Origin of the sequence: Psychroflexus montanilacus, from assembly GCF_020164535.1 — a bacterium.
Classification (GTDB): Bacteria; Bacteroidota; Bacteroidia; order Flavobacteriales; family Flavobacteriaceae; genus Psychroflexus; species Psychroflexus montanilacus.
In genome coordinates this window covers 1211100-1440482 of the sequence record NZ_JAIQZC010000001.1, presented here as the reverse complement: position 1 = coordinate 1440482, position 229383 = coordinate 1211100, and the positions used below count along the sequence as shown (strand labels likewise).

The 229383-nt window shown below is 37.0% G+C and carries 199 protein-coding genes, 2 tRNA genes and 1 pseudogene (1 of these 202 cut by a window edge); 127 read left to right on the top strand and 75 right to left on the bottom strand.

The annotated features are described in order from the left end of the window. Positions 1–295 precede the first annotated feature (295 nt). The 3 genes from LB454_RS06750 (at position 296) to LB454_RS06740 (ending at position 4462) form a co-directional block, all read left to right on the top strand. Entirely contained in the window at positions 296–517 is a 222-nt protein-coding gene (locus LB454_RS06750) for a DUF2795 domain-containing protein (RefSeq protein ID WP_003441576.1), read from the top strand. A 90-nt stretch (positions 518–607) separates the two neighbouring features. After that, positions 608–3967, top strand: coding sequence for a preprotein translocase subunit SecA (gene secA, locus LB454_RS06745; protein WP_224463845.1), 3360 nt, complete (start codon positions 608–610; stop codon positions 3965–3967). A 15-nt stretch (positions 3968–3982) separates the two neighbouring features. After that, positions 3983–4462, top strand: a complete 480-nt coding sequence (locus LB454_RS06740) for a DUF4199 domain-containing protein (protein ID WP_224463844.1) — start codon at positions 3983–3985, stop codon at positions 4460–4462. Here the strand turns inward: LB454_RS06740 and LB454_RS06735 are convergent. The 3 genes from LB454_RS06735 to LB454_RS06725 all read right to left on the bottom strand — a co-directional run bounded on the left by LB454_RS06735 (position 4459) and on the right by LB454_RS06725 (position 6957). Further along, positions 4459–5151, bottom strand: a complete 693-nt coding sequence (locus LB454_RS06735) for a hypothetical protein (RefSeq protein WP_224463843.1) — start codon at positions 5149–5151, stop codon at positions 4459–4461. The two genes, LB454_RS06740 and LB454_RS06735, sit on opposite strands and share 4 nt — an antisense overlap. Positions 5152–5153: 2 nt before the next feature. Next, a complete protein-coding gene (locus tag LB454_RS06730; protein ID WP_224463842.1) occupies positions 5154–5912 on the bottom strand; it encodes a YebC/PmpR family DNA-binding transcriptional regulator in 759 nt (252 codons plus the stop codon). A gap of 307 nt (positions 5913–6219) precedes the next feature. After that, entirely contained in the window at positions 6220–6957 is a 738-nt protein-coding gene (locus tag LB454_RS06725; RefSeq protein WP_224463841.1) for a lysophospholipid acyltransferase family protein, read from the bottom strand. Between the two features lie 81 nt (positions 6958–7038). Between LB454_RS06725 and trpS the strand changes: the two genes are divergently transcribed. The 3 genes from trpS (at position 7039) to LB454_RS06710 (ending at position 9561) form a co-directional block, all read left to right on the top strand. Beyond that, positions 7039–8007, top strand: a complete 969-nt coding sequence (gene trpS / locus LB454_RS06720; RefSeq protein WP_224463840.1) for a tryptophan--tRNA ligase — start codon at positions 7039–7041, stop codon at positions 8005–8007. Positions 8008–8184: 177 nt separating this feature from the next. After that, complete coding sequence (locus LB454_RS06715) at positions 8185–8751, top strand: REP-associated tyrosine transposase (RefSeq protein ID WP_224463839.1); 567 nt, start codon at positions 8185–8187, stop codon at positions 8749–8751. A gap of 405 nt (positions 8752–9156) precedes the next feature. Continuing rightward, positions 9157–9561: a DUF2237 family protein gene (locus tag LB454_RS06710; RefSeq protein WP_224463838.1), complete on the top strand. Its 405-nt coding sequence runs from the start codon at positions 9157–9159 to the stop codon at positions 9559–9561. Between the two features lie 182 nt (positions 9562–9743). Here LB454_RS06710 and LB454_RS06705 read toward each other — a convergent pair whose 3' ends face one another. After that, positions 9744–10793 (bottom strand): NAD(P)-dependent alcohol dehydrogenase, encoded by a 1050-nt coding sequence (locus LB454_RS06705; RefSeq protein WP_322962838.1) that lies wholly within the window; start codon positions 10791–10793, stop codon positions 9744–9746. A gap of 229 nt (positions 10794–11022) precedes the next feature. On the opposite strand from LB454_RS06705, the gene LB454_RS06700 reads away from it, so the two are divergent. From LB454_RS06700 to LB454_RS06585, 24 genes are all read left to right on the top strand, one after another. After that, on the top strand, positions 11023–11601 hold the full coding sequence (locus tag LB454_RS06700; RefSeq protein WP_224463837.1) for a YceI family protein: 579 nt from the start codon (positions 11023–11025) through the stop codon (positions 11599–11601). Positions 11602–11621: 20 nt separating this feature from the next. Next, positions 11622–12884 carry an OprO/OprP family phosphate-selective porin gene (locus LB454_RS06695; RefSeq protein WP_224463836.1) on the top strand — a complete coding sequence of 421 codons (1263 nt, stop codon included), beginning with the start codon at positions 11622–11624 and terminating at the stop codon, positions 12882–12884. Positions 12885–12939: 55 nt separating this feature from the next. Then, the gene (locus LB454_RS06690; protein ID WP_224463835.1) at positions 12940–13509 is read left to right on the top strand and encodes a hypothetical protein; all 570 of its coding nucleotides are present in this window, start codon (positions 12940–12942) and stop codon (positions 13507–13509) included. 163 nt (positions 13510–13672) lie between these two features. Further along, the gene (locus tag LB454_RS06685) at positions 13673–15049 is read left to right on the top strand and encodes a sugar porter family MFS transporter (RefSeq protein ID WP_224463834.1); all 1377 of its coding nucleotides are present in this window, start codon (positions 13673–13675) and stop codon (positions 15047–15049) included. Further along, a complete protein-coding gene (locus LB454_RS06680) occupies positions 15021–17840 on the top strand; it encodes a helix-turn-helix and ligand-binding sensor domain-containing protein (RefSeq protein WP_224463833.1) in 2820 nt (939 codons plus the stop codon). Before LB454_RS06685 ends, LB454_RS06680 begins: the two co-directional genes overlap by 29 nt. Positions 17841–18032: 192 nt before the next feature. Beyond that, positions 18033–21116, top strand: a complete 3084-nt coding sequence (locus tag LB454_RS06675; protein ID WP_322962837.1) for a SusC/RagA family TonB-linked outer membrane protein — start codon at positions 18033–18035, stop codon at positions 21114–21116. A 14-nt stretch (positions 21117–21130) separates the two neighbouring features. Continuing rightward, positions 21131–22627: a RagB/SusD family nutrient uptake outer membrane protein gene (locus tag LB454_RS06670; RefSeq protein ID WP_224463832.1), complete on the top strand. Its 1497-nt coding sequence runs from the start codon at positions 21131–21133 to the stop codon at positions 22625–22627. Between the two features lie 11 nt (positions 22628–22638). Beyond that, positions 22639–24222 (top strand): PKD domain-containing protein, encoded by a 1584-nt coding sequence (locus tag LB454_RS06665; RefSeq protein WP_224463831.1) that lies wholly within the window; start codon positions 22639–22641, stop codon positions 24220–24222. 11 nt (positions 24223–24233) lie between these two features. Next, positions 24234–25874: a family 16 glycosylhydrolase gene (locus tag LB454_RS06660; RefSeq protein ID WP_224463830.1), complete on the top strand. Its 1641-nt coding sequence runs from the start codon at positions 24234–24236 to the stop codon at positions 25872–25874. Between the two features lie 10 nt (positions 25875–25884). Continuing rightward, positions 25885–28158: a beta-glucosidase BglX gene (gene bglX / locus LB454_RS06655; protein WP_224463829.1), complete on the top strand. Its 2274-nt coding sequence runs from the start codon at positions 25885–25887 to the stop codon at positions 28156–28158. Positions 28159–28537: 379 nt separating this feature from the next. After that, positions 28538–31708, top strand: coding sequence for a glycoside hydrolase 5 family protein (locus LB454_RS06650; RefSeq protein ID WP_224463828.1), 3171 nt, complete (start codon positions 28538–28540; stop codon positions 31706–31708). Positions 31709–31715: 7 nt separating this feature from the next. Beyond that, entirely contained in the window at positions 31716–33158 is a 1443-nt protein-coding gene (locus tag LB454_RS06645; RefSeq protein ID WP_224463827.1) for an Ig-like domain-containing protein, read from the top strand. A gap of 52 nt (positions 33159–33210) precedes the next feature. After that, positions 33211–34038 carry a glycoside hydrolase family 16 protein gene (locus tag LB454_RS06640; RefSeq protein ID WP_224463826.1) on the top strand — a complete coding sequence of 276 codons (828 nt, stop codon included), beginning with the start codon at positions 33211–33213 and terminating at the stop codon, positions 34036–34038. A gap of 100 nt (positions 34039–34138) precedes the next feature. Continuing rightward, positions 34139–37591, top strand: a complete 3453-nt coding sequence (locus tag LB454_RS06635; protein ID WP_224463825.1) for a hypothetical protein — start codon at positions 34139–34141, stop codon at positions 37589–37591. Between the two features lie 6 nt (positions 37592–37597). Then, a complete protein-coding gene (locus LB454_RS06630; protein WP_224463824.1) occupies positions 37598–38881 on the top strand; it encodes a glycoside hydrolase family 17 protein in 1284 nt (427 codons plus the stop codon). A gap of 23 nt (positions 38882–38904) precedes the next feature. Next, positions 38905–40401, top strand: coding sequence for a glycoside hydrolase family 30 protein (locus tag LB454_RS06625; protein WP_224463823.1), 1497 nt, complete (start codon positions 38905–38907; stop codon positions 40399–40401). 11 nt (positions 40402–40412) lie between these two features. Next, positions 40413–42911 carry an MFS transporter gene (locus LB454_RS06620; protein WP_224463822.1) on the top strand — a complete coding sequence of 833 codons (2499 nt, stop codon included), beginning with the start codon at positions 40413–40415 and terminating at the stop codon, positions 42909–42911. A 3-nt stretch (positions 42912–42914) separates the two neighbouring features. Continuing rightward, entirely contained in the window at positions 42915–43832 is a 918-nt protein-coding gene (locus tag LB454_RS06615) for a glycoside hydrolase family 17 protein (protein ID WP_224463821.1), read from the top strand. 222 nt (positions 43833–44054) lie between these two features. Beyond that, positions 44055–45395, top strand: coding sequence for a T9SS type A sorting domain-containing protein (locus LB454_RS06610; protein WP_224463820.1), 1341 nt, complete (start codon positions 44055–44057; stop codon positions 45393–45395). Positions 45396–45452: 57 nt separating this feature from the next. Further along, on the top strand, positions 45453–46448 hold the full coding sequence (locus tag LB454_RS06605) for a LacI family DNA-binding transcriptional regulator (protein WP_224463819.1): 996 nt from the start codon (positions 45453–45455) through the stop codon (positions 46446–46448). A 26-nt stretch (positions 46449–46474) separates the two neighbouring features. Continuing rightward, positions 46475–46897 carry a large-conductance mechanosensitive channel protein MscL gene (mscL, locus tag LB454_RS06600; RefSeq protein ID WP_224463818.1) on the top strand — a complete coding sequence of 141 codons (423 nt, stop codon included), beginning with the start codon at positions 46475–46477 and terminating at the stop codon, positions 46895–46897. 87 nt (positions 46898–46984) lie between these two features. Next, positions 46985–48787, top strand: coding sequence for a GNAT family N-acyltransferase (locus LB454_RS06595; protein WP_224463817.1), 1803 nt, complete (start codon positions 46985–46987; stop codon positions 48785–48787). An 11-nt stretch (positions 48788–48798) separates the two neighbouring features. Beyond that, entirely contained in the window at positions 48799–49191 is a 393-nt protein-coding gene (locus LB454_RS06590) for an HIT family protein (protein WP_224463816.1), read from the top strand. Then, positions 49192–49659, top strand: coding sequence for a CYTH domain-containing protein (locus LB454_RS06585; RefSeq protein ID WP_224463815.1), 468 nt, complete (start codon positions 49192–49194; stop codon positions 49657–49659). It begins immediately after the preceding gene. 14 nt (positions 49660–49673) lie between these two features. Here the strand turns inward: LB454_RS06585 and LB454_RS06580 are convergent, their stop codons facing one another. From LB454_RS06580 to panC, 9 genes are all read right to left on the bottom strand, one after another. Continuing rightward, positions 49674–50606, bottom strand: coding sequence for a class I SAM-dependent methyltransferase (locus LB454_RS06580; RefSeq protein WP_224463814.1), 933 nt, complete (start codon positions 50604–50606; stop codon positions 49674–49676). Between the two features lie 447 nt (positions 50607–51053). Further along, positions 51054–51587, bottom strand: coding sequence for a hypothetical protein (locus LB454_RS06575; protein ID WP_224463813.1), 534 nt, complete (start codon positions 51585–51587; stop codon positions 51054–51056). Positions 51588–51764: 177 nt separating this feature from the next. Continuing rightward, positions 51765–52151, bottom strand: a complete 387-nt coding sequence (locus LB454_RS06570; RefSeq protein ID WP_224463812.1) for a TraR/DksA family transcriptional regulator — start codon at positions 52149–52151, stop codon at positions 51765–51767. Between the two features lies 1 nt (position 52152). Further along, positions 52153–55671 (bottom strand): isoleucine--tRNA ligase, encoded by a 3519-nt coding sequence (gene ileS / locus LB454_RS06565; RefSeq protein ID WP_224463811.1) that lies wholly within the window; start codon positions 55669–55671, stop codon positions 52153–52155. A 562-nt stretch (positions 55672–56233) separates the two neighbouring features. Next, positions 56234–57595 (bottom strand): DNA repair protein RadA, encoded by a 1362-nt coding sequence (gene radA / locus LB454_RS06560; RefSeq protein ID WP_224463810.1) that lies wholly within the window; start codon positions 57593–57595, stop codon positions 56234–56236. Between the two features lie 3 nt (positions 57596–57598). Next, on the bottom strand, positions 57599–58744 hold the full coding sequence (locus tag LB454_RS06555) for an alpha/beta hydrolase (protein ID WP_224463809.1): 1146 nt from the start codon (positions 58742–58744) through the stop codon (positions 57599–57601). Between the two features lie 32 nt (positions 58745–58776). Further along, the gene (locus LB454_RS06550; protein ID WP_224463808.1) at positions 58777–59739 is read right to left on the bottom strand and encodes a lysylphosphatidylglycerol synthase transmembrane domain-containing protein; all 963 of its coding nucleotides are present in this window, start codon (positions 59737–59739) and stop codon (positions 58777–58779) included. 5 nt (positions 59740–59744) lie between these two features. Continuing rightward, positions 59745–60092 carry an aspartate 1-decarboxylase gene (gene panD / locus LB454_RS06545; RefSeq protein WP_224463807.1) on the bottom strand — a complete coding sequence of 116 codons (348 nt, stop codon included), beginning with the start codon at positions 60090–60092 and terminating at the stop codon, positions 59745–59747. A 4-nt stretch (positions 60093–60096) separates the two neighbouring features. After that, positions 60097–60942, bottom strand: coding sequence for a pantoate--beta-alanine ligase (gene panC / locus LB454_RS06540; protein ID WP_224463806.1), 846 nt, complete (start codon positions 60940–60942; stop codon positions 60097–60099). 109 nt (positions 60943–61051) lie between these two features. On the opposite strand from panC, the gene LB454_RS06535 reads away from it, so the two are divergent. From LB454_RS06535 to LB454_RS06515, 5 genes are all read left to right on the top strand, one after another. Continuing rightward, positions 61052–61873 (top strand): glycogen/starch synthase, encoded by an 822-nt coding sequence (locus tag LB454_RS06535; RefSeq protein ID WP_224463805.1) that lies wholly within the window; start codon positions 61052–61054, stop codon positions 61871–61873. 4 nt (positions 61874–61877) lie between these two features. Then, positions 61878–63449 carry a DUF4270 domain-containing protein gene (locus LB454_RS06530; protein WP_224463804.1) on the top strand — a complete coding sequence of 524 codons (1572 nt, stop codon included), beginning with the start codon at positions 61878–61880 and terminating at the stop codon, positions 63447–63449. Between the two features lie 9 nt (positions 63450–63458). Continuing rightward, positions 63459–65306: a glutamine--fructose-6-phosphate transaminase (isomerizing) gene (gene glmS / locus LB454_RS06525; protein WP_224463803.1), complete on the top strand. Its 1848-nt coding sequence runs from the start codon at positions 63459–63461 to the stop codon at positions 65304–65306. A gap of 122 nt (positions 65307–65428) precedes the next feature. Beyond that, positions 65429–66937 carry a F0F1 ATP synthase subunit beta gene (gene atpD, locus LB454_RS06520; RefSeq protein WP_224463802.1) on the top strand — a complete coding sequence of 503 codons (1509 nt, stop codon included), beginning with the start codon at positions 65429–65431 and terminating at the stop codon, positions 66935–66937. Positions 66938–66951: 14 nt separating this feature from the next. Next, on the top strand, positions 66952–67227 hold the full coding sequence (locus LB454_RS06515; protein ID WP_224463801.1) for a F0F1 ATP synthase subunit epsilon: 276 nt from the start codon (positions 66952–66954) through the stop codon (positions 67225–67227). Positions 67228–67299: 72 nt separating this feature from the next. Here the strand turns inward: LB454_RS06515 and LB454_RS06510 are convergent, their stop codons facing one another. Both LB454_RS06510 and LB454_RS06505 read right to left on the bottom strand, forming a co-directional pair. After that, positions 67300–67953, bottom strand: a complete 654-nt coding sequence (locus LB454_RS06510) for a 3-oxoacid CoA-transferase subunit B (protein WP_224463800.1) — start codon at positions 67951–67953, stop codon at positions 67300–67302. A gap of 47 nt (positions 67954–68000) precedes the next feature. Continuing rightward, positions 68001–68693: a CoA transferase subunit A gene (locus LB454_RS06505; protein ID WP_224463799.1), complete on the bottom strand. Its 693-nt coding sequence runs from the start codon at positions 68691–68693 to the stop codon at positions 68001–68003. 169 nt (positions 68694–68862) lie between these two features. Between LB454_RS06505 and LB454_RS06500 the strand changes: the two genes are divergently transcribed. Beyond that, the gene (locus tag LB454_RS06500) at positions 68863–70893 is read left to right on the top strand and encodes a thioredoxin domain-containing protein (protein ID WP_224463798.1); all 2031 of its coding nucleotides are present in this window, start codon (positions 68863–68865) and stop codon (positions 70891–70893) included. Here the strand turns inward: LB454_RS06500 and LB454_RS06495 are convergent. Continuing rightward, complete coding sequence (locus LB454_RS06495; protein WP_224463797.1) at positions 70890–71915, bottom strand: isoaspartyl peptidase/L-asparaginase family protein; 1026 nt, start codon at positions 71913–71915, stop codon at positions 70890–70892. The genes LB454_RS06500 and LB454_RS06495 overlap by 4 nt on opposite strands. A gap of 3 nt (positions 71916–71918) precedes the next feature. After that, positions 71919–72905, bottom strand: a complete 987-nt coding sequence (locus LB454_RS06490) for a DUF1028 domain-containing protein (protein WP_224463796.1) — start codon at positions 72903–72905, stop codon at positions 71919–71921. A 93-nt stretch (positions 72906–72998) separates the two neighbouring features. Between LB454_RS06490 and LB454_RS06485 the strand changes: the two genes are divergently transcribed. The 5 genes from LB454_RS06485 to LB454_RS06465 are packed head-to-tail and all read left to right on the top strand — an operon-like array spanning position 72999 to position 79543. Further along, positions 72999–76499, top strand: coding sequence for a PAS domain S-box protein (locus tag LB454_RS06485; protein WP_224463795.1), 3501 nt, complete (start codon positions 72999–73001; stop codon positions 76497–76499). Beyond that, a complete protein-coding gene (locus LB454_RS06480) occupies positions 76471–77670 on the top strand; it encodes a sensor histidine kinase (protein ID WP_224463794.1) in 1200 nt (399 codons plus the stop codon). Before LB454_RS06485 ends, LB454_RS06480 begins: the two co-directional genes overlap by 29 nt. A gap of 11 nt (positions 77671–77681) precedes the next feature. Then, positions 77682–78119 (top strand): response regulator, encoded by a 438-nt coding sequence (locus LB454_RS06475; RefSeq protein ID WP_224463793.1) that lies wholly within the window; start codon positions 77682–77684, stop codon positions 78117–78119. Next, on the top strand, positions 78116–79126 hold the full coding sequence (locus LB454_RS06470; RefSeq protein ID WP_224463792.1) for a PAS domain S-box protein: 1011 nt from the start codon (positions 78116–78118) through the stop codon (positions 79124–79126). The genes LB454_RS06475 and LB454_RS06470 overlap by 4 nt, the downstream gene beginning before the upstream one ends. A gap of 6 nt (positions 79127–79132) precedes the next feature. After that, a complete protein-coding gene (locus LB454_RS06465; RefSeq protein ID WP_224463791.1) occupies positions 79133–79543 on the top strand; it encodes a response regulator in 411 nt (136 codons plus the stop codon). On the opposite strand, the gene hflX is transcribed toward LB454_RS06465, so the two are convergent. Further along, a complete protein-coding gene (gene hflX, locus LB454_RS06460) occupies positions 79540–80772 on the bottom strand; it encodes a GTPase HflX (RefSeq protein ID WP_224463790.1) in 1233 nt (410 codons plus the stop codon). The genes LB454_RS06465 and hflX overlap by 4 nt on opposite strands. A gap of 174 nt (positions 80773–80946) precedes the next feature. On the opposite strand from hflX, the gene LB454_RS06455 reads away from it, so the two are divergent. From LB454_RS06455 to LB454_RS06430, 6 genes are all read left to right on the top strand, one after another. Further along, positions 80947–81327 carry a T9SS type B sorting domain-containing protein gene (locus LB454_RS06455; protein ID WP_224463789.1) on the top strand — a complete coding sequence of 127 codons (381 nt, stop codon included), beginning with the start codon at positions 80947–80949 and terminating at the stop codon, positions 81325–81327. 30 nt (positions 81328–81357) lie between these two features. Then, positions 81358–82266 (top strand): PorP/SprF family type IX secretion system membrane protein, encoded by a 909-nt coding sequence (locus LB454_RS06450; protein ID WP_224463788.1) that lies wholly within the window; start codon positions 81358–81360, stop codon positions 82264–82266. A gap of 18 nt (positions 82267–82284) precedes the next feature. Further along, complete coding sequence (locus LB454_RS06445) at positions 82285–84183, top strand: OmpA family protein (protein ID WP_224463787.1); 1899 nt, start codon at positions 82285–82287, stop codon at positions 84181–84183. Between the two features lie 80 nt (positions 84184–84263). Further along, entirely contained in the window at positions 84264–84617 is a 354-nt protein-coding gene (locus LB454_RS06440) for a DUF223 domain-containing protein (protein WP_224463786.1), read from the top strand. Next, complete coding sequence (locus tag LB454_RS06435) at positions 84614–86935, top strand: M20/M25/M40 family metallo-hydrolase (RefSeq protein ID WP_224463785.1); 2322 nt, start codon at positions 84614–84616, stop codon at positions 86933–86935. Before LB454_RS06440 ends, LB454_RS06435 begins: the two co-directional genes overlap by 4 nt. Beyond that, entirely contained in the window at positions 86935–87744 is an 810-nt protein-coding gene (locus LB454_RS06430; RefSeq protein WP_224463784.1) for a Rossmann-fold NAD(P)-binding domain-containing protein, read from the top strand. Before LB454_RS06435 ends, LB454_RS06430 begins: the two co-directional genes overlap by 1 nt. Before the next feature lie 42 nt (positions 87745–87786). Here LB454_RS06430 and LB454_RS06425 read toward each other — a convergent pair whose 3' ends face one another. The 5 genes from LB454_RS06425 to LB454_RS06405 form a co-directional block, all read right to left on the bottom strand. Continuing rightward, on the bottom strand, positions 87787–89112 hold the full coding sequence (locus tag LB454_RS06425; RefSeq protein ID WP_224463783.1) for an HTTM domain-containing protein: 1326 nt from the start codon (positions 89110–89112) through the stop codon (positions 87787–87789). Beyond that, positions 89105–90043 carry a bifunctional riboflavin kinase/FAD synthetase gene (locus LB454_RS06420; protein WP_224463782.1) on the bottom strand — a complete coding sequence of 313 codons (939 nt, stop codon included), beginning with the start codon at positions 90041–90043 and terminating at the stop codon, positions 89105–89107. The genes LB454_RS06425 and LB454_RS06420 overlap by 8 nt, the downstream gene beginning before the upstream one ends. Positions 90044–90049: 6 nt before the next feature. Next, on the bottom strand, positions 90050–90676 hold the full coding sequence (gene pth, locus LB454_RS06415) for an aminoacyl-tRNA hydrolase (protein ID WP_224463781.1): 627 nt from the start codon (positions 90674–90676) through the stop codon (positions 90050–90052). A 71-nt stretch (positions 90677–90747) separates the two neighbouring features. Then, complete coding sequence (locus tag LB454_RS06410; protein WP_224463780.1) at positions 90748–91407, bottom strand: 50S ribosomal protein L25/general stress protein Ctc; 660 nt, start codon at positions 91405–91407, stop codon at positions 90748–90750. A gap of 23 nt (positions 91408–91430) precedes the next feature. Further along, entirely contained in the window at positions 91431–92372 is a 942-nt protein-coding gene (locus tag LB454_RS06405; protein ID WP_224463779.1) for a ribose-phosphate pyrophosphokinase, read from the bottom strand. A 132-nt stretch (positions 92373–92504) separates the two neighbouring features. On the opposite strand from LB454_RS06405, the gene LB454_RS06400 reads away from it, so the two are divergent. The 6 genes from LB454_RS06400 (at position 92505) to LB454_RS06375 (ending at position 97473) form a co-directional block, all read left to right on the top strand. After that, positions 92505–92586: transfer RNA gene (locus tag LB454_RS06400), tRNA-Leu, on the top strand. 174 nt (positions 92587–92760) lie between these two features. Further along, positions 92761–93012 (top strand): GIY-YIG nuclease family protein, encoded by a 252-nt coding sequence (locus tag LB454_RS14135; protein ID WP_224463778.1) that lies wholly within the window; start codon positions 92761–92763, stop codon positions 93010–93012. Between the two features lie 318 nt (positions 93013–93330). Beyond that, complete coding sequence (locus LB454_RS06390; protein ID WP_224463777.1) at positions 93331–94029, top strand: hypothetical protein; 699 nt, start codon at positions 93331–93333, stop codon at positions 94027–94029. A gap of 138 nt (positions 94030–94167) precedes the next feature. Then, positions 94168–95175: a zinc-binding alcohol dehydrogenase family protein gene (locus LB454_RS06385; protein WP_224463776.1), complete on the top strand. Its 1008-nt coding sequence runs from the start codon at positions 94168–94170 to the stop codon at positions 95173–95175. 140 nt (positions 95176–95315) lie between these two features. Beyond that, positions 95316–96335, top strand: coding sequence for a hypothetical protein (locus LB454_RS06380; protein ID WP_224463775.1), 1020 nt, complete (start codon positions 95316–95318; stop codon positions 96333–96335). 136 nt (positions 96336–96471) lie between these two features. Further along, positions 96472–97473 (top strand): NADP-dependent oxidoreductase, encoded by a 1002-nt coding sequence (locus LB454_RS06375; protein ID WP_224463774.1) that lies wholly within the window; start codon positions 96472–96474, stop codon positions 97471–97473. A gap of 40 nt (positions 97474–97513) precedes the next feature. Here LB454_RS06375 and LB454_RS06370 read toward each other — a convergent pair whose 3' ends face one another. From LB454_RS06370 to LB454_RS06345, 6 genes are all read right to left on the bottom strand, one after another. Further along, positions 97514–97690: a hypothetical protein gene (locus tag LB454_RS06370; protein WP_224463773.1), complete on the bottom strand. Its 177-nt coding sequence runs from the start codon at positions 97688–97690 to the stop codon at positions 97514–97516. Then, positions 97687–98598, bottom strand: coding sequence for a patatin-like phospholipase family protein (locus LB454_RS06365; RefSeq protein ID WP_224463772.1), 912 nt, complete (start codon positions 98596–98598; stop codon positions 97687–97689). The genes LB454_RS06370 and LB454_RS06365 overlap by 4 nt, the downstream gene beginning before the upstream one ends. Before the next feature lie 91 nt (positions 98599–98689). Then, positions 98690–101197, bottom strand: a complete 2508-nt coding sequence (locus tag LB454_RS06360) for a M14 family metallopeptidase (protein ID WP_224463771.1) — start codon at positions 101195–101197, stop codon at positions 98690–98692. A gap of 108 nt (positions 101198–101305) precedes the next feature. Continuing rightward, the gene (locus LB454_RS06355; RefSeq protein ID WP_224463770.1) at positions 101306–103822 is read right to left on the bottom strand and encodes a TonB-dependent receptor plug domain-containing protein; all 2517 of its coding nucleotides are present in this window, start codon (positions 103820–103822) and stop codon (positions 101306–101308) included. After that, on the bottom strand, positions 103819–104715 hold the full coding sequence (locus LB454_RS06350) for a FecR family protein (RefSeq protein WP_224463769.1): 897 nt from the start codon (positions 104713–104715) through the stop codon (positions 103819–103821). Before LB454_RS06350 ends, LB454_RS06355 begins: the two co-directional genes overlap by 4 nt. Before the next feature lie 55 nt (positions 104716–104770). Continuing rightward, positions 104771–105295, bottom strand: coding sequence for an RNA polymerase sigma factor (locus LB454_RS06345; protein WP_224463768.1), 525 nt, complete (start codon positions 105293–105295; stop codon positions 104771–104773). A 79-nt stretch (positions 105296–105374) separates the two neighbouring features. On the opposite strand from LB454_RS06345, the gene LB454_RS06340 reads away from it, so the two are divergent. The 3 genes from LB454_RS06340 (at position 105375) to LB454_RS06330 (ending at position 109644) form a co-directional block, all read left to right on the top strand. Further along, positions 105375–106025: a hypothetical protein gene (locus tag LB454_RS06340; protein WP_224463767.1), complete on the top strand. Its 651-nt coding sequence runs from the start codon at positions 105375–105377 to the stop codon at positions 106023–106025. Between the two features lie 112 nt (positions 106026–106137). After that, positions 106138–107988, top strand: a complete 1851-nt coding sequence (locus LB454_RS06335; RefSeq protein ID WP_224463766.1) for a fasciclin domain-containing protein — start codon at positions 106138–106140, stop codon at positions 107986–107988. Between the two features lie 231 nt (positions 107989–108219). Then, complete coding sequence (locus LB454_RS06330; protein WP_224463765.1) at positions 108220–109644, top strand: fasciclin domain-containing protein; 1425 nt, start codon at positions 108220–108222, stop codon at positions 109642–109644. Between the two features lie 74 nt (positions 109645–109718). Here the strand turns inward: LB454_RS06330 and LB454_RS06325 are convergent, their stop codons facing one another. From LB454_RS06325 to surE, 3 genes are read right to left on the bottom strand one after another with little or no spacing between them, the layout of a single operon-like run. Then, entirely contained in the window at positions 109719–110198 is a 480-nt protein-coding gene (locus LB454_RS06325; protein WP_224463764.1) for an acyl-CoA thioesterase, read from the bottom strand. 3 nt (positions 110199–110201) lie between these two features. Next, entirely contained in the window at positions 110202–110483 is a 282-nt protein-coding gene (locus tag LB454_RS06320; protein WP_224463763.1) for a hypothetical protein, read from the bottom strand. Beyond that, positions 110476–111261, bottom strand: coding sequence for a 5'/3'-nucleotidase SurE (gene surE, locus LB454_RS06315; protein ID WP_224463762.1), 786 nt, complete (start codon positions 111259–111261; stop codon positions 110476–110478). The genes LB454_RS06320 and surE overlap by 8 nt, the downstream gene beginning before the upstream one ends. Before the next feature lie 158 nt (positions 111262–111419). Here surE and LB454_RS06310 point away from each other — a divergent pair, with 158 nt between their 5' ends. Next, positions 111420–113567 carry a carboxy terminal-processing peptidase gene (locus LB454_RS06310; RefSeq protein ID WP_224463761.1) on the top strand — a complete coding sequence of 716 codons (2148 nt, stop codon included), beginning with the start codon at positions 111420–111422 and terminating at the stop codon, positions 113565–113567. Between the two features lie 21 nt (positions 113568–113588). Continuing rightward, positions 113589–114677 (top strand): ABC transporter permease, encoded by a 1089-nt coding sequence (locus tag LB454_RS06305; protein WP_224463760.1) that lies wholly within the window; start codon positions 113589–113591, stop codon positions 114675–114677. 265 nt (positions 114678–114942) lie between these two features. On the opposite strand, the gene lepA is transcribed toward LB454_RS06305, so the two are convergent. Next, a complete protein-coding gene (gene lepA, locus LB454_RS06300; RefSeq protein ID WP_224463759.1) occupies positions 114943–116739 on the bottom strand; it encodes a translation elongation factor 4 in 1797 nt (598 codons plus the stop codon). A 150-nt stretch (positions 116740–116889) separates the two neighbouring features. Between lepA and dusB the strand changes: the two genes are divergently transcribed. The 3 genes from dusB to LB454_RS06285 all read left to right on the top strand — a co-directional run bounded on the left by dusB (position 116890) and on the right by LB454_RS06285 (position 119720). Next, on the top strand, positions 116890–117885 hold the full coding sequence (gene dusB, locus LB454_RS06295) for a tRNA dihydrouridine synthase DusB (RefSeq protein WP_224463758.1): 996 nt from the start codon (positions 116890–116892) through the stop codon (positions 117883–117885). Between the two features lie 54 nt (positions 117886–117939). Beyond that, positions 117940–118998: a serine hydrolase domain-containing protein gene (locus LB454_RS06290; protein ID WP_224463757.1), complete on the top strand. Its 1059-nt coding sequence runs from the start codon at positions 117940–117942 to the stop codon at positions 118996–118998. 173 nt (positions 118999–119171) lie between these two features. Next, entirely contained in the window at positions 119172–119720 is a 549-nt protein-coding gene (locus LB454_RS06285) for an NUMOD4 domain-containing protein (protein ID WP_224463756.1), read from the top strand. Positions 119721–119723: 3 nt separating this feature from the next. Here LB454_RS06285 and LB454_RS06280 read toward each other — a convergent pair whose 3' ends face one another. Beyond that, positions 119724–120539, bottom strand: a complete 816-nt coding sequence (locus LB454_RS06280; protein WP_224463755.1) for an endonuclease/exonuclease/phosphatase family protein — start codon at positions 120537–120539, stop codon at positions 119724–119726. 302 nt (positions 120540–120841) lie between these two features. On the opposite strand from LB454_RS06280, the gene LB454_RS06275 reads away from it, so the two are divergent. After that, positions 120842–121600, top strand: coding sequence for a hypothetical protein (locus LB454_RS06275; RefSeq protein WP_224463754.1), 759 nt, complete (start codon positions 120842–120844; stop codon positions 121598–121600). Between the two features lie 153 nt (positions 121601–121753). On the opposite strand, the gene LB454_RS06270 is transcribed toward LB454_RS06275, so the two are convergent. Together LB454_RS06270 and mce are read right to left on the bottom strand one after the other, a co-directional pair. After that, positions 121754–121827, bottom strand: a tRNA-Ile gene (locus LB454_RS06270). Between the two features lie 77 nt (positions 121828–121904). Further along, positions 121905–122303: a methylmalonyl-CoA epimerase gene (mce, locus tag LB454_RS06265; RefSeq protein WP_224463753.1), complete on the bottom strand. Its 399-nt coding sequence runs from the start codon at positions 122301–122303 to the stop codon at positions 121905–121907. Positions 122304–122365: 62 nt separating this feature from the next. On the opposite strand from mce, the gene rbfA reads away from it, so the two are divergent. The 7 genes from rbfA to LB454_RS06230 all read left to right on the top strand — a co-directional run bounded on the left by rbfA (position 122366) and on the right by LB454_RS06230 (position 133060). Continuing rightward, positions 122366–122758, top strand: coding sequence for a 30S ribosome-binding factor RbfA (gene rbfA / locus LB454_RS06260; protein WP_224453382.1), 393 nt, complete (start codon positions 122366–122368; stop codon positions 122756–122758). After that, positions 122755–123951 (top strand): ABC transporter permease, encoded by a 1197-nt coding sequence (locus LB454_RS06255; protein WP_224463752.1) that lies wholly within the window; start codon positions 122755–122757, stop codon positions 123949–123951. Before rbfA ends, LB454_RS06255 begins: the two co-directional genes overlap by 4 nt. A gap of 113 nt (positions 123952–124064) precedes the next feature. Beyond that, the gene (locus tag LB454_RS06250) at positions 124065–127067 is read left to right on the top strand and encodes a T9SS type A sorting domain-containing protein (RefSeq protein WP_224463751.1); all 3003 of its coding nucleotides are present in this window, start codon (positions 124065–124067) and stop codon (positions 127065–127067) included. A 4-nt stretch (positions 127068–127071) separates the two neighbouring features. After that, the gene (locus LB454_RS06245) at positions 127072–127275 is read left to right on the top strand and encodes a hypothetical protein (protein WP_224463750.1); all 204 of its coding nucleotides are present in this window, start codon (positions 127072–127074) and stop codon (positions 127273–127275) included. Between the two features lie 168 nt (positions 127276–127443). Beyond that, positions 127444–130605, top strand: a complete 3162-nt coding sequence (locus tag LB454_RS06240; protein ID WP_224463749.1) for a T9SS type A sorting domain-containing protein — start codon at positions 127444–127446, stop codon at positions 130603–130605. A 4-nt stretch (positions 130606–130609) separates the two neighbouring features. After that, on the top strand, positions 130610–130813 hold the full coding sequence (locus tag LB454_RS06235; RefSeq protein ID WP_224463748.1) for a hypothetical protein: 204 nt from the start codon (positions 130610–130612) through the stop codon (positions 130811–130813). A 198-nt stretch (positions 130814–131011) separates the two neighbouring features. After that, complete coding sequence (locus tag LB454_RS06230; protein ID WP_224463747.1) at positions 131012–133060, top strand: T9SS type A sorting domain-containing protein; 2049 nt, start codon at positions 131012–131014, stop codon at positions 133058–133060. A gap of 70 nt (positions 133061–133130) precedes the next feature. Here the strand turns inward: LB454_RS06230 and LB454_RS06225 are convergent, their stop codons facing one another. Genes LB454_RS06225 through LB454_RS06215 form a run of 3 tightly spaced genes read right to left on the bottom strand, consistent with a single transcriptional unit; the run spans position 133131 to position 137512 of the window. Further along, positions 133131–134954 carry a M1 family metallopeptidase gene (locus LB454_RS06225; RefSeq protein WP_224463746.1) on the bottom strand — a complete coding sequence of 608 codons (1824 nt, stop codon included), beginning with the start codon at positions 134952–134954 and terminating at the stop codon, positions 133131–133133. 3 nt (positions 134955–134957) lie between these two features. Next, on the bottom strand, positions 134958–136637 hold the full coding sequence (locus LB454_RS06220; RefSeq protein WP_224463745.1) for a S8 family peptidase: 1680 nt from the start codon (positions 136635–136637) through the stop codon (positions 134958–134960). A 14-nt stretch (positions 136638–136651) separates the two neighbouring features. Then, positions 136652–137512: an MBL fold metallo-hydrolase gene (locus LB454_RS06215; protein WP_224463744.1), complete on the bottom strand. Its 861-nt coding sequence runs from the start codon at positions 137510–137512 to the stop codon at positions 136652–136654. 95 nt (positions 137513–137607) lie between these two features. Between LB454_RS06215 and LB454_RS14130 the strand changes: the two are divergent. The 14 genes and pseudogenes from LB454_RS14130 (at position 137608) to LB454_RS06145 (ending at position 149682) form a co-directional block, all read left to right on the top strand. Beyond that, positions 137608–139523 (top strand): annotated as a pseudogene (locus tag LB454_RS14130) (cation:proton antiporter). 12 nt (positions 139524–139535) lie between these two features. Further along, the gene (gene dprA / locus LB454_RS06205; RefSeq protein ID WP_224463743.1) at positions 139536–140636 is read left to right on the top strand and encodes a DNA-processing protein DprA; all 1101 of its coding nucleotides are present in this window, start codon (positions 139536–139538) and stop codon (positions 140634–140636) included. Between the two features lie 11 nt (positions 140637–140647). Beyond that, the gene (locus LB454_RS06200) at positions 140648–141115 is read left to right on the top strand and encodes a hypothetical protein (protein ID WP_224463742.1); all 468 of its coding nucleotides are present in this window, start codon (positions 140648–140650) and stop codon (positions 141113–141115) included. Between the two features lie 182 nt (positions 141116–141297). Next, positions 141298–141627, top strand: a complete 330-nt coding sequence (locus LB454_RS06195) for a HesB/IscA family protein (protein ID WP_224463741.1) — start codon at positions 141298–141300, stop codon at positions 141625–141627. A 108-nt stretch (positions 141628–141735) separates the two neighbouring features. Beyond that, positions 141736–143181, top strand: a complete 1446-nt coding sequence (sufB, locus tag LB454_RS06190) for a Fe-S cluster assembly protein SufB (protein ID WP_224463740.1) — start codon at positions 141736–141738, stop codon at positions 143179–143181. Positions 143182–143191: 10 nt separating this feature from the next. Continuing rightward, on the top strand, positions 143192–143587 hold the full coding sequence (locus LB454_RS06185) for a hypothetical protein (RefSeq protein WP_224463739.1): 396 nt from the start codon (positions 143192–143194) through the stop codon (positions 143585–143587). Between the two features lie 9 nt (positions 143588–143596). Further along, on the top strand, positions 143597–144358 hold the full coding sequence (sufC, locus tag LB454_RS06180) for a Fe-S cluster assembly ATPase SufC (protein ID WP_224463738.1): 762 nt from the start codon (positions 143597–143599) through the stop codon (positions 144356–144358). A gap of 33 nt (positions 144359–144391) precedes the next feature. Next, entirely contained in the window at positions 144392–145705 is a 1314-nt protein-coding gene (gene sufD / locus LB454_RS06175) for a Fe-S cluster assembly protein SufD (protein WP_224463737.1), read from the top strand. Positions 145706–145754: 49 nt separating this feature from the next. Beyond that, positions 145755–146993 (top strand): aminotransferase class V-fold PLP-dependent enzyme, encoded by a 1239-nt coding sequence (locus LB454_RS06170; protein WP_224463736.1) that lies wholly within the window; start codon positions 145755–145757, stop codon positions 146991–146993. Next, positions 146990–147424: an META domain-containing protein gene (locus LB454_RS06165; protein ID WP_224463735.1), complete on the top strand. Its 435-nt coding sequence runs from the start codon at positions 146990–146992 to the stop codon at positions 147422–147424. Before LB454_RS06170 ends, LB454_RS06165 begins: the two co-directional genes overlap by 4 nt. Continuing rightward, positions 147417–147851, top strand: a complete 435-nt coding sequence (locus LB454_RS06160) for a SufE family protein (protein WP_224463734.1) — start codon at positions 147417–147419, stop codon at positions 147849–147851. The genes LB454_RS06165 and LB454_RS06160 overlap by 8 nt, the downstream gene beginning before the upstream one ends. Before the next feature lie 4 nt (positions 147852–147855). Further along, complete coding sequence (locus LB454_RS06155) at positions 147856–148179, top strand: DUF59 domain-containing protein (RefSeq protein ID WP_224463733.1); 324 nt, start codon at positions 147856–147858, stop codon at positions 148177–148179. Between the two features lie 3 nt (positions 148180–148182). After that, positions 148183–148692, top strand: coding sequence for a DUF2480 family protein (locus LB454_RS06150; RefSeq protein WP_224463732.1), 510 nt, complete (start codon positions 148183–148185; stop codon positions 148690–148692). An 84-nt stretch (positions 148693–148776) separates the two neighbouring features. Next, the gene (locus LB454_RS06145) at positions 148777–149682 is read left to right on the top strand and encodes a DUF3078 domain-containing protein (protein WP_224463731.1); all 906 of its coding nucleotides are present in this window, start codon (positions 148777–148779) and stop codon (positions 149680–149682) included. Positions 149683–149863: 181 nt separating this feature from the next. Here the strand turns inward: LB454_RS06145 and LB454_RS06140 are convergent, their stop codons facing one another. The 14 genes from LB454_RS06140 to LB454_RS06075 all read right to left on the bottom strand — a co-directional run bounded on the left by LB454_RS06140 (position 149864) and on the right by LB454_RS06075 (position 162730). Further along, complete coding sequence (locus LB454_RS06140; RefSeq protein WP_224463730.1) at positions 149864–150133, bottom strand: hypothetical protein; 270 nt, start codon at positions 150131–150133, stop codon at positions 149864–149866. Between the two features lie 193 nt (positions 150134–150326). After that, on the bottom strand, positions 150327–150818 hold the full coding sequence (locus LB454_RS06135) for a hypothetical protein (protein WP_224463729.1): 492 nt from the start codon (positions 150816–150818) through the stop codon (positions 150327–150329). 32 nt (positions 150819–150850) lie between these two features. Beyond that, entirely contained in the window at positions 150851–153064 is a 2214-nt protein-coding gene (locus LB454_RS06130) for a S41 family peptidase (protein ID WP_224463728.1), read from the bottom strand. A 199-nt stretch (positions 153065–153263) separates the two neighbouring features. After that, positions 153264–154202, bottom strand: coding sequence for an alpha/beta fold hydrolase (locus LB454_RS06125; RefSeq protein ID WP_224463727.1), 939 nt, complete (start codon positions 154200–154202; stop codon positions 153264–153266). A 15-nt stretch (positions 154203–154217) separates the two neighbouring features. Continuing rightward, positions 154218–154637 carry a hypothetical protein gene (locus LB454_RS06120; protein ID WP_224463726.1) on the bottom strand — a complete coding sequence of 140 codons (420 nt, stop codon included), beginning with the start codon at positions 154635–154637 and terminating at the stop codon, positions 154218–154220. Positions 154638–154922: 285 nt separating this feature from the next. Further along, on the bottom strand, positions 154923–155510 hold the full coding sequence (locus LB454_RS06115; RefSeq protein ID WP_224463725.1) for a hypothetical protein: 588 nt from the start codon (positions 155508–155510) through the stop codon (positions 154923–154925). Between the two features lie 156 nt (positions 155511–155666). Beyond that, a complete protein-coding gene (locus tag LB454_RS06110) occupies positions 155667–156563 on the bottom strand; it encodes a PDDEXK family nuclease (RefSeq protein WP_224463724.1) in 897 nt (298 codons plus the stop codon). A gap of 243 nt (positions 156564–156806) precedes the next feature. Next, positions 156807–157178: a hypothetical protein gene (locus LB454_RS06105; protein ID WP_224463723.1), complete on the bottom strand. Its 372-nt coding sequence runs from the start codon at positions 157176–157178 to the stop codon at positions 156807–156809. A 184-nt stretch (positions 157179–157362) separates the two neighbouring features. After that, positions 157363–157647 carry an addiction module antidote protein gene (locus tag LB454_RS06100; protein WP_224463722.1) on the bottom strand — a complete coding sequence of 95 codons (285 nt, stop codon included), beginning with the start codon at positions 157645–157647 and terminating at the stop codon, positions 157363–157365. Position 157648: 1 nt separating this feature from the next. Then, positions 157649–157951: a type II toxin-antitoxin system RelE/ParE family toxin gene (locus LB454_RS06095; RefSeq protein WP_224463721.1), complete on the bottom strand. Its 303-nt coding sequence runs from the start codon at positions 157949–157951 to the stop codon at positions 157649–157651. Positions 157952–158304: 353 nt separating this feature from the next. Further along, a complete protein-coding gene (locus tag LB454_RS06090; RefSeq protein WP_224463720.1) occupies positions 158305–158850 on the bottom strand; it encodes a hypothetical protein in 546 nt (181 codons plus the stop codon). A 162-nt stretch (positions 158851–159012) separates the two neighbouring features. After that, positions 159013–159600: a hypothetical protein gene (locus LB454_RS06085; RefSeq protein WP_224463719.1), complete on the bottom strand. Its 588-nt coding sequence runs from the start codon at positions 159598–159600 to the stop codon at positions 159013–159015. A gap of 670 nt (positions 159601–160270) precedes the next feature. After that, a complete protein-coding gene (locus tag LB454_RS06080; RefSeq protein ID WP_224463718.1) occupies positions 160271–160516 on the bottom strand; it encodes a hypothetical protein in 246 nt (81 codons plus the stop codon). Positions 160517–160522: 6 nt separating this feature from the next. After that, the gene (locus LB454_RS06075) at positions 160523–162730 is read right to left on the bottom strand and encodes a bifunctional alpha,alpha-trehalose-phosphate synthase (UDP-forming)/trehalose-phosphatase (RefSeq protein WP_224463717.1); all 2208 of its coding nucleotides are present in this window, start codon (positions 162728–162730) and stop codon (positions 160523–160525) included. Positions 162731–162903: 173 nt separating this feature from the next. Here LB454_RS06075 and LB454_RS06070 point away from each other — a divergent pair, with 173 nt between their 5' ends. Next, positions 162904–164673, top strand: coding sequence for a glycoside hydrolase family 15 protein (locus LB454_RS06070; protein ID WP_224463716.1), 1770 nt, complete (start codon positions 162904–162906; stop codon positions 164671–164673). Between the two features lies 1 nt (position 164674). Here LB454_RS06070 and LB454_RS06065 read toward each other — a convergent pair whose 3' ends face one another. The 4 genes from LB454_RS06065 to LB454_RS06050 are packed head-to-tail and all read right to left on the bottom strand — an operon-like array spanning position 164675 to position 169266. Continuing rightward, positions 164675–165715 carry a cytochrome-c peroxidase gene (locus LB454_RS06065; protein WP_224463715.1) on the bottom strand — a complete coding sequence of 347 codons (1041 nt, stop codon included), beginning with the start codon at positions 165713–165715 and terminating at the stop codon, positions 164675–164677. 8 nt (positions 165716–165723) lie between these two features. After that, the gene (locus tag LB454_RS06060) at positions 165724–166479 is read right to left on the bottom strand and encodes an MbnP family protein (RefSeq protein ID WP_224463714.1); all 756 of its coding nucleotides are present in this window, start codon (positions 166477–166479) and stop codon (positions 165724–165726) included. Position 166480: 1 nt separating this feature from the next. Beyond that, positions 166481–167851 (bottom strand): hypothetical protein, encoded by a 1371-nt coding sequence (locus tag LB454_RS06055; RefSeq protein WP_224463713.1) that lies wholly within the window; start codon positions 167849–167851, stop codon positions 166481–166483. Next, complete coding sequence (locus tag LB454_RS06050) at positions 167851–169266, bottom strand: choice-of-anchor B family protein (protein WP_224463712.1); 1416 nt, start codon at positions 169264–169266, stop codon at positions 167851–167853. The genes LB454_RS06055 and LB454_RS06050 overlap by 1 nt, the downstream gene beginning before the upstream one ends. A gap of 137 nt (positions 169267–169403) precedes the next feature. Here LB454_RS06050 and thiL point away from each other — a divergent pair, with 137 nt between their 5' ends. The 13 genes from thiL to bioA all read left to right on the top strand — a co-directional run bounded on the left by thiL (position 169404) and on the right by bioA (position 180215). After that, complete coding sequence (gene thiL, locus LB454_RS06045) at positions 169404–170453, top strand: thiamine-phosphate kinase (protein ID WP_224463878.1); 1050 nt, start codon at positions 169404–169406, stop codon at positions 170451–170453. 15 nt (positions 170454–170468) lie between these two features. Next, complete coding sequence (locus tag LB454_RS06040) at positions 170469–170672, top strand: putative signal transducing protein (RefSeq protein WP_224463711.1); 204 nt, start codon at positions 170469–170471, stop codon at positions 170670–170672. A gap of 84 nt (positions 170673–170756) precedes the next feature. Then, complete coding sequence (locus tag LB454_RS06035) at positions 170757–171167, top strand: OsmC family protein (protein ID WP_224463710.1); 411 nt, start codon at positions 170757–170759, stop codon at positions 171165–171167. A gap of 155 nt (positions 171168–171322) precedes the next feature. Further along, positions 171323–173629 (top strand): putative monovalent cation/H+ antiporter subunit A, encoded by a 2307-nt coding sequence (locus tag LB454_RS06030; RefSeq protein ID WP_224463709.1) that lies wholly within the window; start codon positions 171323–171325, stop codon positions 173627–173629. A gap of 4 nt (positions 173630–173633) precedes the next feature. Next, entirely contained in the window at positions 173634–174047 is a 414-nt protein-coding gene (locus tag LB454_RS06025) for a Na+/H+ antiporter subunit B (protein ID WP_224463708.1), read from the top strand. Then, complete coding sequence (locus LB454_RS06020) at positions 174048–174401, top strand: Na+/H+ antiporter subunit C (protein WP_224463707.1); 354 nt, start codon at positions 174048–174050, stop codon at positions 174399–174401. Continuing rightward, a complete protein-coding gene (locus tag LB454_RS06015; RefSeq protein WP_224463706.1) occupies positions 174398–175906 on the top strand; it encodes a proton-conducting transporter transmembrane domain-containing protein in 1509 nt (502 codons plus the stop codon). Before LB454_RS06020 ends, LB454_RS06015 begins: the two co-directional genes overlap by 4 nt. A gap of 6 nt (positions 175907–175912) precedes the next feature. Beyond that, a complete protein-coding gene (locus tag LB454_RS06010; protein WP_224463705.1) occupies positions 175913–176395 on the top strand; it encodes a Na+/H+ antiporter subunit E in 483 nt (160 codons plus the stop codon). Further along, complete coding sequence (locus LB454_RS06005; protein WP_224463704.1) at positions 176392–176667, top strand: cation:proton antiporter; 276 nt, start codon at positions 176392–176394, stop codon at positions 176665–176667. The genes LB454_RS06010 and LB454_RS06005 overlap by 4 nt, the downstream gene beginning before the upstream one ends. Further along, positions 176660–177055, top strand: coding sequence for a monovalent cation/H(+) antiporter subunit G (gene mnhG / locus LB454_RS06000; protein WP_224463703.1), 396 nt, complete (start codon positions 176660–176662; stop codon positions 177053–177055). Before LB454_RS06005 ends, mnhG begins: the two co-directional genes overlap by 8 nt. Beyond that, complete coding sequence (locus LB454_RS05995) at positions 177030–178193, top strand: aminotransferase class I/II-fold pyridoxal phosphate-dependent enzyme (protein WP_322962834.1); 1164 nt, start codon at positions 177030–177032, stop codon at positions 178191–178193. Before mnhG ends, LB454_RS05995 begins: the two co-directional genes overlap by 26 nt. Before the next feature lie 2 nt (positions 178194–178195). Further along, entirely contained in the window at positions 178196–178819 is a 624-nt protein-coding gene (bioD, locus tag LB454_RS05990; RefSeq protein WP_224463701.1) for a dethiobiotin synthase, read from the top strand. A gap of 73 nt (positions 178820–178892) precedes the next feature. Then, entirely contained in the window at positions 178893–180215 is a 1323-nt protein-coding gene (gene bioA, locus LB454_RS05985; RefSeq protein ID WP_224463700.1) for an adenosylmethionine--8-amino-7-oxononanoate transaminase, read from the top strand. Here the strand turns inward: bioA and LB454_RS05980 are convergent. Then, positions 180212–182038 (bottom strand): T9SS type A sorting domain-containing protein, encoded by a 1827-nt coding sequence (locus LB454_RS05980; RefSeq protein ID WP_224463699.1) that lies wholly within the window; start codon positions 182036–182038, stop codon positions 180212–180214. The genes bioA and LB454_RS05980 overlap by 4 nt on opposite strands. 44 nt (positions 182039–182082) lie before the next feature. Between LB454_RS05980 and LB454_RS05975 the strand changes: the two genes are divergently transcribed. Then, positions 182083–183501: a hypothetical protein gene (locus LB454_RS05975; protein ID WP_224463698.1), complete on the top strand. Its 1419-nt coding sequence runs from the start codon at positions 182083–182085 to the stop codon at positions 183499–183501. Here LB454_RS05975 and LB454_RS05970 read toward each other — a convergent pair. After that, on the bottom strand, positions 183498–184145 hold the full coding sequence (locus tag LB454_RS05970) for a porin family protein (RefSeq protein WP_224463697.1): 648 nt from the start codon (positions 184143–184145) through the stop codon (positions 183498–183500). The two genes, LB454_RS05975 and LB454_RS05970, sit on opposite strands and share 4 nt — an antisense overlap. A gap of 142 nt (positions 184146–184287) precedes the next feature. Here LB454_RS05970 and LB454_RS05965 point away from each other — a divergent pair, with 142 nt between their 5' ends. The 4 genes from LB454_RS05965 (at position 184288) to LB454_RS05950 (ending at position 188624) form a co-directional block, all read left to right on the top strand. After that, positions 184288–184842, top strand: coding sequence for a YeeE/YedE family protein (locus LB454_RS05965; RefSeq protein WP_224463696.1), 555 nt, complete (start codon positions 184288–184290; stop codon positions 184840–184842). 4 nt (positions 184843–184846) lie between these two features. After that, complete coding sequence (locus LB454_RS05960) at positions 184847–185260, top strand: DUF6691 family protein (RefSeq protein WP_224463695.1); 414 nt, start codon at positions 184847–184849, stop codon at positions 185258–185260. Between the two features lie 141 nt (positions 185261–185401). Then, positions 185402–187891 (top strand): zinc-dependent metalloprotease, encoded by a 2490-nt coding sequence (locus tag LB454_RS05955; RefSeq protein WP_224463694.1) that lies wholly within the window; start codon positions 185402–185404, stop codon positions 187889–187891. A gap of 91 nt (positions 187892–187982) precedes the next feature. Beyond that, positions 187983–188624 carry a hypothetical protein gene (locus tag LB454_RS05950; protein WP_224463693.1) on the top strand — a complete coding sequence of 214 codons (642 nt, stop codon included), beginning with the start codon at positions 187983–187985 and terminating at the stop codon, positions 188622–188624. Positions 188625–188716: 92 nt separating this feature from the next. Here LB454_RS05950 and LB454_RS05945 read toward each other — a convergent pair whose 3' ends face one another. From LB454_RS05945 to LB454_RS05935, 3 genes are all read right to left on the bottom strand, one after another. After that, complete coding sequence (locus LB454_RS05945; protein ID WP_224463692.1) at positions 188717–189808, bottom strand: hypothetical protein; 1092 nt, start codon at positions 189806–189808, stop codon at positions 188717–188719. A gap of 165 nt (positions 189809–189973) precedes the next feature. Then, the gene (locus LB454_RS05940) at positions 189974–191206 is read right to left on the bottom strand and encodes a serine hydrolase domain-containing protein (protein WP_224463691.1); all 1233 of its coding nucleotides are present in this window, start codon (positions 191204–191206) and stop codon (positions 189974–189976) included. A 210-nt stretch (positions 191207–191416) separates the two neighbouring features. Further along, positions 191417–192142, bottom strand: coding sequence for a phenylalanine-4-hydroxylase (locus LB454_RS05935; protein WP_224463690.1), 726 nt, complete (start codon positions 192140–192142; stop codon positions 191417–191419). A gap of 254 nt (positions 192143–192396) precedes the next feature. On the opposite strand from LB454_RS05935, the gene LB454_RS05930 reads away from it, so the two are divergent. The 9 genes from LB454_RS05930 (at position 192397) to LB454_RS05890 (ending at position 201256) form a co-directional block, all read left to right on the top strand. Beyond that, positions 192397–193383, top strand: coding sequence for a Gfo/Idh/MocA family protein (locus LB454_RS05930; protein ID WP_224463689.1), 987 nt, complete (start codon positions 192397–192399; stop codon positions 193381–193383). Between the two features lie 69 nt (positions 193384–193452). Continuing rightward, positions 193453–193824, top strand: coding sequence for a hypothetical protein (locus tag LB454_RS05925; RefSeq protein ID WP_224463688.1), 372 nt, complete (start codon positions 193453–193455; stop codon positions 193822–193824). 212 nt (positions 193825–194036) lie between these two features. After that, positions 194037–195308, top strand: coding sequence for a serine--tRNA ligase (gene serS, locus LB454_RS05920; protein WP_224463687.1), 1272 nt, complete (start codon positions 194037–194039; stop codon positions 195306–195308). Between the two features lie 250 nt (positions 195309–195558). Next, positions 195559–197343, top strand: coding sequence for a tetratricopeptide repeat protein (locus LB454_RS05915; protein ID WP_224463686.1), 1785 nt, complete (start codon positions 195559–195561; stop codon positions 197341–197343). Between the two features lies 1 nt (position 197344). Beyond that, entirely contained in the window at positions 197345–197653 is a 309-nt protein-coding gene (locus LB454_RS05910; RefSeq protein WP_224463685.1) for a DUF4286 family protein, read from the top strand. Then, the gene (rsmA, locus tag LB454_RS05905; RefSeq protein ID WP_224463684.1) at positions 197653–198519 is read left to right on the top strand and encodes a 16S rRNA (adenine(1518)-N(6)/adenine(1519)-N(6))-dimethyltransferase RsmA; all 867 of its coding nucleotides are present in this window, start codon (positions 197653–197655) and stop codon (positions 198517–198519) included. Before LB454_RS05910 ends, rsmA begins: the two co-directional genes overlap by 1 nt. Beyond that, positions 198509–199858, top strand: a complete 1350-nt coding sequence (mgtE, locus tag LB454_RS05900) for a magnesium transporter (protein WP_224463683.1) — start codon at positions 198509–198511, stop codon at positions 199856–199858. Before rsmA ends, mgtE begins: the two co-directional genes overlap by 11 nt. 2 nt (positions 199859–199860) lie before the next feature. After that, positions 199861–200271 (top strand): acyl-CoA thioesterase, encoded by a 411-nt coding sequence (locus tag LB454_RS05895; protein ID WP_224463682.1) that lies wholly within the window; start codon positions 199861–199863, stop codon positions 200269–200271. Positions 200272–200311: 40 nt separating this feature from the next. Then, entirely contained in the window at positions 200312–201256 is a 945-nt protein-coding gene (locus LB454_RS05890) for a 2-hydroxyacid dehydrogenase (RefSeq protein ID WP_224463681.1), read from the top strand. Between the two features lie 327 nt (positions 201257–201583). On the opposite strand, the gene LB454_RS05885 is transcribed toward LB454_RS05890, so the two are convergent. Then, on the bottom strand, positions 201584–204067 hold the full coding sequence (locus LB454_RS05885) for a hypothetical protein (RefSeq protein ID WP_224463680.1): 2484 nt from the start codon (positions 204065–204067) through the stop codon (positions 201584–201586). Between the two features lie 349 nt (positions 204068–204416). Beyond that, on the bottom strand, positions 204417–204752 hold the full coding sequence (locus tag LB454_RS05880) for a single-stranded DNA-binding protein (RefSeq protein WP_224463679.1): 336 nt from the start codon (positions 204750–204752) through the stop codon (positions 204417–204419). A 554-nt stretch (positions 204753–205306) separates the two neighbouring features. Here LB454_RS05880 and LB454_RS05875 point away from each other — a divergent pair. The 6 genes from LB454_RS05875 to LB454_RS05850 are packed head-to-tail and all read left to right on the top strand — an operon-like array spanning position 205307 to position 208587. Further along, on the top strand, positions 205307–205831 hold the full coding sequence (locus LB454_RS05875) for a hypothetical protein (RefSeq protein ID WP_224463678.1): 525 nt from the start codon (positions 205307–205309) through the stop codon (positions 205829–205831). Positions 205832–205843: 12 nt separating this feature from the next. Further along, positions 205844–206377 carry a hypothetical protein gene (locus tag LB454_RS05870; protein WP_224463677.1) on the top strand — a complete coding sequence of 178 codons (534 nt, stop codon included), beginning with the start codon at positions 205844–205846 and terminating at the stop codon, positions 206375–206377. A gap of 18 nt (positions 206378–206395) precedes the next feature. After that, positions 206396–206935, top strand: coding sequence for a hypothetical protein (locus LB454_RS05865; RefSeq protein WP_224463676.1), 540 nt, complete (start codon positions 206396–206398; stop codon positions 206933–206935). 12 nt (positions 206936–206947) lie between these two features. Next, positions 206948–207481 (top strand): outer membrane beta-barrel protein, encoded by a 534-nt coding sequence (locus LB454_RS05860; RefSeq protein ID WP_224463675.1) that lies wholly within the window; start codon positions 206948–206950, stop codon positions 207479–207481. A gap of 18 nt (positions 207482–207499) precedes the next feature. Beyond that, positions 207500–208039: a hypothetical protein gene (locus LB454_RS05855; protein WP_224463674.1), complete on the top strand. Its 540-nt coding sequence runs from the start codon at positions 207500–207502 to the stop codon at positions 208037–208039. 11 nt (positions 208040–208050) lie between these two features. Then, on the top strand, positions 208051–208587 hold the full coding sequence (locus LB454_RS05850; RefSeq protein ID WP_224463673.1) for an outer membrane beta-barrel protein: 537 nt from the start codon (positions 208051–208053) through the stop codon (positions 208585–208587). A 266-nt stretch (positions 208588–208853) separates the two neighbouring features. On the opposite strand, the gene LB454_RS05845 is transcribed toward LB454_RS05850, so the two are convergent. Next, complete coding sequence (locus LB454_RS05845) at positions 208854–209189, bottom strand: single-stranded DNA-binding protein (protein ID WP_224463672.1); 336 nt, start codon at positions 209187–209189, stop codon at positions 208854–208856. Between the two features lie 468 nt (positions 209190–209657). On the opposite strand from LB454_RS05845, the gene LB454_RS05840 reads away from it, so the two are divergent. From LB454_RS05840 to LB454_RS05830, 3 genes are read left to right on the top strand one after another with little or no spacing between them, the layout of a single operon-like run. Then, the gene (locus tag LB454_RS05840; RefSeq protein ID WP_224463671.1) at positions 209658–209837 is read left to right on the top strand and encodes a hypothetical protein; all 180 of its coding nucleotides are present in this window, start codon (positions 209658–209660) and stop codon (positions 209835–209837) included. A gap of 43 nt (positions 209838–209880) precedes the next feature. Continuing rightward, positions 209881–211884 carry a tetratricopeptide repeat-containing sensor histidine kinase gene (locus LB454_RS05835; protein WP_224463670.1) on the top strand — a complete coding sequence of 668 codons (2004 nt, stop codon included), beginning with the start codon at positions 209881–209883 and terminating at the stop codon, positions 211882–211884. A 3-nt stretch (positions 211885–211887) separates the two neighbouring features. Then, a complete protein-coding gene (locus LB454_RS05830; protein ID WP_224463669.1) occupies positions 211888–212556 on the top strand; it encodes a response regulator in 669 nt (222 codons plus the stop codon). 99 nt (positions 212557–212655) lie between these two features. On the opposite strand, the gene LB454_RS05825 is transcribed toward LB454_RS05830, so the two are convergent. The 3 genes from LB454_RS05825 to tyrS form a co-directional block, all read right to left on the bottom strand. Then, positions 212656–213615, bottom strand: coding sequence for an OmpA family protein (locus tag LB454_RS05825; protein WP_224463668.1), 960 nt, complete (start codon positions 213613–213615; stop codon positions 212656–212658). 41 nt (positions 213616–213656) lie between these two features. Beyond that, positions 213657–214421, bottom strand: a complete 765-nt coding sequence (locus LB454_RS05820; RefSeq protein ID WP_224463667.1) for an exodeoxyribonuclease III — start codon at positions 214419–214421, stop codon at positions 213657–213659. Between the two features lie 334 nt (positions 214422–214755). After that, the gene (tyrS, locus tag LB454_RS05815; protein ID WP_224463666.1) at positions 214756–216051 is read right to left on the bottom strand and encodes a tyrosine--tRNA ligase; all 1296 of its coding nucleotides are present in this window, start codon (positions 216049–216051) and stop codon (positions 214756–214758) included. Between the two features lie 73 nt (positions 216052–216124). Here tyrS and LB454_RS05810 point away from each other — a divergent pair, with 73 nt between their 5' ends. Beyond that, positions 216125–217120, top strand: coding sequence for an SDR family oxidoreductase (locus LB454_RS05810; protein ID WP_224463665.1), 996 nt, complete (start codon positions 216125–216127; stop codon positions 217118–217120). Here LB454_RS05810 and LB454_RS05805 read toward each other — a convergent pair. Genes LB454_RS05805 through LB454_RS05795 form a run of 3 tightly spaced genes read right to left on the bottom strand, consistent with a single transcriptional unit; the run spans position 217117 to position 219643 of the window. Next, positions 217117–217545, bottom strand: coding sequence for a DUF4296 domain-containing protein (locus LB454_RS05805; RefSeq protein WP_224463877.1), 429 nt, complete (start codon positions 217543–217545; stop codon positions 217117–217119). The two genes, LB454_RS05810 and LB454_RS05805, sit on opposite strands and share 4 nt — an antisense overlap. Positions 217546–217573: 28 nt before the next feature. Then, a complete protein-coding gene (locus LB454_RS05800; protein WP_224463664.1) occupies positions 217574–218914 on the bottom strand; it encodes a dihydroorotase in 1341 nt (446 codons plus the stop codon). Between the two features lie 3 nt (positions 218915–218917). After that, complete coding sequence (locus LB454_RS05795) at positions 218918–219643, bottom strand: polyprenol monophosphomannose synthase (RefSeq protein WP_224463876.1); 726 nt, start codon at positions 219641–219643, stop codon at positions 218918–218920. An 80-nt stretch (positions 219644–219723) separates the two neighbouring features. Between LB454_RS05795 and LB454_RS14125 the strand changes: the two genes are divergently transcribed. Together LB454_RS14125 and LB454_RS05785 are read left to right on the top strand one after the other, a co-directional pair. Further along, on the top strand, positions 219724–220389 hold the full coding sequence (locus tag LB454_RS14125; RefSeq protein WP_323670348.1) for a DUF4271 domain-containing protein: 666 nt from the start codon (positions 219724–219726) through the stop codon (positions 220387–220389). Between the two features lie 30 nt (positions 220390–220419). Further along, positions 220420–221157: a uroporphyrinogen-III synthase gene (locus LB454_RS05785; protein WP_224463662.1), complete on the top strand. Its 738-nt coding sequence runs from the start codon at positions 220420–220422 to the stop codon at positions 221155–221157. Positions 221158–221229: 72 nt separating this feature from the next. On the opposite strand, the gene pckA is transcribed toward LB454_RS05785, so the two are convergent. Both pckA and LB454_RS05775 read right to left on the bottom strand, forming a co-directional pair. Further along, the gene (gene pckA, locus LB454_RS05780) at positions 221230–222846 is read right to left on the bottom strand and encodes a phosphoenolpyruvate carboxykinase (ATP) (RefSeq protein WP_224463661.1); all 1617 of its coding nucleotides are present in this window, start codon (positions 222844–222846) and stop codon (positions 221230–221232) included. A 68-nt stretch (positions 222847–222914) separates the two neighbouring features. After that, positions 222915–223313 carry a DUF423 domain-containing protein gene (locus LB454_RS05775; protein ID WP_224463660.1) on the bottom strand — a complete coding sequence of 133 codons (399 nt, stop codon included), beginning with the start codon at positions 223311–223313 and terminating at the stop codon, positions 222915–222917. A 69-nt stretch (positions 223314–223382) separates the two neighbouring features. Between LB454_RS05775 and LB454_RS05770 the strand changes: the two genes are divergently transcribed. Continuing rightward, positions 223383–224750: a saccharopine dehydrogenase family protein gene (locus tag LB454_RS05770; RefSeq protein WP_224463659.1), complete on the top strand. Its 1368-nt coding sequence runs from the start codon at positions 223383–223385 to the stop codon at positions 224748–224750. 2 nt (positions 224751–224752) lie between these two features. On the opposite strand, the gene LB454_RS05765 is transcribed toward LB454_RS05770, so the two are convergent. After that, positions 224753–225463, bottom strand: coding sequence for a phosphoglycerol geranylgeranyltransferase (locus LB454_RS05765; protein ID WP_224463658.1), 711 nt, complete (start codon positions 225461–225463; stop codon positions 224753–224755). Further along, positions 225456–226088 (bottom strand): 4'-phosphopantetheinyl transferase family protein, encoded by a 633-nt coding sequence (locus LB454_RS05760; protein ID WP_224463657.1) that lies wholly within the window; start codon positions 226086–226088, stop codon positions 225456–225458. Before LB454_RS05760 ends, LB454_RS05765 begins: the two co-directional genes overlap by 8 nt. Positions 226089–226140: 52 nt before the next feature. Between LB454_RS05760 and ahcY the strand changes: the two genes are divergently transcribed. The 3 genes from ahcY to LB454_RS05745 form a co-directional block, all read left to right on the top strand. Next, a complete protein-coding gene (gene ahcY, locus LB454_RS05755; protein ID WP_224463656.1) occupies positions 226141–227457 on the top strand; it encodes an adenosylhomocysteinase in 1317 nt (438 codons plus the stop codon). Positions 227458–227557: 100 nt separating this feature from the next. Then, the gene (locus tag LB454_RS05750; RefSeq protein ID WP_224463655.1) at positions 227558–228397 is read left to right on the top strand and encodes a tetratricopeptide repeat protein; all 840 of its coding nucleotides are present in this window, start codon (positions 227558–227560) and stop codon (positions 228395–228397) included. Positions 228398–228478: 81 nt separating this feature from the next. Then, positions 228479–229383, top strand: partial view of a UDP-N-acetylmuramate--L-alanine ligase gene (locus LB454_RS05745; protein WP_224463654.1) — the 5' portion only. It continues 451 nt past the right edge of the window; the window shows 905 of its 1356 coding nt (coding positions 1–905); the start codon lies at positions 228479–228481; its stop codon lies beyond the right edge, outside the window.

Below are 229383 nucleotides of genomic sequence, written 5' to 3'. Positions count from 1 at the left end.
TCACGACTCACGACTCACGACTCACGACTCACGACTCACGACTCACGACTCACGACTCACGACTCACGACTCACGACTCACGACTCACGACTCACGACTCACGACTCACGACTCACGACTCACGACTCACGACTACTCGATTATACGGTAAACGAAAAACGCTAAACTGTAAACAACCTTTAACCAGTAAATTTGAAATCAGAGGTTTAGCAAAACTTTACACTCAAATAATTCTGAAAATTGTTGACTGTTATGCTAAAAAAATTACATTTGCAAAAATTAAAATATCCTTACAATGTATTGGACTTTAGAACTTGCCTCTTACCTGAGTGATGCCCCATGGCCAGCAACCAAAGATGAATTGATAGATTATGCGATACGAACTGGCGCGCCACTTGAGGTTGTAGAAAACTTACAATCCATAGAAGATGAAGGCGATACTTACGACTCTATAGAGGAAATCTGGCCAGATTATCCTACAGACGACGATTATTTGTGGAACGAAGACGAATACTAGCGTCCACTTCATATTAAAATCACACTGGAAGTCTCGTAAAGAGACTTTTTTTTTTCGTTACCTTTGAATCATTAATTAATAAAGCCACTTATGGGTGTTTTAGATTCCGTATTGAAAGTATTTGTGGGCGATAAGACCAAGAAAGATCTTAAAGTTATCACTCCAATTGTAGACCAGATCAAAAGCTTCGAAAGTCAGTTTGAAGCCCTTAGCATAGATGAACTTCGTGAAAATACAGCGCGTTTCAAAGCTAAAATAAAAGACGCCACTGCCGATCTTCAATCTCAAATCGATGAGTTAAAAGAAAAGGCGGAAGCCGAACAGGATATTGACGTTAAAGAGAATTTTTATACTGAAATTGATGAGCTTAACGAAAAGGTATACCAAACCACTGAAGAGGTTCTTAACGATATTTTGCCTGAAGCCTTTGCTACAGTAAAAGAAACCGCTAAACGCTTTTTTCACAATACCACTCTGGAAGTGACCGCTACCGAATTTGACAGAAGCCTTTCTGCAGATAAGGATTACGTTAGTCTGGAAGGCGAAAAAGCCATCTGGAAGAACTCCTGGGATGCCGCTGGAAAGCCAGTCACCTGGGATATGATTCATTACGATGTCCAGCTGATTGGTGGTATTGCCATGCACCAGGGTAAAATTGCCGAGATGCAAACCGGTGAGGGTAAAACCCTTGTCGCTACCTTGCCGATGTACCTCAATGCCTTAAGTGGAAAAGGTGTGCATTTGGTAACAGTCAACGATTACTTAGCCAAAAGGGATAGTGCCTGGATGGCGCCTATCTTCGAATTTCATGGCCTAAGCGTGGATTGTGTAGATTATTATAAACCTAACTCTGCAGCCAGACGTAAAGCTTATAACGCAGACATCACCTACGGAACCAACAACGAATTTGGCTTTGATTATCTACGTGACAATATGAGTCACTCGCCAGATGATCTAGTACAACGTCCGCACCATTATGCGATAGTGGATGAGGTGGATTCGGTGTTGATCGATGATGCGAGAACGCCACTTATTATTTCCGGACCTGTGCCGAAAGGCGATGTCCACGAGTTTGAAAACCTAAAACCTCAGATTGCTCAAATCGTTGAAGTCCAGCGTAAGCATTTGACCGGCGTTTTAGCTGAAGCTAAAAAACTCATCAAAGCAGGAGATACCAAAGAAGGTGGTTTTCAACTGCTGAGAGTTTACCGTGGTTTGCCAAAAAATAAAGCACTGATTAAATTCTTGAGTGAAGAAGGCGTGAAGCAACTGCTCCAAAAGACCGAGAATTACTACATGCAGGACAACAATAGAGAAATGCCTAAGGTGGATGCCGAATTGTATTTCACTATTGAAGAAAAAAGCAATCAGATTGACTTAACCGATAAAGGAATTGATTTTCTTTCTGGAGACGATAACAAAGACTTTTTCGTCATGCCAGAAATCGGGATGGAAATTGCTCAAATTGAAAAAGAAGGGCTTTCCAAAGAAGAAGAAGCAGAGAAAAAAGAAGAATTATACAGAGATTTTAGCGTGAAAAGTGAGCGTATTCACACGCTGAGACAACTTCTGAAAGCTTATACCTTGTTTGAAAAAGACACCGAGTATGTGGTTATGGACAATAAAGTCAAAATTGTCGATGAGCAAACCGGTCGGATCATGGATGGACGTCGCTACTCCGACGGGCTCCATCAGGCGATTGAAGCTAAGGAGAACGTGAAGATTGAAGACGCCACCCAGACGTTTGCAACGGTTACGCTTCAGAATTACTTTAGAATGTACAACAAGCTTGCCGGTATGACGGGTACAGCATTGACAGAAGCTGGAGAATTCTGGGAAATCTACAAGTTGGATGTGATGGAAATTCCAACCAACAAACCCATTGCCAGAGACGATAAGCAAGACAAGGTTTATAAAACCAAAAGGGAAAAATACAACGCCATTATCGAGGAGGTGGCTCAGCTTTCAGCCCAGGGAAGACCGATTTTGATCGGTACAACCTCGGTGGAGATTTCAGAATTACTCAGTAGAATGCTGAAGTTACGCTCGGTGCCTCACAATGTATTGAACGCCAAATTACACAAACGTGAAGCCGACATTGTTGCTGAAGCAGGAAAAGGCGGTATTGTGACCATCGCTACCAACATGGCGGGTCGTGGTACGGATATTAAATTATCCAAAGAAGTGAAAGAAGCTGGCGGATTGGCCATTATTGGTACAGAACGTCATGATTCCAGACGTGTCGACAGGCAGCTAAGAGGTCGTGCAGGTCGTCAGGGAGATCCGGGAAGTTCTCAGTTTTACGTGTCTCTGGAAGACAACCTGATGCGTTTGTTTGGTAGTGAAAAAATTGCCAAACTGATGGATAGAATGGGACTTGAGGAAGGTGAAGTGATTCAGCATTCTATGATTTCCAAATCCATTGAGCGTGCTCAGAAAAAAGTGGAGGAAAATAACTTCGGAATTAGAAAGCGTTTGCTTGAATATGACGATGTGATGAATGCGCAACGGGAAGTGATTTACAAGCGTCGTTACAATGCCTTATACGGGGAGCGATTGAGAATCGATATCGCCAACATGATTTTTGATACGGCTGAGGTCATCACCGCCTCCAATAACGCCACCAACGATTTTGAGAATTTTGAGTTTGAATTGATTCGTTTCTTCTCTATGAATTCTCCGGTGACTAAAGCCGAATTTGAAAAACAACCAGTTCAAAAAACAGCGGGGAAAGTTTATAAAGAAGCTTACGAAAACTATAAAAACAAGATGATAAATAATGCTGAAGAAGCATTCCCGGTCATCAAGCAGGTCTACGAAAAGCAAGGCGAGAAGTTTGAGCGTATTGCGGTGCCATTTACAGATGGCCAGAAAACCCTTCAGGTGGTGACCAACTTGAAAAGAGCTTACGAAAGTGAAGGTAAAGAGTTGATTACCGATTTCGAAAAGAACATCTCGTTAGCGATCATCGATGAAGCCTGGAAGAATCACCTTCGTAAGATGGATGAATTGAAGCAAAGCGTTCAGTTGGCGGTTCACGAGCAAAAGGATCCACTTTTGATCTATAAATTTGAAGCTTTTGAGTTATTCAAAGTCATGATTGAAGAGGTGAATAAAGATGTGATTTCCTTCTTATTTAAAGGGGAGTTGCCACAGCGTGAGCCAGAGCAAATCACTGAAGCTAAGCAACGCAGACCCAAAGAACAATTGGAAACAACCAAAGAGGAAATTCAAAACCTCGATGAACGTGCCGCTCAATCCAGAAGGGCAGGAGCACAGGCCAGTCAGCAGCAACAAGTCGTAGAAACCGTTGTGAGGGAGCAGCCAAAAATTGGTAGAAACGATAAAGTGACGATCAAGCATGTGGGTTCTGGCGAAGAGAAAACGATGAAGTATAAGCAAGCAATTCCTTTAATTGATAAAGGCGAATGGGTGTTGTTGAACCAATAAATTCAATCATCAGAAATGAAAAAATTTGAAATTGAATTAAAATGGGCGTCAGCCTTTACCGCTATCAGTATTGCCTGGGTGTATTTTGAAAAATTTTTAGGCTATCACGATGCCAATGTCAGCAGTCAGGCTATTTTTTCGTTTTGGTTGATGGTGCCACAGGCTTTGGTTTACGTAGTCTCCATCCGTCAAAAACGTGAAAAGTATTATGGCGGTGAAATCACCTGGCAAAAGGCTTTTATTTCTGGCGTGGTCTTATCGGCTATTATCGCCGGCCTTTCTCCAGCAGCGGTTTACCTGATGACTGAATTTATTTCACCAGAATTTTTATCTAACATAGTTGAAGTTAGAGCAGAGCAAGGTGTACCTAGAGAAGGATTAGAACAGATCTATAATTTAAACAGTTTAGTCAGCCAGGCCATTTTTAACAACCTGGCAACTGGCGTATTCTTTTCAGCAGTAATTGCTTTGTTTTTAAAGAACAAAAAGGCTTAAAACGGAAAAAGTAGTTGTAAACGAAGTCTGTTTCCAGATTCATTGATGCTATTCTTAACCTCCGCGTAGTCTGAACTCCAATCACTTTCAGTTACGTTGATTTCGTATGTGAGTTGAAGTCTTACAAGCTCTTTTTCTTTATTTTGAGAATAAAACGAATATCCCGCAGTAGGACCTAGATATAATTGGTTGTTGTCCAATTTAGCCAAATCTCCGAAACTTCCAGGATCACCTAAATCGATAGATTCACTTTTGTCAAAGAATTCTAGCTCACTCATAAAATAAGAGGCACTTGCGCCCAAAGTAATAAAGTCGCCGCCGTCAAAATTATAAACTTGCCTTAAATAACGTAAACCAATGTTTCCACCCATGAGTTTGTGCCCTACAGCGCCACTTTCTCGTTCTTGATTGTAAACACTAAAGTCAAGATCAATTCGGTTTTTATTAAAATCTGATGTAAATCCAAATGCAAAACCTACTGGGAATCTTCTTACAGTTGGAACTCCAGATTCGCTTAAAAATGGGTTAATATCCAAGGCATCAGTGTAATTAACTTCTATTCCTGCATAAAAGGTTAGATCTAATGATTTATTGTTTAACTCAAACTTATCATCACCCTGTGCCTTAACTGAACTTGAGGCAAAAAAAGTCAAAATGACTATTGTTAGTGTTTTAATCGTATTTTTCATGATCATTCGTTTTCTAATTCTAAAATTAACTCATCTGTTACATCCAAAGTATGATAAACATTCTGTACATCGTCATCTTCTTCAAATTTATCGATCAACTTTAGAATTTGTTGAGCCTGATCAAGTGGAAGTTCGACAGTATTTAAAGGAATTCTTTGGACTTCAGCATTTTTGGGTTCGATGTTGAGGTCTTCCAGTTTTGAAGACATTTTTCCGAAGTCTACAAAATCGGTGTAGACCGTCAAAAGTTCGTCGTCCTTTTCAAACTCCAAAGCACCACCATCGATCAGTTCAAGCTCCAATTCCTCAGTAGATTGTTCGATAGAAGTGGTGTCCAAAACAAACACGCCTTTCCTGTCAAATAAAAATTCCAAAGAGCCGTTAGTGCCCAGGCTGCCTCCACTTTTACTGAAAATTGAGCGAATGGAGGCCACTGTTCGGTTGGTATTGTCTGTGGTGCATTCTACAAAAATCGCAATGCCGTGAGGTCCATAACCTTCAAAAGTGACAAGTTCGTAGGAATCGGCATCGGCCCCCGAGGCTTTCTTGATGGCGCGTTCTATGGTATCTTTGGGCATGTTCACGCCTTTCGCATTGGAAATGGCATTCCTTAAGCTAGGGTTCGTCTCTGGGTCTGCACCATTGCCGTCCTTCACGGTAACCGTGATTTCTTTGATTGCTCTTGTAAATTGCTTTGCACGTTTTTTGTCCTGGGCGCCTTTTCTATGTTTGATATTTGCCCACTTGCTATGTCCCGCCATGTATTACGAATTTAAATTTTAGTCAATATAATTAATCAAAGCAATAGTGTCAAATTTTCCTACACCATAAATACGTAACATCGAATAACGAATATTGAATACTGAACATCGAATACTGAATACAGAGTACTGAATATGAAGTCACCATTTCAAACTTTCCTACAACCTAATCGCTGTTATTTTGCTCATCAACTAAAAAACTCAAGAACTCAACAACAACTATTTCAAATTTTCCTAAACCCTAATCCCTACTATCTAAATCCTATTTTTACTCAAGAACTCAAAAACTACCCCCTGAAAAAGGGTTCTACCAATACAGTTCAGAAGCAATGGCTTCGGCTGTTTTCTGTTTGAGGAGTTTACGGTTGGGAAGGTTAAGTTCAAGACCTTTGGTGTGGATCAATGGATGAACCACAGCGCGAAGCACTCCTGGACTTCCAGAATCAAAGCCATAGCGAAAGCGTTTTTTGCTGTCTGGAAATGAAATGGGAACGATAGGGATTTGATGCTCTATAGAAAGTCGAAAAGCTCCATCTTTAAATTCATCTAACTTTTTAGAAATATTATCTGGCACACCGCCTTCTGGGAAAATGCAGATGCTTACCCCGTTTTTGAGTCGCCGTTGCGCTTGTAGAAAAGCGTCTTTTCTGCTTTTGGCATTTCCTCGATCTACAAGAATGCAAGAGCGTCTATAAATCAAACCAAAAACTGGCAGCTTGGCAAGTTCACGTTTGCCGATAAACACAAATGGGGTTTTGGAGATATAAATCATCATCATGATGTCGATCATGCTGGTATGATTGGCGGTCAGCATATAGCTTTTTCGTTTATCTAGCTTGGCTCTGTAGGTAGCTTTCGGGAAAAACCCCATACCGTAAAGCACCAATACAGCCCAGATTTTACCGATGAAAAAAGTACCAGGATACCATTTTTCTTTGGAGGTGGTGATAAGAAGAAACGGAAGTAAAACCACAAGAGGCGTGATGACGAGGAGGTAAAACCAAATTCGCCAAACAACTATCAAAAGCTTCTTAATCCATTTCATAGGCGGCAAATTTAATAAATTGAATGGGTTGAGATAAACAAAACATTTATCTTTGAGGCTTTTTGTAATTTATCTCAATCTATGTCTAGGATTTTAACGGGTGTACAAAGCACTGGAACCCCACATTTAGGAAATTTATTAGGAGCTATTATTCCAGCTATTGAAATGGCTAACTCTCCTCAGAACGAATCCTTTCTATTTATAGCGAATTTACATTCGCTCACCCAAATCAAGGATGCAGAAGTTCTGAAAGAAAACACCTATGCAACTGCTGCCACGTGGTTGGCCTTTGGTCTGGATGTGGAAAAAACAACCTTTTACAGGCAAAGCGACGTGCCGCAGGTCACAGAATTGACCTGGTACCTCAATTGCATGTTTCCTTATCAGCGTTTGACGTTGGCGCATTCCTTTAAAGATAAATCAGATCGATTGAGTGATGTCAATGCTGGGTTGTTCACCTACCCGATGTTGATGGCGGCTGATATTTTGCTGTATGATGCTGAATTTATTCCTGTAGGAAAAGACCAGTTACAGCATATCGAAATGACCCGTGATGTCGCCGAGCGTTTCCATGCGCAGTATGGCGAAACCTTTGTATTGCCAGAAGCCAAACTTTCTGAATCATCTAAATATGTACCTGGAACAGATGGTGCTAAGATGAGTAAATCTAAAGGCAATACCATCAATCTGTTTCAAACCGACAAAAAGTTACGCAAGCAAATCATGCAGATTGAAACAGATAGTACGCCGCTGGAAGAGCCAAAAGACCCGGAGACTTGCAATGTGTTTCAAATCTATAAACTCATTGGCTCTGAGGCTGAAATAGCTGATTTGAAATCTAAATACCTTGCTGGTGGCTTTGGTTACGGTCATGCTAAACAAGCTTTATTTGAACTGATACGTGACACTTATAAAGAAGAACGTGAGAAGTTTGACTATTTTATGAACAACAAACCAGAAATCGATAGATTGCTGGGTATTGGAGCAGGAAAAGCTAAAGATGTTGCTGATGAGGTGTTGAATAGAGTAAGGGTGAAGCTGGGGTATTGATATTGCTCTGATATTGCTCTCACGCGATACAATCGCGTGAGTAACCTGAGGATAAAGCATAAGATGAGAAGAAGCCCTACTTAGTTCTAGCGCGATTGTATCGCTCAATAGACTTTTAGGTTTAATTTCTTCTCACGCGATACAATTGCGAGAGAATCCTAAAGATTAGATTTCGAAATGAGTAGAAATTATAAGTTCCACAATCCTGAAGGCTTATACTTTGTAAGTTTTGCTGTCGTGGAATGGCTTTATGTTTTTACAAAAAAAGAATACATTGATATTGTGTTGGATAGTTTATCCTTTTGCCAAAAACAAAAAGGAATGGAAATAGCGGCTTGGTGCCTTATGACCAATCATGTGCATTTGATTTTCAGAAGTGCAGGAGGGCTGCATCCCGCAAATCTACTTGGCGACTTTAAGAGATTTACCAGCAAAGCCATAGTAAAATGCATAGCGAGTCATCCAAAGGAAAACAGGAGAGAATTTTTATTAGGACAGTTTAAGAAAGCTGCAGAAAAAGCCTCAAACGTCAATGACTATCAATTTTGGAGGCATGATAACCAGCCTATTGAGCTGTGGAGCAATAAAGTTATTTCCCAGAAAATAAACTATGTACATCAAAACCCTGTTAAGGCTGGGTTAGTTCTTCGACCTGAAAATTATAAATATAGTAGTGCCAAAGATTACGCGGGTGAAAAGGGTTTGTTAGATGATATAATGGTATTTCGAAATTTTGGAATGTGAGATTGGGAGCTAAGATTTGCGCGATGCAATCGCGCAAAAGCCTTTGGTATACATGTTCTTCTTGGCTTGCTCTAGCGCAATTCTATCGCGCGTAAGAAAGCATTAGGCTTTAGACTTAATTTCTTCTCACGCAATACAATCGCACAATAGCGTAAGTTCTTTTAGTTAAGTCATTATAGTACGCTTCATTATTTAAAATTAAAGCCTTGATTTATTTAGCGTAATTCTCGCGATGCAATCGCGAGAAATCATGACCTCGTTAGTGCGCGATTGTATCGCGCCATTATTTAAAACCAAAGACTCCTTTAGTTGGATTTAATCATTTAGCACTAAAGCTTTAGCTTATCAAAATATCAACATCCAAATCAGGCGAGTTCTTAGCTTAAAAGCCACCTAACTTTTTTCATGAATGCTTATCTTAGAGCAAAATCAAAAGAAAAAAGAAGAATGAAGAATGTATTGGGTACCGAATTAAAAGCTTGTTCTTACGATCCGATGACGGGAGTCTTTAGAGATGGATTTTGTAATTATGCGGAGCAGGATAATGGCTTACATATTGTGGCGGCGAAAGTGACCGAAGGCTTTCTAGAATGGAATAAAGCACGAGGCAATGATTTGATCACACCAAAACCAATGTGGAGTTTTCCTGGCTTAAAGCCTGGTGACTGGTGGTGTGTCTGCATGGGCGTGTGGTTGAAAAGCAAAGAGGCAGGCTATCCTTTGCATTTAAAACTGGAATCTTGTCACGAGAAAATGCTGGAGTACGTGTCTATGGATACTCTGAAAGAATGGGAATATAAGGACCAATAAAAAAAAAGCTGTCTCAAAACCTGATTTAAAGACAAATGTCATATTGAGCGCAGTCGAAACATCTTGAATTTCGATTTCTCGACTTCGCCTTCCTTTGACGCCAGGCGGGCTCGAAATGACAAACTTGAAAGTTTTGAGACAGCTTTGAACGACTTGAATTAAAAAATTCTATTCTAAGAATTTTAATTCTTCAACGACTGCATGTCAATCACAAATCTGTATTTGACGTCAGAACTCACAACTCTTTCGTAAGCAGTGTTGATATTCTGAATGTTGATCATCTCCACATCAGAAACGATATTGTGCTCTCCACAGAAGTCCAGCATTTCCTGTGTTTCTTCAATACCACCGATTAAGGATCCAGCCAATCGTTTTCTTTTCACGATTAAAGCTCCGCCATTCACTCCTTTAAGAGGCTCGATAGCACCTACCAAACACATGGTTTTGTCTCTTTTAAGCAAGTTGAGGTATGGATTCACATCATGACCTACAGGAACAGTGTTCAAAATAAAATCAAAGGAATTGGCATGTTTTTTCATCTGCTCAGCATCTTTTGAAATTAAAATTTCATCGGCACCGAGGCGTTCTGCATCTTCGCTTTTCCAAGGTGAAGTGGTAATCATCACCACATGTGCACCGAGGGCATGAGCAAATTTGATTCCCATATGGCCCAGACCGCCAAGACCTACCACACCTACTTTATCTCCTTTTTGTACATTCCATTGTCTTAGGGGAGACCAGGTGGTAATGCCTGCACATAATAATGGCGGAACAGCTTCGATGTCCAGGTTTTCTGGAACTCTCAAAACAAATTTTTCATCGACTACAATTTCTTCAGAATAGCCTCCAAAGGTATGTCCGCCAAGGTGCTCATCTTTTCCGTTGTAGGTTGCGGTCATTCCGTTTTCACAAAATTGCTCAAGTCCTTCTTTGCAGGAGTCGCATTCCTGACAGGAATCTACCATACATCCTACACCTACTTTTTGTCCTACTTTAAAGTTGGTAACTTCACTTCCTACTTCTACCACGTGGCCAATGATTTCGTGACCTGGAACCACTGGGTATTTTGAGTTTTTCCAGTCGTTTCTTACCTGGTGGATATCGCTATGGCAAACTCCACAGTAGTCTATCTCTATATGAACATCTGTAGGGAGAAGTTCTCTTCTTTTGATGTCCATTTGTTCTAAATCGGCGTCGCTTGCTTTGGCACCATATGCTTTTACTTCACTCATAAGTTTTGTTTTTAATAAAAGTAAGAGTTAAGCTTTGAATTGAAATGACTTTTGACTTCACTTTAACCTAAGTCTTTTTTAAAAAACCTACCTCATTAAATCTCATTAACCTTTAGAAAATGATAGAAAGGACTGTTATATGATATTCCTCATTTCACATAGGTATTTATTTGAGCAAGTTTGCATTAACAAATAATTATAGATTGATTAATTGATAAAAAATGAATATATGAAAGTTTCAAAATTAGTTTTTGCAGTTCTTATGCTTTGCAGTCTTACTGTAGGTTATTCACAGTTCCAGTTGAAGGCTGTTCCTGGGGGTGAAAATTCTATACTTATTGAGGGAACATCCAATATCCATGATTGGGAAATTGATGTTGAAGACTTTACAAGTCAACTAAGCCTTTCTAGCCAGGAGGAGAACCTTCAGGTTGTAGAATCTTTAAGCCTTTCAATTCCTGTAAAAAGCTTTAGTAGTGGAAAAAGTAAGATGGACAAAAATACTTATAAAGCTATGGATGCAGACGCACATGAATCGATAAGATTTCAATCTACTTCAACTTCACAGCTCAAACAAGAATCGGCAGGAGTTTTTGAAGGTATCATCCAAGGAAATTTAACTATTTCTGGGACATCACAAACAGTAGAAATACCAGTGTCACTTTCAAAAAAAGGAAATGGCTTCGTGCTGAAAGCTGAGCATAATTTAAAAATGCAGGATTATGGAATTGAACCACCAACGGCTTTATTCGGAACAATTACCACCGGTGAGGACGTCAATATAATTTTCAACTTATTACATAAATAACAACCTTAAAACAAACGATTATGAAATCACTAAAATTAACTGTACTGATGGGTCTAATGCTGGCCTTTTCTCTAACAGCTTTTGCGCAGAAACGTGACTTGGATAACTTCAGGCCAAGAGATCAGCGCGGTATGAATGTGTTTGAAGCTCCTAAAGATACAGTCACCACCTTCGACGGTGTAAAAGTAAGAATAGGGGGTGCTTACACACTTCAATTTCAAGCATTAGATCATGAAAACAATGGAGCAGTTCCTTTAAAAGCACTAGGTAGTAATTTTAACCTGGCAACGGCTAACTTAGACATAGATGTAGCCCTTTATGATGGTGTAAGAATGCACTTGAGAACTTATCTATCATCACGTCATCACCCAGAACCTTATGTAAAAGGTGGGTATTTATTGGTAGATAAACTTGACTTCGTTAGTGAAGGCTTTATGGCTGAAACAATGAAGTATGTAACTCTTAAGTTTGGCCATATGGAAATTAACTATGGGGATGCACACTTTAGACGTTCTGATAATGCTCAAACCATCTACAATCCATTTATTGGGAACTACCTTATGGATGCATTTACAACAGAGGTTGGACTTGAAGCCTATTATAGAAGAGATGGATGGATCGCTATGCTTGGTGTGACCAACGGTAAATTGAACCAATCGGTTGAAGAAACAAACACGAAACCTTCTTTCTTAGCCAAATTTGGTTATGATAAGCAATACAATGATGATTTTAGATTTAGATTAACCGGTTCTATGTACACTACACAAGAATCTTCTAAAACGTGGTTATATGACGGTGACCGTGCAGGCTCTAGATATTACTTCGTGATGGAAGATGTAGATGCAACTTCTGCAGGTAATTTTAGATCTGGTCGAATTAACCCAGGACTTTCTACAGAATTAACCTCTATCATGGTAAACCCATTTGTGAGATACAAAGGATTAGAGTTCTTTGGATTATACGAAAATGCTTCAGGAAAAGGTTTTGGACCAAATCCTCCAAGTAGAACGTATAGCCACTACGCTGCAGATTTAATTTACAGGTTCGGTGAAACCGAAGACTTCTATGTAGGTGGTCGATATAGTTTTGTAGATGGTGAAGAAGCTAGTGGACAAGATATAAGCGTTGATAGATTACAACTTGGGGCAGGTTGGTTTATGACCAAAAATATTCTGGCAAAATTGGAGTACGTTAAGCAATCTTACTCTGATTTTGATGCAGCAAGCATTCTAGCAGACGGACAGTTTGATGGACTTATGCTTGAAGCTGTAATTAGTTTTTAATTAGCCATTTTAAACCTGTTCTATAACGGACAGGTTTAATTTTTTTATATAGTTTATGAAATCAGTTTACATCTTCGTTCTGAGTTTAGTTCTTTTGGTTTTACAAAAGGATGAAGAACACAGTGTACAAGTGGACATTAAAGATGAAAGTCAACTCTATATTAATGGCACCTCCAATGTAAATACATTTAGGTGTCATTACAAAAAACCAATACAATCTGAGAGCCTTAAAATAGCTTACGAGGATGTGGATAGGGGGTGGCTTCTGGAAGGAGCAACCCTTTTTATAGAGTCGACTTCTTTTGATTGTGGAGGTAAAAAAATCAACAGGGATTTTAAAGACCTGGTAAAGTCAGATCAATTTCCCTCTATAAGAATTGAAGTTTGTCGGCTTTTAAATTATGATGACTTTATAAAAGCTCAGGTGGAAATTTCAATCGCTGAACAGTCCAAATTTCAAGAGATTAATGTCTACACTGAAGAAGGTGATTCCAGAACAGACTTCAAAAGTGTCCTGGATGTCAACATCACTGACTTCAATCTGGAAGCCCCTACTAAAATGATGGGGCTCATAAAAGTGGATGAAGAGATCTTAATACACATTACTCTAAATCTTGAACTTTAAGGCTAGTTAAAGTTCAATGATAACAGTAAAGTTCAAATCTGTGGTGCAGCCCTGCCTAAACTAATAAAAAACCTATACAAAACCCAAACATCAAAAAATCTCTAACGATATAGTGATGTCAATTTGAAGAATGTTTTCTACTTTGCTTAACTAAAATTAACACATGAAGTCTAGAACCTTTCTTTTATTGATCACATCTGTATCTGCTCTTGGCGGATTTTTGTTTGGTTTTGATACAGGGGTTATCAATGGAGCTCAATACTTTTTAAGTCAATATTTTACGTTAGATCCTGCCATGAAAGGCTGGGTTGTAGGTTCTGCCCTTATAGGGTGTCTTGTAGGGGCGATAAGTGCGGGTTACTTAAGTATGAAAATCGGCCGGAAGTACTCTTTGATCATTTCCGCCATACTCTTTACGCTTTCTGCTTGGGGTTCTGGTCTTCCCTCTTTTCTCCCAGAATCTGTTACTCTTCTTGTGTTTTTTAGGATTCTTGGGGGCTTAGGCATTGGTATAGCATCAATGTGTGCTCCCATGTACATTGCCGAAATCGCCCCTTCACATAAGCGAGGAAGTCTGGTGACTTTCTACCAACTCGCGATTGTTATTGGATTTTTTATCGTCTTTTTAGTGACTTATTTTATTGGTAATAATTTGAGTGTCGAACAAAACATTGCTTTTGGTTGGCGCCGCATGTTTTGGTCTGAACTTATCCCTAGTGGTTTGTTTTTAATATTGCTGTTCTTCGTCCCAAAAAGTCCACGCTGGCTCTATTTAATGAGAAGACCTGAAGAAGGCTACGGCACTTTAGTAAAAATTCACGGATCCGAACTGGCTAAGAAAGAGGCTAGTCAAATACAGGATTCAATAGATCAAAATACTGAAAAACCTAAAGTCAACTTTTTTTCTAAGGCTATTTTAAGTATTATTTTGATTGGTACTATTTTTTCTATGCTTCAGCAATTCACGGGAATAAATGCGGTGCTGTATTACGGAGCAGATATTTTTGAAAAAGCTTTAGGCTTTGGTAAAGACGATGTCCTACTTCAGCAAATTCTTCTTGCGTTCATCAACTTGATTTTCACATTCATCGCGATGTTTTCAGTGGATAAATTTGGAAGAAAACCATTGATTTATATTGGCAGTGTCGGTATGATTGTTGGCTTTGCCTTGCTAGGGATAACTCTACAGCAACAAAGCGTAGGAGTTTTATCTCTGATTGGGGTTTTATTATTTATCGCTTCTTTCGCTATGTCCATGGGTCCAGTAGTTTGGGTTTTGTTATCAGAAATGTTCCCTAATCGCATCCGAAGCGCAGCTATGTCTATAGCTGTTGCTGCACAATGGGCATCCAATTATTTAGTATCTCAGTTTTTTCCAGTAGTTTCTGAAAGTGAGACTAATATGAATGGCTTTTGGAATGGATCATTACCTTATTTTATTTTTATAGGATTTATTATCTTAACCATTATTTTCACATATAAATTTATTCCGGAAACCAAAAACAAATCTCTTGAAGAACTTGAGGACATATGGGATTAATTACTCTAAGTGGTTAATTGTAAATATTTTGTTTGCTCTGAGCTTTTCATTAAGTTCAATAGCACAGGAACTACCCCCTGTTCTAAACTTTTCCACAGAAGACTACAATGCAGATAACCAAAATTGGTCCATCACTCAGACTCAAAATAAGGATCTATTTTTCGCCAATAGCAAAGGCCTTTTAAGATTTGATGGGGAACGTTGGACATTACTGGGCTCACCCAATAAAACCATTTTAAGATCTGTTTTTGCCGACGATGATAAAATATACAGCGGTGCTTATATGGATTTTGGAGTTTGGGAAAAAAAAGGTCAAAATGATTACGAATATAAATCCTTATCTCAAGACCTCGAATTGATTGAAGATGAACAATTCTGGAAAATAGATAAGCTCAATCAACTCATTGCTTTTCAATCCCTAAATTCTATTTATTTATTTGATGCAACTTCAGAAAGTTTCAAGGTGATAGAGTCTGAATTTGGAATTCATAAAATGGTTATAATTGATAATATCTTGTATTACCATAAGATAAAAGAAGGTGTTTTTAAACTTGTAAATGGAAGAGAAGAACCTGTAAATACTTCTGAAATTATAAAGAATAGCTTAGTGATAAATATTTATCAAATAGATAATTCTTTTTATGCCCAAACTCAATATAATGGCATAATCAACTTAAAGGATAATTCCTCTTATTCTCCAAAAGATACTTTTGATAACTGGTCAGATATTTCCGTTTATAACAGTATACAGACTGAAAATGGTGATATTTATTTGGGAACTATATCCCATGGTTTATTGAAACTATCAAATAATAAAATTGATTTTCATTTAAACCAAGAAAATACCTTAAGTAATAATACAGTACTGAATTTGTTTCAAGACATAGACAATCATATTTGGTTAGGACTTGATAATGGTATTAATTGCGTTAATACAAGCTCTAAGATCTCTATTTATAATGATGGAAATGGTGATTTAGGAACTGTATACTCTTCAATCAAACATAATGACACTATTTATTTAGGTACCAATCAGGGTCTTTTTTATAGGGGTGAGGACAGCAAAACTTTGAATTACATTAAGGGAACAAAAGGTCAGGTATGGTCACTTTTTAAACATGAAAATCAATTATTTTGCGGACATAATTCTGGTACTTTTTTGATCAATGGTACGGATGCTAATTTAATAAGTGATGTGCAAGGTACTTGGCTTTTTAAATCAGTTGATGACGAAACCATATTATCTGGAAATTACAACGGACTGCATAAATATAAAAAAAGTAGCTCGGGTTGGGTTTATGATCAAAAACTCAAAGGATTCAATATTTCGACAAAGTACTTTGAGTTTATAAATCCTCAAGAGATCCTCGTAAATCATGAATATAAGGGTATTTACAAGTTAGAACTTAACGATAGCCTTACGCAAGTCAATTCTGTTGAAAAAGATTTTTCAGTGCCAAAGGGCCTCTACTCTTCAATTATCAAGTACCAGGATAAAATTCTTTATGCATACAAAAACGGTATTTTCAACTACAATGAAGAGCAAAATAAATTTGAAAAAGACAGTACCTTATCTAGTCTTTATGCTGATGGTGAATACTCTTCTGGAAGACTTGTAAAAACGGAAGATGGTAAAGTTTGGGCTTTTGCTAAGTCTGACATTATACAATTATTACCAAGTTCTCTTCAGGAAGGTTATGTTTTCAAAAAAATACCGATTAATCATAAAACAAGGCACCAATTATCAGGGTATGAAAATGTTAGCTTACTTGCTCCTAATACCTACTTACTTGGAAGCAGCAATGGTTATTTAAAGCTTGATTTGAATAATTATACACCGCCAAGGTCTAAGGTTAAATTGAAAGACGTTATAGTTTCTACAAAAGACGGAAAGTTTGTATCAAAAGCGGATTCTGAGAACAATGAGTTTGCTAATAAAAACAACTATATCGATTTCCTTTTCACTTCCAATAATTATAAGTCTATTTATAAGAGTGAGTATCAATATAAATTAGAGAATTATAACAGTATTTGGAGTGACTGGAATAGTCTTAGCAAAGTGAGTTTTGAAAATTTACCATATGGAGAATACACTTTTAAAGTTAGATCCCGCAATGGAACACAAAATGTAAGTGAAATTGTTGACTATGATTTTGTCATCAGCAAGCCCTTTTATTTGTCTAACAAAATGATTCTATTTTATGCTGTCATTTTATTAATTGTAGGCTTTTTTGTTCACTCTGTCTATAGGCAATATTATAAAAAGCAAAACAGGCAATTACAAGAAAAAGCAAATAAGGAGCTTGAGTTCAGAGAACTTGAAGCACAGCGTAAAATCATGCGGATTAAAAATGAACAACTAGAACAAGATATAGAAAATAAAAATAGAGAGTTAGCGATATCCACGATGAGCATCATTAAGAAAAATGAATTTTTAGCCGGTATTAAAAATGATTTGAAAGAAGTCAAGGCTAAAGAAGACAGAAAACTTGATAAAGTACTTAAAACCATTAATAAAAACCTTAATAACTCAGATGACTGGAGTTTCTTTGAAGAAGCTTTCAATAACGCTGATAAAGATTTCCTTAAGAAAATTAAATCTAAGCATCCATCTTTAACTCCCAATGATCTAAGGCTTTGCGCTTATCTACGTCTTAATTTATCCTCTAAAGAAATAGCACCACTCTTTAATATATCCATAAAAAGTGTAGAAGTAAAGCGATATCGTTTGCGTAAAAAAATGGATCTACCAAGGGAAAAAGGCTTAACAGATTATATTCTGGAAATTTAATACCAATACAAAAGATTATACTAACCATACATTGGCTATACAAAACTACTTTTTGAACTTATCTATATCGTTATAGTTGATATTTTAACATATAGCTTCACATCAACAAATTCAGCTATTCAGTAAGATTAAAGCCTAACAAAACACGGGTTTTAACATGATGTAGATTTTTTGTAATACAAAAAAATCTTGTTGAAGTATCCTAAAAGTTATTTTTACGTTAAACAATTTAATGATATGGTTAAAAACTTTTTAATAGCGACTTTATGTCTATTATCCATGTGGGTATACTCACAAGAAAAAGACATTGAAGGAAGCGTTGTAGACAAAGAATCCGGAACTCCTTTATTAGGTGTTAACGTTGTTGTTGAAGGTACTTCTCAAGGAACAACTACAGACTTTGATGGTAATTTTGCTTTATCTGATGTACCAAATGATGCCACACTTGTATTCTCTTATTTGGGATTTCAGACATTGAAACTGAACGTAGCAGAAGCTAAAGGTTTTGAAATTCAACTGGTATCTGACACAGAGGCATTAGATGATGTCGTCGTCATTGGTTACGGCTCAAGCAGTAAGCGAAATATAACAGGAGCCGTTACTAAACTGGATTCTCAAAAAATTGAAAAACTGGACCCTGTAAATGCTGGTACAGCTTTACAAGGAACCATCGCTGGTGTTAATGCTTTGCAAACAGGAGGTTCTCCCGGTGCGGATGTTAATATTAGGATACGTGGTGTCGGGACAAATGGTGATAATAAACCACTCATTATTCTTGACGGTTTTCAATATGAAGGACCTTTAAATAGTATAAATCCAAATGATATAGAATCCTTTACAGTGTTGAAAGACGCACAAGCCTCTATTTATGGTTCTGCTGGTTCTAACGGTGTGGTTTTGATTACTACCAAACAAGGGAAAAAGAATCAAAAGGCAAAAATCAAATATGATGCTTATTATGGTGTACAAGAAACCACAAGAGAATTACCTCTGTTGAATGCAACAGAATATGCCCTGTTGCTAAACGAAAGCTATACCAATTCTGGACAGGTTTCTCCAATTCAAAATTTCAATAATCTTGGCGCAGGAACAGACTGGCAGGGCGCTGTTTTTGAACAAGCTCCGGTGATGAGTCACAATATTTCTGCTGAAGGTGGAGGGGAAAAAGTAACATATTCCATATCTGGATCTCATTTAGACCAAGATGGTATCGTTGGTGGATCCAAATCTGGATTTCAAAGAAGTACAGCAAAATTATCACTCAATGCTGACTTGAGAGATAACCTTACAGTTAGCACATCTGTGTTTTTCAATCATACCAAAAGAAATTTATTAAATGATTTTGGATTGGGTTCTGTTCTTTTCAATGCGATAAATATATCTCCAACCATAGACCAATCTGTAGATGATCTAACTGGGCAAATCGACCTTGGTAATGAGGTAATCAATCCTTTAACTCAAATCGATAATACTTTCAATCAGGTTATTAATAACCGACTGAGTGGTACGTTTCAAATTGATTATGATTATGCCAAGAACTTAAACTTAACGGCAAGAATAGGTTTTAACTCCTCAACAGTGAGAGGCAGGCAATTTTTACCAGCGTTTAATTTTGGACCTAATAGAGTTTTTAATAGGGATGAAAGTCAAATCAACCAAAATATAAATTATAATAATGATTATACATTTGACTTGTTTAACACTTATAAAAATACTTTTGATGACGTGCATGGTGTAACTTTTTTGCTTGGTACAACAGCATACAGAGAATACGGTCAAGGGCTTTCTGGTTCTAATGTTGGGATACCAAACAATAATCCAAATTTTGGAGATTTAGGACAAGCAATAGGTTCTGGAGACCAGGAAACCAATACTTCATTTACTTTCGATTTTAGAAGGATATCTTATTTTGGAAGGCTAGAATATGATTTTGATAACAAATACCTTCTTTCTGCAATTTTAAGATTTGATTCATCTTCAAGTTTTGGACCAAATAACAGTACAGCTGTATTCCCATCCTTTTCAGGTGGTTGGGTAGTTACCGAAGAAGACTGGTTCGATTATCCAGAAACCATAGATTACTTTAAAATAAGATCAAGTTATGGTGTCCTTGGAAACGATAGAATCCCAACATTCGGTTATTTATCTTTGCTGAATGGAGAGGCAACTTACGTTTCTTCAGAGGATGGAAGCTTAATTCAAGGCCAGGCTTTAGGTCAGCTCCCTAATCCAAACCTTAAATGGGAAGAAGCAAGAAAGTTTAATATAGGGTTTGATACTTCTCTTTGGAATAACAAATTCAATATTACATTGGATTACTACAGAAACATCAGGGAAGACTTACTTATTCCTGGAATTCCGGTGTCTGGTATTTTTGGAACATTTGCGCCTGGAGCATCATCTCCTACAATCAATGCTGGTACTGTTAGAAACAAGGGGATTGAATTTTCTGTAGATTATAGCGAATCTTTCTCAGATGACTTCACGCTTTCAGCTGGATTCAATGTGGCTACAGTAAGCAACGAGGTTAAAAGAGTGTCTGGAGCAGCATTTTTAGAAGGTGGTGAATTTGGCGTTGGACAGCCCGCTCCTTCCAGAATGCAAGAAGGTTTGCCATTAGGTTATTTCTATGGTTATCAGACCGATGGAATTTTTCAGTCTCAGGCAGAAGCAGATGCGCATCCAGATCAGCAAGCTTTAGGTGGGGTTGCAAGAGCAGGGGATATTCGTTATTTGGACTTGAACGATGATGGGGTGATTGACGAAAATGACAGAACTAATTTGGGTAATCCTATTCCTGATGTCACTATGGGTCTTAATTTAACTATGAATTATAAAAACTTAGACTTTTCAGTTTATGGGTTTTCAAACTTAGGGCAGGAAATGGTTAGAAATTATGAAAGGGACCAACCCAACGTAAACCAATTGAATTATAGGTTAAATAGATGGACAGGGCCTGGAACTTCCAATACAGTTCCTAGAGTAACTACTCAGGGGACTTCAAACAATGCTTTTTCAGATTTCTTTGTGGAAGATGCTTCTTTTGCAAGAATTCAAACCCTCAGTTTAGGATATACCTTTCCTAAATCGGTATATGAAAAATCTGGGTTAAGTAATTTAAGAATTTATGGTAAAGTGGATAATGTTGTCACTTTTACAGAATACAGAGGATACGACCCAACGGCTTCTACTGGAGCACCAATTGGTGGAGGAATAGATCTAGGATTTTACCCTTTACCAAGGACGTTCATGCTAGGTGTAAATGTTGAATTATAATAATGATGAGATATATGAAAATTTTAAAATTTAAATCTGCAGTAATAACAGCCATTTCTTGTGCTTTACTGTTATCATGTACAGAAGACTTTGCTGAGATTGACCCACCATTTCAGGTGAATTCTGATAGCTTCTTTGAAAGCGAACAAGACTACAGAAACGCTATTGTAGGAGCATATGATATTCTTCAGTCTACCTACGTTAATGTGATTTTAGGTGAAATTGCTTCAGATAATACTAATGCTGGAGGTGAAAGTGCAAATGACGTGATAGGATGGCAACAGGTAGATAGAATGAGTCATACGCCAATCAATGATAATTTAAGAGATATTTGGAATTTCAATTTTGCGGGGGTATTGAGGTCAAGTTTTATTATAGAAAACGAAGACAGAACTGATTTTCCCGGTAAAGATGTCCTAGTGGCTGAAGCTAGATTTCTTAGAGCATACTTCAATTTTGAATTGGTCAAGTGGTTTGGAGGAATTCCTATCAAACCTGAAGGAAGATTTGAGCTTGGAGAAGAATTAACTATCCCAAGAAGTTCAGTTGAAGATGTATATGCCTATATAGAATCAGATTTAGGCTTAGCTCTGGAGGGTCTTAATCCTACACCTTCGGAGCCAGGAAGAGCTACATTATATAGTGCAAAAGCACTGTTAGGTAAAGTCTTACTATATCAAGATAAATTTGGACCTGCCGCAGGAGAACTTAATGATGTTATCAATTCGGGGCAGTATCATTTGTACGGGACTGAAGGCGATGAAGATTTTGCAGATTTGTTCGAATTTGAAGGTGAGAATAGTGCAGAAGCTGTTTTTGAAATTCAATACACAGGTGTAGAAGGAGCAGGATTTGGCTGCTTGCAATGTAGTGAAGGTAACGTAATGGTTGGCTTTAGTGGAATTAGAGGTTACGAAGGACCAGTATTTGAATCTGGATTTGGTTTCAACTTGCCACGCCAAGAGGCCTTTAATGCTTTTGAATCTTCAGACTTGAGGAGAGATTTATCAATACTGGATATCGAAGCCTGGGCTGCTGAAAATGACGGAGTCAATTTTACCATAGGTAATCAAGACCCACAAACAGGGCATACAGGGTATTACAACAGGAAATACATTCCAAGAATAAATGACAATGAACCTGATGCTAACCTTACTCATCCTAATAATTATAGAGCCATACGTTTCGCGGATGTTTTATTGATGGCTGCAGAAGCTTTAAACAGGGGTGGAATTGATGATCAGCTGGCTTTAGATTACGTTAATCAAATTCGAGATAGAGCAGGATTGCCAGACACCGATGTTTCTGGTAATCAACTAACTAATGAGATTTATCGTCAAAGACGACTAGAACTTATAGGTGAGGGACATCGCTTTTTCGATCTTGTAAGAACAGAAAGAGCAGTTGAGCGAATTGACGGTTTTTCAACTGGAAAAAATGAAGTTTTCCCAATTCCATTAGAAGAGATTCAATTTTCACAAGGCCTTTGGGATCAAAACCCTGGGTATTAAAATATCAAATTATGACAAAATATTTTCATATAAATTGTGCCATCCTTTTTGCAGTCCTTTTGATAGGATGTTCGGATGATGATCGGCTGGAAACCGTAAATGTTGGTCTTCCAGAAAATATAGACGCAACATTCAATTTAACTCAGGATAATTCTGGGGATGTGACCATCATTCCTACAGCAGACAATGCGAATACATTCACTATAGATTTTGGAGACGGAAATGTTTCAGACACTATAAATGTAGGTTCTAATGTTACACATACCTTTAGCGAAGGTGAGTTTGATGTTACAGTAGAAGCATTTAATTTGATAGGTCAGTCTTCTGCAATGACTAAACCTTTGCAGGTTTCTTTCAATCCCCCAGAGAATCTGGAAGTTTTAGTAGAAAATGATGGGGTTCAGTCTAATACAGTCAATGTTACCGCAACTGCTGATTTTGCTTCTAGTGTAGAAGTTAACTTTGGTGAAGATGTTGTTGAGGACTCTGTTGTAACTGGTGAAATTGGAGAAACACTTACTTACACCTACCAACAACCTGGAATTTATACAATTACCGTTGTTGTATCCGGCGCTTCTTCTGTAACGACAACCTATACTGAAGAGGATTTTGAAGTGATTGAAATTTCAGAACCTACAGTGCCTGCTCCAGTTCCATCACAACCAGCTCAAACTGTAAAATCTATTTATAGTGATGCTTATGACCCTATTAATATTACAGAATTTCCAACCGAATGGTCTGATTCTGGTTTTGAAGAAATCCAAATTGAAGGCGATAATATTATAAAATACGCCAATCTTGCCTTTACAGGTATTGTTACAGATTATGAGAATCCTACCGATTTAACAGATATGGATTATGTCCGTTTTGACTACTGGACACCAGATGCTACTAGTTTAGGTTTCAAACTTGTGAATACTACAACAGATCCAGCTCAAGAAGATATTATAGAAGTTGGCACACCAACTCAAGGAGAGTGGGTAAGTGTTGAAATACCTCTAGATGATTATGATATGGATCGTTCTAATGTTACGCAACTCTTGTTCGATGCGCTAGGAAATAGAGCTACAGTATATATTGATAATTTATATTTCTATCAAGATACACCTCAACAGCCTACCGAAGCTGCACCAACACCAACTCAGGACGAAGCAAATGTTATCGCGATTTATAGTGATGCTTATAATGCCATTACTTTGACTGAGCTACCTACTGAATGGTCTGGTTCGAATTATGAAGAAATAAGTATAAATGGAAATAGTACAATGCTATTTACAAACTTTGACTTCTTAGGTATTGTTTCAGATTACGAAAACCCTACAGATTTATCAGGAATGACCCATATACATTTTGATTACTGGACCCCGAATGCAGAGAGTCTTGGAATTAAAATTGTGAATACTAACTTAGATCCAATTCAGGAAGATGAAGCCTCTGTTGGAGATGTGACACTTGGGGAATGGATAAGTGTTGATATCCCACTAAATGATTTTGATATGGACAGGTCTCAGGTCACTCAGTTTATCTTTGATAATCTGGTGCCAGACGATGCTAGCGCAACAGTATACATAGACAATTTTTACTTTTACAATTAAAATAAATTTAAATGAAAAATTTTAGGCATTTATTATTAAGCTTCTTTGCACTTGCGATGATTGCGAGTTGTCAAGACGATGATAGTCAATTTGGAAGCGTAGAAGCTCCCAGCAATTTGCAAGTAGAATATTCTATTGTAAATGCAGATGCTGAAAATGAATTTGGAGACGGAAGTGGGCAAGTCATGTTTACTGCTTCAGCAGATAATGCATCCAATTTCAAATTTGTTTTTGGAGATAATGTAGTAGCCAATGTAACTGATGGAAATACGATGCACTCCTACACTAGAACGGGTATAAATACGTACACAGCTACAGTAATTGCTTCAGGAAAAGGCGGGACTACAACTAGCGCCAATATAGATGTAACTGTTTTGAGTACCTTTGACGACCCTCAAACCAAGGAATTCTTAGCAGGAGGTGAAGGCGAGTCCAAGACTTGGTACATTGCCAAGGAAGTGTCTGGCCATTTGGGAGTTGGCCCAACAGATAGTGCAAATCCTGATTTCTTTGCAGCTTCTGCAAATGGTTTGGAAGAGTGTTTTTATGACGACAATTTTACTATTTCTCAGACTGATGAGGATTTGTCCTTCATACATGAAAACCAAGGAGTCTCCTTTGCCAACGCTGCATTTAGCCCTTCTGGAGAAGATCAATGTATAGATATTGATGTTACAGGTACTAAAGTTATAACTTTATCTCCTTCTACTTCAAACTTGCCATCAGACTTGACTACCGGTACTCGGTTAAATGTTAGTGATGAAGGTTTCTTTGGTTATTTTATTAACTCTAGTTCATTTGAGGTTTTGGAGATTACTGAAGATTACATGCATCTAAGAGCACTTTCTGGTCAAGCCGATCCATTGGCCTGGTACTTTAAGTTAACCACTAATCCTGATGGAACAGTTGGAGATGGGAGTGGTGACAGTGCAAATACTCTTGAAACGGAGTTTAATGACCTTGTTTTTGAAGAAGAATTTGATGTAGATGGTTCACCTGACCCAAGTCTCTGGAATTTTGAAATAGGCAACGGTGACGATCAAGGTATCCCTGGCTGGGGGAATGAAGAGCTGCAATATTATACAGAGGATAATGCTATTGTTGAAGATGGAGTTTTGAAAATTACTGCCAAAAGAGAACCGACTAATGGATTCGATTTCTCATCAACACGTATGACAACATTAGATAATTTTTCATATAAATATGGTCGTATCGAGGTAAGGGCAAAACTTCCAGAAGGTGGCGGTACATGGCCAGCGATATGGATGCTTGGAGATAACTTTCCTGAAGTTGGCTGGCCAGAAACCGGAGAAATTGACATTATGGAACATGCAGGCAATCAGCAAGATGTCATCCATGGTTCTCTTCACTTACCGGGTAACTTTGCAGGTAATGCTATAAGTGAAACAACTACAGTGGAGGGAGCCTCTCAGGAATTTAATAATTATACTGTGGAATGGTCCCCTGAGCGTATTCTCTTTGCAGTCAATGATGTTGTATATCATGAGTATCAAAATACATCCGAAACACCATTCAATGCTTCATTTTTTATAATTTTAAATGTTGCTATGGGGGGGACATTTGGAGGTGATGTAGACCCTGACTTTACAGAAAGCACAATGGAAGTGGATTACATAAGAGTATATCAATAAAAATAAACACATGAAATTACTAATTTTGGGTTTTGTTGCCATCCTTTTCATAGGATGTCAGCAAGACCCTTCCTTATCTAATAAAACAGAGGAATCTAATATAGATCAACAAGTGGAAGAACTTTTGGCGGAAATGACTTTGGAAGAAAAAATTGGTCAGTTGAACCAATATAGCGGGTTTATGGATTTTACTGGACCTCAACCCAACAAAGGCAGAACTGCTAAAAAATTAGAACATATCAAAAATGGCAAGGTTGGTGCTATGCTGAATGTTCATGGTGTTGATAATGTCAGAGCGGTTCAAAAAATGGCAGTAAAAGAATCTAGGTTGGGCATTCCACTTCTTTTTGGATTTGATGTGGTACATGGGTATAAAACTATTAGTCCTATACCTATTGCCGAAGCCGCAAGTTGGGATCTGGAAGCTATGAGACGCTCTGCCGAAATTGCTGCAGAAGAAGCTTCAGCTTCTGGAATTAACTGGACGTTTGCACCAATGGTCGACATTTCCAGAGATGCCCGCTGGGGACGTGTCATGGAAGGCGCAGGAGAAGACCCTTATCTCGGTAGTCAAATCGCAAAAGCTAGAGTGAAGGGTTTTCAAGGAGAAGACTTATCTAAAACCAACACTATCGCAGCTACTGCCAAACACTTCGCAGCCTATGGCTTTGCTGAAGCAGGTAGGGAATACAATACTGTAGATATAGGGACTTCTACGCTTTACAATGTGGTTCTACCACCCTTTAAAGCTGCTGTTGATGCAGATGTAAAATCTATTATGAATGCTTTTAATGTGCTCAATGGTATTCCTGCTACTGGAGATAAGTTTCTTTTGAGAGATATTTTAAAAGACAAATGGAATTTTGACGGTTTTGTAGTTTCAGATTGGGATTCGGTTGGTGAAATGGTAGCTCATGGTTTTGCAGAAGACGGCCGTGAAGCAGCTAAACAAGCTGCTATTGCTGGTTCTGATATGGATATGGAGTCTTATCATTTTGTTGAAGAATTACAAAGTTTAGTGGAAGATGGAGAAGTGGATGAGGAATTAATAAATGATGCTGCGAGGCGTATTCTTAGAGTAAAATATGAATTGGGTCTTTTTGAAGATCCTTACAAATACTGTTCAGAGGAAAGAGAAAAAGAGACATTATACAATCCTAAATTTCGAGCTGATGTTTTAGATATAGCTAAAAAGTCCATTGTTCTTTTAAAAAACCAAAATGACATATTACCTGTAAAAACTTCTGGCCAAAACATTGCTGTTATTGGCGCCTTGGCAGATGATAAAACTTCTCCTTTGGGAAGTTGGAGAATTGGAGCCGATGACGAAAGTGCTATTTCTGTATTAGAGGGTATAGAAAAATATGATCAAAACAAATATACTTATTCTAAGGGTGCAGATGTGGTTACTGGTGAAACTCAATTTACAAGAGAACTTAAGGTGAATACTACTGATAAAAGTGGCTTTAATGATGCCATCTCTATTGCAAAATCAGCAGATGTGGTGATTATGGTACTTGGGGAACACGGTTTACAAAGTGGTGAAGCCCGAAGTAGAACCAGATTAGATTTGCCAGGGGTTCAACAAGAACTTTTGGAAGAAGTCTATGAAGTCAATCAAAACATTGTTTTAGTGCTTCAAAACGGTAGACCACTAGCTTTACCTTGGGCAGATGAGCACATCCCTGGCATTGTAGAAGCTTGGCAACTAGGCACAGAAAGCGGTAATGCAATTGCTGAAGTCCTCTTTGGAGATTACAACCCAAGTGGAAAGTTACCTATGACTTTTCCTCGTCACGTGGGTCAAGTGCCAATTTATTACAATAAAAAATCTACAGGAAGACCAGAACTTCCATCCCCTGGTGAAGTATTTTGGTCGCATTATACAGATGAGCAAAATTCATCCCTATATCCATTTGGCTTCGGGTTGAGTTACACTTCATTCAGTTTTAAACACTTAATTATTGAAAACAATCATTCTGATGATGGTACCGTATCTGTTTCTGTAGAAGTGTCTAATACTGGAAAGCGTAAAGGTAAAACAACAGTTCAGTTATACCTACAGGATGAATTTGCAAGTGTTACCAGACCAGTTAAAGAGCTAAAAGTCTTCGAACAAGTAGAGCTAGATCCGGGAGAAAGTAGGGAGATTAAATTTCAACTCAGAGACAAGGATTTAGGATTCTATAATAATTCTGGTGAATTTGTTGTGGAAAAAGGAAGTTTTAAAGTTTATGTTGGCGAAGATTCTCATGCAGATCTTTCTGGCGAATTTCAATTATAACTCATTCATATATTTTTATTTAATTTTTTTTGATCTTTAGTTTTGTATTTATAAAAAGTATGTTAAACGATAACGTTTGCGTAAAATTGACCTAATTCAGTAAATATGCTTAAAGTTATTTGTTAAATCAGATTAATTAAGACCTTAACATTTCTCTTTTGAAACCAAACATTAGCTATACAACAGAGCAAATACTAGAATCAAAGTTTCTTTATAACAGACTTCAATTATCTAGAAGTAAGGATATTGCTACATTATTGCAGGATTCGTCAAGAATTTATATATTTATTACGATGTATATTTTTTGTAGTGTGCTTTTTTAAAGGATTATCAATCTAATCCTTTAAGTTTATAAAATGAATTTCTTAAATTCTTTAACATGAAAAAAATTCTTACAGCATTTTTTATTTTAATGGCTACTTTTTTGAGTTTCTCTCAAGGTCAAGAAGTAAAGGTCATATCGAATCCTGAGGGTATGAAACTTCAGGTTGACGGAGAAGATTTTATTGTAAATGGTATGAACTGGGATTACTTCCCAAGAGGAACTAATTTTAGTTATAGTCTTTGGGAACAATCCGATGAGATCATAAAAGCTGCACTTGATGCAGAAATGGGACTACTCAAAAATATGGGGGTCAATACCATTCGACTGTATACAGGGATTCAACCGAAATGGATACAATATATCTATGAGAATTATGGAATTTATACGATGCTTAACCATTCTTTTGGTAGATACGGCTTAACTATAGATGGGGTTTGGACGCCCGTTACAAAGTATGATGATCCTGCTACACAGGACCTACTTTTATCTGAGGTTACCGAATTGGCAGAAGAGTATAAAGGTACTCCTGGGCTTTTACTTTTTCTATTAGGAAACGAAAACAATTACGGGTTATTCTGGGCTGGCGCTGAGACCGAAGATTTTCCTGACGAGGAAGACCAAATTAATGCGGTAGGAGAAAATCGTGGTCGACCAATGTATAGACTGATGAATGAAGCTACAAAGCAAATAAAGTCTATAAGTGATTCAGTTCCAGTAGCCATCTGTAATGGTGATGTGTTATTTTTAGACATAGTTGCGGAGGAATGTCCAGATGTTGATATCTATGGCACGAATATGTATCGCGGAGCTTCTTTTGGAGATGCTTTTCAAAAAGTAAAAGATGTTTATGGCAAACCTATCCTTTTTACTGAATTTGGTGCAGATGCCTTTAACGCTATAGAAAATCAAGAAGACCAAAAGTCTCAGGCTTACTATATGGTAAACAATTGGAAAGATATTTATGCTAATGCGGCAGGACTTGGTCTTGCAGAAAACTCTTTGGGAGGATTTACATTTCAATTTAGCGATGGCTGGTGGAAATATGGTCAGACCGAAAATTTAGATGTTCACGATAGTAATGCATCTTGGGCCAACGGCGGTTACGAAAGAGATTTTGAAGAAGGCAAAAACAACATGAACGAGGAATGGTTTGGGGTTTGTGCAAAAGGCCCTACCAATGCAAGAGGTCTGTATGATTTGTATCCTAGGGCTGCTTATTATGCCTTAAAAGAAGCTCATGAATTTAATCCTTATCAGGGAGAAAAAGACTTGTCCTCTGTCGAGCAATACTTTAATGATATTAGTTTAATGGATGCGGTCTTAAAAGCCAGAGGCGATAAAGCGGCGCTAGGAGGTGGCGATTCCGAAAAAGTGGGTATTAGCAGAGTTGCAGCTCATCTTTCAACATTCTACACAGGAGGAAGTTTAATCACAACGCCAGATAATCCTGATCCTACCTCTACTTCTTACCCGAATCAATTAGGATTTGACCAGATGCAGTCGTATTTTATTGGAGTAGGAGGTAAACCTGCTGCCAATGTCAATTTCAATGTTGATTTTAACATCGTTGGTGATGTGGCTGAAAATCCAATTAACGAGATTTTCTACGAAAATAGAGCTCGCCCCATTAGAGTATCTACGCCAGATGGCGAAACGATTATTCAAGATAATAATAACCTTCAGGTTTATCAAGCTGAATTTGAATGGAATAACGAATTATTTGATTTACGTGGGTTTTATAGAACAGGTCATTATCATTGGGGCTATGAAGGCGATTTTTTTGGCCTATACCCCGAAGCGAATTATGGACCTAACCTAGATATTTACGGCGGGGTGATTTCAGGAATTGAAATTGATGCTAAAGGAGAATTAGATGGTCTGAAAGCTGCTATTGGTCCACAATTGTGGTGGGGTGCTAACCCAACTATGCTTTACAAGTATAGTAAAACCATCAAAAAATGGGATGTAACGGGAATATACCATAGAGATTTAGAAACTGAATTGGAATTTGACGAAACCGGGCGCAGGGTTTTGGATCAAAATCAGGTTCGAAGTGGTGTAATTCCTCCATGGCCTCAGGAAAGAGCCACTTTGGCTTTAGAAAGAGACTTTGGAAAATTCGGAATCACCCTTGGTGGAATTTGGGCGGGTAGTCCGCTTAATGGAAGTACCTACCAGGATATAAATGATAACGGTGATGTAGTAGTTGATGAAGTAAAAGCTAGTGACAACTGGGGTGGTAAAGCAAAACTAACCTACGAGGGCGGTAAGTTCAACTGGTATGCACAAGGCGGTGTCCAGGGTCTTGTGGCCAATGGTGGTGCAGATCCAACTATGACGTTCACGGGATGGAAACTTAAAGATACGGGAAGTGGAAACCAAGCTAATTTTCTTTCTGGCTTTACTTACAACATTGGAAAATGGCAAATTGCACCAAACTTTTTATGGCAGGAGCCTTTGGTAGATCCTATGCCAAATAATGGAGATGCGCCTGGCCGTTTAAGAAACGTGATCGACGATCCTTTTGCCGTGAGATGGAACCGAGAAACCACCGCAGGTGAAATTTTATTCACTTACGATCCCACACCAGGAACTTATATGTATGACTGGGATAACAATAGATCTGAAGATGCTGAATTTGCCATGAGCGCTGGTTTTGTCTTTAGACACTTACCTACCACAATGGATGCGCATATTGGATTTTTAGATACACGAGAGTTTTTTCCTTTTGAAGGTTCTGTTCCTGCAGAAGACCTTTGGGAAGCTCATGCTAAAATTGTGTCTAAGTTAAGTCCAGATCTTGGCTTAGTAGGAACATTTTATTATGGAAATGGCCAGGCCAACGGTGTTTCAGATCGATTAGTAACTGATAGATTTGGCGCTAATCTGGATGTGAGGTACAAAAAATACTGGATAGTAGCTGATGTAAAAGTAAACGATTGGGGACCTTATGATTACCATAGAGACTTTAACTTGACATTCCCCTTACAAACCATGATAGATTTGTCAACAACACTTAGCAAACCAGAATGGTTCATCTTACCCACCACACAAATTGGTATAAGAGGAATTTGGAGATCTTTAAATGAATTTTCACCAAGATTTTCTCCCAACGCCACACCTATAGGCTCGTTTGATACAGAACCAATAGTAAGCCCAGTTGGGTTTCCAGACGGTTCTGAATGGGAAGTAATGACATATATAAGATTTAACATCGGTAAATAATATTAAAATGATACATAACAACTATTTTCAATTATTAGGACTTGTGTTACTATCTATGGTAGTACTAACAAGTTGCGAAAGAGATGTTTCAGATGATGCTATACTCGCTACATTTCCAACTACTGCACAAGTTTTCGATGATGCTCCAGTAGGTCTTACAGATGAGTTTTTTGAATCCTTTGATCCAGCCATAGGAGCAAATGTAAACGGCTTTAACACTGATGATTCTGAAGCCTATGAAGGTACTACCTCCATTCGTTTTGATGTGCCATCTCCCAACGATCCAGATGGTGGATTTATAGGTGGGATATTTAGAGATCTTGGAGAAGGAAGAAACTTGACGGAGTATGATGCACTCACCTTTTGGGCTAAAGGTTCTACAACAGCTTTATTTGAAGCAGGTTTTGGGAGTGATTTTGTGGAAGATAAATTTAGAACAGCTACCAATTTTGAAGCATCGACCGATTGGAAAAAATACATTATTCCAATTCCAGATGCTTCTAGGTTAGTTCAAGAAAGAGGTTTATTTCTGTTCTCAGCAGGAACAGAAAGTACTAATGGAATGGGCTATACCATTTGGATAGATGAAATTAAGTTTGAAACTTTAGGAACTGTAGCTCAGCCAAGACCTAGAATACTAAATGGAGAGAATACTCTTGCGCAGACCTTTATAGGAGGAAATTTACAAGTAGAAGGCCTCTCACAAACCTACAATACTAGTCGAGGGGATGTTACGACAGACGTTACACCAAATTTCTTCGAATTCTCATCGTCTGATGAGAGTGTTGCAATTGTAGACGAGGTTGGTAGAATAGAAGTTTTAGGTTCTGGTACTTCTGAAATATCGGCTACTTTGAATGGTGTTGAAGCTGGAGGTTCTTTGACTGTAGAATCTTTGGGAGACTTTGTGTCAGCGCCAACTCCAACAAGAGACCCACAGAGTGTTATTTCATTGTTTAGTAATTTCTATGAAGACAGACCGGTTGATTTTTATAATGGATTTTACGAGCCATTTCAAACGACAACGTCAGCAGATTTTACTATTGATGGCGACGACGTACTTTACTATCTCAACTTTAACTTTGTAGGTATAGAATTTAATCAAGGTGTGCCTACTATTGACGGTAGCTTAGCTACTCACCTTCATTTTGATATATTTATTCCAGTAGACCCGCCACAAAATACAGCGCTTCGGATTAATTTGGTAGATTTTGGACCAGATGATTCGTTTGGTGGAGGGGATGACACAACTCTGTCTGAAGGCTTCACAAGTGGTTTAGTCGCTGGAGAATGGATTTCAATAGATTTTGATATTACTGGGCTTAACCCTAGAACTAATTTAGGTCAAATTATTTTGGATGATTTTCAGGGGAGAACACCACCTTCAGAATTTTATGTAGATAACATCTATTTTTATAGAGAAGATGGAGGAAACATTAATCCTGAATAATAAAGGAATTTGATGTTGACTGCGACTAAGGTTAATGATTAAAAAAGAAACCATGAAGAATAATAAAATAAAATTTTCAATACTAATTCTTTGTATTGCAATATTCAGCTTCCAAAGCTGCGATTTAGATGAAACTCAAACTGTGACAACGCTTAACAATTTAGTCATGGAAGAGGAATTTGATGGCAACGAATTAAATTCAGAACTCTGGTCATTTGAACTTGGTGATGGTTCTGGAGAAGGTCTGCCTGGCTGGGGGAATAACGAACTCCAAAATTACACCGACCGTGAAGAGAATCTAAAGGTCGAGGGTGGTATCTTAAAAATATCTGCACGTCAAGAGAATTTTGAAGGCTCAGACTACACCTCTGCAAGAATTATTACCAAAGCTAAATTTGAAAAACAATACGGCCGTATAGAAGCACGCATGAAGATGCCATGGGGCACAGGAATATGGCCCGCCTTTTGGATGCTTGGTGCTAATATTGACGAAGTTGGCTGGCCTCAAACAGGTGAGATTGATATCATGGAATATGATGGAGGTGAACCTTCTGTGGTACATGGAAGCGTTCATGGACCTGGCTATTCTGGAGGAAATGCCGTTACCAAAAGCTATGAATTTTTGGACGACAGACTCGACACCGATTTCCATGTCTATGGAATTGAGTGGGGTGAAAATTATATCAATTACTATGTCGATGATATCCTTTACAATCAAATTACACCAGAAAGTGAAGATTTAACAGGAGAGTGGGTTTTCAATAAACCTTTTTACATTATTATCAACATGGCCGTTGGTGGTTCTTTTGTAGGTCCTCCTGATTCAAGTACGGTGTTCCCGCAAACTTTAGAAGTGGATTATGTAAGGGTTTACGATTAAGTAAAACATAAAAACCAAGTTAAAGATTACAAAAGCGGTAAACGGAAATTTTACCGCTTTTATAACTGAATAAATAATAAAAGAAACTAATTGAATATCTATGACCCAAGACAAGATAGCAGATAACTATGCCTCTAAAAATAGTGAATTGGAGCAAGTAAGATTAAAAGAAGAAAAATTCCTTAAAATCAACAATAGCGACACTTTAAGGCCTTTTTTTATGAGTATTGTAAGTGATTCCAATCACTGGATGTTTATTTCCAGTAATGGAGGGTTAACAGCTGGAAGAAAAAATGCTGAATTTGCTTTGTTTCCCTATTATACGGATGATAAAATCACTGAATCTGCTCACTACACAGGAAGTAAAACGATTTTTAAAGTACAGGTTAAAGACCAAATAAAAGTTTGGGAACCTTTTTCAAACCGCTTTGTTGAGCAATATGAAATTACCAGAAATCTCTACAAAAATATCTACGGGGACAAACTGCTTTTTGAAGAAATCAATCACAGCTTACAACTAAAATTTACTTATAGATGGTCTACTAGCGATCAATTTGGTTTTGTTAAAGAATCTCAGCTGCATAACCTTGACAAGAAATCAGTCGAAGTTGAGGTTCTGGACGGACTTCAGAATATCTTGCCAGCACAGGTAGACACCGCATTACAAACGCAAAGCAGTAACTTAGTCGATGCCTACAAACGTAGCGAACTAGATAAAAAAACAGGCTTGGGGATTTTTGCACTCAGTGCTGTACCTGTAGATAAAGCTGAGCCAAGTGAAGCTTTAAAGACCAATGTAGTATGGTCTTTGGGCATCGAAAACCCTACTTATTTGCTTTCATCTTTGCAACTCGAAAACTTCAGAGCTGGAAAAAAACTTCATGAAGAAACGGATGTCAAAGCTGAAAAAGGGGCGTATTTTATCAACAAAACACTTCAGCTAGATGCAGAAACTGCTAAAACCTGGCATATTGTAGCTGATGTGAATTACAATCATTCTGCTGTAGTACAACTTCAGCAGGATTTACAACAGGATAACTTGTTAAGCCAAATTGAAAAGGATATTCAATTAGGTACAGAAAAGTTGTTTCAACTGAATGGAGCTGCGGATGGTCTCCAACGTACCAACGATAACTTAAGAGATATTCGTCATTATTCCAACACCATGTTCAACATCATGCGTGGTGGAATCTTTGACAATAATTATCAGATAGAGCGCTGGGATTTTATAGCTTACCTGAGTAAAGCCAATAAAAACTTAGCTTCCAAATTTTCTAAAGAATTGAAGGCTTTGCCAACTCAATTCACCTTAAGAGATGTAAAAGCACTTGCAGAATCTTTAAATGACGATGACTTTACCCGACTTTCTTTGGAATACCTGCCGCTGAAATTTAGCCGAAGACACGGAGATCCAAGTCGTCCATGGAATCAATTCTCTATCAACACCAAAGATGATCAGGGCAATAAGATCTTGGATTATGAAGGTAATTGGAGAGACATATTCCAAAATTGGGAAAGCTTGGCGCATTCGTATCCTGAGTTCATTGAAAGTATGATTTATAAGTTTTTAAACGCTACTACTTTTGATGGTTACAACCCCTACAGAGTGACCAAAGATGGTTTTGACTGGGAAACCATAGAGCCAGACGATCCTTGGTCATATATTGGATATTGGGGCGATCATCAAATTATCTACTTGCTTAAGTTTTTGGAATTTTGTGAGGATTACAAACCCAACAGTTTAGCTGGCTTATTTAATAAATCACAATTTGTGTATGCCAATGTACCTTACAAAATCAAGTCTTATCAAGACATTTTACAAGATCCAAAGGACACCATTGAGTTTGATCATAAAGCGGACACAAAAATCAGAGAAAAACGCAAAGAAATTGGAGCTGATGGGGCTTTACTGGAAGATAAAAATGGTGAAATCATCCACGTCAATTTCATCGAAAAAATATTAGCTACAGCTTTAGCTAAATTGAGCAACTTTATCCCTGAAGCAGGGATTTGGATGAATACCCAGCGGCCAGAATGGAACGACGCCAATAATGCCTTAGTAGGGAATGGTGTTTCTATGGTGACTTTATCTTACCTAAGACGTTTTTTAGCTTTTTTTGAATCTGTTTTTGATGAAGTAGAGGCTTCAGAAGACTACAGTATTTCAGAAGAACTGGCTCAGATGTTTGTAAAAATGCAAGCTACATTCAGTAAATATAAAGATGTAACCATTGGTAAATTTACCGATGTGCAGCGCAAGCAAATTTTAGACGAACTTGGAGAAGCGGCAAGTGTTTTCAGAACAGATGTGTATAATTCTGGTTTCTCTGGAAATAAAACTAAAGTTTCAGCAGAGGATATCAGTGATTTTATAAAGACGAGCTTAGTTTACCTAAAGCATGCTATCGAAGCCAATAAACGTACAGATAATTTATACCATGCCTATAATTTGATGACGGTAGAAGGTGACAAGGTGTCGATAGATTACCTTTCTGAAATGCTTGAAGGTCAGGTCGCTGTGTTGAGTTCCGGCTATTTAAATTCAGACCAGGCTTTAAGCTTACTCGACGCTTTAAAACAAAGTGCACTTTTTAGACCAGATCAATACAGTTATTTACTATATCCGAATAAGGAATTACAAGGCTTTTTGGAACGTAATCATGTGCCACAAGTTTCAGTTAACTCTTCAGAGCTACTGCAGCAATTGGTTAAAGATGATCATAAAGGAATTATTGAAAAAGATGCAGAGGGCAATTATCATTTTAATGCTAATTTCAATAACGCTAAAAAGCTCAAAGAAGCCCTACATGCTTTAGAAGATGAAGCTTATTCCGCTTTAGCTCAAAAAGAAGAAGATAACATTCTAAAAGTTTACGAAGAGGTTTTTAATCACAAAGCCTTTACTGGACGTTCTGGAACATTTTATGGCTACGAAGGTTTAGGATCGATTTATTGGCACATGGTGTCTAAGCTGCAACTGTCAGTGTTGGAAACCTGTACTCAGGCCATAAAAGCAAATGCTTCAGCAGAAGTTGTTGGTAGATTATTGGAGCATTATTACGAAATCAATGAAGGAATTGGCGTACATAAATCGCCTAAATTGTATGGTGCTTTCCCAACCGATCCTTACTCGCATACACCGCAAGGTAAGGGGGCTCAGCAGCCAGGTATGACAGGTCAGGTGAAAGAAGATATTCTAAGTCGATTTGGAGAATTGGGCGTGAGCATTCAAGCAGGACAACTTCAGTTTGAACCGCATTTATTGCGAAAGACAGAATTTTTAGATGAAAAACACACCTTTAGATATGTAGATGTGGCTAATCAAAAGCATCAACTTCAATTAGAAAAAAAATCCTTAGGTTTTACCTTCTGTCAGGTGCCGATTATTTATTCGATTTCAACTCAAAACACCATAAAAGTTGAATTTAGTAATGGTGATTCAGAAGAAATTCAAGGTCTTCAAGTGTCTCAGGAGATAAGTCAGGATGTTTTTAAAAGATCGGGACAAATCAAGACGATTCATGTTCAACTAGAAGAGCGTATTTTAAAATAAAATGATATGAAGTCAATAATTCAGAGTCTTTTAGTTACAAGCCTTGTTTTATTGGCTTCTTGCCAGCCATCTCAAAAAGAGGAAACGTCTATGCAAAATACACATAATTTAACGGCAAAAGAACTACTGAGTAATCCTGACTACCTGGCTATTTCTTACGGCGGTTATAGAGAAAATACAAGAAATGTACAACCTAAAGTAAGTCAGCTCAAGCAAGACTTAAAAATTCTGCAGGCTATGGATATCAAAGTTTTGAGGACATATAATGTTCGCTTGCCTCATGCTGCAAACGTTTTAGAAGCCATAAAACAACTTAAAGAAGAAGATGCAGAATTTGAAATGTATGTGATGCTCGGGGCATGGATAGATTGTAAAAATGCCTGGACCGAGCTACCTTTAAATCACAATGAAGAAAGTGAGTATAATGCCTCCGAAATAAAACGGGCGGTAGAACTTGCCAATGAATATCCGGATATTGTCAAAATTATTGCAGTGGGTAATGAAGCCATGGTAAAGTGGGCAACCGCCTATTTCGTTCAGCCTCATATTATTTTAAAGTGGGTCAACCATCTCCAGGATTTGAAGAAAGATGGGAAATTAGATAAAGACCTTTGGATTACCAGCTCCGATAACTTCGCTTCCTGGGGGGGTGGAGAAAGCCAATATCATACGCCAGAACTTGAGGAGCTGGTTAAAAGTGTAGACTACCTCTCCATACACACCTATCCTATGCATGATACGCATTATAACCCAATTTTTTGGGGAGTTCTACATAAGGAAAAGAACCTTAGTAACACCAAAAAAATAGACAAAGCCATGAACCGTGCTTTGAGTTATGCAATTTCTCAATACGATAGTGTGGCAAGTTATATGAAAACTTTAGGAGTCGACAAGCCAATTCATATAGGCGAGACGGGCTGGGCTAGTTTTTCTGACAGACACTACGGTCCCGAAGGTTCAAGGGCTACAGATGAATACAAACAAGCCCTTTATTACCACAAAATGAGAGCATGGGCCACCGAAAATAAAGTCAAATGTTTCTATTTTGAAGCTTTTGATGAACCCTGGAAGGATGCACAATACCCTAATGGTTCCGAAAACTTCTTTGGCTTATTTACTGTAGAGGGCAAAGCCAAATACGTGCTTTGGGAAGATGTTGATAAAGGCACCTTTAAAGGCTTAAAGCGTGGCAAAAATAAAATCACCAAGACCTACGAAGGTAAGTTGGAAGACCTCCTGCTGGATGTAGACATGCCTCCGGTAAAAAAAGAAATTATGCTCAATCATTAAGCTAATTATGAAAACTAAATTTTATGAAGTCTTTAAAAATTTTAATCGCAAACCTAATTGTCCTTATGATTTTTAGTTCCTGTGCTGAAAAGCAAACTGAAAAGGAAACTGAAGTTGAAGTGGTTGAAACCTCTAGAAGTGGCAATCAACTTACTACATTGGATAGTTTTAGTTCAGCAAAACCAACGTCTAAAATCACATTAAACCCTAAGAAAACCTTTCAGACGTTTACGGGTTTTGGCGGATCTTTTACAGAGTCTTCTGCTTACCTTTTGAATCAGTTAGGAGCGGAGAATCGTCAGAAAATTATTGATGCGTATTTTGCAGATAGTGGTGCTCGATATTCTTTAACGAGAACGCACATGAATTCTAGTGACTTTTCGCTGGGGCAGTACTCCTACGCGCCAGTGGAAGGGGATACGCTTTTGAAAAATTTCAGTATTGAAGAAGATAAAGATGATATCATTCCGATGATTAAAGACGCCATGGCAGCTTCGTCTGAAGGCTTTAATATTATTTCATCGCCTTGGACGGCTCCGCCATGGATGAAAACCAACAACGATTGGGTAGGTGGTGAGTTGAAACCAGAATACTATGACACCTGGGCATTGTTCTTTTCTAAATACGCAGATGCATATAAAGCTGAAGGCATAGATATTTGGGGTTTTACGGTTGAAAATGAACCTCACGGGAACGGTGATAATTGGGAAAGTATGCACTACACCCCAGAGCAAATGACTGAATTTGTAAGAGATCATCTTGGTCCACAACTGGAAAAAGACGGCAAAGCGGATTTAAAAATTTTAGGTTACGACCAAAACAGGGCAGGTATCAAAGAATGGGTGGATGTGATGTATAAAAATAAAGAAAATGCTAAATATTATGATGGTACTGCTATTCATTGGTATGAAAGCACGTTCAAGATTTTTGAAGATGACCTTCAGTATGCTCACGAAAAAGCTCCAGATCAATACCTGATTCAAACCGAAGCTTGTGTAGATGCAGAAGTTCCAAAATGGCAGGACGACGATTGGTACTGGCAAAAAGAAGCGACCGACTGGGGTTGGGATTGGGCGCCCGAAGACCAAAAGCATTTACACCCAAAATACCGTCCTGTCTATCGTTATGCAAGAGATATTATAGGCTGCATGAACAACTGGGTAGATGGTTGGGTAGACTGGAATATGGTTCTAGATCGTCAGGGTGGTCCCAACTGGTTTGAAAACTGGTGTGTAGCGCCCGTTATTGTGGATCCGGAACAAGATGAGGTGTACTTTACACCGCTGTATTATACCATGGCACATTTCAGTAAATTTATACGGCCAGGTGCCAAGCGCATCGATTTTGAATCGACCGATGAAGACTTACAAGTAAGTGCGGCTACCAATCCAGATGGAAGTCATGTCGTAATTGTCTTTAATCCATCAGAAGAAGAAAAAGTATTCGCCCTGAATTTGGATGAGGTTTCTAAAACGATTTCTATAAGTCCGCAAGCGATCCAAACGATTACACTTAACTAAACCTCTGTTTTATGTCTGAAGTAAAAACTCCAAAAGATTTTAAAGTACCAGTAGGTCAAAAGGCTGCCTTTGGTGCTGGGCATTTTATTTTGAATGTGCTGCCAGGTACTTTAGGCGTTTTTATTCAGTTTTTTTTACTCACGGCATGGGGTGTAGATCCTTTATGGGCCGGTTTACTAGGCGGGTTACCTAGAATCTTCGATGCCTTTACAGACCCTATTATGGGTTTTATCACCGATAATACAAAATCCAAATGGGGACGGAGACGACCTTATATATTTTTCGGCTCTATTTTAAGTGGTATCCTATTCTTTTTGATGTGGCAACTGGATGATAATGCATCGCAGACGTATATCATTTGGCATGTGATGATTCTTCAGCTTTTGTTTTTAATTGGCAATACTATGTTTGCGACCCCACTTGTGGGTTTGGGATATGAAATGACTCCCGATTATCATGAGCGTACGAGGCTGATGGCTTTTTCCAATACCATGGGACAAATAGCATGGATGATTGTTCCTTGGCTTTATGTGATTATTCCAGATTCCGAAACCTTTAGTACGAAGCCTGAAGGAGTAAGAACCATGGCGTTTATTGTAGGTGCGATGACCATTGTTTTCGGCGTGTTACCAGCCTTATTCTGTAAAGGGATGGATGCTGGAAATATGGAAGATAGGGAAAGGATAAGTTTTAAAACTTTAGCTAAAAATTTAAAAAAGCTTAAAGAAGGGATTGTACAAGTTTCTAAAAACAAACCCTTTATGAAGCTTTGTGGAGCTACGTTTTTGGTCTTTAATGGCTTTCAGCTTGTGGCTGCTTTTGGGGTATTTATCATTGTGTTTTATATGTACAATGGCAGTTACGAAATGGCAGGAACCTGGCCGGCTTGGTTCAATACTATTAATGCTATCATTACTGCCTTTATCGTCATTCCTATCATTTCTAAAATAGCCACTAGAATAGGTAAACGAAATGCCTTCTTGCTATCTACTTTTTTATCCATTGTTGGTTATGTTCTAAAATGGTGGGGGTTTGATGTAGAATTGAATGCACAATTCAATGAAACAGCTTTAGGACAAAACCTTACTGAAGGTCTAGGTGTCGTTTTCAACTATCTTAATCCTTATTTAAATAGTATAGGGGCGAGTTGGTTTACCATCAATGTTGAGGACGGAGTGCCATGGCTTATCTTCTTACCCATTCCACTTTTTGCTTTTGGTATGGGTGGATTATTTACCTTGATGATGTCCATGACAGCAGATGTTTGTGACTTAGACGAATTGGAAAATGGCTTACCTCGAAAGGAAGGTACTTTTGGAGCGATTTACTGGTTGATGGTGAAGCTGGGCCAATCTATTGCGCTTGTGTTGAGTGGAGTTATACTGAGCATCGTTGGTTTTAACCCTGATGCTGATATACAAACTATCGAAACTATGTACAATCTAAGGATTGCCGATATTATTGTGCCTGCTGGTACTGCTGCTCTAGCGTTTTTCGTAATGTGGAGCTATAGATTAGATGAGAAACGTGTAAGAGAAATTGGAAAAGAACTCGAGCAAAGGCGTGTGAAACCAAAAGTTTTACCTACGAGTGGATATTTGGGGCATCCTAACTATTCTTTTGAAAAATTAAATCTTCAATCAGATTCTAGGTTTGATTTAGATTTCTCGAGCAAGTCTAGTCGAGATATCAAAAGCCTATTTAATTCAACATTGAAGAATGGTTTACATGGTATTTGTTTTAGTCCATATGAAGAAGGTCAAGATTTGGACGATATACTTTCTGAAGAACAAATCAGAAGGCGGATGCGTATCATACAGCCCTATACTCAATGGGTGAGGTCGTTCTCATGTACTCATGGCAACGAATACATTCCCAAAATTGCTAAAGAAAACAATTTGAAAACCGTTGTGGGCGCCTGGATTAGCAACGACAAAACCAAAAACGAAGCTGAAATCCATAATTTAGTTAAGCTTGCAGAGGAAGGAATGGTTGATATTGCAGTGGTAGGCAATGAAGTTTTATTAAGAAACGAACTGAGCGAAACTGAAATTTTAGAATTCATCCAAAAGGTAAAAGATTTACTACCCGATGGTATACCAGTGACGTATGTAGATTCCTATTATATATTTGACCAATATCCATTATTGATAAAAGCCTGCGATATCATTTTAATTAATTGTTATCCATTTTGGGAAGGCGCAGATATTGAAGTTGCTACCGCTTATTTAAGATACATGTACGATTTGGTAAAAAAACAAGCTAACGGTAAGTCTGTTGTTATTTCTGAAACAGGCTGGCCAAGCGATGGTGAATCTACAGAAGATGCCAAGCCCTCAAAAGCAAATGCAATGAAATACTTTATCAACGTGAATCATTGGGCCAACCAAAAACACATTGATGTATTCTATTTCTCTTCGTTTGATGAGTCCTGGAAGATTCATCACGAAGGCGACGTTGGACAACGCTGGGGACTATGGGATAAAAACGAAAAATTAAAATACAATTAAACTATGTCTTATAGAAAAGAACAACAAGTAACAGCACAACAAGAACGATTTTTAGCTTCTATACAAAACCTGGATTTTGTTCCGGATGTTCCATTAGAAGAACTTCATGATCTATTTAATTCTATCATGAAAGACGGGTTTCATGGTATTTGCTTCAGTATGTACGAAGATGGACAAGAACCTGGCGACAACATTACCGAAGAACAAGTACGAAGGCGAATGAAAATCCTTAAACCACATATTAAATGGGTGCGTTCGTTTTCTTGTATTGAGGGTAATGAATTTGTGCCCAAAGTAGCCAAAGAATTAGGAATTAAAACATTAGTCGGAGCTTGGATTAGTGACGATAAAGAAAAGAACAGAGAAGAATTGGATGCCCTTATAAAAATGGCTAATGATGGACTTGTTGACATTGCTGCCGTTGGCAATGAAGTTTTGTACAGAAACGATATTCCTTTAGAAGAATTAAAAGAACATATTAAAGAAGTAAAAGATACTATTCCCTCTCATATACCAGTTGGTTATGTAGATGCCTACTACGAATTTACAGTGCACCCGGACTTAACAGACATGTGTGATGTAATTTTATCCAACTGTTATCCATTTTGGGAAAAATGTCACCAAGAATATGCATTAACGCATATGCAGCAAATGTATGGACAGGCGCTTAATGCAGGAAGAGGTAAAAAAGTGATTATTACCGAAACAGGCTGGCCGAGTAAAGGAGAAAACTTGGGAGGAGCAGAGCCCTCCTACGAAAACGCTTTGAAGTATTTCATTAATACCCAATTATGGTGTAAGAAAGCAGGCATTGAAAACTTCTATTTCTCCTCCTTTGATGAGTCTTGGAAGGTTGGAGATGAAGGGATTGTTGGAGCTTATTGGGGGATATGGGATAAAGATGAAAAGCTAAAGTATTAAAAACTGGCTTAGATTATAGACTAAAAACCTCTACAATAACTATACAGAAAATAACATAAACCTCCTAAAGACAAAGGTTTGCAAGGTTTCTGAAAAATTTTCCACAAAAAGATTTTAAAATTAATCTGTAGATTTTTTGTAGTGTTCAAATTGAGAATTTTGTAAAAATAAATACCTATTTTTAAGAATAACAATTAATTATAAACCTTAAATTTAATAATGATGAAAAGAATTACAAGTTTTTTAATGATTTTGATGATTAGCTTTATTGGCTTTTCTCAACAAGAGGTAGTGGAAGATTTTGAATCTTCACCATCAGTCGCTGGTTTCGAAGGTTTGGGTTCTGCCACTATTATATCGGACCCTACAGCAGCTGGAAATGGAAATATATTTGAACTTATAACATCGACAACTGGACAAGTATTTCAAGGCGCTGAAGTGCTGTTGGCAAGTGACAGTTCATTAGATCTAACTTCAGATATCACTATATCTGTTGATGTTTGGTCTGAAGTTGCTTTTTCACCTATGGTAAAATTAGAGAGTACTGAAGGTGCTCCTCCTGCAGCTAATACCCAGAATCATACAGGAAATGGTTGGGAGACTTTGACTTTCACGTTTGATACAGGATCTGACGGGACAGCTACAGCTGATGGAACTTATACTAAAGTTGTATTTTTTCCAAATAGAAATGCAGCAGATGATGGGTGGAGAGACCCTATAATTGAAGGAACATTTTATTTCGACAACATTACAGGAGTAAAAACATCTGTGGATGAAGGACTAGAGGATATCGAAACTCCAGCTACTGATCCAACAGAAGCAGATGCTGATGTTCTAAGTATTTTTAATGATACTAATAACTTTTCTAATACTTGGGTTTCAGACTATTCTTTTGGTGAAGCTTCTTTTGTAGAAATCTCTGGAAATGAAACCATTAAAATAGACTTCTCTATCGCTGGATGGGGTCAAGGTACAGATGAGGTTACAGATATCAGTCTATACGATAGAGTTCATTTTGATTATTATGTGGATGACAGGCTTGAACCAGGAGAAATGGGTGAGCAAGTTATTTTTACTCTAATTGATAATGAAGGTGCAGTTACTGAATATAATTATGAACTTACACTCGCTGGAGCTGATGGTACTTTAGAATTAGGTACATGGGTGAGCGTAGATGTTCCATTATCGTTTTTTGAAGATAAAGGATTTAATAAAGAATTCTTCTTTCAATATAAACTAGGAACGTCTTCAGATTTGTATTCTCAAATTGTATATTTTGATAATATTTATTTCTCAAGCGATACACCTTTGAGTAATAATACTTTCAGCAAAGCAGAATTTAAAGCATTTCCAAACCCTACAAGAGGCTCTTGGAATATCCAAACCACTGAAAATATGAAATCTATTCAGGTGTTTAATGTAACTGGGCGTTTAGTCAAAGAGGTTCAATTAAATGCTTCCGAAGCTCAAATTAATAGTAATGGATTATCAAGCGGTATTTATTTGGCAAAAATTTCAAATGATGCCGATCAAACCAGAACTATTAAATTAATAAAAGAATAAATTTTAAAACTTAGTAAAATAGCGTATGTTTGATATTAACAAGCATACGCTTTTTTTATGGTCACTTTAAAAGAACTTGCCAAACAACTTAACGTTTCTGTGTCTACTGTATCCAAGGCACTTCACGATGCCAAGGATATTGGTGAAGATACCAAGAAACGAATTAAAGAAGCTGCAGAACTTTATAACTACAGACCCAATAAGACAGCTCTTGCATTGAAGGTCAATAAAACCAATACTATTGGTGTGGTTGTTCCCGATATTCTCAATCCATTTTTTGCTAAAGTTCTTCACGGTATAGAGGAATATGCTACAAAGAAGGGATACGATACCATTATTTGTGTAAGTCACGAACAATTAAAAAAAGAAGCAAAAAGTGTAGACTTGATGTTGCAAGGTCGTGTGGATGGATTTATCATTTCCCTTTCTACTGAAACGCTTTCCAGACAAGACTTTGTCCATTTGGACCAGATCAATCTCAATAAAAAAGGGCTAGTTCTTTTTGACAGAACCACCTCAGAAATTGATTGCGATAAAGTGGTTATCAATGACCAAAAATCAACATACGATGCTACACGAATTTTGATATCCAAAAAGAAAAAGAGAATAGCTTTTGTTAGCACCATCGAAGATTTATCTATAGGATTACTTCGTAAAGGCGGGTATCAAAAAGCTTTAGTTGATCATGGGTTTGAGCCAGATCCCGATTTAGTTCTTGATCTTACAGGGTCTCAGCATCCCCATGATTTAATCAAAGCTTTTTTATCCCTTCATGAGTTTGATGCTGTTATTTCAGCAGATAATACCTCTTCACTTATGTTTCAAAGCATTGTAAAATCAGAAAAACCAGAGTTAATGGATGATATCATGCTCATTGGCTTCTCAGATGAAAAAAGTGCTTTGCTGAGCTATCCAAGAATCAATTATATTGATCAAAAAGCCTCCAAAATTGGAGAAAAAGCAGCCGATATGCTGATTCAAAGGTTGGAAGACAAAGGATCCGAAAACAAACCTATCACTTTTGAAATGCCTTTTGAAATTCATATTTCCTAATTTGTTTTCAATAGAATTGCTTGATAATGAAAATCATTAAAGAATTTAAAGAGTTCGCCGTCAAAGGCAATATGTTTGATATGGCTATCGGTATTATCATCGGTACTGCTTTCAGTAAAATTGTCAATTCATTGGTTGGCGACCTTATGATGCCACTGTTCAGTTTTTTTACGGGAACTATTAATTTTCAAGACCTTTCTGTAGTGTTGCGTGACTCTTATGTCATTGATGGCATAACCAAGCCGAGTATTGTTTTGAAGTACGGACTGTTCATCCAACATACCATTGACTTTACCATTATTGCAATCACCATATTTATGGTAATTAAGGCTATTAACAGATTGCGAACTAAATCTGAAGATGAAACCAACCCAACTGAAGTCACCCCTAAAAATATCCAGTTGCTTGCTGAGATTCGCGATTTGCTTAAAGAGCAGAATAGGTCTTAAAATTTCTCTATTACTTAACGCTCCATTAAATAGACAAATTCAAACAAAATCCTAAACTTTAGTATATTTACTCACTAAATAAAGGAAATGGGATTTATCACTGCTACTGAAATTGCCACGGGGCTTAACCTATCCAAGTTCGGAATCCTTGGTAATGTCATGGGAAGCTTTATCATGCAAACGACACGTATTTCTGAATTGAACGAAATCTACGATCAGTATGCGCATTTGGAAGGAGTAAAATTTATTAATGCAGTTTTACTTCATCTGGACGTTCATTTTGAAATCCCAGAAAAAGACCTGAAACGCATCCCTAAAACGGGGCCGTTTGTCACCATATCCAACCATCCCTTAGGAGCCATAGATGGCCTTATTTTGCTTAAACTGCTTTTGGAACAACGTCCAGACTACAAAGTGGTGGCCAATTTCCTGCTGCATCGCCTTGTGCCCTTAAAGCCTTATGTGATGCCTGTCAATCCTTTTGAAACTAGAAAAGATGCCAAGTCCAGCGTAGGAGGAATTAAACAGGCTTTATCACATATACAGTCGGGAAGTCCTTTTGGGGTTTTCCCTGCAGGCGAAGTATCCACACATTTAGAGGGAAGAACTGTTGTGGATAAACTCTGGTCAGCTGAAGCGATACGCTTGATCAAAAAAGTTCAAGTTCCTGTAATTCCAGTATATTTTCACGCCAAAAATTCTGCCTCTTTTTACCGTTTAGCCAAGTTGAATGAAAACCTGAGGACCGCAAGACTCCCTGGAGAAATGCTTAAGAGAAGCAATCGACCTATAGGCGTAAGAATTGGGAATTCAATTTCTCTAAAAGATCAAGATGCTTATGAAGACCTTACGGAGTATTCCAATTTCCTTAGACAGAAAACTTACTTTTTAGCTAATTCCTATGAAAAAAAGAATTTGCTACAAAGTTTTCCGAAGCAGATCAAGTTTCCCATCAAAAGACAGCCAAAGTCTATTGCAGACGAAATGGCCTCTGAAGCTTTGGAAAGGGAAGTCGAAGATTGTCGGGATCATTCCAGACGGTTGCTGGTAAGTAACAATTACGAAGTCTTCATCGCAGAGCGAAAGCATATTCCTAATATCGTCCTGGAGTTAGGCAGGCTTAGAGAAATTACTTTCCGTTCCGTTGGAGAAGGGACCAATAAATCTTTGGATCTCGATAAATATGATGACTACTATCAACATATGTTTCTATGGGATAACCAAGCCAATAAAATTGCTGGTGCTTACAGGATGGGTCTAGGGAGCCAAATATATCAAACGCATGGAATTGATGGATTTTACCTCAACGAGTTATTTCGATTTGAACCAGAACTTCATAAAACTTTGAGTGAATCTATAGAAATGGGCAGGGCGTTCATTACTGCAGAATATCAGCAAAAACCAATGCCTCTGTTTTTACTTTGGAAGGGAATTGTGCATTGCACCCTTAGGTATCCGGAACATAAATACCTCATAGGAGGAGTAAGTATTAGTAATAAATTTTCGAATTTTTCAAAATCGATGATGATCGAGTTTATGAAATCCAACTATTACGATCCCTATATGGCTCAGTTTGTGAGGCCTAAAAAAGAATTTAAAGTTAAGCTGAAGGACATTGACAAAGATTTCGTTTTTGACTCTACTAAAGCCGATCTGACTAAGTTTGATAAAATTATTGATGAAATTGAACCTGGTAATTTGAGGCTTCCTGTGTTGATCAAGAAGTACATCAAGCAAAACGCAAAAGTAGTAGCATTTAATGTCGATCCACTCTTTAATAATTCTGTTGATGGCTTGATGTATATCCGCATAGAAGATATTCCAGAAAGCACAGTAAAACCTGTGATGGAAGAGTTTCAAGCTGAATTAGAAAAGCAAAACAAAATTTAAATTATATACATATGTCGATATTCACTAAAATCATTTCAGGGGAAATCCCTTCCTATAAAGTTGCAGAAACCGATGAATTTCTAGCCTTTTTAGATATCAATCCCAATGCTAAAGGTCACACGCTGTGTATTCCGAAGAAGGAAGTCAACAAGATTTTTGAACTTGATGACAAGACCTATTTGGATCTAATGGCGTTTTCAAAAAAAGTTGCTCACGGGCTCGAAGCTACCGTGGAGTGTAAACGCATTGGTATGGCTGTGGTAGGCCTGGAAGTTCCGCATGTACACGTTCATTTGATTCCCCTGCAAACCATGGACGATATGCGTTTTGAAAAGAAAGAAGCGTTTACCGAAGAAGAATTTAAAGCTCTGGCTAAGTCCATAAGCGAAAAGGTGAACTTGTAAATGCAGGAAATCGAACGTAAATTTCTAGTCACTTCCAGAGCTTATCAACAACAGGCTTTTAAACGTACGAGAATAGCTCAAGGCTTTTTGAATTCTCACAAAGAACGAACGGTAAGAGTTCGAATTACGGATGAAAAAGGATTTCTTACCGTGAAAGGTAAAAGCTCAAGTTCTGGACTGTCCAGATTTGAATGGGAAAAAGAAATTGCCCTAGATGAGGCTAAAGCCTTACTTCAGCTTTGCGAGCCTGGTCAAATTGAAAAAACCCGATTTTACATCAACCTAGGAAGACACATTTTTGAAGTCGATGAGTTTCATGAGGAAAATCAAGGCTTAACTATAGCCGAAGTGGAATTAACTTCAGAAGATGAAGAGTTTGAAAAGCCAGACTGGCTTGGGGAGGAGGTGACAGGAGATGTAAAATACTACAACTCCATGCTATCCAAGCAGCCTTATTCAAAATGGTAAATGCATTCATGAAATTATGCGTCTGGACTTGCTACTATTGTCATAATCCCAAGTGATAATTTCTTTTCCAAAAGTCGTTTTGGAAGAAAAGCAAGCATTCCTATGATGAAAGGTATAATCTCATTCTCCATGTTTTTATCCCATTCGATCCCTTTTTCTTCCATTTTACTCATCCACTCTATGAGGTAAGGATCCATAGTTCCATAGCTGAAACTTTGTTCCACTTTCCATCCACTTTTGTTGAGCATTATCTCTAGATTATTTGGCGAAAACAAGGACGTATGTCTGGGAGTGTGCCAGCCGGCCCAGTGCTTTCTGAATTTTTTTCTACTTGACGAGTCAAAATTGGGAACTTCAATGATCAGCTTTGTAGAAGATTTTGAGATGGACTTTAGATAACTCAGGTTTTCCAAAGGAAAATAATCGTGTTCCAAATAGTGCCACATAGTGATGATATCCGGTCTTAATTTTTCAGATAAATCCCGAACTTCACCGATCTGTAATTCTATATTTTGGTATTTATGGTTTTGGTTGCTCCAGCCTTCATTGGAGAAATCAATTCCTAAAGTTTGACAGTTGTATTTCTCTTTACTTAGTTTCAAAAAACTGGGTTGACCACAGCCCACATCCAGCAGTAAAGATGAAGAGTTGAGTTTTTGGACACTATTTACAAATTTCAATTTTCTTAAATCAAGCTTCCTGAGACTGTTATTTACTAATTTTCCATATTTACCCCATGCTTCTGCACCCCGATAAGGCAAATAATATTTTGTATAGTAATTCTTAAGCTGCTCCGGCGAGACTTTTGGGTTTAAAAAGACAAATTCGCAATCTGTGCATTGGTCAAACTTAAAAACCTGCTTATCGGAATGCATTTGCGCAGAAGTAGATATAAAATGTTGTACTTTTTCTGAACTGCAAACGGGACAGTTTTCAATTTTTCTCATGAGCACAAACTTAATCTAATACTATTCTGTATAGATTTAAACAGTTTGTAAATTCCACTTATAAAGCATTGTGTATAACAGATAAGAAGTAGACAAATTAATTTTTAAAGCTTTGACTTTTTGATGTAAAATGAACTAAAGGAAAGTTGATTTTAATCTAATTTTTCCAGTAGCCAGCTTATTATTAAGTGTTGTTTTGATACTATATCAATGACATCTGCTAAATAAATTATTCAGATATTAATATGGAAACTAAATCATTCTTTACTTCCAAGCGAAAGCTATTATGAACAGATTTTATTTTGGACTTAAATGCATCTAAGCATAACATCAATTTCAAATTGAATGCTTCAGCGGCTAGTTCATCAATAGTTGCCTTAGGTCTTTTATTTTCTTTAAGGACTTCCTTTGTTTTTATTTATTCAATCATCAATGAACTCAGACGATTTAGTTGCTTAGAGCTTGTTTTTTGCTTTCCCACATTTCTTCTTCGAAGGTTGAGATATTTTTATACAACTCAACTTTTAGTTTCAAGACTTCAGACCTTAACTCCTGTCTCTTTTCTCCTGAAGCTTCTTGATATCCTTTAAGCGTTTTGTCAAGTTCCGATTTTTTCTCAGCTAATTTCTTTTTTTGAGCTTCGTATTGATTTTGAAGTTCGCCGCTAAGATTCTTGTACATTAATTCTGCTTCTTTGGTGGTCACTTCAAGGTGTCTTTCGAATTCATGAATGTTACCATTCAAATCATCCCAGCGTTCAGAACCATAGTCTTTTGATTTACTGATGACTTCATTTGCTTCTCTGTTGATGTCTTTAGTAATCGTTCTATTTTTTTCATTAGAATTACAAGCAATCATAATCGAAAAAAGCAGAGCTGCTGAAAATATCAATTTTGCTTTGTTGTATTTATGAGAAGGAATTGAAAAGCTAGTAATTCCGTGGTTGAAAAATTTCATTCTGTTTTTGTGATTGGAATTCATTGTTTTGATTTAGACAAACTATAAGATACATGAATAAAGTAACTTAATCTCACAATATTTTATCTCATCTTGAAATTGAACACAGATATTTAATAAAACTTATAAACCCTCCTATTTACTATCTCGTTAAGACTAATTGAAAATAAAAAACTCCCTATCAGGGAGTTTTTTGAATCTTTACTGTTTATTTTTTGCTTCTATGCTAAGAGTTGCATGAGGTACTAAAATCAATCGCTCTTTACGAATCAATTTTCCTGTTTCACGACAAATACCATAAGTTTTATTTTCAATACGGATTAAAGCATTTTGAAGATCACGGATAAATTTCCCCTGTCTAATGGCTAGTTGTGAGTTAGCTTCTTTACTCAAGGTGTTACTTCCATCGTCGAAAGACTTGAAGGTGGGTGCAGTGTCTTCTGTATCGTTGCTGCTGCCATTCCTGTAAGCGTCTTCATAAAGCTCTAATTGCTTCTTTGCTTTTTCGATTTTTTCTAAAATCAGCTTTTTAAATTCTGCAAGATCTTGATCAGAATAGCGCTCTTTATTTGTAGTTTGTTCTGCCATTTTACTTTTGTTTTTCAATTGCTAAAACGGTACTTACATCATCAAATTCTATCTGTAATCCGTCTTTTACGTTTGGAGTTAAATTAATATTATCGGTTAGTGTTTCAGTTTTTATATAGTCTAGATTCTGATGAACTGCATCAGAAACTTTGCCACTTTCTTTGAGTTGGATGTTAATTCTATCGGTTACTTCCAGTCCTGAGTCTTTTCTCAAGTTTTGAATTCTATTGACCAATTCTCTGGCGATGCCTTCGTTGACCAATTCATCATTCAGCGTCACATCCAGAGCAACAGTGAGTCCATTACCACTGGCAACTAGCCAGCCCTCAATATCTTGTGAACTAATCTCTACTTCTTCCAGGCTAATGCTTGTTGCTTCTGCATTAATCTGCAATTCAATACTTTTATTTTTTTCTAATTCCGCAATAGCTTTCGAATCCATCTTCTGTATGGCCTGCGCCACATGCTTCATATCTTTTCCAAAACGAGGGCCTAAAACCTTGAAGTTGGGCTTGATGTCCTTGACCAGGATTCCTGAAGTGTCGTCTATAAACTCAATGGTCTTGACATTAATTTCTGACTTGATCAAGTCTGAAACTTCAGCGATTTGCTCTTTTATGTTCGGATCCAAAACAGGAATCATGATGCGTTCTAAAGGCTGTCTCACTTTGATCATTTCCTTTTTTCTTAAGGATAAAGCTAAAGAGGATATACTTTGTGCCATCTGCATTTTGTGTTCCAAATCCTTATCAATTAACTCAGGATTTTGCTTTGGAAAATCGGCCAAATGTACGCTCTCTTTATGTTCCCTAGCACATGTTGATGTTAAATCTTTGTAGAGTTGGTCAGAGAAAAATGGCGCCACTGGTGCAGAAAGTTGTGCGATTGTTTTCAAACACGTGAATAAGGTTTGGTAAGCCGAAATCTTATCGGTTTTGTACTCGCCTTTCCAGAACCTTCTTCTGCTGAGGCGAACGTACCAGTTACTCATGTTTTCCTGAACAAATTCTGAAATGGCTCGCGTTGCCTTTGTAGGTTCGTAGTTGGCGTAATAATCATCTACGGTTTGAATAAGCGTATTCAGTTCTGAAAGTATCCAGCGATCTATCTCTGGTAGCTTTTCCCTTTCAATGTCTTCTTCTTTATACTGAAATTGATCCAGATTCGCATACATGGAAAAGAACGAATACGTATTGTAAAGCGTTCCGAAGAATTTTCTTTGCACTTCTCCAATACCTTCCAGATCAAACTTTAAGTTGTCCCAGGGATTGGCATTGGAAATCATATACCAGCGCGTCGCATCGGGACCGTAGGTTTTCAAAGTTTCAAACGGATCGGCGGCGTTACCTAAACGTTTGGACATTTTCTGTCCGTTTTTATCCAAAACTAATCCGTTGGAGACGACATTTTTGTAGGCCACATCATCAAAAATCATCGTGCCGATAGCATGAAGGGTGTAAAACCAGCCTCTGGTTTGATCCACACCTTCTGCAATAAAGTCGGCAGACCTCCAGGTATTTTCTACTTTTTCTTTGTTTTCAAAAGGATAATGCCATTGGGCATAAGGCATAGAGCCTGAATCGAACCATACATCGATCAAATCTGCTTCGCGCTTCATGGGTTGACCTGAAGCGGAAACCAAAGTAATCTGATCGACTGTGTTTTTATGTAAATCTACTTTGTCGTAGTTGTCTTCGCTGTAATTATCCACCTCAAAGCCTTCAAATGGATCTTTGTCCATCACCCCAGCGTTTACTGCTTTTTGGATTTCTTCTTTGAGTTCTTTTACAGAACCAATGATGATTTCTTCTTTACCATCTTCCGTTCTCCAGATAGGCAATGGAATTCCCCAGTAACGCGATCTGGATAAGTTCCAGTCGTTGGCATTAGCCAACCAGTTGCCAAAACGACCTTCTCCTGTGGCAGCAGGTTTCCAGTTGATGGTTTTGTTAAGCTCGTGCATTCTGTCTTTGAAGTCAGTCACTTTGATAAACCAGGAATCCAAAGGATAATATAAAATTGGTTTATCCGTTCTCCAGCAATTGGGGTAGGAGTGGACGTATTTTTCAACCAGAAAGGCTCTGTTTTCTTCCTTCAGCTGAATGGCAATCTCCACATCTACCGATTTTTCTGGAGCTTCGCCTTCTTCGTAATATTCGTTTTTAACGTATTTGCCAGCAAGATGGCCAGCTTCAGAACGGAATTTCCCTTTTAGATCCACAAGAGGAACCAAGTTGTCATTGTCGTCTTTCACCAGAAGTCCCGGAACTTCAGGCTGAGCCTGTTTACAAACCATAGCATCATCTGCACCAAAAGTTGGCGCGGTGTGCACGATTCCAGTTCCGTCTTCTGTAGTCACAAAATCTCCGGCAATGACTCTAAAGGCATTTTCCGGAGTGTGGTAAGGTTGTGCAAAAGGCATCAACTGCTCGTATCGAGCTTCGATAAGACTTTCTCCTTTAATTTCAGCAACAATTGTATAAGGCAGTTTCTTAAGTGAGTTAACTAAGTCAATTGTATCTGTTAGTTGATCTAGATTACCAGAATCTTTCGTAACCGACTTAAGAATATCATATATATGTTCATTATCCTTTGTCTTTTTAGGGATCGTATTTGAATCAACAAGAAATTCATACAAATCTTCACTTTCAAAATATTTTTTACCTAAAAGATTTTTAACTAAGTTCTTAGCAAATATTACATTGATAGGCTCGAAAGTATATTGATTGAACGTTTTAACCACTACATAGTCAATTTTTTTACCAACAGTTAATGCAGTGTTACTAGGTAAGGTCCAGGGTGTGGTAGTCCAGGCCAGAAAGAAAATATCTCCCTCTATCTTTTGAAGGTTTTCCGGTAAGGTCTCTTTGATGGCTTTAAACTGAGCAGTGACTGTTGTGTCCGATACATCCTGGTAAGTTCCGGGTTGGTTGAGTTCATGAGAACTCAATCCAGTTCCTGCTTTTGGAGAATACGGCTGAATGGTGTAGCCTTTGTAAATCAAGCCTTTCTTATAAATTTCAGAAAGTAACCACCAAACCGTCTCCATGTATTTGGACTTATAAGTAACATATGGGTTTTCCATATCGACCCAGTAGCCAATCTTTTTGGTCAGGTCGTTCCACACATCGGTGTAACGCATGACGGCTTCTTTACAGGCATTGTTGTAATCCTCTACAGAAATTTTGGTGCCTATATCTTCTTTAGAAATGCCGAGTTCTTTCTCTACTTTGAGCTCCACAGGCAAGCCATGAGTGTCCCAGCCTGCTTTACGTTTGACTTGAAATCCTTTTTGTGTTTTGTAACGGCAAAAAATATCCTTGATGCTTCTGGCCATAACATGGTGGATACCAGGCATACCATTGGCAGATGGAGGACCTTCGAAGAAGATGAAAGGTTCTGCGCCTTCGCGCTCATCTATACTTTTATCGAAAATGGCATTTTCATCCCAAAATGTCATGATGTCTTCTGCGACTTTTGGAAGGTCAAGTCCTTTATACTCAGGAAATTTGTTGCTCATTTTTGCTATTTTTCAAATGATTTGCGAAAATAAGGATTTATTCCAAATTGACCCTCAGTCTTGTGAAAATCTGAAATGAACTTAGCGTTAAATTACCAGAGGAGATGTAATTCTCATATTCACTTTTTGAGCGAGTACATTTTAAAAGTGTTACTTTGGGGCTTACCCCTAATCCCGATAGTAATCGGGAAGGGTCGGGCTTTTCGTTGCAATCTACCCCCTTCCCCCAAGGCATTGGGGGAAGGGGTGTAGGATTTCCACTGCAATCCCTAAGCCAGAGTTAGGTAGTTTTTATGTTTTGAAATTTATTTTAATACTCTATACTAGACCCCACAGTCCCCAATGCTTTGGGGACTGTGGGTATGTACTTAATTAAGTAGTCAACTTCAAACTTTATACGGATTGGTACTGTCTTAAAACGCGTTTAAAGCTCTAGAATTTAGTCTTCCTTAAAATCTTCAGTTGTATCTCAAAACCAGCCCCTGCGCATTAAGCTAACTCATAACGCAAAGCAATGTATCGCAAAGCTTAAAAGACAACGCAAACAAATTCAATTTAAACCCTAAAAGAGCGCATCCACTACGTCTTCGATTTTGGCAACGCGAATCACATTAATTTTGTAATCGTTTCTTGGGAGTTTGCTTTGTTTGGAAATAAGAATCGAAGCAAAGCCTAATTTTTCAGCTTCCGTCACCCGTTGTTCCACTCGAGTGACGGGACGAATTTCGCCAGCCAGACCTACCTCGGCGGCAAAGCAAATGTCTTTGGAAATGGAAACGTCTTCGCTGGACGATAAAATCGCTGCGACGACCGCCAAATCTATGGCAGGATCGTCTATACTGATGCCACCGGTGATGTTGAGGAACACATCTTTGGCACCAAGGCGGAAGCCTGCACGCTTCTCCAAAACCGCCAAAACCATGTTGAGTCGCTTGAGGTTATAGCCTGTGGCAGAACGCTGAGGCGTCCCGTAAACCGCAGAACTTACCAGGGCCTGAATCTCGATCATCATAGGGCGCATGCCTTCCAGAGTGGCGGCGATGGCAGTGCCGCTTAAGTGAGTATCCGTTTTGGAAATCAGCAAGTCTGAGGGATTGGAGACCTCAATTAATCCGCCTGCCTGCATTTCGTAGATGCCGAGTTCGTGCGTAGAACCAAATCTGTTTTTGTGTGCTCTTAAGATTCTGTACGCATAGTTTTTGTCACCTTCAAACTGAAGAACCGTGTCCACCATGTGTTCCAGAACCTTAGGACCAGCGATGCTCCCTTCTTTGTTGATGTGACCGATGAGGATAATGGGAACATTGGTTTCTTTGGCGTATTTGATGAGTTCTGAAGTGCATTCCCGAATCTGCGAAACACTTCCCGGAGAACTGTCAACATAGTCAGTATGAAGCGTTTGTATGGAGTCTATAATCAAGATTTCCGGCTCTATGGCTTCGATTTGAGAGAAAATCAGCTGAGTTTTAGTTTCAGAAAGTATGTAACAGTTGGAGTCTTCATTCTGGATGCGTTCGGCCCGCATTTTGATTTGCTGCTGACTTTCTTCGCCAGAGACGTAAAGGACTTTTTGTTTGAAACTCAAGGATAACTGAAGCAGTAGTGTGCTTTTTCCCACACCTGGTTCGCCACCTAGTAAAGTGATGCTACCAGGGACGATGCCTCCTCCCAGCACACGATTGAATTCCTGGTTGGAGGTGGGGATTCTTATTTCTTTCCCAATCTTGATGTCATTGATGCGTTGGGGTTTTGAAATGCGTTTGGGCGCAGAAGAACTGGCAGGTTTCCAGGTTTTTTCTGGTTTGGAGTCTATGACTTCCTCTACCAGGGTGTTCCATTCTTTACAGGCATTGCATTGTCCCTGCCACTTGGCGTATTGAGCGCCACAATTCTGACAGAAAAAGGTTGTTTTGGTTTTAGCCATAGTTTAGTATCCGTAGGTTCTTTTGAGTTCATCGGCTTTCCCAAGTAGCACATCGCTGTTGAGATAGCCTGCGCTTTCAAGCCCATAGGCAGACTGGTATTCTTTAATAGCGCGCTTGGGCTGACCATTTTTCTCGAAATATCGGCCTTGAAAGTAGTTATACAAAACAGTTCCAGACTTTTCTTTTCTGGCCAGCTTACTCAAGTTTTGATAATCTTCCCATAATTCCTTTTCTTCAATAGCATCAGCTGTTTTAAGGAAATCTGCCGTACGTATTGGAACTTTGATAGCATACAATTCCTGAATCGTTAAATATTTATCTTCCAGAACATTACTAGGCGAACTAGCATTTAAGTATTTAGATTCATATTCGTAATCTGAAATAGGGCCGTAGGTCGAAAAAATAGAAAGCAAAGCATCGGGGATTGCATCTGCGACAAAACTATAATGGTCCGCATCCTCAAAAACTCTGTATTGATAATTAAAATTAGGATTATTGCAAATGGATAAATGGGAGTTTAAAGTTTTGGCCTTTGTCTTAAGGCTTGGCACATCGTGTTCTGAAGTGGCCAGGTAATACCAGATTTTTTGATCTATTTTGTCCAGTTTCTTTTTTATCCGCTCTGGTAATTTAGGGGTAACATCAGGACTTAAATTGATGTAGCCTGTAAAAAGTGGATTTTCCTTTAGGATATAGAAGTTTGAAAAATTAGCCATATAATCCAGTCCTGCGATTATTGAAAAAGGTGTAGTTCTGTAATTGTCATCGATGTACTTTAGCACCTCATAACCAATAAATTCAAAGAAATCCGCACCTGTGGTAGCTGGCAATTCATCTTCTGGATCAATGTTACCGTCTTTATCTCTGTGGCCAGTTTGATTGATCCCTACCACAATAGATTCTGGAATAATCTCCCAATAACTCAGATAATCAACATTTCCAGCAAACGGCTCAAACATATAATCTCCATCCAATACAATAATTACCGGGTATTCCTTTTGGTTTGAATTGTAATTTCTTGGAAGTTGAATTTTGATTCGTCGTGTTTCCTTTAAAATCGAAGAATTCACTTCTATGTATTCTGTTTGAGAAAAACAAGATGGGTTAAAGATAAAAAAACAAAAAAGGGAAAGTAGGATTAGTCTCATATTAAGTGGTTTAAACCGCTAATGTACTAAAATTATCTTCTGTTTAATAGAGGTAAAACCAAGAAGGATAGGCCGCCCAAGATAATGACTAAACCTGTTTGAGTTCCCCACATGACCCAGCCGAAAGCTTCTCCAGTTGCCGAAGAAACATCGAAAGCATTGAAGGCTAGTCCTATGGCTATAGGGTAGAGGCCAATGCCGCCGTTGGTTACTGACATGGCAAAGGCTCCAAAGATAAAAGCTACAAGTGTGGCTTCTAGTCCAAGTTCTTGAGTGTTTGGAAATGCAAATTTAAGAACGTAGAACATGCCCACGTACAACCCCCAAATGATGAAGGTATGAAGTAAAAAATAAGCTTTTTTCTTCATGGAAAATACACTTTTCATTCCCTTGAAAAGTTCTTCGATAAATCCTCTTATTTTTTTAAAAAGTGGAATCTTACTATGCTTAATAATTCTTAAGCCTATAATAAGGGATAAGATAAGTGATACAATAATCAAACCACCAAAAAATGGATTGATATCCTGCTCTTTAAAAAATTTAAAAATCTTTTCGCTCTGAGAAAGGGAGGCAAAGCCTACTATAGAAAGAAGCATAATCAAGTCCACAAGGCGTTCTGTAATAATGGTACCAAAGGTTTTTTCAAATTTTACATTCTCGTAAGTTGCAAGAGTAGCTCCTCTCAGTACTTCCCCAGATCTTGGGATCCCTAGATTTGCTAAATAACCAAGCATCAACGAGAAAAAGCAGTTGTGAAATTTTGGAAAAATTTGAACTGGTTCCAGCAGGAATTTCCATCTGTATGCTCTGGATAAATGTGAAACAAAGCCCATGGAAAAAGAAAAAATCACCCAAACTAAATCTACATTTTTAATATTGAGCCAAAGTTGATCTAGTTCTTCTGAGGAGAATTTAGATAATGAATACCAAATGAAGAAAATACCTAAAGCCATTGGACCAAGAGTCTTCACCCATTTTTTAATGGCTTTTTTCATCAGTTTTAATTCAATAAATTTCTATCGTTTGGAAATACAAGTTTTGGTTTGAATGTTTTTGCTTCCTCGGGAGTCATGATAGCGTAAGCCATCAAGATAAGAATATCTCCAGGGGAAACTTTCCTTGCTGCTGCGCCATTTAACGTGATCTCACCACTACCTCTGCCACCAGGGATGGCATAGGTCTCCAGGCGTTCTCCATTGGAATTATTAACCACTTGTATTTTTTCCCCTTCTACAATGTTGGCAGCATCCATAAGGTCTTCATCTATGGTTATGCTTCCGATATAGTTGAGGTCGGCACCCGTTACTGTAACGCGGTGAATTTTTGATTTTATAAGATGTATTTGCATAGTCTTAATTGAGAGCCATATTATCAATCAGTCTCACTTCACCAAGAAATGCGGCGATAAATGCTCTATAATTATAATTAGAATCTTTAGTTTTGGTAGGGATCAGATCGTTTTCTTTTACTATAGAAAAGTATTCAAGGTCGAAGTGTGGATTAGATTTAAACATTTGCTCAACCTCATTTTCAATACTTTCTATGGAATTTTTGCCAAACATATGTTTTGCTTTCATAAGAGCTTCATAAATCAGTTCAGCTTCTTTCAATTCCGCTTCGCTAAGACGAAAATTTCTGGAGCTTTGCGCCAGTCCAAATTCATTTCGACTTGTTGGGCACCCAATAATATCTACATCTTGCTCTGTGATTTCAACAAGTTTTTTGACAACTCTCAGTTGCTGATAGTCTTTTTCACCAAAAAAGGCTTTATGAGGCTTTATAATGTCAAAAAGTCGTTTTAAAACACTCCCAACCCCATCAAAGTGACCCGTTCTAAATTCGCCTTCCATATGATTGACGAAATTTCCAAACTCAAAAGATTCGGCTTCAACTTTGTCATCGTATATGTCTTCAACTTCGGGAGTAAAGACAATGGTTTTTTCATTGTGTGCTTTTAGAAATTCGGCATCTTTGATTACATTTCTTGGATACTTCTCCAAATCTGAAGAATTATTAAATTGAGTAGGATTTACAAAAATGCTCACTACCACGATATCGCAATGCGAATATGCAAAATTGATTAAGGAAAGGTGGCCTTCATGCAGCGCCCCCATAGTGGGTACAAGTCCTATTGTTTTTCCTTCATTTTTAGCAATCTCTAAAGTTTCTTGGAGAGAGGATTTCGAATTTATAACCACGAGTAGTGTATCTGTTTTGGATTTGCAATATTAATATTTTCACGGGAATCCGCATAAATTTTTGTAAATTTGCCAACTTTTTGCCATTAATCTTTAATGTAAGAATTTTATGAAAGATAAACGCATACTATACGTTTCATCTGAGGTTGTTCCTTATTTGCCAGAAAATGACATTTCTTCGGCAGCTTTTGAAGCTCCTAAATTAATCAACGCAGCGGGTGGTCAAACCCGTATTTTTATGCCAAGATTTGGTAACATCAATGAGCGTAGACATCAGTTGCACGAGGTGATTAGGCTTTCTGGGATGAATTTAGTAATCAACGATTTGGATATGCCGCTTATCATTAAAGTAGCTTCCATTCCTAAAGAAAGAATGCAGGTTTATTTTATTGACAACGAAGATTATTTTAAAAGAAAGGCAACTTTTTCTGATGAAGATGGAGAACTGTTTGATGATAATGATGAACGCGCCATCTTTTTTGCAAAGGGAGTCATAGAAACAGTTAAAAAACTGAACTGGTCTCCAGATATCATTCATGTTCATGGTTGGATGTCTTCATTGCTGCCAATGTATCTGAGACATTACTATGGTAATGAGCCTTTGTTTTCTGAAGCAAAAATTGTAACCTCTTTGTACAATCAAAGTTTTGAAGGAACGTTAGATGAAGAAATGAAAAAGAAAGTATTGTTTGATGGTATTGAAGATGATGCAGTAGCTCATCTAGACTACCCAACCCACGATAATATTTTGAAAGTAGCAATTGATAATTCTGATGGATTAGTGATAGGAAGCCAGGAAATTTCTGACGACTTGAAGGCTTATATCGAAAAATCAGAATTGCCAACGCTTCCTTACGTTAAGCGTGAAGAAATGGCAAATGCTTACCAAACTTACTATCTAAGAGATATTTTAAACGAAGAAGAAGATTAATTTTATGTCGAAATTTGCATTAAGGAGTTTAGCTTCTATTATAGTACTATCCTTTCTACTTTCTTGTGAAAATGAGTATTCTGAAGTTGGAACAGACTTTATCAACAGTATTGAAGTCCAGCCTGCTTATGAATCAGAAAATGTAATTGCATACAGCGAAAAGCATAATTCCATCAGGACCAATGGTTTCAGGAATTTATTATTGGGTAAATATGCTGATCCAGTTTACGGATTGTCTGAGGCAAAAATCTTAACCCAGGTGAATCTTTCTCAAACTAGACCAGATTTCGGCGAAAACCCTATAATCGACTCTGTGGTGATGACTCTGCCTTTTTTTAGTAGGCAAGTTCAGCAAAATGAATATGAGCTGGATTCGGTTTATGGCGATGGGAGTTTCAGAATCAACATGTTTCAGTCCAATCAGTTTTTGAGAGAATTAGATCCTGGAGAAGATGGAGATTTCCAGGACAACCAGCTTTATTTTACCGATCAGTTAGAAGAATTTCGTCCAAACATTAGCACAGATACAGTTGTTTCCTCTCAGGTAATAAAACCTTCAGACTTGACTGAGCCAGTGATTTTGTTTGAAAGAAATGAAGAAGGAGTAGCCGATACGTTAAGCTTGTCTCCACGGATCCGAATCCAAATGCCAATTGAACATTTTGAAGAAAGAGTATTGAATGCTAGCCCAGAAGTTTTAGCTAGTAATACAGCTTTTAGAAACTTTCTCCGTGGATACATGATTGAAGCTGAGCAACAGCAGCCAGTCTTGAGTATGTCTATGTTTGACCTTGAAAATGAAGATGCAAATATTACTATTTATTACCGCAATGAAACTGAAGAAGTTAATGATGATGGGGAAACCGAAATCATAACTACTTACAGTGAATTTGCTTTAAATTTTAATGGAACCAAATTGAATCTTTATGAGAATGATTTCAATGTGGATCTTACCAGTCAAAATACAGAAGAAGGGGAAGAGAACATTTACCTCAAAGGAGGTGAAGGGTCTTCTGGGGTTATTGAGCTATTTTCTGGTCCGGATTCTAATGGAAATGGAGTTTCAGATGAATTGGAAGAGTTAAGGTCTAATAACTGGTTAATCAATGAAGCAAACTTAGACCTTTACTTAAATGAGGAAATTGCTACAACTTCCAAAAATAGAATTAATAGAGTGTTTCTTTTTAATTTAGATGATGAGGAAGTCTTAGAGGATTTTATAAGAGATCCAACCGCCTCTGATAATAATCCAGGTCAGTCAAGGCAAGTGCATCTTGGTCCGTTAAGAGAGGATGAAAACGGAGATTTGTTTTATAGAATCAGGTTGACTTCTTTTATCACAAATATTCTTAATGAAGATAATACGGATTCTACAAACGTAAAATTAGGACTGTATGTAACCAATAATGTTGAAAATTCGAGCTTAGTCAGGACCAGAAACCCAGAACTTGGAATATCTGAAAATGTACCTAGAAGCATGATGGAAACTCCACGTGGAATTGTTATTCATGGAAACCGGTCTGCAGATCAATCCAAAAGACTAAAACTTAGAATTATTTATACTGAAACTAACTAATACTTTATTATGTGTGGAATTGTAGGATATATTGGTAAACAAGAAGCTTATCCAATTGTACTGAAGGGCTTGAAACGCTTGGAATATAGGGGTTACGATAGCGCCGGCATTGCAATTTACGATGGTAAAGATCTCAATATTTGTAAAACCAAAGGTAAAGTAGCCGACCTGCAAGAAAAGTGTGAAGCTGATATACCTTTAAAAGGCACAGTAGGAATAGGCCATACACGTTGGGCAACCCATGGAGAACCCAATGACGTGAATTCTCATCCCCATTATTCAAATTCAGGAAATTTAGCAATTATCCATAATGGGATCATAGAAAATTATGAATCTTTAAAAACTGAACTTCAAAACAGGGGATATTCATTTTCTTCCGATACAGATACTGAGGTGCTTGTCAACCTAATTGAAGATATCATGACCAACGAGGAGGTGAAATTGGGTAAAGCAGTCCAGATTGCACTTAACCAAACGATTGGTGCTTATGCTATCGCTGTTTTTGATAAGACTAAACCAAATGAAATTGTAGTTGCAAGACTCGGAAGCCCACTGGCAATTGGTGTTGGTGATGATGAATACTATATAGCTTCAGATGCTTCACCATTTATAGAGTATACCAAGAATGCTATTTATCTTGAGGATGGAGAGATGGCTGTAGTGAGATTAGGTAAGCATGTCAAGGTGAGAAAAATTCAAGACGATACTCTGGTAGACCCTTACGTTCAAAAACTTCAATTGAATCTGGACCAAATTGAAAAAGCTGGTTATGAGCATTTTATGCTCAAAGAAATCTATGAACAACCAAGTGCTATCAAAGATACTTATCGTGGCAGAATGCTGGCAGATCAGGGAATTATTAGGATGGCAGGGGTGGATGATAATCTTGAGAAATTTCTCAATGCCAAGCGAATTATCGTTGTTGCCTGTGGAACATCCTGGCATGCAGGATTAGTTGCAGAATATATTTTTGAAGACCTGGCGAGAATTCCAGTAGAAGTGGAATACGCTTCAGAGTTTAGATATAGAAACCCAGTCATCAACAAAGATGACGTAGTTATCGCTATTTCTCAAAGTGGGGAAACAGCAGATACAATGGCAGCTATAAAGCTGGCAAAAGAAAATGGTGCTTTTGTTTTTGGAGTATGTAATGTAGTAGGTTCATCCATTTCCAGAGAAACTCACGCTGGAGCTTATACTCACGCAGGACCAGAAATAGGTGTAGCTTCTACAAAAGCATTTACTACTCAAATTACAATTTTGAGTTTAATAGCCTTAAAACTTGGAAAAGCTAAAGGTTCAATTTCAAATTCAGACTACCATATGTATTTGAATGAGATGGAATTGATTCCTTCTAAAATTGAAAAAGCTTTAGAATCAAACAAACATATCATTGAAGTTGCAGACGTTTATAAAAACGCGAAAAACTGTCTTTATTTAGGCAGAGGCTATAACTTCCCAGTCGCCCTTGAAGGTGCACTTAAGCTCAAGGAAATTTCTTATATACATGCAGAGGGTTATCCTGCTGCAGAAATGAAACATGGACCTATTGCTCTTATAGATGAACAGATGCCTGTGGTAGTGATTGCTACAAAAAAGGGTCATTACGAAAAGGTAGTGAGCAATATCCAGGAAATTAAATCCAGAAAAGGTAAAATCATTGCTATTGTTACAGAAGGCGATACATCAGTGAAGAATATGGCAGATCATGTCATTGAAGTTCCAGAAACTTTTGAGGCACTCACGCCTTTACTCACAACCATCCCTTTGCAGTTATTTTCCTATCACATTGCAGTTATGCTAGGTAAGAACGTAGATCAGCCTAGAAATCTTGCTAAATCTGTAACAGTAGAATAGATAAAATCAATTATTTATAAAAAAGCATATTGCAATAAAAGATTTATTTAAATAATATATATTTGCAAAAAATTTTAAATACAGATTTTCTTAGAAAATTCAATAAATAAAGTCCTTAGATAATGTCTAAAGTTAAAGGTAAAATTACTCAAATTATTGGTCCAGTTATCGATGTAGAATTCGAAAACACTAAAGACTTACCAAGAATCTACGATTCTTTGGAAGTAAAGCGTGAAAATAAAGCAGACCTCATTCTTGAAGTACAATCTCATATCGGAGAAAACTCTGTAAGAACCATTGCGATGGATTCTGCAGACGGTTTAAGTCGAGGAGTAGAAGTACTCAGTACAGGTAGTCCAATACAAATGCCAGTTGGCAAAGATGTATACGGTCGACTGTTCAATGTAACTGGAGATGCTATCGACGGACTTGGAGATCTTCCAAAGTCTGGAAAAGATGGAATGTCTATTCACAGAGATGCACCAAAATTTGAAGACTTAGCTGTATCAACTGAAGTTCTTTTTACAGGAATTAAAGTAATCGATTTGATTGAGCCTTACTCAAAAGGGGGTAAAATTGGATTATTTGGTGGTGCAGGTGTTGGTAAAACAGTACTTATTCAGGAATTGATTAATAATATTGCCAAGGGCCACGGTGGTCTTTCTGTATTTGCAGGAGTTGGTGAGCGTACAAGAGAAGGAAATGATTTGCTTCGCGAGATGCTAGAATCTGGCATTATTAAGTACGGAGACGACTTTATGCATTCTATGGAAGAAGGCGGATGGGACTTGAAGAAAGTCGATAAAGAAGGAATGAAAGAGTCTAAAGCGACTTTCGTGTTTGGACAAATGAACGAGCCTCCTGGGGCGCGAGCTAGAGTAGCTTTATCTGGTCTTACAATTGCGGAATACTTCCGTGATGGTGCTGGCGAAGCTCAAGGTAAAGATGTTCTTTTCTTTGTTGATAATATTTTCAGGTTTACACAAGCAGGTTCAGAAGTATCTGCACTGCTAGGTCGTATGCCTTCTGCAGTAGGTTACCAGCCTACATTAGCTACCGAGATGGGTGCGATGCAAGAGCGTATTACTTCTACCAAAAAAGGGTCAATTACTTCTGTACAAGCGGTTTATGTGCCTGCGGATGATTTAACAGATCCGGCTCCAGCGACAACCTTCTCTCACTTGGATGCAACAACAGTTTTATCTAGAAAAATTGCTGAACTTGGTATCTATCCTGCGGTAGATCCATTGGATTCTACTTCAAGGATTTTAACTAGAGACATACTTGGAGACGATCATTACGATTGTGCACAACGTGTCAAGGAATTATTACAGAAGTATAAAGAATTGCAAGATATCATCGCCATTCTGGGTATGGAAGAACTCTCTGAAGAAGATAAATTGTCTGTTTCTAGAGCAAGACGTGTACAAAGGTTCCTTTCACAACCATTCCACGTGGCAGAACAATTTACAGGACTTAAAGGTGTCTTAGTGGATATTAAAGAAACCATCAAAGGATTTAATATGATTATGGATGGTGAACTTGATCACATTCCAGAATCTGCTTTCAACCTGAAAGGATCTATCGAAGAAGCTATCGAGGCAGGAGAAAAAATGCTACAAGAAGACTAGAAAAATAAAATTCAATGCATTTAGAAATAGTTAGTCCAGAACAAATTATACTTAGTGATGAGGTGAAATCTGTGAGTGTTCCAGGTATTAATGGAGAGTTTCAGATTTTAGACAATCACGCCCCTGTGGTTTCAATTCTTAAAGAAGGGGCTATCAAATTAGATACCTCTGTCAATTTACCTAAAGGGTCCAAAGACAAATTCTATGAGAATGAATCCAAGTTGTATTTTGATATTTCAGGTGGCGTCATTGAGCTTCAGGACAATAAAGTGGTAATCCTTATCGATTAGCTTATCAAACTTATTTTAAACAAAAAAGGCTAATCTTATTGATTAGCCTTTTTTGTTTTATAAACCATTATATCAAATTGACATTTCGGGAATGTCTCCTTCTATAATTAACTCTCCTTCTGTTGCTTTTTGTATGTCTTCTACACTTATGCCTGGCGCGCGTTCTAGAAGTCTGAATTTCTTATCTACAATATCCAGAACGGCCAGATTGGTAACAATTTTGGTAACGCATTCAACACCCGTTAAAGGAAGTGAACAGGTTTTTAGCAATTTAGAATCTCCTGCTTTATTGGTGTGCATCATAGCTACGATGATGTTTTTGGCAGAACCAACCAGATCCATTGCTCCTCCCATGCCTTTAACCATTTTACCGGGGATTTTCCAATTGGCAATATTTCCATTTTGAGCAACTTCCATAGCGCCTAAAATTGTTAAATCTACGTGCTGTCCACGTATCATTCCAAAGCTCATTGACGAGTCAAAAAAACTAGCTCCTGGTAAGGCGGTGATGGTTTGCTTACCTGCATTAATCAAGTCTGCATCAACTTCTTCTTCCCTGGGGAAAGGGCCCATACCCAAAATTCCGTTTTCACTTTGGAATTCCAATTCTATATCATCACGGACGTAATTGGCAACAAGAGTAGGTATTCCAATACCAAGATTGACGTAAAATCCATCTTGTACTTCTTGAGCAATTCGTTTCGCAATTCCGTTTTTATCTAACATGTTGTTTAATTTTATGATTTGAGAATTTTTCAAATTTCCAAATTGACTTATTTCGTCGTTCTCTGCTCTATTCGCTTTTCAAACTTTTCTCCTTTAAAAATTCGCTGAACAAAAATTCCTGGAATATGAACAAAATTTGGATCCAGCTCACCTGGCTTCACGAGTTCTTCAACTTCTACAACTGTGATTTTAGCTGCGCCACACATGACTGGATTAAAATTCCTCGCTGTTCCTTTGAAAATCAAGTTGCCTGCTTCATCTCCTTTCCAGGCTTTTATAAAGGCAAAATCCGCTTCAAAAGCTTTTTCCATGATATGAGGCTTACCGTTGAAGTCTCTCACTTCTTTACCCTCTGCGACTTCTGTTCCATAGCCTGCAGGAGTATAGAAAGCGGGAATTCCATTTTGAGCTGCCCTGCATCGTTCGGCAAGTGTTCCCTGAGGAATTAATTCTACGTCCAGCTCACCGCTTAGCATCTGGCGTTCAAATTCTGCGTTTTCTCCTACATAAGAAGAAATCATTTTCTTGATTTGCTTCTTTTTTAAGAGCAAACCAAGACCAAAATCATCGACACCTGCATTGTTTGAGATACAAGTCACATTTTGAACGTTACGCTTAACGAGTTCTTGTATAGAATTTTCGGGAATACCACTCAAGCCAAAGCCGCCAAGCATGAAGGTCATTCCGTCCTGAACTCCCTCCAGTGCTTCGGTTACGTTATTTACAGTTTTATTGATCATTGCTTATTTATTTAGGTTGAAAATACAGAATTTTAAATCGCTTTCCAATTTTAAAAGTCTGAAGCTGAAAGTTACATTAAGGTATAGGTATTTTCTCGAAGTATTAGTTTTAAGACGACTTTAAATTCAGAAGGGATAAATATTATGTAATTTTCAAAAAAAAGTTGAGATGGCTCATAAAGAAAATGATTTACAGTACGCAACCAGTCCTTATTTGTTGCAACACGCTTCCAATCCAGTACACTGGGAAGAATGGAGTCCAGAAGTACTTGAGCGGGCTAAGAAGGAAGGTAAGCCATTGTTGATAAGCATAGGTTATGCGGCTTGTCATTGGTGCCATGTGATGGCTCATGAATCTTTTGAAGACAAAAAGGTAGCCGAGCTGATGAATGCGCATTTTGTTTGTATTAAAATCGACAGGGAAGAGCGTCCAGATATAGATCATATTTATATGGAAGCCGCACAAATGCTTACTGGACGTGGAGGCTGGCCACTTAATGCATTTGCGCTTCCCGACGGCAGGCCTTTTTATGCAGCTACCTATTTCCCAAAAGACAATTGGAAGAAAGTTTTATCTAATGTTGCTAGAGCTTACTCAAACAGCTACGAGCAATTGCTGGACACAGCAGAAAAGTTAACTGAAGGCATTCAGTTATCACAAGAGCTTTCTCATGTGGAAGAGAAAAACATCTTCAAAAACTCCAATTACAGAGATTTTATAATGAACTGGCAGAAGATGGTTGATTTGGAAAATGGAGGATTTAAAGGAGCGCCTAAATTTCCAATGGCGAATTCCTGGCAATTTTTATTGCAATATTACCAGAAAACTGAAGATCATTTTGCTGCAGAGGCTTTAACTAAAACACTAGACGAGATAGCTTTAGGCGGAATTTATGATCAGATTGGAGGTGGGTTTTCTAGATATTCAGTCGATGATAAGTGGTTTGCACCGCATTTTGAAAAAATGTTGTACGATAATGCCTTGCTCCTGAATTTGTATGCCAATACTTTTAAACTGCTTCCAAAACCTCTTTACAAAAAGGTAATTTCTGAAACTGTTGAGTTTACGAAAAGGGAATTGATACATCCTGAAGCAGGATTTTATTCAGCATTGGATGCAGATAGTGAAGGTGAAGAAGGCAAATATTATGTCTGGACATTTTCAGAACTATCAGAGTTACTTTCTGAAAAAGAATTGAAACTTATTGAAGAGTACTACAACATTTCCAAACGAGGAAATTGGGAAACATCCAAAAATATTTTGTTTGCCCAGCAATCACCACAGGAATATGCAAAGTCTCAAGACCTGGATAGTGTTTCGTTTGAGTTAGATCTTCAAAACCTAAAAGACAAATTACATCAGTATCGTCAAAAAAGAATCCGTCCAGCACTGGATGATAAAATTATTACGTCCTGGAATGCCATGATGGTCTCTGGTCTTGTACAGGCATACACGGCTTTGCATGATAAGGAACATTTGGACTTAGCAGAATCAACTATAGAATTTCTTTTAAAATCCAGATTTCCGGATAGAAAAAAACTCTTGAGAACGTATAAAAACGGAAAATCTATTACAGGCTTTCTTGAAGATTATGCCTTCACAGTGGAGGCCCTTATTCAGTTGTATCAGGTTACCTTCAAAATTGAGTATCTCGAGTCAGCAAAACAACTAGCTGAGATTTGTTTTAAAGAGTTTAAAGAAGACGCTTCTCCTATGTTTCAGTATACATCTAAACATGGAGAACAGCTTATATCTAAAACCTATGAAATCAACGATAACGTGATTCCGGCGTCCAATTCTTCATTAGCCAAATCCTTGTTTCTGCTTGGTAAGTTTTATAATAATGAACACTATATTGATACGTCCAAGAAAATGCTGCAGCAAGTAGAATCGAAATTGTATAAATCTGGACCTTATTTTGCGAATTGGCAAATTCTGTATGGATGGATGACCTTTCCTTTTTACGAGGTGGCCATTATGGGAGATAAAGCTCAAGCTAAAGCACTTGAACTTCAATCCAATTTTCAAAGTAACTGTATTTTCCTTGGAGGACAAGCAGAAAACTTGGAGTTATTAAACCACAAACTCCCTAAGTATCCAGATGAGACCTTAATTTATGTCTGTGAAAACAAAACCTGCCAACAGCCAACAACTCATGTTGAAACTGCAAAACAACAGTTGAAATCTCAAAAACATTAGTCCTTGTACATTTTGATGGTAGTTTCGCCTTTTACATTTTTTGTAGCTCGAAACATGCCAGGGGTGTTAAATTCCATAACTACTCTCCCTTTGTGATCAATACCAACGATACCTCCAGTTCCGCCAAGATCTGTCAATTTCTGTTGAATAACCCTTTTGGCAGCTTGTTCCAGGCTAATTCCCTGGTATTCCATCATTGCTGAAATATCGTGTGCAACTACGTTTCTAATAAAAAATTCACCATGACCTGTAGCAGAGATAGCGCAGGTTTTATTGTTGGCATAAGTGCCAGCACCTATAATTGGTGAATCTCCAATCCTCCCAAATTTTTTATTGGTCATCCCTCCAGTAGAAGTTCCTGCAGCTAGATTACCGTCTTGGTCTAGCGCGGCACAGCCAACAGTTCCGTATTTTTCGTTACTTAGGTAAAACTCATTTGCAGAGACGCCTTGTTCTTTGGCTTTAGAAGATTCCAGAGCTTTTTTTCGATTTTCAGTGATGAAATAGGAATTCTCCACAAATTCAATGTCATGGAGTTTTGCAAACTCCTCAGCTCCGGAAGCGCTTAGCATCACGTGATCCGATTCATTCATCACTTTGTAAGCTAAATCAATAGGATTTTTAATGTGCTGAACACCAGAAATAGCTCCAGCATTTTTAGTTTTTCCATCCATGACAGAGGCATCCAATTCGGCAATACCATCTGCGTTTAAAACAGCGCCTTTACCTGAGTTGAAGAGTGGTGAATTCTCCATAACGTTGATGGTTTTTTGTACTGCTTCTAAGGCGGTACCCCCATCTTCAAGGATTTTATGACCCACGCTGATGGCTTCCTCAAGTTTCTCCTCATAAGCTTTTTGAAGAGAGTCTGTCATATTTTCTTTCTTGATGACCCCAGCTCCGCCATGGATGACAATCCCGAATTTAGGCGTTTTAGGTGGATTCTTTTCTTTGCTGATTTTAGGTGAATCGTGGCACGACAAAAGAAAAAAGCTGGCAAGTAGTAAAATTGTGTATTTCATAAGTTATAAGTTTAATAAGTAGTCTAAAGCAGATTTATCAATATTTATCAAGTCGGAGGAAGGCAATCGCTTTAAAAGCCTTTGCCACCGCTTATCTTTCATAAATAAACGTTCAAATATAGGTATTGACATTTTAACTTGGTCAGAATTGACTAAAGCAACAGCTTTCCAGAATTTGATCTCATCGTTGGAGGGGAGAAGCTTTTCCGCTGCATTATAAGCCTCCAGGGCAGATCTCGCATCCTTATTTTCCATAGCTAGGTCCCCTTTTTCCATAAATTCATATGCTCTTTTGCTATTGAGAAGACGAGAAAGTTCTTCAACAGGGGTTTTATGATCTTCTACTCTCAGGTCTATTTTTTTGTCTTCCCAGGGCTGTTCTGGTGCTTCTTTTCCAACTACAATAAGGGCAGAAGATTGCTTCCCTCTTATATCACCGCCACTGGCTTGAGCTGCTTTCATTGCAGCTACAACACGTTCTGCAAGTTTGAGAGAGTCATTTTCTTCAAATGCTTTTCTCATGGCATAGACCACATTGTCATCTTCCATCATATTAGCCTGTATACTATAAGTATCTTCTACCAGATGAAGAGCAGCATCCACACATTTTTTTCCAGTGAATGCAGCAATAGAACCGTCTTTGGAGAGCATAGCCACTTGTCTAAAAGCTGCTCCCTCGTCTTCTTGTTTTATATGGTCCAATGCTTCTTGAGCAGAAAGGCCCTTTTCCATCAGTTGTAAACCTTCATAACCGTAGCGTTGATTTACGAAAGACTGGGTAGCGACCACACCAACACCAGATTTTCCCCAGGGTACTGCCGTGCCAACAGAAAACCAATGACTTTGAACGCCTACTGCCATATCCCCTGTTTCAGGGTCCTGGGCGACAATAGAAAAAGTGTGAGCAAATTTATCTGAGTTTGCAGGCTTTTGTGCAGATGTCTTTACATAAAAAAGAGCACAACAACCCACTAAGAGAATTTTATACATTCTTATATTTTTTTTAAATTTATATATTATAATTGATCAATTTCTATTAATTACGCCTATCTTCTGAAAAAAAAATTAAATAACTATCAATACATGTCACAAGTATCATTTCAATTAGAACAAGTATTGAACTTCTTTGAGTTTCCTGCCTTTCTTATTGAAATTATCAAAGGTAAATTTAAAGTTATTGCTTTAAATAGTAAACTTAAAACATATTCGGACGATAAGAAGGATTTTCAAAATGAAATCGACTTAGAAAATTTTTTAAAATCAACTTTTGGATTTCAGTCTGAAGCTTCTTCAGCTTTTATAGTTAAGTTGGATCAATTGCATAAATCAAATACAAAAGACTTCATTGAAATTAATTCTAAAAAAGGAACTTATAAATTTGAATTTCAATTTATAACTCTAGATAACCATGACTATTCTTTTATAAGTCTAGTATCCCAACCAAAAACAGATTTAAAAACTTCAGAACTTGACTTTTATAAGCGTATTTTTGATTCCTTACCTATTGGAATAGGTGTAAATAGTATAGATGATTCTGCTTCGCTTTATGTAAATCAAAAGCTTACTGACATCTATGGCTGGAGTATTGAAGATCTAAAGGATGTAAACAATTTTTTTCTAAAGGTTTATCCAGATGAAGCTTACCGGAAAAAAATATCTGGAATGATACTAAAAGATATTGAGTCTGGAAACCCAGAGCAGATGCAATGGAAAAATTTAAAAATTACTACAAAGAGTGGAGATACTAAAATCGTAAATGCAAAAAACATTCCTCTTTATGATCAAAATTTAATGATATCTATAGTTACAGATGTGTCTGAAAGCTATAAGATACAAAATGAACTGAACAGTGCTAAAAATAGATTTGATCTGGCAGCGCAGGCAACTTCTGATGCAGTTTGGGAGTGGAATTTAAATGAAGATGAACTTTATTGGGGAGACGGATATGAACGCCTCTTTGGTTACAAGATAAAAGATAATAAAGTGTCAAAGGAGTTTTGGGAATCTAAAATACACCCTAATGATTTTGATCCCTTTTTTGAGAGTCTTGACCAAGCCCTAAAAGATTCAAACTTATTCAAATGGACATTTGCTTATCGCTTTCAAAATCATAAAGGAGACTATGCTCACGTAAGAGAAAACATTGTTATAGTAAGGGATGATGAAGGAAATCCAATTCGACTGGTCGGGGCATTGCAAGATATAACAAAACCACTGAAACGTGAAAATCATCTTGACTTGCTTGAGAAACTGGTCGGAACTACAAAGGATTCCATTATTGTTACCAAAGTGAAAAGCAACAGTTTTTTTGAATCTGAAATTGTTTACGCCAACTCCAGTTTCCAAAACTTATTTGGATTTGAAATCTCAAGTATCTTAGGCAAAACGCCAGAGGAATTTTACGTAACTCTAAAAAATCGGGAAAAGTTTACCAAAATAGAAGAAGAGCTTAGTGAATGGAACTCTATTGATGAAGATATCCTGAGTCTAACTAAAGATGATATAGAATTCTGGAACAACATTTCTATATCTCCAATTATGAATGATGAGGGTTGGTATACACACTGGATGATTGTCAATAGAAATGTCAACGAAACAAAGACAAATGAAGAGAAGCGGGAACTCCTTATGTTCACTCACCAGAGTTTTCAAGGTGATGAAGCAATAGAAAGCATCTTATGCAAAATCTCACTTAAGATAGAGAGCTTAATAAGAAACAATTTCTGTGAATTTTGGCTGGTAGACCATTATTCTAAAAAATTGACCAGATCTATTGGTTTTAAAAATGGAAAACTTTTAAATCAGGATTCAAAATTTACGGATTTCAAATCAAAAGATTTTGCTCAGGAAATTTTTGAAACTGCCCAAACAAAAGTTCAAACTCATGATAGTATTGTCATTACTGAAGATAATGAAATTGTAGAACTGAGTTACGGTTTTCCAATACAATCCAGAGGAGAAACTGCAGGTGTAGTGATTTTTGGATTTCCAGACACCTACTCCAGGGCTGAAACACTTCACACAATTTTTGACGAATTTTCAGTGCAACTTGCCAATGAGATTTCAAGAAAACGAACAGAGAATGAACTGAGTACTTTTTTTGAATATACTCCAGATTTTTTATGTATTGCTGGAGAAAATGGATATTTAAAAAGAGTCAATGCACGTGCAAGCGAAAGTCTTGGCTATAGTCGTAAAGAATTTATGAACACTCCGTTTATGGATTTTATCGCTGAAGAAGATCGACAAGTTGCAATGAATTTAATCATAAGCGCCAAAAATAATAAAGGCTACTATTCAAATGAAATTGGTATTATAACTCAAGATGATTCTATATTGAGAGTAGACTGGACTGTTTTTAGTCTTGAAGATAGCGAAGACGTTTTTTGTGTTGGGACCGATGTCACTTTATATAATCATAACTTGAGTCTATTAAAGACTCAAAATGAGAAGTTTCAAATTTTAACTGAAACGGTTACAGATGCAGTCTGGGATTTTGATCTTGAAAAACGAGAAATGTCCTGGAGTTTGGGTTTGAAAAAACTGTTTGGATATAATCCTAATGCGTTTGGTAAAGCAGAGGAAGTTTGGTTAGAAAAACTTCATCCAAAGGATAGGAAAAGAATAGAAAAATCCTTTTATAGCTTTTTAGAAAATAAAAATGAAAGTAAATGGGTAGAAGAGTACAGATTAAAAAGGAAGGATGGGACTTATGCACATGTGTTGGATACGGGCCAATTTATAAAAAATGAAATCGGTAAAGCCATAAGAATGGTCGGGACTCTACAAGATATTTCAGAATACAGAGAGTATCAGGCAAAACTTGAAAACCTAAATCATCAGCTTATAAATCAGGCAAAATCACTAAGCAGATCCAATAAAGATCTTGAAGAGTTTGCCTACGTGGCTTCTCACGATCTGCAGGAACCGCTTAGAATGATTACAGGTTTTATGACAAGGCTAGAGGAGAAGTATGGAGAAGAGCTGGATGAAAAAGCAAAAGAATACATTAATTTTGCTGTGGATGGTGCCAAGCGAATGCGACAAGTCATACAGGGTCTGCTTACATTTTCGAAAGTAGGAAGACATGATATTACTTTTTCTGAAGTCAATTTAGAACTTGTTTTGAAAGAGGTAAAACTGCTTTTATCTGAAGCTATAAAAGAGAAAGAGGCGGAGGTTTGCGTTGGGGAGATGCCAGTGATACTATCTGTTGAATATGAATTGAAGGAAGTCTTTTTGAATCTTATAGAAAACGCTGTAAAATACTCCAAAGAAAATTTAGCACCAACTATCAGCGTCTGTTACAAAGAGAATAAAAATCAGCATATCTTTGTAGTTGAAGATAATGGAATAGGGATTTCTGAAGAATACTATGAAAAGATATTTGGAGTTTTTCAAAGGTTGCATGGTCATAGCGAATACTCGGGTACAGGTATAGGTTTGGCCATTGTCAAAAAAATTATTAACAATTTAGGAGGAAGTATAAGTTTGGAGTCAGAGTTAAATAAAGGAACTAAATTCTTCATCAAACTTCCAAAAAAGTCATTAAAAAATGAAAAAACCTCCCATACCGAAAAATGAAGTGGAAAGGCTTAAAGAACTACAAAGCCATAAACTTTTTGAAAATTTCTCTGACGAAGACTTAGATCTTATTACTAAACTGGCATCAGATATATGTGGAACCAAAGTTTCCCTTATTACACTTATCGATTCCAAAACTCAGGTCTTCAAGTCAAGACATGGGATAGAACTTACCCAAACGTCTAGAGACGTTGCTTTTTGTGCTCATGCCATCAACAAGCCTGAAAAGATGCTTATCGTTAACGATGCTACTCAAGACGAGCGTTTTAAAGATAACCCACTAGTGAAGGGTGAACCTAAAATTGCTTTTTATGCTGGCATGCCACTTTCTACCAAAGAAGGGCTTGCTCTGGGTACGCTTTGTGTAATAGATTCCAAACCCAAAGTCCTTTCAGCATCGCAGATTGAAGCCTTAAAATCGTTATCAAAACTGGTAGAGCGCTTGTTTGAATCTCGCAAGAAATCTCTTGAACTTGAGAAGGTGCATTCTCAACTTAGGTTGCATCAGAGTCAAACAGAGGAAATCGCTTATGCGATTGCTCATGATCTCAAAAACCCTTTGGACAGCATCCAGGGCTTTTTGGAACTTTTACAGCAAGATGCAAACACTAGCTTAGGTGAGGAAGCACTTCAATATATTGATTATACGAAGCAGAGTACTCAAAAGATGACGGAACTTATTTATGAAATTCTAGCTTTTGCAAAGCTCACAACTTCAAGTGAAGAAAAACAAATGGTTGAGATAAAGCCTATTGTACAAAATATAATAGACTTGAATTTACCAACAATAAAGTCAGAAGGTATCAAAATTGAGTTCAGTAACCTGAAAATCATCTACACTTCTAAGATGCTATTTTCTATTGTACTGAGAAACCTGATAGGAAATGCCATAAAATACAGGTCCGCAGATAGACCACTAGTGGTGAAAGTCAGCATTCAAGACCAACTTGATGAATGGATTATAACTGTAAAAGATAACGGTAAAGGCATCCAAAAGAAAAACCTTGAAAAGATTTTTCAACCTTTCTATAAAGAAGACAGAAATAATAGTTCGGGTGTAGGAATGGGGCTGGCAACTTGTAAAAAAATTGTATTAACTTTAGGTGGGAATTTTGAAGTGAATTCAGAATTTGGAAAAGGGAGTACTTTTAGTTTTAATATTCCCAAATAAATGATTGAGTTATGCAACCTTTCAAAATTTTATTGGTAGAAGATAATAAAGGTGATGTCTTGATGCTTTCCGAAGCCTTTGAAACATCAAACTTGAAGTACCAACTCATGGTTGCTAGCGATGGTAAAGCCGCTATGGATCATTTGTTTAAGAAATCTCTATTTGAAACTGAGGTTACTCCAGATCTAATTTTACTGGATCTCAACCTCCCTAAATTTAGTGGTTTAGAAGTGCTCAAAACCATCAAAAACCACAACGATCTTAGAATAATTCCAGTGTTAATTTTTACAACGTCTTCCCTGGATACTGATGTCAATGCCTGCTACTTGAATTATGCAAATTCTTATATCACAAAGCCTCAGGATGCTCTTGGATATACAAAAGCGGTTTCAAAAATTGAGGATTTTTGGATGAAATACGCTAATCTTCCAAGTTTACCACTATCATGACACTCGCAAACAAAGCGCTTAAGATTTTAATTGTTGAAGATAATCTTGGAGATTATACTTTGGTAAAGGAATACCTGGAAGAGCGTTTTGAAAACATTACTTGTGAACTGGCGATCAACTACTCTGATGCCAGAAAATTACTGTTAGCTCATACTGATTTTGACGTTATTCTGCTTGATTTGATTCTTCCAGACGAATCCTGTACTCAATTGATTCAAAAAATTATTGCAATAGCCGGTCGAACTCCGGTTATCATAATGACAGGTTCACTCAACCTTGATTTTTGCATGGATTCACTTCAGTTGGGAGTTTCAGATTATCTATTTAAAGATGAATTAAACACGAATACACTTTTCAAAAGCATTAGCTATACCATAGAAAAGCAAAAAACCCACCTCCAGCTTCTTGAGTCTGAGAAGAAGTACAGCGACTTATTCAACCTCTCACCCGTGGCGATGTTTGTGTATGATATAGATACCTTAAAAATTATGGATGTAAACGCTGCAGGAGTTCAGCTTTACGGATACGCCAAAGGAGAGTTACTTAGCATGCAGCTTGACCAATTATTTTTCAGTAAAAATACTGATGCTTACCTGGAAGCCTTTGAAGAAACAAATCCTAAAAACAAATTCAGTTTTGAAGACCATTTAATACTTAAAAATAAATCTGGTAAAGAAATAAAAGCTGAAATCACTGTTAAGACTCTTCAATCTCGAAATAAAAGCGCCAAACTCGTTGTTGCGAATGATATAACAGAGCGACTGCTTCATTTTGATGCCTTAAATGCACAAAACAAAAAACTGAAACAAATTGCCTGGCAACAGTCTCACGAAATGAGGTCCCCTGCCTCAAAAATTTTAGGTATTATTGAACTTTTTAATACAGAATTGTGCTCAAAGGATGAGCAGAAATTTCTGATAAAAGAAATCGAGATTACTGTGAAAGAGCTGGATGATGTCATCAGATCTATCTCTGAAAAAGCTAAGCAAGTCAACCCCAAAACCTGAGTGAAAATGGATTTAGAAGTTTTAAATGTAGATGACGACAAGATGGTATTATTTATACATGAGAAAATGATGGTTCATGCAGGATTTTCAGCTTCTCCTAAATCTTTTGAAGATGGTTACGCCACCTTAAATTATATTTCTGAAAACAAAGCAGAAAACAAAAGGTTTGTAATTTTTCTGGATGTTAATATGCCAAAGCTAGATGGCTGGGAGTTTATGGATGAACTGGATCGATTGGGGCTTACCAGTTACTGCTATATTTTTGTAGTTACGTCATCTATAGACCAAACAGACAAAGAAAAGGCAGACACTTACAAAGCTGCTGTAGGTTTTGTAGAGAAGCCTTTAAGCATCAATAAACTCAAAGACCTCAAAAAAACCAAAGAATTGGTACCCCTTTTTGGTGAAAAAATTTAATCCTCAAGATCTTCATCACCAGTATAGGCGTCATATTCAGGATATAAGAAATTATTGTAGGGAAAACGCGTGATGTGAATGTCTCTTACAGTATCGTATACTTTTTTTCTGAATTCTTCAATGTTTTCTTTTTCAGTCGCTGAAATAAACAAGACGTTATCTCCTTGTCGTTGCATCCAAGTTTTTTTCCATTCCTCCAGCGTGTAATGCTGGTAAGACCTTTCTGTCATTAAATCCTCCTTGTCAAAATCTTCGGGTTCGTAGCTGTCAATTTTATTGAATACCATGATTATTGGCTTATCTCGGGCTTCTATATCGTCAAGAATGCTATTGACAGACTCTATGTGATCTTCAAAATTTTCGTGAGAAATGTCAACGACGTGTAATAGCAAATCAGCTTCTCTTACTTCATCCAAAGTGGACTTGAAAGATTCTACAAGTTGAGTTGGTAGTTTCCTGATGAATCCTACAGTGTCTGTCAACAAAAAAGGGAGATTTCTAATGACAACCTTTCTTACTGTAGTATCAAGAGTCGCAAATAGTTTATTTTCAGCAAATACCTCACTTTTACTTATCACATTCATTAAGGTGGACTTTCCAACATTGGTATATCCTACCAGAGCAACTCTTACAAGGCTTCCTCTGTTTCCGCGCTGGACAGCCATCTGCTTGTCGATGGTTTTCAGTTTTTTCTTAAGTAAAGTAATTTTATCCCTTACAATACGTCTATCGGTCTCGATTTCAGTTTCCCCGGGGCCACGCATGCCTATACCACCTCGCTGGCGTTCTAAATGCGTCCAAAGTCCTGCGAGTCTTGGCAGCAGATATTCGTACTGAGCAAGCTCTACCTGTGTGCTGGCATAGCTAGTCTTGGCTCGCTGAGCGAAAATATCCAAGATCAAATAGGTTCTGTCTACGACCTTACATTTCAATATTTTTTCAATATTTTTTTGCTGTGCGGGAGACAATTCATCATCAAAAATAGCAGTACCAATTTCGTGCTCCTCTACATAATCCCTTACCTGTTCAAGTTTACCTTTACCAATGAAGGTTTTTGGATGTGGAACGTCTAGCTTTTGCTGGAAGCGTTTTAGGACTTCACCTCCTGCGGTGTAGGTTAGGAATTCGAGTTCGTCGAGGTACTCTTTGGATTTTTCTTCATTCTGAAATTGATTCACTATTCCAATAAGTACTGCGGTTTCGTATGATGTATCTTGAGCGTCTAGCATATATAAATTTGATTGGCAAAATTATGAAAAATACTTCAGTTCTATTCTTACTTTAAGATTTCCAAAATTGATAGTTGAAAGTGCAAGGCTTTATATTTTTAACTTTTAGAACTAATTCTAGATTAAATACTAAAAATTTCCTTAATTCGTTTATTATAACAAAATCAAACTTTTATGAACCTCAAAAGATACCTTATAGTTTTCTCTTGTTTAGCCTTGTTTTATTCTTGTAGCTCAGATGATGATGAACTTGACATGGCACAAAATGAATGCAAAATCACTCAAGGAATTTCACCAAACCAAGATGGTGTGAATGACAATTTTGACCTGTCCTGCCTGGCAGACCGTACAGGAATTGCAACTCTTGAAATATTTGACCGAAATGGTCTGAAAATTTACGAAAGGGCGAACTACAGAGATGAATTCGTCGGTCAAAACGACGATGGAGATGATCTGGTGACGGGAAATTATTTTTATGCTATAGCTTTTGAAGCTGAAGATCCAGAATATGGTACTAGCAAAGAAGGTTCACTCTACATCAATGTTGAACAATAAAATTAAATGTTTTATAAAGAAAATTTTTCTATGAAAACTAGATACATACTTATTTTAGGAGCTCTGTTGATGTTGGCAACTCAGGATATTTCTGCTCAGCAAGACCCACAGTATACTCAATATATGTACAATATGAATGTCATAAATCCTGCGTACGCTGGTTCTAAAGAGAGCTTGTCGGTAGGGGCTTTGTATAGAGATCAGTGGTCTGGCGTACAAGGGGCGCCGCAAACCTTCACCTTCAATGCACACTCGCCATTAGGAAAAGGATTTGGAGCGGGACTTTTTGGAATCAATGATCAAAATGGTCCGGTAGATCAAACCAATGTATTTGCAGACCTATCTTATACCTTAGACCTGGGTAAATCCAGTAAATTAGCTTTTGGTTTAAAAGCTGGAGCGACCTTTCAAAGTATTGGTTTTACAGATCTCTATTTTCAGGACGAGATGGATCCAGCTTTCCAGGAAGATGTAGATGAGACTTACGCCAGTGTAGGTGGAGGTCTTTTGTTTTATACCGATAAGTTTTATGTGGGACTTTCTACGCCAAATGTCTTAAGATCAACGCATCTGGAAACCAACGGGAATGAATTTGGATCTCAAGAACGTCATTATTTTCTTACAGCTGGTTATGTTTTTGAAGTGAATGATTTTATCAAATTCAAACCTTCTACTTTTATAAAATCAGAATTCAGTTCAGCTGTTTCATTTGATGTAAATGCTAATTTTATGTTTTATGACAAGTTTGAAGTTGGTGCTTCCTACAGGTATGAAGACGCTATAAGTGCTCTGGCGAGTGTAAGACCTACAGACTGGATGCAGGTTGGATTTGCTTATGATGCGACTCAGTCCAGCCTCAGAGAACCTTCCTATGAAGCTTTTGTCATTTTCGATATTTTCTTCAAAAAGAAAACTTACGTTTCGCCTCGTTATTTTTAATCTGAAATAATTTCTACAATGAAAACCATATATATACTTAGTATCCTTTGTTGCTTAACTAGCTTGAATTCCTGGTCTCAAAACAGCGATACCAAAAAAGCCGATCAGCATTTTGATCGTTTTGAATATGTAGATGCTATCAAAGACTACGAAAAGCTAATTCAAAAAGGAAAGGCTAATTCTTATGTCTATAAGCAATTGGCAATTGCCAATTTTAAGACATCCAACTTTGAAAAAGCTGAACAATTTTATAAGCGATACCTTAGAAGCAACCGAAATGCTGAAGCAGAAGTGTATTATAATTATGCCCAAACGCTTTTGATTAATCAAGAGGATGATAAGTACAAGCAAGCCATGCTTGATTTTGCTGAAAAAGACCCGCAAGACCCCAGAGCTAAAGCTTTCCTGGAAAATCCAGACTACCTTTCAGACTTGCAATCTATGGAGCCGAGATTCGAGCTCAATAAGCTTAGCCTCAATTCAGAATATTCAGATTTTGGAGCTTATGAAAATGGAGGAAAACTTTATTTTGTATCAGCAAGAAACGAATCTAGAAAAACTTACGGATGGGACAAAGAGCCAGCTTTAGATATTTTTGTAGCAGATAACGTTGCAGGTACCTTTAAAAACCCAAAGGAAATCGAAGGCGATATCAACACAAAGTTTCACGAAGGAACCGTAGCCATCACTAGTGACGGTTCAACAATTTATTTCACAAGAAATGATTATTTAAACGAGAAATATAAAAAAGATGAGAATGGGGTCAACCATTTGAAAATTTATAAAGCTAGTCTTGTTAATGGCAGTTTTCAAGATGTCGAAGATTTACCGTTTAATGATGTAGCGTTTTCTAATGCCAATCCCGCATTAAGTCCAGATGGAAAGCAGCTTTATTTCTCCAGCGACAGACCTGGAGGATATGGATCTTCAGATTTGTATGTTGTAGATATTAATGAGGATGGAAGTTTTGGCGAACCAGAAAACCTGGGAGGAACCATAAATACTGAGGGAAGAGAAAACTTTCCATTTGTTGATTTTGCAAATGTACTTTATTTTTCAAGTGATGGGCATTTAGGTCTTGGAGGTCTGGATGTTTATTATGCCCAAAAAGATTCTGGTGATTTTTTGCCACCACAAAATTTGGGTCTTCCACTAAATAGCAATGCAGATGATTTTGCATTTACATATAATGCCAATGTTGAAAAAGGCTATGTTTCCTCCAACAGAACTGATGATAAGAAGGCCAAACGTACAGATAATATTTATTCGGCAAACTTGATTTATCCACTGGAACAGACTTCAGTTCTTGTCGAAGTAGTTGATGCTAAAACCAATGAGTCCATAGAAGATGCTCAGGTTATATTTTATGGAGAAGATCAGAAAGAGTTCTCAAGGAACAGGACTTCATCTAGTGGCATAAGCAAAAATTTCCTGCCCACCGGCCAGCGTTTTGATCTTCAGGTCAATATGAAAGGCTACAAAAGCCAGTCAAATTCAATAGATGTACCTCAGGCTCAAATGCTCATGAGAGTTGCTCTGGATCCAGAAATGTCTGCTGCAGAGGCTGAAATGCTTATTTTGCAAGAGCGTATCTTTTTTGATTATGATGATGCTAGTATTCGACCAGAAGCAGCTTTAGAACTCGATAAATTAATTTCAATTTTGAAAGAAAATCCTGAGCTGAACATCAATATTATAAGCCATACAGACGAAAGGGGGTCAGACTCTTATAATATGGAATTGTCACAAAAAAGAGCAGAAAATACAGTAAAGCATCTTGTGGATAACGGTATAGACGCTTCTAGGTTAACTTCGGAAGGAAAAGGTAAAACTGAGCCTGTCAACGACTGTAGCTCTGGATGTAGTGAAGAAGAACATGAAGAAAATAGACGATCTGAATTTGAAGTTGTAGAATAAAGCTAATAATCACAATACGAAATCCCTTCAACTTTTTGTTAAGGGATTTTTTTATATTTACTAGCACTAAGTCGTCTATTATGGAAAAAACAAAATGCCTTTCTTGTGGTGAACCCATTTCGGGAAGAATAGACAAAAAGTTTTGTTCAGATTACTGTAGAAGCACTTACAACAATCGGTTGAATAGTGAATCGACCAAAGTTGTAAGAAATATAAATAACGCTCTAAAAAAGAACTACAGGATTTTAAAAAGCATAAATACAGAACAAAAAACAAAAACCACCCGAGATAAATTACTTCAGAAGGGATTCAATTTCACCTATTTTACAAGCCTTTACACTACCAAAACCGGTAATGTGTACTACTTTGTTTACGACCAAGGCTACTTGCCACTGGAAGATGATTATTACGCCCTTGTAAAAAGAGATAGATGAGAAAAAGCGGTTACAAAGCGATTATCAGTTTGCTAGTGATAGCAGCTTCAGTATGGTATATTTTTTACGACTTGTACCCTTCAGAAATTACAGATTTATCCACTCAGCCTACAGAATATTCTACCCTGCGAGCCTTTGAGCATGTTAAAAATATAGGCGATGAACCTCACTATATTGGTTCCCGAGCCCACAACTCCAAGCGGAATTACATCGTCAATGAGCTGGAAAAACTAGATCTTCAAGTTCAAACTCAGCAAGGGTTTATTTTATCAAAAGGTGGAGTGCTAACTGCACCAGAAAATGTCATCACGAGAATATCAGCAAGTGATCCAGATCCAAATTCCAAAGCTTTATTACTGTTGACGCACTACGATTCTGCCGTGCATTCCTCTTCCGGAGCAGCCGATGCAGCTTCTGGAGTAGCTACAATACTAGAAGCAGTTAGAGCTTTTAAAGCCTCAAATCCTACATTTCAAAATGATATTATAATCGTTTTTTCTGATGGGGAGGAAGTTGGACTTTCTGGCGCCGAACTTTTTGTAAAAGAACATCCCTGGATAGAGGACGTTGGACTGGTTCTTAATTTTGAATCGCGAGGAAGTGGTGGACCCAGCAATATGATTGTAGAAACCAATTATGGGAATTCCAAACTCATCGACCTCTTCGGAAACGCACAGGGCGATCACCCGCTAGCCAATTCGCTGATGTATAGCGTTTATAAATTATTACCCAACGATACAGATTCTACCATTTTCAGAGAAATTGCCGATGTACCTAGCTTTTTCTTTGCTTTTATCGACGATCATTACGACTATCACACAAGTCTAGATGTACCCGAACGTTTGGATAAGCGATCACTTGCGCATCAAGGCGACTACCTGATGGCAACCCTTTCAAAATTTTCAAATTCAAACTTGTCAGATTTAAAGTCAGAGCAGGACGATGTTTATTTTACAGCAACGGGTGTGGGGCTTTTACATTATCCGTTTTCTTGGGTTTGGATTGTTTATGGTATTGGTTTTATCTTATTTGTCGGTTTGCTTTTCTTTGGTTTTAGAATCAATTCTTTGAATAGGAGAGAAGTATTTTTAGGCTTTGTGCCTTGGCTGTTAAGTTTGATTATCGCTGGATTAGTGACTTTTTTTGGCTGGAAGTTAATTTTACAACTGTATCCAGACTACAATTCCATGTTGCACGGTTTTACTTACAATGGTCACGATTATATTGTGGTTTTTGTAGCGATTACCCTCTTCATCACGTTTACGATTTATCAATTATTCGACGACAAGCTGAATCCTAAAAATTCTATAGTCGCGCCAATTTTCACTTGGTTTATTGTTTTATTTCTTTTGAATATTTATCTAAGAGGAGCTGCTTTTTTCATCATCCCTCTTTTATTTACGCTATTGGCTTTTTTCTTGATGATAAGATTTCAAGTGCCGTCATATCTTTTTCTACTGATTTTAATACTACCATCTTTAAGCATCATAGCACCATTTATCCAGTTTTTCCCTGTAGGTCTGGGATTAAAGATGAGTGTCGTAAGTGCACTTTTTACAGTCTTACTGTTTGGAAATATGCTTCCTGTATTTGGTTATTTTTCAGTAAAAAAAGGCGTGGCTACAATGGCATTACTTGTGGCTCTCGGTTTTTTTATAAAAGCACATCTGGATTCTTATTTTACTGAAAATAGTCCACGTCCCAATAGTTTAGTTTACACTCTGGATACTGAGTCTGACACTGCATTTTGGAATACGTATGATGATGATTTGGATACCTGGACTTTGCCTTATTTTGAAGCATATGAGGAATTATCCACGCCATTAGATTATCAAAGTAAATACGGCACATCATTTACAAAATCCTCCGAAGCAGAACTAAATCCCATTCCAAAATCCGATCTTGACATTCAGAGCCTTGAAGCTTCAGAACCTCACTTGAAAAAATTCAGAGTAAGTTTGAATTTCAACAGAAGTTTAAATAGAATTGTGGTTTCAGAAACAACAATGACCAATTTTGAAAGCTTTGTAGTCAATGGTAAATCTGCCGATTCATATAGCGATAAAACCAATGCTTACCACGTGCACCAAAACCGATTCAAATCCAATGTGATTGATTATTACGTGGTAAACCAGGAACCTTTGTATTTTGAGTTTGAAATACAAAAAGATAAGTCTGTGGAATTTGTCATCAATGAAATTAGTTTTGATTTATTGACTCATCCGGACTTCTCAGTTAAAAAGCGACCAAAGGATAAAATCTCTAAACCTTTTGTGGTCAACGATGCCATAATAGTAAAGCAAAAATTGAGTTTGTAATGAAAAAACAACTATCAATTTTTGGCTGTGGCTGGCTGGGTTTGCCGCTTGCAAAACATTTCATAGAACAAGGCTGGAGCATTAAAGGCTCTACAACTTCTTTAGAGAAGCTGAAAGTTTTGGAAGATGAAGGCATTTCACCCTTTCAGATTGTTTTGAATGAAGATCGAATTGAAGGAGACTTTTTTAATTTTTTAGCAGATTCAAATATTTTAATTATCTGTGTCCCGCCAGGATTAAGGCGACACCCCAATTCAGACTTTGTTGCGAAACTCAAAAGGGTAACGGAGGCAGTTTCAGAATCAGGCATCAATAAAATACTTTATGTGAGTTCCACAGGTGTGTTTCAGGATCACGAGTCTTTACCTACTTACACAGAGCATTATCAGTTTACAGCTGCAGAAGTTGAAAACAGCCAGCTAGTCCGGGCAGAACAGTTGCTTTTGAACTTGAAAACGTTACAAACGAGTGTAATCCGTTTTGGAGGTTTGCTAGGCGAAGACAGACATCCAGTGAATTACTTGTCTGGCAGATCTGATATCAAAAATCCTGATGCTCCTGTCAATTTAATTCACCTGGAAAATTGTATGCTCCTGATTTCTGAAATCATTCGTCAACCAAAACTGGGGATGGTATTTCATGGGGTTGAAGAAGTTCAACTTTCTAAACAAGAGTATTATAAAAAAAAGGCTGAAGAATTGGACTTGCCAATTCCAGAATTTGATCTTGAAACTCCTTCAATAGGGAAACGTATTAGTATGAAGTGGACGGCTAGAGAACTGGGATTACATTTTTCTAAAAAAGTTTGACCTTAATGATCGACCTTTATCAAAGATGAACACAACTCTCAATTATCTCCCCCATGAAATACTATCAGGCTGGGGAAGAACCCATTCATTATGAAAGAAATAATCCCATTCTATGGTGGTAAGATCAAGTTTTGGGTCTATGAGAAAAGCAGCTTTTCTGCCGTTTAAACTCACTTTTACTCGGGCGTAAATCTCGATAGGAATATCTTTTTCAGCGTATTCTTTTTTCAGTCTTTGTGTAAATTGGTAAATACCATCGGGTTTTAAAAGATTACGCCTTTGTTTAGTTGTAAGATACTCGTCCAGTTTGACGTATTCAGTTTTACCTGTGTTGAGGTTTTTAATTTTAAAGCTGGCAAAGCCGCCTTTTGAGCGTAGCATCATCCTCCAACTTAATTTGTGCCCTTCTTCTGTCCAGAAGACGTTACCCTCGATGAAATGATGCCTTACAGGCAGAATGAGCTGAACTGTAAACCAGATCGCGAAAAATGTTTTAAGCAGAGGCGCCAAATGAGGAGTCTTTACTTCAGCATCCTCATAAAAGGCTTTTGACTTTAGAAATTTTCTATGGATGTATTCCTTTGGAAAGAAAAACACGGTAAATGCTAACGACATATACGGGAAAATCCCAATTTGAAAAACGATACTATTGAAAAGATGAAAGAAAATACTAGCTATGAACATAGCTTTTCTGGTACGTTTCCAAAGCAATAGCGGTACAACAAGCAAGTCGAATAAAATACCAAAAATGCAAATGCTCATGTGCACCCAGGGTTCCTGGAGCAGGTCGCCTATGAGCCAATAATGGGCTCTTCCTTTCATGAGTAGTTCAGGAAATGTCCCGTCCAGCCAGTCCGGGTATAATTTTGCGAGACTCGCATAGGTGTAAACAATCCAAATCTGACCAATAATAAAGAGCACAACCCAATTGGGCATGCTGATGCTTTTGAGCTCAGGATTCTTTTTTGCATCTATAGAAAAGTAGTTATGCGCAGGAACAATACACATAAAAATCAACAAAAGTATAAGCAGGTAGTAATGGTTGTTGTAGGAGGTTTTTTGCATGAAATACACGCATGACCAGAGCAAGGTGTAAGCAATAATGCTAAATCGGTATTTGAACCCTAACATCACAAAGATGCCAAACAAGCCCATCAATCCAAAGTAGAAATACATTCCAGGACCAGGAAGGGGCTGAAGGAAATCAAAACCAATAAAATTGAAAGTAAACTGAGGCTCTACAAGCGTTCGCCTTACCCAACCTGTGGCAATAGCTCCCCAGGCCTCCAGAGCAATAAGCAAACCGAAAAAAATTCTAAACACAATAAGTGGAGAATTATCAACCTGCTTAAAGAGGAGCCTATTCATTGTTCAGTACTTTAATGTAATTCCTGGCAAAAACTTCATCTGCTTTCATGGCTTTGATCAAAGCTTCCAAACCATCAAATTTCACCTCGCTTCGTATACGTTTCAAAAGTTGAATGTGGAGATGTTTGCCATAAAGGTCCATGTCCAAATCAAAGAAGTAGGTTTCTATGCTACGCTCCTGACCGCCAACTGTGGGGTTGGTGCCGATATTCATCATTCCAAATCTTTTGTCACCGTCTATAACCGAAGCCACTACATAAACTCCTTCTTTAGGAATTAGTTTATAAGATTCTTCAATTTTGAGGTTGGCAGTGGGGTAGCCCATGTTTTTACCAAGGCCTTTTCCACGTATCACTTCTCCCGAAAGAAAGAAAGGACGAGTGAGGTATTCGTTGGCTTTTTCAAGATCGCCTTCTTCTAAGGAGCGCCGAATTTTAGTAGAACTCACCGCCACATCTTCTATGTCTTGCTTGGAAATCTCATCCACTTCAAAGCCGAATTCCTTTCCAAATGCCTTTAAATCGTCAATATCTGCTGTTCTGTTTCTGCCGAAATGATGATCGTAACCAATGACTATTTTTTTAGCATTGAGTCCTTTTACCAAAATGTCTTCAACATATTCTCTAGCGGTAAGCCTGGAAAATTCAATCGTAAACGGATGAACAATAAGATGCTCGAGCCCCGTTTCTTTCAAAATGATTTTTCTTTCTTCTATGGTATTGATCAGCTTTAAATCTGCACTTTGCTGAAGGACCATTCTTGGGTGAGGATAGAAGGTAAGGAGCGCTGTCTGCAGATTCTCTTTTTGTGCAGAATCGACCAGGCGCTGTATGATTTTTCTGTGACCGAGGTGAACCCCGTCAAAAGTCCCAATCGTAACTACTGTTGGGATGGATGCGTCAAATTCTGAAACCTTATTGTAAATCTTCACGTGTGTCTATTTTCCGTTAAAGCTGTTCATGGTATTGTGAATCCCAGCTGTTCCAAATGAAAGAATCAATTCTGATGACGTTTCCAGGCGTTCTTTTAGCTTGTCTTGTTCTTCTGAAGTCCATTCGCTAAGCACATAGTCTACTTGATTTCCTTTCGAAAACTCATCACTTATGCCAAAACGAAACCTCGGGTAGGTTGTGGTTTGTAATAAATCCTGAATGCTCTTTAAGCCGTTATGCCCGCCATCGCTGCCTTTTGCTTTCAGCCTTAAAGTTCCAAAGCTTAAATTGAGATCATCTGTGATTACCATTAAATTTCCAATGGCTATTTTTTCTTTGTCCAGCCAATAGCGCACTGCTTTGCCGCTTAGGTTCATAAATGTGCTGGGTTTGATAAGGACAAATTTCCTACCTTTAAAATTGAACTCCGCTTTGTCGGCGTAGCGATCGGCTTCAAAAGTAATCTCTCTTTTTTCAGCTAAAGTATCCAAGATCTTAAATCCAATGTTGTGTCTCGTATTTTCATACTTAGGGCCCGGATTACCGAGTCCAACAATCAAAAACTTCTTCATAGGGTCAACGTCTTCTGTTGTTTTGTTTTTGGATAAAAGTTTAGCAAAAAAAGCTCTCATCTAGATTTTTTGTAAAAATAAAAAAGCATCCTGAAAAACAGGATGCTTTAAGTAAATTATAAATCCGGGATTTATTCTTTGCTTTCTTCAGCAGCATCATCGCCACCTTCAGCAGAGCTTTCTGCTCCTTCTTCACCTTCTGTTGCTTCGTCGTCATCTTCGTCTTCGTCAACACCGATGAGTGAAACGTTTCTAGAAGTTCTTACCTGACAGATAACAGTGTTGTCTGGGTGCATGATTTTGTAATCTTCGCTAGCAACTGCAGTAACGTAAAGTTTTTGTCCAATTTTAAGAGGAGTTACGTTAGCAACGATATAATCTGGAAGATTTTTGGCCAGACCTCTTACAGTCATACGTCTTAAGTTAAACCTTAAAACACCACCATTTTTCACACCTTTAGGAACACCTTCAGAGTGAACAGGAATTTCCATAGTAATTTCTTGCCCTTCGTGGAATTCGTAGAAATCAATGTGCAGAATTTCATCTGTCACAGGGTGGAATTGAATGTCTTGAAGTACAGCATTGGTTTTGTTACCCTCAAGGTCAACAATTACCGTGTGTACATCGGGAGTGTAAATCAACTTGTTGAAAGACACTTCTGGCGCAGAAAAATGCACGATATTATCCCCCCCGTAAATAACGCAAGGGACCTCTCCAGCATTACGTAAGGCTTTCGTAGCTTTCTTGCCTACGCTTTCTCTTTTAGATCCTTTGATCGTAATCGATTTCATAAAAAAAATTAAATTAAATTAAACTACATTAAAAACTTACTGCTTATAGACTTGTTGTAATGGACGGCTTTCATCACATCTGCAAACAAATCTGCACAGCTTAGTACTTTTATTTTTGGACTGTCTTTTTTCAACGGAATACTATCCGTAACAATCAATTCTTCAAGTTTGGAATCCTCTAGCTTTTCGTAAGCATTGCCAGATAAAACGGGGTGCGAACAAATCGCTCTCACACTTTTGGCGCCTCTTTCCATCATCAGGTTGGCGGCGTGCGTCAAGGTTCCTGCCGTATCTACCATATCATCTGCTAAAACCACATTTTTGCCAGTCACATCCCCAATCAATTCCATATGTGAAATTTTATTGGCTTTAGCTCTTTGCTTGTAGCAAATCACCACATCACTTTCCAGAAATTTAGAGTAGGCATAAGCTCTCTTGGAGCCACCCATATCTGGAGAAGCAACCGTAAGATCGTCTAGCTTGAGGCTTCTTAAATATGGTAAAAACACCGTAGACGCATACAAATGGTCCACAGGTTTTTCAAAAAAGCCCTGGATTTGGTCGGCGTGCAGATCCATAGTGATGATTCTTGTAGCACCAGCCGTTTCCAGCATTTTGGCTACCATTTTGGCAGCGATAGGAACTCTAGGTTTATCTTTTCTGTCCTGCCTGGCCCAGCCAAAATAAGGCATTACTGCCGTTATGTGTCTGGCCGATGAACGCTTGGCAGCATCGAGCATCAATAGCATTTCCATCAAATTGTCTGCATTTGGAAACGTAGAACCGATGATAAATACACGCGAACCTCGAACGCTTTCTTCGAAAGAGGGTTGAAACTCGCCGTCACTAAAATGCATGGTATTCACACTACCAAGTGGAATTCCATAAGATTTTGCAATCGACTCTGCTAACACAGTGCTTTGAGAACAAGCAAAAATTTTCGCGACTTTTTCTACGTCTGCCATAACTGTTTGACCTTTTGAGGGATATTGGATTTATGGATTGCAAATTTAGATAAATAATTGAAGTTGGATATAAATAAGCGTACTATTTTATGTAAGGAAAGAAATATTTTTATATTTTTGCACTTCCAAAATGCCTAGGTGGCGGAATTGGTAGACGCGCTGGATTCAAAACCCAGTATCTTACGATGTGCGGGTTCGATTCCCGCCCTAGGTACAAAGCCTTCCTTTCGGGAGGCTTTTTTATTTTGATGCAACACCAACTACAAGAGAGTTTCGACCTGCCTGCGTTCCTTGGAAGGCAGGTTCCCGTCCTAGGTACAAAGCTCTCGAATTTTTTCGAGGGCTTTGTAATTACAACCTGAAGTTGTATTTTCCTTTTTATTTTTCAATGACCTACTTTGTATATGCTTTAGCCAGTCTAGGACATAATTATATTTATGTAGGACTAACCTCGAATGTTATTGAAAGGTGTCAAACTCATCAAAAAGGTTTAAATAAAACTACTCGACCTTACGCCCCTTTCTTGTTGATTTATACTGAAGAATGTACTGATAGGAAAGAAGCTAGAATAAGAGAAAAATACTGGAAGGGGGGAAGTGGCAAAAAGAAATTGAAAGCTATGAGAGATTTGTTATTATGAGGGTTCGACCTGCCTGCGTTCCTTGGAAGGCAGGTTCCCGCCCTAGGTACAAAGCCTTCCTTTCGGGAGGCTTTTTTATTTTCAGGATTTTCCTTTTTCTTTTTTTTTGATTTTGCTCACGTTAACTTTTATACCTCGCGATACATTGCTTAAGGCCTTTCATTAGCTTTCAATATCCAGCTTGGTGAGGAATATGTACTAATGAAGTTGAAGAGAATGTTTTAAGCCTGAAGATTAAGCTGAAAAAGAGAATACATATCTAGGTTTAGTTTTAATTTTAAAAACTATACTTTTAACGATGTAAGCAGAAAATGAACTATGCGTAGTCCAAAAGATTTAGAAAAATTAGCAGTTGAAAAATATCTAAATGCATCCAATCAATCCTTTGAAATTGAAGAATTTGAATCTCCTGATTTTATTTTAAAAGGAAAAGGGAATAAAATCGGATGTGAAGTAACTGAATTCTATCCTGATTACGCTTCAAAAGGATCAAGTTTACGAGAGCGAGAGAGTTTTTTAAATGAATTACATCAAAAAATAAGAGTAAAATTATTTGAACAATTTCCTCGAGGTTTTTTATTTTCAATTAATTACAAATCTATAGCTTCCAAAAGAACTTCTATTGATTCAGAAGTGAATACAGTTAGTTTAAATTTAAGTGAACATATTGAGTCTGAACAAATAGATGAACCTTCTGTAAATATTAGACGAATATTTATTAAAAAAATTGGAGATTTTAATACTAAAATATCATCTTTTATCGCTTCAGATTTCACTCCGCCTATAGTTGAATGGTTTATACCTATAATAAAAGTTAAAACAGAAAAAATACAAAAATGGAATGATACATATGACCAAAAATGGCTTTTAATTTCAACTGGATTATCAAGTTCAGGTGATGTATCGCTAAGGCACATTAAGGATACTGAGAAATTAAAATCAGCATATTGGGATAAAATCATAATTATCGATATCATTTTTGCCGATTACGTTGAAATTAACTCACACTCTAGTTAATAAACTTCATTAATTGAGATTAGTACAAATATCCCAAATACTAAATATTTCTACAGGACCGAAAACCTCCAACTTTTATACATCCTATAACAGGCTTTTCGACTTTATCATCCTAGTTTAGTACTTAAAATTTGACGTATGAAAGCTATAGGATTTAAAGAAAATTTAGACATAGAAAATAAGGCAGCACTTCAGGATATTGAAGTGTCAAAACCCAAAGCTAAAGGCAGAGATCTTTTGGTAGAAGTGAAAGCTATATCTGTAAATCCAGTCGACACTAAAATCAGAAAAAACAGAAAGCTTAGCCATGGAGAACACGAAATTATAGGCTGGGATGCAGCTGGTATCGTAAAACAAGTCGGTGAGGAAGTGTCACTATTTAATGTTGGGGATGAGGTTTGGTATGCTGGTGACCTCAAAAGACAGGGAAGTAATGCAGAGTTTCAATTGGTGGATGAGCGCATTGTAGGTAAAAAACCAACCCAACTTTCCTTCGCCGATGCCGCCGCTATGCCTTTAACTTCTTTAACGGCCTGGGAAATGCTTTTTGATCGAGTACAGGTAGACAAGCAAGATGCCAGTAAATCCATTTTGATTGTCGGTGCTGCTGGTGGAGTAGGGTCGATTATGGTTCAACTGGCAAAAAAGCTAACCAAGTTGAAAGTGATTGGAACCGCCTCTCGAGACGTCACCAAAAACTGGCTTAAAGATCTGGGAGCCGATATGGTGATTGACCATAGCAACAAATTAAGCGAAGAATTTAAAAAAGAAGGACTTTCCGATCCAGATTATGTGATCGGTATTAATGCAACAGGAGAGCATTTTGATGAAATTGTGAAAGTTATCAATCCTCAGGGAAAATTTGGATTTATAGACGATCCTAAAGTAGTGGACGCTACGGCATTCAAACCCAAATCAGTGTCTATTCATTATGAATTGATGTTTACCAGGTCTTTATTCCAAACTCCAGATATGATCGAACAGCATCATATTCTGAATAAAGTGTCAGAATTAGTCGATGATGGAACGCTCAAAACCACCAAGGGAGAACATTTTGGAGTGATAACTGCAGAAAATCTGAGAAAGGCCCATCAATTGCTTGAATCTGGAAAATCTAAAGGTAAAATTGTGTTGGAAGGGTTTTAGGGAAAATAAAATGAGAAGTTTAATTCTCTTATTTTAGCACTAGATTCTAATCGAAAAATTAAGTGAACCTAATCGATATCCATAGCTTTAAGTCTACAGTAATTAGACTTACCCTATTATTTTGGATTCTTTTTAAAGCTATGTCCTTTAATTTATGGTTATCCTGGGAGCGTACTTTTCCGGAACTTCCTGTCCTTGATTTTCTGAGTCATATCCCTGATCAATTATCAGATTCAATTGCAATCCTGAGTGTCTTAGCTTTGATCGGTGCCCTCATAAAACCAACAAAAGGTTTTTTAATTGTTGTACTCGCCTTGGAGATTTTTCTAATGAGTCTGGATCAGATGCGGTGGCAACCTACACTTTTCCAGTTTTTGATCACATTAAGTATATGCGTCCTCAAACCCAAAGCATTCAAATCCTATTTTTTCTTATTGCTTTCAGCAACTTATGTATTCAGTGGACTGCATAAATTGAATTTGGGTTACGTCAACTTTATGTGGGGTAAGTTTTTTCTCATTGACTATCTTGGAGTCCCCCCAGAAATCGCCTATCATCGGTTAGTAAAGTCTGCAGGGCTGGTTTTACCTCTCATTGAAATTTTTGCAGGTCTGCTTATATGGACGAGGTATAGAAAGCTTGGCTGGAGACTTTTGATAATAATGCATCTTCTTCTATTATGGGCTCTGGGTCCACTGGGGATAAATTTTAATTCTATCATCTGGCCATGGAATGTGCTAATGATCTTTTTCGCAATTTTATTTATAAAAGAACATGCATTCAGGGTTAATGTAAGACATTTCATGAATTTGAAAGGTGCTTTTTATTTACTGTTCTTAGTGCTATTACCAGTCTTAAGTTTTTTTGGTAAGTATTCACCTTTTACTTCTTTCAGCTTATATAGTGGAAATTCAGATTACTTGTATTTGAATTCAAATTGTTTGTCCGCTAATGCAACCTCGTTCAAATCAATGGAATTTGAAGACAATACTTATATAAGTATCTTCGACTGGTCCATGGAAGAACTCAACGTTCCAATGGTTCCTTACTTGCCAGTTTTTAAGGAGTTTAAGTTTTATTATAATGAAAAATGTTCTGGAGAATCTAAATATAAGATTAGATCTTATCCTTATAAACTCGAGGATAGCTTTGAGTTTTAAGACGAATTCGAATTTATTTTGTGATATACAGCACATAACTTTAGTTCTATTTTAATACCTAAACCAAAACCTATCCTTTAAGTTTGATCTTATTCAACCTTAACAGCTTCGTTTTTTCGAACTAAAACTTAATATCATGTCAACTATAAAAACCATCAACTTAAAAAATAGACCTCAGGGTAAGCCACAACTTTCAGACTTCGACTTTACAACAGCCGAGGTAGCAGAACTAAAGGAAGGGGAAGTTTTGCTAAAAACAACCTATGTTTCTGTAGATCCTTATCTCCGAGGCAGGATGGTAGATGCAGAGTCTTATATTGAACCTTTTGAACTTAACAAACCTATCGTTTCTGGTTGTGTTGCAGAGGTTTTGGAGTCCAAGGATTCTGCCTTAAGTGCCGGAGATTTTGTGACAGGTTTGCTCGAGTGGAAAGAGCAACAAGTGACTAAAGCGGAACAGCTGAAAAAAGTAGACCCTAACCAAGCACCACTTTCTGCTTACCTGGGTGTTCTTGGAGCTACTGGGCTTACAGCTTACTTTGGACTCACCGATATAGGCAAGCCTAATAAAGGCGAAACCCTTTTGGTCTCTGGTGCTGCAGGAGCAGTTGGAACTGTGGTGGGGCAAATCGGTAAAATTCTGGGGCTACGCATCGTGGGTATTGCTGGTACCGATGAAAAGATAGAGATGATCAAGTCTGAATTTGGGTATGACGAAGGCATCAATTATAAAACCACCGGCAATATGAAAGAAGCTATTGCCAAAGCCTGTCCTGATGGAGTAGACATTTATTATGACAACGTAGGCGGGGAAATTTCTGAAGCAGCACTTTTCAATATCAATAAATTTTCACGGACGGTAGTTTGTGGTGCGATTTCAGTCTACAACGCAACCGAAATGCCAAAAAGTATAAGCGTTCAGCCTTTTTTGATCAAAAAAAGCTCATCGATGCAGGGCTTTGTTATTTTTGATTATAAAGACAGGCATCCAGAGGGTATCCAACAATTAGCAACCTGGTTGAAGGAAGGTAAGCTTCAATACGAAGAAACTATTCAGGAAGGCTTTGACAACATACCTCAGGCGTTCTTAGATCTTTTTGAAGGAAAAAATAAAGGAAAGATGCTGGTGAAGGTTTAATAATTATGAATTTCAAATTTATGATTTCAAATTTCTGAGCTTATTCAGAAAAATTTAATTTTTGACCAGTTGACCAGTTGACCAGTTGACCAGTTGACCAGTTGACCAGTTGACCAGTTGACCAGTTGACCAGTTGACCAGTTGACCAGTTGACCAGTTGACCAGTTGACCAGTTGACCAGTTGACCAGTAAATGGAAAATTTGAAATTGATTTCACTGAAACAATTTCGTTTCAACACGTCTGCAGTAAGGATTTGTTTTCTGAGCATACTCAAAACCTAAATCCCACCAGGCTTTCATTTGTTTAGGATCAAAAATTAATGAATTTTTGGTTAGCATTTCCGGGGGGTGGTAGAAATTCAGGTCAACATGCTCGTGCTTGCTTCTCAATTTACCCAAGGTAAGATCGTTCCGGATAATTTGGTCCAAAAGAAAATCAAATACACGAGTTGTAAGGTCCAGAACATTTTTTACAGGTTGTTTCTGAATCTGATGTTCGGTCTTAAGTACAATGACGTCCACCTCAGAAGCTCCGCGGTTGATGGCTTCAGAAATAGGGACAATATTGCTTAAGCCACCATCTCCATAGTCATAATTATTTTTAGTCATCAGACTCATAAAGGGAATTACATTGGCAGACGCCCAAATCCAATCGCAGAATTCCTCTCTGCTAAAATCTTTTAGGGATTTATATTCCACGCTTCCAAGGCTTATGTTGGATACTGTAACTACTACATCAACCTCTTGAAGCCTCATCTTTTCAAAAAACTCGGGAGTTACAGCATCTGTAATCAACTTTTTTAAAGCTTTACTTTCTCCAAAAGTTTTAGAGCCTTTCAAAAATCCTAGCAATATGTTGAAATGATTAATTTTGATTTCAAACTCATTGTCTTTCCTTTTGATGATAAAAGGATTTCGACTAAAAATGGACTGCTGAGTGACGGTGGTATAAATCTCTTTAAGTTTTGAAATTTCACCAATAGACAATAGAGGGACGAGAAGGCTTCCTGTGGAAGTTCCTAAGAATAAATCGTACTCATTTTTACATTCAGAAATGAGGTATTCTGCTATACCTCCAGCAAATGCTCCTTTACTACCACCTCCAGAAATGACTAACGCCCTCATTATTTTTCAATTGAATTCATTTCAGAAAAATATATAAAAAAAGCCTATTTCCACATTGAAATAGGCTTTTTCCAATCAAAACAAAATCAAATTACATTTGGTCACTAAAGAATATAGAGTTGAGGAAGAGTTTGAAAGTTCCCAGCCAAAATGCTCTAAAATTGGTGTTATCTGTAAAAACCATCACATGACCTCTGCCATATCGGTTGTGTTTAAAAGGAACGGTGCCCTTTATGAGTTCAAGGTTTTCTTTATTGATGTAACCACTCAATAGGGGGGAATCCGTGTATTGAATTGGATTGTTGAAACTCAGTTTATCCGCCTCCAGCATCATATTGGAGTTTCTGAAAATCGCCAATTCATCGTTATTGTATCCGTATAGCAAAGGATGAGACAAGTCGACCTTAGTATTAAAAATAGCACCTCCTATTCGTTTCGCTCCATAAAATTCACTTCGCTCACCAAAACTGATGTCTTTCGCAACAACTGAGTCATTTTTGGTTTTAAAGTCAATCATTTCTTCATTCTTTAACCAGTTAGCTGTGCTTTTGTAAGCGATGATACTTCCGCCATTTTTCACCCAGTCTTTCAATTTAGTTTTTCCAGATGAATTTAGAGCGTTACCATTAGAACTTGGGATGATAAGATGGGTATAGCTATCCAGGCTTGCTCTGTTGAAGTCTTTGGTGTCGAGTTTTGTCACAGGAATTTCAAACCTATAATCCAGCATGTGCCACATTTCACCGGCATCATAAGACCTTACTCCATCGCCAACTAGCATGGCTATTTTCGGCATTTCCATATGACTCATATTTGGACTTCCAAGATTTATACCTTGAGTCAGTCCCGTTTCCAGAGCAGAAATTTTAACATGATTTTCTTTCTGAAGGGAGTTCAAAATGCTGTAAATCTCATCTGCACTTTTCTCCTGATTTTGAACTGGAATCATGATCGTACCATAATCAAATTCTTCTGTCTGAGATTGAAATGGTTTTTTAGCAACTTTCACCCTGATGTCTTCTTTCATAATTTTATGAAGGACTTTGGCGGAATTGAAATCACTCCACCTCATCGCATAGGCATAAGGGGACTTCTTTAGGTTTGAAGGGGTTTCAAGTTTTGCTTCTGTGATTTTATCTCCTCTGTTTATGGATTTAACTTCTGCAAAATCAACATCAAAAGCATGTCTAAAACTCCAAGCCGACACATCGTAGAATATGCTGTCTTTAAAACTTGTTCGTTCCTCAAACATGGCTTCCACAAGTCTGTGTTGCAATTGGTTTTTTGGTATGATGTAAGACGAATTGGCTTCAAATGCTTTGCCGTCTATAGTTTGGTCTTTATCAAGTTTGTAAAGCTCAATTTGATGTTGATGCAAAACTTTAGCCAGTTCATTAGCTAGCACTGGATCTCCCTTTCTGCCAAACACATAAGCCCCTTTTCCTGCTTTTTTATCTGCATTTCTGTAGAATTGATGCTGAAGACCTAGTATCTCATCTTTCAATTCCAGTGAAGCTTTCAAGGTTGAAAGGGCCGTGGTAAATTGATTTTTGATAGTGAATTGGAAGCTTAACAAACCGTTGTCGGTCAATTGTCCGGAACCTCTAGAACTACCTTGTTCAAAAAGAATTCCTATAGATCCATTGATGTCTGGAAACGTAGAGCCTTTTCCATAGTAGAAATCGTCAAAACTTTCTTTGGAATAATATAGTGAACCAATACTATCTAAAGCTTTGGCATGGTAGTTACCAATTTTTTCAGTTAAATCCTGATTGAGTTGAGGTGTAAGTGGGTTGGTTCGCTCAGGAATTCCAGGCTGGAAGAAAAACGAAGAATTCGAGCCCATTTCATGATGATCTGTAAGGACATTGGGTCTCCAGTTGTAGAAGGTTTTTACTCTCGCCTGACTTTCCAAAAGCTGAAGGGGTAGCCAGTCTCTATTAAGGTCAAACCAGTAATGATTCGTTCTGCCTCCAGGCCATATTTCAGAGAACTCTCTGTCTTGTGGATCTGGATTCAGGTTGGTACTTCTGTTGGTATTGGTCCAGTAGGCAAATCGCTGTAGACCGTCTGGATTGAAACTGGGGTCGAGAAGAATAATTGTGTTTTCCAGCAACTCATCGATTGCTGGGCCTTCTGCAGCAGCCAAATAATAAGCCAAAATTAAAGCAGCATTGGTTCCACTTGGTTCATTACCGTGAACAGAAAAACCTTGGTTAACAACAACTGGCATAGAGCTTAATTCTGATTCTGAAACTTCACCAGAAATGATCTGAAGGTGTTTCTTCCTGATATCTGAAATATTTTTTTGATTTTCTTTTGAAGTCACCGTAAGTAGGAGTAAAGGTCTTTTTTCGTAAGTAAAACCTCTGTTTTCAATACTTATCCTATCTGAAGATTCGGCAATAGCGGTCATGTATTGTACAAGTTTATCGTGCGTAACGTGCCATTCTCCTGGAACATAGCCTAGAACTTCGCTTGGTTTTGGGATGTCTTGATTGTAAGAAACCTCTGTGGGTAGATAATCTTCTAGTGCGATAGATTGAGCTTGCGCAGCTATGCCTAAAAATACTGCAATAGCAAACAATAGATACTTCATAAATCTAAGTTTTTGAATTAACGTTAATGGAACTTAATTTTTAGACCTAAACTATTAAAGAAAGTTAAATTGAAGGGCTGAAAAATTTAATAATACCAAATTTCAGTCTTAAAAGCGAAGTCTGAATACAAAATTAGGTGTAAAGTTCAGTCCTCTTTGTCTGTAAGTCTCTATGTTTTGATTACCATCTAGCCCATAGAATTGATTAAAGATATTTGAATTACCAAAAAGATTCCAAAATGAAATTCCGGTTAAAGCTTGAACATTTTTAAAAAGGGGGAATCTATAAGTAGAAGAAAAATCTACCCTGAAGTAGTCTGAGAGACGCTCTGCATTAGGATCCTGGAAAACAATTTGCTGAAGTAACGGAGGTTGGTTAGCTGAGGGTAATGTTGTTGTGACTCCTGAGTGCCAGTTGAATCCCGTAGAAATTTTTAATCCGTTTTTTTGAAAACTCAACCCAGCAGAAACTACATGTCTCATATCGAGGTTATTTCGAAATGTAGATGGTAGTAATTCTTCAAACTGATAATTGTTTTCTGAAAGACTATAACTCACCCAGCCAGAAATGGGTTCAAAACTTTTATTGATCAATAGATCTACTCCCTTTATCTCATAACTTCCATGGGATTGTATAAAGCGAAATTGATTTTGGAAACCTTGCCCTTGAGTGGTTATGCCATCTACCTTTTTGTAGTAGAAATCTGCGTTGATAAACCAACTTGGTTTGATGTAATTTAGGCCTGTAGATACTTGCTGACTTTGGATCACAGGTCTGTTGTTTGGATTGGAGAGCACCCATCGTCTATTCTCAACTCCAAGAAAATCAGTTTGTAAATCTATACTTTGTGATGTGGTTTGGCTTTTTTGTTCAGCCAGAACTTCAAGAAACAAATCATCCAGGAATTGATAGCTCAAATTGAATCTGGGTTCAATTACCGTTTGGTCAAATTTTGAAAAATGATTTAACCTTCCACCCAGATTTAGATTGAGACGATTATTTTTGGATTGATAATTCAATTGAGAATAAATGCTATTGGTCAAAATTGAATTTTGAGTTTCTCTGAAAAAGCCCGGATTATCAATATTTTCAGAGTTTAGAATCCCAGTTTCATTCAACTGATAACCGCTTTCCATGGCAAAGTTTGTAGAGAGCTGAGTTTGAAAATTTAATCTTACTCCAATTTCTCTTACTTCGTTGATTTGTTCCAAACTTTGATCATCCAGGAGATTGGAATTAACAGAAGTTTGATTATATCTGGAGGTGTAAAACTGAACTTGAGACTTTGTAGAAGTAGACCAGTTTCTTTCGTAATACACCCCTCCGGCAACATTGGTCTGTCCGAGATCACTAGACCTTGTATTAATTCGGTTTCCTTCTACATCAAACCGATTCAAAGAGAATTCGTCACGGGCATAGAAAAAATTAGCTTTCAAATAATCTCTTTTACTGAGCTGATGTTTGTAGTTGAATGTGGCATCGTAAAATGAAAAATCATCATTTTGTTGAGAGGTAGGAGTTTCAAAATTAGTGACCTCTGTATTTTGAAAAACTTTGTCAAAATAACTATTGTATGTAGGACTTTCCCAAATTGAATTTATAGATCTTCTAAATGAAAATTCTACGGATGATGCATTGGTAAGTGGCGCTTCTATAATAGCATCTGTATTTATAAGATTAAGTCCAATACCAGCTTTAAAATGGTCCACGATAGAGTCGCCCGTCTCCATATCTATAAGGCTAGACACACCATCACCATATTTGGAGGAGGTTCCATTTTTAATAAGTGTGACTTTTTGTGCCATGTAGGGGTTGAAAGCAGAAATCATCCCAAAGAAATGAGAAGTATGGTACATTTTGATCCCGTCCCAAAGGAATAAATTTTGATCATGTGTGCCTCCTCTCACATTTAAGTATGAAACACTTTCTTTACGACTGGTAATTCCTGGTAAGGCTTGTAAACTTTGTAGAACATCTGGCTCTACAAGTCCAGGCAAAAGGCCGAACTCTTCGTAATTGATTTCCAGACCTCCTGAGGCGAATTTTTGGATGCCACTCGTCAAAAAGTTGCTTAGAAGGACTTCGTCCAATATTTCAAAAAAAGGTGTAAGTTTTAGATCATAACAATCGAAATCTTGTCTCGTGTCTATGTTAAATTGTTTGTTTACAAAGTCATCAGCGATTACCGTGAAATTTACTTTTTTAGTATTTACAGGGATTTTAAAATATCCCTTTTGATCTGACTGAAATGTAAAATTCTCTGATTTCAAAACTGATTTAGAAATCGGTTTGTTGCTTAGTTCATCTGTAACTGAAATACAGATAGTTTTCAAATAGGGTTTTGGAACCACCAGAATATTGGTTTCCGATTGAATAATGTAATCAAAAGGAGTCTTTTTTTGAAGATGGTTCAGATGTCCTTTTATGGTTTCAAAGGTTTCAGTTCTGTTTACTGCAACGTTATCGATTTGGTCGTCGGCATAAGAAAAAAACACATCATACTCAGTTTCTAAAACCTTTAAGTAAGAAACTAAATTTTCAGGATTTTTGAGGGATTGAGCCCTTAGCTGTTGACTTAAAACAAATCCTAATAAGAGAATGAAGTATAGCTTTGTTAATTTCACTTATTCGTAAGAATGACCTTTTTATCTTTAATGTTGTAGGTCAAATCTAATGGCAAAGTAATAGATTTCAAAGCAATTTCTATGTTAGAATGAGTAAAACTTCCAGTATAAAGTCGCGAAGTGTTAATACTTGAGGTTTCAAAATCAACATCATAATAATTTTCAAACTCTTTTAAAACGTCTTCTAGTGGAGTGCTTTTGAGTATGGTTGAATTTCTGGTCCAGTCTGGAGTTTCAAAATGAGTTTGAGTTTTCTTGACTGAATTACGGGTTAAGACGAGCTGGTCATTTTCTTCAAGAATATGCTGCTTATTATCTATAGTAACACCAACAGAACCTTCAAAACATGTGACTTCAAAACCATAATCTCTCGACTTAACATTGAATTGTGTGCCTAAAACTTCAATAGCTCCATGGGAAGTATTGACCGTAAACTTCTCACCTTTTTTAACTTTAAAAAAAGCTTCGCCTTTTAGCGTTAAGTTCCGGTTTTGGCTCCACTTTTGGGAGTCGTAGCTCACAGAAGAATTCGCACTAAGGTTGATTTCAGATTGATCTGGCAGGTGGATGACTTCAGAAGCAGCAACCTCAGTTGTATAAGTCTCAAGTGCAGTTTCTTTATTTAGTAATTTGACTACAGCAAACACAATAATAAAAACAGCGATAAGCGCTGCAAAAAATCTGGATGTGAAATGCTTAGATGATTTGGATTTGGTTCTAAATTTGAGGTGTTCTAAAGATTCAGCTTCATTGAATTTCGGGGCTTTAAAATGACTTGCCTTTTCTGAAAGTTTGACGTAAGAGGAATAGGCGTCTAGTTTTTTAAACGCCTCTAGCTCTTCAGGACTCAATTCATCATTGAGCCATTTCTTAATTAGTTCTTCCTCTTTCATAGCAATTATTCATTTATATGACAATCTAAAGCTGACATATCCTACCTGCATTGTGTTAAATTCCGTCAACTTCTTTTCTTAGCTGATTTAATGCTGTGTAAATCCTTTTCTCAACAGCCTTTTTGGATATGCCTAAAAGTTCTGCTATTTCTTTATGTTTTTTTCCTTCCACTCTGTTAAGCAGAAATGCGACTCTTTTTTCTTCTGTTAAGTGAGATAAAGCTTTTTGATACTTGTCCAAATATTCTTTTTCTTCCAATACAAACTGAGGATCTTGATGATCTGAATCTTTGTGATTAGACTTTATTTCATAATTTAGAACTACTTTCTTGTGTTTAATCACATTAAGCGTAGTGTTATTTGCCACAGAAAATAAAAAACTCTTAGCCTTTTCGGGAATAATTTTATGACAATTCTCCCAAAGCTTCATAAAGGCCTCTTGAACTTTATCTTTTGGATTGTGCTGTTCTCCAAATTTGTAATAAATAAAATCATGTAAATCTTTAGCGTACCTTTGGTGAAGTTTTGAGAAAATTGACTCTTCGCAGCAATTTTCATATAAAGGTTTGGCTTTTTTCATAAAGGTCAAAAGTATAAAAATAGTTAATTGAGTAGGAGTTTTTTTATTTTAGTTGTTTTATGTTGGAAACAAGGACTTTATGAATAAATTTTACAATTATATATTTTTACTATTTCTATTCGTCTTTGTGGGTTGCTATGAAGATGATTCACAAGTCATTGAATCTCGTGATGCCTTGCACAGGTCATCGGTTTTGACTCCATTGATAAAATCCATCACCCTCCACAATGCAAATTTTGATGATCATATAGATAACACGTCTTGTTTTAGTTTAGTATTTCCTTATGAAGTTAATATAAATTCGAATAGAAGAACTATTTCATCTATACAAGATTTAAATTCGATTGATGAAAATGATCAGGTCCAAATTTTGTTTCCTATATCTATTGTCTTCTTCGATTATACTCAGCACAAAGTGAATACCACTTCAGAATTAAGTTTACTAACTAATTCTTGTGAAGAAAAATTTGATATTGAACACAATCCTTGTTTGAATTTTGATTTCCCAATTGTCATCAAAGAATTTAACGAGCTAGATGGTACTTTCGAAACGCTCAATCTTATCAGTAATGAAGAACTCTTTCAGTATGTAGACAATTTACACGATTCTGACGTTTATGAAATAGATTATCCAATTTTGCTTTTAGACTCTAATTCAGACGGACATGTGATTAATTCTAATTCTGAATTTGAAGAAGCTTTTGAAGCTTCTCTCTCCGGCTGTCAATGATTTTAAGTTAGCTTTAATACTAATTGCAGCCTTAAGTTAAATACTTATTAAATGTACGATCAAAATTAGTTTCAGTTACTGATTCGATGTTATTTCACAAAAAAAATAACCCATGAAAATAATTTCAAAACTTTTACTTTTATCTATGGTTTTAACCATAATCATGTCTTGTTCAGACGATGATGATATCACGGTAGTTGCTCCTGATGGGGATGATACAATAGCACAGATAGTAGAAGAAAATCCAGAATTTTCTAATCTTTTTGCAGCTTTAGAAGCTGCAGATCTTTTAGATGCATTTGCAGGGGAGAATGAGTCAACCTTATTTGCACCATCCAATGCAGCTTTTACTCAATTCCTTGAATTAAACGGTTTTGCTAGTCTTGGCTCTGTCCCGGAAGATGAACTAAGGCAACTTCTTTTAAATCATGTCTTAGAGGGGACAAATCTTGCTGCAGATTTTTCCACAGGATATATCCCTTCCTCAATTGTAGGTTCAGCATCAGAAGAAAATCTGAGTTTATTTGTAAATGCTGACGGTGGAGTTGTTATAAATGGTGTAGCAGAGGTTACCAATGGAGATGTTATCGCTTCTAATGGTGTTATTCACATTGTAAATAATGTCATAGGCATTCCATCTGTTGCTACTCAAGCTGCAGCAAATCCAGAATTCTCATCTTTAGTTAACGCATTAGAATTAGCAGAATCTGAAGATTTAAATTTTATTCAACTTCTTTCTGGTAGCGGAGAAAATTCACCTTATACTGTATTTGCTCCTACCAATGCTGCTTTTGAAAACTTGCTTGGAATATTAGGAGCGGAAAATTTAGATGAACTTGATTCAGAAACTTTAGCAACTGTGCTAAGCTACCACGTAATACCTGGAAATAATGTAAGATCTAGTGATTTGTCAACAGGAATAACAGCAGAAACATTTCAAGGTGAAAGTTTAGAATTTGATTTAAGTGATGGAGCTCAAATTATTGATGCTTCAGGAACAAATGCAAATATTGTTGAAACAGACGTACAAACAAACAACGGTGTTATACATGCAGTAGATAAAGTATTGCTCCCTCAGGAGATTATTGACATGATAGACCCTACTATTACTGGTGTGGCTTCTATGAACAGTGATTTGTCTAGCCTTGTAGAAGCGCTTGAATACACTGGTCTGGATGAAATTCTCGCCAATAGATCTGAAGATTTTACTGTATTTGCACCAACGAATGAAGCTTTTGATACATTTTTAGATGGTGCTGAGGTAACAGAACTTCCTGTAGAAACGGTAGAGCAGGTTTTGTTGAATCACGTGTTGTCTGGAATATCTTTTTCGGACGATTTAGAAACTGACTATACAACCTCCTTAGCAACCTATGGAGAGACTGAAAATAATTTAAGTTTTTATATCAATACAAATGATGGTGTCGTATTAAACGGAATATCGACGGTTACTACGCCAAATGTTGAAGCAGCAAACGGTGTAGTTCATATTGTCGATCGGGTAATAGATTTGCCAACGGTGGTTACTTTTGTAGAAGCTGATCCAAACTTTGAGAGTCTATTGGGAGCACTTACAGATTCTGGACAATCGGCAGAAAATTATGTTGACCTTTTATCAACACCTAATGGTACTGATCCTACACCATTTACGGTATTTGCACCTTCCAATCAAGCTTTTTCAGATTTATTCATAGAACTTGGTGTAACTGGTCTGGATGAAATTGATCCTGCATTATTAACTTCAGCGCTAAATACACATGTAGTTTCAGGATTCAATAGAAGGTCTGAAGATCTTACAGATGGAACCATTAACACCTTAGGGTCGGATATTATTATAAATACCACTGATGCTTCTATTACAGATCCAAGAGGCAGGTTAAGTAGTATTGTATCTTTTGATGTACAGGCTGCGAATGGTGTTGTTCATGCTATAGATACCGTTTTGCTTCCTGAGGAAGAATAAAATAAGGAGTACAGTTTAATCATAAAAAAGTTCAGCAATCGCTGAACTTTTTTTATTGGGGATTTTAAAATTTGAAAAGGCTTAACTGCTTATTTGATGTTAAGCTGAATAGTTTTAAGTTTTCGTTTTATAAAATCATTTTGATTGTTAATTAAATGCTAAACGTCGATTTTCTGGTAGTAACTTTTATCCTCACTTTGTCTTATAGGTGAATCAAAAAACAAAAAACCTATGAAATTACTATCAAAATTTATGCTTTTAGCTGTTTTACTGACAACAGCAGTCTCTTGTTCAGACGATGACGATGCACCTGTAGTACCACCACAAGGAGATACACCAAATTTAGTTGAAGCTGCAGAAGCTGCAGACCTTAATCTTTTATTAGATGCAGTGAATGCTGTAGATGGACTTGGCGAAACTTTATTAGGTGAAGAAGCAATCACAGTATTTGCTCCCACAGATGAAGCTTTCGGAGCAGCTTTAGAAAGATTTGAAGCTGAAAATTTAGATGAACTTGTTGCTGCTATTGGAGGAGTTGAAAATCTTGAGATTGTACTTGGATTTCACGTTGTACCTGCAGTTGCTTTTTCAACTGATTTAACTGAAGGCGAACAAACATTCCCTACACTGGCTGGTGACCAGGAAATCACAGTAACCAGATCAGGTAGCAGTGTAACTGTAACAGACTCTGAAGGTACGACAAGAAACGTAGTAACTGCCGATGTGGAAATCGAAAACGGTGTAGTACACGTCATCAATGGCGTTCTTATTCCAGAACTTCCTGAACCACAACCTACCATTGCTGATTTAGCTGTTGGGAATGATGATTTATCAAGCCTGGTAGCTGCCTTGGAATATACGGGTTTAGATGAGGTTGTTGCAGACCCTTCAGCAGACCTGACTGTATTTGCTCCTACAAATGCAGCTTTCGAAACCTTTTTAAATGGAGCTGAATTGACAGATTTACCAGTTGAAGCTGTAACTCAGGTTCTGTTAAATCATGTTTTATCTGGAGCTCAATTTTCTTCGGATCTTGAAACAACTTACACTAATTCTTTGGCAACATATGCTGATACTGAAGATACGTACTTAAGCTTTTATATCAACACAGATGATGGAGTGAGAATAAATGGAGTCTCTTCTGTAACTGGAGCTGATAATGAAGCTTCCAATGGTGTAGTGCATATTGTAGATACGGTTATAGATTTACCAACAGTCGTAACTTTTGCAACAGCAGATCCAAATTTCAATAGTCTTGAAGCAGCATTAACTGCAGATGGTCAGCCAGATTTTGTTGCTACTCTTTCAACTCAGGGTGAAGCACCAGCACCATTTACTGTTTTTGCACCAACAAACGATGCTTTTGATGCATTATTAACTGAATTGGGTGCAAGCGGACTTGGAGATATTCCGGCTGCTACACTTACAGCTGCATTAAATAGTCATGTTGTAGCTGAAGCTAATATAAGATCTACAGATCTTGTAGCTGGGCCTGTAACAACATTAGGTGCTGAACTCCAATTAAGTTTAGACGGTGAAACACCAACTTTAACTGATCCAAATGGAAGGGAAAGCAATATTATTGTAGTTGATGTTCAAGCAGCTAATGGTGTAGTACATGCTATCGATAGAGTTGTTCTACCAGAATTAGAATAATATTTTTATTCATACACAAAAGAAAAGGTTCAACGCAAGTTGAACCTTTTTTTGTTTTATGATAGTAGGTTGACTTAGACATTTAAATGTTTTGGCTTTACACCATATTTTCTAGTATCTTCTTTTGTCAATATTCTATAATCTTCAGTTTTAGTGAGATGTTCCAGCGGTTTTAAAAGATGCTCTGGAAGAGCGGTAAGCTGTCTTGAGCTTAAGTCCAGCCAAGAGCCCATCATTTCACATCTGGCGCAATTTTCTCCTTTTTGATTGTAAATGTTATGTTCAAATTGAAAAAACATACCGTCCTCACTTAGGCCTTTTAGTTCCAGACTTACACTCACATGATCTTCTGGTTTTAACTCTTTGAAGTAAAAAATATGCTCGTAAAAGACAATAGGTCCAAGATTATGCTTAACCAGTTCTTGCTGAGAAAAGCCATTTTCTACAAGAAAAGCCATTCGAGTATGACTCATAAAGTTTTGATAGGATGAGTTAGCCAGATGTCTGTTGGCATCTAGATCGCTCCACCGTATTTCAAATGATTTGGTGTACATTGTTTAAAAGAATTTTGTAATTAAAATAATTGCAGCACTTAAAATTGTTGCCATCAGTACTCCTCTGGCTCTGTAGTCCTGTTTTTTTTTGATAAACACGAAAAAAGGTAAAAAATTTAAGATCGCTCCTAAGGCTATGATAGTTCCTAAAACACCTTCTTCCGAGGCTCTTCCAAGAACGACTTCAAATTCCTTTTGCATCACCAGGCTAATGTATAAAAACATACCTGCTAGATTTGCTGCGATACCTACCAAAAAACCAATGGCAATTTCTTTCTTAATCATGAATGCTCCAGGATTTTAAATCGTTCATAAATTCATGAGCAGTTAAGTCAAATTTTACGGGAACAATTGAAACATAATTATCTTCCAGTGCTTCCACATCAGTGTCATGCCCTTCATCCTGATTCACAAACTCTCCAGAAAGCCAATAGTAATCTCTTCCCTGTGGGCTTTGACGCTTGTCAAACTGCTCCTGCCAGCGAGCATTAGCTTGTCTGCAAACCTTCACTCCTTTCAGTTTTTCATCACTTACTTTTGGAAAATTCACATTCAAAACAACACCTTTGGGCAGTCCGTTTTTGATAACACTTTCTGTAATGCGTTTTACAAACTTTGTAGTATGGTCAAAATTGGCTTCCATTGAATAGTCTAGTAAAGAGAATCCAATCGCTGGAATTCCTTCTACACCAGCTTCTACCGCTGCACTCATGGTTCCTGAATAGATAACGTTGATAGATGAATTTGATCCATGATTAATTCCACTAACACATAAATCTGGCTTGCGTCTTAAAATCTCCTGAGCACCAATTTTGACACAATCTGCTGGAGTTCCAGAACAGGAAAATTCTTTGATTTGAGAATATTTATCGATGGTGACAGGATCGCAATAAAGATTGTCACTTATTGTTATGGCGTGACCCATGCCGCTTTGTGGTCTGTCTGGAGCAACTACTACAACTTCTCCAATAGTGTTCATAATCTTGATAAGATGTCTAATGCCAGGAGCTGTAATTCCATCATCATTAGTAACCAGAATCAGTGGTTTTTCTTCTTTTTGCATTGCTTAAATTTTATAATAGCTAAAATAAACATTTCATGATGTAAAACAGCCAAGAAAGACGTTTAACAAATTATTAGCTAGCTATAAATTATGTGGTATAGTTTTTACTGTAAATTGGAAAATATTACCTTAGTTTTGATTTAATGAACTCTGATACAATGAAACGATACAATTTAAGCAATAATCTAGTTATTTTATTTTTAGTAACTCTCTTTTCAGTTACTTCTTGCAGCTTCACAACCAAAGAATTTGATGAAGATTCTGAAAAAGATGAAGTTCTTATCGAGCTGATTACCTATGTGATTGAGCAAGGTCATTTTGATATGAAAGACATCGACGATGATTTTTCAACAGCTGTTTTTAAAGACTATATTAAAGGTCTGGATCCTATCAAAAGGCATTTTTTGGAAAGTGATTTTAAAGAATTAAAAGCTTTTGAAACCCAAATAGACGATCAGATTAAAAATAAAAATCTGGTATTTTTTGATCTTTCCGTAGAACTTTATAAAAAACGTATGGAAGAAGCTAAAGGTTTTTATGCAGAATTACTGGAAAAACCGTTTGATTTTAATACCGATGAAACCATCAATACCGATTATGATAAAGCAGATTATGCTAAAAACAATAAGGAATTAAAGCAAAGGTGGAGGAAGCAGTTTAAATTCTCTACCCTTTCAACATATCATGATCTCAAAAAGGAACAAGAGCAAAAAAAGGAAGATGGGGAAGATGTTGAAGAAAAATCGGATGAGGAGCTGGAAGCTGAAGCACGCGAAATAACCAGAGAATCCATCGAGAATTACTTTGAAACCATGTCCGATCTGGATAGAGAAGATTGGTTCAGTCTATACATCAATTCCATAGTAAGCCAATTCGATCCTCATACTAATTATCTCGCCCCACAGGATAAAGATAGATTTGATATCTCAATGTCTGGAAAACTGGAAGGAATTGGAGCCAGACTCCAAAAGCAGAGAGATAATGTGAAAATTGTTGAAGTAATTTCTGGAGGCCCAGCCTGGACCAACGGAAAATTGGAAGTTGGAGACCTTATTCAAAAGGTGAAACAAGAAGATGAAGAAGAATCTGTAGATATTCGCGGAATGCGTTTGGATGATGCAGTAGATCTTATAAAAGGTCCTAAAGGTACCCAAGTCACACTTACAGTGAAAAAAGTAGACGGAAGTACTGAAATGATAAGTATAGTTAGAGATGTTGTAGAAATTGAAGAAACTTATGCCAAGTCATCAACTGTAGAAAGAAATGGAGACCTTTTTGGAGTCATTAATCTCCCTAAGTTTTACTTTGATATGCAAAACTACAATGAAAGAAATGCTGCTTCAGATATCAAAAAAGAATTAGAAAGACTCAATGAAATTGGAGCGGAAGGTTTAGTCATTGACTTAAGAAACAACGGTGGTGGATCTCTGTCTACGGTTGTGGATATTGCTGGTTTTTTCATTGAAAAAGGCCCAATTGTACAAGTGAGAGATGCTAAAAATAATACAGAGGTCTTAAAAGACAAAGACTCCGATGTGGTCTGGGATAAGCCACTTGTGATACTTGTGAATGAACTTTCTGCATCAGCATCTGAAATACTTGCAGCGGCAATGCAAGATTATGAGAGAGCAGTTGTGCTGGGAAGTAAACAAACCTATGGTAAAGGTACTGTCCAAAATGTAGTAGATCTGAATCGCTGGATGAGAAATAGCTCTTTTGGTGATATGGGAGCACTCAAGATTACAACTCAGAAATTTTATAGGATAAACGGAGGCTCAACTCAACTAAAGGGGGTAGAAAGTGATGTTGCTGTTCCAGATAGATATTCTTACATAGACATTGGTGAGAGAGATTATGAAAATCCAATGCCTTGGGATAAGATTGCTCCTGCAAATTATAAAGTGTGGAAAGGTTATTCAAACCTAGATGAGGTTATAGCAAATAGTCAAAAGCGACTTAGTAACAACGCCCAGCTTCAGTTGATCGATGAAAATGCGAAATGGATCAAGACTCAAAGAGATCAAAATAGCTATAGTTTAAGTTATGAAGGTTATAATGAGGAAATGACTAAAGTCGAAACTATGGCAAAAAAGTTTGACGGAATCAATAAATTCAAAACTGATTTGACTTACAAGTCTTTACCTTATGAAGAATCGCTCATGCAAAATGATTCTTCACTTACTCAAAAAAGACAAAGATGGCATGAAAGCTTATCCAAAGATGTGTATGTGGAAGAAGCTATACACGTTTTACAGGATTTAAAAGTGGACAGAAGTTCAATTAAGCTTGCAGCAAGAAAGAACTAACATTTTGTAAACTCAAAACATTTGAAAGAACATACTTCTTTACAAAGTTTAGCGCTCCAAAAGTTTAAAAAAAACCTTTGGGGCGTTTTAAGTTTCTGGTACATCCTCCTGTGTTTGTTCGTTGGAATATTTGCTTATTTTCTGGCTCCAGACGATTCTGAAAATGCCAATTCTATGGCGCTAAGTATTCATTCCAAGCCACCAGGATTTTCGGTTCAGGTACTAGAACTTCCCAACCAGAATGAACAAGGCCAGCCCTGGTGGTCGCAATCCTTTTTTGGAAAAGAATCCTCCAATGAGCTTATTCCAATCGAATCCTTCAGAATTGAAAACGGAATACTCTATTACCAAGAGTATGGAGTCAATGATCCAGCACTTGAGAACGAGCTTGATCTTTCAGACTATGCGTCAGGATTTGCTTCAGAAAATACTTATAACAAAACCTACTGGCTAGGTACGGATAAGTACGGTCGGGATTTATTGAGCAGAATGTTGATCGGCCTTCGGATTTCCTTTTCGGTAGGATTTATATCTGTATTTATATCCTTATTGCTGGGCTTGTTTTTAGGATCCATTTCAGGGTATTATGGTGGTAAAATTGACGCAGCGGTGATGTGGCTCATCAACGTGACCTGGTCCATACCCACCTTACTTCTGGTGATTGCTATCACCTTAGCCTTAGGTAAAGGCTTCTGGCAGGTCTTTATTGCAGTGGGTTTGACGATGTGGGTAGAGGTGGCCAGAGTGGTGAGGGGTCAAATTATGAGTGTGAAGTCTTTGCAGTATGTCACCGCAGCTAGAGCTTTGGGCTTTAAAAACCCAAGGATAATCATCAGACACATTTTGCCAAATATTCTGGCGCCTGTGATCGTTATTTCTGCGGCCAATTTTGCAGCAGCTATTTTGATAGAAAGTGGCCTTAGCTTTTTAGGTATAGGAGCTCAGCCACCCACTCCAAGTTGGGGTGCGATGATCAAAGACCACTACAGCTACATCATCTTGGGTAAAGCTTATCTGGCCATCATCCCAGGAATTGGCATTATGAGTTTGGTAATGGCTTTTATGCTGATAGGTAACGCCCTGCGCGATGCCCTTGATGTGAAAAGTTAATACATATTTTTAAGCCTGTGGAAAAGTCATTTTCTTTTCCAAATTCTAAAAATTGTTTGTTTAGATAGATCTTAAGTTGTTCTAATAAGCTTTCATTGAGTTTTTTAGCAAACCTAAATTAATCTAATTCCTCACCTTCAGTTGGAGTTCTAAACCAAGCTGGATAATAAAGCTAATGAAAGCATTAAGAAATGTATCTCAAGGCGTAAAATCCATCGAACACAAATTCAATTTAAACAACCTGTCTTGACTTCATAGTATAACTTTAGTCGTTGAGTTTTAAAACCGCCATAAAGGCTTCTTGAGGAATCTCGACATTGCCGACCTGGCGCATACGTTTTTTACCTTTCTTCTGCTTTTCCAAAAGCTTACGCTTTCTGGAAATATCACCTCCATAACATTTGGCGGTGACATCCTTTCTCAAGGCTTTTACCGTTTCTCTGGCGATAATTTTGGCTCCAATGGCTGCCTGTATAGGAATGTCAAATTGCTGCCTAGGGATGAGTTCTTTCAGTTTTTCACAGATTTTCTTACCGATGTCGTAAGCATTGTCCACGTGAAGTAATGCAGAGAGGGCATCCACTGTATTTCCGTTAAGCAGGACATCCACTTTTACCAGTTTGGATTTACGCATACCAATGGGTGAATAATCAAATGAGGCATAACCTTTAGAAACGGTCTTTAATCGGTCATAGAAATCGAACACAATTTCAGCAAGAGGCATGTCAAAACTCAACTCCACGCGATCCTGAGTTAAATAGGTCTGATTCGTAATTTGGCCTCGTTTCTCAATACAAAGCGACATCACCGGACCTACAAAATCGGATTTGGTGATGATACTGGCTTTGATATATGGCTCCTCTACACGGTCTAGGTAAGTCGGCTCGGGTAAATCGGTAGGATTGCTTACCACAATTGGTTTTTCCTTGTCCTTAAGTGTGTAAGCGTTGTAAGACACGTTGGGCACCGTCGTGATGACTGTCATGTCAAACTCTCTCTCGAGACGTTCCTGGATAATTTCAAGGTGAAGCATGCCCAGGAAGCCGCATCTAAACCCAAAGCCAAGTGCTGCAGAACTTTCGGGGACAAAAACCAAAGAGGCATCGTTCAGTTGGAGTTTCTCCATGGCCGTTCTTAGGTCTTCATATTCGTCGGTTTCAACAGGGTAAATACCAGCAAAAACCATGGGTTTGACGTCTTCAAAACCTGCAACGGCATTTTTGGTAGGATTTTCTGCATCGGTAATGGTATCCCCAACTTTCACTTCTTTGGCATTTTTGATGCCTGTGATGAGGTAACCCACGTCGCCAGCCTGTATTTCTTTTTTCGGAAACTGAACCAATTTCAGCGTACCAACTTCATCTGCAGAGTAATTCTTGTCTGTAGCGACAAATTTTATGTTCTGACCTTTTTTGATACTGCCATCAAAAACTCTAAAGTAAGTCTCGATTCCGCGGAAGGGATTGTATACCGAGTCAAATACCAAAGCTCTTAGCGGAGCATCCGGATCTCCGCTTGGTGCAGGAACTCGTTCTACTATGGCATTGAGGATTTCTTCTATGCCAATTCCTTCTTTGGCACTGGCTCTTATCACATCTTCACGAGCACAACCGATTAAGTCGACGATATCGTCTGTTACTTCATCTGGATTGGCGCTGGGAAGGTCTACTTTATTAAGGACAGGAATGATTTCCAAATCATTTTCCAGTGCAAGGTATAAATTCGAAATGGTTTGTGCCTGTATGCTTTGCGCTGCATCTACAATCAATAAGGCGCCTTCGCAGGCCGCAATAGATCTGGATACTTCGTATGAAAAATCGACGTGGCCCGGAGTGTCGATAAGATTGAAGACATAATCTTCACCTTTATAATCGTAAACCATCTGGATGGCGTGACTTTTTATAGTGATGCCGCGTTCGCGTTCCAAATCCATATTGTCCAGAAGCTGCTCTTTGCGTTCGCGTTCGGTTACAGATTTGGTAAAATCCAGTAAACGATCGGCAAGCGTGCTTTTACCGTGGTCAATATGAGCAATGATGCAAAAATTTCGAATATTCTTCATAGTCCGTTTTTCCTAATCTGAAGTTCGAGTCACTTCAGAATTTAATACGGCAAATATACAGGAATTGTTTGGCTTAAAAGAAGTATCTGAAGCACTGTTAAAAGCTTTATGTGATTTGTTTATAATTCCCTAATTTTGCAATAAAAAGTTGTGGCTAAGATAGATAACATAGACCTCGGTGAATTTCCGCTTCTTCTTGCTCCTATGGAAGATGTAAGTGATCCCCCTTTTCGTGCCTTGTGCAAGGAATACGGGGCCGACATGGTATATACAGAATTCATTTCTTCGGAAGGATTGATTCGCGATGCTGCGAAAAGCGTAATGAAGCTGGACATCTATGAGAAAGAAAGACCGGTAGGTATTCAAATATTCGGTGCGAATCTGGAGTCAATGTTGCGTTCTGTAGAGATTGTTGAGAAGACCAAACCTGACATCATCGATATCAATTTTGGCTGCCCGGTGAAGAAAGTCGTCTCCAAAGGTGCTGGTGCAGGTATTCTAAAAGACGTCGACCTCATGGTGAAACTCACAGAGGCCATGGTCAAAAAAACCAATCTTCCTATCACCGTTAAAACCCGTTTGGGCTGGGATCACGATTCTATTAAAATCTATGAAGTAGCCGAGCGACTGCAAGATGTGGGTTGTAAAGCAATTTCCATCCACGGACGGACGAGAGCGCAAATGTATAAAGGTGAAGCCGACTGGAAGCCTATTGCCGAAGTGAAAAACAACCCAAGAATGCACATTCCTGTGTTTGGGAATGGAGACGTAGACACGCCAGAAAAAGCTGTGCTCATGAGAGATGAATACGGTCTGGATGGTGCTATGATAGGCAGAGCTAGCATAGGGTCGCCCTGGTTTTTTAAAGCGGTGAAGCATTATTTTGAAACTGGAACGCATTGCGAGCCACCATCTCTTGTAGAGCGAGTGGACATCGCAAGACGCCATCTTCAAATGTCGATCGACTGGAAAGGGGAAAAGCTTGGTGTATTTGAAACCCGTAGACATTATACCAATTACTTCAAAGGCATACCCCACTTTAAGGAATATCGAATGAAGATGGTCACCTCAGACCATGCTAAAGATGTTTTTGCTACATTTGATGAGGTGGAAGACAAGTTTGCAGATTATGAGTTTGTGGAGTAAATATTCGTTTCGAATTTATTCTGAATTTAATTCCGTTCACTTAAATTTTTACACATGAAATTTAATGTTATAGTCATCTTCATGACGATGCTTGGCTTTACGACACAAGCCCAAAGTTTTGATGATAAAGCCCATCAAATTTTGAAAAACTTCTTAATTGAATATCCCAATCAGACCCAATTTTCTGTTGCGATAATCGATGCAGATAAAACCCATTATTATGGTCAGGTTAAAGTTTCAGATACCATAAAACAGTTGGATAATAGTAATTCTGTTTTTCAAATCGGTTCTGTAACCAAGGTGTTTACATCTACACTACTGGCCAGGTTAGTTATAGATAAACAAGTAAAACTTACAGATACACTGCAGAAATTTTTCCAGTTCCCACTGATGGAAAATGCAATTACTTTAGAAGAATTATCCAACCACACCTCAGGTTTGCCAAGACTCCCTTCAAATTTGAATTTGGCAACTGTAAACATTGAAAATCCTTACAAATCTTACGCAGAGGCAGATTTAGAATATTATATGTCGACTGAAATGGAAGTTTCAAAAAGCAAATCAAATTCTTATCAATATTCTAATTTAGGAGCAGGAATTCTTGCTAAAGCCTTAGAAAATCTAACGGATAAAACCTATCTGGAATTGCTTTCAGAAGAACTTTTTCATCCGTTGGATATGAATCAGTCAACATTAGTGAGTAAAACATTTGATAAAAATTTGGTACAAGGTTTAAACCCAGAAGGCAAGCCAACACCAGTCTGGGAAATGGGAGAGTTTAAAGGGGCAGGGGAAATCCTGTCCACAACCAATGATTTATCCAAATTTGTAAAAGCTCATTTTGGAGATCAGGAAGATGCTTTTGCTTTGACGACCCTGCCTACTTTTTTGGTTAACGATAACTTACGTATCGGATTAGGCTGGCATATATTAGAAGATGAAAGCGGTTATGATTTGTATTGGCACAATGGAGGAACTGGTGGCTACTCTGCTTCCGTCTATATGGTCCCAGAGACCCGGAAAGCAGTCATTGTGTTGACTAACGTGTCTGGTTTTCACCCCAAAACTTCTAATGTAGATGCAATGGGCTATGAACTCTTAAGTATGTTCTGAAATTCCTTTAAATTTATAAGTCTAAAACAGTTTAATAGCTAGGTTAACCTATTAACTTCATATATAATATTTTTAGAATTAAATAATTCAATTATATTGCACCTATATTTACCAGTCCATTTTGATTCGGAACACCTTCATCCTGTTTAACTTAGTCTCAAAATGAAAATATCATGATTCGTAATTACTACAATGAAAAGTGGAAGGACATTGTATTCGATGATAAAATTGCCGAATACGAAAAGTATAAAATTTCCAATTACGGAAGAATCTTAAACTGTAAAGGGCCAGAAGAGGTGCTCGTTAAAGAATCTTTTATTAATGGATATCAAACCCTGCCCTTAAAGCAAGAAATCAATAAGAAATCTACCAGCCGTTATGTGCATAAACTGGTAGCAGAACATTTCCTGGAAAGAGGAGATGGAATCTACGTGATTCACCTTAACTACGACAAAAAGGATAACAAAGTCGAAAACCTGAAATGGGCTACCAAAAAGGAAAAAGAGGTACATCAATTCAGCAATCCTGACTACATAAATCGACCAAAGAAACGAACCTATTCTAAACTTACGGAGTCACAAGTAAGGTTGATTAAGCGAAAGATTCACGATCCGAATCGTCGTACTCGGATGAAGATGATCGCCAAGCAATTTGGTATTTCTGAAATGCAGCTTTATCGCATCAAAAGTGGTGAAAACTGGGGATCTATCACGGATTATTAGGGTTTATCTAAAGTCAAACTCAACCCACACAGGAACATGATCTGAAATTTTTCTAGCAGATTTTAAATCGGGGAAGAATTCATAAAATGAATAAATTCCACTTTCTAAAATCATAAAAGCATTAGTGTCTACAAATGCATTGTCATACTCTGATGCCAGGCATTCACCAGCTTTGCATTTCATTTTGAGTGTGGTTTTTTGTTTGACCAGGGCAGGTACAAATCCCATAGATTTTAGTGGGTTGAAAACTGTATGAGATTGTGGTAAGTTAAAATCCCCGAGGAAAATAAAGTTTTCTTCAGGATACAGGTTTGGATATAATTTTAAATGCTTCAGTTCTTTTTCGGGCTGTTTAGACTTTGGTAAGGCGTGAATATTTACCAGAGTAAAGATTTCACCCTTGTACTTGAAGGTTATAAAATAAGGTTCGCGTTCAAAATCTTCAATGCAATCTAGGTCAAGCCATGCTTTTTTATGTAACTTTAATCGACTAGGTTTCCATAAATAAGCATAGCGCTCAGAGCTGTAGGTTCCACCTTCCGTAGGTTCGCTTACGGTATAATCCCATTTGGACCCAGTTCTGTTCAGTTCGTCTGCAAGCCTGGCAACAGCCTGAGCGCCACCACTCCCAGCAACAACTTCCTGTATGGCAATGACATCATAATTTCTCATGGTTTTCGCCATAAAAGCAATAGATTCCCCAGATTTTGACTTTCCCATATGCCTGATGTTCCAGGAAGCCAGTTTGACCTGGCAAAAGGCTAGGTTGCTAAACAGAAGAACCGAATAGCAAATTAGAGTGGATAGATTTTTTTTCAAAGTCAATTGAATTAATTTTAGTATTGCCCAAAGGTATTTTAATTTTGAGCTTTTAAGACAATCAAAAAAACAAAAGCTTCTGAAAGATATGAAAGTCTTATATCAAAACTGATAAGCTTTATTCAGAACTCTATTCAAAGCACTTTACTAAACATTACAAAGGGAAGCCAACCAAAAAATATTTGAAACTAAAGAAGCAAATTCAAGAAGCTGAAAGTATACCTTATGAAGATGTAGAGCAATTTATGATGGTTTAAATATTAAAAGGCTAAATTGTGATTTATAACCTAAAACAAACTATTATGAAAAAATTATTTAAAAAAAGCTTAATTATAATGTTGTTCATTAGCTTACTATCTTTCAGTCAAGATAGAGTGAACTCAATACCTGATTTGGATATTGGCGAATTCAATTTATGGATAAAGGGAGAGAGTTTTAAAGGATATAATTATGACAATAAAACTAAAAATTGGACTGAAAGAATTGGATATTTGAAACTAGGAGAAAAGGAAACTTTCATTGAGATTAATGAAAAGTATGATAAAATTGAAGAAGCAAAAAGCATGACAAGCCAGAATGTTATTCAATTAGGATTAATTCCTATAAAATATTTAAATGAATCTTTTGTCGGTTTAGCCCTTGAAAAATTCACTGGGAGATATAGGTATCCAGCTATTAAAGAGGATTGGATAATAAAAAGAAGTTATTATGTTTATATTTTCGAGTTTGAAGAGTTTGAGAAAATATTTAATCTTAGAGAAAGTACATCAATATTAAAAAGTGTATTTGGAACTTACGGAGATCCCGTGCAAAGTGATTTAAAATTTCAATCTACATTTGAAAACTTGTTGTTTTTATTTGAAAAGTCTAAATTTTATGAAAAAGACCAAATCTTTAAAATAGAAAAAACAATCAGTAATAACTCTGAAGTGTTTAGATTTTTAATTCCTGATAAAAGAAGTACAGTAAATAGTTACAATTTTGAAGAAAATTATTTTGAAATTCCTTTTGAAAATTTAAACGAACTTAAAACTATCTACGAAAATAAAATTAAAGATTAATGAATTTTTAAAAACAAGACCTGAACTAAAGACTGGTTAAACCCAGTCTTTTTTGATTTAAAAAACAACCCTTATTTGCGTTTTGTGATACAAATGTGTTACAACTACAAACAAAAAAAGCCCTACATTTCTGTAAGGCTTTGATTTTACTAGTGGTCCCACTTGGACTCGAACCAAGGGCCACCTGATTATGAGTCAGGTGCTCTAACCAGCTGAGCTATGGGACCGATGCTGATTGTTTTGGACGGCAAAAATAAGTATAAGTTTATTATCAGCCAAAATAATTGTTGAATTAAAATTAACTTTAATCTTCACACAATTCAATCAAAACACCATGACTGCTTTTAGGATGCATAAATACTATTGATTTATCATCTGCACCGGCTTTGGGTTCATCACTAAGTAGCTGAAAGCCTTCTTTTTGAAGTCTGTTCATTTCAGACTTAAGGTCATCTACGTAAAAGGCGATGTGATGAATCCCCTGCTTTTGTTTTTTTAAATAGTTTCCTACCGGACTATCTTCCCGAGTAGCACCAAGCAGCTCAATTTTGCTTTCACCACATTCAAAGAAAACGGTTTTAACACCTTCTCGCTCCACTGTTTCTGTTTTATAAGGTGCTGCTTTAAATAAAATCTCGTAAGTTTTAGTTGCTTCCTCTAGGTCATTGACGGCAATACCGATATGTTCAATTTTTTTAATCATAAGTATAGTCACAAAATTTCACTACAAAACTAGCATTTATATATTTATTCTAACTTTGCAATATGGAATCAAATAGACAAAAGAAAATTGCTGGAATCCTTCAAAAAGATTTAGCTGAAGTCATACAGCTTGAGCTAAAGGCTGCCGGGACTCAAAATTTAATCATTTCTGTTACCAAAGTGAGAGTGACTCCAGATTTGCTTCAAGCTAAAGCACACTTGAGCATTTTTCCATCAGAAAAATCAGAGCAAATTGTTGAAGAAATCAGAGCAGCAAAATCTAAAATTAAACACGAAGTCGCTCAAAGGACCAAAAACCAACTGCGGCGTATGCCAGAGCTTTCTTTTTTTAATGATGATTCTATAGAATATATCAACGATTTGGAACAAGCCTTCAAAGGAAAAAATGATCCTATAAAAAACCCAGATTTACTAGACAAGCGTAAGAAAAATTGAATGTATCGTTTTACATCGCAAAGCGTTATTTCTTTTCCAAAAGTTCCAATACGGCCATCAATATCATCACATGGATTGCTTCTATTGGGGTGATTGCAGGTGCTTTGTCACTATTCGTAGTTTTATCCGCATTTGCCGGTTTAAAAGAATTTAGTTTATCGTTTACCAATAAATTTGATCCAGATCTTAAAGTTGTTCCGGCTTCCGGAAAATTTTTTCAAGTAGATTCTATACAAAAAGAAAAACTCAAAACTCATAAGGATATTGCTTTGTATGCTGAAGTGATAGAAGAACGCGTTTTGCTAAGCTTCAATAACAAAAATACACCTGCTTACATCAAAGGGGTGGACACTACTTTTCAAACAATAAATGATATCCAGAATGCCGTGTTTCTGGGACAGTGGCTGGAAGACAACGCGAATCAAGTTGTGCTTGGGAATGACTTGTCACGTAAACTTTCAGTAGGAGTTCGGGATTATTCTGGGTTTTTGAGCCTTTATGTTCCTAAACCTGGTAAAGGACAAATCCTTGATGTGAAAGATGCGTTCAGGACTGGTAATGGAACAGTAGTAGGCATCTATTCTATCAATGAAGAACTGGATAAAAAATTTGCTTTTACCGATATTGGCTTTGCAAGAACTTTGCTACAACTTAAAACCAATGAGGTATCTGCATTGGAAGTGAAAGTCGCACCTTCTGCAGACTTAAACTCAGTTAAAAAAGATTTGAAAAGTATTTTTGATCAGCAGGTCGATGTGAAAGATCGAATACAGTTAAATGACAGTCTCTACAAAATGTTGAATACGGAAAACCTTGCTGTCTATTTGATTTTCACTTTGGTGATTATTATTGCGTTATTCAATGTCATAGGTTCTATTATTATGGCCGTTTTAGAGAAGCAACAAAATTCAAAAACGCTGTTGAATTTGGGGCTTACTAAAGTTGAAATCCAGCGCATATTTTTCTTTCAAGGGGGGTTGATGAGTATAGCGGGAGGGATAGTTGGTCTTTTGCTCGGGATACTTTTGGTTTTATCTCAGCTTCAATTGGAGTGGATCATGATAACACCAAGTTTAGCTTATCCTGTAAAACTAGAATGGATCAATATTTTGATTGTTTTTATAACCATTTCAGGATTAGGCTTTTTAGCCTCTTATATTTCTTCTCAAAGCGTCAAGCGTTCTCTTCATTAACTTTTGCCGTTTTTTTTTAAGTTGCTAAATTAAAGTGGCTTAAACTGAAATTTCGAATTAATTCTACAAGAAATAAAAGTTTTTGCAAATAGTTTTGTCCAAAATTTTTACTGATGAACAAAACTACATTTTTAGGATTTTTCTTTTTCCTATTTATATTTTTAAATTCTTTTTCACAGACCTGTATTCCAAATTCACCTACAGATCCTGTAGAAGGAGAGTTTGGAGACAACGAATGGATTGCCTATGCTTATAATCACAGTAATTACGTTACTTCCAACTTTGATTTATCAAATTACAGAGGATATTATGTAGATTCAGGGTATGGTAACAGTGGGATAAATTTTGATTCCTCCAATTCATGGGGACAAAATTCTAATCCTGGTACATCTTCAAATTACCAAGGTTGTTCAGTTACTAATGATTTTCACAATGTTAGATACATGCGGAAAGGGTTTCCAGAGGGAAATTATGTCATTGATGTAGCTTCGCAAGCTGGAGGGGATGGCCATGACGATGCCGCTGTCTTATTAATAGATGGGGTTGAGGTTTGGAACAATACAGGATGTTGTGCTCCTCGCTTGAATGTTTGGACTGGGGCCTTAGACGCTGATTCTGAAATAGAATTCATTTGGTCTGAAAGGACTGGTGCTTCCTATGGAAGATTAAGATTTACTGAGACAAACCCACCTTCTGGAGGGGAAGGAGATTTTGGAGATAACGAGTGGCTAGTTTCTGCTTACAATGGCACAAACTTTAATACTTATGCGGGAATTTATTCACAAACTGGATTGGATTTTGATAGTAGAGATTTATGGCCTGCAAATGGATCGCCTTCTCAAGCGCCAAATTATAGTGGTGGTTCTGTTGCTGGCAATAATCACTCTTATACATATAAAAGGAGAGGTTTCCCTTGTGGTATTTACCAATTAAATATTCCTGCTCATGACGATGATGTAGTTCTAATTATAGATGGTGAACAAGTCTTTTCTTCAGCATATGTTGGTGGAAATAGGATTAATGATGTTTGGCAGGGATACTTAGGTCCAAATTCAGAAATTGAATATAGTATTGTTGAATTTGGAGGACAATCTTACGGTAGTTTAGAGTTTATAGATATAGCAGGTCCCAATCAATTTATTTGGACAGGTGATGTAAATTCATCGGTAACAAATACGGATAACTGGTGCGGAGGAGTTTTACCATTGAATAACGGAACCTCAGATATATATATTCCTGAGAACGTACCTAATTTCCCAATTTCTAATTTGAACTCTTCTATCAATGACATTCTTATTGAAAGCGGAGCTGCTTTGACCCTGAATTCAGATTTACAATTGAGTGGTAACCTTATTAACGATGGAACCTTAAACGGAGCAAACGGTTCTTTGGATTTCATAGGTCCAAATAACCACAGTATTTCAGGAAACGGATTTGAGATAGAAAATCTTTCTATGGATAATGATGTTACCTTTAGTTTGAATCTTGGCGAAGTCATTAGTCTTTCAGATATATTGACCGTCGATGGCGGCACACTAAATACGAATGATCGCCTTAGTTTAACGTGCGACTTCACTTCAGGCAAGGCTGCTCAGGTTGCCCCTGTACTAGGAGCCATTGTAGGCGAGGTTACTACAGAGCAATGCTTTCCAGCCAGGCGAGCCTTTAGGTTTATTTCTTCTTCAGTGACCGGAGCTACTATTAGAGATAACTGGCAGGAAGGACAAAATAATATAGGACTCAATTTTCCAACAGATAACCAAAATTCTAATCCAGGCTTTGGAACTCATATAACAGGATCAACGTCTGGAGCTAATGGCTTTGATGCCACAGGAAGTGGTAATCCTTCCATGTTTACCTTTAGTAATAATACACCAAGGGGATGGAATGCAGTTGCTTCAACAAATCAAGCTCTAGAGGCTGGCACTCCATACCGATTATTTATAAGAGGGGATAGAGGTATAAATGTTACTAGCAACTCTTCACTTCCAACTGATACTAAATTAAGAGCTACTGGTGCATTATTAACGGGGACAACTACTCAGAGCATATTATCAAATGTGGCTGATGTGGCTAGTTTTATCGCTAATCCTTATCAAGCTCAGGTTGATATGAACTCGGTTATTCAAGCTTCTAATAATATATCTAATTTACAATATTACGTCTGGGACCCTACATTAGGTGGAGAGCCAACAGTGGGCCAAGAAGGGGGGAGAGGAGCTTATGTGACTGTTGATCCTTTAAACGGTTCTAATAGCTTTACACCATCGGACGGGAACAAGGGCTCAAATGCCAATCAATACCTGCAACCTATGCAGGCTGCTTTTGTGATAACACAAGCTGACGGACCGGCCTCTGTAACTTTTGAAGAATCAATGAAGGCTGTAGAACAAGTGCAAACTGATGTTAAGTCTTTATCGGAATCAGAATATATCAACATCCAGTTGTTTGATGCTGCATCATTTGCAGAAGGCAATACACCATCTGACGGTTTGAAAATCAAGTTTGATAAATCATACAGTATAACAACTGAAGATGATTCTCCAAAACTTAGTAATCTGGATGAGAACCTGGCCAGAATAGAAGGCAATATATATTCAGCTATTGAGAGACGCCCATTTCCAGAGTCTGAAGAGAAGTTGGAACTGTTCATCAATCAGTATAGAAGAGAAGCGTATGTGATGAAATTTGACCTGACCGATAACTTAAACACCAAAGTTTATATTGAAGATAAGTATTTGGAGGAGGTCACTGAAATCACTTCATCATCGAACACCTATGCCTTCACAGTAGATGAGTCAATTCCAGAATCTAAGGCTTCAGATCGATTTGCTCTAGTCTTTGAACCTGTGAGTTTATCTACACCAGAGGAGACTATAACAAGCTTAAGTCTTTATCCTAACCCAACTCAAGGTAACTTTAGCATCTCGGGCAGAGACTTGGAGCAAGGAGCAGAGCTAGAGATCTACAACATGATAGGTCAGCAGGTGTATAAAAGTAGCTTAACCGGTCAGTCTACCATAGAGGTGACAGATTTTAATGCTACTACAGGCATCTTCCTGGTAAAATTAAAAACCAATCAAGGCGAGAAAACCTTCAAACTGATAAAAGAATAAGGATATGAAACTTCACACTACACACTATATAACACTAGCTATTGTTGTACTTCTACTTTTGGCAACAACAAGTGGATACGCACAGGGAATGGGAGATATAGGCTTCCCGGATGATGTAGACGATGAGCCAGTGGCTCCTATCAACGGACTTATTGCTTTAGGCTTAGCTGTTGGCGGATACTTAGGAATTAGGAAAGTAAAAAAATAAAGCAGTAAAATTAGTTTAAAAGCTTTTAGAGCCATCTTTAACTTAGATGGCTTTTTTTATTTTTCAGAATGTTATGTCAATATTAATTATTTATGCTTGTGTAATATCGAACTAATTCTACAAGAGTTTAAGAAATGTAAAACTAGATTTGTATTAAATCTATCTATTATGAACAAGATTACATTCTTATCACTTATACTTACTCTTTTCTTATTTGGCTTTGCTCAAGGTCAAGTAACGCAAGTATTTACAGATTATGAGGGCTTTTGGCAATCTAGTAATACATCAATAAACCCTATTAAACCAGAAAACTCTCATAATGTTCTTGGATTTAGATTTAATTCAGCAAACTATTCTACAGGAGTAAATGATGCCCGTCTTGATCAGAACGGTATCACTTATACACCTGCAAACTTTCGAGCTCTCCCATTTAACTCTTTGCCTACAAGTGGTGGTGGATCTTATTTCATTGCATTAGGTCAATTGTTTGATGGGATCAATAATGGAACAAATAACAGTGCAACAGAGCCTTTTATGGCTAACATGAGTGGTCAAGGTTTGACTCAGTTTCTTACGAATGGCGATAAAGGTTTAAACTTAGCTTCTGGTTTTTCAAATATACCAACAACAAGTGATTTCGAATTTAGATTGAGTACCAATGGAATTAATCCAGTCGCTATAGGGGATGGCGTTCCAGATATTTTGGTTTCACAAATTGCTCAGCCCACTTCAACAGCAGATATAGCTCGTCTAGTAGATGCCTCTGGAAATACAGTAGGAAATCAAGTAAGCTTTAATCTTGACAGCTCGGCATCACCTAAAATTGGAGAATGGCAAATCGATTTTTATAGGTTAAACAGTACAGCAGGAATCACTAATACACAAAGGGATATTCGTTTTAGAGCTTTTGATGTTTCAGATTTTGGAATTACAGCAGCCAATGTAGGGGATGTCGTTGCAATTAGATACACATTTAGCGGAGATTCAGATCCAGCTTTTATAGCTTATAATGAAGAATCCTTAGCAGTTGCTAGAGAAATAGATGTTGTAAGCCAGCCTTTAGAGTCCGATTGTGATGGTACTATGAGTCAGGACTTTGTGGTACAAATTCGAGATTTTAGTGGTGCTCCGGTTGAGCAGGCAGGATTTGCAATCACAGCCTCTATTGAAACAGGTCCTGGAGAATTGCTTGGAACTGTAACCAGAATCACAAACACTTCTGGTCAAGCTACGTTTGATGATTTGGTTTTCGAAATTGGTGATTTTCATTCCATCCGTTTTGAAAACACGAGTATGGAGCCAGGTATAAGTAGTGTCGTAAATCTAGATGGGAGTTGTACAGATTCTGAATGGAATGGTTCATTTTCAAGCGAGTGGAATAATGCCTCCAACTGGACGCCAACTGTCATACCTAATGCTAATTTCAATGTATTAATTCCTTCTGGTGCTCCCAATTATCCAGTTTTACAAGCAAATGCAGGTGCTAAGAATTTAGTGATGGAAGATGATACGAGTATTAATCTTAATGGTAATATTTTTGCAATTTCGGGAGATATCACTTTAGGAACAAATTCAACTGTCACTGGAAGCGCTCCTGGATCCAATCTTTATTTTTCAGGAACTGACCCCCAAACAATACCTAATAATTTTATTGATGGGGACCTTGATATTTTAACCATAGAAAACGTTCAAGGTGTCACAAACGGAAGTGCTTCTGAAATTGTTTTGAAATCAATACTAAATGTTATAACAGGGGATTTTACTACCAATGACCAACTGATTTTGGCTTGCCAATTTAATCCTGTTCGTAAGACGGCTCAAGTAGCTCCTGTAGGAGGATCTATCACAGGGAATGTAACAGTGGAGCAGTGTTTTCCAGCCAATAGGGCTTTTAGACTGGTTACTTCTTCAGTGACAACAAGTAGCTCGTCTATAAGACAAAACTGGCAAGAAGGTGCTCTTGCTTTTGACGATACTACAGTAGAAAGTGGGTACGGTACACATATTACAGGTGTTGGAGTACTACCAGGAAATCAAAATGCAACTATAGATCAAGATGGTGATGATGGTTTTGATTACAGCCCATCTGGCAATCCATCTATGTTTACTTTCGATAATATCGGAAGATCTTGGACACCAATACCTTCAACAATGGGAGACTTAACAGCTGGAAATCCATACCGATTGATGATCAGGGGAGACAGATTTATAGATATTACTGATAATGAAACACCACCAACTGATACTAAACTTAGGACTAATGGTGAACTCTACACGGGAACTCTAAATGTCTCGTCAATAAATCCAAATAGCGGATTCTTTAGTTTTGTTGGTAACCCTTACCATGCGCAAGTCGACATGGAAGCAGTTTTAAATGCTTCCACAAACCTAAGACCTTCTGTGGTTTACGTCTGGGATCCAACTGTAAATGTAAGGGGATCTTATGTTACTGTTGCAAGGTCAGCTGGAAACTGGTCAAATAACAATGGAGGTTCCGATGCAACTAGATATCTTCAACCCATGCAAGCTGTTTTTGTAGAAACCAGTAATTTAGGAACAGCACCATCGGTTAACTTTTCAGAATCTCACAAAGCAGTATCCCAGGATCAAACAACTGTGTTTTCCGAAAATGAACAAGAATTTTTGCAAATTGATATGTACTCACAAGAGTCTTTCGTTAACAAAGAGTATACTTTAGATGGTTTGAAACTATTATTTAATGAAAATTTCGAAGAAGGTGTTCAAGACGATTTCTTAAAATTAGCTAATCTCGATGAAAATATAGCGCGAATCAATGAAGGATCTTACGTTTCTTTAGAACAGAGACCTTATCCGAAAAGTGAGGAATTACTTCCACTATTTTTTGTTGACTATAAACACACCAATTACGTTTTAGAGTTTAAAATGACAGAAGGTTTAAAAAACTTCAAAATCTATGTAGAAGATAATTATCTGGATACTTTGAAAGAAATAACACCATCAGATGATACTTTCAACTTCACAGTAGATGAGTCAATTCCAGAATCTAAGGCTTCAGATCGATTTGCTCTAGTCTTTGAACCTGTGAGTTTATCTACACCAGAGGAGACTATAACAAGCTTAAGTCTTTATCCTAACCCAACTCAAGGCAACTTTAGCATCTCGGGCAGAGACTTGGAGCAAGGAACAGAGCTAGAGATCTACAACATGATAGGTCAGCAGGTGTATAAGAAAAGCTTAACCGGTCAGTCTACCATAGAGGTGACAGATTTCAATGCTACTACAGGCATCTACCTGGTAAAATTAAAAACCAATCAAGGCGAGAAAACCTTCAAACTGATAAAAGAATAAGGATATGAAACTTCACACTACACACTATATAACACTAGCTATTGTTGTACTTCTACTTTTGGTAACAACAAGTGGATACGCACAGGGAATGGGAGATATAGGCTTCCCAGATGATGTAGACGATGAGCCAGTGGCTCCTATCAACGGACTTATTGCTTTAGGCTTAGCCGTTGGTGGATATCTGGGGATTAGAAAAGTAAAAAAGTAGACAAATTCTACATAGTTTTTAAGTTTAAAAACCACTCAAAGCCTGAGTGGTTTTTTTGTACAAATTGTTCTACAAGTTTTCTATGTTAGGGTCAATATGTGTTAAATATCATCAAATACGCAACCTATCTTTCTGATTTCGAATTAATTCTACACGATAAGCTGAGCTTACCTTATAATTTTACTGAAATATAAAATTTTGAGTAAATTTATTTTTATTAGTCTGTTCTTTACTCTTTTTACAAGACCAGTCGGTTATTCTCAGTCTGAATTGAATACCTCTAAAGAGGATGTTAAGTCAGTATTCATCTTTGAAGGCAACTGGAGTAACCCCAATAACTGGGAGGACGGTCATTTACCTTCCTCATCATCAAAAGTGATTATTGAAGCTAATGCTGTTCTGCATAATTCTGTAATTATTAATGAGCTTGAAATAGATGACGACATTTCTCTCACATTAGAAACATTATCAAGTCTATCTGTCATTAAGAATATTGATAATGAAGGAGAAATTAAAGGCGATGGTGAACTTATATTAACGGGCTCTTTTGCACAATTTATCGAAGGGGAGGGTAGTTTCAATAATATCCGCATAAAAAATAATTCTACAGTTCACGTTAATGACGAAATATATGTTTACGGAAATCTTTTCGTTGACACAGGTAATTTAGTTACTAAGAATAACCTCTATCTCAAATGTGATTTTGAAACCCAGCGTACAGCTCAAGTTGCTAAAGTACAGGGCCAGATAAGCGGGAAAGTTAAAACGGAACAATGCTATCCGGCAAGAAGGGCTAATAGGTTAATAAGCTCTTCCGTAAATACAACTTCTTCCATAAGAAAAAACTGGCAGGAGAATGCAGACAGTTATAACGATGATAGTGTTGTAGATGGTTACGGTACACACATCACGGGTATAAATCCAGGGAATGGTCCAGCTCATTTGGACCAGGACGGAGAACATGGCTTTGATTTTAATCCCTCAGGAAACCCATCCATGTTTCAATTTGATAATCAATCCGGTGAATTTAATCCAATAAGGAATACAGATCAAAACAAGTTGGAATCTGGCACTCCATACATGCTTCTTGTGCGTGGAGATAGAACAGTGAATATTTATTCCAATTCTGCAACTCCAACACCAACTCGACTCAGGGCCTATGGTGAATTGCTTACAGGAAATTATAGTACAAATAATTTATCTCATTCAAGAGATGGGTTTAGCCTGATTGGAAATCCATACCATGCTCAGGTTGATATGAATTCAGTATTAGCCAGGTCTAAAAATTTGAGAACCGACGTTTACTATGTGTGGGACCCTAAACTAGGGGGTATACAAAACCTTAATCAGGAAGGGGGCAGAGGCGCATTTGTAGTTGTAGAACTTCCCACTGGAACCAACTCTTCCAACTCGGAGGCCAACCAATACTTACAGCCTATGCAGGCAGCTTTTGTTCAGACTTTAGAGGATAATACTGCTACTGAACTCAATTTTTCTGAAGACGACAAAGTTGTAGAAGAAGTCCAAACTGAAATTCTTTCACAAACTGATGAGCACTTTCTGGATATTCAATTGTTTAACCAGGAGTCCTTTGATTTGCAAAGTACACCATCAGATGGTTTGAGGATAAATTTCGGTAAAAACTATTCTGAATCTATTGGAGATGATATTTTGAAACTTCCGAATGTGGATGAAAATTTTACAAGGGTAAAAGATGAAACACTGCTGGCTTTAGAACGCAAACCCTTACCAGAAGATGAAGAAATTTTGCCTTTATATATCGATCAATACCGAAGAGCAAATTACGTTTTGAATTTTGAGACTTCAGATGCGTTTCCAAGTCAGATATTCTTAGTAGACCATTATTTAGAAACTGAAAGCTTGGTGACAGAATCTTCTTCGACTTATAATTTTAGCATAGATCAGTCCATTGCAGAATCATCAGATGAAAATCGATTTTCACTAAAATTAATCCCTAGGAATCTATCTACGGCGAATCCTCAATTGCAGCAAATTAGTTTATACCCCAATCCAACCAAAGGCGTCTTTAGTATAAATGGCTTAGAAAGATTTACTAATCCAGAAGTAATTATCTATAATTTAATGGGGCAGCGGGTTTATTCTCAAAAGTCAAGTAATGCCTCAGCAATTCAAATTAATAATTTCACAGCTAGTGCAGGAGTTTATTTAGTGAAACTTACTTCAGATCAAGGTGAACGGGTTTTTAAGCTTGTGAAGCAAGGTTGATTATATTTAAAAAAAGAGACCATTTCAAAGCTGAAATGGTCTCTTTCAATAAATTTAGAAAATCAGGTTTTTATTCTTCCATTACCCTAACGTTATTCTCTCTGTCTACGTCAGCCATTAAACCAGAAGGGTCTATTTCAATTTTGTCTACTGCATATTGAGTTGTTGGGATTTCCAATTCGTAGGTAGGATAAGCCCAGGCCCAATCGTCTACAACTTTTCCTGCATCAGGTTTTTGCCATCTCATAAGTCTAAAAGGAACATAGAAAGTTTCAGAACTTCCCCCTTTATAATCTATTTTAACCTCCAACGGCATAGGGATAAGTCCAATACGTTCCAGTGTGACAATTGTTTTGCCTTCTGTAACGTTCACGTCTTTAATACCATAATCAACCGTATTCGTAGTTCTCGTCCAGTCGTTAAGGTACCAGCTCAATTCTGCACCGCTTACTTTTTCAGCAACACGTATAAAGTCATTTGGCGTTGGATGTTTAAATTTCCAATCATCAAAGTATCTATTCAAAGTCTTCTTTAAGTTGTCTTCACCAATCAAATACCCCAATTGTCCTAAAAACACTGCTCCTTTAGAATAAGCAGAAATCCCATAGGCTTGGTTGAATTCATATCGGTCTGCATGAGTAGACTGTGGTTGCTCATAGCCAGAATTTGCTAAACTTACGTAACCTCTGTAAGTTCCTTCTAATGGATTCTCTTTGTTTTGATCCATAACTTCATTCATCGCAAGCGAAGAGATGTAGGTTGTAAAACCTTCATCCATCCACTCGTGTTGGGCTTCATCTGTAGCCAGGATATGTTGAAACCAGGCGTGGGCCATTTCGTGAGCAGTCACACCTACCAAACTTCCAAACTCTCTTTCACCAGTAATCAAAGTACACATGGCGTATTCCATGCCACCGTCACCGCCCTGGATGACAGAATATTGATCGTAAGGATAAGCTCCTATGTGTTCATTGAAAAAATCTAAAAGGTCCGAAGTTTTAGACTGTAAATTTTTCCAGTTCTCCTTAATTTCTTCATTGTCTTTATATAAAAAATGAAGCACAGTTCCGTCAGTTCCTGTTACCTTATCGTGAATGTATTCTTTATCCGCAGCCCAGGTAAAGTCATGTACATTTGGTGCTTTGAAATGCCAGGTTAATTTCTTGCCTTTTCTTTTCACCTTTGTGCCTTCAGCTTCATATCCGTAACCAACTTCATTTGGGTTTTGAATATACCCTGTTCCGCCTAATATGAAATCTTTATTGATTTTTATCTTCACATCAAAATCTCCCCAAACACCGTGGAATTCTCTGGCGATATATGGATCTGCATGCCATCCTTCAAAGTCATATTCAGCCATTTTAGGGTACCACTGAGTCATTGAGAGCTCAACCCCTTCAGCATTATTTCTTCCTGATCTTCTAATTTGAACTGGTACTTGACCTTCAAACTCCATCTCAAAAGTTGTAGACTCACCAGGCAAAACAGGTTGATTTAATTCAACTTCCAGGACGGTTCCTACCAGTTTGTGATTCAATTTTTTTCCATCCTGCTTTAGCGATTTGGCTCTCATGTAGCCTATTTCGTCGTCGTTAAGTTTAGAAATACGATCTTTCACTCTGCCGTCTGGATCTTGAATGGTTCTAGACCTGATGTCCATTTCACTATTAGGTTGAAATGCATTAAAATACATATGGTAAAAAACCCTTTGCAATGTATCTGGAGAATTGTTGGTGTAAACAAGTTGTTGTTCACCATCATATTGATAGTTCTTGTCGTCAAAATCAACTTCCATTTTGTAGTCGACGTGTTGTTGCCAATAACTGGTATTGTTTTGACTAAAAATTGCTGTAAAAGCAAATAATAAAGTAAAGGTAAATGTGGTTTTGAGCATCTCTTATTTGGTTTTTGAAGCTAAAATAATAGCATTATACATATTGACCATTTTTCCTGAAACTGAAATTTCATTAAATGGTTTTGTTTCATTCGGATCTCCCCCAAGTATGACTTCTTGTTCTGTGCTTAATCCAGAATCCATAAGGATTTGTTTGACTTGCGCAGCACTTAATTTTGGATATAGGGATCTTATCATAGCGGCGACACCTGCAACATTAGGAGCTGCCATAGAAGTACCCTGCAGAAATTCATAAGTATCTAAAGGTGTCGTGGCATAAATTGAAGACCCTGGAGCGAATACATCAACACTATTCTTTCCATAATTTGAAAATCCAGAAACCAGGTTTCCTCCATACTCAGATGTAATTGAACCTACATTGATAAAATTATCTACAAAATCTGTTGGATCCTCAGGAGTCTCATCATTGGGGTAAACCCTTTTTTCGTCTAGATTTAATCCCTCATTTCCAGCAGCATTCACAATCAATACGTCATTTTCTGAAGCGTACTCAATTGCTTCCATGACCCACTCCGGATGTGTAGAAAAGTACTTTCCAAAAGAGGTATTAATAATACTCGCACCGTTGTCTACTGCATACCGAATGCCTAAAGCAATATCCTTATCGTACTCATCTCCATCGGGCACTGCTCTTATAGGCATGATGAGTACATTTTCCGCGACACCTTTGATGCCTTTTTCATTTTTTCGATTTGCTGCAATAATTCCAGCTACGTGAGTGCCATGCTTTGCATCTTTCCGGTCTTCATTTGGACCGCTAACTTTGTTGTTACCATAGATTTTTGTTGAAAAATCATCTGCATCATCACCAAGATTTTTTTGCCTGGCATTGAGGTCCAGATTGAAATGGTATTTGGATCTATTGCCAAAGTACTCCATCGCTTCTGCCAGCTGATCCTGAATATTTTGGAGATCTTCATCAATATTGTTCATTACATTGAGCAATAACATTTTTTGATTTAATGAAGTGTCGTCTTCAGGTTTATAAGCAGTTACATTATCAATTGTCAGTTTATCAACCTCAAGCTCATTTTTGAGTGTCTCTTCTGCTTCCTGCAATTGGTTGTTCATGGTGACATACCTGTTTAAACTTTTTTGAGTATCACCTACTTCTTTGTCAAATTCAGCTTTAGCTGCTCTGTATAGTTTAAAATCTTTAAGTCTGTCCTCAGGAATATCTGTTGCATTTTTGCCTTCAAATTCCTCCTGATAATCTCTGACAATTCTCGTGTATTCTAAATTTTCTTCAACGACATCTCCCAAAAAATTCCATCCATGGATATCGTCTACAAAACCATTGTTATCGTCATCTTTGCCGTTGTCTGGGATTTCATCAATATTGGTCCAGATAACGCCTTCCAGGTCTTCATGTTCAATATCAATTCCGCTATCCAACACAGCTACAATCACTGTTTTTCCTTCGTAATCTTTAATAAGTTCCTGGTAAGCTCTATCCACACTCATTCCTGGAATAGTATCCTTTAAAAGATCTTTACTTCCCCAAATCTCCAGCTCCTCATCTGTAAGTTTTACCTTTTTTTCATTTGTATCCTGAAGATTTGGAATGGGTTCTGAATTGATTTTCGGGCCACTTGCGCAGCCTATTAAAAGGCCAGTAGCTAAAAGGCTTAGACCTCCTGCTTTAAAAAATGTATTGTTCATAGTTGTGTTTGAATTTAATTGGTAAAAAGTTCATTGAAGGTAAATTTAGAATCTAGTCTAGCTCCTTTTTCTGTGTCCTTCAGGTTGATAATTTCATTGTGAGCATCGTGCTCGAGGAATATGTAATAGTTGTTTTTAACAGCCTCTTCCAGGAAAAGTTTTTTCTCATCTAAAGTTTTTAAAGGTCTGGTGTCAAATCCCATGACGTAGGGTAGTGGAACATGACCGGCGGTAGGCAGCAAGTCTGCTGCAAAGACTAGTTTTTTGTCCTTGTACTCTATAATAGGAATCATTTGCTTGTCTGTATGACCATCAACAAAAAGCACTTCGAAACCTAAATCCTTGTAGAGATGTCTATTTTCTGTCCTATTTAGAAAATGAAGCTGACCGGATTCCTGCATAGGCAACAGATTCTCTTTAAGGAATGAAGCTTTTTCTCTGTCATTTGGCTTGGTGGCCCACTCCCAGTGCTCCTGGTTGGTCCAGAATTTAGCATTTTTGAAAGCAGGCTCGTAACCTGTTTTATCTTTGTTCCATTGAATACTTCCTCCGCAGTGATCAAAATGGAGATGCGTCATAAAAACATCGGTAACATCATCTCTATGGAATCCATGCTGCTTAAGTGATTTATCGATTGAATGATCTCCCCACCTGTGGTAATGGCTAAAAAATTTTTCGCTTTGCTTATCTCCCAGGCCAGTATCTATTAGAATAAGTTGTTTTCCATTTTCGATAAGTAAACTAGTGGCAGCAATATCGATCATATTGTTATTATCTGCAGGGTTGGTGCGCTGCCATAATGATTTGGGAACAACACCAAACATGGCACCACCGTCTAGTTTAAAATGGCCAGTTTCTATGGGATATAAAGTCATAAGGTATATTTTAGAGCAAAATACTAAAAGAGTCTTAACTTTGAAATTCGAGTCTCTCGGATTATGCTATTTTTAACGACTCAAATTTAACGTTTATGATTGAACTAGCAGGAATTATTATACTTGGGATTTTGGCTCAGTGGTTTGCATGGCGATTCAAAATTCCTGCGATTTTACCGTTGATACTTATAGGGCTTTTGGTTGGACCAATTGCTTCACTTTATACCGAAGATGGTTCTAAACTAATAGAACCAATATGGAATGGCGAATCTGGTTTATTTCCAGGTGAAAGTTTGTTTTATTTTGTTTCACTGGCTATTGGTATCATTCTGTTTGAAGGTGGACTCACGCTTAGACGAGGTGAAATCTTAAATGTCGGCCCTGTCATTGTGAAGCTAATCACAGTAGCTGTGATAATTACTTTCGTTGGAGCTGGTATGGCAGCACACTGGATTTTAGGACTAAGCTGGCAGATTTCACTACTCTTTTCCGGACTTATTATTGTCACAGGTCCAACAGTAATCACTCCTATCTTGAGAAATATTCCTCTTAAGAAAGATGTATCCACCATTTTGAAATGGGAGGGAATTTTGATTGATCCTATTGGTGCTTTAGTAGCTGTATTGGTATTTGAATTTATTTCTGCAGGAGGAGGTGAAGCCTTTACGACTACTGCTTTGGTAGAATTTGGTAAAATTGTTTTATTTGGATTTACCTTCGGGTTTACCTTTGCCAAGGCACTGGCGTTTTCTATCAAATCTAAAATCATTCCTCACTATCTGTTGAATGTGTTTACGTTGGCTACAGTTCTGGGAGTTTTTGTGTTAGCAGATCACTTTGCGCACGAAAGTGGACTTCTTGCAGTTGTCGTTATGGGAATTATTATGGGAAATACTAATTTACCTAATCTAAAGGAATTACTGTACTTTAAGGAGTCACTAAGTATTCTGCTCATTTCCATCTTGTTTATTCTATTGGCGGCCAATATCAATTTTGAAAACCTGATGATGGTTTTCAATTGGAATACCCTAATTTTATTTGCAGTGGTGGTTTTCGTAGTGAGACCACTTGGAGTTTTCATGAGCAGTTACAAATCTACGCTGCAAACCAACGAAAAACTATTTATCAGTTGGGTAGGACCTAGAGGTATCGTAGCTGCTGGTGTAGCTTCTCTTTTTGGACTAAAACTGGTCGATCAAGAGGTCACAAATGCTGAACTGATTACACCTTTGGTTTTTGTGATTGTTTTAGGGACAGTTCTTTTAAATGCTACTACAGCAAGACCCTTTGCCAAATTGGTTGGGGTATTTTAAAAGATTCTCAAGGCATCTTAATTGTAGGTTCATCATCTTTTTCAAGGATAATTGCCAAATATTTGAAGGATAATGAGAGGCATGTTGTGATAGTCGATAATAATAAAAGTAATATCGATAAGGCAAAAGAGATGGGTATTGAAGCTATCAATGCCAATATATATTCTGATGATTTGATTGATAATGTAGAATTGAGTGATGTAGGATACTTGATGGCCTTAACAGGAAACACAGCTGTAAATAAGAAGGCTATTGAAAACTTTTCCAAGCAATTTGGTGAGCAGGGGACTTACCGCGTGATTTCTTCAGAAGAAATGGAAGATCCTGAAAACAATCCAGACCATGGTTTATTCTCTCAAACTGATGATTACATCAAACTGGTCAACCTTACCAGAAAATATCCTGAAATTCATGAGATTGACTTGAATTCTAATGAGCATTTCCAAGGTCTTATTGAAATAAGTAAAGTCGAGCCTGAAATAATACCATTATTCATTAAAACTCCAGCCGGCAGATTGCAAATTTTACCAAATGATTCAAAATCAGTTGAGGTTGAATCTAATTCTAAGCTGGTTTATTTAGGTAAGTCTTTCAAAAAAGAACCTTCTACAATGGTTTTGGAAGAACAGTCCATCAAAGAAGATTCTGGTAAGGCCTCCAAGAATGAGGAAGAGAGTAAATCAGAAAGTGAGTCTTAAATCTGGAGGATTATGCAAGAACAAGAGCTCCTTAATTTGATTATGCTTCAAAACCTTTCCGGGATAGGGCAGATAAATGCAAAGAAACTGCTGGAGCATTTTGGAAGTGCCACCCAGCTTTTTGAAGCAAATATCAAGAAACTTTCAGAAATTGATGGAATTGGGAAAAAGCGTTTACAAAGCATTAAAGATTCTGTTAGCCTGAAGGAGGCTGAGCAGGAGCTTGAATTTATCAAGAAAAACAATATAAACGTCCATTACTATAAGGATGATGATTATCCTTCCCGACTAAAGCAATGTATAGACAGCCCAATTTTACTTTTTTCCAGAGGAAATATCAATCTTAAAAATAAGTTGATAATTAGTATTGTGGGGACGCGTCAGATTACAACGCATGGAATTGCTTTCTGTGAACAGTTTGTAAGTGATCTGGCTCCGCTCAATCCTGTTATTGTTTCTGGCCTGGCCTACGGTGTTGATATTGTGGCTCATAAAGCTGCTTTGGACCATAATCTTCAAACTGTAGCTTGCCTTGCTCATGGCCTCGATCAGATTTATCCAAAGGTGCATCAAAAGTATGCCGCAGCTATCGAAAATAATGGCGGCTTTTTTACAGATTTTTGTAGTCAGGATACCTTCGATAGAAAAAACTTTTTAAGTAGAAATAGAATTGTTGCAGGGCTTAGCGAAGCCACCATCGTTATAGAGAGTGCGGAAAAAGGAGGTTCTCTGGTAACAGCAGATATCGCAAATTCTTATAATAGGGAGGTGTTTGCTATTCCAGGCAGACCTCAGGATAAATTCAGTAAAGGCTGTAATATGCTCATCAAGCAACAGAAAGCGCAGATGATAACCAGCGCAGCCGATCTTATTTATTATCTGAATTGGGACATAGAGACCAAAAAAGAAAATAAACAAACTCAACTTTTTATTGATTTACAGGGTGAAGAAAAGCTTGTTTTTGAAAAGCTTAAAGAAATTGGCAAAGCAGAAATTGATGCCTTATCTTTGGCTTGCCGTATGCCAACCCATAAGTTGGCTTCAATTCTCATAAATTTAGAATTATCTGGTTGTGTACGACCACTGCCAGGAAAGCAATTTGAAATAATTTAAAAATAAAACGCATGAACACATTAACAAAAATTTTAGGCATAGCAATACTAGCAGTAATTTTTTCCTGTCAGCAGAAGCAATCTGAAGAATCTAAAGCATTTGACAGTCAGATGAAAGAAACGATTCAAATTCATGATGATGTGATGCCAAAGATGAGTGAAATCAATAGCTTAATCACAAAACTAAAAGCGCAAAAAGAAGAGATTGAAGCAGCGGATGAGGTAGACTCAGATGAAGTGGAGATGCATGAAAATGCAATCAAAAGTTTGGAAGAAGCTCATGATCTTATGATGTCCTGGATGAAGAATTTCAGCAATTCTTTTTCAAGAACAGAAATCAACACTGGTCTTACAACAACAGATAAAGATAGTATAAAAGCAAAGCAGAGTCAGCTGGATAACCAATACCAGTCTGCAAGAGAAATGCAAAAAGCCATTACTGATGCTTTAGAAAATGCTCAAAAGATTTTGTCTGAATAATTCTTAGACATTCAATTGATAAAAACCAGTTTTTACTGGTTTTTTTTATGAATAAAAAACTTCTAATAGCTTATAAAATAGGAAAATCCTATACCAATCATTCCAAATAATTATGTTAAGTGATATGGTAAATAGAGCCTTAAATCCTATATTTGTAATCAATTTAAATAAACTTATTAAATATGATTAAAGTAAGTGAAACGGCTAAGCAAAAGATCATGAATTTGATGGCTGAAGACGGCTTCAACGTGCAAGATCATTTTGTGAGAGTTGGCGTGAAAAGCGGTGGCTGTTCTGGCTTATCTTATGAGTTAAACTTCGACCAAACTCAACTGGAACAGGATAAAGTTTTTGAAGATAACGATGTGAGAATTGTTATCAATAAAAGTAGCTTTCTATATTTAGTAGGAACGACTCTGGAATATTCTGGAGGATTGAACGGGAAAGGATTTGTGTTTAATAATCCTAATGCACAGAGAACATGTGGTTGTGGTGAAAGTTTTTCACTATAAACCAACTACCTTGTAGATATTTACTTAAGGTAGGGAAGTGAAATATTTTACATTTCGATCTTAAGGTCGAAATTTAAACCCTCAGTGAGGGATTAAAAACTAAAGATTATGGCTTATACAGAACAAGAACTCGAGAAAGAACTTCAAAATAAAGAGTACGAATATGGTTTTTATACAGAAATGGAGGCAGATACGTTTCCTCCAGGTCTTAATGAAGATGTGGTTATTGGTATTTCTAAAAAGAAAGGTGAGCCTGACTGGATGACACAGTGGAGACTGGACTCTTACAGGCATTGGTTAACGATGACAGAGCCAAACTGGGCTAATATTGGTTATGAAAGACCAAATTATCAGGCAATTTCTTATTATTCAGCACCAAGTAAAAAACCAAAATATGATAGTTTGGATGAGGTTGATCCAGAAATGCTAGAGACCTTCAAAAAGCTGGGGATTTCTATTGATGAGCAAAAGAAATTAGCTGGAGTAGCTATGGATGTGGTTATGGATTCAGTTTCTGTAACAACAACGTTTAAAAAGACTTTGGCTGAAAAGGGTATTATTTTTTGTTCAATTTCCGAAGCCATTAAAGAGCATCCGGAATTAGTCAAAAAATATATAGGAAGTGTAGTTCCTTCGAAAGACAATTACTTTGCAGCATTAAATTCAGCAGTGTTTAGTGATGGGTCATTCTGCTATATTCCTAAAGGGGTAAGATGCCCAATGGAATTGTCAACTTATTTCAGAATCAATCAGGCAGGAACAGGTCAATTTGAAAGAACACTTGTTATAGCCGAAGATTCTAGTTATGTAAGTTATCTGGAAGGTTGTACGGCGCCATCTCGTGATGAAAATCAGTTACATGCAGCAGTTGTAGAACTTGTAGCGATGGATAACGCTGAAATAAAATACTCAACTGTTCAAAACTGGTATCCTGGAAATAAAGAAGGAAAAGGTGGAGTTTATAATTTTGTTACCAAACGTGGACTTTGTGAGAAAAATGCCAAAATAAGCTGGACTCAGGTAGAAACTGGTTCTGCAGTGACTTGGAAATACCCAAGTTGCATCCTGAAAGGTGATAATTCTACAGGAGAGTTTTATTCTATTGCGGTAACTAACAATTTCCAGCAGGCAGATACAGGTACAAAAATGATTCACCTAGGTAAAAACACTAAAAGTACAATCATTTCTAAAGGTATTTCTGCAGGAAAATCTCAGAACAGTTACAGGGGTCTAGTACAAATCAATAAAGGTGCTGAAAACGCCAGAAATTTCTCTCAGTGTGATTCACTGCTGATGGGTAATAAATGTGGAGCGCATACTTTCCCATATATCGAAGCTAAAAACAAATCAGCTCAAATCGAGCATGAGGCGACAACAAGTAAGATTGGTGAAGATCAAATTTTCTATTGTAACCAGCGTGGAATTGATACTGAGAAAGCCATTGCATTGATTGTAAATGGATTCAGTAAAGAAGTTCTCAATAAATTGCCAATGGAATTTGCAGTAGAAGCTCAAAAATTACTTGAAATTTCTTTAGAAGGTTCAGTTGGATAATCTCTAAATTATGAAAAAGTATCTTTTAGTAATCGCCGTATTAACTTTGATGTTAGGATCTTGCAAGACAGATTCAAAAACATCAAATTCTGAGGAAAAGAATTTGCAAACGGAGTCAAATTCAAAATTTAAAACCATTTCAGGAGAATTTATTTACACAGATTCGGTTGCGGTTTTTAAAAAGAAAGATGGTATTTATGGCGTTGTTATGAATTCACAAGCCAAAGATTTAGTAGCTCAGGCTCGGGCTATGAATTCAGATCCATTTGCTTCTTTTGATGTGACTTTAAAAGTTGACATCAAAGATAATCCTGAAAAAGATGCCTGGCCTCAAGTTATTGATATTCAAAATATAGTTAAAGTTCAACCGTCGTCAAATGACGATAGTTTAAGATTAGATAAATAAGATCAAGATATGTTAAAGATAAAAAATTTACACGCCAGCGTTGAAGGTGAGATGATATTAAAAGGTATCAACCTTGAAATTAATCCAGGAGAAGTTCATGCTATTATGGGACCTAATGGGTCTGGTAAAAGTACATTGGCTTCCGTCATTGCCGGAAACGAAGATTTTGAAGTGACAGACGGTGATATTCTTTTTGAAAAGGCAAATATTTCTGAGTTGTCTCCAGAAGAAAGAGCTCATAAAGGAATTTTCCTCTCATTCCAATACCCTGTAGAAATACCAGGGGTCTCAGTGACCAATTTTATAAAAACATCAATCAACCAGGTAAGGAAATCAAGAGGTCAAAAGGATATGCCAGCCAATGAGATGCTGAAAAAAATCAGAGAGAAATCCGCTTTACTGGAGATGGATAGAAAATTCCTTTCCAGATCACTTAATGAAGGCTTTTCCGGTGGTGAGAAAAAGCGAAACGAAATTTTCCAAATGGCTATGCTAGAGCCAAAATTGGCAATTCTAGATGAAACCGACTCTGGATTGGATATTGACGCCTTAAGAATCGTATCTGACGGTGTTAATAGGTTGAGAACTAAAGAAAATGCAACCCTCGTCATTACACACTATCAGCGTTTATTAGACTATGTAGTGCCAGACGTTGTTCATGTATTGATGAATGGTAAAATTGTGAAAACTGGAGGTAAAGAGCTGGCTAAAGAGCTGGAAGAAAAAGGTTATGACTGGCTAAAAGAGGAACGTGCAGAAATGTCCTCATAATTACCTTCATAAAAACCCAAACGATTGAAAACTATGGAACTTAAAGATAAATTAATGTCCTCTTACCTTGCTTTTGAAGAGCAGGTCGACTTGGAGAACGATATCCATGACGTAAGGAATAAAGCTATAAAGTTCTTTGAACAAACAGGTTTTCCTACCAAAAAGCTGGAAGCCTGGAAGTACACGTCTCTCAACTCAATTTTGAAAGAAGACTACAGCATATTCCCTAAAAAAGAAGACGCTATAGATTATAAAGACATCAAAAAATACCTGATTCACGATATTGATACCTACACTATCGTATTTGTGGATGGTATTTATTCATCGCATTTATCGAGAACAACTCACGATAAGTTGGATGCTTGTCTCATGTCTTCTGCTTTAGACAAAGAAAAGTACAAGCCAGTTATTGATAAATACTTCAATAAAATAGTACCTGAAGAAAGCATGACTGCATTGAATACTGCTTTTGCTAAGGAAGGCGCTTACATCAGAATTCCAAAGAATGTAGTGGCAGAAAAGCCTATTCAGGTGATGAATTTTTTCACTAGTAATGAGGCGGCTTTAATGGTGCAGCCAAGGAATTTGATCATCGCAGAAGATGGTGCTCACGTTCAGATTATAGAAAGACATCAGAGTTTAACAGAACATCCCATACTCACCAATTCTGTAACTGAAGTGTATGTGGGTAAAAATGCTGAAGTGGATTATTATAAAATTCAGAATGATAAAACCACGTCTTCGTTAATTGATAATACATTTATCAAACAGGAAAGAGACAGCAAATGTTCTATGCATACTTTTTCATTAGGTGGTAAAATCACAAGGAATAACTTGAAATTTTTCCAGCAAGGAGAAAACTGTAATTCAGTCCTGAAAGGTGTAACAATTTTGGAAGGTAAGCAGCATGTAGACCACAATACATTGGTTCACCACACACAACCTAATTGCGAAAGCCATCAGGATTATAAAGGCATTTTTTCCGAAAAATCCGTAGGGGTGTTTAATGGAAATGTACTTGTAGATCGTGTTGCTCAGAAAACGAATGCATTCCAAAGCAATAATAACATTTTGATAGACGATACGGCAACCTGCAACTCCAAGCCACAGTTGGAGATCTTTGCAGACGATGTGAAATGTAGCCACGGCTGTACCATTGGTCAATTGGATAACGAAGCTCTGTATTACCTAAGAACGCGCGGTATTCCAAAGAAAGAAGCCAGAGCTTTAATGATGTTTGCGTTTGCCAACAATGTTTTAAGCAGTGTGAAAATACCAGAAATCAAAAAAAGAATTACTAAACAAATTGCATTGAAACTCGGAGTTGAACTTGGGTTCAATCTTTAAGATTTCAATTCAGTCAACTTGTTTAGAAGTAAATTAAACGAAACGAAACATGACGAATACTTCTGAACAAATTTTAGATATAGATACAATCCGCAAAGATTTTCCAATTCTTCACAGAGAGATAAATGGAAGGCCTTTGGTTTATTTTGATAATGCAGCAACTTCACAGACACCAAAGCAAGTGATTGACTGTATCGTAGATTACTACGAAACCAAAAATGCCAATATCCACAGAGGGGTTCACTCTCTGTCACAAATTGCTACGGACGCTTATGAATCTGCCAGAGAGACAGTGAGAAAGCATTTCAATGCGAAATTTGCTCACGAAATTATTTTAACGGCAGGAACAACTCATAGCATCAATCTCGTAGCCAATGGTTATGCTTCTATTTTGAAGCCTGAAGATGAAATTCTGGTTTCTGCGATGGAGCACCATTCCAATATTGTGCCCTGGCAAATGCTTTGCCAAAAGACAGGATCAAAACTGAAAGTGATTCCTATGTCTCATAAGGGTGAACTGGAAATGGATACCTATAAAGAATTGCTGAATGAAAACACTAAATTGGTTTTTGTCAATCACGTCTCTAATGCTTTAGGGACAATTAATCCAATTAAAGACATCATTGATTTAGCTCATGGTGTAGGGGCTAAAGTTTTGATAGATGGTGCTCAGTCTGCACCGCATATCAAAGCGGATGTCCAAGCTTTGGATGTAGACTATTACACAGTGTCTGCACACAAAATATGTGGGCCTACAGGAGTGGGTATGCTTTATGGAAAAGAAGAATTATTGAACATGTTACCACCTTATCAAGGTGGGGGTGAGATGATTTCTGAAGTTACCTTCGAAAAAACAACCTATGCAGGTTTACCGCATAAGTTTGAGGCAGGAACTCCAAATATTTCTGGAGGAATTGCTTTTGGAGCAGCTTTGGATTATATGAACGACATCGGCTTTGAAGCGATTGCAGCCTACGAGATGGAATTACTTAAATATGCGACTTCAGAAATTGAAAAAATTGATGGAGTAGAAATTTATGGAACTTCTCCAGAGCGTAAAACTGCTGTGTTATCTTTCAATATTGAAGGACTGCATCCTTACGATATTGGTACACTTTTAGATAAAATGGGAATTGCAGTAAGAACTGGTCACCACTGTGCTCAGCCGATCATGGAATTTTATAAAATACCAGGGACTGTTCGTGCATCTTTTTCATTTTACAATACCAAAGAAGAAATCGACTCTTTTATAACTGCTTTGAAAAAAGCAAAATCCATGCTATTATGAAACGCACCTTAACTAAAAACCTTGCGAGTATTGCTTTATTATCTATTGTTGTAATACTTGGCTCCTGTAAAGCACAAAAAATGAAAACAGACCAATTAATGCCTCAAGATTACGTGGTAACTCAAATAGGAGATAGGGAGGTTTCGGAATCTAAACTGACTTTAAAGGTGAATCCAGAAAATTCTACAATCTCAGGATATTCTGGTTGTAATAACTATAGTTTCAATTATAAACTCAATGGAGAGGAATTGGATATGGGATTTGCATCTGCTACCAAGATGTATTGTGATGGAGAGATGGACATGGAAAACTTATTTTTTCAGAAAGCAGCATCTGTAACTCAGTTTGAGAATTCAAAAGAAGAAATTAATTTAAAAAATAAAGACGGAGAAGTCGTCATCAAAGCTAAAAAGCAAGAAAAAAGTGAGTAGTATTCAAGAAAGACAAGAAGAGATAATTGAAGAGTTTAGCATGTTCGAAGATTGGATGCAACGCTACGAATACATGATAGAACTCGGTAAATCTCTGCCACTTATCGACGAAAAACATAAAACTGAAGAAAATATAATTAAAGGATGCCAGAGCAGAGTTTGGGTGTATGCCGAAATGGACAATGATCAGGTTGATTTTACTGCAGATAGTGACGCCATCATCACCAAGGGCATTATTGCTATTTTGATAAGAGTATTTTCTGGACAGAAGCCTGAAGACATTATCAATGCCGATACTAGCTTTATAGACGAAATCGGCCTTAAAGAACACCTATCGCCTACCAGAGCCAACGGCTTGGTAAGTATGATCAAACAAATGAAAATGTATGCTATTGCTTACAATAGCCAACAAAATAATAAAGCTTAAGATTATGGCTGAAGAACGAAATACAGAACAACTGGGAGAAGATATTGTAAGAGTTTTAAAGACTATTTACGATCCCGAAATTCCTGTTGATATTTATGAATTAGGTTTGATTTACGATGTTTTCGTAAATGAAGATAACGACGTAAAAATCTTGATGACCTTAACTTCGCCCAACTGTCCGGTAGCAGAATCTTTACCACAAGAGGTGAAGGAAAAATCTGCTTCCTTGGACTGGGTAAATGAATGTGAGGTTGAATTGACATTTGACCCGGCCTGGTCACAGGAATTGATGAGTGAAGAAGCAAAGTTAGAATTGGGAATGTTATAAATTATGGCAGAAATCGTCAATAAAGTAGCTCAGAGTTCACTTAAAACTTTCAATTTGGAAGAATATTATCCAGATGGAAACCGTCAAATGATCGACATTAAAGATTGGTTATTTGAAGGAATAATCTTGAAAGAAAAGGATTTTAGAGAAACTTTAAAACATCACGACTGGTCCCAATATAAAGACACCTATGTAGCTTTGCATTGTTCTAGTGAAGCCATAGTGCCAGGGTGGGCTTACCTGCTTATTACTTCGTATCTGCAAGGGATCTCCAGAAAGGTAGTTTACGGAGATTATGAATTATTGAATTCTATTCTTTTTGAAGAAGTCTTAAGCGACCTCGATGTTTCAGAATACCAAGACAAACCTGTTATCATCAAAGGATGTTCTCATAAGCCTGTGCCAGAAAATGCTTATTTGATGGCTCTACAAAAATTACAGCCGGTCGCAAAATCCATTATGTACGGAGAAGCCTGTTCCGCAGTGCCACTTTACAAAAGGCCTAAAAAATAAGTTTTGCTTCATTATCACAAACTGATTTATTTATAACCTTATATGATATAATTATTTACATTTGTAGCCGTAAAAAGCTAAAAAATGAAATTAACAAGTCTATTAAGTGCGCTACTCATCTGTTTTGCAATTTTTATTACATCAGCCCAATCCGATCCCAACGCCACTACACCAAAAGACTCTATCTGGAATTTTGAAGGAAACTTCCAGTTTTTAATCAATCAGGCTGCCTTCAACAACGACTGGCAGGGTGGGGGAACCAGCAACTATTCTGCAAACGTGGTTATTAACTACGATATCAATTACAACAAAGGCAAATATGCCTGGGATACCAAGTTCTTAGGAGACTACGGTATCAATAAGACTAAGGACCAGGAATTTTATAGAAAAACCAATGACCGATTAGAAATTAATTCTACCGTTGGTCGCCAAATTGGAGAATCCAAGTGGTTTACGTCCGCCTTTGTAAATTTCAGGACACAATTTGATAGTGGATATACCTTTGGAGAAGATGTTGATGGCAATGAAACCAGAGAATTGAGGACACAATTTATGTCTCCGGCCTTTACTCAATTGGGTTTGGGTGCCTTGTGGAAAGAAAGCGATGACATCCGTGTTAACCTTTCGCCAGTGACTGGACGTATCATTACTGCCAATAGCAGATTTACAACTACACCAGGTTATGTAGATGGAGATTTCTTCGGCTTGGACGAAGGCAGTACCGTTCGTACAGAATTTGGTGCTTCCGTGAATGCTTTTGTAAAGTTCAAACTCATGGAAAACATCACAGTAGGTAATGTGTTAGGGTTGTATTCCAACTATCTGGAAGATCCTCAAAATGTGGATATCGACTATACACTCAATCTGGTGATGAACGTCAACAAATACATTTCGGCCAATTTTACTTTCCAGGCCATTTATGATGATAATGCCGTAAGAGGATTTCAGGTAAGAGAAGTACTGGGTGTAGGATTTAATTACGACTTTTAAATTTGTTGGGCGCTTAGTCCTGCTATCCATTACAACGCCACTAGCTGTTTTTTACAGTTGTAAGCTGTTGTAAGGCTTTTCCGTTGGTCAAGCTCACAACAGCACAACTTTATAAAAAAAAACAGCTAGAGGGGTTTCCATTTCTATCAGGAGCGCGAGGCTAGCCGTAGTTTTTCAGGCATTACCGTGGATCAATTTCCTCTCTGGAAGCTAATTCAGATTTGATTCGCTTTATATTGATGATTTGTAAGGGAAGCACAGCCAAACAGGAAATGGCTACTACTGTTAAAGCGATAAAGGTAGAGTTATCTTCTTTCGTGAGCAGACCATAAATGCAAATTCCAAGTAAGAACATGGAAGTCGTGAAAAGCATCAGTCCCATTACTTTATATAGAATGAGGTAGTCTTTTAATTGTTTAGTGGTTTTGGTTGTAAAGGAGTTGTTTTTCATGGTATTGGTTTAATATTTAAAATTATATAAGCATTTGCAAAGCTTATCGGTGTTGCTCAGAGTTTTTGTTCCCTAACTTTAATAGTTCAAGAAAAAGATTTCCATCCAATCCTAATAATTTTACAAATGCAGGCTAGGTTTTTATTCCTTTCAATTTTATGATTTTAATCTTTGATTAAACTCAAACCCTTATTTATATTTCAATCTCCGCTAAAAATATAAGCTCATTAGTTTCTGCATTTTCAGATTCTACATTTTGAGTGTCATAAGTCAGTTCAACAGGAACGAAATAGGATATTCCACAAGGAAGCTCTTCTAATCTAGCGTCAAATTCCAGAAGGATTGATGTTGAGCCGTTCAAAGTGATTGTATACTCAAATTTTGATTCTCTGGGGATGAATAGTGAAAGAGTATTATCGTATTTTGTTACATCAGCGTCAGTTTCGCCAAATTCATTGGGTGGAATATATATAAAGTTTGGATTCGGAAAGTCTCCTTCTACAGTTATATTTTCGGGGTCGATTGTTCCATTTTCGATGAGGTTGGCTCCAGTTTCATCGACTAATCGAATGTATAACTCCGGAAACAAAGGGTCAAAAAGTAAACAGTCAATTCCGTTGTCATCGTCATTAGAACAACTTGTCAATAAAGTTGAAATTAACAAAAGGGTGAGTAGTTTTTTCATGGTTGGCTAGTCTTATGAGTTGGTATAAAGTATTAATCTGTTGTTTTTAAGATAATTTCAATCGCTTTATCCAAGAGCTCATCTTTTCCTTGTCTGATGCCTTCAACTGTGGGTTTAACTTCGATGTCTGGTACAATTCCAACCCGCTGAGTTTCATTGCCATCTGGATAAAACACTCCAATCCCTGATATATATGTTTTTAATCCTCCAGGAAGCTTAATTTCAGAAATATCACCATCTGCTCCTGCAGTTGTGCTTCCAAGGATTGTGGTATTGTCTCCAGCTCTTAACGCCATCGCAGTGTATTCAGCTTGACTTTGTGAGAATTCGTTCACTAAAACAATCAACTTTCCTTTGTAGGTATCGCCTTGACTAGGGACTTCAAGTTTACTTTTGAATCTAAATTCACCTGGGTTATCAATATTACTTTCAGTGAATTTGACAAAAGGGGTCGATGAAGAAACAAAATAAGAGCCTAAGCTATAAGCAACAAATGTTGAAGGATAATTACGGATGTCTACAATGATTCCTTCAGTGTCTCTAAACTCTGCTTTTATTTTAGAAATATCCTCGTTTTTAATGTTCTGAAGTGTCAAATAACCTAAGTTATTAGCTAACATTTTGAAAGACTTGCCTTCATTTTTTTTATACCAGCGAAAAATGTCAAGACTATCTTTTGGATAAAGCCGAAGTGATTTTTTTTGAACGTTTGCGTTTCCTGATTCATATTCAATTTCAACTTGATCAGAATTTGACCGTAAGAGATCTATTGACATATCTCTTAATCTTGCTGCTTCATTTGAGGCCGGATAATACTTTGACTTTTCCTCTATCAGCTCATCTATTGCCTTTCCATTAATCTTGGTAATGATGTCACCAATTTCCAAACCAACTTCTTTTTTTAATTCTTCATTATAGTAATCGGTTACCACCAATTGGTCTTCAATAAAACGCAAGTGGACAGGTGGATAGTTTGTTCCTTTCCATTCATCAATTTTATCACCTCCACCCCAAAGATTAGCGTGAGTGTCTTTGATATCACCGATGAGCTGTAGAGCAGCAAGTTCGTAGTCTAACTCGTCTTCAGCATTAATAAATAGTGGAATGTATTCACTTAATTTGTGGTTCCAGTCTTCATCCATTAAGTGTTTATAAGGAAAAAAATAGTTGATCATATTCCAATACCTATATAGTGATAGTAGTCTAAACCCCTCATCGGGGAATGGCATATTAGCATAGGCGTTTTCGTTTTTAAATTCGGGATTTCCGACATTTGATAACTTACCAATATAGAAGTGTTTGCCCTGTGAACGATTCTTGTAAACAAAAAGCAATTTGTTTTTCAATTCTTCATTTTGGTTATCAATCCAGTCTAAATCAGGTTTTAAAAAAGCGTCTTTATCGGTTGATTCACATGTTGAACATTCTTCTATGTCACCTAAGGAATCTATCCAATCAACCAGTAAGTTATCTCTTTCTGTTAGATTTTTAGTCTCAATATATTTTGGTAAAAATCTAAACAATTCATAATCCCAATTATAATCTCCTTTGGCGATTTCAGGATGATGATACTTGAGAAAGCCCCACACTCTTCCTAATAATTCGAGGTTATCAATGCCTTTATCGGTGAGTTCCGGAAACTCAATTAGCGATCCTTCATCAAACTCTTGGTCTAGTTCTGCTTTTGAAATTTCCTTTTCAACCTCTTTTAAAGTTTGAATATTTTCACCATCAATTTTTACCACAAAATCATCAAACCAAGCTTCTCCTTTACCAGTAAGAATTCCAGCTACAAAAATGGTTTCTGTTTCTTCCGGATAATCAAGTGTGATGCTATAGTTCTGCCAGTCGTTTGTCCCAGAAATGTTTTGGTCTTGCATATTATCAAATGCCAACGTACTTCCGTTACCATCAATTCGCAATAGCAATCCTGCAAATCCGTTTTCTACATTTGCAGTTTTCATGTACCCATCAAGTTGAATGCTTTTTCCAGAATATTGTGCTGGAATTCTATAAGCAATACTTCCAAAAGTACTTCCCTTATCATCTGAAGTTATTTTTCCTGATTTTTCACCTGAGTGTGTAACTGAATCTATTTCTAACTCGTAATTCCCCCATTTGGACCAGCCATCAGAAAGTGCTGTCGAGTCACTCTGGGTCTCAAAACCAAGATTAAATTTTTCAGTCTTTTCATTTTGACACGCAATGGTCAGGACGCTTAGTAGTGCTAGGAGTAGTTTTTTCATCGAAAGGTCTTTTAAAGTTTTTTCTAAAGATTGGTTTTTATTTTCAAAACTAAATAACTTTCATGTATAAACGCAATTTTCCTTTCAACTATTTATAAAGTTGAGGATTCAAAAATTTTGATGTGGGGTTCACTTTCTTACCAGCATTAAGCTTTTCGTGTCAGTGTAACAAGAGCTACATTTTCAAGCCCACAAGCATTCATTTTTTCAAGCCTACCAACAGAGCTATAAATTCTTCCTGGCGATCGATGAAAACGCTGTGTGAGCAATTATCGAGGTACTTGACTCTACTAGATCCCAAAATCTGACGAATGTCCTCAACTTGCGCTTCGGAATATAAGCCATCGTCTTTTCCGTAAATACCATACATCTCAACGCTCTTGTCTTTCAATGTTTTCAAATTGTCTTTCAAGTTAATGCTGGTGTAGGACTCGTTTTTCCAGAAGTTCATAGGAGCGGAATAACCGTATTGGGAAGCGTATTTTACAGCCAAAGTATCTGCCCTCAGTCTTTGGTAAAGTTTCTCTGCTCTTTCATTTCGCTGACTTGGCGTATAAAACCCATTTGCCATGGCGTGCATAAAACTATAAGCTGCATACGGGTAAGACAGGGTATCCATTTGCTCCAATTGAGCGATATAGCTCAGGTTTGCTGTATCGTCGTTTTCCTGGTAAATCGCTTTTGATGATTTAATGATGGTCTTCAAGGTGCTCTGCATGGAAATAGGAACACTAGCCAAAATCAGGTGACTGACTTTTTCAGGATATTTTTCGGTAAAATAAGTTGCGACAAGCCCACCAAAGCTATGTCCTACAAGCCTTGCCTTGTCCAGGTTATAAGTTGAATATATTGCATTCAAATCTTCAAAGGTTTGAGCAAAGGTAAAGTCAGCTTCCAGATGTTCGTTTCTTCCCTCACCGCGCCTGTCATAGGAAATCACAAAAAATCCCTCTTTGGCCAGGTCTTCTGCTGTGGCTATTTCAAAAGGAACGGCATTGTATCCAGGACCGCCATGTAAGAAAATAACCGCAGGATTTTCTTTATCCCCAAAGCTTTGGACGTTTAACTCCTGAGCTGTCATGAAGTTGGCGAATAGGAACACACTTAGGGCAAAAAGGGTGGAAGTGAGGCTTTTCATTGGGTTTTTTGGTTACTAGGTTAGCATTATAAGGATGAGTAAGAAAGTCAGGACTCCAACTCCAACGGTAAACCGACCTAGTTTTTTTGATTTGGTCCAACCTGATAAGGAAATCATTGTAATTAAAGACATGATACCAAAAACCAGTGCAACTCCACCTATAATAGATGGGAATTTTAAATCACCATTCGTTACTTTTAAGGGAAACCCGTTGGTTGTCATCATTAAGATTTTTGTCATTGCAAAGAGGGATACCAAAAAGAAACCCGCTGCTAAAACTGCAGTTTTCATTATAGTTCTCTTCAACCGATTATTGTTAGAATCTGCTACTAAAAAGTTGGCAACCACAGCGATGGAAAACCCACTCAGTAAAGAACTTATCAGTATGACTTGATCTGCGAGTTTATTCCAATACTCAAATGACATTTCTTCCATACCGATTGGTTTTAAACATTAGTTTTTTGCTTTATAGAGTTTTGAGGGAATAAATATAGTCTCTTGAAACCAAATAACTTTCATGCATATAAATCAATTTTCCTCGCAATTGTTTCATGATCGATAAGCTTATGTGTTCTACGAAAGTCTCTTGTTTTATTTTAATCAGAGCTAAATTTTCACAACTAGTTATAAATCATAAAGCCCTGAAAAGGACTTAAAATAACTTATTTTTTAGAGTTTTAATGGCTTGTGCAACGGTTACCGATGTTGTCTACCGTTTTTCTATTCAATTGTTAATTTTTTACTTACTAATATAGAATAAGCTTTATCAAAATCAGAAGATACAGTATTCCAATCCGATTTTAACTTTTCTGGCCTTTTTATAAAATTCAAAAACTTTCTACCTTTATGAAGCATTGTAGTTTCAAGGTCAGTCAATTTTTTTAGTTCAGATATTCTATTGATTACGTTTTCTAAAGTAACCCGATTCTTTGTTAGTCTTTTATTATTCAATTGCATTCTTAAAGACAATTCATAAAGAGCCGCTTTTTCGAAATAGATGTCTGATAAATCGGAATCATTAATTTCTCCAAATTTAAAATAACATTTTTTATAAAATTCTCTTAAGGATTCTCCTGATTTAATAAGACCAACATAATCAATGTCATTTTCTTTGATATTAGTCTCTTTTTCAATTCGACCTTTATTGTAAACAACAATGAAGTCAATTTCTTTTCCGATTGACGTTATAAAATCATAATAATCTCCGTGTCGAATTGCAGAAAATTCAGATTTGAAGTCGGAAGTGTCAAGTTCATTTTTTAAAACTTTATACATATATCCAACTACAGATTGTATTATCAATTTCATTTTTTAAAGGTATATAAACTTTTTCTGCATATGATATGGCTTAAGGCGATGATTAAAAAAAAGCTTTTCAATTGAGGATTAATTTTTATTAAAATACAAAAATTTCCGTTCTGATTTAAACTCCAGCCATATGGTATATGCAATGTTCTCTTTTCGTTATTTATTTTCAATACGATAGTCGTTATTCAAATTATCTACGTGGTTAATAAAATGAGTAATATTCCCAAGTCCCCATTGGTTACTTGTCGCAATAATGGAGTCACTCAATTTAATTAGTTCATCAGATTTCAAATAATGCCTTTTATGTCCTGTTCTGTCATAAATTTCTTGGGCATTTTCCTTTGTGTCGAAAACTCCAATACTACCTTGTAAGATTTGCGGAAAAACCTTTTCTAATTTAGCATATGAAATTGTTGGGTTTTCTTCTACAAAAGTTCTAACTACTCTATTAACCAATCTTGCTTTATTATAAATCTGCCCTTTAAATTCAAATTTTGAAAAGTCTCTGCTTGTATAATTGTATTTGAAAAAAGTGTCAGTAATAACAAATATTTCATTTTTTATACTTCTAAACCTTCTAAGAATCATACCTGCAATAGGTATTCCATTAGCAGTTGTATAGCCATCCTGCAATCTACGTTGCAATTCAGGTGATATTGATGAGCCAACTAAAACTCCAATCCAATTTGGATCACTTTCAACTTCAGCCCAAAATTCGGGGTGTTTCTTTAAAATCTGATGTCTTTCATTCAAATAATCTTCTAGTTGACTTAAGGATTGGTCATTTATCTCGTTAATTTTCAACTCTATTAGAGCGAGGTAATCAAGACCATATTTAGCTAAAATATCAATTCTACCGTCTCGGTCTGAAGTTTTTCTCCCACTCTTCAATGCGATTTCTGCATCCAAAACAGTAACATCAGCAAAGTTTTCCGTATCCAATTTTAAAATGTCTCCATTCTCCATTAAATAGGCTTCCATTGCCAATTCCTTAAGAAAAGGATAGTTTTTTAATTCGATATTATTTGCTGTTATCTGTCTAAATATTTCCATCTACCGGTTTTGTTTCCATAACGAATGCAAACTCATTATAAGTTCCTAAAATACACGTTTACATCAAATATTTAGAACATAAACCCATATTTATAGGATTAGAATAAATAATGTAAAAATATAAATCCAACTCGATCGAAAATGCAAAAGCCCTGAAAAGGACTGAAAACAACTCATTTTTTTAGAGTTTTAATGGCTTGTGCAACGGTTACCATTGTTGGTAATAGTGATTTAACCGTAAATTCATTTAAATCTATTCTGCAACTCAGGAGTCATCTTTTCCCAATAATCTTTTTTTAATGATAATACAATCACACCATCTTCTGCAAGTGAGCCATATTTTTTAACACCTTCTGGCCCCCTTAGCACATTGACTGATCCAATCCATTCTGGCCTTAATTCTCTTATAACTTTCTCCTTAGAGCCTTCGTCTTCAAAGAGTTTCATAAACCGTTTTTCATTTATCTGTATGATGTATAATGGATTTGTTGTCGTTTTGACTTTACAGTCAAGAGTGATTAGTGTTGTCTTTTCTTTTATAGAATCATTATTCTGACCGGTCACATTGATGAAGACAATAAAAATTAAAACGACAGTTAAAAGAGGGTTTTGCATCAAGATATTTTTAAAGTTGAATTTTGTGTATGATTTTGCATTATTGCTAGCGGTCTGGCTATGATTAGTGGCGTGTTTTAGCACTTAATTTAGCAAATAAACACCAGATAGAAAATCTGTGAGGATTTTCAGAAGAAGGAGAGAACTAGCTATTACTTATAGCCATTTTAGTGATGTCGTTTTTTTACGCAGATATTGGTTTCACGTTGATTTGTCCACCAATGGCTTTCAATACTTTCATTATTGTTCCAAATTGTGGTTTTGCTCCGTCGGATAATGCTTTGTAGAGACTTGGTCTGCTCATTCCTGTTTTCTCCGCAATTTTAGTCATTCCGATTGATTTTGCAATATGTCCAATTGCTATTATTAAGTCAGAACTGTCTCCATCTTCAAGAACTGTATTCAGGTATTCAGCAATCATTTCTTCGCTGTCTAAATAGTCCGCTATGTCAAATCTTGTGGTTTCCATTTCAATCATTTTTTATTTTGTTCCAAATTCTTTTCGCTTTTTCGATATCTTTTTGTTGAGTCGATTTGTCTCCGCCAATAAGAAGAATAACAATTTTGTTGTCCTTTTCCCTAAAGTAAACACGGTAGCCTTTAGCGTAATTTATTCTCATTTCGCTAATTCCGTCTCCAACAGGTTCACAATCTCCGAAATGTTCATCTGCTTCAAGTTTCTGGATTCGGAAGAGAATTTTAGATTTCGCTCGAATGTCTTTCAGCTTTCTAATCCACTTGTCAAATTCAGTTGTTTTTTCGGTAATTCTCATTCATCAACTGTATCCAAATAGATACAAATATAGAATAAATTTTGAATTTAAATTGAAATTTTTGTGAATTCTAAAAATTCGTCTTAATTGCACAACAATGTTCTGTGTATGGACAGAAGGGCAGATTCGAAGCACTTAACTTTCGGTTAAGCACGAAGTTTGATACGAGCTAAAACCCTTAAATTTAATAATGTCTAAAATTAATGAAGAAAAGAGTTGTTTTTTACCACAGTTCTTAGTTACCTGCTGGCTTTATTTAATTCATCATCATTTTGTAGTGTGCAATATGACTTATTTTTTTAGAATTTAGTGGCTTGTGCGACGGTTACCGATGTTGCACATAGTATTCTCTATTATTCTTTTTCGAATTTACCATTGTTAGCATTAACTATAAATATTTCTTGTTCGGTGTTCTTAATTTCTTTTAAATCACCGTTTACAGACCATTCATTTTCTAATACTGTTTTTGTCAACTCAATTCTATTTCCTTTAATATGATGTTCTAAAATTATTGAACCACCATAATCCGCGAAATTTTGTCCAATTCTGATTTCATCAGTTTTTACACCTGATTTAAATAAAGCCATATTTATTATTTCGCACTGACCTCCAGCTCTACAATCTATTTTATAAATGAATCCAAGTATATCGTTTTTAAAATCAACTTTTTTAACTGTTTTGAATTCGTCTGAGCTTTGATTGTTATTATTAATCTCAAAATATTTAACTAACGTTTCGTCACTAATCTGATTTCCTGGCTCATTAAATAATTCAATTAGAGGTTTTAAATTCTTACTTTCAATTTTGTCATTTTCATTTTTAGTTTCAGTGTTAGAGTTACAGGAAATAACATTTGAGAGTAAAATTATTAAAACAATAATTAGTTGATATTTTTTCACAGAAGTTAGTTTTAAATATTATGTGTAACGGAAAGTGTATCTTTCAGTGGCGACTTAAAATGCACAAGTTTTTCGGTTAAACTTTAAGTTTCTAAAAATACACAAAACTCTCGTTTCAGCACAAATCTCGCCATTTTTGTTATGCGCTGTTACCCAACGTTTTTATTCCGCTATTGTAAAAACAGCCGATTGGATTTGATTATCAAAAATTTGAACAATACCATTTTCTTTCGTGTAAAATATAGTGTTAGTGAATGCAGTATTAAATGTTTCCAAAACATATGTTTCAGAGTATTCTACGCCATTAACGTTTATATTTGTAATCTCACCATTATATTCAAATCCAAGACTATTAAATTCAGTTGTAGATAAATATTCACCGAAGCAATCACCGGTTCCAATTGAGAATTCAAAATTCCCATTGCTTCTTGCTTCAACCAATACGCTCACAGAGTAACAATTTGATTGATCAGAAAATCTGAATGTGCCCCGTTCATAATATGTATCTCCACCTGCATCTAAAATTGTTCCTGTACTTGGGCCACTTCCGTCAACGTAACGAATGTCTTTTGATATAATTTCAAGTTCTATAATTTCATCAGTTATTAAATTCTTAAGTTGGAAAGTATCACCTAATTCAAATTTAATCAACTCTTTTGCATTTTCACTTAAGTCAATATAACTATCTGAAGGTTGACAAGATGCAAGTAATATTAAAGCTATTAATGAAATATTTATTAACCTATTCATGTTTGATTTTCTGTTTGTTTAAATGTTGGGTAACGTCTTGCGTATATGGTTTGTGGCGGGATAACAAGCGCTCGCCTTTCGGTTAAACTTTTAATTTTCTAAAAATACTATAATTTTCGATTCAGTACAAAATCCGCCATAAACTATATACGCTGTTGCCAACTGTATTTTTTCGCACTTTTGATTCAGCGGAGACTTTGGTTTTCAGTAAACTGATTTTCGATTATTCATTATTCAAATCGACCGTCAGCTAAAAAATCAGTTAAGACAGAACGAAAACAGTCTTTTACATTTGGCATTCAGCCAATTAATTCGGCTATTTTTTTTCAGATTCAGGTTATTTTTTTGGCAATCTATTCAGAGCAATTTAGTCAGCGCAAATTATTCGGCAGAGTCCATTCAGATTTTGATTTTCAGCTATGATTTGAGGGTTTTACCAAAAGTTTGGTTTTCGGCAATTCATTCGTCAGTCAAATGAGTGAAATTTATTCAGCGTTTTTTTTAATCCGATTTCGATTATCAGATAATTTTCAGATCTGATTTTATTCCGCAATTCGATTTTCAATTTGAGTTCTTTTTTTTTAATATAGTTGGCAACTAGTATATATCCTCTAAAACTAGTAACTTTTTCGCATAAAATTGAGTTGACTAATAAAAAACTTAGCAAAATTTAGGTTTTAGGAGTATACACCTGTCCGCGATGAGGTTTGAGGCGATCTCTTAAATCTTTCATTTGACTTTCCTCCACTACAAGAAAAGCGATGTGATGAAACTCATTCACAGGTTCAACTCCTGTGATATGACCTTCCATCGCATTCATCTTTATAAAATCCCTTAGGTGGATCTCATGGTGCTCGGCGGTCTTTTCTGCATTGGGTCCGCGGAAATCCCATATTAATTTAATCTGTCTGCTCATTTGATTTTATTCAGCTATGGTTTTTAAAAGTGATCTGACGTCTTCAACGGTATTCACGTAATTTTTAGCTTTGGTCTTTCTTACCCCTACTTTTATGGTTTGTGCTTTTTCAGGAAGCTCTTCAAACATAAACTCATCGGTCCAGTCGTCCCCAAAAGCAAAGATATGTTCTGAAGGGAAGTGATCCACCAGGTTGGAGGAAGCACGACCCTTATTTACCTTACTACTTTTGATTTCAATCACCTTATTACCTTCCAGAAGGGTAAGATCAGTATTGGAAATAAAACTGGTCAGTACTGTTTTGATTTCTACCAGTCGTTTTTGTGCCAATTCCACATCGGTATTGCGGTAGTGCCATGCCAGAGAATATTTTTTCTTTTCGACCAGTGTCCCCGGGGTTCTGTCTACGAAGGTTTCCAAAACAGGCAGAACATCTTCCATCCAGTCGGTTTTGAGCCTTTCCATCATTTTCCAGTCTTCCCCTTCCAGTCTCATGGAAACCCCATGATCGGAAACTAAGGTGTAAGGCGTATGGCCAAACCACTCGTTTAGGGTTTTCTTATCTCTTCCACTTATGATGACTAGCTTTGTATTTGGTTTGGAATTTAAATTTTTCAGGAGCTCATAAAGCTCCGGGTCTGGTCTAGCATCTTCTGGCTGATTGGTAAAGTTAACCAGTGTTCCATCGTAGTCCAAAAACAACAACTTTGAAGCTGTAGATGTCATTTGGGCTTTGAAATCAGTCAGGTCTTTCTCATCAACCTTTTTGGCCTGGATGGTATGATAGACCTTGTGGACTTGATTTAGCGAATTCATAAATTCATTGGCCCATTTTCTTACACTATATCTGGATACACGCTTTTGTAGCGCTTTCATTCTTTGTTTCTGCTCAGGTTTTGGCATTTCCAAAGCCTGCTTTATGCTATCGGCGATTTCCTCATAATTGAAAGGGTTGATGAGTAAAGCTTCATTCAGTTCCTTAGAAGCACCTGTCATTTCACTTAGTACCAAAACGCCATCTTCCCGTGTCCGTGTGGCTATATATTCTTTAGCCACCAGATTCATGCCGTCTCTCACGGGAGTGATGAGCGCGACATCCGAAGAGGTGTAGAGATCAATCAGGTTTTCGAAAGGCAAAGCTCTGTAGAAATACCAGATCGGGGTCCAGCTTACGGTGGAAAATTCTCCGTTGATTCTGCCTACGAGCTCATCGGTTTCCTGTTTCAGTTTTTGATATTGTGGAACCTGCGAGCGTGAGGGCACCGCAAGCATAATCAATCTGATCTTTTCCTGAAACTCCGGGTATTTTTTTAAAAAATATTCAAAGGCTTTGATTCTGTTGGGAATGCCCTTGGTATAATCCATTCGGTCAATAGACAAAATCATTTTGACACCATCTTCATTTTGTAAATGCTGATCCAGGCGCTTCTGGATTTCAGATTTATGGTCTTCATCCATTTTGTCGTGATCCAGGGCGGCTTGTTCAAATTTTTCATAATCGATTCCCATAGGGAAAGAATCGACTTTTATAATTCTGTTCTTGTAGGTGACTTTATTAAAATTTACCTCCAAACTTAGAATTCGCTTGACCGAACTCAGAAAATGGCGTTCATAATCATAAGTATGAAAACCGATGAGGTCGGCACCCAGCATACCTTCAAGAATTTCTTTACGTTTTGGGAAGGTCCTGAAAATCTCGTAAGAAGGGAAGGGGATATGATTGAAAAAACCGATAGAGATGTCTGGTTTTTTTGCTTTTACCATCGCAGGAACGAGTAGCAGTTGGTAATCCTGTATCCAGACCTTGTCGCCATCTTCCACATGCTCTAGTACTTTGTCAGCAAATTTCTGATTGACTTTTTTATAAGCCTCCCAGGATTCCGGGCTATACTCTGTATACTCTATAAAATAATGAAATAAAGGCCAAAGTGTTCGATTGCTAAATCCATAGTAGTACAAATCCAAGTCTTTTTGGGTAAGGTTGACTGCTACACACTGCTCTTTGGTAACAGCTTCGTTAACCTGTTTCTCCAGTTCTGGTGTCAGTTCTTCTTTGGTCATTCCACTCCAGCCTATCCAGATGCCATTGCCTCCTTTGTGTACAGTTTTGAGACCTGTGGCTAGTCCTCCCACACTTGGGGTAACTTCCAGTTGATCATCTTCAAAACTTACTTTAAGAGGTAACCTGTTTGAAACTATAATTGTTTTATTCATATCAAAAAATTCCTTTAGGTCGAATTATTTCCTTTATTTTTATAAAAATAAGATTTTAATCCCTCATAGAGGGTCAAATTTTTAGGGGGTTTGCTCCAAAATTTAAATTTATTGTTAAACCAACCCCTTTATTTGTTGAAGGAGTTAGTAATTTGGTTAAATAAACTTTAGGTATGAATAATTTGAATTACGGAATTATAGGAAATTGTAGAACTGCTGCATTAGTTTCAGATACAGGATCGCTAGATTGGTGCTGTTTGCCAGAATTTGATTCGGCTTCAGTTTTTGCTAAGCTACTGGATGAGAAAAAAGGAGGACAGTTCGCATTTGAAGTGGATGATTCCTACACTATATCTCAAACTTATTTAAAGGATACCTGTATTCTTAAAACTGAATTTGTTTCTGAAAAGGCTAGCTTTGAACTTTATGATTTCTTAGCCAGGTATGCCAAAAAAGACAAAAACTACCATGCACCGCCTGAGGTGATCCGTTATCTCAAAGTGACTAAAGGAATTCCAAAGTTAAAAATAGATTACTCACCAAAACTGGAATACGCTTTGAGTAACACAGAAATTTATATCAAGAAAGATTTCATCGTAGCGCTTACCGAGGCAGATGAATTTGATACTTTATTTCTATATACCTCACTTCCTAAGGAATCCGTGGTCAATTCAGAAGAAATAGAGCTTACTGAAGATGCTTTTTTTGTCATGTCTTATAATGAAAAGATCGATCTCCCAAGCATGGCTTCGGTGACCTTGGATTTTGAAAGAACAAAACTGTACTGGCTTAACTGGAGTTTTAATACCCCTCGTTTCGGTTCTTATGATGATATGATCTTGAGAAGTGCGATGACCCTAAAGCTGCTTAGTTACGAAAAAACTGGCGCCATCCTCGCTGCAGCGACCACCTCTCTGCCAGAAACGATTGGTGAAGTAAGGAATTGGGATTACCGTTTTTGCTGGATAAGGGATGCCTCCATGGTTGTGAAAGTAGTGTCTCAACTTGGTCACACCAGAATGACTAAGCGGTATCTCCAATTTATTATTGATTTGATTCCAGATAAAAACGAGAAGCTGCAGATCATGTATGGGATCAATAAAGAAAAAGAACTTACAGAAAAAAAGCTGTCTCACCTTTCCGGCTACAATGGATCGCAGCCAGTGAGAATAGGGAATGCGGCCTACGCTCAAAAACAAAATGACATTTATGGTATTTTGGTGGATGTGATTCATCAGGAGCTGGTGAAATTTAAATCCGATACCGATAACAAAGAAGAATTGTGGACCATCACCAAAGGAATTGCCTGGGTAGTGGGTAAACACTGGCAAGAGCCAGACAAGGGCATATGGGAATTTAGATCGGAAGACCGTCACTTTACATTTTCCAAAGTCTTGTGCTGGGTTGCTATAAACAGAGCTATTAAGATTTCAAAATTATTCAATAAGACTTCAAAACTTGAGCGCTGGAAAACGCTGGAGCAAGCTATCAAAAATGATATTCTGGAAAATGCGTGGAATGAAGAGGTACAGGCATTTACTCAGTCTTATGGATCTACAGATCTAGATGCTTCTGTCCTGCTGATGGAAACTTACGGATTTATTGAGGCTAAGGATCCAAAGTATGTAAGTACCGTAAAGGCTATAGGGAGAGATCTCACGAATGATGGCCTCTTGTACCGTTATAAAAATAAAGATGATTTTGGACTGCCAAGTTCTTCATTTACCATTTGTACGTTTTGGTACATCAATAGTTTGAATAAAATTGGAGAAGTAGAGGAGGCCAGAAGGCAATTTGAACGACTGATAGGATTTTCCAATCATTTAGGGCTTTTGAGTGAAGACATTGATTTTAAAACCAAACGTTTATTGGGAAATTTCCCACAGGCTTATTCGCATCTGGCACTAATTGAAACAGCTATTAATTTATCTAAAGCAGTTTAACTTAAAACTCAGAAAACCTTCTGTCAAGAAGAAAATTGTCATCGGTTAAAGTGTTAAGGAAAGCGATAAGTTGTTCCTTTTCAGTTTCAGAAAGAGAAATCCCTATTGAGTTGCTTTGCTGGAAAACAGAATCAAGATTTTCTGTAAGTTGAACGCCAGAATCATAAAAGTCTAGGACTTCTTTAAGTGTCTTAAAACGACCATCATGCATATAGGGTAAGCTTACAGCTATATTTCTTAAGGAAGGAACTTTGAATTTGTATTTGTCGGTTTCAAGACCAGTCACTCGTTTTCTGCCTATATCATTATACCTGGGATCAATAGGTAAACCATTATTTCGGTAAGATTGATCAGTGAAAAGAATGCCTTCATGACAACCAGAACATTTGGAATCAAACAAGGCTTTACCTGCAGCTTCAGCTTCAGTGAATACGGCGTTGCCCTCTAGGACTTTATCGTATTTGGTATCTGCAGAAACCATCATCACCATAAACTGAGATAAAGCTCTGAACATGTTCTGCGTATTGACCTTTCCATTTTCAAAAGCTATTGAGAAAAGGTCAATATATTCCTCGTCACTTTCAAGTTTGTTCAACACATTGGTGACCGTTTCATTCATTTCTACATCTGTAGTGATAGGGATAATAGAAAATGCATCTAGGTGAGGTGCTGCACCGTCCCAGGAAAACTCATTAAAATAGGCCAGGTTAACAAGAGGTTGTGCATTACGGGTTCCTAAAGCTCCATTGACGCCATGGCTAACTTCGTGGGTGTGATGCGTGAAGGAAAATTCCTGAATATGACAGAACCCACAGGAAATAACACCTGTTGAGGATAACCGGCCGTCATAAAATAGCTTCTTGCCTAATTCGAATCCTTTTTCTGTTGGAGGGTTTTCATCTAAATCGTAAACGGGTTGAGGAAAAAAATCGGGTTGGGGAAAATCCAATGCTTTGTCTTCTGAAATTGGAACATAAGTATCCTCATCGCTGTTACAAGCCAAACAGAAATACAGACAAAAAATTAATAATGACAATTTCATCCTTAAATTTAATTAGTGCTGTGAGTTGGCTTCAATGAAAACATCTGACTTGCATTTTCAGCAATTTTTGGCGCATTTACAGGGTCTACCTGAATATCTGATTTATCATTGATCCTGATGTCGTGAACAGCATTGAAAAGTTTGGATATATCAGTTTCAATGGCAATGAGATCTTTACGCGTAAGATCCAAATCAAATTGAGTAGCCGATAATTCAACGGTTTTATAATTATCTAGATTTGTCCCGTGACTACCGATATGAAACAAGAAATTATCCTGATGGCTTTCGTTCTCTATTGAAAAATCACCTTCTATTTTGAAAAAGATATAGCCAGCTGACCAGCTCCATAACATCTGGTTTTCTTCTGCAGTAGGGACAAAGTTGTCTACCCCATTCAAGGGGTAATTGGTTTGATCTATACCAATCCCAAATTTGAGTGTTTGAAAGTCTTGAGCAGGAACATTGTTTAAAACAATAATTTGGCTTTCTGGTTCACTTTCGTTGATTAAAAAGTAACTGTTATCTTGAGGATAGGTGAACACCTCTCCATTCTCTTTTACCAATTGAATATTGCTGATAATGTATTTGAGCTCATCAATTGAGTAAGATTCGTTGGATGTGTTTTGATAATTTCCAGTTCCAAGATTAATTCGATCCCCAGCTATTTTATTCTCAAAACTTATTGTAATATTCTTGGTGTCGCCATCGTTACTACAAGAAGACATTAACAAAGCGAAACCTATTAAAGTGATGATTTTTTTCATTTTACTTCAGTTTTAGAATGAATGCATCTTTATCTCCCTTATTGATTATGAAGTCGTTATCCTCACTTTCACTACTTCCAACTACAAATATTTCTCCTTTAGTATTTTGAGCAGCATCGTTTCCGAAGTCTAAACCAGTTCCACCAATATTTTTTTGCCATTTTAAATTTCCACTACCATCAATAATAAAAGTCCATACATCATTTAATCCATAATTTGATGAGAGTTGATCGGTTTGACTTTGAGAGCTGCTTGTGACAAAATACTCATCATTCCCTATGGGTATTATCGATCTGCCTGCATCAAAGTTGGGTCCTCCATAGGTGTTTTCCCAAATTTTATTTCCTTCGTTATCAAATTTAATTACCCAAACATCAGCATTCCCCTTTAGATTAGAAACGTCTTGGTCATCACTTCGGGTATCACCCACCAGCATAAAGTTATTATCGTCTGTTTGAATCACATCATAACCCACTTCTATACTACTTCCACCAAAATTCTTTTGCCAATCCAAATCTCCATTAGAGTTTGTTTTAACTACCCATACATCGTAGCTTCCTCTGGGGTTTGTAATATCAAAATCGTCACTTTCAGAATGCCCAACTTGAATAAACCCACCATCTTCCGTCTGTAAGCTGCCGTAGCTTCTGTCATTATTGGTTCCTCCAAAATATCTTCTCCATTCCATTTCGCCTTCGCCCGAAAGTTTGATTCCCCAAAATTCGCCTACTCCATGCTTTGGTAAAGCAGTTTCGTGATTGGTCTTTAAGTTATTAAAATCATCATTTCCTTCACCTCCCGATGCTGTTACATCAAGGAAGCCAGTAGCAAAATATCCACCGTCTTTGGTTGAAGTAATGCCATAACCTCGATCGTTTCCAGAATAGCCTATACTTCTTTCCCATTGTATGCTGCCATTAGCATCTAGCTTTACCACCCAATAGTCTTGAAATCCAAAGTTTTGGGAGACGTCACCATCCAGACTTCTGGTGAAACCATTTACAATGAACCCACCATCTGAAGTTGAAATCATGTCCTGTCCGCGGTCATCATTGCTGCCCCCAAATACTTGCTGCCATTCTATGTTGAGGTTTTCGTCAAATTTGACCAGCCAGTAATCGCTATCTGTAGCAGATTTCCCTACCACATCTCCATCATTACTTTGGGTGAACCCAAAAGCTGCTGCGCCTCCGTCAGGAGTAGCAACTACCGATAGAAAATCATCCTGCTGAGATCCGCCTATGGTTTTAGCAATACTTACTTCGCCAAGGAATTCCTGTGCCTCATCCGTTTGTTCTTCAGCCTGGTCGTCATCACTAGAGCAAGAGATAAGTATGGCTATAAAAATGAGATATATAATTGATTTTAGCATTAGTTAATAACAAGTTTTCTGGTAAATGAATTGTTGATTTTAAGCATATAAAGGCCAGTTTTCAAAGACTCCACGTTTATTTGGACATCCTTCTGATTTTTATAGGTTTGAGAAAATACTTTTTGTCCCATTAGATTGTAAAGCTCAATTAATTGAATCGCTTCTGATGGAGTTTGAATCTGAACGAAAGTTTTTGCAGGATTAGGAAATATTGAAAAGTTATTTTGAGCAAAATCAGTTGTATTAAGCGTGCCTGACTTTCTGATCAGAAAAAAACCTCTGTTGATATCACTCACTACAATATTACCACTTTCAAAGTAAGGGTAATTACTCCAAACGCCTCGGAAGCCCGCATTATCATTTTCAGGATAAGTATCAAAATAATCAATTTCGTTTATGTCTTGAGAGCCGATAGAGGTTATATCAACCATTCTAATACCAGCATTATAATTAGAAAGGAAGAACGTATTTCCATGCACATATCCGTTATGATCTATTGCAGAAGAAGGTCCAAAATAGTTGAAGAGGAAGCTAGGATTGTCCAAATCTTCCAAATCAAAAATGATGGTTTTTGTATCGAATCCAAAATTTGCTTCATCAAATTCATCACCAAGTAAAAAATAGCGGTGATCTTCAGTTAGCCAGCCTTGATGCGTATAGCCAATATTGCTATATGAAACGGTAGAGATTAACACTGGATTAGAAGGGTCGGAAACATCTACAAAAACGACTTCATCTTCATTGCTTCCCAGAAATATTTCTTTACCGGTATAATCACTATCCGGGCCTTCATAAGTGACTACCTGGGCATCATGGGTGTAAAAACTTCCGTCATAACCTCCAGCAAAAATAGGATTAAGTGGGTCTGAAATATCTACAATATGTGCTCCTCCATTAAAGGTTGAGGAGCCTACAGCATAAGCATAAGGTTCAGACTCATTGATGATAATATTGTGTGCATTCCCAAAACCATCGTAATGCGCATCATTATCAAAGGTGGTGGGTGCATTAGTGACATTTCTCAGTCGAGTTAGATCAAACACCTGCATACCATGACCGCTAGCTTCCGAAACCACAAAAGCAAAATTGTTGTAAACTTTGATATCTCTCCAGCTACTAGACTGAGTATGAGTAGGGAGTTTGCCAAGATAAACTGGTTCGGTTGGGTTTGAAATATCAATAAAAGCCGTGCCGTTGGTTAAGCCCATTAAGGCGTATTCTTTGCCGTCCTCAGGATCTGTCCACCCCCATGAATCGTTTCCAGAGCTTGCAGAAAGTTCATTTAGGTCAATATGAGCCATTAAATCGTAATCATTGCATGGATAAGACCCTGCAAAGCCATTTTCACAAGGAATTTGGGAATACATCGTTGAACCAAATAAGAAAGCAAAAAAAACAGAGTAAATCTTTTTCAAAATAAGAATTTTATCCAAATATAGCGGAAAAGATTTAATTCGTATAAACGTCTAATGTTATGAATATAGGACTCTTAGCTTTAACTCTCAACTATCCAAAACCTTTAACTAACTTTGCATTTCAAAATAAAAATGACATGTTTCAAAATAGTAAAGACAGCAAGACAAAACTATCAGAACTAGGGGAGTTTGGTCTAATTGATCATCTTACTCAATTTCTAAAGGTAAAGCATTCTTCGACCGTGAAGAGCATTGGGGATGATGCTGCTGTATTAAATCATGATAAACATACGTTGGTCACAACCGATCTTTTAGTAGAAGGGATTCACTTCGACCTGGCCTACATGCCATTAAAACACTTAGGCTATAAAGCAGTGATGGTCAATTTATCAGATGTTTATGCGATGAACGCACAGGCTGAGCAAATTACGGTTTCCATCGCTTGCTCAAATAGATTTACAGTAGAAGCTTTAGAAGAGTTATACAGCGGTATTACTGCTGCAGCAGATTTGTATAATGTGGATGTTGTAGGTGGCGATACTACCTCAGCTATAAAAGGTTTAACCATAAGCATAACGGCAATGGGCCAGGCCAAGCCAGAAGATATTACCTACAGAAGTGGGGCCAAACCCAACGATTTGCTGGTGGTTTCCGGAGATTTAGGTGGAGCTTTTTTAGGACTGAAAGTTTTACAGCGTGAGAACGAAGTGTTTAAAGTCAATCCTAATGCTCAGCCCGATCTTGAAAAATATACCTATATTGTAGAACGTCAATTGAAGCCTGAATCTAGAAAAGATATTGTGGAACTTCTAAAAGCACTTGAAGTAAAACCTACTTCCATGATTGATATAAGCGATGGTTTATCTTCTGAATTGATGCATTTATGCAAACATTCGAAAGTGGGAGCTAATTTATTTGAAGATAAGCTGCCTTTGGATCCACTTTGTATTTCAACCTGTGAGGAGTTTGAATTGGATTCTACGACAGTAGTGCTCAATGGGGGAGAAGATTATGAATTGCTTTTTACGATCGATCAATCTGATTTTGAAAAAATAAAAGCAAATCCCAATCTTACTGTAATTGGTCACATGGCAGAACAAAGCGATGGTATACATTTGATTTCAAGAATGAATACAAAAATCCCGATAAAGGCCAGAGGCTGGAACGGGATGCAGGATGAGGACTAATTAAAATCGGCTGTCATGACAAAAAAAATATTGATTACAAAATCTAAAGTAGAACTAATGGGAATTAAAAATTTATTAGATTCTGAAGGAATTGAGAATTTCGAAATTAATAATGTAGATCCCGGTTTTGCAGGAGTATTTGGCGATTATGAACTTAAGGTTAATGAAAAGGACTTTGAAAAAGCAAGAGAAATTATAAAGCAATTTCAATCTGAATAGTCATCCAAGATGAGCATTTGGTTAATTTTATTTGAAATCCAATTGCATGCTCATAATTATAACTAATTTTAGAAAAAATTAATGATGAAAAGACACGCAACAGCAATTTGGAAAGGAAGCATTAAAGATGGAAACGGATCACTTTCTTCACAAAGTGGAATCTTAGAAAACACGGCTTACTCATTCAATTCTCGTTTTGAAGATGGGAAGGGTACCAATCCCGAGGAGTTGATTGCTGCTGCTCATGCGGGCTGCTTTGCAATGCAGCTTTCCGCTTTCTTAACAGAAGAAGAGTTTGTGCCAGAAAGCCTTGAAACTAAAGGAGAAGTAACTTTCAAAGATGGAAATATCACTCAATCTCATCTTACACTTAAAGCTAAAATTGATAAAATTGACCAAGGTAAATTTGATGAACTAGTACACAAGGCCAAAACGAATTGCCCTATATCAAAGTTGCTCGACACCGAAATTTCAGTGGAAGCTGAACTCATCTAATCAAGATCAAAATTTTATAAATATGCTGTTGAACGTTCAACAGCATATTTATTTAAAAAAATGTCGCAAAGGATTTTTACATTTAGAATGCTAAGTATTCTAAGAGTTATACTCTTTGTGAAATATCGATATATTTGTAAAAAATAAATTATAGCATGCTAGGAGCAGTACTTTTAGGATTTTTATTCTCTTTATTTCTTGTGTTTGCTGGATCTTATTTCAGGGGAAAACTTGCTGTTCTATCTTCTTTAATTCCAATTAGCTTATTTATTTACTTCCTCACGTTTTTACCTCAGGTTTCTGCTGGTGAAGTAATTTATGAAAACCATGAGTGGATACCTAGTTTTGGCGTCAATCTCAGTTTTACTCTAGATGGTTTAGCCTTGCTATTTGCGTTAATGATTACAGGAGTGGGTTCGCTGGTTTTTCTATACACGGCTGCTTATCTTAAAGACCACAAGTATCTGGATCGTTTTTATGGTTACTTAAGTCTGTTTATGGCTGCCATGTTGGGTCTTGTACTTTCCGATAACTTGATGTCTCTTTTCATTTTTTGGGAGCTTACCAGCATTTCATCATTTTACTTGATTGGATTCAATAACGACAAGGCAGATTCTCGTAAATCTGCACTTACAGCCTTAGGGATTACAGGAATCGGGGGTTTATTACTACTTGGTGGTGCTGTGTTGCTAGGCGATGTAGCGGGGACTTACCGCATTTCTGAAATGCTTATGTTGCGGGATGTAATTACAGATAGCCCTCATTACCTTTTGATTTTACTATTAATTTTTGGTGCAGCATTTACAAAATCTGCTCAATTTCCATTTCATTTCTGGTTACCTGGAGCTATGAAAGCACCAACGCCAGTGTCTACTTATCTGCACTCAGCCACTATGGTTAAAGCTGGGGTGTATTTGTTATTTAGGATGACACCCGTCTTGAACGGTGGAGAGATATGGCACACGATTTTAATTAGCGTTGGGGCTGTGACTATGGTGTATTCAGCATTCCACATCATTTTCAGAACCGACCTGAAAGGTATTTTGGCTTATTCTACGATTTCAGCCTTGGGAATTCTGGTGTTTTTAATTGGGATAGGAACTCAGGCCGCACTTATTGCTGCAGCCGTTTTTATAGTTGTTCACGCTTTATATAAGGCCTCTTTGTTCTTAATTACAGGTATCATTGACCATGAAACAGGAACACGAGATGTTACTCAACTAGCTGGTTTGCGAAAAGTTATGATGCCTGTAGCTATTGCTGGTTTTGTAGCAGCTCTCATTAGCGGCGGTGTACCTCCAACTCTCGGGTTTGTAGGTAAAGATTTAATATACGAGGCTACACTTCATTTTAAAGACAATGCAATATTTCTCACAATCATTGCTATTTCCACCAATGTGCTGTTGTTTTATGCTGGTTTTGTAGCAGGAGTAAAGCCCTTCATGGGTAAGTTGCCAGAAAAATTTGAAAAGTTACATCTTCCATCTCCATTGATGTGGCTTCCACCTTTAGTTATGACATTGGCTGGTCTTGTGTTTGGATTATTCCCGGGATTGATAGAGTCTGCTTTTGCCAAGCCAATCGCTATGACCCAAGCCATCGAGTTTGAGGATTTTCATCTTAAACTCTGGCATGGATTCAATACTATATTAGGACTTAGTGCCATCACTCTTTTGCTTGGCACAGTGCTGTATTTTACATTAAAACCGAAACATGCGTTGGAAAATGCCATCGCAAAACTAGACGTGATAGCTCCAAAAGATTTACTTCTCAAGTTGTCTGAAGGCTTTGCTGTTTTTTCCAGGTTATGGACTAATTTTTTCCAAACTGGGTACTTAAGGCACTACTTGTCCATTATTGTGGCCTTTCTTATACTGTTGTTGGGTTATCTCATATTCACAGACTTTTCATTAGAAATTGATTTTTCAACGCTCACAGAGTTGACCATTTATGAAATATCTATCCTACTGATGTTATTGTCTGGAGTTTTATATACAGTGTTCACTAAATCTAGATTGGCCGCAGTTGCTGCACTTGGTGTGGTTGGTCTGTCCTTTAGTTTGCTATTCTTGTTTTATAGTGCGCCAGATTTGGCGATGACTCAATTTTCCGTTGATACACTTACAGTAATATTGTTTGTTTTAGTGCTGTATAAATTGCCTAAATACCTAAAACTTTCAGACACAGGACTTAGAATTAAGCACGGAGTTCTATCGATTAGTTTTGGAATTTTAATCACTTTGCTTATTCTGAGAGTTCTCAACGAACCTAAAAATACAGAGATTACAGAATATTATGCTGAAAATGCCTACAAATTGGCTCGCGGTAAAAATATAGTTAATGTAATTTTGGTTGACTTTAGAGGAATAGATACGATGATTGAAATATCAGTATTAATAGTAGCTGCCCTAGGTGTTTTTGGATTGCTTAAATTAAGATTGAAATCGAGAGACAAAAAATAAATAAATGAAAACGATAATTTTAAAATCTGCATCAAGTTATCTTTTGCCAGTATTATTGCTGTTTTCAGTTTTTATACTGTTGAGAGGGCATTACCTGCCTGGTGGAGGTTTTGTAGGAGGACTGGTGGCTGCCATTGCATTTGTACTTGACGCGTTCTCTAATGGTTTGGATAAAACAAAATCAGTTTTAAAAATTCATCCAGGTTTCTTAATGCCACTTGGCTTGTTGATTGCTTTCTTGAGTGGTGTATCTCCTATCATTTTCTCAGATTTACCGCTTATGACTGGACTTTGGGTAGAAAATCCAATTCCTGTTATTGGTGCCATAGGTTCAGCTTTATTTTTTGATCTTGGCGTATATCTCGTGGTGATAGGAGCCTCCTTAACCATCATTTTTACAATTTCAGAATCAGCATAAATGGAAATAATATTAGCAATTATTACTGGTGTTCTTTATGCTTCCGGCATATATATGATTATGCGAAGAAGCATGGTCAAGCTTATTCTAGGCATTATTCTTCTGGGTAACGGAGTGAATCTTCTTATTTTTCTTTTAGGAAGAATTACAAAAGGAGAACCCCCTATAATAGACTCTGCAGAAAAAGTCCTGGAAGGCGTTTATGCCGATCCCATACCTCAAGCCTTAATCCTCACTGCCATTGTGATTAGTTTTGGATTACAGGCTTTTGCCATTATTTTGGTAAAAAGAACTTATAAAGTATTGAAGACAGACGATCTAGATCAACTTAACACTACAGACGAAGATTCATGACAAACGACATCATCATACTGCCACTCGTAGTTCACTTGTTTTTTAGCATCCTTTTGATGTTTTTTTGGAATAAAGTTAATTTCCAAAAAGTTGTAAGTATTGTTGGAAATGCGGTTGCCATGGTAGTTGCTATTTGGGCATTTATTTTTGTCTATAACAATGGGACACATATTGTGGAATCCGGAAACTGGTCTGCTCCGTTTGGGATTGTTTTTGTGGGGGATATGCTGGCAGTTACACTGGTCTTGCTTACTGCTATCGCTGGCTTTGCGGTTTCTGTTTTTTCAACAATTTCAGTCATAAAAGCCAGATTGCGATTTGGTTATTTCAGCGTGTTTCATTTTCTATTGCTGGGACTTAATGGAGCTTTTTTAACTGGTGACATTTTCAACCTCTATGTTTGGTTTGAAATTATCATTATTAGTTCTTTTGTTTTAATCAGTATCGGTGGCGAGAAGAACCAGCTGGAAGGGGCAGTAAAGTATTTTGCGCTCAACTTCTTTGCTTCTATGATATTCCTTACCGCCCTTGGAGTTCTCTATGGACTTGTAGGTACGTTGAATATGGCAGATATTTCTTTAAAGATCGCAGAAGTAGAAAACACCACTCTTGTCGAGATTAGTGCAGTTCTATTTTTGGTAGGTTTTGGAATCAAATCCGCGATTTTTCCTCTTTATTTTTGGCTGCCAGCCTCCTACCATACTCCACCCTCGGCAGTATCGGCCATATTTGCTGGATTATTGACCAAAGTTGGGGTTTACGCACTTATACGCGTCTTTACCTTAATTTATGGAGGTGATTCGTTCTTGACTATTTTACTCCTTACCTTAGCGATCATGACCATATTCAGTGGAGGAATTGGTGCTATTATTCAGAATAATATCAAGAAAGTCTTTATGTATTTTATTATATGTCATATTGGTTTCATGATAGGTGGTCTTGCATTGTTTACTGAAGTAGCGATGGCTGGTGTTATCTTTTACTTGATTCATGATATTATTATCAAAACCAACTTATTTTTAATCAGCGGTTTGATTTATAGAATCAAAACCACCACCAATATGAAGAAACTGGGAGGTTTGTACGCCAACTACCCTAAGCTAAGTTTGCTTATAGCTATTCCTTTATTCTCCCTGGTGGGTATCCCGCCACTCTCTGGTTACTGGCCTAAAATATCACTCATCCTGGCTAGTTTTAATGCTCAGCAGTATTGGTTTTTTGGGGCTTTGATTTTTGGGAGTTTGATCACCCTCATCGTTATTGCCAAACTTTGGGCAGAAGTCTTTTGGAAAGACCAGCCTAAGCTTAAATTTCCAGAGAAGTTTATCTATTTTGATCAATTAAGAATTGGGCAAAAGTTCACTTTTATATTTCCAGTTGCGTTTCTAACTTTTGTAACTTTATATATAGGATTTGGCGCAGAGCACATTCAGCAGTTGTCACAAAGAATTGCATCAGAGCTTATGAATAATGAATTGTACATCAATGCAGTTTTAAAAAGATAAATCCAGATGAAAACTAAATTTCTTTCAAACATACTACTGACACTGATCTGGGTCTTCTTAACCGGGGGGTATGAGTTCAATAATTTTTTATTTGGATTCATCCTTAGTTTCATTATACTTTGGATTCTGAGCGGCTCCAAAGACAAAAGCAGTACTAAATACTTTAAAATTATCCCTAGAATTATAAGTTTTATCTTATTCTTTATCTGGGAACTGACAAAGGCCAATATACAGGTTGCTTACGAAGTGGTAACTCCAAAATTTAGTATGAAGCCAGGCATTGTAGCTTTGCCACTTGATGCAAAATCTGACTTGGAGATCACACTTTTAGCCAACTTGATAACACTCACACCTGGTACACTGGCACTGGACGTCTCTACCGATAGAAGTGTCCTGTATGTGCATGCCATGTATGTGATGGATAAAAAGGAATTTATAGCTGATATCAAACAAGGATTTGAAAGACGCTTACTAGAAATATTGCGATGAACGTACACGATTTTTTATATTACATCATTTTACCAATACTTTCCATATCTTCACTCTTGGTATTTGTTAGATTTATCAAGGGACCCAGCATTGTAGATAGGGTAGTTGCCCTGGATTTATTAATCACGATAAGTATTGGTATAATAGCTATTTACAGTATCTTGAGCGATAAGCCTACTTTTTTGGATATATCTCTGGTTCTCGCACTCATCGCCTTTTTAGGAACAGTTGCTTTTGCATATTACCTCGAAAAACGAAATAAAAATGACTGATATATTAGTATACATTACTTCAGGCCTGGGAGCGCTCTTCGTATTATTAGCAGCAATCGGAACCCTTAGGATGCCAGACCAGTATTTGAGGATTTCAGTAAATACCAAGGCAGCAACCCTTGGTGTAGGATTACTGCTCACCGCTGCTGCATTATTTTTTCTCGAAATGTCTGTAACAACCAGAGTTATTGCGGTTATTATTTTTATATTAATCACTGCTCCAGTTGGCGCGCACCTTATCGGTAGAACTTCATATTTTCTTGGGAATAAGCTCTGGGGGAAATCAGTAATTGATGATCTTGAAGATAAATACAATAAGTCTACACACGAGCTGAAGGGTCACGATAATGAGGATGAAAAAGATGAAAAACCTAAGCCGAAAGCCTAATATTTCACTGCCAGATTCACTTAAGCAAAAATTAGTTCAGCGAAAAGATGAAGGGGCTTTAAGGTCAATTCAAAAACCAAACGCTTCATGGATAGATTTTTCTTCCAATGACTACCTTGGATTTTCCAGAAATACATCTATTGCTGAACTTGCCACAGAAAAAAGAAAAGCTTATCCCAATGAACTTCATGGCGCTACTGGCTCAAGACTCCTCACTGGGAATTACGAAATGATTGAAGACTTTGAGTCCTACCTTTGTCATTACTACAAGACTGAAGCCTCCACGGTTTTCAATTCTGGATATGATGCTAATTTGGGACTTATTTCCTCTGTTGCTCAACGTCAGGACTTAATTCTTTACGATGAATTAAGTCATGCATCTATCCGAGATGGAATCACTCTCAGTAAAGCTAAAGCTTATAAATTTGAGCACAACCATTTAGAAGATTTGGAGAAAAAGTTAGCTAAGTTTAAGGATCAATTTGAAACCATTTACGTGGTCACAGAACATGTGTTTTCCATGGATGGAGATAGTGCTGATGTAGATCGCATAGTTGAGCTATGCGAGCGTTTTGGAGCATACTTAATTTTAGATGAAGCCCATTCTATAGGTACGATTTCAAAGCGTGGCGCGTCTGAATTTTCAGAGTCCATTTTTGCTCGAGTCATCACCTTTGGAAAGTCTTTTGGATCTCACGGCGCTGCCGTCTTAGGGACTCAAGATCTAAAGCAATACCTTATTAATTTTGCTAAAAGCTTTATTTACACCACTGCACCAAGTGTAGAAAACACTTCCAGGAATTGGGCTGCACACGAGTATTTAAAGCAAAATCCTGAAGATTTTGAGCAGTTAAATTTCAACATCAATTTCTTTTTGGATCAGATTCAATCTCAAAACCTATCGAGTTACTTTATCAAAAGTCAGTCGGCAATTCAGTCTTGTGTGATTGGTGGTAACAAAAAGGTAAAGTCCATATCACATCAACTTCAGCAAGATGGATTTGATGTTAGGGCCATTTTATCTCCAACCGTTCCTAAAGGAAAAGAACGACTTAGATTTTGCTTACATAGTTATACTACTAAAGAGGAAATAAAGAAGGTCTTAAACCATTTGACAAATTATTTGATTAAAAAATAAAAATGAATAATACTTATTTTATCACAGGAATTGGAACTGAAGTTGGAAAAACTATAGCTTCAGCCATCGTGACAGAAGCTTTGGAAGCCGATTATTTTAAACCTATACAGGCAGGCGATCTTGACTATTCTGATACGCATAAGGTCAAAGCCTTAATAAGCAACTCAAAGTCTAAGTTTCACGATAATACCTATGCCTTAAAAACTCCTATGAGTCCTCATGCCTCAGCAGGTCTTGATAATATTGAGATACAGCTCGAACATATCAAAAGGCCTAAAACTAAAAATAATCTGGTAATAGAAGGTGCAGGTGGTTTGCTGGTCCCGCTAAATGCTAAAGACTGCATTATCGACTTGATTGAAACTTCAGATAAAATTATTCTGGTGTCAAGGCATTATCTAGGCAGTATCAATCATACCTTACTGTCTGTTGAAGCTCTAAAGAGTCGAGGGTTTTCAAACATCGGTATCCTATTTAGTGGTAACGAACATCCTACTACAGAAAGCATTATTTTAAAGAAAACCCAGGCTATGTATTTAGGCAGAATCAATGAGGAGGAGGAATTTTCTAAAGACGTGATTTCAAAGTATGCTCAAGCGTTAAAGCTGAATTTAGAGAAATTTTAAGCTTGTCTGCATTAAATTCAGTAGAAACTATTTGTAGCTTTAAAGAGCTTAACTTTGTAGCAAATACATAGACATGAAACTTTTTGGCAAGCATATTTCATTACCTTTTACCAAACCTTCAATCTCCAAACGGGATCAAAAGCACATTTGGCATCCCTTGACTCAGCATAAACTAAACCCTGAGCTTCTGGCTATAAAGTCGGCCAGAGGAGCAGTGCTGAAGGACGAGTCTGGTAAAACTTACATAGATGCTATTGCTTCGTGGTATACCAGTATGTATGGGCATTGTCATCCGTATATTGTAAAAAAGGTAAAAGCTCAAATGGAAACTCTGGATCAGGTAGTTTTTAGTGGATTTACTCACGAACCTGCAGTTGAATTGTCGGAGAAGTTAGTGGAGATCTTACCTAAAAATCAGGATAAATTGTTTTTTAACGATAATGGCTCCACCGCGACTGAAATCGGTATAAAAATGGCTTTGCAATATCACCACAATCTGGGGAACGATAGGAAAGTGATGCTGGCGCTGGAAGATGGATTTCATGGGGATACGTTTGGGGCTATGTCTGTGTCTGGATTATCGGTATACAATGGAGCTTTTGAAGATCATTTCATCGAAGTTGTAAGACTTCCTAAGCCTAATGGAGCCAATAATGATGAAGTCATTGCCCAACTGAAATTGATTTTGGAAGAGCATCCTGTCGCTGGATTTATTTATGAACCTTTGGTGCAGGGAGCCGCTGCTATGCAGACCTATGATCGCAAAGGTCTTGAAGACGTTTTAAAAATTTGCAAAGCCCAGGACGTGATTTGTATTGCTGATGAGGTGATGACAGGGTTTGGAAAAACCGGGAAACACTTTGCTTCAGATTATTTAACTGAAAAGCCAGATGTGATGTGCCTGAGTAAGGCTCTTTCTGCAGGAATGGTTGGAATGGGAATTACGAGCTGTACCAAAAAAATTTATAAGGCCTTTTATGCGGATGAGATTTCTAAAGGACTCTTTCATGGACATACCTACACTGGAAATCCCTTAGCCTGCGCTGCTGCTATTGCAGGTCTGGAACTTTTACAATCTCAAGACATACAAGAGTCCATAAAGAACATTATGAGTTTAAATCAGATGTTTGCTGATAAAATGCGAAAGCATCACCTGATTGGAGAGGTTCGGCAGATTGGTGTGATTCTGGCTTTGGATCTCAATGTTGAAATGGAACGTTATGGCAATGCACGAGATGAAATGTTTAATTACTTTATGAGCAAGGGGGTTTTTCTGAGACCATTAGGCAAAACTGTATATATACTCCCGCCTTATGTGATTACGGAATCTCAGCTAGCCAAAGTTTATGCAGCAATAGAGGATTATCTTGAGGTTTTGGAAAAGAAACACGTTTAAATTTTTATGAATTTCAAAGTTTCTTTTAAGTTGTTATCATCTGTAATCACAAGGAGGTAAACTCCCTCAGAAAAGGAAGAGGTGTCCAGAACTGTAACTTTATCCTGATTTTTTAAAGTTCCTTTAGCAATCTGTTGTCCGAGAAGAGAATAAACTTTAAAATTTAATTGGTGTTGGTAATCACTTAAGGATTCAATGTTTAAAACATCTCTGGCTGGGTTTGGGTAAATTTGGAAATTTTGTGAAGTGAATTCCTCATCCGAAAGGGTTTCGGTTCCAATGATTAAACCAAATCTAAATTCTGGTTCGCTTTCTGCTACCTGGTAATCAATAACTACATCTTGATTTGACTCTAGAGGGTATTCTTTATCCAAATAGAAATCCTTTAAGATGATTTTGGCCTCATGAAGATTTGAGGTACGTAGATTTAATTTATAATTCTCTTTTCTTTTTTGGTAAGTATGCAGCATGACGGTATCCTTGGATATAGGAAAGCTCCGCTCTTCTATACTCAGGTAGCTGCCTTGTGAATAGATGGATAGGTTTTCATCTAGATTCCATAGTTTTTTCGCATCTTTTTGATCTATCCCTGAATTTGCTCCGTGTCCTAGTTTTAAGCTTATAGCATCTTTGGTTTCACTTTCATGCTGTAATTTTAAATCAATTCTTGTAGACAGGCCCAACGTACCGACCTGAGGTTCAGATACCTTTTTATCTTCTTCTTTGAAAGTTAAATTTAAGGTTGTTGGGGCTATGTTTGTAGCTTCGATAAAAACAGCCTGCCAGGGCTGGATATATTGGTTGGCTTCAGAGCCCTGTATGTTTGTTCCTCCTGGTAACTCAACGGTAACATACCCTCCGCGAGAATTCAAAGTTGGATCATATACATAAATGAAATTTGTATTCAAGCCTTCATTTCGATTAAGAAAAAGGTTGGCATCCATTGCTGCATGATATGGATTTCCTAATAGAATAAAGCTATTTTCTGATACTATCGGGATGCTTTTTTTGAAGTTTAAAATTGTTGGATTCCCTGTAAGCCTTAAAGTTGTTTCGGGTCCTACAGCAGAATTAGAACTTAGACTTGTCGCTCTACTTCCTCGAGTTAAAAGCGAAAAACGATCTCCTTTATCCAGCGTATTTATATCAGTATTGTCGATAGAAGTCCAGGTCTGAGTATCGGCATTCCAAATAAAAAATGAAGAATTACCCGTTAGTGTAGCATCAAATCCGTTATCACCTGTTTTGGATCCTGTGATGTGAGTTCCAAATCCTGGAATGGTATCTGTGTTATCAGCTGGGTAATTGGTTCCTGTATTGTTTTGTCCTTCTTGTAAGTTCTTTAAAATACTTTCTGAAGTAGCAACAGGCGAAGAGAAATACCGGTGAGCTCTGTTAGATTTTGGTATAAAACGCTCAATAACCATATCACCAGCAATGTCACCTCCAGTATTTATGCCTATTTGGGCCGTCAGCGTATCGTTGCTTTTTAGGGTGATTTTAGCATTCGGAAAAAAATTACCCCCGTGTATTTCAAAAATTCTAAAAACATCTTGATGTCCTCCAGTAATTTCAGCTTGACTGCCACTTTTATGGATATTGAAATTTTCCAAAATTCCATCACCTGATATAGTTTGAGCATTGCCGCCAACAAGTTTCAGAAATCCAGTCCCAACTATACTTCCGTTATTTTTGAAATTACCAGCAACAGATAAATCAACCTCATTAGTTAATGTGATCCGAGTGTTCTCTTCAACAAAAACCTGAGGATACAAAGTATTTGATACAAATGTGAAAATAATTAACAAAAGTGTCGTTTTCATAAAGCAATATTACTAAATTCGTATCAATATAAAGATGTAAAATTATGAAAAATAGCTTTTATTTTATTCTTATTGTTTTTATTTCCATACATTTTGTAAAGGCGCAGGTAGGAATAGGAACAGATACACCATCAAATTCTTCTATTTTAGATGTTGAATCTACAGAGGAAGGAGTTTTGCTGCCTAGGATGACATCAGCCCAAAGATCTGCTATTCCAGGACCAGCCAACGGGCTTACTGTGTTTGATACAGATTTACAGGCTTATTACTTTTATAATGAAAATGAATCGTCATGGGAGAGTTTAAGTTCTGCGCGATTAGAAAGAGATAATTATGTCTTAATAAAATCACAGGAAGATTTTCCTGATGCTTCTGGGGGAGCTATAACTCTAGACTCAAATACCTTTTATGAAATTAATGGTCCTGTAAACATAGATACTCCTTTAAATTTAAATGGTGCCTACCTAGCAGGATTAGACGCTAGTGAAGACGTATTGATCAAAAATTCAGGTAATATTTTTGAAGGTAATGGTGGTAGTATTCGTAACCTATCAATTACAGGTGGTGCAAACGTATTTGCTTTAAGTGCTGGATCATCCTTATTGGTACAAAACACAATCATAAGTAACATGGCTAGTGTAGGAACTGTTTCTGGAATAGGTTTTGTTTTTCTAAGTAATGTTCAGTATATCAATAACTCAAACGGAGTGGTTTATTCTGATATAACGAATTTATTACTGAATAATCAAGCTTGGCAGGCTGGAAATTCCGGGACATTTGAAAAGTTTGAAGGAGATTTTCATTTGATTCAGAAGGCAAGTGGATTTTCGATTGCTGATACAGGAGCTGTGGCTATAGATGTTTCATCCAATCCAAATGTGGATGAAGGTGTTATTACAGGGACTGTATTTTCGGGATCATCTGTCACTAAAATCAATAAGTATACATCAACACCTTCAAATACAAATTTCACAAAAAATTGGTTTGTTCAGGCGCCTGGAATTAAAGATGAAAATGACGATGTTGCTACAGGAAATATTTATTATGACGGTGATTTAAACACAGGATACGGATTGACATCAGCTGCAGTGGGTACAGCTTTTAAGCTGACTGGTGGTGCGGTCACTTCAAATCTCTTAAGGTTTTCATCAAATGCAGTGAATCGACTTAGATATGAAGGTAAAGAGGCCAAGGCTTTTTCGATAAATGCTTCTCTATCTGTTCGAGGAACGAATAGGCAGGGTGAATTCTATTCTTTTTTTATAAGAGTGAATGGAAACACAACTTTAAATAGGACAAACGCTATCTTTTATGTTGATAATATCACCAATGTGTCTAGCATTTCTTTATCAGGAACAGTCGTTTTAAACCCCAATGATTATGTTGAAATCTGGTGTCAAAAATTAACAGGTACCCAATCTGGAAACTTGACTATTTTTTCCCAGAATCTAAATATTAATTAAAACACAAAACCAACAGAAAAACTAAAAATACTGTTGTACTGGTCACCAGGGGTTTCTTTATCAACATCGGTTATACCATTGGTATATCTTGCCTGTACCATAAAGTTTTGATTCAGTTTGTAGCGTAAGCCACCTGCTAACGCAAAGTCTACACTTTCGTATCTGTCATTTTGGTTAATGTTCTCTGTTTCACTTATGAGTTGTTGTGTATCTCCCAATCTTACAGTTTCTTGTTCCAATTCAGCATCTACTAAGTAACCAACTTGTACACCACCTTCTACCCATAAGTTTTCAACGACATTATAACTCAATAAAACAGGAAGGTTGATGTATTGCATTCTTAAAATTTCATCAATGTCGATTTCTTCATTAGTCGTTTGATCAATGTCACTAAATTCATTGGAAAACCCCTGCTCAGAATATAATAGCTCTGCTTGTATCCCAAATTTTGGTAGAATTTTATAAAGTCCATACCCTCCAATATTCATAGAAGTCCTTGTCTCGTAGTTAGATACATTGTCTCCTGAAATAGTGGATAAATTAATTCCTCCTTTGAAACCATATTCAAAATACTCTTGTTGAGCGCTTAAGGTTGATATCGAAAAAGTTAATAGAATTACAAGTGTAGCGTATGTAAGTTTCATCGTGTAAATTTTACATAAAATTAGACTTTTTCAAACGTTTAAATGTAGCCTTAATTCAATTTTAACCTTGAAAAGCAATTAGTAACCATTGTTACAATAAATATGACCAACAAGGCTTTAATTTGCATAAAAATTTAAAACTATGGAATGGATTACCAATCCTTGGCCCTGGTATGTATCAGGTCCGCTTATCGCATTAGTGATGTTTGCTCTGCTTTTTGTAGGGAAACAATTTGGAATGTCTTCCAACCTCAGGACCGCTTGTTCTATTGGTGGAGCAGGGAAAGCATCAGACTTTTTTAAGTTTGACTGGAAAAAAGAACGGTGGAATTTAATTGTTGTTCTTGGAGCCATCATTGGCGGATTTCTTTCAGCTAACTACTTATCTGACAATACAGTCGACATTAATCCAGAGATTGCCACAAAACTTGAAACTTACGGCATCACAAGTACAGGAGATGCTTACTTACCCACTGAGATCTTTGGTGCCGAAAGTCTGAGCGATCCCAAAATTCTCGCTATTTTATTAGTAGGAGGGTTCTTTGTTGGATTTGGGGCAAGATATGCAGGAGGCTGTACATCCGGACACGCAATTTCGGGTTTGAGTAACCTTCAATTACCTTCCTTGATCGCGGTGATAGGCTTCTTTATTGGAGGTTTAATTATGATCAATTTTATATATCCTTTAATTTTTTAAAACCATGAAAACATTAGTCTATTTAATAATAGGAACCTTTTTTGGTATCGTTATGTACAAGTCTGAAGCAGCCTCCTGGTTTAGAATCTATGAGATGTTTGAGTTTGGCGCTTTTCATATGTACGGTATCATAGGGTCCGCCTTGGCTATAGGAGTAATTGGTACTCAAATTATCAAACGCAACAATATTAAAGCTCTAGGTGGGCAGGACATGGAATTAAAACCCAAAGCCATGAGTATTCCTCGCTATCTCATTGGTGGAATCCTTTTTGGACTGGGATGGGCACTTGCTGGTGCTTGCCCGGGTCCAATGTACGTCTTGGCCGGTGCGGGATTTGGGTCTATCCTTATAGTCATCTTTGGTGCTCTTTTGGGGACTTTTATTTATGGTATATTGAGAAATAAATTACCACACTAGCCTTAAAATTGATGATTTTTCAAAAAAGCTCTGTGAAAACAGAGCTTTTTTGCATTTATAATTAAACCATTTACAACTTAAAGGGTCTTATTTAAAATTTCAGTTGATAACTTTCAATTGTTTAAATCAAAAAAATTAATTATGTTGAAAAAATTACTTTACTACACGTTTGTAGCAGGTATGGTTGTTTCGATGTCGTCATGTTCTATCTTACAAGGTAAGAAAGATGATAAATCGGCCTCAAAATCACCGAAAAAGGAGTCCAAAAACGGTGTAAAACCTTACAGTAAAATCATTACTGGCAAAGCTAAGTCGGATGAAGGCTTATTTACAGTGCATCAGGTAGATCAGGATTACTTCTTTGAAATTCCAGATTCCCTTTTCAATAGAGAAATGTTGATGGTCACACGTATTGCTCAAACTGCTCAAGGCATTGGTTTTGGTGGAGGTAAGCAAAATGAACAGGTTCTTCGTTGGCAAAGAAAAGGTGACAAAGTACACCTAAGAGTGGTTTCCTATGATATTGCTGCTGCAGATTCTCTCCCGATAAATGAAGCTGTTGTGAATTCTAACTTTGAGCCTATTCTGTATTCTTTTGATGTAAAAGCTTACAAGAAAGATTCAGTTAATAACAACACAGTTATTAATGTTACAAATTTGTTTCAAAAGGACGTAGAAGCGATTGGTCTTCAAAGTAGAAGAAGAAAGCCTTACAAGATTTCCAGGTTAGATGATAGTCGATCTTACATAGATACCATAAGAAGTTACCCGAAAAACATCGAAATAAGACACGTCAAAACTTACAATGCCGGAGAGCCACCTTCCAATTCTAGTACAGGTTCTGTTTCGTTAAAATTTAGTAACTCTATGGTTCTTTTACCCAAAGAACCTATGAAAAGACGTTACTTCGACCAGCGTGTAGGCTGGTTTACAAGTAAACAAACCGATTACGGTTTGGACAATCAAAAATCTGAAACGGTGACTTATCTGGACCGTTATCGTCTGGAGGTAAAAGATGAAGATATTGAGAAATTTAAAAATGGCGAATTAGTTGAGCCAAAAAAGCAAATTGTTTACTATATCGACCGTGCAACTCCAGAAAAATGGAGAAAATACATCAAACAGGGGATTGAGGACTGGCAAGTCGCTTTTGAAGCTGCAGGTTTCAAGAATGCTATTATAGCCAAAGACCCTCCATCTAAGGAAGAGGACCCAGACTGGAGTCCGGAAGATGTGAGATATTCTGTTGTAAGATACTTAGCCTCTCCAATTCCTAATGCAAACGGACCTCACGTAAGCGATCCGCGTTCTGGAGAAATTTTGGAATCGGATATCAATTGGTATCATAATGTGATGACATTGCTGCGAAATTGGTTTTTCGTACAGACCGCTGCCATCAATCCAGAGGCAAGAGGTGTTGAGTTTAAAGATGAGGTGATGGGGCGTTTGATTCGTTTTGTCTCCTCACACGAAGTTGGTCATACTCTAGGTTTACCTCACAATATGGGAAGTAGTGTAGCTTATAGTGTTGAAGATTTAAGAGATCCAGAATTTACTAAAGAATTCGGCACTGCACCTTCGATAATGGATTATGCCAGATTTAATTACGTAGCACAGCCTGGTGATGGAGATGTTTCATTAATGCCAAATGTTGGTCCATATGATAAGTATTCTATTGCCTGGGGATATAAACCCATCTTAGACAAATCTCCTGAAGAAGAAAAAGAAGTTCTCAACCAATGGATTCTTGAAAAAGCTGGTGACCCTATTTACAGATTTGGTAAGCAACAATCTGGAGGAGTTATCGATCCAAGTTCACAAACCGAAGATCTTGGTGACGATTCTATGAAAGCAAGTGCTTACGGAATAGAAAACCTGAAGCGTATTGTTCCAAATTTAATAGAATGGACTGCAGAAGATGGTAAGAATTACGACGATCTAAGTGATCTTTATGATCAGGTCTATGGTCAATATAACAGATATATGGGTCACGTTGCTGCCAACATTGGTGGGGTTTACGAGTTCTATAAAACTTACGAACAAGAAGGCGCTGTTTATATTCATACGCCTAGAGATAAGCAAGTAAGAGCCATGGAATTTCTTCAGGAGCAGCTATTCACAACTCCCGAATGGCTAATTGATCAGGATATTTTCAACAAAATTCAATTTGATGGCTATCTGGATAAAATCAAATCTTACCAGGAAAGAGCTTTGAATAACGTCCTTGATTTTGGTCGTTTCGCTAGAATGATGGAAAATGAAGAAATCAACGATGATGCTTATACTATCGTTGAAATGATGGAAGATTTGAGAACTGGACTTTTCAGTGAATTGAGAACTGGACAGGAAATTTCCAGAATAAGAAGAAACCTGCAAAGATCTTATATCTCTAGATTGCATTATTTGATGACAGAAGAGCAAGCTAGTATTCCTGCTCAGTACAGAAGGTACATTAGCAGAAGTAATATTGATGTAGAAACAAGTGACATAAGACCACTTGTTAGAGCTGAATTGAAAACTCTACAAAGAGATATGAGAAGAGCTATCAATAGAACTAGAGATACCATGTCTAGATATCACTTAGAAGACGGTGTAGAGAGAATTGAAAAAATTCTTAACCCCGATGCTTAGCCGCTGAGTGTTTTCATTTTTTAAGCCACTTTCACGTGAAAGTGGCTTTTTTATTCATCCAAACCTTTACTTTTAAAACAAATTAAAACTTATGAAATTTATATTTATATTTATAACTTTATTGGCTTTAACCTTATTCAGCTGTCAAAATTCTACGGATAAAGAAAAAGAAAATCTGGCCGCAGAGCCTGAAACTGAAGCAGTATCCATTTCAGCTGAAAGAATTAACAATAATTTTTGGAACAGACTCGCAAAACTGAAAGGAAAATCTTTTCAAGGTGAAGTTTTAGAAGCTCCAGAAGGCGATGACTTTAGGGGAAAGAAACTGGTTATGCACGTTTTGGATGTAAAGAAAGATACCATCTATATTCCATTCAATGTTGGCGATAACCTTTCAAGAACCTGGATTTTGACTAAAACTGATAAGGGTATCCAGTTGAAGCATGATCACCGTAAAGTAGATGGAAGCGAGGATGAGGTCACCATGTACGGTGGAGTGACACCTAATACTGGTTTTGATGGTTTAGCGATGTTTCCAGCAGATCAGGAGACTGTAGATTTGCTTCCTGGTACTGCAACAAATTTATGGTGGATCACAGTAGACGAAAAGCAATTCACTTATAACCTGAGGAGAATAGGTTCTCCTGTCAAATTTTCAATTGGATTTGATTTGGAATCGCCAATAGATACACCACAGCCTTCCTGGGGTTGGGAAAATTATGTGGTAGAGTAAATCGATTTTTTTGAGACCTTTATATTAAAGATATAAAAAGCCCCTCTTTTTAATTCAGTAAAAGAGGGGCTTTAATTTTAGAAATAAAGTTTTTATCGGTTTCTGGAGCTCCTGCTACTATTTGATCTTGAGCTTCTTTCAGAATTATGTTTAGTTCTAGTAACTGGTGCAGGTTTGGTCTGAACCGAATTTCTACCAGAAACTTCACTTTTTCTTCTGTTGCTACTTCTAGCCTTATCTGGCCTAGTAGACCTTTGGGAAATGCTTCTATGGCTAGTAGTCCCACTAGATCTGCCAGAGACCTGGTTTCTTCTTACATTGGGCCTTTCTTGAGGTACTGCTGCTCTATTCACTCGGGAAGAGGCATCTCTATTAGCGCTTCTATGGACTTCAGAAATAGATCTGGAGTTTTCCCTTCTTGTTGTATTTGCAGTTGAAAGTCTTGAATTTCGACTGGCATTAATTTCCTTATGACGTCTTTGAACATTTGATCTGAGGTTTCTTTCAGCCCTGGTTCTAGGTGATTGCGCATAAACTTGAGACCTTGTAGAATTAGCACCTCGTCTATAGTTGGTTTGGTGCCTGTTAAAAGTAAAATGACGATTATTATTGATATAAGGTCTATAATATATATGTCTTACTGGCACATAGAATTGTCTGTAAGGATAGTAACCTATCAAATTAAATTGTGCAGCAGGCATTGCATAATAGTTATGCCAAGGTCTCCATACATAGCTTCTATTGATATGGTTTATGAATCCGCTTTGTCTCCATAGCATATTATTTCTATAAAATAATTGTAACCCACCGATTCTATTCAGCCTCCCAAAAGAAGTGTAGTCCATATAAATACTTCCAACCTGATGTATACGGCCAAAATTATCATAGAAAATTGGAGTGTTTTGAATTTGTATAACAGCTCCGTAGCTATCGTATTGTACGTAAGGATTGTAATTATAACCCGTGTTAAAACTGAAGTTCACATTTGAAGTTCTAAATCCAGCTGATACATTGGGTCCGGAATTTGGTATAAAAAAATCAAATTGACCATCTTGAAACACAGAAAACTCAATACCATTTTCCGTGAAAATGAAAGCTTGATTCGAGTTCGAGTTCCAATCATTTGCCCATCCAGACATACTTGTAAAAATGAACCCTGCGAGTAATACTGCTAATCGTTTCATGGCTAAAGGTTTTAATGTTATATAACTATAAAACCAAAGTCTGTGCCACGATTTATAAACTACTAATAGTCAGATACTTGCATTATATTGCAATTGAACTATTCACAGAATTACTCTAAATAATTCGATTGAAATTAATTTTATAAGCCACTGGGTGAAGATTGGTTATAAAATCAACTCAGGTTCCTGTTTTTCCAGTTTTAATCTATTTTCCGCAGTATCAATGAGTTTTTTTGCCTTATTAACAAGGTACTTTTGGAAGTAGTGCTTCTGCTTATTTTGAGTATTGGTCATTACAATAATGACAAGATCTTGATTAGGGTGATATTCCAAACCATTTCTGAAGCCATCCCAGAGACCGTTATGGAAAATAACGGGTTCATTAGCTTTCTTTTCAAGTCTGAAACCCATCCCATAGCGTTCATTTTTACCGCCCTTATCCCTTCCAAACATCAAGTCAACGTTTTCTTGGTTAAGAATCTTACCGTTTTTGAGATCGCGAAACCAAACATGTAAATCTTCAGGAGAAGCGTAAATTCCCTTGTCACCCACAGCATTGTTGTGAAATCCTGCTGGTAATTCTATAAAAGATCGTCTATAGGGTTGGTAGCCACTTAATATAGAAGACTTGTTTAAATCATTTTTCTCTACAAAAGTTTCATCTAAGCAAAGTGGCAGCAAAAATTCTCGTTTTAGAAATTCCCCAAGGCTTAACTTGCTTACTTGTTCCACAATAGCACCTAGCACTACATAGCCGGTATTGCTGTAGCTAAAGTATCTGCCAGAAGGAAAATTTAATCTGGCTGCATGTGCATTTATAAGGTCAACAACCTCAAGATTATTTGGAGCAACCTCATTATCCCAGTATTGCTCTGTAAGATACATATAGTTCCATAATCCAGACCTGTGCTTCAGTAAATCCCTTATAGTAACAGTTTCAAATTTAAAATTGGGTAAATATGTAGAGACCTGGTGATCTATATCAATCATTTTCTCTTCATGAAGTTTTAGGATAGCAGCTGCCGTATATTGTTTACTTACAGAAGCTAACTGATAGGACTGTCCGGGCTGCATAGGGATTTTTTGGATTGGATTTTCATAACCAAAATCTTCCTTGTAAAGGATTTGATCTTTATAGGCTATCAATACAGAACCATTTATCCTGTTGCGTTTTGCTCTCTTCTGAATTTGATCCTGTAAAACTTCAAGTTCTGTAGAAAATAATGAAGCGTAATCTGGAGTTGAAGGCTTAGGTGCCGGTTCCATTACTTCCGAAGTATCTTCAGTAAAGGTTTCAAAATTGCTAAAAGCAAAGTTTTGAAACATGGTGTAGGAGATTATCACAGCCAGTGTGGTGAATAATAAGAACCTAAAAACGAATTTTGAATTAAATTTCATCTGATAATTAAACTTCATTTAAAGTGCAATATATTATAAAATATTGCTGGTATTTTTTTAACAATACAATTTTAACTAAAATATTCCAAATACCCTGACTTAAAGCCGCGTAATAACTAGACTTTATAAAAAGTAAGGAACATAAGTATAAACGAAGAAACTTTAATTATCGTTCATCTTTATGACAATTAAGTTGAAGCAATTCAAAATTTAAACTTCAGTTAGTTCCTTGTTCCAGACTTTGGATAGTTTTTTGAGTGATTCAAATAGGGTCTCAAAGGATGAGATCACGTAATAATCTTCTTGCATGATATCAGTTCTGAAAACTTTTTTGATAATAGCTTCAATGGAGTAATCCAGAAAATTAGCCTTCATTTCGTGGATTTGATTAGTTTCTCCATAAGAAGATAAAATACCAGCACCGTAGGATTGAATTTTACCTTTTTCTTCGATAACACCAAATTCAATTGTAAACCAGTAAAGACGCTGAAGTTGTAAGAGCTTTTCTGGCTCATCCAGAAATTGACAGCCAAGTTTGCCAAACTCATATACAAATTCAGAAAAAATAGGGTTGCTAAGAAGCGGAACGTGACCGTAGATATCATGAAACATGTCTGGCTCCTCAAGGTAATCTAAGCTATCCTTGGAGCGAAGCCAGGTTGAAGAGCAGAACTTGCGTTCAGCTAGAAGTTGAAAGAACTCTTCCACAGGGATAAGTCCAGGGACTACTTTTAGCTCCCATTTCGTCTCCGACTCAAACCATGTGTTGATTTTTTCAAAACTAGGAATTTCTTCAGCATTTAAGACCGGCGACATATGCTCCAGCGCATCAATATAGGCTTGAGAAGCCTTGCCAGGAATGTTGTCTTGCTGTCTGGTAAACAAAGTTTGCCAAACCCATAGATCTTCATTAGTGTACTTAGACATGTCTTGCATCTGCTTATTTTTTTAAACAAAAATCCCGATTCATCATGAATCGGGATTGCTAGGGTGTATTAATTAATTTATACCATTAACCGATTCTAGTTGTTAGAAATGGATAATAGCAATAATATGTTTTGTTTGTAATCATGACCCAAATTTAGATATTATCTGATTGTGGACAAATCAACAAATGTTAAACTGAAAAAAAATACTTTCATAGTACTGCATTCTGTTACATTTTCTAACTTTATTTAAAATTTTGAGATATGGCTAAAATGTATAAGTGGGGAATTATCGGTTTAGGCAAAATTGCTCATAAGTTTGCTTCAGATTTGTTGGATGTAGAAGGAGCAGAGCTCTATGCTGTCGCATCCAGAACCCAAACTAAAGCCGATGATTTCGCTTCAAAATTTAAAGCTGAAAAATCTTATGGTACTTACGAAGACCTTGCCAAAGATCCTAATGTGGATGTTGTTTACATTGCTACTCCGCATGTTTTTCATGCAGAAAATACACTGATGTGCCTGCAACATAAGAAAGCAGTTCTCTGTGAAAAACCGATTGCTATGAATGCGACTCAGTTTCAACCTATCATGGAGGCTGCTAAGACACATTCGCAATTTTTAATGGAAGGCTTATGGACCAATTTTATGCCGCATCTCAAGAAAGTACAAGAACTCAATCTTCATAAAACTTATGGGAACTGTGTCAGCATTGAAGCGGACTTTTCATTTAAAGCTGAATTTGATACTGAAAAACGCTTATTTAATAAAGACCTGGGTGGAGGGGCTTTGTTGGATATCGGTATCTATCCCGTGTACTTAGCCTTAAAGCTTTTAGGGCTTCCACAGCATGTAGATGCAACTTGTGAGTTTTCCTCAACCGGTGTAGACGTTTCCAATGAGATCCATTTTGATTATGCTTCTGGGGCGACTGCAAAACTTTCATCGAGTTTTGCGAGAACGTCACCCTCAAAAGCAAAAGTTTACTTTGAAAACGCTACTGTAGAATTTGGTTCCAGATTTCATGATACCGATCAACTTGATATCAAAACAGACTCTGGTGTAGACCATATAGATTTCAATTATCCATCTCACGGTTATCAGTTCGAGATTGAGCATGTGCAGGACTGTTTGGCAAAAGGATTAACACAAAGTACGGAAATGCCACTGCAAGCTTCTTTGGAGCTGATTTTAACTTTAGATAAAATCAGAAAAAAATTAGGTTTGATTTACAAAGAAGACGATCAATAATCCAGTAACATTTATTCAGAAGCATATTTTTATATAATGAACCAAAGATTTAAATTATTTCTATCAGCAATGTTTTGCTTCATATTTAATTGTTATTCTCAAACTAGTGAAAAAGACGATGAAAATCGGTTATACAATTCGGTATGGTATGCAGAATCCAATCTTCATTCTGGTGCAGACTCGTTAAGGTTTATATCAAATAAACAAGTTAAATACTACCTTAGTGAATTAGGAGCTGATTTTATTTCAGAATATAAGATCGAGAACAACATTTTAACGATTTTAACAGATTTATCAAGCTTTGAATCTGCAGAATCCAATTGGTTTAGTCCAAATTTGAAACTAAGATTTAAAATCATAAAGATTCACTGGAACTTATATATCTCGCAAATTTTGAAAAAAAGTGGATTGAAGCTTCAGAAATGCGTTACCAAGTTTTAAACAATTTTAAAAAAAAGAAGGATTAGATTTTTTGCCAATTGCAGAATTTTAAACATTCAAATTTCATTTTTAGACTTAAATTTTTATAGCCACCGTTTAATGTTGGCTATTGTTGAATAAAGTTTTACAATGCGATGATTTTATACATTCAAAAAAATTGCACAAGGCTTGCGAATTGCTAAATTTGCTGAAAATTTGAACACCAAAGCATTATGTTGGAAGTTAAGCACATCCGAGCACATCAGGAAGATTACATACAGGCTCTGAAGAAAAGAAATTTTGAAGCTGAAGCGGTTTTTGAATCTATCTTAAAGTTAGATGATAAACGGAAAGCGACTCAAAAACAACTGGATGAAATTCTTTCAGAATCCAATTCACTTTCTAAAGAAATTGGAATGCTATTTAAGTCTGGTGAAACAGAAAAAGCTAATGCCCTAAAAGAAAAAACAGCGGGACTTAAAGAAGATTCCAAGCGTCTAGGTGAAGAAATGAGTCAGGCGGCGACAGAACTTCAGGCTTTACTTTATCAAGTTCCCAACATTCCACATCCATCCGTACCAGCAGGGAAAAGTGAAGAGGATAACGAAGAAATCTTTAAAGAAGGAGAAATTCCTGTCCTGTCAAAAACAGCGCTTCCTCATTGGGAGTTAGCTAAGAAATACGATATCATCGATTTTGAACTGGGTAATAAAATCACAGGTGCTGGTTTTCCTGTCTACAAAGGCAAAGGAGCCAGATTACAAAGAGCTTTGATTTCCTATTTTTTAGATAAAAATATAGACGCTGGCTATAGCGAAGTCCAGGTGCCGCTATTGGTTAATGAAGCTTCCGGCTATGGTACTGGGCAATTGCCAGATAAAGAAGGGCAAATGTATCACGTTGGGAATGATGATTTGTATCTCATTCCAACGGCTGAGGTGCCGATTACCAATATCTACAGAGACGATTTACTCAATGAAAACCAATTGCCAATTCAGCTCACAGGCTACACGCCTTGTTTTAGAAGAGAGGCCGGAAGTTATGGCGCACATGTGCGTGGGCTCAATCGCCTACATCAATTTGATAAAGTGGAGCTGGTCAACATTGTAAAACCAGAAGAATCTTACCAAATTTTAGATCAAATGGTGGAGCATGTCAAATCAATTTTAAGAGATTTGAAATTACCTTACCGTGTGTTGAGGTTATGTGGTGGGGACTTAGGCTTTACTTCTGCGCTTACTTATGATTTCGAATTGTTTTCCACGGCTCAAGACCGTTGGTTAGAAATTTCATCGGTATCCAATTTTGAGACTTTTCAAGCCAATCGCTTAAAAATAAGATTTAAGGACAATCATAAAAATAAAGCTTTGGTCCATACTTTGAATGGAAGTTCTCTGGCTTTGCCAAGAGTTTTAGCTGGTATTCTGGAAAATTATCAAACAGAAGATGGTATTGTTATCCCAGAAGTCTTAAGGCCTTACACGGGGTTTGATAAGATATCCTAAGGCTGATAAATTTAAGTTCTCTAATTCACCTTATTTTAATATTGATTCACCTAGGTGATTGGTAGTGACTTTATGCTGAAAAATTAAAAACCTTATTCTTTTTGGTATTTAAGGTATGCACAGCTAGGCAATAAAATCTGCTTTCAAACTGAAAGCTTTCTTGAATTAGAAATCTTTCTCAAAAATGTCGACACCGAAAAATATTTAGGTAAATTTGAACATGTTTTTACATGTACCCAGATCTTTTACAATGAAATCTTTCTTGACGCTTGTGTCGATTCTTGTTTTTACATTGAGTTTTGGTCAAAATGAAGAACTAGCCAAGAATTATTTTGACCAGGGAGAGTACGAAAAAGCCGAAGCTGTTTATGCCAAACTGCACAGAAACAATCCTGGTCATCAAAACTGGTTATTGGGTTATGTGGAAACTCTACAAGCTCTGGATAAGATAGATCAGGCAGAAACTACACTTAAAAGATATTTGTCTGATGTAGGGGAATATCCAAACATTCAGATAGAACTTGGTTATTTGTACCAAAAGCAAAACGATACTATCGCAGCCAAAAATTATTATCAAAAGGCTATATCTCAAGTAGAATCTAGACCTGGCTTTGCCTACTCAGTCGGTAATGTATTTCAGAAATATGGCTTGCTCGATCTTGCTGTGGAAACTTATGAAACAGCTCAACGCATCGAGCCAAAAAGTAACAACAGAATTCAACTGGCCAGAATTTACGGTGAGCAGAGTGCATTCAAAAAGATGTTTGAAAACTACATGGATTTGATTATTGAAAACCCAAGTTACTTTCAAATCCTCAACAGAAATTTTGCTCAGTACATTTCTGAAGATGCAAGCAATGAAGCCAATCAGGCTCTGAGGCGTGTGCTGCTTCAGCGCAATCAAAAGGAGCCTGATGTAATTTATAACAAAATGCTAAGCTGGTTGTTTGTTCAGCAGGAAGATTATGCAAAAGCTTTCGCTCAGGAAAAAGCCATTTTCCAAAGGTCGGATAATCAATCTCTAGGGAGATTGATAGATTTAGCCTTAATCTCAAAAGAAAATAATGACTTACCCAGTGCCAGAGAAATTTTAGAATTTGCCATCTCAAAAGCTGCAAGTGAACGGGACTTACTTTCAGCAGAAAGAGAACTTTTACTTATCAAAAGATTACAGGCAAAACCAGAAAATTATGAAGAAATTGAAACAGCCTATTTAGATTTTCTGTCTAAAATTGGAAGGAATAGGGATAGTTTTATAATCCAAAAAGATTTGGCAGAGTTTATTGCTTTTCAAGAAAAAGACATTAAAAAAGCTTTGGATCAAATACAAGTAATCAATTCTCAAAACCTGTATCAACAGCAGTCAGCAGAGTTGAAATTACTGGAAGCAGATCTTAACGTACAGGAATCTAAATTTAACCAGGCCTTATTGCTGTATACCCAAGTCGAAAGGATGATTCCTAATAGCGATATTGCCAGGGAAGCAAAATTTAAAGTGGCCAAAACCAGTTATTTTACCGGCGACTTTGACTGGGCTCTAACCCAACTAAAAGTTCTAAAATCGTCGGCTTCGCAGCTAACTGCCAACGACGCACTGGAATTATCCTTGCTTATCAAAGATAACAGTCAGGAAGATTCTACCAGAACAGATCTAAAACTAGTTGCAAAAGCAGATTTGCTTCAATTTCAAAATCAGCCTGAAAAGGCGTTAAGTATGTTGAAACCTATACTTAAGGATTACAAATCACCTTCTATTGTTGACGAGGTGCTTTTCAGAGTGGCCAACTTGCATCTGCAGAAAGGTGAAGTTGAAAAAGCAGCGTTTTACTTACAGCGTATTATTGATGAATTCGGAGATCAGATACTGGCTGATAATGCCAACTTCCAGCTAGGAAAACTATATATGGATCATCTAGACGAACCAGAAAAAGCAAAATCTTATTTTGAAACTTTAATTTTTAATCATCCCGATAGCATCTTTTTTGTGGAAGCCAGACAACGTTTCCGAATGCTGAGAGGAGATCAAATACAATAATATGTTTATTTACAACGTAACGACAAATATTGAAGAAAAAGTCCACGATAAGTGGGTAGAATGGATGAAAACCAAGCACATTCCTGCTATGCTGGAAACAGGCAAATTTGTAAGTGCTACGATGAGTAGAGTGGATGTCGTAGAATCTATGGGCGGTATCACTTATTCTGTTCAATATAAAATTGAAGATAAAGCGACATTGGAACGGTATTTTGAAGAAGACGCTGAACATTTACGCGCTCAAACCAAACCTTTTGAGGGACAATTTGTAAGCTTCAGAACCGAAATGGAAATTGTACACGAACAATAATGAGCAACAAAGAAAGAACATCTATAGACGACGAGGTTTTCAAAGCGAATTTTGAACAAGGGGTGCGTGAAGTCAAAGCTAAAAAACATCTCGGACAGCACTTCTTAACCGATGAAGATATTTCAAAACGCATAGCTCAGACTTTGCAGAATGATAACTATACCAATCTGCTGGAAATTGGTCCGGGCATGGGTGTTCTTACCAAATATTTACTGGGCAACTACGAGCAATTTATTGCCATGGATCTCGACAGAGAGTCGATTGCCTATCTCAATTCCACCTTCAAAAGAGAACATAGGATCGAGGAGAAGCCCAAAGCTCTTAAGGTTGTAGAGGCAGATTTTTTGAAAGCAGATCTAAAAACCTATTTTGGTGAGGAGCAATTTGCAATTATAGGCAACTTCCCTTACAACATTTCAACTCAAATCGTTTTTAAAGCTTTGGAGTACAAAACACAGATTCCAGAGTTTTCTGGCATGTTTCAAAAAGAAGTGGCAGAACGTATTTGTGCTAAAGAAGGCAGCAAAACTTACGGTATCTTATCGGTACTGACTCAGGCTTTTTATACAGCCGAATATTTGTTTACAGTACCGCCAGAAGCGTTTGAGCCACCGCCCAAAATTCATAGCGGTGTATTGAGATTACAGCGCAAAGAAAATTATGAGTTGCCTTGCCAGGAAAAGCATCTTCGGGATGTGGTAAAAACGGCTTTTCAACAGCGAAGAAAAACACTACGTAATAGCTTAAAAAAATTCAACTTATCACCAGAATTACGAGAAGATTCTATCTTTGCCCAGCGCCCGGAACAATTGAGCGTGGAGCAGTTTATTGAGTTGACTTTAAAAATAAGCAAAGATGCCGTTTGAACTCACCAAAGAATTAATAGACAAAATTGAATCTCTTATAGAAGAGAACAACGACCAGGAGCTGCAATCGCATCTGGAAGAATACCACCATGCCGATATTGCGGAGATTCTGGACGAGTTGAGTCTGGACGATGCTACTTACATCATCAAGCTGCTGGGAAGTGATCAAACTTCTGAAGTCTTAATGGAGATGGACGAAGATGACCGGGAGAAAATTCTTAAAAACCTCAATGCCAAGGAGATAGCAGAGGAAATAGAAGAAATGGATACTGATGATGCAGCAGATATTATTTCTGAATTGTCTGAAGACATCAAGACCCAGGTCATCTCCAATATCAAGGATAAAGAGCACGCCGAAAATATAGTAGAGCTTCTCAAGTATGACGAAGATTCTGCCGGTGGTTTGATGGCAAAAGAATTAATCAAAGTCAATGAAAACTGGAGCGTCACGGGCTGCATGACCGAAATGCGTAACCAGGCCGAAAATGTGACCAGAGTTCACTCCATTTACGTGGTGGACAACAAAGGAAAACTGAAAGGGCGTTTGTCTTTAAAGGACTTGATAACCGCGCCCAGCAAGGCTGAAATTGCCGATGTGTATATCACAAATGTAGATTACGTGGATGTGCATACCCCAGGCGATGAAGTGGCCAGAGTGATGCAAAAGTATGATCTGGAAGCGATTCCTGTAGTAGACGAATTTGGAAGATTGGTAGGAAGAATCACCGTAGATGATATCATCGATTTTATAAAAGATGAAGCCGATAAAGATTACCAGATGGCTGCTGGTATTTCTGAAGATGTAGAAGCAGATTCCACAATCTGGCAGCTTACCAGAGCAAGATTGCCCTGGCTTATTTTGGGACTTTTTGGTGGTTTAGGAGCTGTTTATGTGATGCAGGGATTTGACTCTGCTCTGGAGAAATATGAAATTTTATTCTTTTTTACCCCGCTTATTGCTGCGATGGCCGGTAATGTTGGCGTGCAATCTTCTGCCATCATTGTGCAAGGTCTGGCCAACGATTCTGTAAAAGACAGTCTTGTCAAACGTTTATTGAAAGAAGTAACACTTAGCATTATTAATGGTACTGCACTGGGAGTCTTGGTCATAGGTTTTGGAGCCCTCACTTCAATGGCATTTTTGGTAAGCATAACCATCGCCATCTCCATACTTTCAGTTATTATTATGGCAGCTTTGATTGGGACATTCGTGCCTATCATTTTAAACAAACAAGGCATAGATCCAGCCATTGCTACAGGGCCTTTTATTACGACTAGTAACGATATTATCGGGATTTTAGCCTATTTCTACATCGCCAAATTAATACTGAATTTTTAGAGATGACACCTATTCCATTTCAAAAAGAATTGAAAGTTGCACCAGAGCATCTGGATGAACAAAACCATGTGAACAATCTGGAATACATGAAGTGGGTGTTGGACATTTCGGAAGCGCATTGGATAGCTAAAACGCCCTTAAGCATTAGAGAAAAATACGCTTGGTTTGTCGTAGACCACTACATTCAGTACAAGCAGCAGGCCTTTTTGGGAGAAGAACTGGTCTTGACCACCTGGATAGAAAATTACTCCAAAGTGAAATCAGAGCGATGTGTTCACATCATTCGTCAATCTGACGGCAAAACCATAGTAGAAGCCAGAACCAACTGGTGTTTTATAGATCAGCAGACCAAGAAGCCTACATTAATCACACAAGAGGTGGTAAAACCTTACTTTGAATTTGAATCTGTTTAGCTTTATACTTTAGCGATATTCAGCTTAAAACTTAAGTCCTATGAAGATATTACACCTAGATAGCAATCATCCACTAATGATTCAGGAATTGACCAGATTGGGTTTCGATAACACTGAAGATTTCACGAGTAGTAAAGCTGAGGTAGAAGCCAAAATTCATGAGTTTGATGGCCTCATCATCCGTAGTCGATTCACCATTGATAATGCATTTCTGGATAAAGCGACCAACTTGAAGTTTATTGGACGCGTAGGGGCTGGGCTGGAAAATATAGACGTGAATTACGCGGAGCAAAAAGGTATTCAGCTATACAATGCTCCGGAAGGTAACCGCAATGCAGTGTCTGAGCATGCGTTGGGGATGCTTTTAAGCTTATTCAACAAATTAAGAACAGCGCATAACGAGGTCGTGAACGGACAGTGGAGACGAGAAGCTAATCGTGGGTTCGAGCTGGAAGGTAAAACCATTGGCTTGATAGGCTACGGAAACACCGGAAAAGCCATGGCCAGAAAACTGAGTGGCTTTGACTGTGAAGTCTTGTGCTACGATATTTTAGAAAACCTTGGGGATGAGAACGCCAGTCAATTGAGTTTAGATGAGTTGAAGTCCAAAGCAGATGTTATTAGCCTACATACGCCACAAACATCTGAAACGCTCGGCATGATCAATACAGAATTTATCAATTCTGTAAGCAAGCCTTTTTGGTTACTCAATACTGCCAGAGGTAAAAGCGTAGTCACAGAAGATTTGGTCAACGGATTAAAATCGGGTAAAATCCTTGGCGCAGGTTTAGATGTGTTGGAATACGAAAAAACTTCCTTTGAAGATTTATTTTCTGCAGACCATCAACTGCCAGAAGCTTTTCAATATCTTATGAAAGCCGATAATGTGCTCTTGAGTCCGCATGTGGCCGGCTGGACGTTTGAAAGTCATATTAAACTCGCTCAGACGATTGTGGATAAGATTAAGAAAATAGCCCATCCCTAGCCCTTCTCAAAGGGAAGGGAACTATTTATAGGAAGAGTAAAAAGTTCCTCTTCTTTTGGAGGGGGCTAGGGGGAGACCATTTCTCCCTCCCGATGGCTATCGGGATTGGGAGGGAGTTAGAGGGATGCTTTTGGCTTTTTTACTTCTTCGACGTCGTTTCAATCTCCGAACAATTGATTTCGGTGATGTAGCCTTTTCTAATTTGATTATGCAAACTAAGGAGAACCTTTAAAAGGTTACTTTCTTAAGCTGTAGTTGATATATTTCACCTGGCTATTCTCAAATCTTTTTCAAATCGAAAAGCCTAACTTTAAAATGATAATGATTTTATAGTTGATCTCCTACAAAAGAAGCAATATCTATACTTTGGCGATTTAACTGGTTTAGGTTGATAACTTTATACTCTCTACTTTCATCTTTTGAACCGTAATTTCTGTAGATCGTAAACCTTACATAACTTGGATTGTAAATTGACGAATTTTCTTCATATCCTTTTAAAGATATCTTCATATCATCCACATCAGATTGATTTCGTAATATAAAGAATTCAGTATGATATCCTGTTTCATTTTCAAAATTCAATCGATCAAAATCTGATACTACATTATGTGAAGAACTAAGATATTTATTTTTTGAATTGATGTATTGAATGTCGAAGGACGAATTAACATCATTCCAATCTATCACTACAAATACATCAAAAGTTTGAGCTACCCTGTAATATATTTCATCAATATGCTTAAGGTTCAAATTCATTTTATGCTTTGTCAATAGATGTTTTAATTTAATTTCAGCTAATTCAACAGAAGATTCATCTAGAGTTAACCCTGGTATTTTATTTTCAATGATACTTGTGTAAATTTCTGAAGCCTTATTATATTTTTTCGAATTTGTGTAACTTTGAGCAAGGTCTAAATAACTCTGTATGGAGTAAGGCTGAAGCGATCCTATTTTTTTACGTATTCGAAACGCTTTGTCAAAAAGATTATATTCTTCATAAGTAAAAGCCAAGGATTTCAAAGCTTTTACATTAGTCTCCAACAAACTTTCAAGGGTATCAAGAGCATTGATCGCTAACTCTTTCTCTCCTTTGTCATAATAATACTTAAAGCTTTCAATGAAGAACGGTACATTTTGTTTAGTATATTTTCCGATGGCTAACTCCTCATTTGAGGATGAATTGAAATCGAAGATCTGTAAATCATCCAATTTTAATGCTCTCGAATTGTCTTGAGTATACGTTTTATTAAAGATCAAATCTTCAATTTGCTTTCTATCACTTGCTTTGTCCGCATAACTTCCAACTTTTGTTGTAACTAATATTACTCCGTATCGACCTAAAGTTCCATATCTAGCTGTTCCTGCTAAACCAGGTATTACTGTAACACTCTCCACATTATTAACATCTAACATGCTACCATCTAGTGGATCGGGAACTCCATCTACAACTACTAATGCACCTCCTAAAGGTGCATTTATAGAAGGAAAACCACCTCTAGTACCAGCTGTTCCTAGACCAGGAAACCTACCTTGGATAAGTTCACTAAAGGTTAGTGCCGCTCTATTGAGTTCATCGATAGTTTTTGTATAATTAGCATAGCCAGACGTTCTCTTTTTTATTTTACCAATAGGTGTGTCTATCTCTGGGAACGACAAATTATCGATTTGTTTTTTCTTAGAAATTTTTACCGTATCAAGGTCAATATAACGTCTGGACATTTCAACTTGTAAAAACCCTTCATCTGTTATGGTAACTTCTTTATTTGGTGCAGAAAAATGACTAAAAACTAGGTTGTCTTCCCTATCAGCTTTGATACTGAAGGAACCATCAGAATTTGATTGTACCTCATCTAAAGAGTTGTTTACTCTAATAGTCGCTTTGTTGAGCGGCTTGCCGTCTCTTGTGACAATTCCAGAAATCCTTTTTTCGTTTTTATCTTCTACAGGCTCTTTGTATAAATCAAATTTAAGTTGTGGTAGGACTTTAAAACCTACCCCAAAAAAAGGGAGTTCATCAAGTTTAGCATGAGCAGCTACTTTTTGAAATCCAACAAAATCTTCTGATAGGCCTATTTTTAATATAAAATCTTTATCAAAAGAATCTACTGCTTGTATTCCTATGTGCAAGTCCTCAAAGGAATTTAATTTTACGGAGTCCAATTCAATAATTTGCCAGCCCGATGCTTTAATGGTCTGATACACTTCTTTGTAGTCGTTAGTTTGAAAGCGTTCTTCACTTAAACCATCGTAAAATTTGAGTTTTACCTTTAAACTATCTGCATTTTTAAAATCTAAATAATACATTAGGGGCTTCCTTGTGTTCATTTCTAAACTAGCTAGTGAGGTCACAATCTCTTTGCCATTTGTAGAATTTGTTGTCCAAAATCTTGGATAATCAACAATGTCTGGACTTTTTGTATCATATACTTTTTGAGTAGACTCAAACTCAAACCTGGAATTATTCTTATCTTCTTTTGTTAAAAATAAAAACTGATGTTTAGAAAAATGCTCTTTGACTAAAGAGAGCTTCATTTTAACTGGAAAATATCCAGCGGATTTAAATAAAAGAAAGTCATTTTCGTCGAGATCGGATTTTTTAACTTTTAATTCAAATAAGCCATTTCTGTCACTTATAACTCCTTTCTCTAAATTCAAAAAACCAATTTCAACATAGGGTACAGGTTTTTTTGTCTCGCGATCAATGACATAAGCTTTTATAGAAACTTCTTTGTCTGTGGATTTTATATCAGATACATTACTAAACAGATTTGTATAAAGTAAGAGCAAGGTGAGGAGTGATAGGATTTTCATAATGTTTTTATTAAAATATAGTAGATTACTAAAGATAAAGCTTGAGTGTAAAAAAATTTCTTAGTATATCCCAATTTTAATATAATATTAATAAATTCAAAGTAAAATCTTAAAGTAAAAAGATAACATCATAGTACAATAGTTACGATAGGCTGAAATTTTAATCTACACTACTTGCCTTGTGGGAAAAATAAAAAAAGCCTCTGCTAATCTCCCAAATCCCATCCCTTCCCGATGGCTATCGAGACCCCCAAATGACGAAAATTAAAAAACTCCTGCTCTAATTGTAGAGCAGGAGTAAAAGTTATTCCCCCCTGGAGGGAGTTAGAACGAGGAATTTGACTGTTGCCTATTTCTGGCTTGTAGGTACAATCTCCGAACAATTGACTTCGGTGATGTAGCGTTTTTCGCCGTCTTTGGTTTCGTAAGAGCGTGGAGCAAGTTTACCCCTCAATAAGACTTCCTGTCCTTTCTTGACGTAAGTTTCTATAAAGCTGGCGGTCTTGCCCCAGGCGACGATATTGTGCCAGTAGGTGTTGGTAATTTTTTCTCCGCTGTTATCGTAATAGAATTCATTAGTAGCGAGTGAGAATTTAACTAATTTCTTTCCAGAGTCTAGATTAACAACTTCCGGATCCTGGCCTAAGTGGCCCATTAACTGTACGTGATTTTTTAAAGTACTCATAACAATAAAATTTAAATGATTCTAAAACTGACTCGGATTATCCAAACCAGATCGAGGTTACTTTCCATCGACAAGGCAAAGATGCGACAGGAGTTTTGTTGTAGTCGTCTGTTATCCAGTTACTTTCTTTTACTTACGCTTACAAACGTTTGTAGTCGTTTGCAAACAATAAAAATGAATAGATAATTAAGTTAGTTGTCGATAAATAAGAAAATCCATTCATTTCAAAAATCAGCTTTCAAAACACACTTTTTCCACTAGAATATTAGTTAAAAAGAGAGATGTTTTAACTATAAATGCCACCTAATGTTCCATTAAAATTGAGTTGACACGAAATTCTTTTACAAAATTCAAGATAAAAATGTACGGTTTCCCCTTAACATAAGTACGGTCGAACCGTAATTGTGAAAGAAATATTAATAATATCTTTATCATCTGTTACAAGTATCAGCTTAGTATAAGCAAAACCGGATATAAATGTAATAATCCAAATTGATTGACATAACAGGATTTGCTAAGCATTAAAAAAACCAATCTTTTAAATAACTAGAGTTATGAAACACCTTTTTTTCTTAATCGCATTAGTTGCTTCCTTAAGCCTCAATGCCCAAATCACCAAAAACAATTGGCTGGTGGGTGGAAGTGCAGCTTTTTCATATGTAAAGCAAAAGTCGGGTTCAGAATCTGAACAATTTAACTTTGATTTATCTCCAAATTTCGGTTACTTTTTTTGGGATAGAATAGCTGTAGGTAGTAAAGGTGAATATATTAGAAATTCGAATCTTAACACTTCTGGTTCCTCAGAAATTTTGTTTTTATCACCTTTTGCTAGATATTATATAAGTGCTGTAGAAAGTATTAGTAATTTTTTTGTTGAAGCTTCGTATGGCTATAATCTAATTAGTAATAATAATTCTGAACAATATTCTATTAAAGGAGGTTTAGCTTTATTCTTAAACAGCAGTGTTGCCTTTGAAATTGCAGTGAGTTATGTTGACAGAAACTCTAAAAGTCAGTTTGTTGGAAGTCGTCGTATACTTTTAGGTTTTGGACTACAAATACATCTAGAAAAACTATAAACTCATCTCATTATGAAACATCTTTTTTTCTTTTCAATATTATTGCTTTCACTCTCTTTAAGTGCTCAAATCAATAAAGGAGATTGGTTAGTAGGCGGAAATGCTAGTTTTGATTACTCTGAAAGTAAACCTGGAAGTATCAATCCTGCAAAGGCCTTTACTTTTGATATTGCACCAAATGTCGGTTATTTTATCATAGATCAATTGGCATTGGGAACAAAGTTGAATTATTTGAGGAATCGATTCGAATCAAATGATTTTGATGGCACTTTTGAGAGTCTTTTTCTCACGCCTTTTGTTAGGTATTATATTTTAAAGTCTGATAAGATGTTAAATCCTTTTGCGGAAAGCTCTTACCGCTTCAGTATTCTTAATTCTGAGAACAGTGAACAATTTACTGTAGGGGGTGGACTTGCAGTGTTTGTGAATCAAAACATTGCTTATGAAATTACTCTAAATTACTTAAATACCACAATAAACAATGCTGACAATAATCTAGGTTCTCAGGGTCTTATGCTAGGCTTAGGCATTCAAATCCATTTATAAACACAAAAACCAATGATTATGAAACACCTTTTTTTCTTAATACTACTAGTTGCTTCCTTAAGTCTTAATGCCCAAATCACCAAGAACAATTGGTTGGTGGGTGGAAGTGCAGCTTTTTCTTATACTGAAAATGATAACGAAATCAATAGTCGAAATTTTAGGTTAAGCTTATCGCCAAACATTGGGTATTTCTTTTGGGATAAATTGGCTTTTGGACTCAGGCCTAACTATTTTTTTAATAGGGGCAGATCAGATTCTGGTAGAAGTAAGTCTGAGAGAATCATGCTAGCTCCATTTGCTCGGTATTATTTGCTAGAGGCAGAAAGAAAAATTAATGTATTTGTAGAAACTGCTTATAACATTAATATTGACCTTTTAAGTAACAGGGGTAGTCCAGAAAGTTTTGAAATTAAAGGTGGTTTAGCCATTTTCCTAAATAGCAGTGTTGCCTTAGAAACTTCACTTAGTTACAACAACTCCAATTCAAAAAATCAATTTGTTGGAAGTCATAGTTTGCTCTTAGGTTTTGGGCTACAAATACATTTAGAAAAGCTATAAACTCATCTCATTATGAAACATTTTTTTTTCTTTTCAATATTATTGCTTTCACTCTCTTTAAGTGCTCAAATCAATAAAGGAAATTGGTTAGTTGGTGGAAGTGCAACATTTGCATATTCTGAAAGTAAACCAAACGATATAAGTGATTCCAGGTCTTTCAATATTAATTTATCCCCAAGAGTTGGTTATTTTTTTTGGGATAGATTAGCTTTTGGTCTTAGAGCAAATTTTACTCGATCAAGAACAGAAAGAGAGACAAACACTAATAGGTTCAACCGCTATTTTACAGCTCCTTTTGCCAGATATTATATACTGGAATCAGATAAAATACTTAACCCTTTTGTAGAAAGTTCTTATGGATTTGATGCCATAAATTCAGATAACTCTCGAGAATTTACTTTATCTGGTGGATTGGCTGTTTTTGTAAACAAAAATATCTCTTACGAAGCATCTTTAAATTATATAAATACCATTAACCCTTCAAATGAGAGAAATAAAGGATCTCAAACTGTCCTATTGGGAATAGGCATTCAAATCCATTTATAAACATGAAAACCAATGATCATGAAACACCTTTTTTTCTTAATCGCAATAGTTGCTTCCTTAAGCCTTAATGCCCAAATCACCAAGAACAATTGGCTGGTAGGAGGAAGTGCAGCTTTTTCTTATACAAGAACTAATCCTGAAATAAATGGAAGATTGTTTGAAATGAATTTATCACCAAATATTGGGTATTTCTTTTGGGATAAATTAGCTTTTGGATTAAGGTCAACCTATAATTTAACGAGAGGTAAATCTGATTTAAACAGAAGTAAAACAGAAAGGGTAATGTTAGCTCCATTCGTTCGCTACTATCTACTAGAAGCAGATAGAGATATAAATTTATTTGTAGAAAGTGCTTATGGTGTCCAGATTGATATTCTTGGGGACAGGAGAAATCCAGAAGAGTTTTTGATAAAAGGCGGTCTTGCCATATTCTTAAACAGTAGTATAGCTTTTGAGATTGCACTAAGTTATATCAACTATAACTCAAAGGATCAGTTTGTAGGAGATCACACGGTACTTCTGGGTTTTGGTTTGCAGATTCATTTGGAAAAACTCTAAAATATTTAATTATGAAGAAACTGATTTTAGGTATATCATTATTAATTTCAACCGCTATATCTGCGCAAGTCAGCCAGGGAAAATGGTTGGTAGGAGGAAACGCGTCATTCTCATATACAGAAAGTAAATCTGGAAGCACCAATCCCTATAAATCTATCATCATTGATCTCGCACCAAATGTTGGTTATTTTGTTATAGATCAATTGGCTTTGGGAGCAAAAGTAAATTACAGAAGGAATCAGAGTGAATCAAATGATTCTGATGATACGTTCGAATCCTTAAACATATCACCTTTTGCAAGGTATTATATATTTGAGTCAGATAAGATGTTAAATCCTTTTCTCGAAAGTTCTTACCGCTTTGGGGTTTTTGAGTCTGACAACACTCAGGATTTTTCAATAGGTGGTGGATTAGCGATTTTTGTGAATCAAAATGTTGCTTACGAAATCACTCTCAATTATGTAGATACGAGATTGAAAAATTTTGAAAATAACACTATACAGTTTCAAGGCCTTATGCTAGGCTTAGGCATTCAAATCCATTTATAAACATAAAAACCAATGATTTTGAAACATTTTTCATCAATCATGTTTCAGTAATTATTTGTGTAACAGGCCTTAAAGAAGATTTCAAATTTTATCTTCATAGAATAGCATCCCCAAAGAAATTAATTATACAAAGCGATAACGTAAAGCCTCTCCCAACCTCCCCAAAGGGGAGGAGGAAAGATACCCATCCCTTCCCGGTAGCTATCGGGATTAGGAGGGAGCTAGTGGGAGGCTATTATTCCCTCTTTGGGGGTTAGGGGGCTTACTTATTTCTGACTCGTCGGCACAATCTCCGAACAATTGACTTCGGTGATGTAGCGTTTTTCGCCGTCTTTGGTTTCGTAAGAGCGTGGTGCGAGTTTACCCCTCAGTAAGACTTCCTGTCCTTTCTTGACGTAAGTTTCTATAAAGCTGGCGGTCTTGCCCCAGGCGACGATATTGTGCCAGTAGGTGTTGGTGACTTTTTCTCCGCTGTTATCGTAATACGACTCGTTGGTAGCGATAGAGAATTTAACTAGTTTCTTACCAGAGTCTAAATTTACGACTTCTGGATCCTGGCCTAAGTGGCCCATTAACTGTACGTGATTTTTTAAAGTACTCATAACAATAAAATTTAAGTGGTTTTAAATCTTGGCTTAGTTTCTCTAAACCAATCGATGGTGTTTCCAATCGACAGGGCAAAGATGCGGCGGGAGTTTTATTGTAGTCGTCTGTTATCCAGTCACTTCCTTTTACTTACGTTTACAAACGTTTGTAGTCGTTTGAAAACAATAAAAATAAATAGATAATCAAGTTAGTTGTCAATAAGTAAGAAAATTCATTCATCTTAAAAATCTGCTTTTAAAACTCACTTTTTCCACTAGAATATTAGTTAAAAAGGGGGCTGTTTTTTCTATAAAAGCTACCTAATGCCCCGTTATAATTGAGTTGAGACGAAATTCTGTTAAAAAATACAAGATAAAAATGTACGGTTTTCCCGTAACATAAGTACGGTCGAACCGTAACTCGGTTGTTTTTTATCCCTCTATATTTGTAATAACATAAAACACAAACACTTAAAACTTAGAGTCATGAAAAAAATTATCGGAATTTTCACAATGGTATGTTTATTTTTCTTCGCAGGATGTTCACCAGAATCTTTTAGCGACGATCAATACGAAGGTCAAACTCCGGAAGAAATATTTGGAACTGGTGGAGAAAATAGAGCGTATAGAGCAACCAATACTCCTCCAGACGACAGTGATTTATAAATTTTAATTTTAGTAGTTTAGACAAGATTTTAGGATAGACTTAATGAAGCACTGGATATTTTATCTTGTCATACTTACTTTAGTTTTTGGTTGTCAATCACCTTCAAAGCAAAATTTAGAAGTTAACCCTCAGCTTAGGGACTCTATATTAACTTATTTGAAGAATGTTGATAACAATAAAAATAAACTGAATAGTTTAAAAAAGTCATTTCAATTTATTCAACAAATTGAAAATGATAGTTTACAAATCAAGTATTTAAAGGCCCTAGATTATAGAGCTTTGAATTCAGATGAAGGAGATTATTTGAGGATAAATTCTTTAGGTAGAGAAAAATCTGTCAAATATAAAGACACTTTATCCTTGGCTAATTTTTACTGGAATTTAGGTGATCATTATTTAAATAAAAATCAGTCTCAAGAAGCCTATTATGCGTTTAATGAGGCTCAGTTTTTATATAACCAAAAAGGGGATTTATCCAACTATGCTCAAATGCTTTACAATTTAGCATTAATACAAAGTCAAGCAAAAGACTTTACTGGGGCTGAGGTAAATTTAATTAAAGTTGCTGAAATTTCTCAGGAAACTGGAAACTTTGAATTGTTATACAAATCATTCAATCTATTAGGGATTACCAATTATAATCTGCAAAATTTCAAAATATCTATAAAATACTATAATGATGCTATTCAAGCTTCGGGTAAAGTAAAAGATTCAGATTTGTATCGAGCTGCTACCTTTAATAATATTGGAAATGTGTACGAAAAAAAAGGTGATTTTGAGTTAGCGATCAAAAACTATCGTAAGACACTTTCAGTCAAAGATTTATACGACAGAGATCCTTACCTCTATGCCATGGCTTTAGATAACCTGGCTTACAATCGCCTGGAAACGGGTGAACTTCAAAATGTTTTACCAGATATGCAGGAAGCATTAGGCATTCGGGAGAAGATTCAGCATTTAGCTGGAATATCTATCAGTCAAATTCACATTGCAGAATACTATCGGTTTACGGGCAATCAAACCAAGGCTGTTGAATTTGCAGAAGCTGCTAATACCACTGCCCAAAGCAACAGAAATAACCGAGATATCCTGGCGTCATGGAAACTATTGGCAGACCTGCAGCCCGAAAATAGTTATACATTTACATCATCTTATATCGACTTAAGCGACAGCCTTCAGGTCGAAGAGCGTAAAATTCGAAATAAATTTGAACGTATTCGCTTTGAAACCGAGGAAGTGCTGCAGCGTGCAGAAATGCTGGAGGAGGAGCGAACCATTATATTTCTTATCTCTTCGCTCATCATTATCATGGGCAGTTCTGTATTTATATTTTACATACAGCGCTCCAAGAATAAATCTTTAAAGCTGGAGCGTGATCAAAAGATTGCAGATGAAAAAATCTATGAACTTTTGCTTTTACAAAGTGCCAGAAAAGACGAAGGCAAGCGTGAAGAGCGCGATCGCATTGCCAGAGAACTGCATGACAACATACTTACAGAGTTATATGCCAACCGCATGAACTTAATGTTTTATAAGTATAAAGTTGGTATAAAAGGAGACGAAAAATTCGGCCAGCTCACCGATAACCTTATGGATGTTGAAAAGCAAATTAGAAACTTATCTCACGAACTGTCCAATACCTATTTTGATGAACATAAAGAATTTGGTGATCTTATTCAGGATTTAATCCAGAAGCTTCAGCTGGAACGCACCCATAAGTTGACCGTTGATGATTCTGTCAATTGGTCTAAAATCGCTTCCAATGTAAAAATGCATACCTATCGCATACTTCAGGAATCGGTCATGAACATTCAAAAGCATGCTAATGCAAGTTTTGTTTTTATCAAATTCAGCATCAATGAAGAAGCCAATAAAATAGAATTTGTCGTAAAAGATGATGGTAAGGGTTTTAATAACAATAAAAAACCGGGAATTGGGTTGAAAAATATCAAATCTCGTGTTCAGGATATAAAAGGTAAAATAACTATAGATTCAAAGAAGGGAGCTGGTACAAAAATCAGTATTTTTATCCCCATTAATACCTAGATTATGCCTCATTATAACGTGTTACTTGTGGACGATCATCCTATGATTATTGCTGGCTTTGAGCAGGCTCTGGACATCATAAACGATCATAACAAAAAAATGAAGTTCAGAAAAGATTCGGCCCTGGACTGTACTAATGCTGCAAAGTATATCTCAGACTCAGAAAACAAGTATGATCTTATTTGTCTTGACCTTTCACTTCCTGGAAGCAAGGATGGCAAATACAATTCTGGGGAAGATTTGGCTACTCTGGCAAGAAAGCACCAGCCTACTGCCAAATTGTTGATTTGTACCATGCTGGAAAACAACTACAAGGTTTTAAATGTCATGAGACGAATTGGTCCAGATGGATTTCTGGTAAAGTCTGATACCAATCCCGATATATTGATTTCAGCTATTGAAAATTTACTGAAAGGCAAAACCTTTCAAAGTGCTACAGTACATCAGATGTTGAAAAAGACCTTAGAGTTTTCTCATAACATCGATGAGGATAACCTGAAAATTCTTTATTTTCTGTCTCAGGGCATCTTGACCAAAAATTTACCTGAACATATGGGCCTTTCCCTTAGTGCTATTGAAAAACGAAAAAAGCAAATGAAGCAGTTTTTTGATATTTCCAATAGGAACGATAAGATCCTTCTCGAAAAAGCAAAAGAAAAGGGATTTTTATAAAAATCCCTTTTCTTGGTTAAGTTCCTGTAAAATGAAATAATTGTTCTTCGTTGTATTTCCAGATGAAATCCGTGAAACTACTTCAATTTTCACTTTATTTTATTCGCTCAATAACCTTGAGATTTCGTCGAGTTTAGGTGTCAAAACCACTTCTATACGTCTGTTTTTGGCTTTGCCCTCTTCAGATGAGTTTTCCACAAGAGGTGCAAACTCTCCTTTACCGGCAGCGGTAATGTTCTGCGGATCTATGTTTCCATTTTTTAGAAGCAATTTGGAAACTTCAGTTGCTCGCTTGGTCGATAAATCCCAGTTATCATTTAGAGGACCATTGCCGCCATAAGGAACATTATCTGTATGTCCTTCAATCAATACAGCGATATCTGGATTTTGGGCCAAAACTTTTCCTAGCTCTTTTACTGCTTTTTGGCCTTCACTACCTACTGTCCAGCTTCCAGAAGCAAACAGGAGCTTGTTTTCCATTGAGACGTACACTTTACCATTTCTCATTTCAACACTTAGGCCCTGGCCTTCAAAATTGGTTAGTGCTCGAGAAAGATTGTCTTTCAGGGTTTTCATTTTTTGTTCCTTTTCCGCAATAAGTCCTTCCAGCTCTGCTACGCGCTGAGACCTTGCCTGCAGGTCTTTTTGCAGCTGTTCCAGTCGGTTTTGCTCTTTGGCAAGAGTTCTCTCTTTATCTTCCAGTTGCTGAAGCAGTTCTCGGTTTTGTTTAGAATTTTCAGACAAAGCCTGAGAGCTGTTTTGTTCTAGTGCATCGTAGGATTTTTCTAAATTATCTAAGGCTTTTTTGCTTCGCTTTAGGTCTTCTAAAAGATCATCGCGCTGATTTTTTAAAATCTCGATGCGATCTTTGGAGTACGTCAATTCATCTTCCAGAGCTATTTTTTCTGAATTTGCTTCTTCAAGCTTTCTGTTGAGTTGATCATTAGTTCGTTGAAGCGAGCCCAGTTGATCTTCTAATTCTAAAAATTTCTTTTGACTCACGCAGCCTATTAAATTTAAGCTCAAGAATCCAATAAAAAGGTATCTCAATAATTTCATTTGGGGTTGGATTTAAAGGTTAAAACGTAGATTCATTTGTTTTATTTCAATTCTAAAAGTACTGGACAATGATCGCTATGCTTTGCTTCAGGTAAGATGACCGATCTGGATATTTTATCCTTGATTTCCTCGGCTACAAGAAGATAGTCCAAGCGCCAGCCTTTGTTGTTTTGCCGGGCGTTGGCCCTGTAGCTCCACCAGGAATATTGCACGACATCTTCATTTAATTTTCTAAAGGAATCTACAAATCCAGATTCATCGATAAATCTGGACAGCCATTCCCTTTCTGCAGGAAGAAATCCCGAAACTGTTTTGAGCCTTACGGGATCGTGAATGTCTATGGCTTCGTGGCAAATATTGTAATCTCCACAAATCACAAGGTTTGGTATCTTTCTTTTAAGATCTTCAATATAGATTTTGAAATCATCCATATAGGTGAATTTGTAGCTTAGCCTATCGTCATTGGTTCCAGAAGGGAGGTACAAACTCATGACCGATACTTCATCAAAATCTGCTCTCAGATTTCTGCCTTCTCTGTCCATATAGTCTATACCTGTTCCATATTCTACATGGTTTGGTTTGGTTTTAGAAAGTATGCCAACGCTGCTGTAACCTTTCTTTTCTGCAGAAAACCAATAGCAATATTTGTAGCCAATTTCTTCAAAAATAGAATCGTCAATCTGCTCTGGCTGAGCCTTTGTTTCTTGAAAGCAAACCACATCTGCATCTGCTGCTTTCAACCAATCTACCAGTCCTTTTTTGAGTGCGGCTCGTATGCCATTAACGTTGTATGAAATAATTTTCATGAAAAGTTTTACATCAAAAATAAGCAATACAGCTATACTTTATTTATTCTTTTCCTATATTTTATTCTGAAAGTCACCTTCACTTTATTGATTTGGCAAACAATTGAAAATAAAGCCTTTTCAATTTTAGCTGTTAATTATTTACAAAATTCCTTCGCTTTGTTTTCCAGTAATAGATATGTGTCTTACATTTGTATCAGGATGAAGTTTTTTCATAATAGATTGGTTAGTTAAGAAAAGCCTTGAACGCTAGTTCAAGGCTTTTCTGTTTTTGGTCATGTTTAAACCAAAAAAAAGACTTTCAAAAGAAAGCCTTTTTTAGATAGTAAAGATTCTAGTCAAATTTTATAAGGTAAGTATTCTTTTTCCCTTTATTGATTAACACGTATTTTCCATTGATCAGGTCTTTTTCAGAAAGGGCATAATCCAATCCGACTTTAGATTTATTGACAGCTATAGAATTCTCCTTGAGAGCCCTTCTAGCTTCCCCATTAGATTTAAGAAAATCTGTTTCAGCAGAAAGTGCTGCTATCATATCAAATCCATCTTTGAGTAGATCTTTCTTCAGTTCTTTAAGAGGCACACCCTCAAACACGTCGAGAAAAGTTGCTTCATCGAGCTTGGCAAGATCTTCTTCCGTACTTTTTCCAAATAGTACCTGAGAGGCTTCTTTGGCTTTCTCCAATGCTTCCCTGGAATGAACCGTCGCAGTGATTTCCTCTGCAAGTCTGCTCTGAAGTGCTCTTAAGTGTGGTTGTTCTTTATGCGATTTGATCAGGTTTTCAATTTCGTCTTTTGGTAGGAAAGTGAAAATTTTGATGAATTTTTCGGCATCTTCATCACTGGTGTTGATCCAGTACTGATAAAATTTAAAAGGAGATGTTTTTTTAGGATCTAACCAGATATTTCCTGTTGCTGTTTTTCCAAACTTGGTTCCATCAGCTTTTGTAATCAAAGGGCAGGTCAAGGCAAAGCCTTTTCCTTGATCAATACGTCTTATCAATTCTGTTCCTGTAGTGATATTTCCCCATTGATCGCTTCCGCCCATTTGAAGGGTGCAATTTTGGTTTCTGTATAAGTGTAGAAAGTCATAACCCTGGACCAACTGATAAGTGAATTCCGTAAAACTCATTCCTTCTTTGGATTCCGCAGATAATCTTTTTTTGACAGAATCTTTGGACATCATATAGTTTACGGTAATGTGCTTACCTACATCTCGTATGAAGTCCAAAAATGAAAATTCTTTCATCCAATCGTAGTTGTTTACCAGTTTTGCAGAATTTTCATCATCGGTAGTAAAATCCAAAAACTTAGCTAGTTGTTTCTTGAGAGAATCTTGGTTGTGTTGAAGAGTTTTTTCGTCCAGTAAATTTCGCTCCTGGGATTTCCCAGAGGGATCACCTATCATTCCGGTTGCACCACCTACCAGAGCGACAGGCTTATGGCCAGCGAGCTGGAAGTGCCTTAACATCATTACACCCACCAAGTGTCCAATATGAAGTGAGTCTGCAGTAGGATCTATTCCGACATAGGCAGCTCGCGGAGCTTCATTGAGATGTTCCTGGGTGCCAGGCATTAGGTCGTGTACCATTCCTCTCCAGGTCACTTCTTCTATAAAATCCTTTTTCATGCGTTGTTATGATTTGTCGCAAAGATATTATAATGTAAAAATTATCAACTTTCGAAATTCGTATATTTACCAAATGAATTTACTCTCTGGTGCAACTGGACTTGTTGGAGCTCACTTATTGGCTCAACTCATTTTGAACAAAGCAAAAACCCGTGCTTTGTACAGAACTGAAGAAAAAAAGGAACAGGCCATTGCCGTTGTTTTAAACTACTCTGTTTCTGAAGACGATATTTCTGAACACGTGGAATGGATGCAGTGCGATATTTTGGATATTCCAAAACTGGAAGCAGCATTTGATAGGATTACTCATGTCTACCATTGTGCTGGTTTTATAAGCAATAGTCCTTCCGATTATAAGATGATGCGAAAAGTCAATATTGAAGGTACTGCCAATATGGTAAATCTCTCTACTGATTTCAATGTGATTAAATTCTGCCATGTAAGTTCTATTGCTGCTTTAGGGACACCTTTGGTAGGAGAGGCGGTCACAGAAGAAACCCCTATGGCAGAAGATCAGAAGCCTTCGGCCTATGAGATTAGTAAATATGGAGCTGAAATGGAGGTATGGAGAGCTTCACAAGAAGGTCTGGATGTGGTCATTGTGAATCCGGGGATTATTCTTGGAGATGGATTTTATGATTCTGGAAGCGGAACGCTTTTAATGAAACTAAAGCAGGGTTTAAAATTTTACCCTCCCAAAAAAACTGGTTTCGTTGGAGTTTATGACGTTAGCAAAGCTATGATTCAACTTATGAGCAGTTCAATTGTCAACCAGAGGTTTGTTCTGGTGTCAGAAAATTTATCATTCAAAGAGGTGGGCAATCAATTTTCAAAACTTTACAAGACTTCACCTCCAAAAATCGAAGTAAAACCCTGGATGCTATACCTGGCCTGGTGTTTTGAAGTATTAAGATCCTTTTTCACTTCATACAAAAGACAACTTACCCTTGAGGTTATTCCTGGTCTTTTTGAAGATTCTTTGTATTCTTCAGAAAAAATAAAACAAGAATTGAACTTTAAATTTGAATCTTTAGAAGAGTATTCAAAAACAATTCATCAGCGTTCTTAGTCTTTCTCGTCTATTCTTCTGATAATCTGTTTTTCCTGAACTGTGTCTAATTTTCTAATGGAGTCTCGTCTTTTTCTTTCAAGTTTTTTTAAGCTGTCTCTCGCTTTAGTTATGGAATCATAAGACTGTTCAAGTCTTGAAATACTATCTTTTACCTGTTCGTAAATTTCAAGGTTATCGTCAAATTTCATATTGTAATACTGGATATTCTGTTTAAGTTCGATGCTATCCAGTTTGTATTTTTTTGATAAGAAGTCAAACATCTTAATGTCCAAATCTTTAAGTCTTTTTTCATTCACGCCAGAAGCTGCATCCAAAAGCACCATGTCGTAAAGAAGATCTTTCATCTCGGACTTGCTGAGAAGTTTTTCGGGCTTCTCTATTTTTTCGACATTTTGACAGCTGGTAATAAAAACCAAACCCATTAACATTATGATTCCAAATTGCCTCATCTTATCTGTTGAATTCTAAACGTTCACCGAATAAACCTTCATTGAATTTAAAGTTCTCAAAAACCAAATGTCCATTTACGAAAGTATGAGTTACTCTAGATTTGAAGGTGGTTCCATCAAAAGGAGACCAGCCACATTTATAAAAGATGTTTCTTGAATTCACTGTCCAGGGTGATTGTGTGTCTATAAGTACTAAATCTGCCTTGTATCCTTCTCTTATATAGCCTCTTTTGTCAACATCAAATAAGATAGCTGGATTGTGACACATCTTTTCTACAATTTTTTCTAAAGACAGCTTCTTTTGATGATAAAACTCCAGCATTGCAGGTAGAGCATGTTGAACCAATGGTCCCCCGCTTGGAGCTTTAGTATAGACATTGTTCTTTTCTTCTTTGGTGTGTGGGGCATGGTCGGTAGCGACTACATCCAAAAGATTTTTATCCAAAGCTTTTAGCAATTCGGCTTTGTCTTTTGCTGTTTTTACAGCTGGATTCCATTTGATGTAGGTCCCTTTTTCTGCATAGTCAGATTCGTCAAACCAGAGGTGATGAATACAAACTTCAGCCGTAATTTTCTTCTTCTGTAAAGGGAGTTTATTGGAAAATAATTTCAATTCTTTTGCTGTAGAAAGGTGGAACACATGCAATCTTGCTCCTGTTTTTTTTGCCAGCTCCACTGCTTTTGAAGAAGACAGATAACAAGCTTCTTCGCTCCTTATCTTCGGGTGTAAATGGATAGGGATATCATCTCCATATTGCTGAACGTGTGCATCTAGATTTCTCTGGATAGTACCTTCATCTTCACAATGCGTCGCAATAATTAATGGAGAATGTTTAAAAATCTCTTCCAAAACATTTTCATCATCTACCAGCATATTTCCAGTTGAAGAACCCAGGAACAATTTAAGAGCTGCAGTGGTTTTTGGGTTTACTTTTTTAATTTCCTCAAGATTATCATTAGTCCCGCCAAACATAAAAGAATAATTGGCGTAAGAATTGTCTTTAGCCATAGCAAATTTTTCCTCCAACTTTTCGATAGTGGTTGTTTGAGGATTGGTGTTTGGCATTTCAAAATAGGAGGTAATACCTCCAGCTACAGCAGCTCTAGATCCAGTAAGTATAGTTTCTTTATGAGTTAGACCTGGTTCTCTGAAGTGAACCTGGTCATCTATAATTCCGGGAATGAGGTGCTTTCCTCCAGCTTCAATGATTTTGATATCACTTGATTTTGCACTTATGGACGTTGATACTTCTACTATCAAATCATCTTTGATGTGCACATCGCCCTCAAAAATTTTATTTTCGTTGACGATTTTTGCGTTTTTGATTAGGTATTCTCTCATCATTCAAATTTTACCAAAAAGGCTTTTCATTTTTAAACTAATTACTCCAAGAACAGCCTCTTTTATGATACCACTGCTCATTTTTGACTTGCCTTTAGTTCGATCTGTAAATATAACAGGGATTTCTTTGAGTTGGAAGCCTTTTTTATAAGCTTTAAACTTCATTTCTATTTGAAAGGCGTATCCTATGAATTTTATTTTGTTTAAATCAATGGATTCCAATACTTTACGTCTGTAGCAGATAAATCCTGCGGTTGTGTCTTCTATTGGCATCCTAGTAATAGCTTTCACATATTTTGAAGCAAGCCAGGATAACAATACCCGTTTCATAGGCCAGTTAATAACATTTACACCTGTGATGTATCTCGAACCGATGGCCATGTCGTAATCATTCTTAAGACATGAGTTATAAAGCCGAATAAGATCGTTTGGATTGTGTGAGAAATCGGCGTCCATTTCAAAAATATAGTCGTAAGGCCTCTCCAGTGCCCATTTAAATCCATGTAGGTAAGCTTTTCCAAGCCCGCTTTTGGAAGCTCTTATTTCCAGATGCAGTTTTCCTTGATAGTCCTGCTGAAGTTTTTGAACCAAAGCCCAGGTTCCGTCTGGAGATGAATCATCTACTACCAAAATCTCGAAATCTACAGGTTGAGAGAAAATATTTTTAATGAGTTTTTCAATATTTTCTATCTCGTTGTAAGTTGGGATGATGACTAATTTTTGAGGCATCAAATCTGCTTGAAGGTTGGTGGACAAATATATATTTTACCAGCTAAAAGTCGCCTATAAAAGTTCATTTTAATTTACATTTGCTTCAAAATTCACAATTGTTTCTAGCAGTAAGACCTATTCAAGACCACCATTGGGTTGTAAGCATAACGTTAATTGTGCTTATGTTTCTGGTAGCTGTTAAGTGGAATAAAACCACATATTTTTACTCTTATTTAAATTCTTTGTTTACTTCAGCTTTTTATTCCAAGAAATTTGTTGAAAAACGGCGAATTGAATTAACAGAAGTCATTTTATTTGTAGCAAGTTTAATTGGGATATCATTTTTCCTATTTGTGAGTTTGAATGGCAATTCGTTCTCAATTTTAACGTATCTGCAAATTTTTTTCTTGGTAACTATCGTGCTGCTAAGTAAATACCTTATTGAAAAAATAATTGGTGATCTTTTTGAGTTAGATCAACTTATCGGCAGATATTTGTTTTATAAGCAGGGAGTATTAAGCTGGATAAGCTTATTCTTGCTTTTTCCTGTGGGCTTGTATTTGTATTTCCAAGAAACAGATAATAATATCTTAATTCTTATCGTCATAGGGGTTGCCGTGCTGATTTATACGATAAAGCTCTTTTCATTTATTGGCTTATACCAAAAACACATTTTAACTTATTGGTTTTATTTTATTTTGTACCTTTGCGCCTTTGAAATTGCACCTTATTTAATTCTTTTTAAAGTTGTTAAAATCAATTGATTAGGCTAGTGCAGTAAAAAACTAAGCTATATGAAAGTGAAAAATATTCTTATTTCACAACCAAAACCTAACGTAGATCACTCACCCTATTCTGAACTCGAAGAAAAGCATAAAATTAAAATTGATTTTATTCCTTTTATTCATGTTGAGCCTGTAGATTCCAAACAAGTAAGGCAGCAGAAAATTGACATTACAAAATTTACGGCTATCATTTTGACAAGTAGAAATGCAGTGGACCATTTTTTCAGAATCGCTGAGGAGATGAGGTACAAGATACCAGATAGCTTAAAGTATTTTTGCTTAAGTGAAGCTGTGGCTTATTATCTTCAAAAGTATGTAGTGTACAGAAAACGTAAAATTTACGTAGGGAAGAGAACATTTCAAGAGCTTGAAGCGAGTATTAAAAAGCACAAAGATGAAAAGTTCTTATTGCCTTCTTCAGACATGTTAAAGCCTATTGTTCCCCAGCAACTCGATAAATTAGGTGTGAACTGGACTAGAGGTATTTTTTATAAAACTGTAGTAAGCGATTTGTCGCATTTAAGAGAAGTATCTTATGATGTGGTAGTTTTCTTTAGCCCTAGTGGAATCAAATCCCTTTATGAAAACTTCCCTGACTTTGAACAGAAAGATACTAAAATTGCCGCTTTTGGAAATTCTACCATAAAAGCTGCTGAAGAAAAAGGTTTAAAGGTTCAAATACAAGCACCAACACCAGAAAACCCATCTATGACGATGGCCATCGAAAACTATATAAAAGAGCATTAATTTGTAATTTAGAAATAAAAAAGCCTTTTAAAACTTGGTTTTAAAAGGCTTTTTTGTTGTGAATGATTTAGCTTAGAACCCATAACGTTGAGGACCGCCACGTCTTATTTCTTCTGAAGCATAAGACTCAAATTTTTGAAAATTCTCTCTAAAAGCATTTGATAATTTAAAAGCCATCTTATAGTAGGATTCATCATTATTCCAAGTGTTTCTAGGACTTAATAATTGTGTCGGAACCCCAGGGCAGGATCTTGGTTGTGCTACTCCAAATACAGAGTGAATGTGATATTCATTATAATTATATAAGCCCAAATGACCATTCAATGCTGCGTTGATCATCGCTCTGGTATATTCCAACTTTATTCGCTTACCTACACCATAAGGACCACCAGACCAGCCCGTATTAACCAACCATACGTTAACGCCAGCTTCTTTCATTTTTTTACTCAACATATCTGCATACTTTGTAGGGTGCAAAGGCATGAAAGGAGCACCAAAACAAGCAGAAAAACTTGGTACTGGTTCAACTACTCCCGCTTCTGTACCCGCTACTTTTGCAGTATATCCAGATATGAAGTGATAAGCTGCCTGTGCCGGAGTTAATTTTGATATAGGAGGTAGTACACCAAACGCATCAGCAGTTAGAAAAAATATGTTTTTTGGATCTTTACCGATGGATGGTTTCTTAATATTATCAATATGATAAATAGGATAACTTACGCGAGTATTTTGTGTAATTGAAGTGTCCTCAAAATTCACGTTACCGTTAGGGCCCACAATAACATTTTCTAGGATTGCACCTTTTCTGATGGCCTTATAAATTTCAGGCTCTTGTTCTTTCGATAAGTTTATCACCTTGGCATAGCAGCCACCTTCAAAATTGAATACCGTATTTTCATTAGTCCATCCATGCTCGTCATCACCTATTAAACTTCGATTTGGATCTGTAGAAAGAGTTGTTTTTCCTGTTCCGGAAAGTCCAAAAAAGATAGCCGTATCTCCATCTTTCCCCACGTTTGCAGAGCAATGCATGGGTAAGGTGTTCTTCATAACTGGCAAGATGAAATTAAGGGCAGAGAATATGCCTTTTTTGATTTCTCCCGTGTAGCCTGTCCCACCAATTAAAGCAACTTTGCGAGTAAAATTAAGAATTGCAAAGTTATGAGCACGAGTCCCGTCCACTTCAGGATCTGCCATAAATCCAGGAGCATTGATGACCGTCCATTCTGGTGAAAACTGCTCCAATTCTTCTTCTGTGGGTCTTAAGAACATATTGTGTGCAAACATGTTGCTCCAGGGAAGCTCGTTAATGTGCCTTATGTTGAGTCTGTAATTATCGTCTGCACATGCGTAAGCGTCTCTTACGAAAAGTTCTTTGTCACCAAGATAATCGACAACCTTATTGTAGAGCTTATCGAACTGATCCGGATCAAAGGGAAGATTGATTTCACTCCACCACACTTCATCTTTGGTGATGTTGTCTTTTACGATAAATCGGTCTCTGGGCGAGCGACCTGTGAATTCTCCTGTGTTCACTGCAATTGCACCAGAATTGACTTCTACACCTTGCCCTTTCTCAAGAGTGATTTGATGTAATTCTTCAGAGGAAAGTTGGTAATGAACGTTTTTTGAAAGGATGCCATACTTTTTTAACTCAATCGTTTTCGTAATTCCTTTTAGATTACTCATAATTTTGTTGTGTTGTTGTTATGGCATACAAATCTAATGAGTTTAAATCTAACTAAAGAAACTAATTCTTATAAATTATTACGTTTTTTTATAACGTTGATAAAGACTAAAGCCCAACTCAAAATAAGAAGTGTACCGCCAATTGGAGTTATCCAGGCGATCTGCTTGAAATCGAACGAGGTGAGGTCATTGGTTGCTAACCCGTAGATAGAACCAGAAAAGAAAAGAACACCGATTAAAACCAGCCAAAATAACGTTCGATTTAACTTTGAAGTGGTAAAGTTTTGAGAAGATAAAAATAAAAGGAAGAGTGCATGATAAATTTGATACTTAACACCTGTTTCAAATGTATCTATAGCATCTTCAGAAATAAGATTTTCTAAACCATGTGCCGCAAAGGCTCCCAAAATAATTCCTATAAACCCAAGACTACTTCCCAATAAAATTAACTTTTTTTGCCCCTTCATTTCTATGTGCTTAATATTATGTACTTTCAAATTTCAACCAAAATTAATCATTAAAATTCATAATTGATCATGAGATCCATCTTAATCATAGGCGCAGGAAAATCTACTTCATCACTCGTTAGATTTCTGCTTGGCGAATCAAAAAATCAAAACTTCAAACTCATCATAGCAGATAAAAACAAAGTAGCAGCTCAAAATCTGGCTGCAAATCATGAACGGGCTTCAGCAGTTGCCCTGGATATTTTTCAAGCTTCAGAGCGAGAACAAGCTATTCAAAAGGCAGATATTGTTATCTCCATGCTGCCTGCTAGATTTCACATAGAAGTAGCTAAAGATTGCGTAAGATTCAATAAAAATATGGTGACTGCTTCTTATGTATCTAAAGAAATGGAAGCTTTGGACGAAGACGTCAAGCAAAAAGGGCTGACCTTCATGAATGAAATAGGAGTAGATCCTGGCGTGGACCATATGAGTGCCATGCAGGTCATTGACAGAATTCGTTCCAAAGGTGGAAAGATGTTGCTTTTTGAATCTTTTACTGGTGGATTAGTGGCTCCCGAAAGTGATGATAACCTCTGGAATTATAAGTTTACCTGGAATCCACGAAATGTTGTTGTAGCTGGTCAGGGTGGTGCTGCAGAATTTATTCAGGAAGGGCAGTATAAATATATTCCCTACCAAAGACTTTTTCGTAGAACTGAATTTCTTCAGATTCCCAAATATGGCCGTTTTGAAGGCCTGGCCAACAGAAATTCTTTGGCTTATAGAAGCATTTACGGTTTAGAAGACATTCCTACTTTATATAGAGGGACTTTACGACGAATTGGTTTTAGTAAAGCATGGAACGTATTTGTTCAGCTAGGCATGACAGATGATACTTATTCTATGCAAAACACTGAAAACATGAGCTATAGATCATTTGTAAATTCATTTTTGCCTTATTCACCGACAGATTCAGTTGAATTGAAATTGAGGCTCAGCTTAAAAATCGATCAGGACGATTTGATTTGGGATAAACTGGTGGAGCTCGATCTTTTTAATTCCGAAAAGAAAATCGGAATTAAAGACGCTACACCAGCACAGGCTCTGCAAAAAATCCTGGAAGATAAATGGACGCTAAATCCTGAAGATAAAGACATGATTGTAATGTATCATAAGTTTGGATACGAACTCGATGGGGAGAAAAAACAAATCGATTCTACGATGGTGAGTATTGGCGAAGATCAGACTTATACAGCTATGGCCAAAACGGTAGGCTTACCCGTTGGTATTGCCACTTTGAAAATCCTGAACGGAGAAATAGACAAGCCGGGTGTCTTGCGACCAATACATCCAGAGGTTTATAATCCTATTTTGAAAGCTTTGGAGGATTACGATATCAAATTTGAAGAAACAGAACGTCCGTATTTAGGCTACAATCCGGACCAGCTTACTTAGGCTTATGTTAGTTCGAAAGCATTGCCCATCACCACCATGTCCGCGCCAGCCTTGTAAGCTTTTTCCATTTGAAATTCGGTTTTGATGCCGCCACCAACAATTAATGGGATAGTTATGTTTTTTTTGACTTCAGAAATAATTTCTGTGGAAACCGGACATTTAGCACCACTGCCAGCTTCCAGGTAAATGAGTTGTTTGCCAGAGAACTGTCCGGCCAAAGCCGTGTGTACCACAATTGAAACTTGATCTTGAGGAATGGCTTTGGTTTGACTTATTTTCAAAACTGAAGTGGGAACTCCACCGTCAATTAAGATATAGCCAGTTGGAATAAGCTCTAAAGACGAATGTTGAAGTTTTGATATGCTTTTGACCTGCTGGTTGATAAGATATTCTGGATTCTGCCCAGACAGTAGACTCAGAAATAAAAGAGCGTCTGCTCGATCAGTAATTTGGTTGACATCACCGGGGAATAAAACTATTGGCAGATTCGATAATTGCCTGAGTTGATCGATAACCACTTCGGTTTGTCCATTTTTAACTTCACTACCACCTACAAAAAGATAGTTGGTTACTTTTGGAATTTGGTTGAGAAAAGCTTCGGTTGATGTGAGATCAAATTTATCAGGATCAATTAAGATGCTCAACAGTTTTTTTTGAAGAGAAACCGCTTCAGTAATAGACTCAAAAATAGGCTTGAATGTTTTATTATTCATGAGCTAGAGCATAAACACAGGTGAAATTTTCAAACTCAAGAAAATTAAGTGTGTAATAAGTAATATTTTGGTTGTGAGTAACTCTGGCCGTTGTTTTTTGTTCTGAAATATCAAAGTCCTCTACAAAAATATCATGCAGAAATAATAATCCTCTTTTTCCATACAATTTATAGAGTGACTCTTTAGCACCCCAGACGATAGTGAGTTTTCTTATCAGGTCTTCTCCTTCTCCCAGGGCCTTGTATTCTTCGATAGGCGTGAATTTTGGGGCGATGAGTTTGATTTTATCTCTCTGCTTTTCGATGTCAATACCTACTTTTTTATCAGAAACGATCACGGCAGTAAATTCAAACGAATGGGTAATGGATATATGTTTTCCGTCTTTGAGGTGAGGTTTGCCTTTTTCATCATAACTCAAATCAAAATCAGTGTAGCCAAAGTTTTGAAGCAAGTGACGAATACTCATAAAGCCTTTCTTGTGAATCATGGATTTCATCCCGTCATATCTTTCCCTGCAGTAGTCGCTGAGTTTTACTCCATTTTCAAGAAATTCTAAAGGTTCTTCAATTTTCCAAATTAGTGCGGTAGTATGTTCATCTACTGTTATTCTTTTGTAAATCGGCATAGAGTTATAACGGGTTTCCTTAATTTTGTCCAAAAATATAATAAAATAAATTATGAGTACGGAAACACTACCTTATACTCCTTATAAAGTCAAAGATATTACTTTGGCGGAATGGGGAAGACGCGAAATAGAATTAGCCGAGTCAGAAATGCCAGGATTGATGGCATTACGGGAAGAATTTGGTAAAGAAAAACCATTGAAAGGTGCTCGTATCGCTGGATGTTTACATATGACTATTCAGACTGCAGTCCTTATCGAGACCCTTGTAGAACTAGGAGCAGAGGTAACGTGGAGTTCTTGTAATATATTTTCAACTCAGGATCACGCTGCAGCTGCTATTGCAGAAGCTGGTGTAGCTGTTTATGCCTGGAAAGGAATGACAGAGGAGGAATTTAACTGGTGTATTGAGCAAACCTTATTTTTCGGTGAAGACAGAAAACCTCTCAACATGATTTTGGATGATGGTGGTGATCTTACCAATATGGTCTTGGATGAATATCCTCAACTAGCAGAGGGCATCAAAGGCCTTTCTGAAGAAACAACAACAGGCGTTCACAGACTTTATGAGCGAATGAAAAACGGAACACTTCCTATGCCTGCTATCAATGTCAACGATAGTGTGACCAAATCTAAATTTGATAACAAATATGGCTGTAGAGAAAGTGCTGTAGATGCGATAAGAAGAGCGACCGACTTGATGCTTGCAGGAAAACGTGTGGTAGTTTGTGGTTATGGTGATGTAGGTAAAGGAACTGCAGCATCTTTTAAAGGAGCTGGTTCTATTGTCACTATTACTGAAATTGATCCAATTTGTGCCTTACAAGCCGCGATGGACGGGTTTGAAGTGAAGAAACTGGAAACGGTTGCTGAAAAAGCTGATATCGTGATCACCACTACTGGAAATAAAGATATTATAAGAGGTGAGCATTTTGAATCTTTTAAAGACAAAACACTGGTTTGTAACATCGGTCATTTTGACAACGAAATCGATGTGGCCTGGTTGAAGAAAAACCATGGAGATACCCGTGTCGAAATTAAACCACAAGTAGACAAATATACGATCAACGGGAAGGATATTATTCTTCTTGCTGAAGGAAGATTGGTTAATCTTGGTTGTGCAACAGGTCATCCAAGTTTTGTAATGAGTAATTCATTCACCAACCAGACTTTAGCCCAATTAGAGCTTTGGAGAAATACCGATCAATACAAAAATGAAGTATATATGTTGCCAAAACATCTTGATGAAAAGGTCGCCAAACTTCACTTAGAAAGAATCGGTGTTGAATTGACTGAGTTAAAATCTGATCAGGCTGATTACATTGGAGTGGAAGTGGAAGGTCCATTCAAACCTGAATACTACAGATATTAATTTAGAATTGAAACATTCAATTTATAAAAACCAAGCTGTAAGGCTTGGTTTTTATATTTTTATAGAAAAGCATCATTTCCTTGTGAACCAAATTTATAGAATGAAAGTTATCTTATTGCTAGTACTATTACCATTTATAACCTTAGCTCAAAATGCATTCGAAAACGGCAAGCAAGCTTTTGAAGATGGAAAATTTGACTTCGCTGTTTCTAAGTTGGAAACTGCTGTAAAAACCGAGCCATCCCATAAAATGGCAAGAGATTATTTGGGTCAGGCTTATGCAAAACTGGAACGTTGGGAAGACAGTGCTGAGGTGAATAAAACTTTAGTTGAAGATTATCCTGATGAGGCGGAATATCACTTTAGATATGGTGGTGCGCTTGGGTTGGTTGCCAAAAATGCCAATCCATTTAAAGCTGCTAGTCTTATCGGTGATGTCAAGTTTCACTTAAAAAAAGCTGCTGAGCTGGATCCAGAGCATATCAATTCGCGCTGGGCTTTGCTGCAGATGTATCTCGAACTTCCGGGTATACTTGGTGGTAGTGAAAGTACCTCACGTGAATATGCTTCCCAATTAAAAACCATAAGTGCAGTAGATGGTGCTTTGGCTTTTGGTTTTATAGAAAGAGAAATGGAAAATTATCAAAAAGCTGAAACGCATTACAAAAAAGCGATTGAGTTGGGTCAGTCGGTGACAACTTACAAAGAATTGGCAGAGCTTTATAAACGCTCTGGAAATGACTTAAATTACTTTCAGACTTTAGAAAAAGGAATCCAAAAATTGAATTCTGTCGACTTAGCTTCAGTGTATGTCGATAGAGCCCTTACGTTGAATAAAAATAAGCGGGAAGCTCTAGATATTCTAAGCGCCATAAATCTTTCTGAATTAAATTCAGAAGAAATAGAACAACTCAACCAACTAAAATCCAGACTGAATTAGGGAAATTTTAGGGAGGATTGCAGGCAGGAACATTTTCATCTAGCATGGAAACCTTTATCTTTGAATTAAATAAACACATACATGCATTTACATTTTATAGCGATAGGAGGGAGTGCCATGCATAATCTTGCGATGGCTCTTCACGAAAAGGGGGATTACATCACAGGAAGTGACGATGAAATCTTTGAACCTTCAAGATCTAGATTGAAGGCCAAAGGTTTATTGCCAGAGGAATTTGGCTGGTTTCCTGAAAAAATTACTTCTGAAACTGATGCTGTAATATTAGGAATGCATGCCAAAGCTGATAACCCAGAGCTGCTGAAGGCTAAAGAACTTGGTCTCAAAATATATTCTTATCCTGAATATTTATACGAACATTCCAAGAATAAAACACGAGTTGTTATAGGAGGTTCGCATGGTAAAACAACGATTACGGCTATGATTTTGCACGTGATGCATTATCATGATAAAGAAGTAGATTTCATGGTGGGTGCCCAACTGGAAGGTTTTGACACCATGGTTCACCTGACCGATGAAAACGATTTCATCTTGTTGGAAGGGGATGAATATCTGAGTTCTGCTTTGGACAGAAGGCCAAAATTCCATCTGTATGAACCTAATATTGCACTTTTGAGTGGCATTGCCTGGGATCACATCAACGTGTTCCCCACCTTTGAAAATTATGTTGAGCAGTTTGAGATTTTTCTGGACACCATGACCAATGGGAGTACTTTGGTTTACAATGAAGAAGACGATATTTTAACTCAGTTGGCTCAGAAGGCGACAAAACCCACCCGAAAACACGCATATTCTACACCAGAGCATAGTATTGAAGATGGAGATACGTATCTTGAGACTGCTGAAGGCCCTATGCCTGTAGAGGTTTTTGGTAAACACAACTTGCAAAATATAGCAGGAGCCAAGTGGATTTGCCAGCATATGGGTGTAGATGAGGATGATTTTTATGAAGCCATCACCAGTTTTAC

Coding starts and splice junctions, on each gene's coding strand:
- trpS (WP_224463840.1), top strand. CDS start 7,039: ATGTCTAGGATTTTAACGGGTGTACAAAGCACTGGAACCCCACATTTA.
- LB454_RS06615 (WP_224463821.1), top strand. CDS start 42,915: ATGTCTTATAGAAAAGAACAACAAGTAACAGCACAACAAGAACGATTT.
- LB454_RS06105 (WP_224463723.1), bottom strand. CDS start 157,178: ATGCAAAACCCTCTTTTAACTGTCGTTTTAATTTTTATTGTCTTCATC.
- LB454_RS06130 (WP_224463728.1), bottom strand. CDS start 153,064: ATGAAAAAACTACTCCTAGCACTACTAAGCGTCCTGACCATTGCGTGT.
- LB454_RS06220 (WP_224463745.1), bottom strand. CDS start 136,637: ATGAACAATACATTTTTTAAAGCAGGAGGTCTAAGCCTTTTAGCTACT.
- LB454_RS06085 (WP_224463719.1), bottom strand. CDS start 159,600: ATGAATAGGTTAATAAATATTTCATTAATAGCTTTAATATTACTTGCA.
- LB454_RS05945 (WP_224463692.1), bottom strand. CDS start 189,808: ATGAAACGATTAGCAGTATTACTCGCAGGGTTCATTTTTACAAGTATG.
- LB454_RS06515 (WP_224463801.1), top strand. CDS start 66,952: ATGCATTTAGAAATAGTTAGTCCAGAACAAATTATACTTAGTGATGAG.
- LB454_RS06425 (WP_224463783.1), bottom strand. CDS start 89,112: ATGAATAGGCTCCTCTTTAAGCAGGTTGATAATTCTCCACTTATTGTG.
- LB454_RS06385 (WP_224463776.1), top strand. CDS start 94,168: ATGAAAGCTATAGGATTTAAAGAAAATTTAGACATAGAAAATAAGGCA.
- LB454_RS06095 (WP_224463721.1), bottom strand. CDS start 157,951: ATGAGAATTACCGAAAAAACAACTGAATTTGACAAGTGGATTAGAAAG.
- LB454_RS05765 (WP_224463658.1), bottom strand. CDS start 225,463: ATGAATAATAAAACATTCAAGCCTATTTTTGAGTCTATTACTGAAGCG.
- LB454_RS06440 (WP_224463786.1), top strand. CDS start 84,264: ATGGAAAAAACAAAATGCCTTTCTTGTGGTGAACCCATTTCGGGAAGA.
- LB454_RS05820 (WP_224463667.1), bottom strand. CDS start 214,421: ATGAAAATTATTTCATACAACGTTAATGGCATACGAGCCGCACTCAAA.
- thiL (WP_224463878.1), top strand. CDS start 169,404: ATGTTTCAAAATAGTAAAGACAGCAAGACAAAACTATCAGAACTAGGG.
- LB454_RS06650 (WP_224463828.1), top strand. CDS start 28,538: ATGAAAAAAATTCTTACAGCATTTTTTATTTTAATGGCTACTTTTTTG.
- ileS (WP_224463811.1), bottom strand. CDS start 55,671: ATGAGCAACAAATTTCCTGAGTATAAAGGACTTGACCTTCCAAAAGTC.
- LB454_RS06030 (WP_224463709.1), top strand. CDS start 171,323: ATGCTAGGAGCAGTACTTTTAGGATTTTTATTCTCTTTATTTCTTGTG.
- LB454_RS05980 (WP_224463699.1), bottom strand. CDS start 182,038: ATGAAAACGACACTTTTGTTAATTATTTTCACATTTGTATCAAATACT.
- LB454_RS06240 (WP_224463749.1), top strand. CDS start 127,444: ATGAACAAGATTACATTCTTATCACTTATACTTACTCTTTTCTTATTT.
- LB454_RS06120 (WP_224463726.1), bottom strand. CDS start 154,637: ATGGAAGAAATGTCATTTGAGTATTGGAATAAACTCGCAGATCAAGTC.
- LB454_RS06465 (WP_224463791.1), top strand. CDS start 79,133: ATGGATTTAGAAGTTTTAAATGTAGATGACGACAAGATGGTATTATTT.
- LB454_RS05805 (WP_224463877.1), bottom strand. CDS start 217,545: ATGGGTTTGGTTTTTATTACCAGCTGTCAAAATGTCGAAAAAATAGAG.
- LB454_RS05845 (WP_224463672.1), bottom strand. CDS start 209,189: ATGAGTACTTTAAAAAATCACGTACAGTTAATGGGCCACTTAGGCCAG.
- LB454_RS06430 (WP_224463784.1), top strand. CDS start 86,935: ATGAAAAAACAACTATCAATTTTTGGCTGTGGCTGGCTGGGTTTGCCG.
- LB454_RS06185 (WP_224463739.1), top strand. CDS start 143,192: ATGAAAAAGTATCTTTTAGTAATCGCCGTATTAACTTTGATGTTAGGA.
- LB454_RS06640 (WP_224463826.1), top strand. CDS start 33,211: ATGAAGAATAATAAAATAAAATTTTCAATACTAATTCTTTGTATTGCA.
- LB454_RS06595 (WP_224463817.1), top strand. CDS start 46,985: ATGGGATTTATCACTGCTACTGAAATTGCCACGGGGCTTAACCTATCC.
- LB454_RS06475 (WP_224463793.1), top strand. CDS start 77,682: ATGCAACCTTTCAAAATTTTATTGGTAGAAGATAATAAAGGTGATGTC.
- LB454_RS06020 (WP_224463707.1), top strand. CDS start 174,048: ATGGAAATAATATTAGCAATTATTACTGGTGTTCTTTATGCTTCCGGC.
- LB454_RS06405 (WP_224463779.1), bottom strand. CDS start 92,372: ATGGCAGACGTAGAAAAAGTCGCGAAAATTTTTGCTTGTTCTCAAAGC.
- LB454_RS06070 (WP_224463716.1), top strand. CDS start 162,904: ATGAATAATTTGAATTACGGAATTATAGGAAATTGTAGAACTGCTGCA.
- LB454_RS06235 (WP_224463748.1), top strand. CDS start 130,610: ATGAAACTTCACACTACACACTATATAACACTAGCTATTGTTGTACTT.
- LB454_RS05910 (WP_224463685.1), top strand. CDS start 197,345: ATGTTTATTTACAACGTAACGACAAATATTGAAGAAAAAGTCCACGAT.
- LB454_RS06670 (WP_224463832.1), top strand. CDS start 21,131: ATGAAAATTTTAAAATTTAAATCTGCAGTAATAACAGCCATTTCTTGT.
- LB454_RS06380 (WP_224463775.1), top strand. CDS start 95,316: ATGTCCTTTAATTTATGGTTATCCTGGGAGCGTACTTTTCCGGAACTT.
- LB454_RS05800 (WP_224463664.1), bottom strand. CDS start 218,914: ATGAGAGAATACCTAATCAAAAACGCAAAAATCGTCAACGAAAATAAA.
- LB454_RS06625 (WP_224463823.1), top strand. CDS start 38,905: ATGAAGTCTTTAAAAATTTTAATCGCAAACCTAATTGTCCTTATGATT.
- LB454_RS06155 (WP_224463733.1), top strand. CDS start 147,856: ATGGCTGAAGAACGAAATACAGAACAACTGGGAGAAGATATTGTAAGA.
- mgtE (WP_224463683.1), top strand. CDS start 198,509: ATGCCGTTTGAACTCACCAAAGAATTAATAGACAAAATTGAATCTCTT.
- LB454_RS06530 (WP_224463804.1), top strand. CDS start 61,878: ATGTCGAAATTTGCATTAAGGAGTTTAGCTTCTATTATAGTACTATCC.
- surE (WP_224463762.1), bottom strand. CDS start 111,261: ATGCAAAAAGAAGAAAAACCACTGATTCTGGTTACTAATGATGATGGA.
- sufB (WP_224463740.1), top strand. CDS start 141,736: ATGGCTTATACAGAACAAGAACTCGAGAAAGAACTTCAAAATAAAGAG.
- bglX (WP_224463829.1), top strand. CDS start 25,885: ATGAAATTACTAATTTTGGGTTTTGTTGCCATCCTTTTCATAGGATGT.
- LB454_RS06310 (WP_224463761.1), top strand. CDS start 111,420: ATGAAACGATACAATTTAAGCAATAATCTAGTTATTTTATTTTTAGTA.
- LB454_RS05850 (WP_224463673.1), top strand. CDS start 208,051: ATGAAGAAACTGATTTTAGGTATATCATTATTAATTTCAACCGCTATA.
- LB454_RS05860 (WP_224463675.1), top strand. CDS start 206,948: ATGAAACATTTTTTTTTCTTTTCAATATTATTGCTTTCACTCTCTTTA.
- LB454_RS06690 (WP_224463835.1), top strand. CDS start 12,940: ATGAAATCAGTTTACATCTTCGTTCTGAGTTTAGTTCTTTTGGTTTTA.
- LB454_RS06715 (WP_224463839.1), top strand. CDS start 8,185: ATGAGTAGAAATTATAAGTTCCACAATCCTGAAGGCTTATACTTTGTA.
- LB454_RS06035 (WP_224463710.1), top strand. CDS start 170,757: ATGAAAAGACACGCAACAGCAATTTGGAAAGGAAGCATTAAAGATGGA.
- LB454_RS06075 (WP_224463717.1), bottom strand. CDS start 162,730: ATGAATAAAACAATTATAGTTTCAAACAGGTTACCTCTTAAAGTAAGT.
- LB454_RS06350 (WP_224463769.1), bottom strand. CDS start 104,715: ATGAAAGAGGAAGAACTAATTAAGAAATGGCTCAATGATGAATTGAGT.
- LB454_RS06150 (WP_224463732.1), top strand. CDS start 148,183: ATGGCAGAAATCGTCAATAAAGTAGCTCAGAGTTCACTTAAAACTTTC.
- LB454_RS06390 (WP_224463777.1), top strand. CDS start 93,331: ATGCGTAGTCCAAAAGATTTAGAAAAATTAGCAGTTGAAAAATATCTA.
- LB454_RS06275 (WP_224463754.1), top strand. CDS start 120,842: ATGAAAAAATTATTTAAAAAAAGCTTAATTATAATGTTGTTCATTAGC.
- LB454_RS06535 (WP_224463805.1), top strand. CDS start 61,052: ATGAAAGATAAACGCATACTATACGTTTCATCTGAGGTTGTTCCTTAT.
- LB454_RS06015 (WP_224463706.1), top strand. CDS start 174,398: ATGACAAACGACATCATCATACTGCCACTCGTAGTTCACTTGTTTTTT.
- LB454_RS06335 (WP_224463766.1), top strand. CDS start 106,138: ATGAAAATAATTTCAAAACTTTTACTTTTATCTATGGTTTTAACCATA.
- LB454_RS05925 (WP_224463688.1), top strand. CDS start 193,453: ATGTTTTGCTTCATATTTAATTGTTATTCTCAAACTAGTGAAAAAGAC.
- LB454_RS05995 (WP_322962834.1), top strand. CDS start 177,030: ATGAAAAACCTAAGCCGAAAGCCTAATATTTCACTGCCAGATTCACTT.
- LB454_RS06040 (WP_224463711.1), top strand. CDS start 170,469: ATGACAAAAAAAATATTGATTACAAAATCTAAAGTAGAACTAATGGGA.
- LB454_RS06200 (WP_224463742.1), top strand. CDS start 140,648: ATGAACACATTAACAAAAATTTTAGGCATAGCAATACTAGCAGTAATT.
- LB454_RS05895 (WP_224463682.1), top strand. CDS start 199,861: ATGACACCTATTCCATTTCAAAAAGAATTGAAAGTTGCACCAGAGCAT.
- LB454_RS06495 (WP_224463797.1), bottom strand. CDS start 71,915: ATGAAATACACAATTTTACTACTTGCCAGCTTTTTTCTTTTGTCGTGC.
- LB454_RS06735 (WP_224463843.1), bottom strand. CDS start 5,151: ATGAAAAATACGATTAAAACACTAACAATAGTCATTTTGACTTTTTTT.
- bioD (WP_224463701.1), top strand. CDS start 178,196: ATGAATAATACTTATTTTATCACAGGAATTGGAACTGAAGTTGGAAAA.
- LB454_RS06585 (WP_224463815.1), top strand. CDS start 49,192: ATGCAGGAAATCGAACGTAAATTTCTAGTCACTTCCAGAGCTTATCAA.
- LB454_RS05930 (WP_224463689.1), top strand. CDS start 192,397: ATGGCTAAAATGTATAAGTGGGGAATTATCGGTTTAGGCAAAATTGCT.
- LB454_RS05855 (WP_224463674.1), top strand. CDS start 207,500: ATGAAACACCTTTTTTTCTTAATCGCAATAGTTGCTTCCTTAAGCCTT.
- LB454_RS06005 (WP_224463704.1), top strand. CDS start 176,392: ATGAACGTACACGATTTTTTATATTACATCATTTTACCAATACTTTCC.
- rbfA (WP_224453382.1), top strand. CDS start 122,366: ATGGAATCAAATAGACAAAAGAAAATTGCTGGAATCCTTCAAAAAGAT.
- hflX (WP_224463790.1), bottom strand. CDS start 80,772: ATGCTAGACGCTCAAGATACATCATACGAAACCGCAGTACTTATTGGA.
- LB454_RS06320 (WP_224463763.1), bottom strand. CDS start 110,483: ATGATTAAGAAAGAAATTGCCATTGGTTTTTTGGTAGGTATCGCAGCA.
- LB454_RS06740 (WP_224463844.1), top strand. CDS start 3,983: ATGAAAAAATTTGAAATTGAATTAAAATGGGCGTCAGCCTTTACCGCT.
- LB454_RS05795 (WP_224463876.1), bottom strand. CDS start 219,643: ATGCCTCAAAAATTAGTCATCATCCCAACTTACAACGAGATAGAAAAT.
- LB454_RS05835 (WP_224463670.1), top strand. CDS start 209,881: ATGAAGCACTGGATATTTTATCTTGTCATACTTACTTTAGTTTTTGGT.
- LB454_RS05890 (WP_224463681.1), top strand. CDS start 200,312: ATGAAGATATTACACCTAGATAGCAATCATCCACTAATGATTCAGGAA.
- LB454_RS06700 (WP_224463837.1), top strand. CDS start 11,023: ATGAAAGTTTCAAAATTAGTTTTTGCAGTTCTTATGCTTTGCAGTCTT.
- LB454_RS06605 (WP_224463819.1), top strand. CDS start 45,453: ATGGTCACTTTAAAAGAACTTGCCAAACAACTTAACGTTTCTGTGTCT.
- LB454_RS05840 (WP_224463671.1), top strand. CDS start 209,658: ATGAAAAAAATTATCGGAATTTTCACAATGGTATGTTTATTTTTCTTC.
- LB454_RS06325 (WP_224463764.1), bottom strand. CDS start 110,198: ATGTACACCAAATCATTTGAAATACGGTGGAGCGATCTAGATGCCAAC.
- LB454_RS05825 (WP_224463668.1), bottom strand. CDS start 213,615: ATGAAATTATTGAGATACCTTTTTATTGGATTCTTGAGCTTAAATTTA.
- LB454_RS06195 (WP_224463741.1), top strand. CDS start 141,298: ATGATTAAAGTAAGTGAAACGGCTAAGCAAAAGATCATGAATTTGATG.
- LB454_RS06490 (WP_224463796.1), bottom strand. CDS start 72,905: ATGTATAAAATTCTCTTAGTGGGTTGTTGTGCTCTTTTTTATGTAAAG.
- LB454_RS06025 (WP_224463708.1), top strand. CDS start 173,634: ATGAAAACGATAATTTTAAAATCTGCATCAAGTTATCTTTTGCCAGTA.
- LB454_RS05770 (WP_224463659.1), top strand. CDS start 223,383: ATGAGATCCATCTTAATCATAGGCGCAGGAAAATCTACTTCATCACTC.
- pckA (WP_224463661.1), bottom strand. CDS start 222,846: ATGAGTAATCTAAAAGGAATTACGAAAACGATTGAGTTAAAAAAGTAT.
- LB454_RS05965 (WP_224463696.1), top strand. CDS start 184,288: ATGGAATGGATTACCAATCCTTGGCCCTGGTATGTATCAGGTCCGCTT.
- LB454_RS06620 (WP_224463822.1), top strand. CDS start 40,413: ATGTCTGAAGTAAAAACTCCAAAAGATTTTAAAGTACCAGTAGGTCAA.
- LB454_RS06145 (WP_224463731.1), top strand. CDS start 148,777: ATGAAATTAACAAGTCTATTAAGTGCGCTACTCATCTGTTTTGCAATT.
- LB454_RS05955 (WP_224463694.1), top strand. CDS start 185,402: ATGTTGAAAAAATTACTTTACTACACGTTTGTAGCAGGTATGGTTGTT.
- LB454_RS06290 (WP_224463757.1), top strand. CDS start 117,940: ATGAAATTTAATGTTATAGTCATCTTCATGACGATGCTTGGCTTTACG.
- LB454_RS06360 (WP_224463771.1), bottom strand. CDS start 101,197: ATGAAGTATCTATTGTTTGCTATTGCAGTATTTTTAGGCATAGCTGCG.
- atpD (WP_224463802.1), top strand. CDS start 65,429: ATGTCTAAAGTTAAAGGTAAAATTACTCAAATTATTGGTCCAGTTATC.
- LB454_RS06580 (WP_224463814.1), bottom strand. CDS start 50,606: ATGAGAAAAATTGAAAACTGTCCCGTTTGCAGTTCAGAAAAAGTACAA.
- LB454_RS05870 (WP_224463677.1), top strand. CDS start 205,844: ATGAAACATCTTTTTTTCTTTTCAATATTATTGCTTTCACTCTCTTTA.
- dprA (WP_224463743.1), top strand. CDS start 139,536: ATGCAAGAACAAGAGCTCCTTAATTTGATTATGCTTCAAAACCTTTCC.
- LB454_RS06165 (WP_224463735.1), top strand. CDS start 146,990: ATGAAACGCACCTTAACTAAAAACCTTGCGAGTATTGCTTTATTATCT.
- LB454_RS06480 (WP_224463794.1), top strand. CDS start 76,471: ATGAAAAAACCTCCCATACCGAAAAATGAAGTGGAAAGGCTTAAAGAA.
- LB454_RS06500 (WP_224463798.1), top strand. CDS start 68,863: ATGGCTCATAAAGAAAATGATTTACAGTACGCAACCAGTCCTTATTTG.
- mnhG (WP_224463703.1), top strand. CDS start 176,660: ATGACTGATATATTAGTATACATTACTTCAGGCCTGGGAGCGCTCTTC.
- LB454_RS05940 (WP_224463691.1), bottom strand. CDS start 191,206: ATGAAATTTAATTCAAAATTCGTTTTTAGGTTCTTATTATTCACCACA.
- serS (WP_224463687.1), top strand. CDS start 194,037: ATGTTGGAAGTTAAGCACATCCGAGCACATCAGGAAGATTACATACAG.
- LB454_RS05885 (WP_224463680.1), bottom strand. CDS start 204,067: ATGAAAATCCTATCACTCCTCACCTTGCTCTTACTTTATACAAATCTG.
- LB454_RS06285 (WP_224463756.1), top strand. CDS start 119,172: ATGATTCGTAATTACTACAATGAAAAGTGGAAGGACATTGTATTCGAT.
- LB454_RS05785 (WP_224463662.1), top strand. CDS start 220,420: ATGAAAGTGAAAAATATTCTTATTTCACAACCAAAACCTAACGTAGAT.
- LB454_RS05915 (WP_224463686.1), top strand. CDS start 195,559: ATGAAATCTTTCTTGACGCTTGTGTCGATTCTTGTTTTTACATTGAGT.
- LB454_RS05880 (WP_224463679.1), bottom strand. CDS start 204,752: ATGAGTACTTTAAAAAATCACGTACAGTTAATGGGCCACTTAGGCCAG.
- LB454_RS06010 (WP_224463705.1), top strand. CDS start 175,913: ATGAAAACTAAATTTCTTTCAAACATACTACTGACACTGATCTGGGTC.
- LB454_RS06610 (WP_224463820.1), top strand. CDS start 44,055: ATGAAAAGAATTACAAGTTTTTTAATGATTTTGATGATTAGCTTTATT.
- LB454_RS06725 (WP_224463841.1), bottom strand. CDS start 6,957: ATGAAATGGATTAAGAAGCTTTTGATAGTTGTTTGGCGAATTTGGTTT.
- LB454_RS06410 (WP_224463780.1), bottom strand. CDS start 91,407: ATGAAATCGATTACGATCAAAGGATCTAAAAGAGAAAGCGTAGGCAAG.
- LB454_RS06225 (WP_224463746.1), bottom strand. CDS start 134,954: ATGCTCAAAACCACATTTACCTTTACTTTATTATTTGCTTTTACAGCA.
- ahcY (WP_224463656.1), top strand. CDS start 226,141: ATGAGTACGGAAACACTACCTTATACTCCTTATAAAGTCAAAGATATT.
- LB454_RS06250 (WP_224463751.1), top strand. CDS start 124,065: ATGAACAAAACTACATTTTTAGGATTTTTCTTTTTCCTATTTATATTT.
- LB454_RS05830 (WP_224463669.1), top strand. CDS start 211,888: ATGCCTCATTATAACGTGTTACTTGTGGACGATCATCCTATGATTATT.
- LB454_RS06645 (WP_224463827.1), top strand. CDS start 31,716: ATGATACATAACAACTATTTTCAATTATTAGGACTTGTGTTACTATCT.
- LB454_RS06470 (WP_224463792.1), top strand. CDS start 78,116: ATGACACTCGCAAACAAAGCGCTTAAGATTTTAATTGTTGAAGATAAT.
- LB454_RS05970 (WP_224463697.1), bottom strand. CDS start 184,145: ATGAAACTTACATACGCTACACTTGTAATTCTATTAACTTTTTCGATA.
- LB454_RS06140 (WP_224463730.1), bottom strand. CDS start 150,133: ATGAAAAACAACTCCTTTACAACCAAAACCACTAAACAATTAAAAGAC.
- mce (WP_224463753.1), bottom strand. CDS start 122,303: ATGATTAAAAAAATTGAACATATCGGTATTGCCGTCAATGACCTAGAG.
- LB454_RS06115 (WP_224463725.1), bottom strand. CDS start 155,510: ATGAAATTGATAATACAATCTGTAGTTGGATATATGTATAAAGTTTTA.
- LB454_RS06445 (WP_224463787.1), top strand. CDS start 82,285: ATGAAAACCATATATATACTTAGTATCCTTTGTTGCTTAACTAGCTTG.
- LB454_RS05750 (WP_224463655.1), top strand. CDS start 227,558: ATGAAAGTTATCTTATTGCTAGTACTATTACCATTTATAACCTTAGCT.
- LB454_RS06060 (WP_224463714.1), bottom strand. CDS start 166,479: ATGAAAAAAATCATCACTTTAATAGGTTTCGCTTTGTTAATGTCTTCT.
- LB454_RS06590 (WP_224463816.1), top strand. CDS start 48,799: ATGTCGATATTCACTAAAATCATTTCAGGGGAAATCCCTTCCTATAAA.
- LB454_RS06705 (WP_322962838.1), bottom strand. CDS start 10,793: ATGAGTGAAGTAAAAGCATATGGTGCCAAAGCAAGCGACGCCGATTTA.
- sufD (WP_224463737.1), top strand. CDS start 144,392: ATGGAACTTAAAGATAAATTAATGTCCTCTTACCTTGCTTTTGAAGAG.
- LB454_RS06550 (WP_224463808.1), bottom strand. CDS start 59,739: ATGAAAAAAGCCATTAAAAAATGGGTGAAGACTCTTGGTCCAATGGCT.
- mscL (WP_224463818.1), top strand. CDS start 46,475: ATGAAAATCATTAAAGAATTTAAAGAGTTCGCCGTCAAAGGCAATATG.
- LB454_RS06365 (WP_224463772.1), bottom strand. CDS start 98,598: ATGAGGGCGTTAGTCATTTCTGGAGGTGGTAGTAAAGGAGCATTTGCT.
- LB454_RS06695 (WP_224463836.1), top strand. CDS start 11,622: ATGAAATCACTAAAATTAACTGTACTGATGGGTCTAATGCTGGCCTTT.
- LB454_RS05865 (WP_224463676.1), top strand. CDS start 206,396: ATGAAACACCTTTTTTTCTTAATACTACTAGTTGCTTCCTTAAGTCTT.
- LB454_RS06055 (WP_224463713.1), bottom strand. CDS start 167,851: ATGCTAAAATCAATTATATATCTCATTTTTATAGCCATACTTATCTCT.
- panD (WP_224463807.1), bottom strand. CDS start 60,092: ATGCAAATACATCTTATAAAATCAAAAATTCACCGCGTTACAGTAACG.
- LB454_RS06375 (WP_224463774.1), top strand. CDS start 96,472: ATGTCAACTATAAAAACCATCAACTTAAAAAATAGACCTCAGGGTAAG.
- LB454_RS06485 (WP_224463795.1), top strand. CDS start 72,999: ATGTCACAAGTATCATTTCAATTAGAACAAGTATTGAACTTCTTTGAG.
- pth (WP_224463781.1), bottom strand. CDS start 90,676: ATGAGAGCTTTTTTTGCTAAACTTTTATCCAAAAACAAAACAACAGAA.
- secA (WP_224463845.1), top strand. CDS start 608: ATGGGTGTTTTAGATTCCGTATTGAAAGTATTTGTGGGCGATAAGACC.
- LB454_RS14135 (WP_224463778.1), top strand. CDS start 92,761: ATGACCTACTTTGTATATGCTTTAGCCAGTCTAGGACATAATTATATT.
- LB454_RS05875 (WP_224463678.1), top strand. CDS start 205,307: ATGAAACACCTTTTTTTCTTAATCGCATTAGTTGCTTCCTTAAGCCTC.
- LB454_RS06750 (WP_003441576.1), top strand. CDS start 296: ATGTATTGGACTTTAGAACTTGCCTCTTACCTGAGTGATGCCCCATGG.
- LB454_RS06170 (WP_224463736.1), top strand. CDS start 145,755: ATGACGAATACTTCTGAACAAATTTTAGATATAGATACAATCCGCAAA.
- LB454_RS06685 (WP_224463834.1), top strand. CDS start 13,673: ATGAAGTCTAGAACCTTTCTTTTATTGATCACATCTGTATCTGCTCTT.
- LB454_RS05760 (WP_224463657.1), bottom strand. CDS start 226,088: ATGCCGATTTACAAAAGAATAACAGTAGATGAACATACTACCGCACTA.
- LB454_RS06510 (WP_224463800.1), bottom strand. CDS start 67,953: ATGTTAGATAAAAACGGAATTGCGAAACGAATTGCTCAAGAAGTACAA.
- LB454_RS05960 (WP_224463695.1), top strand. CDS start 184,847: ATGAAAACATTAGTCTATTTAATAATAGGAACCTTTTTTGGTATCGTT.
- LB454_RS06065 (WP_224463715.1), bottom strand. CDS start 165,715: ATGAAATTGTCATTATTAATTTTTTGTCTGTATTTCTGTTTGGCTTGT.
- LB454_RS06710 (WP_224463838.1), top strand. CDS start 9,157: ATGAATGCTTATCTTAGAGCAAAATCAAAAGAAAAAAGAAGAATGAAG.
- LB454_RS05810 (WP_224463665.1), top strand. CDS start 216,125: ATGAATTTACTCTCTGGTGCAACTGGACTTGTTGGAGCTCACTTATTG.
- sufC (WP_224463738.1), top strand. CDS start 143,597: ATGTTAAAGATAAAAAATTTACACGCCAGCGTTGAAGGTGAGATGATA.
- LB454_RS06110 (WP_224463724.1), bottom strand. CDS start 156,563: ATGGAAATATTTAGACAGATAACAGCAAATAATATCGAATTAAAAAAC.
- LB454_RS06100 (WP_224463722.1), bottom strand. CDS start 157,647: ATGGAAACCACAAGATTTGACATAGCGGACTATTTAGACAGCGAAGAA.
- LB454_RS06575 (WP_224463813.1), bottom strand. CDS start 51,587: ATGAATTCCAATCACAAAAACAGAATGAAATTTTTCAACCACGGAATT.
- LB454_RS06455 (WP_224463789.1), top strand. CDS start 80,947: ATGAACCTCAAAAGATACCTTATAGTTTTCTCTTGTTTAGCCTTGTTT.
- LB454_RS06665 (WP_224463831.1), top strand. CDS start 22,639: ATGACAAAATATTTTCATATAAATTGTGCCATCCTTTTTGCAGTCCTT.
- LB454_RS06555 (WP_224463809.1), bottom strand. CDS start 58,744: ATGAGACTAATCCTACTTTCCCTTTTTTGTTTTTTTATCTTTAACCCA.
- LB454_RS06730 (WP_224463842.1), bottom strand. CDS start 5,912: ATGGCGGGACATAGCAAGTGGGCAAATATCAAACATAGAAAAGGCGCC.
- tyrS (WP_224463666.1), bottom strand. CDS start 216,051: ATGAAAAAGGATTTTATAGAAGAAGTGACCTGGAGAGGAATGGTACAC.
- LB454_RS06080 (WP_224463718.1), bottom strand. CDS start 160,516: ATGAGCAGACAGATTAAATTAATATGGGATTTCCGCGGACCCAATGCA.
- LB454_RS06125 (WP_224463727.1), bottom strand. CDS start 154,202: ATGAAAAGCCTCACTTCCACCCTTTTTGCCCTAAGTGTGTTCCTATTC.
- LB454_RS06340 (WP_224463767.1), top strand. CDS start 105,375: ATGAATAAATTTTACAATTATATATTTTTACTATTTCTATTCGTCTTT.
- LB454_RS06215 (WP_224463744.1), bottom strand. CDS start 137,512: ATGACTTTATATCCCATAGAAACTGGCCATTTTAAACTAGACGGTGGT.
- LB454_RS06330 (WP_224463765.1), top strand. CDS start 108,220: ATGAAATTACTATCAAAATTTATGCTTTTAGCTGTTTTACTGACAACA.
- LB454_RS06245 (WP_224463750.1), top strand. CDS start 127,072: ATGAAACTTCACACTACACACTATATAACACTAGCTATTGTTGTACTT.
- LB454_RS05775 (WP_224463660.1), bottom strand. CDS start 223,313: ATGAAGGGGCAAAAAAAGTTAATTTTATTGGGAAGTAGTCTTGGGTTT.
- LB454_RS06570 (WP_224463812.1), bottom strand. CDS start 52,151: ATGGCAGAACAAACTACAAATAAAGAGCGCTATTCTGATCAAGATCTT.
- LB454_RS06660 (WP_224463830.1), top strand. CDS start 24,234: ATGAAAAATTTTAGGCATTTATTATTAAGCTTCTTTGCACTTGCGATG.
- LB454_RS05950 (WP_224463693.1), top strand. CDS start 187,983: ATGAAATTTATATTTATATTTATAACTTTATTGGCTTTAACCTTATTC.
- LB454_RS06630 (WP_224463824.1), top strand. CDS start 37,598: ATGAAGTCAATAATTCAGAGTCTTTTAGTTACAAGCCTTGTTTTATTG.
- LB454_RS06345 (WP_224463768.1), bottom strand. CDS start 105,295: ATGAAAAAAGCCAAACCTTTATATGAAAATTGCTGCGAAGAGTCAATT.
- LB454_RS06450 (WP_224463788.1), top strand. CDS start 81,358: ATGAAAACTAGATACATACTTATTTTAGGAGCTCTGTTGATGTTGGCA.
- LB454_RS06135 (WP_224463729.1), bottom strand. CDS start 150,818: ATGAAAAAACTACTCACCCTTTTGTTAATTTCAACTTTATTGACAAGT.
- LB454_RS05935 (WP_224463690.1), bottom strand. CDS start 192,142: ATGCAAGACATGTCTAAGTACACTAATGAAGATCTATGGGTTTGGCAA.
- lepA (WP_224463759.1), bottom strand. CDS start 116,739: ATGAAGAATATTCGAAATTTTTGCATCATTGCTCATATTGACCACGGT.
- radA (WP_224463810.1), bottom strand. CDS start 57,595: ATGGCTAAAACCAAAACAACCTTTTTCTGTCAGAATTGTGGCGCTCAA.
- glmS (WP_224463803.1), top strand. CDS start 63,459: ATGTGTGGAATTGTAGGATATATTGGTAAACAAGAAGCTTATCCAATT.
- LB454_RS05975 (WP_224463698.1), top strand. CDS start 182,083: ATGAAAAATAGCTTTTATTTTATTCTTATTGTTTTTATTTCCATACAT.
- bioA (WP_224463700.1), top strand. CDS start 178,893: ATGAAACTTTTTGGCAAGCATATTTCATTACCTTTTACCAAACCTTCA.
- LB454_RS06435 (WP_224463785.1), top strand. CDS start 84,614: ATGAGAAAAAGCGGTTACAAAGCGATTATCAGTTTGCTAGTGATAGCA.
- LB454_RS06505 (WP_224463799.1), bottom strand. CDS start 68,693: ATGATCAATAAAACTGTAAATAACGTAACCGAAGCACTGGAGGGAGTT.
- LB454_RS06635 (WP_224463825.1), top strand. CDS start 34,139: ATGACCCAAGACAAGATAGCAGATAACTATGCCTCTAAAAATAGTGAA.
- rsmA (WP_224463684.1), top strand. CDS start 197,653: ATGAGCAACAAAGAAAGAACATCTATAGACGACGAGGTTTTCAAAGCG.